225 protein-coding genes, 4 tRNA genes, 4 pseudogenes and 1 riboswitch (2 of these 234 only partly in view) are annotated in these 227821 nt (G+C 62.3%); of the genes and pseudogenes, 105 read left to right on the top strand and 128 right to left on the bottom strand.

Features of this window, described 5'->3' with window-relative positions:
• The 5 genes from EEB12_RS21915 to EEB12_RS21895 all read left to right on the top strand — a co-directional run.
• Nucleotides 1-311 carry the 3' portion of a MarR family winged helix-turn-helix transcriptional regulator gene (locus EEB12_RS21915; protein WP_141488497.1) on the top strand. It extends 241 nt beyond the left edge of the window, so the window shows 311 of its 552 coding nt (coding positions 242-552); the start codon falls outside the window, past its left edge; its stop codon occupies nt 309-311.
• 109 nt (nt 312-420) lie between these two features.
• Nucleotides 421-1620 (top strand): homogentisate 1,2-dioxygenase, encoded by a 1200-nt coding sequence (locus tag EEB12_RS21910; RefSeq protein ID WP_113683317.1) that lies wholly within the window; start codon nt 421-423, stop codon nt 1618-1620.
• On the top strand, nt 1617-2486 hold the full coding sequence (locus EEB12_RS21905; protein WP_070795794.1) for a hypothetical protein: 870 nt from the start codon (nt 1617-1619) through the stop codon (nt 2484-2486). The genes EEB12_RS21910 and EEB12_RS21905 overlap by 4 nt, the downstream gene beginning before the upstream one ends.
• Complete coding sequence (gene fahA, locus EEB12_RS21900; RefSeq protein WP_141488496.1) at nt 2483-3673, top strand: fumarylacetoacetase; 1191 nt, start codon at nt 2483-2485, stop codon at nt 3671-3673. The genes EEB12_RS21905 and fahA overlap by 4 nt, the downstream gene beginning before the upstream one ends.
• Nucleotides 3674-3849: 176 nt before the next feature.
• Nucleotides 3850-5742: an FAD/NAD(P)-binding protein gene (locus EEB12_RS21895; protein WP_258537180.1), complete on the top strand. Its 1893-nt coding sequence runs from the start codon at nt 3850-3852 to the stop codon at nt 5740-5742.
• A 52-nt stretch (nt 5743-5794) separates the two neighbouring features.
• Here EEB12_RS21895 and EEB12_RS21890 read toward each other — a convergent pair whose 3' ends face one another.
• The 4 genes from EEB12_RS21890 to EEB12_RS21875 all read right to left on the bottom strand — a co-directional run bounded on the left by EEB12_RS21890 (nt 5795) and on the right by EEB12_RS21875 (nt 10959).
• Nucleotides 5795-8218: an ATP-dependent Clp protease ATP-binding subunit gene (locus EEB12_RS21890; RefSeq protein WP_141488495.1), complete on the bottom strand. Its 2424-nt coding sequence runs from the start codon at nt 8216-8218 to the stop codon at nt 5795-5797.
• A 114-nt stretch (nt 8219-8332) separates the two neighbouring features.
• On the bottom strand, nt 8333-8848 hold the full coding sequence (locus EEB12_RS21885) for a hypothetical protein (RefSeq protein WP_019745018.1): 516 nt from the start codon (nt 8846-8848) through the stop codon (nt 8333-8335).
• 12 nt (nt 8849-8860) lie between these two features.
• Nucleotides 8861-10060, bottom strand: coding sequence for an MFS transporter (locus EEB12_RS21880; protein ID WP_141488494.1), 1200 nt, complete (start codon nt 10058-10060; stop codon nt 8861-8863).
• On the bottom strand, nt 10057-10959 hold the full coding sequence (locus tag EEB12_RS21875; RefSeq protein WP_141488493.1) for an NAD(P)-dependent oxidoreductase: 903 nt from the start codon (nt 10957-10959) through the stop codon (nt 10057-10059). Before EEB12_RS21875 ends, EEB12_RS21880 begins: the two co-directional genes overlap by 4 nt.
• A gap of 102 nt (nt 10960-11061) precedes the next feature.
• Here EEB12_RS21875 and EEB12_RS21870 point away from each other — a divergent pair, with 102 nt between their 5' ends.
• The gene (locus EEB12_RS21870) at nt 11062-11646 is read left to right on the top strand and encodes a CGNR zinc finger domain-containing protein (protein ID WP_179154665.1); all 585 of its coding nucleotides are present in this window, start codon (nt 11062-11064) and stop codon (nt 11644-11646) included.
• On the opposite strand, the gene EEB12_RS21865 is transcribed toward EEB12_RS21870, so the two are convergent.
• Nucleotides 11643-12272, bottom strand: a complete 630-nt coding sequence (locus EEB12_RS21865) for a TMEM175 family protein (protein ID WP_141488492.1) — start codon at nt 12270-12272, stop codon at nt 11643-11645. The two genes, EEB12_RS21870 and EEB12_RS21865, sit on opposite strands and share 4 nt — an antisense overlap.
• 216 nt (nt 12273-12488) lie before the next feature.
• Here EEB12_RS21865 and EEB12_RS21860 point away from each other — a divergent pair, with 216 nt between their 5' ends.
• The 3 genes from EEB12_RS21860 (at nt 12489) to EEB12_RS21850 (ending at nt 16176) form a co-directional block, all read left to right on the top strand.
• Nucleotides 12489-13739, top strand: a complete 1251-nt coding sequence (locus EEB12_RS21860) for an MFS transporter (protein WP_019745023.1) — start codon at nt 12489-12491, stop codon at nt 13737-13739.
• A 16-nt stretch (nt 13740-13755) separates the two neighbouring features.
• Nucleotides 13756-15423 carry an amidohydrolase gene (locus EEB12_RS21855; RefSeq protein ID WP_141488491.1) on the top strand — a complete coding sequence of 556 codons (1668 nt, stop codon included), beginning with the start codon at nt 13756-13758 and terminating at the stop codon, nt 15421-15423.
• Between the two features lie 93 nt (nt 15424-15516).
• A complete protein-coding gene (locus EEB12_RS21850; protein WP_060938120.1) occupies nt 15517-16176 on the top strand; it encodes an LppP/LprE family lipoprotein in 660 nt (219 codons plus the stop codon).
• 94 nt (nt 16177-16270) lie between these two features.
• Here the strand turns inward: EEB12_RS21850 and EEB12_RS21845 are convergent, their stop codons facing one another.
• Nucleotides 16271-19726 carry an indolepyruvate ferredoxin oxidoreductase family protein gene (locus EEB12_RS21845; protein WP_133726970.1) on the bottom strand — a complete coding sequence of 1152 codons (3456 nt, stop codon included), beginning with the start codon at nt 19724-19726 and terminating at the stop codon, nt 16271-16273.
• A gap of 321 nt (nt 19727-20047) precedes the next feature.
• On the opposite strand from EEB12_RS21845, the gene EEB12_RS21840 reads away from it, so the two are divergent.
• Nucleotides 20048-20803, top strand: coding sequence for a MerR family transcriptional regulator (locus EEB12_RS21840; RefSeq protein ID WP_019745027.1), 756 nt, complete (start codon nt 20048-20050; stop codon nt 20801-20803).
• Nucleotides 20804-20809: 6 nt separating this feature from the next.
• Here EEB12_RS21840 and EEB12_RS21835 read toward each other — a convergent pair whose 3' ends face one another.
• Nucleotides 20810-23329, bottom strand: coding sequence for a helix-turn-helix transcriptional regulator (locus EEB12_RS21835; RefSeq protein WP_141488490.1), 2520 nt, complete (start codon nt 23327-23329; stop codon nt 20810-20812).
• A gap of 364 nt (nt 23330-23693) precedes the next feature.
• Between EEB12_RS21835 and EEB12_RS21830 the strand changes: the two genes are divergently transcribed.
• The gene (locus EEB12_RS21830) at nt 23694-24695 is read left to right on the top strand and encodes a helix-turn-helix domain-containing protein (RefSeq protein WP_258537206.1); all 1002 of its coding nucleotides are present in this window, start codon (nt 23694-23696) and stop codon (nt 24693-24695) included.
• Nucleotides 24696-25442: 747 nt separating this feature from the next.
• Here the strand turns inward: EEB12_RS21830 and EEB12_RS21825 are convergent.
• The 3 genes from EEB12_RS21825 to sthA all read right to left on the bottom strand — a co-directional run bounded on the left by EEB12_RS21825 (nt 25443) and on the right by sthA (nt 28864).
• Entirely contained in the window at nt 25443-26309 is an 867-nt protein-coding gene (locus EEB12_RS21825; protein ID WP_060938116.1) for a class I SAM-dependent methyltransferase, read from the bottom strand.
• 88 nt (nt 26310-26397) lie between these two features.
• The gene (locus EEB12_RS21820; RefSeq protein WP_019745033.1) at nt 26398-27300 is read right to left on the bottom strand and encodes a hypothetical protein; all 903 of its coding nucleotides are present in this window, start codon (nt 27298-27300) and stop codon (nt 26398-26400) included.
• Nucleotides 27301-27451: 151 nt separating this feature from the next.
• Nucleotides 27452-28864 (bottom strand): Si-specific NAD(P)(+) transhydrogenase, encoded by a 1413-nt coding sequence (gene sthA / locus EEB12_RS21815; RefSeq protein ID WP_007733953.1) that lies wholly within the window; start codon nt 28862-28864, stop codon nt 27452-27454.
• A 471-nt stretch (nt 28865-29335) separates the two neighbouring features.
• Between sthA and EEB12_RS21810 the strand changes: the two genes are divergently transcribed.
• The 6 genes from EEB12_RS21810 (at nt 29336) to EEB12_RS21785 (ending at nt 35624) form a co-directional block, all read left to right on the top strand.
• Entirely contained in the window at nt 29336-30868 is a 1533-nt protein-coding gene (locus EEB12_RS21810; RefSeq protein ID WP_141488488.1) for a condensation domain-containing protein, read from the top strand.
• Entirely contained in the window at nt 30801-32273 is a 1473-nt protein-coding gene (locus tag EEB12_RS21805) for a condensation domain-containing protein (RefSeq protein ID WP_141488487.1), read from the top strand. Before EEB12_RS21810 ends, EEB12_RS21805 begins: the two co-directional genes overlap by 68 nt.
• Nucleotides 32273-33655 carry a condensation domain-containing protein gene (locus EEB12_RS21800; RefSeq protein WP_092762990.1) on the top strand — a complete coding sequence of 461 codons (1383 nt, stop codon included), beginning with the start codon at nt 32273-32275 and terminating at the stop codon, nt 33653-33655. Before EEB12_RS21805 ends, EEB12_RS21800 begins: the two co-directional genes overlap by 1 nt.
• Nucleotides 33656-33733: 78 nt before the next feature.
• Nucleotides 33734-34195: a MarR family winged helix-turn-helix transcriptional regulator gene (locus tag EEB12_RS21795; RefSeq protein ID WP_003940568.1), complete on the top strand. Its 462-nt coding sequence runs from the start codon at nt 33734-33736 to the stop codon at nt 34193-34195.
• On the top strand, nt 34192-34620 hold the full coding sequence (locus EEB12_RS21790; RefSeq protein ID WP_003939720.1) for an organic hydroperoxide resistance protein: 429 nt from the start codon (nt 34192-34194) through the stop codon (nt 34618-34620). Before EEB12_RS21795 ends, EEB12_RS21790 begins: the two co-directional genes overlap by 4 nt.
• Nucleotides 34617-35624: an NADP-dependent oxidoreductase gene (locus EEB12_RS21785; protein WP_019745038.1), complete on the top strand. Its 1008-nt coding sequence runs from the start codon at nt 34617-34619 to the stop codon at nt 35622-35624. The genes EEB12_RS21790 and EEB12_RS21785 overlap by 4 nt, the downstream gene beginning before the upstream one ends.
• A 78-nt stretch (nt 35625-35702) precedes the next feature.
• On the opposite strand, the gene EEB12_RS21780 is transcribed toward EEB12_RS21785, so the two are convergent.
• The 4 genes from EEB12_RS21780 to EEB12_RS21765 form a co-directional block, all read right to left on the bottom strand.
• The gene (locus EEB12_RS21780) at nt 35703-36578 is read right to left on the bottom strand and encodes an oxidoreductase (RefSeq protein WP_020970568.1); all 876 of its coding nucleotides are present in this window, start codon (nt 36576-36578) and stop codon (nt 35703-35705) included.
• 51 nt (nt 36579-36629) lie between these two features.
• Nucleotides 36630-37586: a membrane protein insertase YidC gene (yidC, locus tag EEB12_RS21775; RefSeq protein ID WP_019745039.1), complete on the bottom strand. Its 957-nt coding sequence runs from the start codon at nt 37584-37586 to the stop codon at nt 36630-36632.
• 113 nt (nt 37587-37699) lie between these two features.
• Nucleotides 37700-38005: a DUF6412 domain-containing protein gene (locus EEB12_RS21770; protein WP_021345368.1), complete on the bottom strand. Its 306-nt coding sequence runs from the start codon at nt 38003-38005 to the stop codon at nt 37700-37702.
• 34 nt (nt 38006-38039) lie between these two features.
• On the bottom strand, nt 38040-38936 hold the full coding sequence (locus tag EEB12_RS21765) for a LysR family transcriptional regulator (RefSeq protein ID WP_020908881.1): 897 nt from the start codon (nt 38934-38936) through the stop codon (nt 38040-38042).
• A gap of 203 nt (nt 38937-39139) precedes the next feature.
• Between EEB12_RS21765 and EEB12_RS21760 the strand changes: the two genes are divergently transcribed.
• The gene (locus EEB12_RS21760; protein ID WP_258537179.1) at nt 39140-40606 is read left to right on the top strand and encodes an MFS transporter; all 1467 of its coding nucleotides are present in this window, start codon (nt 39140-39142) and stop codon (nt 40604-40606) included.
• Here the strand turns inward: EEB12_RS21760 and EEB12_RS21755 are convergent.
• The 3 genes and pseudogenes from EEB12_RS21755 to EEB12_RS21745 form a co-directional block, all read right to left on the bottom strand.
• A complete protein-coding gene (locus EEB12_RS21755) occupies nt 40545-41024 on the bottom strand; it encodes an alpha/beta fold hydrolase (protein WP_133053467.1) in 480 nt (159 codons plus the stop codon). The two genes, EEB12_RS21760 and EEB12_RS21755, sit on opposite strands and share 62 nt — an antisense overlap.
• Before the next feature lie 113 nt (nt 41025-41137).
• Nucleotides 41138-41431 (bottom strand): annotated as a pseudogene (locus EEB12_RS21750) (LuxR family transcriptional regulator); the annotation flags it as partial.
• Between the two features lie 88 nt (nt 41432-41519).
• Entirely contained in the window at nt 41520-43853 is a 2334-nt protein-coding gene (locus EEB12_RS21745) for an ATP-binding protein (RefSeq protein ID WP_019745042.1), read from the bottom strand.
• Between the two features lie 196 nt (nt 43854-44049).
• Here EEB12_RS21745 and EEB12_RS21740 point away from each other — a divergent pair, with 196 nt between their 5' ends.
• The 3 genes from EEB12_RS21740 (at nt 44050) to EEB12_RS21730 (ending at nt 47191) form a co-directional block, all read left to right on the top strand.
• Nucleotides 44050-44775, top strand: a complete 726-nt coding sequence (locus EEB12_RS21740; protein ID WP_020908886.1) for a GntR family transcriptional regulator — start codon at nt 44050-44052, stop codon at nt 44773-44775.
• A gap of 107 nt (nt 44776-44882) precedes the next feature.
• Nucleotides 44883-46457 (top strand): NCS1 family nucleobase:cation symporter-1, encoded by a 1575-nt coding sequence (locus EEB12_RS21735; RefSeq protein ID WP_070385610.1) that lies wholly within the window; start codon nt 44883-44885, stop codon nt 46455-46457.
• Between the two features lie 5 nt (nt 46458-46462).
• The gene (locus tag EEB12_RS21730) at nt 46463-47191 is read left to right on the top strand and encodes an aspartate/glutamate racemase family protein (protein ID WP_019745045.1); all 729 of its coding nucleotides are present in this window, start codon (nt 46463-46465) and stop codon (nt 47189-47191) included.
• Here EEB12_RS21730 and EEB12_RS21725 read toward each other — a convergent pair.
• A complete protein-coding gene (locus tag EEB12_RS21725; RefSeq protein WP_070385611.1) occupies nt 47158-48333 on the bottom strand; it encodes an MFS transporter in 1176 nt (391 codons plus the stop codon). The two genes, EEB12_RS21730 and EEB12_RS21725, sit on opposite strands and share 34 nt — an antisense overlap.
• A 99-nt stretch (nt 48334-48432) precedes the next feature.
• Nucleotides 48433-48744: an ArsR/SmtB family transcription factor gene (locus EEB12_RS21720; RefSeq protein WP_021345375.1), complete on the bottom strand. Its 312-nt coding sequence runs from the start codon at nt 48742-48744 to the stop codon at nt 48433-48435.
• Between the two features lie 339 nt (nt 48745-49083).
• On the opposite strand from EEB12_RS21720, the gene EEB12_RS21715 reads away from it, so the two are divergent.
• Nucleotides 49084-50334, top strand: coding sequence for an MCE family protein (locus EEB12_RS21715; RefSeq protein ID WP_020908890.1), 1251 nt, complete (start codon nt 49084-49086; stop codon nt 50332-50334).
• A gap of 46 nt (nt 50335-50380) precedes the next feature.
• Entirely contained in the window at nt 50381-51157 is a 777-nt protein-coding gene (locus EEB12_RS21710; RefSeq protein WP_141488486.1) for a class I SAM-dependent methyltransferase, read from the top strand.
• A 7-nt stretch (nt 51158-51164) separates the two neighbouring features.
• Here EEB12_RS21710 and puuE read toward each other — a convergent pair whose 3' ends face one another.
• The 4 genes from puuE to EEB12_RS21690 form a co-directional block, all read right to left on the bottom strand.
• Nucleotides 51165-52094, bottom strand: a complete 930-nt coding sequence (gene puuE, locus EEB12_RS21705; RefSeq protein WP_141488485.1) for an allantoinase PuuE — start codon at nt 52092-52094, stop codon at nt 51165-51167.
• A 16-nt stretch (nt 52095-52110) separates the two neighbouring features.
• Nucleotides 52111-53097, bottom strand: coding sequence for an allantoicase (gene alc, locus EEB12_RS21700; RefSeq protein WP_141488484.1), 987 nt, complete (start codon nt 53095-53097; stop codon nt 52111-52113).
• Between the two features lie 3 nt (nt 53098-53100).
• Complete coding sequence (locus tag EEB12_RS21695; protein ID WP_070385740.1) at nt 53101-54345, bottom strand: DUF6986 family protein; 1245 nt, start codon at nt 54343-54345, stop codon at nt 53101-53103.
• A gap of 62 nt (nt 54346-54407) precedes the next feature.
• Complete coding sequence (locus EEB12_RS21690; protein ID WP_070385741.1) at nt 54408-56435, bottom strand: CocE/NonD family hydrolase; 2028 nt, start codon at nt 56433-56435, stop codon at nt 54408-54410.
• Nucleotides 56436-56575: 140 nt separating this feature from the next.
• Between EEB12_RS21690 and EEB12_RS21685 the strand changes: the two genes are divergently transcribed.
• From EEB12_RS21685 to EEB12_RS21675, 3 genes are all read left to right on the top strand, one after another.
• Nucleotides 56576-57499: a pseudouridine synthase gene (locus tag EEB12_RS21685; protein ID WP_141488483.1), complete on the top strand. Its 924-nt coding sequence runs from the start codon at nt 56576-56578 to the stop codon at nt 57497-57499.
• Between the two features lie 75 nt (nt 57500-57574).
• The gene (locus EEB12_RS21680; protein WP_019745055.1) at nt 57575-59110 is read left to right on the top strand and encodes a CYTH and CHAD domain-containing protein; all 1536 of its coding nucleotides are present in this window, start codon (nt 57575-57577) and stop codon (nt 59108-59110) included.
• Nucleotides 59111-59158: 48 nt separating this feature from the next.
• Entirely contained in the window at nt 59159-60049 is an 891-nt protein-coding gene (locus EEB12_RS21675) for a universal stress protein (protein WP_019745056.1), read from the top strand.
• A gap of 54 nt (nt 60050-60103) precedes the next feature.
• On the opposite strand, the gene EEB12_RS21670 is transcribed toward EEB12_RS21675, so the two are convergent.
• The gene (locus tag EEB12_RS21670; RefSeq protein ID WP_019745057.1) at nt 60104-60844 is read right to left on the bottom strand and encodes a VIT family protein; all 741 of its coding nucleotides are present in this window, start codon (nt 60842-60844) and stop codon (nt 60104-60106) included.
• Between the two features lie 130 nt (nt 60845-60974).
• Between EEB12_RS21670 and EEB12_RS21665 the strand changes: the two genes are divergently transcribed.
• Nucleotides 60975-61733 (top strand): SDR family NAD(P)-dependent oxidoreductase, encoded by a 759-nt coding sequence (locus EEB12_RS21665; RefSeq protein WP_021332128.1) that lies wholly within the window; start codon nt 60975-60977, stop codon nt 61731-61733.
• A 3-nt stretch (nt 61734-61736) separates the two neighbouring features.
• On the opposite strand, the gene EEB12_RS21660 is transcribed toward EEB12_RS21665, so the two are convergent.
• The 12 genes from EEB12_RS21660 to EEB12_RS21610 all read right to left on the bottom strand — a co-directional run bounded on the left by EEB12_RS21660 (nt 61737) and on the right by EEB12_RS21610 (nt 73149).
• Nucleotides 61737-62369 (bottom strand): TetR family transcriptional regulator, encoded by a 633-nt coding sequence (locus EEB12_RS21660; protein WP_019745059.1) that lies wholly within the window; start codon nt 62367-62369, stop codon nt 61737-61739.
• 114 nt (nt 62370-62483) lie between these two features.
• On the bottom strand, nt 62484-63860 hold the full coding sequence (ftsW, locus tag EEB12_RS21655; RefSeq protein WP_141488716.1) for a putative lipid II flippase FtsW: 1377 nt from the start codon (nt 63858-63860) through the stop codon (nt 62484-62486).
• A 224-nt stretch (nt 63861-64084) separates the two neighbouring features.
• Nucleotides 64085-65446, bottom strand: coding sequence for an MFS transporter (locus tag EEB12_RS21650; protein ID WP_164840885.1), 1362 nt, complete (start codon nt 65444-65446; stop codon nt 64085-64087).
• A gap of 69 nt (nt 65447-65515) precedes the next feature.
• Nucleotides 65516-66910, bottom strand: coding sequence for an NtaA/DmoA family FMN-dependent monooxygenase (locus EEB12_RS21645; protein WP_141488482.1), 1395 nt, complete (start codon nt 66908-66910; stop codon nt 65516-65518).
• Nucleotides 66911-66939: 29 nt separating this feature from the next.
• On the bottom strand, nt 66940-68019 hold the full coding sequence (locus EEB12_RS21640) for an LLM class flavin-dependent oxidoreductase (RefSeq protein WP_141488481.1): 1080 nt from the start codon (nt 68017-68019) through the stop codon (nt 66940-66942).
• A 4-nt stretch (nt 68020-68023) separates the two neighbouring features.
• Nucleotides 68024-68119, bottom strand: a riboswitch (SAM riboswitch).
• A gap of 179 nt (nt 68120-68298) precedes the next feature.
• The gene (locus tag EEB12_RS21635; RefSeq protein ID WP_021345389.1) at nt 68299-69927 is read right to left on the bottom strand and encodes an ABC transporter substrate-binding protein; all 1629 of its coding nucleotides are present in this window, start codon (nt 69925-69927) and stop codon (nt 68299-68301) included.
• A 438-nt stretch (nt 69928-70365) separates the two neighbouring features.
• Nucleotides 70366-71109 (bottom strand): AAA family ATPase, encoded by a 744-nt coding sequence (locus tag EEB12_RS30915; protein ID WP_258537178.1) that lies wholly within the window; start codon nt 71107-71109, stop codon nt 70366-70368.
• A 174-nt stretch (nt 71110-71283) separates the two neighbouring features.
• Nucleotides 71284-71643, bottom strand: coding sequence for a hypothetical protein (locus tag EEB12_RS30910; protein WP_258537177.1), 360 nt, complete (start codon nt 71641-71643; stop codon nt 71284-71286).
• Nucleotides 71644-71701: 58 nt separating this feature from the next.
• The gene (locus EEB12_RS31060) at nt 71702-72163 is read right to left on the bottom strand and encodes a hypothetical protein (protein ID WP_306461755.1); all 462 of its coding nucleotides are present in this window, start codon (nt 72161-72163) and stop codon (nt 71702-71704) included.
• A gap of 1 nt (nt 72164) precedes the next feature.
• Nucleotides 72165-72485 (bottom strand): hypothetical protein, encoded by a 321-nt coding sequence (locus EEB12_RS21620; RefSeq protein WP_141488480.1) that lies wholly within the window; start codon nt 72483-72485, stop codon nt 72165-72167.
• Nucleotides 72482-72850, bottom strand: a complete 369-nt coding sequence (locus EEB12_RS21615) for a hypothetical protein (RefSeq protein WP_181447526.1) — start codon at nt 72848-72850, stop codon at nt 72482-72484. Before EEB12_RS21615 ends, EEB12_RS21620 begins: the two co-directional genes overlap by 4 nt.
• Nucleotides 72850-73149 (bottom strand): hypothetical protein, encoded by a 300-nt coding sequence (locus EEB12_RS21610; RefSeq protein ID WP_141488479.1) that lies wholly within the window; start codon nt 73147-73149, stop codon nt 72850-72852. The genes EEB12_RS21615 and EEB12_RS21610 overlap by 1 nt, the downstream gene beginning before the upstream one ends.
• 509 nt (nt 73150-73658) lie before the next feature.
• On the opposite strand from EEB12_RS21610, the gene EEB12_RS21605 reads away from it, so the two are divergent.
• A complete protein-coding gene (locus tag EEB12_RS21605) occupies nt 73659-73838 on the top strand; it encodes a hypothetical protein (protein WP_141488478.1) in 180 nt (59 codons plus the stop codon).
• A 12-nt stretch (nt 73839-73850) separates the two neighbouring features.
• On the opposite strand, the gene EEB12_RS21600 is transcribed toward EEB12_RS21605, so the two are convergent.
• The gene (locus EEB12_RS21600; protein WP_141488477.1) at nt 73851-74984 is read right to left on the bottom strand and encodes a site-specific integrase; all 1134 of its coding nucleotides are present in this window, start codon (nt 74982-74984) and stop codon (nt 73851-73853) included.
• Nucleotides 74985-75463: 479 nt separating this feature from the next.
• Here EEB12_RS21600 and EEB12_RS21595 point away from each other — a divergent pair, with 479 nt between their 5' ends.
• From EEB12_RS21595 to EEB12_RS21580, 4 genes are all read left to right on the top strand, one after another.
• Nucleotides 75464-75817, top strand: coding sequence for a hypothetical protein (locus EEB12_RS21595; RefSeq protein ID WP_141488476.1), 354 nt, complete (start codon nt 75464-75466; stop codon nt 75815-75817).
• A gap of 58 nt (nt 75818-75875) precedes the next feature.
• Nucleotides 75876-76094 carry a hypothetical protein gene (locus EEB12_RS21590; RefSeq protein ID WP_141488475.1) on the top strand — a complete coding sequence of 73 codons (219 nt, stop codon included), beginning with the start codon at nt 75876-75878 and terminating at the stop codon, nt 76092-76094.
• A gap of 160 nt (nt 76095-76254) precedes the next feature.
• On the top strand, nt 76255-77106 hold the full coding sequence (locus EEB12_RS21585) for a hypothetical protein (RefSeq protein WP_141488474.1): 852 nt from the start codon (nt 76255-76257) through the stop codon (nt 77104-77106).
• A gap of 19 nt (nt 77107-77125) precedes the next feature.
• Nucleotides 77126-78565 (top strand): hypothetical protein, encoded by a 1440-nt coding sequence (locus tag EEB12_RS21580; RefSeq protein WP_141488473.1) that lies wholly within the window; start codon nt 77126-77128, stop codon nt 78563-78565.
• 57 nt (nt 78566-78622) lie between these two features.
• On the opposite strand, the gene EEB12_RS21575 is transcribed toward EEB12_RS21580, so the two are convergent.
• Nucleotides 78623-81112, bottom strand: a complete 2490-nt coding sequence (locus EEB12_RS21575; RefSeq protein WP_258537205.1) for a DEAD/DEAH box helicase — start codon at nt 81110-81112, stop codon at nt 78623-78625.
• Between the two features lie 2 nt (nt 81113-81114).
• Nucleotides 81115-83253 (bottom strand): site-specific DNA-methyltransferase, encoded by a 2139-nt coding sequence (locus EEB12_RS21570; RefSeq protein ID WP_141488471.1) that lies wholly within the window; start codon nt 83251-83253, stop codon nt 81115-81117.
• Between the two features lie 156 nt (nt 83254-83409).
• Here EEB12_RS21570 and EEB12_RS21565 point away from each other — a divergent pair, with 156 nt between their 5' ends.
• Nucleotides 83410-83607, top strand: coding sequence for a helix-turn-helix transcriptional regulator (locus EEB12_RS21565; protein WP_141488470.1), 198 nt, complete (start codon nt 83410-83412; stop codon nt 83605-83607).
• Between the two features lie 3 nt (nt 83608-83610).
• Here the strand turns inward: EEB12_RS21565 and EEB12_RS21560 are convergent, their stop codons facing one another.
• Nucleotides 83611-83895: a helix-turn-helix domain-containing protein gene (locus EEB12_RS21560; RefSeq protein WP_141488469.1), complete on the bottom strand. Its 285-nt coding sequence runs from the start codon at nt 83893-83895 to the stop codon at nt 83611-83613.
• 136 nt (nt 83896-84031) lie between these two features.
• Here EEB12_RS21560 and EEB12_RS21555 point away from each other — a divergent pair, with 136 nt between their 5' ends.
• Entirely contained in the window at nt 84032-84751 is a 720-nt protein-coding gene (locus EEB12_RS21555) for a hypothetical protein (RefSeq protein ID WP_258537176.1), read from the top strand.
• Between the two features lie 254 nt (nt 84752-85005).
• Here the strand turns inward: EEB12_RS21555 and EEB12_RS21545 are convergent, their stop codons facing one another.
• The 3 genes from EEB12_RS21545 to EEB12_RS21535 form a co-directional block, all read right to left on the bottom strand.
• Complete coding sequence (locus tag EEB12_RS21545) at nt 85006-86487, bottom strand: HEPN domain-containing protein (protein ID WP_141488468.1); 1482 nt, start codon at nt 86485-86487, stop codon at nt 85006-85008.
• Between the two features lie 6 nt (nt 86488-86493).
• Nucleotides 86494-87054 (bottom strand): hypothetical protein, encoded by a 561-nt coding sequence (locus EEB12_RS21540; protein ID WP_258537175.1) that lies wholly within the window; start codon nt 87052-87054, stop codon nt 86494-86496.
• A 131-nt stretch (nt 87055-87185) separates the two neighbouring features.
• Complete coding sequence (locus tag EEB12_RS21535; protein ID WP_141488467.1) at nt 87186-87671, bottom strand: hypothetical protein; 486 nt, start codon at nt 87669-87671, stop codon at nt 87186-87188.
• 301 nt (nt 87672-87972) lie between these two features.
• Here EEB12_RS21535 and EEB12_RS21530 point away from each other — a divergent pair.
• Nucleotides 87973-88590 (top strand): annotated as a pseudogene (locus EEB12_RS21530) (site-specific integrase); the annotation flags it as partial.
• A 144-nt stretch (nt 88591-88734) separates the two neighbouring features.
• Here the strand turns inward: EEB12_RS21530 and EEB12_RS21525 are convergent.
• The 4 genes from EEB12_RS21525 to EEB12_RS21510 all read right to left on the bottom strand — a co-directional run bounded on the left by EEB12_RS21525 (nt 88735) and on the right by EEB12_RS21510 (nt 89925).
• Nucleotides 88735-88808 (bottom strand) — tRNA-Phe (locus tag EEB12_RS21525).
• 70 nt (nt 88809-88878) lie between these two features.
• Nucleotides 88879-88952 (bottom strand) — tRNA-Asp (locus EEB12_RS21520).
• A 135-nt stretch (nt 88953-89087) separates the two neighbouring features.
• A tRNA-Glu gene (locus EEB12_RS21515) sits at nt 89088-89160 on the bottom strand.
• A 111-nt stretch (nt 89161-89271) separates the two neighbouring features.
• Nucleotides 89272-89925 carry a TetR family transcriptional regulator gene (locus tag EEB12_RS21510; protein ID WP_019745065.1) on the bottom strand — a complete coding sequence of 218 codons (654 nt, stop codon included), beginning with the start codon at nt 89923-89925 and terminating at the stop codon, nt 89272-89274.
• A gap of 405 nt (nt 89926-90330) precedes the next feature.
• Between EEB12_RS21510 and EEB12_RS21505 the strand changes: the two genes are divergently transcribed.
• The 3 genes from EEB12_RS21505 to EEB12_RS21495 all read left to right on the top strand — a co-directional run bounded on the left by EEB12_RS21505 (nt 90331) and on the right by EEB12_RS21495 (nt 92295).
• Nucleotides 90331-90822: a MarR family winged helix-turn-helix transcriptional regulator gene (locus EEB12_RS21505; RefSeq protein ID WP_021345391.1), complete on the top strand. Its 492-nt coding sequence runs from the start codon at nt 90331-90333 to the stop codon at nt 90820-90822.
• Complete coding sequence (locus tag EEB12_RS21500; RefSeq protein WP_141488466.1) at nt 90819-92210, top strand: MFS transporter; 1392 nt, start codon at nt 90819-90821, stop codon at nt 92208-92210. The genes EEB12_RS21505 and EEB12_RS21500 overlap by 4 nt, the downstream gene beginning before the upstream one ends.
• A gap of 12 nt (nt 92211-92222) precedes the next feature.
• Nucleotides 92223-92295, top strand: a tRNA-Lys gene (locus EEB12_RS21495).
• Nucleotides 92296-92383: 88 nt separating this feature from the next.
• On the opposite strand, the gene EEB12_RS21490 is transcribed toward EEB12_RS21495, so the two are convergent.
• Both EEB12_RS21490 and EEB12_RS21485 read right to left on the bottom strand, forming a co-directional pair.
• On the bottom strand, nt 92384-93235 hold the full coding sequence (locus tag EEB12_RS21490) for an alpha/beta fold hydrolase (RefSeq protein ID WP_070795770.1): 852 nt from the start codon (nt 93233-93235) through the stop codon (nt 92384-92386).
• A gap of 62 nt (nt 93236-93297) precedes the next feature.
• On the bottom strand, nt 93298-93564 hold the full coding sequence (locus tag EEB12_RS21485; protein WP_134999848.1) for a hypothetical protein: 267 nt from the start codon (nt 93562-93564) through the stop codon (nt 93298-93300).
• 425 nt (nt 93565-93989) lie between these two features.
• On the opposite strand from EEB12_RS21485, the gene EEB12_RS21480 reads away from it, so the two are divergent.
• Nucleotides 93990-94661: a hypothetical protein gene (locus tag EEB12_RS21480; RefSeq protein WP_046379179.1), complete on the top strand. Its 672-nt coding sequence runs from the start codon at nt 93990-93992 to the stop codon at nt 94659-94661.
• Nucleotides 94661-95854 carry a PrsW family intramembrane metalloprotease gene (locus tag EEB12_RS21475; protein WP_019745070.1) on the top strand — a complete coding sequence of 398 codons (1194 nt, stop codon included), beginning with the start codon at nt 94661-94663 and terminating at the stop codon, nt 95852-95854. The genes EEB12_RS21480 and EEB12_RS21475 overlap by 1 nt, the downstream gene beginning before the upstream one ends.
• 94 nt (nt 95855-95948) lie before the next feature.
• Here the strand turns inward: EEB12_RS21475 and EEB12_RS21470 are convergent, their stop codons facing one another.
• Nucleotides 95949-96491: a TetR/AcrR family transcriptional regulator gene (locus EEB12_RS21470; protein WP_029256113.1), complete on the bottom strand. Its 543-nt coding sequence runs from the start codon at nt 96489-96491 to the stop codon at nt 95949-95951.
• 120 nt (nt 96492-96611) lie between these two features.
• Here EEB12_RS21470 and EEB12_RS21465 point away from each other — a divergent pair, with 120 nt between their 5' ends.
• The 3 genes from EEB12_RS21465 (at nt 96612) to EEB12_RS21455 (ending at nt 99487) form a co-directional block, all read left to right on the top strand.
• The gene (locus tag EEB12_RS21465; protein WP_019745072.1) at nt 96612-97085 is read left to right on the top strand and encodes a DUF4334 domain-containing protein; all 474 of its coding nucleotides are present in this window, start codon (nt 96612-96614) and stop codon (nt 97083-97085) included.
• A 29-nt stretch (nt 97086-97114) separates the two neighbouring features.
• The gene (locus tag EEB12_RS21460) at nt 97115-98203 is read left to right on the top strand and encodes an NAD(P)-dependent alcohol dehydrogenase (RefSeq protein WP_031333781.1); all 1089 of its coding nucleotides are present in this window, start codon (nt 97115-97117) and stop codon (nt 98201-98203) included.
• Nucleotides 98204-98287: 84 nt separating this feature from the next.
• Nucleotides 98288-99487, top strand: a complete 1200-nt coding sequence (locus tag EEB12_RS21455) for a low temperature requirement protein A (RefSeq protein WP_078377362.1) — start codon at nt 98288-98290, stop codon at nt 99485-99487.
• Nucleotide 99488: 1 nt separating this feature from the next.
• On the opposite strand, the gene EEB12_RS21450 is transcribed toward EEB12_RS21455, so the two are convergent.
• Nucleotides 99489-100073: a hypothetical protein gene (locus EEB12_RS21450; protein WP_020908915.1), complete on the bottom strand. Its 585-nt coding sequence runs from the start codon at nt 100071-100073 to the stop codon at nt 99489-99491.
• A gap of 45 nt (nt 100074-100118) precedes the next feature.
• Entirely contained in the window at nt 100119-100496 is a 378-nt protein-coding gene (locus tag EEB12_RS21445) for an MmcQ/YjbR family DNA-binding protein (protein ID WP_007733864.1), read from the bottom strand.
• A gap of 99 nt (nt 100497-100595) precedes the next feature.
• Here EEB12_RS21445 and EEB12_RS21440 point away from each other — a divergent pair, with 99 nt between their 5' ends.
• The gene (locus tag EEB12_RS21440; RefSeq protein ID WP_020970602.1) at nt 100596-101042 is read left to right on the top strand and encodes a hypothetical protein; all 447 of its coding nucleotides are present in this window, start codon (nt 100596-100598) and stop codon (nt 101040-101042) included.
• A gap of 99 nt (nt 101043-101141) precedes the next feature.
• Nucleotides 101142-101732 (top strand): DUF937 domain-containing protein, encoded by a 591-nt coding sequence (locus EEB12_RS21435; RefSeq protein ID WP_003940105.1) that lies wholly within the window; start codon nt 101142-101144, stop codon nt 101730-101732.
• A 55-nt stretch (nt 101733-101787) separates the two neighbouring features.
• Here the strand turns inward: EEB12_RS21435 and EEB12_RS21430 are convergent, their stop codons facing one another.
• Nucleotides 101788-103005: an MFS transporter gene (locus EEB12_RS21430; protein WP_041816176.1), complete on the bottom strand. Its 1218-nt coding sequence runs from the start codon at nt 103003-103005 to the stop codon at nt 101788-101790.
• Nucleotides 103006-103122: 117 nt separating this feature from the next.
• Between EEB12_RS21430 and EEB12_RS21425 the strand changes: the two genes are divergently transcribed.
• The 5 genes from EEB12_RS21425 (at nt 103123) to phoU (ending at nt 109259) form a co-directional block, all read left to right on the top strand.
• On the top strand, nt 103123-103995 hold the full coding sequence (locus tag EEB12_RS21425; protein ID WP_410055715.1) for a LysR family transcriptional regulator: 873 nt from the start codon (nt 103123-103125) through the stop codon (nt 103993-103995).
• 131 nt (nt 103996-104126) lie between these two features.
• Complete coding sequence (locus EEB12_RS21420) at nt 104127-105086, top strand: acyl-ACP desaturase (protein ID WP_080909530.1); 960 nt, start codon at nt 104127-104129, stop codon at nt 105084-105086.
• An 81-nt stretch (nt 105087-105167) separates the two neighbouring features.
• Nucleotides 105168-106310 (top strand): tRNA dihydrouridine synthase DusB, encoded by a 1143-nt coding sequence (gene dusB, locus EEB12_RS21415; protein ID WP_003939756.1) that lies wholly within the window; start codon nt 105168-105170, stop codon nt 106308-106310.
• A 150-nt stretch (nt 106311-106460) separates the two neighbouring features.
• Nucleotides 106461-108491: an LCP family protein gene (locus EEB12_RS21410; RefSeq protein WP_258537174.1), complete on the top strand. Its 2031-nt coding sequence runs from the start codon at nt 106461-106463 to the stop codon at nt 108489-108491.
• 72 nt (nt 108492-108563) lie between these two features.
• Entirely contained in the window at nt 108564-109259 is a 696-nt protein-coding gene (phoU, locus tag EEB12_RS21405; protein ID WP_003940130.1) for a phosphate signaling complex protein PhoU, read from the top strand.
• 58 nt (nt 109260-109317) lie between these two features.
• Here phoU and EEB12_RS21400 read toward each other — a convergent pair whose 3' ends face one another.
• The 13 genes from EEB12_RS21400 to EEB12_RS21340 all read right to left on the bottom strand — a co-directional run bounded on the left by EEB12_RS21400 (nt 109318) and on the right by EEB12_RS21340 (nt 120945).
• Nucleotides 109318-110064, bottom strand: coding sequence for an SDR family oxidoreductase (locus EEB12_RS21400; protein WP_141488464.1), 747 nt, complete (start codon nt 110062-110064; stop codon nt 109318-109320).
• A 90-nt stretch (nt 110065-110154) separates the two neighbouring features.
• On the bottom strand, nt 110155-110892 hold the full coding sequence (locus EEB12_RS21395) for an urease accessory protein UreD (protein WP_258537173.1): 738 nt from the start codon (nt 110890-110892) through the stop codon (nt 110155-110157).
• Nucleotides 110892-111635 carry an urease accessory protein UreG gene (gene ureG / locus EEB12_RS21390; protein WP_020908922.1) on the bottom strand — a complete coding sequence of 248 codons (744 nt, stop codon included), beginning with the start codon at nt 111633-111635 and terminating at the stop codon, nt 110892-110894. The genes EEB12_RS21395 and ureG overlap by 1 nt, the downstream gene beginning before the upstream one ends.
• Nucleotides 111628-112317, bottom strand: coding sequence for an urease accessory protein UreF (locus EEB12_RS21385; RefSeq protein WP_113682471.1), 690 nt, complete (start codon nt 112315-112317; stop codon nt 111628-111630). The genes ureG and EEB12_RS21385 overlap by 8 nt, the downstream gene beginning before the upstream one ends.
• A gap of 4 nt (nt 112318-112321) precedes the next feature.
• Complete coding sequence (locus tag EEB12_RS21380; protein ID WP_019745084.1) at nt 112322-114031, bottom strand: urease subunit alpha; 1710 nt, start codon at nt 114029-114031, stop codon at nt 112322-112324.
• The gene (gene ureB, locus EEB12_RS31055; protein WP_020908924.1) at nt 114028-114498 is read right to left on the bottom strand and encodes an urease subunit beta; all 471 of its coding nucleotides are present in this window, start codon (nt 114496-114498) and stop codon (nt 114028-114030) included. The genes EEB12_RS21380 and ureB overlap by 4 nt, the downstream gene beginning before the upstream one ends.
• Nucleotides 114495-114797 (bottom strand): urease subunit gamma, encoded by a 303-nt coding sequence (gene ureA / locus EEB12_RS21370; RefSeq protein WP_003939800.1) that lies wholly within the window; start codon nt 114795-114797, stop codon nt 114495-114497. The genes ureB and ureA overlap by 4 nt, the downstream gene beginning before the upstream one ends.
• Before the next feature lie 281 nt (nt 114798-115078).
• Nucleotides 115079-115855, bottom strand: a complete 777-nt coding sequence (gene pstB / locus EEB12_RS21365; protein ID WP_019745087.1) for a phosphate ABC transporter ATP-binding protein PstB — start codon at nt 115853-115855, stop codon at nt 115079-115081.
• A 58-nt stretch (nt 115856-115913) separates the two neighbouring features.
• Nucleotides 115914-116822 (bottom strand): phosphate ABC transporter permease PstA, encoded by a 909-nt coding sequence (gene pstA, locus EEB12_RS21360; protein ID WP_003940100.1) that lies wholly within the window; start codon nt 116820-116822, stop codon nt 115914-115916.
• Between the two features lie 3 nt (nt 116823-116825).
• Nucleotides 116826-117917 (bottom strand): phosphate ABC transporter permease subunit PstC, encoded by a 1092-nt coding sequence (gene pstC, locus EEB12_RS21355; protein ID WP_007733846.1) that lies wholly within the window; start codon nt 117915-117917, stop codon nt 116826-116828.
• 62 nt (nt 117918-117979) lie between these two features.
• Nucleotides 117980-119098 carry a phosphate ABC transporter substrate-binding protein PstS gene (gene pstS / locus EEB12_RS21350; RefSeq protein ID WP_019745088.1) on the bottom strand — a complete coding sequence of 373 codons (1119 nt, stop codon included), beginning with the start codon at nt 119096-119098 and terminating at the stop codon, nt 117980-117982.
• A 193-nt stretch (nt 119099-119291) separates the two neighbouring features.
• The gene (mshD, locus tag EEB12_RS21345; protein ID WP_021345410.1) at nt 119292-120191 is read right to left on the bottom strand and encodes a mycothiol synthase; all 900 of its coding nucleotides are present in this window, start codon (nt 120189-120191) and stop codon (nt 119292-119294) included.
• Between the two features lies 1 nt (nt 120192).
• Complete coding sequence (locus EEB12_RS21340) at nt 120193-120945, bottom strand: winged-helix domain-containing protein (RefSeq protein ID WP_003939728.1); 753 nt, start codon at nt 120943-120945, stop codon at nt 120193-120195.
• 141 nt (nt 120946-121086) lie between these two features.
• On the opposite strand from EEB12_RS21340, the gene EEB12_RS21335 reads away from it, so the two are divergent.
• The 8 genes from EEB12_RS21335 (at nt 121087) to EEB12_RS21305 (ending at nt 126335) form a co-directional block, all read left to right on the top strand.
• Nucleotides 121087-121866: an LmeA family phospholipid-binding protein gene (locus EEB12_RS21335; RefSeq protein WP_003939847.1), complete on the top strand. Its 780-nt coding sequence runs from the start codon at nt 121087-121089 to the stop codon at nt 121864-121866.
• Nucleotides 121863-122339 carry a thioredoxin family protein gene (locus tag EEB12_RS21330; RefSeq protein WP_020970612.1) on the top strand — a complete coding sequence of 159 codons (477 nt, stop codon included), beginning with the start codon at nt 121863-121865 and terminating at the stop codon, nt 122337-122339. Before EEB12_RS21335 ends, EEB12_RS21330 begins: the two co-directional genes overlap by 4 nt.
• Before the next feature lie 10 nt (nt 122340-122349).
• On the top strand, nt 122350-122436 hold the full coding sequence (locus EEB12_RS31160) for a putative leader peptide (protein WP_350318872.1): 87 nt from the start codon (nt 122350-122352) through the stop codon (nt 122434-122436).
• Between the two features lie 130 nt (nt 122437-122566).
• Nucleotides 122567-123037, top strand: a complete 471-nt coding sequence (locus EEB12_RS21325) for a DUF4395 domain-containing protein (RefSeq protein ID WP_141488463.1) — start codon at nt 122567-122569, stop codon at nt 123035-123037.
• A gap of 74 nt (nt 123038-123111) precedes the next feature.
• Nucleotides 123112-123945: a sulfurtransferase gene (locus EEB12_RS21320; protein WP_020908929.1), complete on the top strand. Its 834-nt coding sequence runs from the start codon at nt 123112-123114 to the stop codon at nt 123943-123945.
• Between the two features lie 2 nt (nt 123946-123947).
• Nucleotides 123948-124253 (top strand): DUF1416 domain-containing protein, encoded by a 306-nt coding sequence (locus EEB12_RS21315; protein ID WP_003939797.1) that lies wholly within the window; start codon nt 123948-123950, stop codon nt 124251-124253.
• Between the two features lie 291 nt (nt 124254-124544).
• Nucleotides 124545-125150 carry an FABP family protein gene (locus EEB12_RS21310; RefSeq protein ID WP_170320401.1) on the top strand — a complete coding sequence of 202 codons (606 nt, stop codon included), beginning with the start codon at nt 124545-124547 and terminating at the stop codon, nt 125148-125150.
• A gap of 144 nt (nt 125151-125294) precedes the next feature.
• Complete coding sequence (locus tag EEB12_RS21305) at nt 125295-126335, top strand: type IV toxin-antitoxin system AbiEi family antitoxin domain-containing protein (RefSeq protein ID WP_141488462.1); 1041 nt, start codon at nt 125295-125297, stop codon at nt 126333-126335.
• 233 nt (nt 126336-126568) lie between these two features.
• Here EEB12_RS21305 and cydC read toward each other — a convergent pair whose 3' ends face one another.
• The 5 genes from cydC to EEB12_RS21280 all read right to left on the bottom strand — a co-directional run bounded on the left by cydC (nt 126569) and on the right by EEB12_RS21280 (nt 133564).
• Complete coding sequence (gene cydC, locus EEB12_RS21300; RefSeq protein ID WP_141488461.1) at nt 126569-128257, bottom strand: thiol reductant ABC exporter subunit CydC; 1689 nt, start codon at nt 128255-128257, stop codon at nt 126569-126571.
• The gene (gene cydD, locus EEB12_RS21295) at nt 128247-129935 is read right to left on the bottom strand and encodes a thiol reductant ABC exporter subunit CydD (RefSeq protein ID WP_141488460.1); all 1689 of its coding nucleotides are present in this window, start codon (nt 129933-129935) and stop codon (nt 128247-128249) included. Before cydD ends, cydC begins: the two co-directional genes overlap by 11 nt.
• Nucleotides 129936-129993: 58 nt before the next feature.
• Nucleotides 129994-131037 carry a cytochrome d ubiquinol oxidase subunit II gene (gene cydB, locus EEB12_RS21290; RefSeq protein ID WP_021332107.1) on the bottom strand — a complete coding sequence of 348 codons (1044 nt, stop codon included), beginning with the start codon at nt 131035-131037 and terminating at the stop codon, nt 129994-129996.
• Nucleotides 131038-131046: 9 nt separating this feature from the next.
• Nucleotides 131047-132546: a cytochrome ubiquinol oxidase subunit I gene (locus tag EEB12_RS21285; protein WP_020970618.1), complete on the bottom strand. Its 1500-nt coding sequence runs from the start codon at nt 132544-132546 to the stop codon at nt 131047-131049.
• Nucleotides 132547-132700: 154 nt separating this feature from the next.
• Nucleotides 132701-133564, bottom strand: coding sequence for an aminodeoxychorismate lyase (locus EEB12_RS21280; RefSeq protein ID WP_019745097.1), 864 nt, complete (start codon nt 133562-133564; stop codon nt 132701-132703).
• 79 nt (nt 133565-133643) lie between these two features.
• Between EEB12_RS21280 and EEB12_RS21275 the strand changes: the two genes are divergently transcribed.
• The 4 genes from EEB12_RS21275 to EEB12_RS21260 all read left to right on the top strand — a co-directional run bounded on the left by EEB12_RS21275 (nt 133644) and on the right by EEB12_RS21260 (nt 136786).
• Nucleotides 133644-134765, top strand: a complete 1122-nt coding sequence (locus EEB12_RS21275) for a YgfZ/GcvT domain-containing protein (RefSeq protein WP_069145675.1) — start codon at nt 133644-133646, stop codon at nt 134763-134765.
• A complete protein-coding gene (locus EEB12_RS21270) occupies nt 134762-135430 on the top strand; it encodes an MOSC domain-containing protein (protein WP_019745099.1) in 669 nt (222 codons plus the stop codon). Before EEB12_RS21275 ends, EEB12_RS21270 begins: the two co-directional genes overlap by 4 nt.
• The gene (locus EEB12_RS21265; protein ID WP_003940365.1) at nt 135427-136380 is read left to right on the top strand and encodes an asparaginase; all 954 of its coding nucleotides are present in this window, start codon (nt 135427-135429) and stop codon (nt 136378-136380) included. Before EEB12_RS21270 ends, EEB12_RS21265 begins: the two co-directional genes overlap by 4 nt.
• Nucleotides 136381-136582: 202 nt before the next feature.
• Nucleotides 136583-136786, top strand: coding sequence for a DUF3073 domain-containing protein (locus tag EEB12_RS21260; protein ID WP_003940337.1), 204 nt, complete (start codon nt 136583-136585; stop codon nt 136784-136786).
• A gap of 150 nt (nt 136787-136936) precedes the next feature.
• Here EEB12_RS21260 and purM read toward each other — a convergent pair whose 3' ends face one another.
• The 9 genes from purM to purL form a co-directional block, all read right to left on the bottom strand.
• Complete coding sequence (purM, locus tag EEB12_RS21255; protein WP_003940225.1) at nt 136937-138016, bottom strand: phosphoribosylformylglycinamidine cyclo-ligase; 1080 nt, start codon at nt 138014-138016, stop codon at nt 136937-136939.
• Between the two features lie 207 nt (nt 138017-138223).
• A complete protein-coding gene (locus EEB12_RS21250; RefSeq protein ID WP_019745100.1) occupies nt 138224-138970 on the bottom strand; it encodes an AIM24 family protein in 747 nt (248 codons plus the stop codon).
• A gap of 13 nt (nt 138971-138983) precedes the next feature.
• A complete protein-coding gene (locus EEB12_RS21245; RefSeq protein ID WP_003939918.1) occupies nt 138984-139661 on the bottom strand; it encodes an AIM24 family protein in 678 nt (225 codons plus the stop codon).
• Nucleotides 139662-139664: 3 nt separating this feature from the next.
• A complete protein-coding gene (locus EEB12_RS21240; protein WP_042952812.1) occupies nt 139665-140273 on the bottom strand; it encodes an AIM24 family protein in 609 nt (202 codons plus the stop codon).
• A gap of 153 nt (nt 140274-140426) precedes the next feature.
• Nucleotides 140427-142004, bottom strand: a complete 1578-nt coding sequence (purF, locus tag EEB12_RS21235) for an amidophosphoribosyltransferase (RefSeq protein ID WP_003940541.1) — start codon at nt 142002-142004, stop codon at nt 140427-140429.
• A gap of 126 nt (nt 142005-142130) precedes the next feature.
• Entirely contained in the window at nt 142131-142520 is a 390-nt protein-coding gene (locus EEB12_RS21230; protein WP_141488459.1) for a sterol carrier family protein, read from the bottom strand.
• Nucleotides 142520-143176 (bottom strand): CPBP family intramembrane glutamic endopeptidase, encoded by a 657-nt coding sequence (locus tag EEB12_RS21225; RefSeq protein ID WP_019745102.1) that lies wholly within the window; start codon nt 143174-143176, stop codon nt 142520-142522. Before EEB12_RS21225 ends, EEB12_RS21230 begins: the two co-directional genes overlap by 1 nt.
• Complete coding sequence (locus EEB12_RS21220) at nt 143173-144957, bottom strand: alpha/beta hydrolase (protein ID WP_092764268.1); 1785 nt, start codon at nt 144955-144957, stop codon at nt 143173-143175. The genes EEB12_RS21225 and EEB12_RS21220 overlap by 4 nt, the downstream gene beginning before the upstream one ends.
• 3 nt (nt 144958-144960) lie before the next feature.
• Nucleotides 144961-147249, bottom strand: coding sequence for a phosphoribosylformylglycinamidine synthase subunit PurL (gene purL, locus EEB12_RS21215; RefSeq protein ID WP_141488458.1), 2289 nt, complete (start codon nt 147247-147249; stop codon nt 144961-144963).
• A gap of 250 nt (nt 147250-147499) precedes the next feature.
• Between purL and EEB12_RS21210 the strand changes: the two genes are divergently transcribed.
• Complete coding sequence (locus EEB12_RS21210; RefSeq protein WP_021332102.1) at nt 147500-148477, top strand: Dyp-type peroxidase; 978 nt, start codon at nt 147500-147502, stop codon at nt 148475-148477.
• A gap of 11 nt (nt 148478-148488) precedes the next feature.
• Here EEB12_RS21210 and EEB12_RS21205 read toward each other — a convergent pair whose 3' ends face one another.
• Together EEB12_RS21205 and EEB12_RS21200 are read right to left on the bottom strand one after the other, a co-directional pair.
• Nucleotides 148489-149781: a M18 family aminopeptidase gene (locus EEB12_RS21205; RefSeq protein WP_181447525.1), complete on the bottom strand. Its 1293-nt coding sequence runs from the start codon at nt 149779-149781 to the stop codon at nt 148489-148491.
• A gap of 88 nt (nt 149782-149869) precedes the next feature.
• Nucleotides 149870-150223 (bottom strand): VOC family protein, encoded by a 354-nt coding sequence (locus EEB12_RS21200; RefSeq protein ID WP_020970627.1) that lies wholly within the window; start codon nt 150221-150223, stop codon nt 149870-149872.
• A 67-nt stretch (nt 150224-150290) separates the two neighbouring features.
• Between EEB12_RS21200 and EEB12_RS21195 the strand changes: the two genes are divergently transcribed.
• Nucleotides 150291-150896, top strand: coding sequence for a hypothetical protein (locus EEB12_RS21195; protein ID WP_141488457.1), 606 nt, complete (start codon nt 150291-150293; stop codon nt 150894-150896).
• A 12-nt stretch (nt 150897-150908) separates the two neighbouring features.
• On the opposite strand, the gene EEB12_RS21190 is transcribed toward EEB12_RS21195, so the two are convergent.
• The 3 genes from EEB12_RS21190 to EEB12_RS21180 all read right to left on the bottom strand — a co-directional run bounded on the left by EEB12_RS21190 (nt 150909) and on the right by EEB12_RS21180 (nt 154254).
• Entirely contained in the window at nt 150909-151505 is a 597-nt protein-coding gene (locus tag EEB12_RS21190) for a CatB-related O-acetyltransferase (RefSeq protein WP_230544047.1), read from the bottom strand.
• A gap of 126 nt (nt 151506-151631) precedes the next feature.
• A complete protein-coding gene (locus tag EEB12_RS21185) occupies nt 151632-152861 on the bottom strand; it encodes an acyl-CoA dehydrogenase family protein (RefSeq protein ID WP_020908942.1) in 1230 nt (409 codons plus the stop codon).
• A 91-nt stretch (nt 152862-152952) separates the two neighbouring features.
• Complete coding sequence (locus tag EEB12_RS21180; RefSeq protein ID WP_019745110.1) at nt 152953-154254, bottom strand: alpha/beta hydrolase; 1302 nt, start codon at nt 154252-154254, stop codon at nt 152953-152955.
• An 86-nt stretch (nt 154255-154340) separates the two neighbouring features.
• Between EEB12_RS21180 and EEB12_RS21175 the strand changes: the two genes are divergently transcribed.
• Nucleotides 154341-154952 (top strand): phosphoribosylanthranilate isomerase, encoded by a 612-nt coding sequence (locus EEB12_RS21175; protein WP_029536967.1) that lies wholly within the window; start codon nt 154341-154343, stop codon nt 154950-154952.
• Here EEB12_RS21175 and EEB12_RS21170 read toward each other — a convergent pair.
• On the bottom strand, nt 154940-155866 hold the full coding sequence (locus tag EEB12_RS21170; RefSeq protein WP_141488456.1) for a hypothetical protein: 927 nt from the start codon (nt 155864-155866) through the stop codon (nt 154940-154942). The two genes, EEB12_RS21175 and EEB12_RS21170, sit on opposite strands and share 13 nt — an antisense overlap.
• 213 nt (nt 155867-156079) lie before the next feature.
• On the opposite strand from EEB12_RS21170, the gene EEB12_RS21165 reads away from it, so the two are divergent.
• Nucleotides 156080-156853 (top strand): SDR family oxidoreductase, encoded by a 774-nt coding sequence (locus EEB12_RS21165; protein ID WP_069145667.1) that lies wholly within the window; start codon nt 156080-156082, stop codon nt 156851-156853.
• Nucleotides 156854-156885: 32 nt separating this feature from the next.
• Here the strand turns inward: EEB12_RS21165 and EEB12_RS21160 are convergent, their stop codons facing one another.
• A complete protein-coding gene (locus tag EEB12_RS21160; protein WP_046379194.1) occupies nt 156886-157317 on the bottom strand; it encodes a nuclear transport factor 2 family protein in 432 nt (143 codons plus the stop codon).
• Nucleotides 157314-158237 (bottom strand): alpha/beta fold hydrolase, encoded by a 924-nt coding sequence (locus EEB12_RS21155; RefSeq protein ID WP_113682484.1) that lies wholly within the window; start codon nt 158235-158237, stop codon nt 157314-157316. The genes EEB12_RS21160 and EEB12_RS21155 overlap by 4 nt, the downstream gene beginning before the upstream one ends.
• 111 nt (nt 158238-158348) lie before the next feature.
• Between EEB12_RS21155 and EEB12_RS21150 the strand changes: the two genes are divergently transcribed.
• Nucleotides 158349-159350: an NADP-dependent oxidoreductase gene (locus EEB12_RS21150; protein ID WP_003939765.1), complete on the top strand. Its 1002-nt coding sequence runs from the start codon at nt 158349-158351 to the stop codon at nt 159348-159350.
• A gap of 55 nt (nt 159351-159405) precedes the next feature.
• Here the strand turns inward: EEB12_RS21150 and EEB12_RS21145 are convergent, their stop codons facing one another.
• Nucleotides 159406-160554 (bottom strand): CaiB/BaiF CoA transferase family protein, encoded by a 1149-nt coding sequence (locus tag EEB12_RS21145; protein WP_141488455.1) that lies wholly within the window; start codon nt 160552-160554, stop codon nt 159406-159408.
• Nucleotides 160551-161723, bottom strand: coding sequence for an acyl-CoA dehydrogenase family protein (locus EEB12_RS21140; protein ID WP_029256136.1), 1173 nt, complete (start codon nt 161721-161723; stop codon nt 160551-160553). Before EEB12_RS21140 ends, EEB12_RS21145 begins: the two co-directional genes overlap by 4 nt.
• Nucleotides 161724-161882: 159 nt before the next feature.
• On the opposite strand from EEB12_RS21140, the gene EEB12_RS21135 reads away from it, so the two are divergent.
• Complete coding sequence (locus EEB12_RS21135) at nt 161883-162953, top strand: LacI family DNA-binding transcriptional regulator (protein WP_141488454.1); 1071 nt, start codon at nt 161883-161885, stop codon at nt 162951-162953.
• 4 nt (nt 162954-162957) lie between these two features.
• On the opposite strand, the gene EEB12_RS21130 is transcribed toward EEB12_RS21135, so the two are convergent.
• The 3 genes from EEB12_RS21130 to EEB12_RS21120 are packed head-to-tail and all read right to left on the bottom strand — an operon-like array spanning nt 162958 to nt 164968.
• On the bottom strand, nt 162958-163509 hold the full coding sequence (locus tag EEB12_RS21130; RefSeq protein ID WP_020970638.1) for an SRPBCC family protein: 552 nt from the start codon (nt 163507-163509) through the stop codon (nt 162958-162960).
• Nucleotides 163510-163559: 50 nt separating this feature from the next.
• Nucleotides 163560-164207, bottom strand: coding sequence for an alpha/beta fold hydrolase (locus tag EEB12_RS21125; RefSeq protein ID WP_019745121.1), 648 nt, complete (start codon nt 164205-164207; stop codon nt 163560-163562).
• Nucleotides 164204-164968 (bottom strand): MBL fold metallo-hydrolase, encoded by a 765-nt coding sequence (locus tag EEB12_RS21120; protein WP_047889619.1) that lies wholly within the window; start codon nt 164966-164968, stop codon nt 164204-164206. The genes EEB12_RS21125 and EEB12_RS21120 overlap by 4 nt, the downstream gene beginning before the upstream one ends.
• Nucleotides 164969-164987: 19 nt before the next feature.
• Here EEB12_RS21120 and EEB12_RS21115 point away from each other — a divergent pair, with 19 nt between their 5' ends.
• The gene (locus EEB12_RS21115) at nt 164988-166112 is read left to right on the top strand and encodes an alpha/beta hydrolase (RefSeq protein ID WP_258537170.1); all 1125 of its coding nucleotides are present in this window, start codon (nt 164988-164990) and stop codon (nt 166110-166112) included.
• Here the strand turns inward: EEB12_RS21115 and EEB12_RS21110 are convergent.
• Nucleotides 166048-166638, bottom strand: a complete 591-nt coding sequence (locus EEB12_RS21110) for a TetR/AcrR family transcriptional regulator (protein ID WP_019745124.1) — start codon at nt 166636-166638, stop codon at nt 166048-166050. The genes EEB12_RS21115 and EEB12_RS21110 overlap by 65 nt on opposite strands.
• A gap of 130 nt (nt 166639-166768) precedes the next feature.
• Here EEB12_RS21110 and EEB12_RS21105 point away from each other — a divergent pair, with 130 nt between their 5' ends.
• The 6 genes from EEB12_RS21105 to EEB12_RS21080 all read left to right on the top strand — a co-directional run bounded on the left by EEB12_RS21105 (nt 166769) and on the right by EEB12_RS21080 (nt 171436).
• Nucleotides 166769-167764 carry a patatin-like phospholipase family protein gene (locus EEB12_RS21105; RefSeq protein WP_141488452.1) on the top strand — a complete coding sequence of 332 codons (996 nt, stop codon included), beginning with the start codon at nt 166769-166771 and terminating at the stop codon, nt 167762-167764.
• A 13-nt stretch (nt 167765-167777) separates the two neighbouring features.
• On the top strand, nt 167778-169334 hold the full coding sequence (locus EEB12_RS21100) for a flavin-containing monooxygenase (RefSeq protein WP_141488451.1): 1557 nt from the start codon (nt 167778-167780) through the stop codon (nt 169332-169334).
• On the top strand, nt 169331-170209 hold the full coding sequence (locus EEB12_RS21095; protein ID WP_141488450.1) for an SDR family oxidoreductase: 879 nt from the start codon (nt 169331-169333) through the stop codon (nt 170207-170209). Before EEB12_RS21100 ends, EEB12_RS21095 begins: the two co-directional genes overlap by 4 nt.
• Nucleotides 170210-170228: 19 nt before the next feature.
• The gene (locus EEB12_RS21090) at nt 170229-170747 is read left to right on the top strand and encodes a GNAT family N-acetyltransferase (RefSeq protein ID WP_141488449.1); all 519 of its coding nucleotides are present in this window, start codon (nt 170229-170231) and stop codon (nt 170745-170747) included.
• Nucleotides 170748-170837: 90 nt separating this feature from the next.
• Nucleotides 170838-171248, top strand: coding sequence for a hypothetical protein (locus tag EEB12_RS21085; RefSeq protein WP_042952826.1), 411 nt, complete (start codon nt 170838-170840; stop codon nt 171246-171248).
• Nucleotides 171248-171436, top strand: a complete 189-nt coding sequence (locus EEB12_RS21080) for a helix-turn-helix transcriptional regulator (protein WP_003940277.1) — start codon at nt 171248-171250, stop codon at nt 171434-171436. The genes EEB12_RS21085 and EEB12_RS21080 overlap by 1 nt, the downstream gene beginning before the upstream one ends.
• A gap of 23 nt (nt 171437-171459) precedes the next feature.
• Here EEB12_RS21080 and EEB12_RS21075 read toward each other — a convergent pair whose 3' ends face one another.
• The 5 genes from EEB12_RS21075 to EEB12_RS21055 all read right to left on the bottom strand — a co-directional run bounded on the left by EEB12_RS21075 (nt 171460) and on the right by EEB12_RS21055 (nt 175704).
• Nucleotides 171460-171687 (bottom strand): hypothetical protein, encoded by a 228-nt coding sequence (locus EEB12_RS21075; RefSeq protein ID WP_021345436.1) that lies wholly within the window; start codon nt 171685-171687, stop codon nt 171460-171462.
• A gap of 81 nt (nt 171688-171768) precedes the next feature.
• Entirely contained in the window at nt 171769-172596 is an 828-nt protein-coding gene (locus tag EEB12_RS21070) for an ABC transporter ATP-binding protein (RefSeq protein WP_141488448.1), read from the bottom strand.
• Nucleotides 172580-173695: an aliphatic sulfonate ABC transporter substrate-binding protein gene (locus EEB12_RS21065; RefSeq protein WP_069145662.1), complete on the bottom strand. Its 1116-nt coding sequence runs from the start codon at nt 173693-173695 to the stop codon at nt 172580-172582. Before EEB12_RS21065 ends, EEB12_RS21070 begins: the two co-directional genes overlap by 17 nt.
• Nucleotides 173692-174549, bottom strand: a complete 858-nt coding sequence (locus EEB12_RS21060) for an ABC transporter permease (RefSeq protein ID WP_021332086.1) — start codon at nt 174547-174549, stop codon at nt 173692-173694. The genes EEB12_RS21065 and EEB12_RS21060 overlap by 4 nt, the downstream gene beginning before the upstream one ends.
• A gap of 243 nt (nt 174550-174792) precedes the next feature.
• Nucleotides 174793-175704, bottom strand: a complete 912-nt coding sequence (locus EEB12_RS21055) for a class I SAM-dependent methyltransferase (RefSeq protein WP_041815219.1) — start codon at nt 175702-175704, stop codon at nt 174793-174795.
• 88 nt (nt 175705-175792) lie between these two features.
• On the opposite strand from EEB12_RS21055, the gene EEB12_RS21050 reads away from it, so the two are divergent.
• From EEB12_RS21050 to EEB12_RS21035, 4 genes are all read left to right on the top strand, one after another.
• A complete protein-coding gene (locus EEB12_RS21050; RefSeq protein ID WP_020908963.1) occupies nt 175793-176638 on the top strand; it encodes an LLM class F420-dependent oxidoreductase in 846 nt (281 codons plus the stop codon).
• Nucleotides 176639-176743: 105 nt separating this feature from the next.
• The gene (locus EEB12_RS21045; RefSeq protein ID WP_020970650.1) at nt 176744-177316 is read left to right on the top strand and encodes a flavin reductase; all 573 of its coding nucleotides are present in this window, start codon (nt 176744-176746) and stop codon (nt 177314-177316) included.
• Nucleotides 177309-177935 carry a superoxide dismutase gene (locus tag EEB12_RS21040; protein WP_003940303.1) on the top strand — a complete coding sequence of 209 codons (627 nt, stop codon included), beginning with the start codon at nt 177309-177311 and terminating at the stop codon, nt 177933-177935. The genes EEB12_RS21045 and EEB12_RS21040 overlap by 8 nt, the downstream gene beginning before the upstream one ends.
• 170 nt (nt 177936-178105) lie before the next feature.
• Complete coding sequence (locus EEB12_RS21035; RefSeq protein ID WP_141488447.1) at nt 178106-179197, top strand: alpha/beta fold hydrolase; 1092 nt, start codon at nt 178106-178108, stop codon at nt 179195-179197.
• A 1-nt stretch (nt 179198) separates the two neighbouring features.
• Here EEB12_RS21035 and EEB12_RS21030 read toward each other — a convergent pair whose 3' ends face one another.
• A complete protein-coding gene (locus EEB12_RS21030) occupies nt 179199-180464 on the bottom strand; it encodes a vWA domain-containing protein (RefSeq protein WP_060938069.1) in 1266 nt (421 codons plus the stop codon).
• A gap of 175 nt (nt 180465-180639) precedes the next feature.
• Here EEB12_RS21030 and EEB12_RS21025 point away from each other — a divergent pair, with 175 nt between their 5' ends.
• Complete coding sequence (locus EEB12_RS21025; protein ID WP_070385771.1) at nt 180640-181602, top strand: GGDEF domain-containing protein; 963 nt, start codon at nt 180640-180642, stop codon at nt 181600-181602.
• 89 nt (nt 181603-181691) lie between these two features.
• Here the strand turns inward: EEB12_RS21025 and EEB12_RS21020 are convergent.
• Nucleotides 181692-182405 (bottom strand): annotated as a pseudogene (locus EEB12_RS21020) (DUF222 domain-containing protein); the annotation flags it as partial.
• A gap of 37 nt (nt 182406-182442) precedes the next feature.
• On the opposite strand from EEB12_RS21020, the gene EEB12_RS21015 reads away from it, so the two are divergent.
• A complete protein-coding gene (locus tag EEB12_RS21015) occupies nt 182443-183837 on the top strand; it encodes a recombinase family protein (protein ID WP_141488446.1) in 1395 nt (464 codons plus the stop codon).
• Between the two features lie 919 nt (nt 183838-184756).
• On the opposite strand, the gene EEB12_RS31155 is transcribed toward EEB12_RS21015, so the two are convergent.
• The 7 genes from EEB12_RS31155 to EEB12_RS20980 form a co-directional block, all read right to left on the bottom strand.
• The gene (locus EEB12_RS31155) at nt 184757-185167 is read right to left on the bottom strand and encodes an HNH endonuclease (protein ID WP_141488445.1); all 411 of its coding nucleotides are present in this window, start codon (nt 185165-185167) and stop codon (nt 184757-184759) included.
• Nucleotides 185168-185492: 325 nt separating this feature from the next.
• Nucleotides 185493-186905, bottom strand: coding sequence for a phage major capsid protein (locus EEB12_RS21005; protein WP_141488444.1), 1413 nt, complete (start codon nt 186903-186905; stop codon nt 185493-185495).
• A 27-nt stretch (nt 186906-186932) separates the two neighbouring features.
• Nucleotides 186933-187496 (bottom strand): HK97 family phage prohead protease, encoded by a 564-nt coding sequence (locus tag EEB12_RS21000; protein WP_141488443.1) that lies wholly within the window; start codon nt 187494-187496, stop codon nt 186933-186935.
• Nucleotides 187497-188013: 517 nt separating this feature from the next.
• The gene (locus EEB12_RS20995) at nt 188014-188322 is read right to left on the bottom strand and encodes a hypothetical protein (protein WP_141488442.1); all 309 of its coding nucleotides are present in this window, start codon (nt 188320-188322) and stop codon (nt 188014-188016) included.
• Complete coding sequence (locus EEB12_RS20990) at nt 188319-188591, bottom strand: hypothetical protein (protein ID WP_141488441.1); 273 nt, start codon at nt 188589-188591, stop codon at nt 188319-188321. Before EEB12_RS20990 ends, EEB12_RS20995 begins: the two co-directional genes overlap by 4 nt.
• Nucleotides 188588-188812 (bottom strand): hypothetical protein, encoded by a 225-nt coding sequence (locus tag EEB12_RS20985; protein ID WP_141488440.1) that lies wholly within the window; start codon nt 188810-188812, stop codon nt 188588-188590. The genes EEB12_RS20990 and EEB12_RS20985 overlap by 4 nt, the downstream gene beginning before the upstream one ends.
• The gene (locus tag EEB12_RS20980) at nt 188812-188994 is read right to left on the bottom strand and encodes a hypothetical protein (RefSeq protein ID WP_141488439.1); all 183 of its coding nucleotides are present in this window, start codon (nt 188992-188994) and stop codon (nt 188812-188814) included. Before EEB12_RS20980 ends, EEB12_RS20985 begins: the two co-directional genes overlap by 1 nt.
• A 219-nt stretch (nt 188995-189213) precedes the next feature.
• On the opposite strand from EEB12_RS20980, the gene EEB12_RS30530 reads away from it, so the two are divergent.
• Nucleotides 189214-189360, top strand: coding sequence for a hypothetical protein (locus tag EEB12_RS30530; protein ID WP_181447524.1), 147 nt, complete (start codon nt 189214-189216; stop codon nt 189358-189360).
• 71 nt (nt 189361-189431) lie between these two features.
• On the opposite strand, the gene EEB12_RS20975 is transcribed toward EEB12_RS30530, so the two are convergent.
• From EEB12_RS20975 to EEB12_RS20965, 3 genes are all read right to left on the bottom strand, one after another.
• On the bottom strand, nt 189432-189878 hold the full coding sequence (locus tag EEB12_RS20975) for a hypothetical protein (RefSeq protein ID WP_141488438.1): 447 nt from the start codon (nt 189876-189878) through the stop codon (nt 189432-189434).
• Nucleotides 189878-190537, bottom strand: coding sequence for a hypothetical protein (locus tag EEB12_RS20970; protein WP_141488437.1), 660 nt, complete (start codon nt 190535-190537; stop codon nt 189878-189880). The genes EEB12_RS20975 and EEB12_RS20970 overlap by 1 nt, the downstream gene beginning before the upstream one ends.
• A 184-nt stretch (nt 190538-190721) precedes the next feature.
• On the bottom strand, nt 190722-190907 hold the full coding sequence (locus tag EEB12_RS20965) for a hypothetical protein (protein ID WP_141488436.1): 186 nt from the start codon (nt 190905-190907) through the stop codon (nt 190722-190724).
• 501 nt (nt 190908-191408) lie between these two features.
• On the opposite strand from EEB12_RS20965, the gene EEB12_RS20960 reads away from it, so the two are divergent.
• On the top strand, nt 191409-191936 hold the full coding sequence (locus tag EEB12_RS20960) for a hypothetical protein (protein ID WP_141488435.1): 528 nt from the start codon (nt 191409-191411) through the stop codon (nt 191934-191936).
• A gap of 398 nt (nt 191937-192334) precedes the next feature.
• Here EEB12_RS20960 and EEB12_RS20955 read toward each other — a convergent pair.
• Nucleotides 192335-192934: pseudogene (locus EEB12_RS20955) on the bottom strand (DUF222 domain-containing protein); the annotation flags it as partial.
• A 158-nt stretch (nt 192935-193092) separates the two neighbouring features.
• On the opposite strand from EEB12_RS20955, the gene EEB12_RS20950 reads away from it, so the two are divergent.
• From EEB12_RS20950 to EEB12_RS20930, 5 genes are all read left to right on the top strand, one after another.
• A complete protein-coding gene (locus EEB12_RS20950; protein ID WP_020908970.1) occupies nt 193093-193596 on the top strand; it encodes a MarR family winged helix-turn-helix transcriptional regulator in 504 nt (167 codons plus the stop codon).
• A gap of 11 nt (nt 193597-193607) precedes the next feature.
• Nucleotides 193608-194666: an LLM class flavin-dependent oxidoreductase gene (locus tag EEB12_RS20945; RefSeq protein WP_141488434.1), complete on the top strand. Its 1059-nt coding sequence runs from the start codon at nt 193608-193610 to the stop codon at nt 194664-194666.
• 8 nt (nt 194667-194674) lie between these two features.
• Entirely contained in the window at nt 194675-195241 is a 567-nt protein-coding gene (gene msuE, locus EEB12_RS20940; RefSeq protein ID WP_019745144.1) for an FMN reductase, read from the top strand.
• Complete coding sequence (locus EEB12_RS20935) at nt 195238-195765, top strand: hemerythrin domain-containing protein (protein WP_141488433.1); 528 nt, start codon at nt 195238-195240, stop codon at nt 195763-195765. Before msuE ends, EEB12_RS20935 begins: the two co-directional genes overlap by 4 nt.
• A gap of 73 nt (nt 195766-195838) precedes the next feature.
• Complete coding sequence (locus EEB12_RS20930) at nt 195839-196171, top strand: CD225/dispanin family protein (RefSeq protein WP_007731480.1); 333 nt, start codon at nt 195839-195841, stop codon at nt 196169-196171.
• 61 nt (nt 196172-196232) lie between these two features.
• Here EEB12_RS20930 and EEB12_RS20925 read toward each other — a convergent pair whose 3' ends face one another.
• Nucleotides 196233-197387 carry an alpha/beta hydrolase gene (locus tag EEB12_RS20925; protein ID WP_141488432.1) on the bottom strand — a complete coding sequence of 385 codons (1155 nt, stop codon included), beginning with the start codon at nt 197385-197387 and terminating at the stop codon, nt 196233-196235.
• Nucleotides 197388-197425: 38 nt separating this feature from the next.
• Between EEB12_RS20925 and EEB12_RS20920 the strand changes: the two genes are divergently transcribed.
• The 3 genes from EEB12_RS20920 to EEB12_RS20910 all read left to right on the top strand — a co-directional run bounded on the left by EEB12_RS20920 (nt 197426) and on the right by EEB12_RS20910 (nt 200474).
• Nucleotides 197426-197884: a DUF5990 family protein gene (locus tag EEB12_RS20920; protein WP_141488431.1), complete on the top strand. Its 459-nt coding sequence runs from the start codon at nt 197426-197428 to the stop codon at nt 197882-197884.
• A gap of 75 nt (nt 197885-197959) precedes the next feature.
• A complete protein-coding gene (locus tag EEB12_RS20915) occupies nt 197960-199441 on the top strand; it encodes a flavin-containing monooxygenase (RefSeq protein ID WP_020970659.1) in 1482 nt (493 codons plus the stop codon).
• A gap of 319 nt (nt 199442-199760) precedes the next feature.
• Complete coding sequence (locus EEB12_RS20910; RefSeq protein ID WP_258537169.1) at nt 199761-200474, top strand: NAD(P)H-binding protein; 714 nt, start codon at nt 199761-199763, stop codon at nt 200472-200474.
• On the opposite strand, the gene EEB12_RS20905 is transcribed toward EEB12_RS20910, so the two are convergent.
• Complete coding sequence (locus EEB12_RS20905) at nt 200452-201222, bottom strand: ABC transporter permease (protein ID WP_141488430.1); 771 nt, start codon at nt 201220-201222, stop codon at nt 200452-200454. The two genes, EEB12_RS20910 and EEB12_RS20905, sit on opposite strands and share 23 nt — an antisense overlap.
• Nucleotides 201223-201272: 50 nt before the next feature.
• The gene (locus EEB12_RS20900) at nt 201273-201710 is read right to left on the bottom strand and encodes a GtrA family protein (protein ID WP_020908979.1); all 438 of its coding nucleotides are present in this window, start codon (nt 201708-201710) and stop codon (nt 201273-201275) included.
• Nucleotides 201711-201851: 141 nt separating this feature from the next.
• Between EEB12_RS20900 and EEB12_RS20895 the strand changes: the two genes are divergently transcribed.
• Nucleotides 201852-202559, top strand: a complete 708-nt coding sequence (locus EEB12_RS20895; protein WP_020970663.1) for a TetR/AcrR family transcriptional regulator — start codon at nt 201852-201854, stop codon at nt 202557-202559.
• 49 nt (nt 202560-202608) lie between these two features.
• Here the strand turns inward: EEB12_RS20895 and EEB12_RS20890 are convergent, their stop codons facing one another.
• Nucleotides 202609-204105 carry an MFS transporter gene (locus EEB12_RS20890; protein WP_003940566.1) on the bottom strand — a complete coding sequence of 499 codons (1497 nt, stop codon included), beginning with the start codon at nt 204103-204105 and terminating at the stop codon, nt 202609-202611.
• A 99-nt stretch (nt 204106-204204) separates the two neighbouring features.
• Here EEB12_RS20890 and EEB12_RS20885 point away from each other — a divergent pair, with 99 nt between their 5' ends.
• A complete protein-coding gene (locus tag EEB12_RS20885) occupies nt 204205-204864 on the top strand; it encodes a TetR/AcrR family transcriptional regulator (RefSeq protein ID WP_084324871.1) in 660 nt (219 codons plus the stop codon).
• A gap of 9 nt (nt 204865-204873) precedes the next feature.
• Here EEB12_RS20885 and EEB12_RS20880 read toward each other — a convergent pair whose 3' ends face one another.
• Both EEB12_RS20880 and EEB12_RS20875 read right to left on the bottom strand, forming a co-directional pair.
• Nucleotides 204874-205077 (bottom strand): PspC domain-containing protein, encoded by a 204-nt coding sequence (locus EEB12_RS20880; RefSeq protein WP_019745155.1) that lies wholly within the window; start codon nt 205075-205077, stop codon nt 204874-204876.
• A gap of 177 nt (nt 205078-205254) precedes the next feature.
• A complete protein-coding gene (locus EEB12_RS20875) occupies nt 205255-206103 on the bottom strand; it encodes an alpha/beta fold hydrolase (RefSeq protein WP_141488429.1) in 849 nt (282 codons plus the stop codon).
• 239 nt (nt 206104-206342) lie between these two features.
• Between EEB12_RS20875 and EEB12_RS20870 the strand changes: the two genes are divergently transcribed.
• Nucleotides 206343-206759: a PPOX class F420-dependent oxidoreductase gene (locus tag EEB12_RS20870; protein ID WP_141488428.1), complete on the top strand. Its 417-nt coding sequence runs from the start codon at nt 206343-206345 to the stop codon at nt 206757-206759.
• Between the two features lies 1 nt (nt 206760).
• Here EEB12_RS20870 and EEB12_RS20865 read toward each other — a convergent pair whose 3' ends face one another.
• From EEB12_RS20865 to EEB12_RS20830, 8 genes are read right to left on the bottom strand one after another with little or no spacing between them, the layout of a single operon-like run.
• Nucleotides 206761-207114, bottom strand: a complete 354-nt coding sequence (locus tag EEB12_RS20865) for a winged helix-turn-helix transcriptional regulator (RefSeq protein ID WP_019745158.1) — start codon at nt 207112-207114, stop codon at nt 206761-206763.
• A 9-nt stretch (nt 207115-207123) separates the two neighbouring features.
• Nucleotides 207124-208017, bottom strand: a complete 894-nt coding sequence (locus EEB12_RS20860; RefSeq protein ID WP_052741009.1) for an acyl-CoA thioesterase — start codon at nt 208015-208017, stop codon at nt 207124-207126.
• Entirely contained in the window at nt 208014-209108 is a 1095-nt protein-coding gene (locus EEB12_RS20855; RefSeq protein ID WP_141488427.1) for a CaiB/BaiF CoA transferase family protein, read from the bottom strand. The genes EEB12_RS20860 and EEB12_RS20855 overlap by 4 nt, the downstream gene beginning before the upstream one ends.
• A gap of 51 nt (nt 209109-209159) precedes the next feature.
• Complete coding sequence (locus EEB12_RS20850) at nt 209160-210305, bottom strand: acyl-CoA dehydrogenase family protein (RefSeq protein WP_141488426.1); 1146 nt, start codon at nt 210303-210305, stop codon at nt 209160-209162.
• 38 nt (nt 210306-210343) lie between these two features.
• The gene (locus EEB12_RS20845; protein ID WP_141488425.1) at nt 210344-211876 is read right to left on the bottom strand and encodes an acyl-CoA synthetase; all 1533 of its coding nucleotides are present in this window, start codon (nt 211874-211876) and stop codon (nt 210344-210346) included.
• A 46-nt stretch (nt 211877-211922) separates the two neighbouring features.
• On the bottom strand, nt 211923-212714 hold the full coding sequence (locus EEB12_RS20840) for an enoyl-CoA hydratase/isomerase family protein (protein ID WP_029256164.1): 792 nt from the start codon (nt 212712-212714) through the stop codon (nt 211923-211925).
• Between the two features lie 17 nt (nt 212715-212731).
• A complete protein-coding gene (locus EEB12_RS20835) occupies nt 212732-213889 on the bottom strand; it encodes an acyl-CoA dehydrogenase family protein (RefSeq protein ID WP_020970671.1) in 1158 nt (385 codons plus the stop codon).
• A gap of 39 nt (nt 213890-213928) precedes the next feature.
• Complete coding sequence (locus tag EEB12_RS20830; protein WP_092764403.1) at nt 213929-215188, bottom strand: MFS transporter; 1260 nt, start codon at nt 215186-215188, stop codon at nt 213929-213931.
• A 432-nt stretch (nt 215189-215620) separates the two neighbouring features.
• Between EEB12_RS20830 and EEB12_RS20825 the strand changes: the two genes are divergently transcribed.
• The 11 genes from EEB12_RS20825 (at nt 215621) to EEB12_RS20775 (ending at nt 226008) form a co-directional block, all read left to right on the top strand.
• Nucleotides 215621-216805, top strand: coding sequence for a lipid-transfer protein (locus EEB12_RS20825; RefSeq protein WP_029256167.1), 1185 nt, complete (start codon nt 215621-215623; stop codon nt 216803-216805).
• Nucleotide 216806: 1 nt separating this feature from the next.
• Nucleotides 216807-217262 carry a MaoC family dehydratase N-terminal domain-containing protein gene (locus EEB12_RS20820; protein WP_020970674.1) on the top strand — a complete coding sequence of 152 codons (456 nt, stop codon included), beginning with the start codon at nt 216807-216809 and terminating at the stop codon, nt 217260-217262.
• Nucleotides 217259-217639, top strand: coding sequence for a MaoC/PaaZ C-terminal domain-containing protein (locus EEB12_RS20815; RefSeq protein ID WP_029256169.1), 381 nt, complete (start codon nt 217259-217261; stop codon nt 217637-217639). Before EEB12_RS20820 ends, EEB12_RS20815 begins: the two co-directional genes overlap by 4 nt.
• Before the next feature lie 29 nt (nt 217640-217668).
• Nucleotides 217669-218472 carry an SDR family NAD(P)-dependent oxidoreductase gene (locus EEB12_RS20810; protein WP_113682504.1) on the top strand — a complete coding sequence of 268 codons (804 nt, stop codon included), beginning with the start codon at nt 217669-217671 and terminating at the stop codon, nt 218470-218472.
• A gap of 29 nt (nt 218473-218501) precedes the next feature.
• Nucleotides 218502-220049, top strand: a complete 1548-nt coding sequence (locus EEB12_RS20805) for an acyl-CoA synthetase (RefSeq protein ID WP_141488424.1) — start codon at nt 218502-218504, stop codon at nt 220047-220049.
• Nucleotides 220050-220074: 25 nt separating this feature from the next.
• The gene (locus tag EEB12_RS20800) at nt 220075-221280 is read left to right on the top strand and encodes a TetR/AcrR family transcriptional regulator (protein ID WP_141488423.1); all 1206 of its coding nucleotides are present in this window, start codon (nt 220075-220077) and stop codon (nt 221278-221280) included.
• A 122-nt stretch (nt 221281-221402) separates the two neighbouring features.
• A complete protein-coding gene (locus EEB12_RS20795; RefSeq protein ID WP_020908996.1) occupies nt 221403-222023 on the top strand; it encodes a malonic semialdehyde reductase in 621 nt (206 codons plus the stop codon).
• Nucleotides 222024-222339: 316 nt separating this feature from the next.
• Nucleotides 222340-222987, top strand: coding sequence for an ABC transporter permease (locus EEB12_RS20790; protein WP_019745160.1), 648 nt, complete (start codon nt 222340-222342; stop codon nt 222985-222987).
• The gene (locus EEB12_RS20785) at nt 222984-224195 is read left to right on the top strand and encodes an ATP-binding cassette domain-containing protein (RefSeq protein WP_020908997.1); all 1212 of its coding nucleotides are present in this window, start codon (nt 222984-222986) and stop codon (nt 224193-224195) included. The genes EEB12_RS20790 and EEB12_RS20785 overlap by 4 nt, the downstream gene beginning before the upstream one ends.
• A 2-nt stretch (nt 224196-224197) precedes the next feature.
• Nucleotides 224198-225016: an ABC transporter permease gene (locus EEB12_RS20780; protein WP_003939758.1), complete on the top strand. Its 819-nt coding sequence runs from the start codon at nt 224198-224200 to the stop codon at nt 225014-225016.
• Entirely contained in the window at nt 225013-226008 is a 996-nt protein-coding gene (locus EEB12_RS20775; RefSeq protein ID WP_019745161.1) for a glycine betaine ABC transporter substrate-binding protein, read from the top strand. The genes EEB12_RS20780 and EEB12_RS20775 overlap by 4 nt, the downstream gene beginning before the upstream one ends.
• Before the next feature lie 27 nt (nt 226009-226035).
• Here EEB12_RS20775 and EEB12_RS20770 read toward each other — a convergent pair whose 3' ends face one another.
• Together EEB12_RS20770 and EEB12_RS20765 are read right to left on the bottom strand one after the other, a co-directional pair.
• Nucleotides 226036-226812: a trans-aconitate 2-methyltransferase gene (locus tag EEB12_RS20770; RefSeq protein WP_141488422.1), complete on the bottom strand. Its 777-nt coding sequence runs from the start codon at nt 226810-226812 to the stop codon at nt 226036-226038.
• A 44-nt stretch (nt 226813-226856) separates the two neighbouring features.
• Nucleotides 226857-227821, bottom strand: the 3' portion of a protein-coding gene (locus EEB12_RS20765; RefSeq protein ID WP_181447523.1) for a phosphatidylinositol-specific phospholipase C domain-containing protein. The gene runs 82 nt beyond the window's last position; the window shows 965 of its 1047 coding nt (coding positions 83-1047); the start codon falls outside the window, past its right edge; the stop codon is at nt 226857-226859.

Below are 227821 nucleotides of genomic sequence, written 5' to 3'. Positions count from 1 at the left end.
CCGGTCCGATCGAGCCGAAGGCTGCCGCCGAGCTCACCGGGATGAGTAGGGCAGCGGTCTCCAATCTGTCCAAGTCGCTGCTGGCAGACGGATTGATCGATCGCCGGCCCACCGAGAACGACGGCCGTTCGGTCCAGCTGTACCTGACCGACAACGGCCGAGAAGCCATGGTCGAAGCGTTTCGCGAGCAGAACGAACGCGAACACGCCTGGGTCAGCGTCCTGAGCGAGGCCGAACAGCGAATTCTTGTCATGCTCCTGGAAAAACTGATCACCAACCGCAGCCAGTTCGACGTACGCGGACGTAACTGACATAGACCCGAACCCCCTTGGAGGGTTGCGCCCATCACATCATTTTAGTTAATGTATTAACTATCTGGTGGAGGTGAGCCAGGCAGAACAGCACAGAAGGAGCCCCGTCATGGCGTTCTATCGACAACTCGGCAACATCCCACCGAAGCGTCACACCCAACACCGTGACGAGTCCGGCAACCTCTACTACGAAGAACTGATGGGAGAGGAAGGTTTCTCCTCGGATTCTTCGTTGCTCTACCACCGCGAGATCCCGTCGGCCATCGTCGACGCAACAGTCTGGGAACTGCGCGATCAGAGCACAACCCCCAACCATCCCCTCAAACCGCGCCATCTGAAACTCCACACACTGTTTCCCGAAAGCACCTGGAACGAGACCGACGTGGTAACCGGCCGTCGTCTCATCCTCGGAAATGCCGACGTGCGACTGTCCTACGTCGTTGCGGCGGCGCCATCTCCCCTGTACCGCAATGCAATCGGCGACGAGATGGTCTACATCGAATCTGGCGAGGCGACCGTCGAGACTGTCTTCGGCACACTCGAGGCCTGTGAAGGTGACTACGTCCTGATCCCGATGTCCACAACGCATCGATGGATCCCCAAGGGTGACAAACCACTTCGTGCCTACGCCATCGAAGCGAACAGTCACATCGTCCCGCCCAAGCGCTATCTTTCCCGCTTCGGCCAGCTACTCGAGAACGCACCGTTCTGTGAACGAGACCTGCACGGACCGACCGCGCCCATGATCGCCGAAGGCGCCGACATCGAGGTACTGGTCAAGCACCGCACGTCGGCGGGCATCGTCGGCACCCGAATGGTTTATCCCACGCACCCTTTCGATGTCGTCGGTTGGGACGGATGCTTGTACCCGTACACCTTCAACATCTCCGACTACGAGCCGATCACGGGCCGTGTTCACCAGCCGCCGCCCGCGCACCAGGCATTCGAGGGGAACAACTTCGTGATCTGCAACTTCGTGCCCCGCAAGGTCGACTACCACCCCCTGTCGATCCCCGTGCCGTACTACCACTCGAACGTCGACTCGGACGAGATCATGTTCTACTGCGGCGGAGACTACGAGGCACGCAAGGGTTCCGGCATCGGGCAGGGTTCGATTTCGATTCATCCCGGTGGCCACGCCCACGGCCCACAACCCGGCGCGTACGAGCGAAGCATCGGCGCCGAGTTCTTCGACGAGTTGGCCGTGATGGTCGATACGTTCCGGCCGCTCGAATTGGGTGAGGGAGCGTTGGCCTGTGAAGACGAAGCGTACGCCTGGAGTTGGGCAGGGCGGGGGCCTCAGCAATGACGATCATCTCCCCACTCCTGCGCGGCCTGTGCGACGACGCAGCACTCTTCCCACCCGGCAATGCCCCTCTGGCCGAAGCAGTTCCGGCCCACGCCGCCTACCTGAAGGCAGATTACGACGCACTGGTGGGGCCCTTCGTCTTCCCCGCGCCTCGACTGAGCGAACTGGCTGAGTACGTCTCAGCGGACAGCCCAGTGACGCTGAGCCTGACCGTGCCGGCCGGTCCAGCCGATACGGCGGCGGCACTGTCGAACGCGCTCGCTATCCCCGGCGTCAGCGTCGCCGCCGTCGAAGTGGGAATTCCTGACGGGTTGGACGCCGAAGCCGCCTTCGAGGAACTCGCTCCCGTCCATGCCGCTCATCCCGACCTGGACATTTTTGTCGAGGTACCCCGCGGTGATCGACGCGTGGACTTTCTGACGGCGCTCGAAACCGCCGGGTATTCCGCGAAGTTTCGCACCGGAGGAATTGTCGCCGAAGCGTACCCGGACGAGGACGAGCTCGCCGATGCCGTGATATCCGTTGTCCGAGCGGGTATCCCGTTCAAGGCGACCGCGGGACTGCATCACGGCGTGCGCAATACCGATCCGGAGACAGGTTTCGAGCAGCACGGCTTCCTCAACATCATGGTGGCCGTCAACGCTGTGAGGCGGGGCGCCGACCGCTCGGAAGTTGTTGCTGCTCTTGCGCAACGCGATGGCGAATCGATCGCGCAAGCCCTGGCCGAACTGACCGCGGACGAGGCCGGCGAGGTGCGTCGCCGCTTCCTCTCGTTCGGGACCTGTAGCATTTCGGACCCTCTCACCGAGCTCGAAGGTCTCGGATTGATCGTCCGCTCCGACAAAACCGAAGGAACACTCGTATGACCGTCACGACCATCGACATTCCCGCCGACTCGTTGTTCGGGATCGACAATCTGCCATACGGCATCTTCTCCCCCGCCGGAGGATCACCGCGTGTTGGTGTTCGGGTCGCCGACTCGGTGGTCGATCTCGCAGCGACACTGGGAGATTCCGTCTTCGCCGAACCGACTCTGAATGCGTTCATGGCGCTGGGCCGAGATCAGTGGGTATCGGTGCGTAATCGGATCACGGATCTAGTGACCGGCGAAATAGACTCGGAAGCAGTGTTTCCCGTCGACTCAGTCACAATGCACTTGCCGATCGCGGTGGCCGACTACGTGGATTTCTACGCGTCGGAAAATCATGCGACCAACCTCGGACGCCTGTTCCGACCCGACGCTGCTCCCTTGATGCCGAACTGGAAGCACCTTCCGGTCGGATACCACGGGCGCTCGAGCACCATCGTCGTCTCCGGCACCGATATCGTTCGCCCCTGCGGACAGCGCAAGTCACCCGATCAGGAGAACCCGGATTTCGGACCGTCCCGCCGCCTCGACATCGAGGCCGAAATGGGCTTCATCGTCGGAACTCCCTCGAAGATGGGCGATTCCATCACCCCGGACGACTTTGCCGAGCACGTCTTCGGCGCCGTCGTCGTGAACGACTGGTCCGCCCGGGACATCCAGGCGTGGGAATACGTCCCTCTCGGCCCGAATCTCGGGAAGAGCTTCGCGACGTCCATCTCTGCGTGGGTTGTCCCGTTACTCGCGCTCGAAGCTGCCCGAATCGATACGCCGGTGCAGGACCCCGAACCTCTCTCTTACCTGCGCGGCGAGGAGAAGTGGGGGTTGGACATCGACCTGGCCGTCGAATGGAACGGTCACGTCGTCTCCCGGCCGCCCTACGCCCAGATGTACTGGTCGCCGGCGCAGATGCTCGCGCACACCACTATCAACGGCGCAGCAGCGAGCACCGGCGATCTCTTTGCATCCGGAACCATTTCCGGACCGGACAAGGATCAGCGCGGCGCCTTCATCGAACTGACCTGGGGTGGCAAGGAACCCGTGACCGTGGGCTCCGAGACTCGAACCTTTCTCGAAGACGGCGACACCATCGCCATCTCGGCCACCGCTCCCGGCGTCGGGGGATCACGAATCGGCTTCGGGGATGTTCACGCTCGGATCCTGCCGGCAACGCAAACCGAAAGATAACGATTGACAACTGTTTGATTCACGCTGATCTGATGTCCGGAATTCCTTGCCTCACGATTCTCCGAAGATAAGCTGGACTAACCATCCAGAGCGATCGAGAGTCCTGGCTCCGTGACGTCGCAGCAACCCCCTCTGCTGAGGTGCGGGTGCTTTCTGCCAGGTCCGATGGAGGACTCGTGCCAGGCGATCGACCCCGTACCTCAGTGGGGACAGCAGCTGTCGTCGTGATCGTGGGCGGTGGCCCCCGCGGGACCGGCGTACTCGAGCGAATCCTCGCTCACGAATCGGTGAACGCCGATCCCGTACCGATCGAGATTCACGTCGTCGACCCGTATCCGGCAGGCGCCGGCCGCATTTGGCGAGGCAGCCAGGCGCCGCTTCTGTGGATGAATTCGACAACCGCGGACGTCACGATGTTCACCGACGAGACCACCGCCGTGACCGGCCCGGTGCTGCCGGGTCCGACCCTCGCGGAATGGGTCGCCGAGCACTCGACTGAACTTGCCGAGTTCCCTGAAATCGCGGCAGAAGTTCCGATGATCACCCCGTCGTCGTTTGCATCGAGGTCACTACAGAGCCGATACCTGAACTGGGTGTTCCAGACCGCGGTCGACTCTGCACCAGCGCACGTCGACGTTCGGGTTCATCGACGATCCGTGGTCGACATCGTGAACGTCGGCGAGATACAGACGGTTCATCTAGACGACGGAGTTGTCATCGACGCGACGGCCGTCCTTCTCGCGCAAGGGCACCCCGATGCGTTGGCTACCCCGCGTGAAACCGCGCTGACCAGCTTCGCGTCCGAGCACGGGTTGACCTACGTAGGTCCGGGATACACCGCCGACCTCGACGCCGATGTCATTCCCGAACGCGAACCGGTTCTGATCGCCGGACTCGGGCTGGCTTTCATCGACTGGATGGTTCTCCTCGCCGAGAGCCGCGGCGGCGTCTTCGAACGCGGTGAGGACGGCACCCTCACTTACACTCCCTCGGGTCGGGAACCTCTGTTGTACGCCGGATCTCGTCGAGGCGTGCCGTACCACTCCAAGATTTCGTACTCGATCGCCGACGCGCGGCCACCGCTACCCCGGTTCTTCACCGCTGATCTTGTGCCCGGCGACGGGCCGTTGGATTTCCGAAACGACATCTGGCCGCTGGCGTCGAAAGAATTGGCAGGCGCCCACTATCACGAACTGTTCGCGTCGCACCCGGATCGGACAGTGGGCACCTGGGAGGAGTTCGACACCGAATTCGCCTCGCTGGCTTGGGGATCGTCTCGATTGCAGGAACTGGTCGAGAACGCAGTTCCGAAGCCGGAAGACCGTATCGATCTCGAGCGGCTGAACCGCCCACTCGGCGGTGAGCGCTACGACGGACTTGCCGAGGTCCAATCCCGGATCAACGAATACATCTCGGCAGACGTCGCGCGGAGGTCGGACCCGTATTTCAGCGCCGACGCCGCTGTCTTCTCAGCGCTGCTGTCGACGTACATGACTGTCGGAGAATTGCTGCGGCGCGGCAGAATCCCGGCCGAATCCGTCGCCAAGGACGTCGAGGGTTGGCTTCATTCGTTCTTCAGCTTCATCGCCAGTGGTCCGCCACCCGAGCGACTGGAACAGTTGATCGCGCTCAACGAGGCCGGCATCGTCCAGTTCCTCGGGCCGGATTCAGCGTTCTCCACCGAGATCGACCCGGCAACGGGGGCTGGGATCTTTGTCGCTCGCAGTGCGTCGCACACCGACATCGTGGCCGCGAACACCCTCGTCGAAGCACGCTTGCCGGTTGCTTCCATCAGCGCGAGCGGTGACTCGCTCCTGCGGACGCTTCACGGTCGGGGGGAGGCAGTCGAACTTCGTGCGACCGTCGACAGTTCGGCGAAGCTCGCCGTCGACGGTACTTCACGAATTCTCGACCAGGACAACACAGCTCATCCTCGCCGCTTCGCGGCCGGGCCGTGGGTTGCAGGCCACAACTGGTCGGCGGCTTTCCCTCGTCCCCGTACCAATGCGGGGTTTTTCCGGCACAACGACGCCCTGGCGGCGGAGATTTTGGGCGCTGCGCGCCTGTGAGCGGTTAGGGAGTCCAGAGACTCCCTAACCGCTCACAGGGGCTGTGCCCCTCCTAGCTGAACACCAACTCACCCTCGTCAACCGCGACGGTGATGCTGCCGCCCTCTTCGAGGAGATCATCGAGCAGCATGTCGGCGATCTTGTCGTCGACCACACGCTGAATCGAACGTCGTAACGGGCGAGCCCCGAACTCGGGTTGATGCCCGTGCTCGGCAATCCAGTCCACTGCGTCGGCGGTGAACTCGATGTCGATGCCCTTGGACTGCAACCGCTTCCGGCTGTCGTCGAGCAACAGATCAGTGATCCGGTGCAGTTGCTCGGTGTCGAGCTTGCGGAAGATCACGATCTCGTCGATGCGGTTGAGGAACTCCGGCCGCATCGATTCGCGCAACCTGGCCATCACGCGGTCGCGCAGTGGCTTCTCCGCCGACTCTGCATCACCTGTGGTGAAGCCCAGTCCACCGGACTTGCTCGAGATGATGTCCGAGCCGAGGTTGCTGGTCATGATCACGACAGTGTTCTTGAAGTCCACCGTTCGACCCTGGCCGTCGGTCAGACGCCCATCGTCGAGCACCTGGAGCAAGGTGTTGAACACGTCCGGGTGTGCCTTTTCGATCTCGTCGAGCAGGATCACCGAGTACGGGTTACGACGCACCTGTTCCGTGAGCTGTCCGGCCTCGCCGTAGCCGACATATCCGGGAGGAGCACCGACCAATCGGCTTACCGTGTGCCTCTCACCGAACTCACTCATGTCGAAGCGCAGCATCTTGTTCTCGTCACCGAAGAGTGTGGCAGCCAGAGCTTTTGCGAGCTCCGTCTTGCCGACACCGGTAGGTCCGAGGAACAGGAAGCTGCCGACGGGACGATCCGGATCGCTCATACCGGTCCGGCTACGACGCACCGCACGCGCGATTGCGCGAACGGCGTCATCTTGCCCGATGACACGACCGTGCAGTTCCTCTTCCAGACGGCGCAGGCGATCTTTCTCTGCTTGAGTCATCTGACTGGCCGGAATACCCGTGGCACGGGCGACAACCTGGGCGATCTGTTCAGCAGTCACATCCGGAGTTTCCTCGGAAGGAACCGAGGATCCTGCCTTCTCGAGACGCTTTGCGACGCCGTTGATCTCGTCACGCAGGGTCGACGCCTTCTCGTACAATTCATCGGCGACGGCTTTCTCCTTGTCGCTCTCGAGCTGCTCGAGACGTTGGTGCAGAGCAGCGGTGTCTACCGTGGCAGTCTTCAAACGAAGCCTGGCGCCGGCCTGGTCGATCAAGTCGATTGCCTTGTCCGGCAAGAACCTGTCGCCGATGTAACGTGCCGACAGCTCCACCGCAGCGGTGATCGCCTCGTCGGTGTAGTGGACCTTGTGGTGATCCTCGTACCGACTGCGCAGTCCGCTCAAGATGGCGATCGCGTCCTCGATCGACGGCTCTCCGACCTGTACGGGCTGGAAGCGCCGCTCGAGCGCGGGATCCTTCTCGATGTTCTTGCGGTATTCGTCGAGCGTGGTGGCGCCGACGATGTGCAGTTCACCGCGAGCGAGCTTGGGCTTGAGGATGTTTCCGGCATCCATCGCACCTTCGGCGCCGCCTCCGGCACCGGCGATGGTGTGCATCTCGTCGATGAAGACGATCAGCTCGTCCTTGTGTGCGGTGATCTCGTCGATCACCTTGGTCAGCCGTTCCTCGAAGTCTCCGCGGTAGCGAGTACCCGAGACCATGCTCGAGAGTTCGAGCTGGACTATCCTCTTGCCCACCAACGATTCCGGGACATCCCCGTCGACGATGCGCTGGGCGAGACCTTCGACGATGGCAGTCTTGCCGACGCCTGCTTCACCCACCAGGACGGGGTTGTTCTTGGTGCGGCGGGAGAGGATCTCGATGGTCTGCTCGATCTCGTCGGCGCGGCCGATCACCGGATCGACGCCGCCGTTGCGTGCGCGATCGGTGAGATCGACGCCGTACTTGTCGAGCGTCGGTGTGGTGGACTCGTCTTCGACTGGACCGGCTGCAGGATTCTGAACCGCTGCCTGCAGCTTCTCCGGCGTGATGCCGGCCGAAGCGAGCAGACGACCCGGAACATGATCGGGGTCACCAGCCAATGCGATGAAGAGGTGTTCGGGATCGATGTACGTCGATCCCAGGGCTCGGGCCAGTTGATGAGCCTCGAGTAGAGCGGTTTTCACGGCGCTGCTGAGCGCAGGAGGAGAGTAGGCCCCCTGCTCACGGCCTTGTGGCAGCCGCAGGTCGACGGCGTCGACCACGGATTTCGGGTCGGCTCCGGCGCGCTGCATGAGCGTGCGGACCGGATCCTGCTCCGCCATGACGCGGAGAACGTGCAGTGCATCGAGATCCGAATCACCGCGAGCAGCCGCTACACGTGCAGCGTCAGCCATGAGTTGCTGGGTGGCCCTGCTCATGAGCCGGGAAATATCGATGCGACCGGGACCCTCGGGCCCGAAGAATGCTGGCATTCCGAAGCCTCCTTGCAGAAAGTTGAGCGTTACTGACTCAATTAACGTGCATGGGGCTCGATCAATTCCCGCGGGCTCAGATTTGTTTCAACACCTTCGGGCCACAGATCGTTCTCAACTACCGAAGGATCCGGTAGATCGACCGACCGGGTACGCCTCGACGTGCATGATCACCGATCCCTCGCAGGGACCACTCGCGATGTCGGTACGCCACGAACCTTTCAGACTGCCATCGGGCTGAGGTGTGTAATACGCCTCGGAGTGCGCCGGTGCCCACACCTTGGGCACGCCTTCCCCCTGGTAGCAATCCCACTCCCAGTCATAGGGGTGCACCCAACTGGTTCCGTCCCAGGTGTATCGCGCAGGCTGCGGCAACGTCGGATTGGCGGGAGCCGGACCGCCGACCACTGTGGCGATACAGACTCCGCTCGAGCAATCCGTCTCGAACGTGTATGTATCGGAGAAATCCGGCTCCCACTGGCTGGCGGCCAGACTTGTGCCCGTCTTGGTCGCGGCGAAACGCTTGAGCGAGTAATCACCGGACCAGTTCGCATCCGCAGCCCCCGCGGGCATCGCTCCGGCGACAAACCACGTAGCAACGAGAGCAACCACCAGCAATGACTTTCGCATGCGTGAAGTGAATCACAAGCTATGTCCGAATTGTCGGATACTGACCAGAAGAACACCGACGACGATCAGCACCAGCGAAACCAACGGCAACGCTCCCGCACCCTTGTCCGCCAAGATCAGCCCGCCCACGACGCCGCCCGCTGCGATCGCCGCATTGAAGATCGTCACGAAAACCGATTGCGCAGTGTCCACAGCGTCGCCCGTCGTGTCGGCGAGCGCAGTCTGAAGGAGAGTGGGAGCGCCTCCGAATGCCACGCCCCATACCGCAACGCTGAGTGCGATCACTGCGAAGCTGTCACCGCCGACGCCCAACGCCGTCAAAGCTGCGGCAAAGACCACCAAGCTCAGCACGGTGAGACTTCGAAGGGCCCGGTCGACAAACACCCCGACCACACCGATGCCCACGAAGGCGAAAAGTCCGAACACGAACAAAACGATTCCCAACCGATCGCCGAAACCGATGCGATCCAGAAACGCCGCCAGATACGTGTACACGATGTTGTGCGCGAAGATCCACAAGAACGCGACAAACAGAATCGGTCGTACGCCCGGCAGGACCAGGACTTTCCGCACCGACAGCTGCCGATCCGCTTGTTGCCCGGGAAAGTCCGGCATCACCGTGAGTATCCACACGACCAGAAGTAGCGCAGCAACCGACATCACGGCGAAGACTACGCGCCAATCGGCCAGGGTCCCGAGCCACGCACCCATCGGAACGCCGATTGCCAGCGCGATCGGCTGTCCGACGGAGGCAACCGCAACGGCCCGCCCCTGCAGACGAGGGGGCGCCATCCTGCGTGCGTACCCCGCAAGCAACCCCCACACCACACCTGCTGCCATGCCCGCCAGAAACCGAACACCCAAGGTGAGAACAAGATTCGACGACAGCGCTGTCACCAGATTGAAGACACCGAATCCAACAGTCGCCGACACCAGGACAGCACGCCGTCGCAGTCCTCGGGTCCATGCGATCAGTGGTACCGCCCCGACGACCGAGCCCAACGCGTATGCAGTGACCAATTGCCCGGCGCCGGAGACAGATACGGACAGCCCTGACCCGATCTGCACCAGTAGTCCGGCCGGCATGGTTTCGGTTGTGATTGCTATGAAACCTGCCATTGCGAGTGCCGACAACCCGGCCAGCGGTAGCGTCCGGACGGAATCGGTCTCCGCCAGTGCCGAAGTCGCAGTCCCGTCCGAGTTCGCGCTCACCTCGTCGGTGTTTCGGGACTGCCTTCACCCGACTGGCCGGAACGGACCAGTTCTGCAATCGACGCCCAGTCCATCTCGCCCTGACCGTTCGCCAGAGCCTGAGCGAGCACGCCTCGAAGTACGCCGCCGAACGGCAAATCCAGATCGACGCTGTCGGCGGCGTCGAGCGCAAGCCTCAAATCCTTGAGGCCCAGAGTGGTGGTGAATCCTGCAGGCTCGTACTGACGCGTCGCGACGAGGTTTCCGTAGCTGGAGTAGACCGGCCCCGGGAAGATCGTCGAGGTCAGCAGTTCTACGAGTTGGCTTCCGTCCACACCTGACCTCTCCCCCAATGTGATTGCCTCACCCAAGGATTGAATCGCGGCAAGGATGAGGTAGTTGCCGATGATCTTGACGATGTTGGCCTGCTCCGGACGCTCACCTTGTGGCCACGTGCGAGCCCCGATGACGTCGAGGAAGGGTTGCACTCGCTCGAGGAGGGAACTGTCGCCGCCGGCGATGATGTTCAACTGGCCGGCCTGAGCAACAGAAACGCGTCCGAATACCGGCGCCGCGATGTACCCGATGCCGTAGTCGGCGTGCAGTGCGGCGGCGCGCTTGGCAAGGCCGACGCTGACGGTGGCCATGTTGACGTGCACGGTTCCAGTCGGAACGGATGCGAGTACGGCGGGATCCAGAATGGCCGCAGACACGGCCGAATCATCCGCCAACATCGACAGCACAACACCGGACTGGAATGCCTCGGCAACGGTTTTCGCGCCGGTCGCCCCTTCCGCGACCAATTCGGCCACCGCTTCAGGGCTGCGATTCCACACCGTCACGTCGAAGCCTGCACCCATCAGATTTCGAGCGATGGGACGACCCATCGCACCCAAACCGACCACGGAAACAGAAGTCATGGATTTCCCTCTCGAAAATGCTGAACCATCTAAGACGGTTCAACACTCTCACACAGGTACAGTTGCTGTCGAACCGGTTGAGATGGTTCGCTACAAAGGAGGATGAAAGTGAACGAAGCAGGAGCTGATCAATCCACTCGGGACGTGTTTCGACTCGACAACGACACGCTCGCCTTCCGCTTCACCGCCACCCTCACCAATCGGAACGGCTCGAGGTTCGAACGACTCACGAGCCCGCAGCGACTCGAATTATGGTTACGCGCCAACGATCTGATGGACACCCCAGCAACCGCGACAGAAGACGACCTCCGCGGCGCGCAGGATTTACGTGAGGCCATTCATCGCATCGGAACCGCCGTATGCGAGGACCGCCGCGCCTCACGCGCCGATGTCGGGATCGTCAACACCGCATCCGAACTCGGTGATGCCCACCTCGTCCTCGAGAGTGGCCGGGCCCTCTGGAAATCAGCCGGAGACAATCCGATCCGCGACGCTTTGTCGATAGTGGCTGCCGACGCGATCGCGGTGCTCGGTGGACCCGACCACGACCGCGTCAAAGCCTGCCAGGGCGACGGGTGCACCGGCCTCTACGTCGACACCAGCCGCGGCAACAACCGACGCTGGTGCTCGATGAACATCTGCGGAAACAAAGCCAAGAAATCCGCGATGACCGCTCGCGCCGACTAGCTCATCTCACCTTCACCGCGACTCCATTTCGCCGCCACTCGGTTCCACAGCTTCTCGATCGGCGTCGACAGCAGGAGAAGAAACAGCGGGAAGTACGACGTCACCGGAACGAGCACACTGACGAGCAGCGCCACCACCATGATCAGGAAAGTGACGATTTCAGCGGTGAAATGCGGCTTCGCATTCTCTTCGCTCAACGAAGGGTTGCGAACCAGACCCCACGCGACCACCGCCAGGCACGCAGCACTGGCTGCCATTGTCCCGATGTAGAGAGCCCTGGTTCCGAGATCCTGCGACGGCGCTGCAACGAGCGCAGTCGGGAACGGCAAGAACACGATGGTCATCACCCACAACCCCAGCCCGCGCACAACCACCTTGTCTCCGTCGACCACGAAACGAAGCAGCCGATGCTGCGACCACCAGAGACGGAAGATCACCAGAAAGCTCAGGGCGAACGAATAGAACTGCGCAGCGTGATCGCGCAGGAGTTCCGACGTGGTGCCGTGGTGGTCACTGGTGAGTTCGACCAGCGGCAGGACGAGCAGCGTGATCGCAATGGCGACAATCGCGTCGACGAAAGTGACGTAGCGCTCGAGGTAGCGGGTGCGTTCCGCAATCTCAGCCATTGCGGAAGCATAAGCCTCACAACAAGAAACAGACCGGCGACGCCACTTTGCGGGAGGCGGTATCCCGAAACATACAATTAACGAATCGAATTCGTTATACCTCTTGACCGACGCAGGGCCCATCCCCATACTTAACGAATCACATTCATTAAGTGACTCGCATCACGCCATCAGGGGTCGGTTCCGCCACCCCCTTCAGGACATGGGGTTGCCCTAGTGCCAATCAACGCTTCTGCGATTACGCAGTCCGACCGGGTTCCACTCACCGCCAACCGCGGTATTGCCGTCTTCAGCATCGGTGTCATGGGATTCATCACCGCGAACCTCATACCCCTGATGATCGTGGCAATGGTCGAGGACCTCGGTGTCACCGAATCCGCCGCCGGTGCCGTCCTGACCGCATCGCTGCTGGTCTGCGCGTTCACCTGCCTCGCCACCACTCGTATCGCATCGGGTCGGCATCGTCATCTCCTCGGCCGCGTCAGCCTGATGGCAATGGCAGCCGCATTCGGCGTTGCGGCCATCGCACCGTCCACGATGATCGCGTGTACCGCGATCATCGTCGGCGGCATCGGCGCTGGTGGATCTGCATCCGTTGGTGGAGCGGCACTGGCCGCGCTCACGAACCCGGACCGGGCGTCAAGCATCAGCGGCCTCGTGAACCGTGTCGTCGTCACAGCCGTCCTCGCTCTCATACCCATCCTCGGCACACACATGACCAACGCATTCGGCATCGTCGCAGTCCTGGCACTGGCTACCGCAGCAACGGTCACCTGGTTGCCGTCATCCCCGGTGAAAGAGTCGCCGGAGACGGCGAAGTCCGCCAAGACGACCACCACTCTCCCCGCCGGGGTAAGCGCGAAACGACTCACTTTTGCCGGAACCGCATTTCTCGCGATGCTTGCAGTCTGGGCGATCAGCGAAGACTCACTGTGGGCAGTACTCGGCATCATGGGTTCCGAGCACGCCGGACTCTCGGATCAACAAATGAGTCTCGCGCTGAGCGCATCAACGGCGGGTGGCGTGCTCGCGGCTGTTACTTTGACCGCGTTGGGTTCTCGGGTCAGTCGGACAGTATCGATCTCCGTGCTACTGATACTCGGGGCAATCCTGAAGCTGTCTGCCAGCCTCACCACCGATCCCACGATCTACCTGGTACTGGTCATCGCCTGGAACACTGTCTACGCGGCCACGTTCATCGTCTTGGTTGCCATCTCGGCCGCGCTCGACGCCGCCGGCCGATGGTCGGCCCCACTACTGGGCACCTACCTCATAGGCTCCGCGTTCGCGCCACTGTTCGGCACTTCGGTGACGGCCAGCCTCGGGTATCCGACCTTCGGAGTCATCATCTCCGGGATCAGCTTCGTTCTATTAGTCCCGTTCGCCTTGGTTTCCCGACTCTCCGCACGTACCGAGGGTGCGTATCGTCACCACAGCGCCGCCATCACTACTACCGTCATCGCGTAAGGATCACGTAGAAGTCATGAATGACAGCATCACTCACTACCGCAACGGAAAGATCTTCACGGCTGCCGACGACGGATGGGCCGAATCGATAGTCGTCGAGGACCACAAGCTCAGATTCGTGGGCGAAACCGTCTATGCCGATATCCTGGCTCCCGACGCCGAGGTGATCGATCTCCAAGGCGCCGTCGTGCTACCCGGTTTCGTCGACGCACATACACATTTGGTCATGATGGGATTCGCGCTGCAGAAGTTGGATCTGCGTGATGCCACCGATCTCGCCGACATTCAGTCCAGCATCAAGCAATTCGCGGAATCGAACCCGGATGCACCACGTCTGCTGGGTCGCAGTTGGTTGTTCTCCGCCCTGGATGGAGGGCACCCGACCCGAGAGATGATCGACGCCGTCGTACCCGATCGCCCGGTGTACCTCGACGCCAACGACGTACATTCGGTCTGGGTGAACACAGCAGCACTGCGAGAACTCGGCATCGACGCGGACACTCCCGATCCGATCGGCGGTCGTATCGGCCGGGATCCGGACACCGGAGAAGCCACCGGAATGCTGTACGAGACGGCCATAATGCTCTACGTCTGGCCGAAACTGGCGGAGCTCGCATCCGACGAGGACCGGGACGCCGCCCTCGCGCTCGCGTTCCGCCACTATCTCGAGGACGGCGTGACCGGCGCGGTCGACATGGCTCTCGGCGCGGACGAATTAGCTTCGCTGGAAAGAGCATTGGATGCAGGAGACGGCACATTGCCGCTGCGCGTCGCGGCTCACTGGCTGATGACCCGCGAGGACAACGAGGCTGACAACGTCCGACAAGTTCACGACGTGATCGAACTCCACGAGCGCGTCCAAGGTCCGTGGCTCCGTATCGCCGGAATCAAGATCATCATCGACGGTGTGATCGACAGCTGCACTGCCGCAATGAAAGAGCCGTACTCTGACGGCACCAACGCCGAGCCCATCTGGGATCTCGAGTCCTTGATCCCCGTCGTGACAGCCGCTGACGCCGCAGGCCTGCAGATCGCGATGCACGCGATCGGCGACGAGGCGTCGGAGATCGGATTGACGGCACTCGAGTACGCGATCGCCGCCAACGGAGACATTCCCCGCAGGCACCGAATGGAACACTTGGAGTCCATCACCCGGGATAACGTCGAAAGGCTTGCCCGCCTGGGAATCATCGCCTCGATGCAACCGGTTCACGCTGACCCTGCTATCCAAGAGAACTGGCAGGCGATGCTCGGCGACTACCGGGTGAATCGCGCGTACCCCTGGCCCGAATTCACCGAGGCCGGAGCGGTTCTGGCGTTGGGTTCGGACGCTCCGACGGCGCCCCACCCGCCGCTGCCGAACATGTTCATCGCCACCACCCGTCGATCCGCAATCGATCCGTCACGGGCACCCAACCTGCCGGGGTACGCACTCCCCCTCGCGGACGCGCTGGCTCACGCAACCCGCGACGCTGCCTACTCGTGCCGGTGGGAAGATGTGACCGGCCAACTGGTTCGGGGAAAAGCAGCCGATTTTGTCGTACTGAAACAAGATCCGTTCACCGAAGGGGTCGATTCTCTCCTGACCACGGAAATCGCGATGACCGTGGTGGCCGGATCCGTGCGATACGACTCCGCTCGAGCCACAAACACCGAAGCCGTCAACACGAAGCCCGATAGCTGATCGTTATCAGTTGTTCGATAACGCACGCATGCGGCCCGGCGACAGAACGAGGGAGGGACTTGAACACGTGAACCCACACTCTCTGGAGGACGCATGCGCAGGAAAGCTCCGATTTCGGCCGCCGTCGCTGTCTCGGCACTGGTGACGGCCACTGCCCTGATGGTCGCCGGTTGCGGGTCGACCGAAGGAACACCCGAGGCGGCGGCGAGTTCAACAGCGTCAAGCTCAACGGCGTCGGCGACCTCGACGGCAAACGAATCCGGGACGACGGTAACGAGTTCTCCCCCGCCGCAATCGGGCACCCCAGCAAGCGAATCCGTGCCGGCGACGACGCCTGCAGTCCCGGCTTCAGGTCCCTGTGTCGACGTCGACTCCCCGGTCGTCACGGACGCAATCGGCACCTTGGGAACCGACGTCAACGGCGGCAGCTGGATACCGAGATCCGCGAGCGAGGAGCAGATCGGTAATTGTCCTGACCTGCTCTGGGTTTCGGTCGATGGTGACGGCGTGGGCGATGCGACGTATCAGTCACACGTCCTGTTCTTCCACGACGGGACTTACCTGGGCACGGCTACCAGCAAGCCGTACTCGTACACACACGTCATCGACAGCAACAGGAATTCGGTGTCCGTCCAATACCGATGGTTGCTCGACGACGACGCATTCTGCTGCCCTCAAGGCGGACCGAATATCGTGAATTTCACGTGGAACGGCAGCGCTGTGGTCGCCGACGGCCAGTTCCCGCCCTCCTGAACCCGTTTCCGTACGATACAGCTCTGAATACAACTGTGCCCCAGCGACAACGGTCGCTGGGGCACAGTCTTCTTCGATCTACTCGCCGGCGCTCCTACTCACCGACACCGAGTTCGCGCAGGCGAGTCTTGTACAGCTCGATGTTGCCGAGCTTGATGTCCTCGTAGCCGCGAACCACGTCCGGCAGCGCCGCGATCTCGACGGCGCGATCGTATCCGTCGGTTGCGAGCGTACGAGAGAGATCAGCGATCATGGCCTCGTACTCGGCGAGCAGTTCACGCTCGACCTTGCGGACGTGCATGTAGCCGAAGGGATCGAGCTTGGTACCGCGCAGCTTCTTGCCCTTGGCCAGAACCTTCAGTGCAACATGCGACTTGGGCCCGAGGCCGATCTTCTTCTTGCGGCCCATCACTCGGAGGATCGGGGGGTGGAGCTTGTAGGTCAGGTTCTCCCCGGCCGGCACCTGCGACTTGACGTCTTCGATGAAGGCAGGATCGACCAGCATGCGAGCAACTTCGTACTCGTCCTTGTACGCGGTGAACTTGAACAGGCCGCGGGCGACCGCTTCACTGAAATCGGTCCGCTCGGTTGCGGCACGTTCAGCAGTCCAGACTGCCTGAACCTGATCGATGTAGCGCTGGGCGATCTTGACGGACTGGAACTCGATGAGCTGTGCCGCACGCAGTTCGACCAGTCGCAGGGTTTCACCGGTGAAGGTGGTTCCGGCGAACATGTGAGCCGGTGCGACAACGGGTTCGCGGACGGACTTGGCCGGCGTGGTGACGGCCGAGAACGCTGCAGTGTCGGCAATTGCTGCACGGCCCCAACGGAATGCCGCGATGTTCGCGTCCACGGCAACGCCGTTGATGCCGATCGCTTCTTCGATGGCCTCGGCCGGCAGACGAAGTCCACCGCTCTGGTAGGCAGCACCGATCAGCAGGAAGTTGGCGGCTGCGGTGTTACCGAACAACTCCTGTGCCGCGGCGAGTGCGTCGAACGAGCGCAGGGTGCGCGACACCTTGTCGAGACGGGCGAGGAGTGACGTCTCCTCGGGGTAGCGAACAGCCTTGTCGTAGACCATGTCTCCGGTCGGCGTCTGCGACGTCGATGCGATGGAGACCGTCTTCTCGGGGTTGCCGTAGTCGAGGTTCTTGTTGTCCGTCGCGGTCAGCAGGTCGAAGGCGACGATGCAATCCGCGCTGCCCGGGGTGAGGCGGTTGGACGGCTCGAGCGCGCTGGAGCTGAAACGCAGGTGCGAGACAACCGGTCCGGCCTTCTGGCTCAGGCCGATCTGGTCAAGGCTCTCCACCTCGAGGCCGGCGCGCAGTGCCGCCGTTGCGAGCACCTGGTTGACGGTCACGATACCGGTGCCGCCGATGCCCGCGAGGAACACGTTCTGCGTGCTGGTGAGCGGTCCGAAATCGGGATCTGCGACGACGGGCGGGACGGGACGTGCGGCCTTGGGAGCCTTCTTGCCCGGCACCAGTTCGACGGTCACGAATGAGGGGCAATCGCCGTCCATGCAGGTGTAGTCCGTGTTGCAGGACGTCTGGTCGATCTTCGTCTTGCGACCGTACTCGGTGTCCACAGGCTGGACCGAGAGGCAGTTCGACTTCACACCGCAGTCACCGCAGCCCTCGCACACTGCCTCGTTGATGACGACGCGAGTGTTGCGAGTGGGCAGCGTGCCACGCTTGCGCTGGCGACGAGCGTCGGCCGCACAGTGCTGGTCGTAGATCAGTACGGTGACGCCCTTGATCTCGCGAAGCTCCTTCTGAGCCTCGTCGAGGCGATCGCGGTGCCAGAGCTTGGTGCCCTTGGCCAGGGCGCGCTTGTTGTGGCGCGAAGGCTCGTCGGCGCAGATGATGATCTGCTTGACGCCCTCGGTGGTCAGCTTGTGGCTGAGTTGAGCAACGGAGAGGGCACCTTCTGCGTCCTGTGCACCGGTCATCGCCACTACTTCGTTGTAGAGCAACTTGTAGGTGATGTTCACGCCTGCGGCGATGCATGCCTGGACAGCCAACTGACCGGAGTGGAAGAAGGTGCCGTCGCCGATGTTCTGGAACAGGTGAGGCACGTCGGTGAACGGTGCCTGCCCGATCCACTGGCTGCCCTCGCCGCCCATCTGCGTCAGGCCGGTGACAGCGCTGTCCTCACGGCCGGACATGGTGACGAGTGTGTGGCAACCGATTCCGCCGCCGCCGATTGAACCCTCGGGGATAGCGGTGGAACGGTTGTGGGGGCACCCACTGCAGAAGTACGCGGTTCGCTTGGCGGAGAGCACGTTCAGTGACAGTGGTGCCGGGAGGGTGCGCTTGAGCTCGACGTGCGGCTTCAGTACGCGCCGCAACGGGGCGAGCAGCCGGCCTGCGGTCAGTTCACCACTGGCAGGCATGAGCAGACGGCCCTGGCCGTCACGCTTGCCGATGATGCGAGGAGCATCGTCGGTGCCGTACAGGACTTCCCGGATCTGAGCTTCGATGAACGCGGTCTTGTCCTCGACCACGACGATCTGCTCGAGACCTTCGGCGAACTCCCTGATCTTCTCGCCCACGACGGGGTAGCACATTCCGATGCGAAGGAGACGGATCCCGGCGCGGTGCAGCGCCGCATCATCGACGCCGAGGTCTGCCAGAGCTTGGCGGACGGAGTCGAAAGTTGTACCGGTGGCGGCGATACCGATCTTCGCACCGGAGGGGTTGACCTCGATCACATCGAGGTTGTTGGCAGTTCCGTACGCGTGAACAAGATCCCATCGCGGGCCGTACAGATCGGCCTCGGCGATGACACTGTCCGGCGGCGCAGCCATCTGACGCTGCTTGTAGACGAAGGGCTTGCCCTCGAACTGCACTTCCGGAACCACGATGTCGAAGTCCGCGATGCTGCCGTCGATCGTCCAGGCACCGTCGGCGACGTCGGCGACGATCTTCAGCGCTACGACGCAACCGGACACCCGCGAGAGTGCAACGGCGTGCATACCCATCGTGATGATCTCTTCGGCATTGCGCGGAAAGAGAACCGGCACACCCATCGCGGCAAGCGAGCGCTCGCTGACGGCCGGAACCGTGGAGGACTTCGACGCCGGGTCGTCGCCCACCAGCAGGACGACGCCGCCCTTGGGGTTCACGCCGTACATGTTGGCGTGGCGAATGGTGTCGGTAGCGCGGTCGACGCCGGGGCCCTTGCCGTACCAGACGCCGGTCACGCCGTCGTGGGTCGCGGTTCCGGCCGGGAGATCCGTCTGGCTTCCCCATACCGCGGTGGCAGCGAGCTCCTCGTTGAAGCCGGGGATGAAGGTGATGTCGTGTTCCGCGAGAACCTTGGGCATGCCGTGGAGCATCTTGTCGACGCCGCCGAGGGGGCTGCCCTGGTAACCGGAGACAAAAGTGGCAATACGCTTACCCGCCCGGATGTCGCGAACGTGCTGCTCGACGAAACCGCGTGCGATTGCCTGAACACCGGTCAGCAACACCGGTCCCGATCCCGACCGGTACCGATCATCGAGGTCATAGGGCTTGGCCTGGGCTACGCCCGACACCAGTTCAGTCATCGTGGACCACCGTTCCGTCTGCAGTGCATTTCAACTACCGTGCATTTTCAACAACCGCGTAACTCGATCTGTTCAGATGATCGTGGTCGAGGTATGTGAAAGCGTCAACAGAGGCTTGTTCAACTATTCAAATTGGCAATTTGTGAGCCAAATCACGTGACCTAGGTCATCGAATCAATCAGTTGGAGACCCGTTCGTGGCGATACGGCGAAACGGACATAAAACGTTCCCGACAATGCACACCGAGAACTTTCTTGACATTGACGCAACGTCAACTTGCATGCTGAATGAGCACAACCGATCCGAGAGTAGGAACTCCACGTGAGCGAATGGTCCATCCAAGAACTCGCCAAATCCGCCGGTACCACCAGCAGAACGCTGCGCCATTACGGCGATCTCGGACTCCTGGAACCAAGCCGCATCGGCGCCAACGGCTACCGCTTCTACGACGAAGACGCCCTGGTGCGACTGCAACGCATCCTGCTGCTTCGGGAACTCGGACTCGGATTGCCGGCCATCGCCGAAGTCCTCACCGGTGAACGCGACACGGCCGCCGCGCTGCGTACGCACCTCGAACTCCTCGAGCAAGAGCGCACGCGGATCTCGAGACAGATCGAATCGGTCAACAGGACGTTGAACAAGACGAAGAAAGGTGAATCACTCATGCCGGAAGATGTTTTCGACGGGTTCGACCACACCCGATACAAGGACGAGGTCATCGAGCGTTGGGGCAAGGACGCCTATACCAGCGGCGACAACTGGTGGCGGTCGATGTCCGAGCAGGACCGGAAAGCACATCTGCAAGCTCAAGCCGACATCGCAGCGGCATTCGGAAAAGCACTGACAGCGGGCCTACCCGCGGAAAGCGACGACGTCCAGACGATTACCCAGAGACAGTTCGAGTGGATAAAAATCGGTTGGCAGGGAAGGACTCCCAGCGCCGACGCCTTCACCGGACTCGGCCAGATGTACGTCGACGATCCCCGCTTCACTGCAAACTACGACAAGTACGGAGAAGGCACCGCTTCGCTGGTCCGTGACGCGATGAAGATCTACTCCGAGCGCAATTTGCACTGACGTCGATCAGTCCTGCCCACTGCCGAGGAGGTTGTGTCGGTGCGCTGCCGCGACGGCCTCTTCGCGGGAATGCGCACCGAGTTTGCGATACAGGGCTCGCAGGTGACTCTTCAATGTGTTGTTGGATACGAACAACTTTCGCGCTATCTCGCCGATCGGAATGCCGAGACCCAGTTCCACGAGAACGTCCATCTCCCGCTTCGTCAATTGGACTCGAACGATAGCTGCCGGATACATCTGCGGCACTTCGGATTCGAGAAAGGTTGCGACGGCACTGCTCGGGCCCTCGGCCCGCTCTTCCAGTTGCCTGATCAGATCACGCGATATGGTCGCCAGCGCCGACAGGACACCTGAGGTTTCGAGTAGTCCGCGAGCCTCCTCCCACGGACTGGCGGCAGCGGGGATTCTGCCCAGTTCGCACAGCGCAGCGCATTCGATCAGCAGGGACTCGAGCCGAAACCTCGTGAGATACTGCTCGCTCCAGTCGATTTCGCGACACAATTCCAATGCCTGTGACGGAGCCCCCGTCAGGAGATGCGCACGAGCGACAGAAACCGTGACAACAGCAAACGTATGCGGCGCAGCGACTGATTCCTCCAGCGCCTTGGTACCCTCCCCGGACGCCAACAGGAGATCGATACGCGCCGCGGTGAGAAGTGCGTCACCAAGTGATCGTTCACACGGATTCACGTGCCCGTGCGTTGCCACTGCGCGCTGGAGCGAAATCAGCCCTGAGAACGGATCCGATTGCAGCAGTGCGAATCTGGAGTAAGTGTAGGCCGCGAACGCCCACAGGTCGCCCGGCGGTGTGATCTCGGCGAGCGCGTCCATCGCGGCAGCGCCGGCATTCAGGTCCACGCGATCGCACGCCACCAGTGCCCGCGCGATCGCTCCCCCCATGTGCGAGGGCGGTCCCAACCATCCCGAAACGTCCGGGTGTGTGCTTTCGAGGTGAAGCCAGTCTGTCGCGTGCGCGACGTCCCCGATCAGCGCGGAGTTGAGCGCGGCATTGCCAGCGGCGTGCCGCAGGACGAACTCCGGACCGTGTTCCATCGCACCCTGATAGGCGAGTCGCAATTCCACCGCGGCATCACCGAGGTCACCGGTCAGTTGATGCGAAACACCCCAGATCAGGCGCAGGGCGGGCAGTTGAGACCCCAACGCGCCCAACGACTCGTCGCCGAGTCCGTACACGACGTGAGCCAACTTGCGCGTGATCTCGGTAGAGCGTTGGTACTTACCGGATGTTCTCAGCACAACCGATTGGACCGTCCCGACGTTCAACAAGCTGTGCGCATGCGAACTACCACCTATCGCACGCAATTCCGCCGGTTCCGTCGGCAACGAATCGCCGTTGACCAACTGCGGCCGCAGGCGTGATTCGAGCAGGTCACGGCCCACCAGAATCGAAGAGTTCGAACTGAGCACCTCGCCGGGTATGGATTGCAACGCAGTCCGGACCAATCCGGTGTGATCGACCAGAAGATCGGCCCAGTGACGCTCGAGTATGTCGAGCACCCTGGTCCAATGGCGTCCGTCCAAGGCGTAGTGAACGGCACCGGCTATATCCGAAGTCCCGAGAGCGTGATCGACGAGAACCTGGAAGGGATCGTCGAATCCATCCCCTTGTTCGGTCCGTATCTGCATGAATGCCAGTCGAACTGACGGCGCAAAGTACCAGGATGCTTCTCCCTCGAGACCGTCCCGAAAGGTCAGACCGAAAGACTCGAGCAAGTCCAGTTTGCCCTCCACGTCAAGATCGTCGGACAAGACACGAGCGATCTCTGGTGTGACGGTGCGGGCGGCGGCGATCGTAGTCGCGAAGTCGAACAACTCGAGCGACTTGCCCGATCGAGGAGCGGTCCGACTGACGTACGCGTGGATCGCCTGGTCCACTCGCTGCTGAACGCGTTCGCGCCCACGACTCGGTTCACTCAGCCCCGCAACCGCACTCAGAGCAACCTTCATCAGCACAGGAACGCCGGCAACACGCTCGCAGATCGAATGGACGATGCCCGAGGGAAGGTGGATCCCTGCCTCCGCGAACAGAACTGTGGACTCGTCGAGCGTGTACCTGAGGTCGTTCGCGCACAGGTACTCGTCCACGCGGACGTCCTCGAGTAAGTCCGTCGCAGACCGATCCTGCAGCGTGACGATTACTTTCAATCCGGGAAGCCGCACGATCAGATCCACGATTCGGCGTCCCACCTCGTCACCCTCAACCAGGTCGATGCGGTTGAACACCAACACGAATGGAGTGGGCGACGAGTCGAGAAGTGATTCGATTGCCCCCACCGGATCCTCGCGCATTCGTGGCGGGGCCTCGAGTGATTCCAGAGAATCTTGAATCACTGCGAGCGCAGTGTTCCAGTACTCGAGGGGGGTCATCCGATTCGATGGCGCCGGCACCCAGACAACTGGTCTGATGGGCATGTGCCCGAGAGTCGTGAGCCACAACGCGGCGAGGTCCGTCTTCCCGAACCCACGCGGCGAATCGATGACCGTCAAGCCCGCTGAGCGTTCCATCAACCCGAGCAGACGAGGACGAATCGCCGTGGCTCCACGCCCGGCGAGCCGTCTTTGCAGCGTGCCCCGTCCTCGAGGATTTCGCTTTGCTCGAGATAGCTGCGACCGATTCGAAGTGGATGTCATGATGGCCGACAAACGAGCAGTCGATCCCCGCCGAACTCGAGATTTCGTTCGAGCATCGAACTCCCAACCTGTCCACCCATAACGAACAACATAGACAGAATCACCGCGACACGCGAGCACTGGCCGTCTCACAAATACGCCCGATTTGTCTCATTATGTGGGCTCGGTCACTATTGGCATTTATTTGCGGGAGAGTGACTGCGACCTGCGGGATCTGACATATCATGCCCGCGTGCCGATGAATTCCGCCCGCATTCGCGTGTCGACTCGATCGGTGGACCCTGCGGACGCCAACGACTTCTGGCGTGTCGTCACGCGTCCGTTCTTCGTCACCGAGCCGATAGGCGCCGACGCGCCCCTCCAAGGCTCGATCTCCGCCCTGCCTATCGGGACCTCGCTGATCGGTGAAACGACCTTCAACGCGCAGAAGTACAACCGCAGCAAAGTTGTGATCGCCGAGAGCGGACTCGACGATCAGTACATGATCCAGGTCGTTCTCGGCGGACAGGTCAGTGGTGACGCCGACGGAGTGGATTTTGTCGCCCGCCCTGGGGACATCGCGTTCTTCGACCTCGGGCGAACCTGGACTGCTGACGTCGAAACCGAGGCGACCGGACGCACCATCACACTCCTGGCGCCGCGCTCCCTCGTCGAAGCGGAGTCGAAGGGTCGTTCTCTACACGGGACGGTACTGCGCGGAGCTCCTGCCGTCGTGCTCGCTCAGTGCATGCAATCGGTCGTACTCGCGCTACCGCATCTCGATCCCGATGCTGCGGCCGGCTACGAGGACGTCGTCGCTTCCCTCCTGCGTGTCAGTTTGGGTATCGCCGAACCTGATCTGTCGCCGCGGCCCGATCACTCTCTCCGCGATCGTGCGTACGCCTACATCGCCGAGCATCTCTCGGAGACCTGGCTCGGACCGACGAGCATGTGCGCAGCATTGTCGGTCTCCCGAGCACAGCTCTACCGCGCATTCGCATCCGACGGCGGAATCGCTCTTGTCATACGGCGCAAGCGTCTCGAACTCGTCTACCGCGAGTTGACCAGAGCCGAGATGCCGAACGAAACGATCGACGCGTTGGCCCTGCGATGTGGCTTCACCTCGAAATCCCAATTGGCGCGCGCGTTCAAAAACTTCTACGGGATGACACCGAGCCAAGCCCGTACCGACGGCAGGCGCACGATCGGGGACCCGTCGATCGCACGGCTGCACCGTCGACTCGAGTTCTTCAGCCCCTGAATCCGAAATACTCCACAGCCTCGGGAACGCGCCTGTGTTCTAGTTGTTCCATGAGCTGGGTCGACAAGGATTTCCGACGTCCTTGATCGTACTGGCGGTCATCGCCGCAGTTACGTACGTGTTCTCCTACCTGCTCGCCCCCGCCCAGGCCTCCCAGACCCCGTAAGAACCTCTGCTTCATCACGATTCGGCCTCCGAACCGCGGTGGAGATCAATAACTCCTTGCCAGGCAGCGAGCTCAGATCACTTCAGCTGGAAATGAACCGGAGAACAAACTGCTCGATGCCTTCCGAAATGACTTTGGTCAGCGCCGTGAAGTCGTTCGACCAACGTTGAATATCCAAGCTGCTCATTACTTTCCTCCGGTCTACGACCCGGTGCCTGTGACCGCACAACGTATGCGAGGCATCGGTCGTGCATTAGAACTATCTGCGAAAATGCGGTTTCCGTTACCGCTGGACCGACCGAACAGCGACGCAGGTTCACTCGAACCTGATATTGCAAATTCGTCGAACGGTTGCAACAACGCCGAGCAGAGTTCGAGCGAAAAGCACTATCCACGAAAAGTATTAGCTTGAAAGAACTACGATTCACTCGATCCCTGGACACACGACACTCGACGCGCCGACTTGCGATAGGGGCGAGTTGGCAGGCAACAACCGGGACAAAGCCATCCGACGATCATGCACGAAATACGGCCACGCCACTCCAGGAATTATTCGAAGTCTCCCAAGGGATCGGATCTGCTCACTCACTTCGCTGATTTCGCCTGGCGACGATGGCGAAGTTCAAAGGGATCCGCGGAGAGTGGCTCGGCAGAGTCCATCCGTTGGCGCATGGAACGAGTTCGGGGAAGGCCGGCCAGTCCATGTAGGGAAGTTCCGAAACTGATTCGATATGAAGACCCACATCCAGCAAGGAACCAATGACCTCGCCTAGGTCGTGGCGCCATTCGTGGTTGGCGGTGTGCGCTATCTGTCCGTCGGAGTTCCCGGTATAGGTCGCCGAGTCTTCGTACGATCGCATGCCGCCTCCGGAGAGGTAGTCGTCGGTGATCATCCACGGCTCGAATGCCATTGCGCCGAGGATCGGATGATCGTCCCGGATCTGAAACACCCCACCCGGCTCGAGGAGGTCGTGGATCGACTGGGCCCAGGTGGCGAGTTCCGGCAACCAGACGATTGTCCCGGCGCTGGTGACGATCGTGTCGAAACGTCGGTCGATCAGCGTCGAGGCGAATCGCGCATCACCTTCCACCCACGTGATCTCGCGGTCGTCGGCCTTCGCGATACGCGCTGCGTGGCGCAGAGAGTTGGGCGAAAGATCGAGCCCGTGCACCTCCACCGCACCAAGGCGCGCCCAGGAAATGGTGTCGATACCAATGTGACACTGCAAGTGCAGGAGCGAGCGATCCCGCACTCCCGACGCCGGCAGATGCGTAGACAGACTCGACAGATCGTTCTGCACGACTCTGGAAATGGCCGCTCTGTCGGCGAGAAACCCTCCGACGTCATACATTTCGGAGCGCACATGCACCTCGGCGCGATCGTCCCAATTCGACCGGTTGCCGGCGATGGCTTCTGCCTCGTGCTTCGCTTGGCCCTCGTGCACCATTGACCCTCCGCCATCGACTTGAAGTGTCTTTTTAACACGTCTGTGTTCGTGTTCGCGTTCCAGTTTTCGAAGGGCTGTGGTTTTCGAATCAGACGGTCACTTCTTCGGCAGGTTTCCCCTCGTGGCTCGCCGCGCCGAAGACGGCTACGGCGACGGCGCCCGCGATCGCTCCGACGAATCCGACGATGGCAAGCCATTCCAGGCCCGGTCGCGACGCATCGCCGAGCACCACGACGCCGACGATTCCCGGAACGACCGTCTCGCCTACAACCAGTGCCGCTGTCGCTCCGTTGACGGATCCCAGTTGCAACGCCACCGTGTGCAGATAGAAACCGCCCAGGCCCGAGACGAGGATTGCCCAGCCGGCCGGATCGCGGAGCATCGTGCCGATTTCGAACGGATCGATTCCGTAGACCACGCGTACGGCAATGGCCAGACAGCCGAACAGCACACCCGAGATCAACCCGGCGACAACTGCTGCGCGTGAGCCCAACCATCGGATCAAACCGATACCGATCGACAAGATCAACGCCGAGCCCACCAGGACACCCCAGTGGACGACGTCGTTGGAACTCCCGCCGCCCGCGTGACCCGAAGACAAACCGAGCAGCAGGAGCGATCCGATCACCGCGGCGATCGCGAACCAGTCGCGACGATGCAACTGGATGCCCAGGACCACGGTCCCCAGCACTGCCGTGATGACGAGATTGGCACTGACCACTGTCTGCGACAAGAACAGTGGAATGAGCCGCGCGGAGATGGCACTACCGGCGAATCCGACCGCATCGAGCACGGTGCCCAGGATGAACGACGCCGTCAGCGCGGCGGCGAACGTCGAACGCAAGGTCGGGCCACCCGTCGCCGTCACGTGTCCGGCCTCGCCTCGCTGCTCGGCGGCCGCTGCCGACTTGCGCGCGCCGTACGCCTGCAACACCGACGCCACGCCGTATCCGACGCACGCCACGATCGCGGCAATCAGTCCGATCAGCATCGAAATTCCACACGAAGTTCATGGGCAATGGTCATAGAGATAGACCCTGCCCTATTTTCCCAGGCCTGACATCACCCTCAGGTATTCGAACAAGTGCTACCCGAGAAGTACACCGACCGACCCTGACCGGTACCTGGGGACACCCCGACCCCTAGTGGAATTGCTTGAGAGCCCTGATCTTGTTCATGACGTCGAGCGCCGCCACCTTGTACGCCTCGGACAGTGTCGGATAGTTGAAGACGGCGTCGACAAGGTATTCGACGGTCCCGCCGCACCCCATCACCGCTTGGCCGATATGCACGAGATCCGTTGCACCCGAGCCGAAGATATGAACGCCGAGTAGTTTCAGGTCATCCGTCGACACCAGGATCTTGAGCATCCCGTAGGTGTCGCCTGCGATCTGCCCGCGCGCGAGTTCACGGTAGCGGGAAACCCCGACCTCGTACGGCACCGATTCCTTGGTCAGATCGACCTCGGTGGCGCCTACGTACGACACCTCGGGAATCGAGTAGATGCCGATCGGCTGCAGATCCATCAGCTTCGCGCCTGGTTCGTCGAAGGCGTGGTAGGCCGCGAGTCGACCTTGATCCATCGACGTCGCCGCCAACGCCGGGAAGCCGATGACGTCACCGACGGCGTAGATGTGTTCGACCTTGGTGCGGAAATTGTCGTCGACGTAGATGCGGCCACGTTCGTCGGCTTCGAGCCCGGCGTTCTCCAGCGCGAGTGGCGCTGTGAGGCCTTGCCGTCCAGCCGAGTACATCACGGTCTCGGCGGGAATCTGCTTGCCGCTGCGCAGCGTCGTAAGTGTTCCGTTCGCTCCGACGTCGACGGCCGTCACTTCTTCACCGAATCGGAAAGTGACCGCCAGATCGCGTAAATGGAACCGAAGCGATTCGATGACCTCGGGGTCACAGAAGTCCAGCATCGACGTTCTCTTCTCTACGACGGTGACCTTGGTGCCGAGTGCCGCGAACATCGACGCGTACTCGATGCCGATCACTCCCGCGCCCACCACGACCATGGTGGTCGGGATGGAGGTCAGATCGAGGATTCCGTCGGAGTCGAGCACCCGGTGACTGTCGAAGGACACCCCCGCCGGGCGGGCAGGCAACGTTCCGGTCGCGATCACAACGAATTTTGCCGTGATCGTCATCTTGTCTCCGCGCGAGGCGTCCTCGACGAGGATGGTGTGCTCGTCGACGAACGAGCCGACCCCTACCAGCAATTCGACGCGGTTGCGCAGGAGCTGAGATCGCACGACTTCGATTTCTTTGGTGATGACATGCTGGGTTCGCGCCAGCAGGTCGGCCGGAGTGATGTTCTCCTTGACGCGGTAACTCGCGCCGTACAGTTCGCGTTGGTTCATCCCGGTGAGGTAGAGAACCGCCTCGCGCAACGTCTTCGACGGAATGGTGCCGGTGTTGACGCACACTCCCCCGAGCATGTTGCCCTTCTCGACCATCGCTACCCGTTTACCCAGCTTGGCCGCCGCGATGGCGGCCTTCTGCCCACCCGGGCCGGAGCCGATCACAACCAGGTCGTATTCCATCGGATCAGTCATCGCTTACAAATACCGTCTGCATACGACCGGCAGATGCCGAGCATGTCAATACTCGGTGAACAATCCGCGCGCCGAACGGGCACGACGGCTGTACACGAACCCTGTTGCAATTAAAAGAGATACAGTCAAACCCTTACGAAAATTGCTACACACAAACATATTCCGACATTCGCATGCGCACATTCTTCGCCGTCCGACGGAATTCACAACGGTCTGTTGAAATTTGTTTCACCCCAGAGTGATTGATCGATCAACTGACAGGTGACCAGGGCAGTAAACCGGATGTCCAGTATTCGAATTGTCCGAAATAACGAGCAGAATGTTCCTCGTCACATCCCGCACCGAAGCAGTTGCGCGGAGCCTCGGGTCGCGTTCTACTTGCCTTGACTAATCATCTGTCACTCTCGGTTACAAACATCCGCCCCGTTCACGATCCCCACCTTTCGCCATCTCGAGAGATCAGGTTTCCCAATGGAATTCACGGAACTTGCCGACTATCCCCTACCTCCTGGGACCGTCACCGAGTGGACTCCTGCCGCAGTGAATCCGCCCGAGCTGTGGCCTGTCGACCAGCGTCCCGCCAGCTACATACACGAAGCACACTTGAAACATGCCGAGCAGGCGAAACGGCAGGCGCACCATCACAACGACGGATGCACTCCGTCGTGGCTGGGTACCTCGTTTCGTATCCACGACCGACTCGACCGAAGGATCTGGGCGGCCACTCTCGATCATTGGATCGATCGCCACGAAGTGCTCCGGACACGAGTCGCCATGGAGGGCGAAGCGATAGTCCGACGCACCGCGGGTCCTGGAGACGTCCGAATTCTGGGTAACGAAGTCGGACATCTTGCGTCCTCGATGTCCGTCTTCACGCATCTGCAGCAACTGCTCGACCGGTCGACCGATCCACTTGTCTGGCCTGCGTACCAGTTCGCGACAATTGAAGGTCCCAACCATTTCACCGTGGTCTTTGCCGCTGATCATGCTCTGCTGGACGGATATTCGGTGGCGTTGACCGCGCACGAACTGCAGACGATCTACCGTTCGTCGAGCGAGGGAAGCCCTCCCTCGCCGCCGGAGACCGGAAGCTACATCGACTTCGGCACCAGGGAACGAGATCTCGTGGGACACGCGGACTGCTCTCACCCGGCGGTGCAGACGTGGCGCGAGTTCTACGCGCAGGGCGAGGCTCCGCTCTTTCCAGCGCTGCCCGAACCGGTCGCCGGACGCCGAGGCCCTCAGCAGAGCCTGTCCGCCTGGCTTCTGAGCGCCCGAGGAGCCGAACGCCTGGCAGAAGCGAGCAAGCGCAGCAACCAAGGATTCCTGGCCGCGATACTCGCGTGCGCGGCCAAGGTGACCGGCGATCTCACCGGTGCAGACGAATTCCGCGTCGTCGTGCCGCAACACACCCGTTCGGAGCTTCGATGGGCCGCGTCGCTGGGATGGTTCATCGGTGTTGTGCCGGTGAGGATTCCGATTACCCCCGCAGCAACCGTGAGCGATCTGGCCAAGGTTGCCGGCACGGAGATGCGACGCGTCCGTCCCGCAGCGGCCCTGCCGTATTCGAAAGTGTGCGAGCTGATCGACTCCCCGCAGCACCTGCCGTTCGTGCTCTCGTACATGGACGTTCGTCACGTTCCTGGTGCCGAGCAATGGACGAGCTGGCAGACCAGAGGCCTTCGTAGTCGCGATCATTCGGGAACCGACGTCTACATCTGGCTCACACGGACTCCCGAAGGGCTCAATCTGGCCATACGCCACCCAGGCAACGCGCGCACAAGCCGCCACATCCATCAGTTCGCGGGACTCCTACGCCGCGAAATGGAGGACTTTGCCTTCTCGACCGACACATGCTCACCTCCGACCAACACCGCTGTACCGATCAACACCGCTGTACCGATCAATACCGCTGCACCGATCGAGGAGAACTCTCATGGAAATGACACCCATCGATCTCTGGGCACCGAAAGCCGGGACGCTCACCGAGTTCAGGCCTACTGAGCAGTCCCTGACGGCAGCATCTCGAGCACCACTGAGCGACCAACCTCTCTCGTTCCTCCAAGAGGGACACATTCGTACCGCCGATCACAAGCGCGCACAAGGCGTCGACTGGTCACCGTGGATCGGATTCACGTTCACTCTGCCCGGTGATCTCGATCGGGAGGCACTGCGTCGGGCTGTCCAGGCGTTTGTCTTGCGGCACAACACACTTCACAGTTGGTTCGAGGTGAGACCATCCGAAGATCCTGGCGGCAGCGGGGTCATCGACCGTCATGTGGTGGATGAATCGACGATCGAACTCGCGCCGCACAGCGTCGGTTCCCTGAACACGACCGATGCGGTTCGCGAGCATGTCAGCCGAAGTTTCGCAGGCGATACCAGCCCACTGCAATGGCCTTCGTTCACCAGTGGCGCCGTCGAGCACGGCACCGGCGCCGGTTTCACCATCTACTACGGCGTCGATCACTCGCACACCGACGGCCTGTCGCTGATGCTGGGCGTCGAAGAACTTCGTGCGCTGTACATCGCCGAAAGCGCCGGCATCGACGCTCAACTTCCCTCTCCCGGCAGCTACGTCGAGTACAGCGGCGAAGAACGGGCAGCGGCGAAGAACCTCGACCTAGCCGCAGAACCTGTGCAGCAATGGATTTCGATTCTCGCCGCCAACGCCGGACAACTCCCGACGTTCCCCCTCGACCTCGGCGTCGCGCAGGGCGAACAGACCGTGTCGACCCGCACACATATCGACGTTCTCGACAGCGACGAGTCAGCCGCGTTCGCAGCGCTGTGCAAGTCCAATGGCGTCGGATTCTCCACGGGGATCTTCGCAGCCCTCGCCCTCACCGAGATCGAAGTTGCTGACAGAGCGAACTACTTCGCGCTCAACGCAGTCGGTACTCGTTCCGATCCGAGATACCTGTTTTCTCAAGGCTGGTTCATCAATCTCGTCCCGGTCTCGTTCACGCTGAGTGGTGTCACCACCTTCACCGATGCACTCCCCCTTGCTCACGCTGCTCGCGCAGCCGTGAAGGGACTCGCGGACGTGTCCATTCACTCGGTGATCGCCCAGGTGTCGAAGTTGACCGGATCCGACATCGGCGGAACCTCGGTCCCGCCGATGGTGTCGTACATCGACATGCGCCTGATTCCAGGTGCCGAGCACCACGACGAACTCGAAGCGCGCGCACTCGGTGGGCCAGGAACGACGGGTGATCTGTCGATGTGGATCAACCGGAAGGAAGACCGTACGTACGTGATGGTCAGTTTTCCCGATACCGAGCAAGCGCACACATCGGTGGATCGGTACCTTCGACACCTCCGCAACGTCCTGAGAACGGTCGCCGATACCGGCGACTACCGTGTCGTTCGTCAGGCGGATGCACGTCAGGAAGTGGAGACCGCCTGATGCATATCACCTTTCTCGACAGGTTCGAGGCACGGCCGGGCCGCATCCTGCAGTGGACGCCGAGCGAAATCTCCACCGGATCGACGTATCCGGTTCCTCCGACCTCGAATCAGCAGCTGCATCTTGCCGGGAGCCGCGGCGATACGACTTGGCTCGCTGCCACTTTCGACGTTCCCGGCCCGATCGACACGGACGCACTCCGGGCCAGCTTCGAGGAATGGACGTCCCGTCACGACGCCCTGTCGTGCTCGTTCTCCCAGGCCGAAGAAGCGGATGAATCCTCGGCACTGTTCGTCGACGTCGCCGATGTCGTCGATCTGCGCCTCCGTGAGGAAACAGTGGCGGACGCGCGAACGCCGGAACAGGTGCGAGAACTCTTGGGCGAGCGCTTGGATCGATGGTGCAATCCTTTTGCGTTTCCCGCCTACTTTCTCGGGGCCATCACCCGCGAGGATCAGTCGACAGTGATCTGCGGATTCGACCATGCCATCTGCGACGGCTGGTCCATGAGCATCGCAATTACCGAGATCAGCACCCTGTATCGTGAATACACGCGGGCGGACCGTAATCCGATCGCGTCGGATCTCTTGCCCGAGCCCGGGAGTTTCCTCAACTACTGCTTCCGTGAATCGGCAACCGCGGATCCAGAGCCCGGCGACCACCGCATTGCGGGGTGGCGGTCTTTCCTTCGAGCTTGCGGGGGTGACACTCCCCATTTTCCCGTAGATCTGGGACTGCCCGCCGGGACCATGTCGCCCCAGGGCACAGACACCCGAATGCTCCTCGACGCCGACGAAGCAGAGCTGTTCGACCAGAACTGCGCCGATCATCGACACTCGTCGTTCGGTGCGATTCTTGCGTCGATCGGTTTGGCCACAACACAATTGACCGAAAAGCGAGACACACGCCTTCTGTTCCCTGTTCACACGCGTCGGGAACCGCGGCACAACCACACCTTCGGCTGGCTGGTGGCCAATGCACCCATCACCGTGACGAGCATGGATGATCTTCACAGCACTGCTCGGGCAGTCAATCTCGCTTTCCACGAGGCACTTTCACTGTCGTCCGTGTCGTCGAGACAAGTGTTGAGGAGCTTGGGGCCCGAGGTTTCGCCCACTCGCCGAGACATCTTCTCGGTGTCCTACGCCGACTACCGGACCATGCCCGGTGGATCTCGCCCCCGCGAATCACGGCCCGGCGACTCACAACCTGCGCCGATCAATCCGCAGCAACTCAGTCGCGTGTCGAGCGCCGACGACGTTCAGTTCTGGTTTTCGCGCACCAACGACGGGCTGGCAGTGCGCACCCGATTTCCGGCACCCGCGGCCCAGGCAGTGTTCACCTTCCTCGGGTGCGTATCCGAGATTCTGTCGACGCCGTAGCCAGACGGCTGTGCATCCGCGGATCTATTTGACACTTCTTTGTTGTGCACAACTTAACTGTGCGCTACAGTTGTTCTCGTGACCAACCCACTCGCTCTCGAACGCCAGGTCTGCTTCGCCCTCTATTCGGCGTCGCGGGCCACTACGGCCGCGTACCGGGCAATGCTCGACGACCTGGGAATCACGTATCCCCAGTACCTCGTCCTGTTGACACTCTGGGAACGAGACGGCCGGGGCGTGCGTGAGATCTGTGAGGCACTCGATCTCGATACCGGAACCCTGTCGCCGCTGCTCAAGAGGCTGGAGGGTCTGGGATTCATCGAACGCCGACGCCTCACCACGGACGAGCGTCGCGTCGAGATTCACCTGACCGAGGCGGGTTCCACCTTGCGCAGCAAGGCCGAGGACATCCCGGCCAAGCTCGCAGGCGCCACTGGTCTGAGTAACGACGAACTCACAGAACTTCGAGACGTTCTCACTCGTCTCGGTGAGTCACTTCAAGCATCCAATGCCCACTCCGACGGAAAGAAGAAGTCATGAACATCGTCTACACCGCAGAAGCACTTGCCACCGGCGAAGGCCGCAACGGTCACGCTCGCACTTCGGACGGACGCCTCGATCTCGGCCTCGCCATTCCCAAGGAAATGGGTGGCAGTGGCGAAGGCACCAACCCCGAGCAGCTCTTTGCCGCCGGATACGCAGCATGCTTCCACTCCGCTCTGCAGATGGTCGCCCGCGCCGAGAAGGCCAACGTGGCTGATTCCGCAGTCGGCGCGCGGGTCGGCATCGGCCCCAACGGTGCAGGAGGCTTCGGACTCGCTGTGACGCTGGAGGTTTCACTCCCCCATCTGCCCCATGATCAGGCCGTCGAGTTGACGGAGAAGGCGCACCAGGTGTGCCCGTACTCCAATGCAACTCGCGGCAACATCGAGGTCACCCTCGAAGTAAGTAAGGACGACGAATGAGCACCACCACTGTCAGCCGGGAAATCCGTCTCGCTTCACGCCCGAACGGTTGGCCCACCTCGGAGAACTTCGCCACCGCCGAAGTAGAACTCCCCGAACTCGAAGACGGCCAGATCCTGGTCCGCAACATCGCCATCTCCGTCGACCCGTACATGCGCGGCCGAATGAACGACGTGAAGTCCTACCTTCCGCCGTTCCAGGTCGGTGCGCCGCTCGACGGTGGTGCTGTCGGCGAGGTCGTCGAATCCAAGTCGGCTGATCGCGCTGTGGGCGACGTTGTCGTCCACGGCCTCGGATGGCGTGAATACGCCATCCTCGACGGATCCGCAGTGACTCCGGCCGACACGTCCATCGCGCCGGCGACGGCCTACCTGGGTGCCCTCGGCATGACTGGCCTCACCGCGTATGCCGGCCTCACCGCGGTTGCGGAGTTCAAGGAAGGCGATACCGTATTCGTCTCCGGCGCAGCCGGTGCCGTCGGATCGCTCGTCGGTCAGATCGCCAAGTTGCTCGGAGCGAAGCGAGTAATCGGTAGCGCCGGTTCACCGGCGAAGGTTGCCCGACTTCTCGAACTCGGATTCGATGCGGCATTCGACTACCACGACGGCCCGATCACCGAACTGCTCGCCGCTGCCGCCCCTGACGGCATCGACGTGTACTTCGACAACGTCGGTGGCGAGCATCTCGAAGCCGCCATCGATGCCATGAACCAGGGTGGCCGGATTGCCCTGTGCGGAGCCATCGCTCAGTACAACACCACCGAGAAGCCCACCGCTCCCCACAACCTGGCACTGGTGATCGGCAAGCAGCTCACACTGCGCGGATTCCTCGTGGGCGGCTACCGTCACCTCGGTGGCGAATTCCGCACCCACATGGCAGGGTGGCTCGCCGACAACAAGATTCAGTGGGACGAGACCATCGTCGAAGGCCTGGAGAATGCACCGCAAGCGTTCATCGACCTGATGCGCGGCGCAAACACCGGCAAGATGGTTGTCACGCTGTAACCCGAACAACATCTGGCTCGAACGAATATGAAGGTGGCCGCGAACTTCTCGAAGTTCGCGGCCACCTTCATATCTGAATCAGATCCCGAACGAGACTCCGGTCAACTTCTCCGACAGTGTCCATAAACCCGAGGCTGTCTTCGAATCGTGTGACTTCTTGTTCGACCCCACGACCTTCGGATAACCTCGCTGCTCGAACGGACCGTCCGGTCCGATGTAACTGCCGCCGAAGGCATCCGGCGCGGTTGCCGCCCACAGTTCGGGAAGGGCACCCATCTCCGCGGACTGCGCGAAGATCGAATTGCCGATTCCCATCAGCTTGTCCTGGATCGACTCGGTGTGACCCTGCAGGTTCGTCGACGCGTATCCCGGATGCGAAGCAAGCGCTTTGAGCGAAGAACCCGAGGCCGCAAGCCTGCGTTGAAGTTCGTACGTGAACAACAAATTGGCAAGCTTGGACTGCCCGTAGGCCAACCAGCGGTTGTACTTCCGACGCTCGAAATTGAGATCGTCCAGATCGACAGTTCCGAGCTGATGCAGGGCACTGGACATCGTCACGACACGGTCGGTGAGCTTGTCCTTCAGCAATCCGGTCAACGCGAAGTGCCCGAGATGGTTTGTGCCGATCTGCATTTCGAATCCATCGACAGTCCGGCGAAACGGAACCGCCATCACGCCGGCGTTGTTCACCAGGACGTCGACCTTCTCCGTTGCGTCGGCAAAGGCTCGTACCGACGACAGATCCGAGAGGTCCAATTTGCGGACAACCGCGTTGGGTCCGATCTCGGCGGCCACGGCATCGGCCTTCGTGGTGTCACGACAGGCGAGGACGACGTCGGCCCCGGCTTTGCCAAGCGCCCGTGCGACTACCTCACCCAGTCCGCTGTTCGCCCCCGTGACGACAAATGTGCGGCCGGTCTGATCGACTACGTCTTCTGCGGTCCATTTGGTCATGCATTCCAGCGTACGTGCCTTACCCGCCGGTAGGGAGGGGTCGCTTTTCTGTCATCGCTTGCGTTTGGCGCGGATCGGCTTTGCACCCGGCAGCGGCGGTGCTGCAGCCACCCTGGGCGACGGGGGCGCAGTCACTCCGGGTGTCGGCGACGATTCAGCTTCCTTCTGCTCCGCCGCGATCCGGCCGTAGACCAAATGCTGTTGTCCCAGCGTCCAGCAGTTGTTACTCACGAAATACAGCAGGATCGCCACGGGCGCGAAAGCACCGAAAGCGATCACACCCACCGGAAACACCCACAATGCGAGCTTGTTCATGATCGCTGTTTGAGGGTTGACGGTTCCGGTGACCACTTGGCGCGCGATGGACGCCCGCGACGTGAAATGTGTAGCGACGGCGGCGAAGATCATCAGCGGTACGGCAACCAGAATGATGGAGATACGGCTGACGTCGCCGAACGCTTCCAGTTGCGCTGCCGGACTCGAAATCATGGCGGACAACGGCGCGCCGAACAGTTTGGCGTCGAGAAACGACTGCACGTCGGAGGCACTGAAGAAGTAGTTGGCCGTATTCGCGTTGTCCGCCACCGACATCGGTTCGGTCGGGCTCAGAAACGGGACGTGCGATGCCGCTCCAGTCCGATTGAACGATCGCAGGACGTGATAAAGGCCGATGAACACCGGTGCCTGAACGAGCATCGGCAGACAGCCGAGCAACGGACTGTAGTTGTGTTCCTTCTGCAGCTTGGCCATCTCGACAGTGAGTTTCTGCCGGTCACCCGAATACTTCTTCTGCAACGCCTTGATCTGAGGTTGCAGCTTCTGCATCACCAGTTGGGTGCGGACCTGCTTGACGAAGGGTTTGAACAGCAAAGCCTTGAGCGTGAAGACCAGAAATACGACCGACAACGCCCATACGACGCCGTTGTCGGGTGATCCGGAGATCAGTGAAAAGACCTTGTGCCAGAACCAGAGGATTCCGGACACAGGGTAGTAGACAAAATCGAGCATGACGAATGAACCTCACCGAGAGGCACGCTCACAGGAGATGAGAGCGCGGGAATGGTCGTGGACGCAAGACGTCTGACCGACCTACGACGAGTTCACTCCCGCCGACGGCCGATCTACAGACCGATTCCCGGAGCTCGAGGCTGTGGACGGCCGGGCGCGTCCGGGCTGCTCTGCCTGCGGAAAGCGCCACGCAGGCAGCGTTCGTCATCAGAGGGGCCAGTGGCCGAAACCGTGCACAGCTGCAGAAGTTCGTACTTCGACGACGTTGCGAGGGCTGCGACCACGAAGACGGCAATCGCAGTTCCCAGCACCGCGGCGCTACCCGACGATCCAAGCGGAGGCACGGCGAGAAGAGCGATGAACGGCAGCAGAAGCAGCAACAGTGACCGTGTCACCGTTCCCGTGCTCCGCTGTTGCATGACTGCGAGAGTACAGAACATCTGCCGAATCCAGCTAGACGCTTGCCTCACGTACTTGTTCGCGCAGCCATTTGTGTGCTGGATCGTGGTCCAGCCGACCGTGCCACTGTTGGTGGATGGTGACGGCCGGTAGTTCGGTCGGCACCGCAAACCAGGCGACATCGAGGCGAGCGGCAAAGTATCGGGCAAGCCTTTCCGGCACCAGTGCAACGAGATCGCTGTCGGCCGCCATGAGCGCCGCCGCAACGGGCGAGGCAACCACCGCGATCACCCGCCGGCGCATTCCGACTGCGGACAACGCGTCGTCGATCGGTCCGTGTGTCCGGCCACGTCTGGATGTCGAGACATGTGGATGCTCACACAACTGCGCGAGTGTCGGCTGAGCCGTGCGGGCCAACGGCGACGACTTCGATACCAAGCCCACATGACCCTCTCGGTAGAGAATCTCACTGCACACATCAGAGGACGGCAACGGATCAGCGCCGATATCGAGATCGATCGAACCGTTCCGCAGCGAGTCGACGTCCTCGTTTCCCTCTCCGACACAACGGATTACAGCGTTCGGCGCTTCCGCCGCGAAACGCCTGACCAGAGCCGGGGTGAGGCTGGCCGCCGTGCCCTCGTTGATTCGGATCACGAAAGTCCGCTCGAGCTCTGCTGGTTCGAAGTTCTTGCGGTCGATCAACAGGCCTTGCGCCCCTTCCAGGAGCGATCGGACCTGAGGTGCTGCACGCAACGCAAAGGGCGTCGGTACCAACCCACGCCCGGCACGAACAAAGATCGGGTCATCCATCGCACGCCGGAGACGCCCCAAAGCCCTACTGGTTGCCGGTATCGACAAGTTCAATCGCTCGGCCGCGCCGGTGACACTGCCCTCCGCCACCAGAGCGTCGAACACTCTCAAAAGATTGAGGTCCATATCCATCGCCATAGTTGCACCATACGCAACTATCTACTGCAATCTTTGCAGTAGACGCACGTTACCGAGATCCCTACTGTCGTTTCAGTAGCCGAATTGGCTGTCGATCAACAACTCCCGCAATAGAACAAATTTCCGCAAAGAGGTGCGTCTTGTCCACATATACTTCGATACCGACGGAGAGTCGGGCGAACTCGGACGCGCGACAAGGATTGGTGCTCGCAACGTTGTGCGCGGTCACCGTCCTCGTTATTGCGTTCGTCGCTGCCATCAACCTGACAGTTCCGCTCCTGACGTCCGGGTCTCTGCATCCTTCCTCGACGCAGCTTCTATGGATCGTCGATTCCTACGTCACGGTCTTCGCCTGTCTGGTGATCCCCTGCGGGGCACTCGGTGATCGCTTCGGACGCAAAGGGGTGCTGACCATCGGGTTGATCCTCTTCGCAGCAGGCGCCGCCGTGTCCGCGAGTTCCCCCACAGTGGCGGTGATGCTGATCGGCCGCTGCGTCACCGGAGTCGGAGCCGCCTGTGTTCTGTCGAACAGCCTCGCAATCCTCATGCACGCGACTCCCCCACAGAAGCGTCCTCGCGCAATTGCCATTTGGGCATCGTCGACCGGATTCGGCGGCGTGGCAGGGAATGTCGGTGGTGGCGCGCTTCTGCAGACCGGGTCCTGGCGCTGGTTGTTCGTCGCCGTCGTACCCATCGCGTTGGCAGGTGCTGCCGCAGTCGCCTATCTCGCTCCTCGCACCCCTCGAAATCACCGCGGTCTCGACCCTGTCGGAACCGTCTTGCTGACGGCGGCGACATTCGGGTTGCTGGTCGGTGTCATCGAAGGACCCGAAAGTGGTTGGGGCAGCATCACGGTGATCTCAGCATTCGTCGCGTCGGCGGCGCTTTATGCGGCATGGATCATCGTCGAGCTCCGCGTCGAGCAACCCTTGCTGGATCCGCGGTTGTTCCGCCTTCCTCTGCTGCGCGCGGGATGCCTGGGAATGACCGTCGCGTTCTTCGGTCTGTTCGCACTGTTCTACGTCAACGCATCATTTCTGCAGTACGCCAAGGGATTCAGCGTTCTCACCACCGGCCTGGCGGTGATACCGCTGACCATTCCACTGCTGTTCGGTGCTCGCTTCGTGCCGCTGATCTCGGCTCGTCTGGGTTCCACCATCACCGTGGCGGCAGCGTTCGCGTTCATCGGGGTCGGCATGTTCGGGCTGTCGACCAGCACAGCCCACACTCCCTATTTCGCCTACGCGTTGTGGCTCGTCGTCATCGGCATCGGCGCGGCAGCCGCGCTCCCCGTATTGACTCACGACATCGCGGACTCGCTGCCCCTCGAACAGGCAGGCGTCGGTTCAGGACTGCAGGCGACGGCACGAGAATTCGGCAGCGCCTTGGGCGTCGCCGTCATCGGCACCATCTTGACCAGCCGTTTCATCAGCGCATTGCCCGACGCGATGCGCGACGGAGACGGCGCCGCGCCACGCACGGTCGCAGACGGACTCGAGATGGCCGACACTCCCCTCGCTCACGACGCCGTCCTGAGTGCCTTCACCACCGGCGCGGACAGCGCCGTGCGCGTCATCGCGGTCATCACCCTGATCGCCGGCTGCCTGGTCACTGCGCAATCCGCGTGGTCGAACAGAACGCGAACGAAGGAGACAGAACAGGCGCACTGACAGCGCGTCCGGCCAGTGATTCCGTCAGCACCTGGCCGAACAATTCCGCATCGTCGATAAGCCAATTGTGATTGCCAGGAACCTCGCGAACCTCGGGATCACCCAAGGCGGCGCAGACAGCATGAAAACTCGTTCGCGGAATCACATGATCATCAGCTCCCCACAACACGACAACAGGCATCGCGCGGACTGCGATCTCTTCGAGTGCATCGATGAGATCCGCAGTCCGCGCGAGGTTGCCCGTTTGCCACACTCCACGGGCGTTGCGAAGCGCGTTGAACGCGAACTCGTCGAGTCGAAACTGCGGGATTCTGCGAGCGTGTACCGACTCGGCAGCCTCGACCATCGCCGACCCACACCAGTTCCACCACGGACGTTCACGAATCGGGCGCTCCTGACCACCAGCACTCGACCACACGCCACCACCAACCGAGTTCACCAGAACCAAGCGCGAGACTCGCGTGGGGAAGTCCCGCGCCACTGCAGTTCAGGTGAGGTTTTTCTCCGGGTGAAGTATCGAACTCGATATTGCCGCGCACGCACCGGCGCGGCGACATAATCCGCGAGCAGATCCGGATCCGATAACTCCCCCAACTCCACCAACCAGGTACCGTCGCTGAACACCCGCTGCAGCGCACCCGCAAGCCGGATCGCCAGACGCGTCTTGCCCACGCCCCCAACGCCGGTCAGCGTCAACAAACGGGACGACTCGAACAATCTTCTGGCATCGGCCAACTCACGCCGCCGACCGAAAAAACTCGTCAACTCCAACGGCAAGTTACCGACAACCCGATGATCGGCTTCTGCACGCACAGCGGATGCCATCGACCGACTCGCTTTCTGCGATTCCACTCCAAAACCAACGCTACCCCCGCGAACTGCACCCGAGAAGCGCTCACCACTGCCCGCGATCTCAGCCTCGGGAGTCGGTCTCCTGCTCGGTCGACACGAACCACGCCGCGATCTGCGCTCTGGAGGTGAAACCCAATTTGGTCAGCACATGCTCCACATGCCCCTGAGCCGTGCGAAGCGAGATCACGAGATGTTCCGCGATAGCGCGATTGGTCAGGCCCCGCGCAACCAGTTCCGCAACTTGCTGCTCACGACGAGTGAGGTGAGGTGCCTCAGTTGACGATGAACCCGGAACACTGCGACGCTCGTCGAGCGCATACGCGACAGCTTCACCCTCGGACATCACAAATCCGTTGCGAAACGACTTGTCGAAAGCGCTCTTACCCATAGCCCTACGAGCAGTCTCTGCCGCAGTGTCGTGATGAGGCGACAAACCCGGCAGGCCCGCCAGCCGACCCCCGACCTTCTGCCAATACATGGCTGCCGCGCCGAGCAGAACCGCGGAATTCTTCCAATCACGTTGCGCTGCAGCAATCCACGCCAGTGGTTCGATACACCACGCCGAGTTCATCGGGGCATCGAGAATTCTCAGACTTCGCGTCAAATAATCACGTGCGTCATCTAATTCACCTCGGAGCCAGCCCACGAGCCCGAGGGTTCCCAACGCAAAAGCCTGGAACATGACTTCGTTGGCGGGCACGGTGATCGCGAGAGTCTCTTCGTTGCACTCCACCGAGCGATCGAGGGCCCCGGAAAGAAAGTACGCGATCCCCAGGGTGTCCAGGCCGATCACCACATGCAGCAGATTTTCGTCCAATCGAAACAGCGTCAACGCGGATTCCAACTTGGCTGTAGCGGTATCGAAGTTGCCTCTGAACGTATCGACGTATCCGTCACCCCATGCCGCGAGACCGCGTGAGCGTACGTCCGCCAAGGCATTCGCCAGGTGCCAACTCTCGTCGACCAGCGCTTGTGCCCGTTCGAGTTCCCCCTGCATCGCGTGATTCACAGCGTCGATGGCCAAGACATCAACGCGGAACGGGTCGAGCTCCCGATCCTCTGTATTCAGAGCTCGATCCGTCCAATACCGTGCCTGCACAAGCAATCCACCAGAAAGCCAGAATCTGTACAACGCAGCGACCATTCGCGTCGCAGATCGCGCCTCTCCGGTAGTGGAAATCGAAAACTCCAGCGCGTCGTAGACGTTGTGCTGTTCACGACCCAGCCGTGCGATCCACGCCGCTTGCCGGTCACTGATCCACTCGGCTTCCGCACGAACAACCAGCGCTTCGAACCAATCACGGTGGCGCCGTTGAAGTTCCACGTAGTCGTTCGAGATCTCGGCCTTCTCTCGTCCGTACTCCCGCAGGAGGTCGAGCAGGTGATAGCGAACGGTGCCGTCGATCTCCTCACGAATGAGGATGGACTTCTCGACCAACGCAGTGACGAGATCGAGCACTTCCGTCGAACTCGAATCCTGCCCGCACACTCCCTCGGCAGCGTCCAGCTCGAACCCGCCGGAAAATACTGTCAGCCGACCCCACAGCTGCTGCTCCGGAGGCGAGCACAAGTCGTAACTCCAATCGATCGACAAGCGGAGAGTCTGCTGACGACTCGGTACGTCGCGTCCACCAGAAGTCAAAAGGCGGTAACGATCCGAGAGCCGATCCATGATCTGCTCCGCCGACATACCGCGCAGGCGAGCGGCCGCCAACTCGATCGGAAGCGGGAGTCCATCCAGGTCGTGACAGATATGAGCAACGGCGCGCTTGTTCTCCTCAGTGAGGGTGAAACCGGGGACGACTGAAGCCGCACGCTCGGTGAACAACGACACGGATTCGTACTGGGCAAGTCCCTCGAATTCGCGCGGCTGTTGCTGCGGTGTGGTGAGCGAGGGAACGCGCATCGTCACCTCACCGCCCATTCCCAACGATTCTCTGCTCGTCGCCAAGATCTTGACACCGGCACACCGCCGTAGGATCGCACCGGCAAACAGAGCGACGGCATCGACCAGATGTTCGCAGTTGTCGAGTACCAACAGCAGACTGCGATCGGAGCAGTAGTCGATCACAGTGTGCAGCGGGTCCGACGAGGACACCGGCCGCACCCCCAAAATCACGGCGACATAATCCTCGAGGAGTTCTGGATCCGTCTGCTCGCCCAACTCCACCAACCACGCGCCGTCTCGGAACACCCGCTGGAGCGCACTCGCAAGCCGGATCGCGAGCCGCGTCTTGCCGACACCTCCGATACCGGTGAGCGTCAATAAACGGGACGACTCGAACAATCTTCTGGCATCGGCCAACTCACGCCGCCGACCGACAAAACTCGTCAACTCCAACGGCAAGTTGCCGACAACTCGCTGGTCGGCTTCTGATCGCACAACGGATGCCATCGACCGACTCGCTTTCTGCCAACCACTACAAATCAACGCTACCCCCGCGTTCGTCGCCCTGAGCAGCGCTCACTTGTGCTTCGTCATCGCAGTCGAAATGTCGGCCCTCACGCATGCGATTCACGACGGCCATGCCGGTGTCACGCGCCCGAAACAACGGATTTCTACCCTGGCAGCGACGAGAAGGGAGACCGACATGCCACCGCGCCGTAGATCGGTACTACTGACGCAACTGGTAATCGATGCTCCCGGCAGTCCACAACAAACGATCCTCGACGAACTGCGCCGAGTGATTCTGTCGGGTTCGGCGCCTCCGGGTACCCCGATCCCCCTCGGCGACGTGGCTGATGTGTTCGGGGTCAGCCGAATACCAGTGCGGGAATCGCTGAAGACCCTGGTCGGAGAGTCGTTGGTCGACCACCGCCACCAATTCGGCTACACCGTTGCTCAGTTGACGCCGGCAGAACTGCGCGAGATGTACATCGTCCGCGAAACTCTCGAATCAGCTGCATTGGCCGTCGCCGTCGAGCAGGCCACCGAAGAGGATCACGAACACGCCGTCGAGGTGAATTCCCGTCTGGAGATCGCGTTGCGCTACGACGACTCTCAGTCCTATCACTGTGAGAGCCGAAACTTTCACCTCGCACTGACCCGACCGTCGCAAATGCTTCGACTTCTGCACATGTTCGAAGCTGCCTGGAACATCACCGAACCGGTACAGCCGATGGTCCATGTTGCCGGCGTCGATCGCCAGGTTCTGCACTCCGATCACACCGCGATGCTGGACGCATTCCTGCGTCGGGACGCAGCCGCTCTTCTGAGTGCTTCCGAAATCCATCATCGCCGACTCAACACCGTGATCGCGACTCTGCCGACAGACACCGGCCTACTGGCCGAGAAAGATATACCGATTGCGCAATAGCTGTGCAACACAGCGTCGATACCTTTCTCTCAACACAGTTTTCATCACTGACGCTGAGAGCTCGTGCACTGTCCGCTGATTTCCTGCACTGATGCACAGGAGCTGTCATGACCGACATTCTTCCGTCCCGAACGACCACTACCCCAACTCCCCCAAAGGAAACCGGCTCGGCCGACCTCATCGAAGCCGCGGGCCACCCGGTCGGCGGCGGACTGATCAAACCGGGCTACGACCCTCGCTTGACCAACGAGGATCTGGCGCCGCTTCGCAAGCAGACCTGGTCGTCGTACAACATCTTCGCCTTCTGGATGTCCGACGTACACAGCGTCGGCGGATATGTCACTGCCGGTAGTCTTTTCGCACTGGGATTGGCCAGCTGGCAAGTACTCGTCGCCCTGCTGGTCGGTATCACGATCGTTTACTTCTTCTGCAATCTCGTCGCCAAGCCCAGCCAAGTTACCGGCGTACCGTATCCGGTGATCTGCCGCAGCGTGTTCGGCGTCCTCGGCGCGAACATCCCGGCAATCATTCGTGGCCTGATTGCCGTGGCCTGGTACGGGATTCAAACCTTCCTCGCTTCGGCAGCCCTCGATGTCGTACTGATCAAACTCTTTCCGTCACTCGCACCGTATGCCGTCGTCGAAGATTACGGATTCGCCGGACTCTCCGCACTGGGCTGGGGAAGTTTCATGCTCCTGTGGGTACTTCAGGCCTGTGTCTTCTGGCGAGGCATGGAATCGATCCGCCGCTTCATCGACTTCTGCGGGCCGGCTGTATATGTCGTGATGTTCATGCTGTGCGGGTACCTCATCTACCAGGCAGGCTGGAGCGCTGTCGATCTCACACTCGGCGACGTCAAGTACTCCGGTTTCGACGCCGTGCCGGTCATGCTCGGTGCGATCGCTCTGGTTGTCTCGTACTTCTCCGGACCGATGCTCAACTTCGGTGACTTCTCCCGCTACGGGAAGTCGTTCACTGCAGTCAAGAAGGGCAACTTCCTCGGTTTGCCGTTGAACTTCCTCGTATTCTCGGTGTTGGTCGTCGTCACGGCGTCGTTGACACTGCCGGTGTACGGCGAACTGATCACCGATCCCGTCGCAACAGTGGCACGAATCGACAGCACCTTCGCCATCGTCCTCGGCGCACTCACCTTCATTATTGCCACGATCGGCATCAACATCGTGGCCAACTTCATTTCCCCGGCCTTCGACTTCTCCAACGTGAGCCCGCAGAAGATCAGCTGGCGCGCCGGCGGGATGATCGCGGCGATCGGCTCGATCCTCATCACCCCGTGGAACCTCTACAACAATCCCGACGTCATCCACTACACGCTCGAAACCCTCGGAGCCTTCATCGGTCCGCTGTTCGGAATCCTGATTGCCGACTACTACCTCGTGCGCAAGCAGAAGGTGATCGTCGACGAACTGTTCAGCATGTCGCCGACCGGAACCTACTGGTACAGCAAGGGATACAATCCTGCTGCAGTGATCGCCACCGTGGTGGGAGCCGTCGTCGCAATGGTCCCGGTCCTGGGCAAGGACCTCACCGGGATGTACACCGCAGCGCAGTACAGCTGGTTCATCGGTTGCGGGCTCGGATTTGCCGTCTACTACCTACTCGCCACGCGCACTTCCCTGGCTGTCCGGAATGCTTCTTCTCCCGACACTGTGACGGTCGACTGATCGTCATGAGAATCAAGGTGATCAACCCCAACACCACGTGGGCGATGACCGCCAAGATCGAGGAATGTGCCCGGGCCGTCGCGGGCTCGGGCACATTCGTCGAGGCCGTCAGCCCTGCGATGGGTCCCGCGTCGATCGAAAGCCACTACGACGAAGCTCTCAGCATCCCCGGAATCCTGGCCGAGATCGCCGCCGGAGAAAAGAACGAAGTCGACGGCTACGTCATTGCTTGCTTCGGTGACCCAGGCCTAGATGCAGCCAGAGAGCTGGCCAAGGGCCCCGTCGTAGCTGTCGCCGAAGCGGCAATGAATTACGCAAGTTTCCTGGGACGCGGATTCAGCATCGTGACCACCCTCGGTCGAACCCGCGGCCGCGCAGCCGATCTGGTGGACCGGTACGGCATGCAGGCTCGGTGCCGGGGTATCCACTCCTGCGAGATTCCGGTTCTGGAACTCGATCGTGATCCCGACGCGCGAAAGGTGATCTTGGAAGCCTGTTTCGACGCATTGGAGCAAGACGACTCGGACGTCCTCGTGCTGGGTTGCGCCGGCATGGCGGACCTGTGCCAGGACTTGTCCGACGAACTCGGTGTCCCGGTAGTCGACGGCGTTGCCGCTGGGGTCACGATGGTTCAATCGTTGGTCACCCTCGGACTGTCGACCAGTGCGCGCGGCGAGTTCACACGGCCACTGCCCAAAATCTACACCGGCACACTGACACCGTTCTCGCTGTGAACGTGCCCGAGCGAGAGTCGAGCACCGATCGTCACCAGTGCCAGGACCGAGAACAATACTCCGGCCCAGACTAATTGGCGGGTTTCGAAATGCGCGAGAAACAGTCCACCGACCGCAGTTCCGAGCGTGATCCCCAAGTTGGAGAACGAGATGAAAAGGCTGTTGCCGAATTCAGGCGCGTCGACTGCGTCTCGCCCCATCCAACTCTGCGAAACCACCAGACCACCGGAATGCACTACACCCCAAACCAACACGGCTACAACCATCGCACCGAAGTACGGGCCTGCCAGATAGAGCATCACGTAGACGACGATGTACATCAAGGGAAAAGCCACAACCGTGCGCACCACACTCTTGGCGAGCACCGCCCCGAAGACGAAGTTGCCGAAGATCATCACGACACCGAAAGCCAAGAGCATCGCGCTGATCCACGATCCGCTCATGCCCGTCACTCCGCCGAGGTATTCGGCGAAGTATCCGTACACCGAGAACATGGCTGCGAAGACGAAGGTGACGGAAAGGATGGTCAACCACACGCGCGGCCGGCGAAGGATCCCGACCTGTGCGCCGTACGACAGGCGTTGTGTCACCGGAGCCGAGGGCAGAAGTACGACAATCCCGAGAAACGCGAGAACATTGACCACGGCACCGAAAACGAAAGCCGTGGACACCGAGAAGTTCTCGGCCAGATACGACGTCAGCGGTACACCGAATGCGAATCCTACTGTGACACCCGCAAATACTTTCGTCACAGCTGCAGTTGCTTCCTCCGGTGGCACCAGTCGAACTGCACTCGCGAGTGCGAGCGCGAAGAAGACCGGGTGAACCACGGCGGGAATGATCCGAAATACAAACATCACCTCGAAACTCGACGTGCTCGCGTACACCATGTTGGAGACCGCAAAGACTGCAATCGCCACCAACAGAACGGTTTTCCTGTTGATTCCCGAGGTGATCAGCGTCGTGAACGGACCGGTCACCGCCACGACGAGCGCAAACACACCGACCAACCATCCGGCAGTGGACGCGGTGATACCGAACTTTTCGCTGACCTGAGGCAGAACCCCGATAATGCCCATCTCCGTAGTGATGATTCCGAATACACCCAACGCCAGAACCGGTATCAACAATTTCGACTTCACGACACACTCCTTACTACTACGCCACACAAGACAGATAGATATCTAGATATATAGATATGTTTGATTGAGCAAAACCGGCCGACGAGGGCAATCCGACCGCTACAGCTTTTCGCGAACGAATTCCCTGAACTCGCCGATCACGGTTTCGTTTCGTCGGTAGTACGTCCACTTCCCGATGCGCTCGGACTCGAGCAGACCCACATCTTTCATGCCCTGCAGGTACCCCGAGATCACCGACTGGGCAAGTCCCGATCGCCCCTGAATGTCACCGACACAGACTCCGATGTGAAACCCGAGATCCTGTTGCGTGTACGAGTCCTCGTCGAAATACTTCGCCGGATGCGCGAGCCACTCCAAGATCTGCAGACGAGTCGGGTTGGACAGCGCCTTGAAGATCGCCAAAGCATCCATGGACCGCACCCCTTCTCCTCGCCAACCGGAACGCATCTACTTTTATGGATATGTTTGGCGAAGTCAAGCCCGATTCGGACGCAAAGCTACGTACGTCACATCGACGCATTTGAAGTGAGCTGTGCCACTTACGTTTCGACGACCTGCGGAAATCTCAGCGCCGACTTTCTATCTGTGACGACTTGTTTATAGTTATCGCCAACAACGAATTGCCGGAAGTTTCCGGTTCGCCCGAGAATGCTCGCGGGTGAACACAATTCGCTCAACACCAGCCGTACCCGGCTAGTCATTCGGGAGTCGAACCATGAACACACCGCATCAGTTCAGGGCCGTCCCCACATGGTGATGTCGAAGCTCGCCAAGTGGCAGCTGGTCGCACTCGTCGTGGTTGCGCTCCTGGGTTTGATCTATGTCGGAGCGAAATACGTACGGCTGGACAATCTTCTGGGATTCGGCCAATACACGGTCAAAACCGAACTGGCGACGTCCGGTGGCATCTTCACCAACGCCGAAGTGACCTATCGGGGTGTACCCGTCGGACGCGTCGGCGACATGTCGCTCACGTCCGACGGAATCGAAGTCGACCTGTTGATCGACAGCAGTGCTCCACAGATTCCCGCATCCGCGCGAGCCGTGGTGGCCAATCGCTCAGCCATCGGTGAGCAGTACGTCGACCTTCAGCCCGATACCGACCAGGGCCCGTTCCTCGAAGACGGCTCGGTGATCGCCGTGGGCGACACCACCACGCCGATCCCCATCGAGAACGTCTTGACCAGCGCCAACGGTCTGGTGCACTCCGTTCCGGTCGACGCACTCCACACCGTCGCGAAGGAACTCGGCGCGGCATTCAACGGCAAGGGCGAAGATCTGCAAGTCCTTGCCGACTCGCTGTCGGGGATTTCCCAGTCGGGCCTCGACACCCTTCCCCAGACCCTCGGACTGATCCGCGACAGCCAGACGGTACTCACGACCCAGTCCGATCAATCGTCGGCGATCAAGCAGTTCAGCACCGACCTCGACGCACTGACTGCGCAATTGCGCACCAGCGACCCCGACATCCGACGCGTGATCGACAACGGCATACCGGCCAGCGAACAAGTCGGCTCTCTCGTCACCGAAGCCGGCCCCGCGCTCACGACCAACCTCTCCAACCTCTCCGCCGTTGCAGCGGCAGCCGCCCCGACACTGCCCTCGCTGCAGCCCTTCCTGCTCTTCCTGCCTGCCCTCGCCGGGGCGGCGCCCACCGTTGCACCGGGAGACGGCACGGTACATCTGGGCTTGGTACTCGAGACCAACAACCCGCTCTCGTGCACCGTCGGTTACGAAGGGACCATGGCGATCCTCGACGAGATGAAGCGCAAGGACCCGAACTTCGACGACACGACGCAGAACTTCCCGTTGAACACTGCCGCCAACTGCCAGGCACCCCAGGGCAGCGAAACGGGAGTTCGGAGCGCCAACCGCATCGCGTTCGCCGACCCGAACACCTCGCAACCGTGGGACAGCAAGCCCAAGGTGGACCCGGACAAGCTCAACCTGAACCCGATTGCCACACAACTCGCACCGATGCTCGGTGCGACCCCGAAGTAGCCGTAAACAACTGGCACCGTCGACGCTCCGCGACGATGATGATGTGATGTCGCAAGGAACGCCTGAGAGGACGTCACGAAGTTTCGAGGAACTTGTCGCCGAAGCCGAATCCGCCTCCGTCGACGGGTGGGACTTCGCGTGGCTCGACGGGCGCGCCACGGAGCAGCGTCCGTCGTGGGGGTATCAGAGGTTGATGGGTGAACGTCTCGGTGGCGCCGGCGCTGCGCTGGACATCCAGACCGGCGGCGGCGAAGTCCTCGCCGCTGCACCGGCACTCCCGCCGGTGATGGCGGCAACCAAATCCTGGCCACCGAACGTAACCAAGGCCACCGCCCTTCTGCGTCCCCGAGGTGTGGTGGTGGTCGCGGATCCGGACGAGCCACCGCTACCGTTTGCCGATTCGGCTTTCGATCTGGTGACCAGTCGACACCCTGCGACGGTGTGGTGGGCCGAGATCGCTCGGGTACTCGAACCGGGAGGAACGTACTTCGCTCAACATGTGGGTCACGCCAGCGTGTTCGAACTCGTCGAGTTCTTCCTCGGTCCTCAGCCGCAGGCTCGTCGCGGACGGCACTACGAGGACGAAAGCGCCGACGCGATTGCGGCCGGGCTCACCGTCGTCGACCTTCGTTTCGAGCGACTGCGCATGGAATTCTTCGATATCGGCGCCGTTGTCTACTTCTTACGCAAGGTGATCTGGATGGTTCCGGGATTCACCGTCGCGCAGTATCTGGACCGGCTCCGGGAACTCGATCAGCAGATCCGTCGCGACGGATCTTTTGTCGCGTACTCGAGTCGATTTCTGATCGAGGCGCGCAAATAGCCCCGCATTACGCGGGGTGAATGGTCTTCCAGTGCTCGGCGATGTCGATTCGCCGAGAGATCCAGACCTTTTCGTGTGACTGCACATGGTCCAGGAAACGCTCGAGGGCGGCAGCTCGGGCAGGGCGGCCGACTATGCGGCAGTGCAACCCGACGGAGAGCATCTTCGGTGATCCGGCCGTTCCCTCCGCATACAGCACGTCGAAGGCGTCACGTAGGTGCGCAAAGAACTGATCGCCGCTGGGAAATCCTGCTGGAGAGGCGAAACGCATGTCGTTGGTATCGAGCGTGTACGGAACGACGAGATGGTTCACCGACTCTGTGCCACGCGGAACGTCTACCCAGTACGGCAGATCGTCGGCGTACGAATCGGAGTCGTAGACGAAGCCGCCGTGCTCGACCACCAATTCGCGAGTGTTCGGTGAATCGCGTCCGGTATACCAACCGAGAGGCGCCGAACCCGTCAGATCTTGCAGAATCTGGACTGCCTCGGCCATGTCGGCGCGTTCACGCTCGATGTCCACGGATTGGTAAGACTTCCAACGTAATCCGTGACACGCGATCTCGTGACCCAACTCCTGAAAAGCACTGACTGCTTCCGGGTTACGCTGCATTGCCCGCGCCACCGCAAAGACCGTGAGAGGCAGGTTTCGCCGCTCGAAGGTCCGCAGGACACGCCACAACCCGGCCCGGGAGCCGTACTCGTACAGCGATTCCATGCTCATGTGTCGATTCGGAAATGCCTCCGCCGGAGTCATTTCCGACAGAAAAGTCTCCGAAGCCGCGTCCCCGTCGAGGACGTTGTTCTCGGCTCCCTCTTCGTAGTTGAGTACGAACTGAACCGCTATCCGCGCGTCGCCGGGCCAGTGCGGATGCGGCGGATGAGGGCCGTACCCCACCATGTCCCGGGGATAGTCGTCGCGCGGATAGTCGCTCATGGCAACAACTTTACCGTCAGCGCCCGGAGCTCACAGCGCGAGCAGCGTCGGTGAGTACGCCGAACACTCTCAGCCGCGCCAGGCCACCGTCCGGGAAGATGTCCAGACGAACATCGGTGACCGGAACTTCGGAATCGATCGGAAAGCGATGGCGCGTGTCCGGACGCAGCGTCGTACGCGGCAACAGTTCGAACCACTCCCCTTCCGGAGTTCGGCCGGTCAGAGCGCCCTCACCTGGACTGTTTCCGAGGAAGTACGAGGTGTCGATCTCGACGAAACTCAACACGCCTTCACCCGCGAGTTGTACTTGCACCCAGTCGTTTCCGTCGTCGCGGCGCCTGGCGGTCTCCCACCCGTCCCCCATCGAAGCAGCGCGTCCGGGGAACAGAATGTTCTGCGGTGAGCTGTAGAACATGTTGGAGCAATCGGTCACGCGGCCACCGTTTTCGAGTGCTGCGAGGTCCAACGGCCCGGCATCGAGGAAACGCGGGTCTGGCCGTGCTTCACCGTGAACACGGAATCTCGCAACGCCGCCGTCCGGATAAATGGTCAGCTTGACGTGCGTCCATCGATCCTCCGAAACCACCGAGAACGGATTCTCCGAGTCACCGTGCACGGTCGAGCGTTCGACGATGGTTGTCCACTCGCCGGATCCGGCCAGGTCGACGGGATCCGGATACCCGTCGACGGAGATTGCTTCCACCGAGATCTCGGGCGGGTAATTGCCCTTGAACCACGCGGTGTCGACCACGACGCCTCGCACCACTCCAGGAACACCGAGGCGCACGATCGCCTCGTCATGACCTGCCACACGGCGACGACGCGTCTCCCAACCGTCGTACACCTGCCCCTTGTGTCCGAACGTCGCCGGCTGGTATCCGGCTTTACCTGGTCGGATCAGGGCCTCGCGCTCGGCGAATGCCTCGTCGTTCGCCCAGATGACGGCTCCGCCGAGGGTGCGCAGTGCCAGGTCGGGCAGCAAGGTGAATTCGGTGGTGCTCATCGGTCAGTGTTCTCCTGTGATCGGTGTGGTGCGTCCTACGAGGTGGTGGAGTGCGTTGGTGTCCGCGCTCGGGGCGAGCCGGAGAACTTCGGATTCTGGATAAGCCCCCGCGTCGAGCCCACGCAGTACCACCGCTGCCAGCGCCTGGGCAGTTGCAGGTTCGTCCATCACGTCGCCACCTTGGCGCCCCAGGTACGACTGGATGCGCGGGGCAGCGGCGCCGAGCGCATTGCGGTAGAAGCCGAACGTGGCGAGCCAGCGGGTGACCAGATGCCCGGGGTGCATGTCCCACCCCTGGTAGTAACCGCGTTCCAGGGACCGCGTGACGAGGCGGTGGTGCCGAGTGATCGCGTCGCGGATCGCCGTGGCGCTCCCGACGGGCGCGACCTGAGTTGACCCGTCGCACACCCAGACGCCGGTCTGCGCGGCAGCAACCAACATGAGAGCCTTTGCGTGGTCTGCCACCGGATGTTCGAGCGACTGATGACGCGATGCAATTCCGCAAGCCGCACTGTAATCGTAAGTGCCGTAATGCAAACCGGTCAGACGGCCGGCACCGCGATGGATGGCCTGAGCAACTGCCACAGTTCCGTCGGCAGCGATGACCGCCTGCGGGCTCTCGATCTGCAGCTCGAACCGAAGCGACCCGGTCTCGAGTCCGTGCGCCTTCTCCAGTTCTTCGCAGAGCACCACCGTCGCCGTGACCTGCTCCACCGCGCGCAGTTTGGGAACGGTGAAGACAAATCCGTCCGGCACTCCGCCGGCCGCGTCGAGCACAAGCTCGAGCGTCCTGATCGAGCGTCGACGCTCACCGGCCGGCAGCCCTTTGAACCTGATGCCGCCCCAGTTCGGCCCGGCAGGATCAGCGCTCAACGCTGCAAGTGTCCGCCCGGCCGACGTCGCTGCTGCGTCTTCTTCTTCGTCGCTGCGGCGTCCGTACCCGTCCTCGAAATCGATCCGAAAGTCTTGGACCGGCTTGCGGCCGAGTTGAACTCGCACAGCTGCGAGCGCATTCTCCGTGTCGAGATCGGCGAACACATGCGCATGGGAATCGAGCAGCGCGATCGCCTGCTCACCCCAGAGACGAGGGGTGTCGACGGTTGCATCCGCGGCACTGACGTAAATCGTGTGCACGGGCTGGATCTCGTCACGGTTTCCCGGGTACTGGGCCGCGAGCCGCTCGTCCACCGGATCCAGAAGTCCGTCCAGACGATCGTGGACGGCGGCGGAGAGTCGGGATTCTGTCATCGGACGATCTTCGCAGAACGTCCGCGAGCCCGCAGGTTCTCACGCCGCCGATCCAGTCCGGGTCAGCGACCCCCGACGAACGGAACGTTGACGAAGCTCGGCCTATCCGCAGCCAATTCGATGTGCTGCGGCTTCAGTTGGCTGTCGGCAAGCATCGGCCCGAGCGCCAGGTATCGCGGCACGCTGGCAGCGTAGACGTCGACGCGGAGCCGGTGACCGGGTTGTAGCACTGCGTCCGTCGGGAGCATGTTGATGTCGACGGCGGTGACCTCACCGGGAACCACCGGCTGACGCGTGTCGATCGTCAGATAGTGGTGCGGTTCACTGTAGTCACCGTTGGCCGAGCGAGTGCTCTTGGAATCGTCGACCGCCCGGAGCGACGCAGTCAGAGCGCCGTTCGTGATCGGTGTCGATGTTCCGTCCGGCGCTACGTCGTTGACCGTCGCTGCCCAGAATCCGTCCGTCGCGTCCAGGACTGTCTCGAGGTGGACGTTGATCGGGCCCGAGAGTGAGGTCGGCTCCGTGACTGCCTCACCGGTGAACGTCAGACCCTCCGCTTCCTGGAATCGGGAATCCTTGGAACACGACGCACCGAGCACCACGGAGATCCCGGCAGTGCCCTGAGTTCCGTCACCGGAGCAGAAGCCTCGCAGTCCGGGTGCGACTGTCAATCGCGCTGCGGCACTGGGCTGGTCACTGGTCAGTGAACCGTCGTAGGCCGCGTGTGCGGCAGTTCCGCTGGGCGCGGAGTTCAGATACATACGTTCGTACGTCGCGCCCGCTCGCGGGAACTGATCATCCGTGATCCATCCGCCACCTTGCTGGAACATCGTCACCGGACCGTATCGCTCGATTCCGTTGTCGATGCCCTTGAGCCACTTGTCGAACCACGCGCGTTCGAGTGCGTCGAGGCGAGGCGGCGCACCGTCCTTGCCGAATCCTCCACCGGGAGTGACGTGATAGCCGTTGCCCATGATCAACTGCTTCTGCCCGGCCGGCAGATCGATTCCGTTGTAGATCCGCGGCTCGCTGTTGGCGAAGATGTCGTGCCAACCGCCGTAGACCATCGTCGGAACAGTGATGTTGCCGACGTCAGCGGATCGGTCCTGATAGAACTGACCGTCCTGTGCGACTTGCAGAGTCGACGGTGACACGTCCTCGATTCTCTGGGCCGTCATCGCTTGTACCAGTTCAGGAATCAGGGTACCGGGATCCTCGAGGCGGCTCGCTAACCACAGTGGATCGAAGTTGCCTTGCAGGATGTCCTGAACGTTCGGAATGAGTTTGAGCCCGTTGACCGCGGTCAGCCACAACGGCATGAACCCGACTCCGAGTCCGCCACCGGTTCCGACGATGTCGCGTAGCAGATCGTTGCCTGGTTCGACCGGGAAGATTGCCTTCAACGCAGGCGGATTGTTACTCGCGGCCTGTACGGAGTTGATCGCGGAGTACGAGATTCCGGCCATCCCCACCTTGCCGTCGGACCACCCCTGCTTGCTCATCCAATCGATGACTTCGACCGAATCCTGTTGCTCGCGCTTGCCGAGCACGTCCCAATTACCTTGGGAGAAGCCGGTTCCACGAGCGTCGACCACTACCTGCGTGTATCCGTTCTGGACCAGATCACGGTTGACGCCGAGAACCCTGGCGCCTCCGCCGGCAATGACGCCCGTCAACTCCGAGACTCCGTCGAACGGCGCCGCGAGGTCGAGCGAGTTCGCCACGTCCATCAACGTCTCACCCACCTGCGGGATCGACAGAGCTGAATCCACCAACGTGTCCAGCAGTTTCGTGTACGGAGTTATGTTGAGAACCGAAGGCGCCTTCGATTCCACAGCGCGCCCGGACGCATCCGCCGGTCGGTACACATTTGCCTGCAGAACCGTGCCGTCACTCATCGTGATGGGTACGTCCCACTCGACGGAGACGCCCGGATACTGCGGCGCAGCCTCCGTGGCCGCGAGCCAGGCCTGTCCGTCCGACCCTCCCGTCGGATCCGCGGAAGCGACGGCGCTCGGCACCGTCAATCCCACGACGCACAGCCCCACCGCAATCGTTGTCGACCTTCGACGTAGAAGTCGTGTCCTCACGAAAACCCCAATTTTCTGTTGTGATGACCCAGCCCTGCCCCCACGACAGTGACCGGCGTCACGAACTTACCGGATAGTAACTTCCGTCCCATATGTCGTCAATAGGTCTCGATGCCGCCCGGACGGCTAGCTTTGAAGATGTGTCACGATCTCCCCTTCCCGTCCGCGACGGCCTGAACCCGAGTCGCATCCGTCAGCCAGACGACGGCATGTGGGCGACGACGCTCGACTATCTGCTCGAACGGTTTCCCCAGGACGCCGTCCGCCTACGGGAGAAAGTCGCAGCCGGGGAGGTCGTCGACGAGAAGGGCGTCGCGATCACCGAGGCGAGCGCTTTCGCTCCCCGGCGTTTCGTCTACCTGTACCGCGACGCTCCGGTCGAAGCGCGGGTGCCGTTCGAGATCGACATCCTCTACCGGGACGAAAACATCCTGGTCGTGGACAAGCCGCACTTTCTCGCGAGCACGCCCCGCGGGCGGTACATCGCCGAATCGGCCTTGGTGCGGTTGCGTCGGGATCTCGATCTGCCGGAGTTGAGTCCAGCGCATCGCCTCGACCGCGTCACGGCAGGACTGCTGCTGTTCACCGTGCATCAGGCGGCCCGGCGCGGCTATCAGACCATGTTCGCCGAGCGCCGCGTCACCAAGGAATACGAGGCCATCGCGCGTTACGACGCGCAGGTGAGCACTCCCGTGGTCGTGCGCAGTCGCATCGTGAAAGAACGCGGCGTGCTCAAGGCCGCGGAGATCGAGGGCGAACCCAACAGCGAGTCGCGGATCGAACTGATCGAGACGCGAGACGGCTTCGCGCGGTACCGGTTGATTCCCCATACCGGCAAGACCCATCAACTTCGCCTGCACATGACCTCGCTCGGGCTACCGATCCACGGCGACAACTTCTATCCCGACTTCTACGACGTTGCCGCAGAGGATTATTCGAACCCGCTGCGCCTGCTGTCGAAGGTTCTCGAGTTCGAGGATCCCACGACCGGCCGGCTGCAACGGTTCGAAAGTCGGCGGACACTGTCCTGGCCGGACGAATCAGGCCGTGGCGACTCGCCGTAGGGACCCCGGACCCTTCCACTGCGCCTCCGATACCGGGAGGATGGAAGCGCAGACCGCACCGCAAGAGGAGACCAGATGAGCAAGACCGCCGTCGTACCCGAAGCCGTACGGGAGATCGAGCGCAAGTACGAGGCGCCGGCCGAGCAGGAAGTTCCCGCGCTGGGTGGACTTCCCGGTGTCGTCGGCGAACCGGTCCACGACTCGATACAGCTCTCTGCCACCTACTTCGACACCGCCGACTACCGGTTACTCGCCGAGAAGATCACGCTGCGCAAGCGTGAGGGCGGCGACGACGCGGGGTGGCACATGAAACTTCCCGCAGGCGAGGACACTAGAACCGAAATCCAGCTTCCCCCGGACGAGAGCACCGATGTGCCCTCGCCGCTGGCGAGTCTGATCCGGGCGGTCATCCGCGGTCACGATCTGGTGCCGGTCGCCCTGATCATCACCGATCGGGAGCGCACCAGACTCAACGGCGAAAACGGTGTTCTGCTTGCCGAAGTGGTCTCCGACACCGTCATCGCCTGCAAGGCAGACGGTTCCGGTGAGTCGACGTGGCAGGAAGTCGAGGTCGAACAAGGCGCAGGCGGGCAGGCCCTGGCCGATGCAATCGAGTCGGTTCTACTGGACGCGGGGCTCGAGCGTTCTGCGAGTCCGTCCAAACTCAAACGAGCACTGGGCACTTCGGTCACTCCATACGTCGGCCACGAGGTAACCACTGGCAAAGCGTCGAATCCGCGAATTCTGTTGCGTAATTACCTCATCGAACAACTGCGCGCACTGGTCGCCGCGGATCTCGGCACGCGCCGCGCCGACGACGAAGCCGTTCACGACTTCCGGGTCGCAGCACGTCGTATCCGCAGCGCTCTACAGTCGTACGCCGGTCACTCCCCCAAGACCGACGATCTCATCACGGATCTTCGGTGGATCGGTGGAAAGTTCGGTGACGCCCGCGACGTCGAGGTCCAGTGGGAGCGTCTCGTGGAACGACTCGGTGAAATCGACGAGATGCCCGAGCGAGAAGCAGTGCGCGCTCGAATCGACGAGTACTTCTCGGCCCGCGGTGAAACCGCGCAGGAAACCGCCCTCGAAGCGCTCGATTCCGAGCGCTACACCACACTGCTCGATCGACTCGACGAGTACGTCGGCGACCTCGAATTCGACACTGCCGCCCACCGTGTAGGAAAAAAGGCGTCGGCACGAGAGCTGGCGCATACCCTGCGCCATCTAGCTCACAAGGTCGGTAAGCGAGTCGATCACGTCTTCGATGCCGATACCCGCACCGAGCGTGACGAGCGAATGCACCGCGCACGCAAGGGCGCCAAGCGGATGAAGTACGCGATCGAGGTCATGGAACCGGTGTCGAAGAGCCGGGCCAAGCGCGCCTTGAAGCATTTCAGCCACTTCCAGGATGTTCTCGGCGAGCATCAGGATTCCGTTGTAGCCCAACATCACCTGCTCGAAATTGCTGCGGAGCAGGAGCACACCTCGCTCACCAGTTTCGGATTGGGCATGGCCTACCGACGAGAACTGGAAATCGCCGACGGGCAATCAACACTGCTCCGCAAGACGTGGAAGGAAGCCGTCAAATCAGCGTCGTCACTCTGGTGACCAGGCTGCAACCAGTCGACCGATCTCGATCATTTCAGAGGAGTAGACATGAACACACTTGCAGGACACCAGGACGTCGTCGCCGGTATCGACGGATCCGAGGCCTCGACGGCGGCGGCCCGGTGGGCAGCCTCGGTCGCGAACGCGGTGAACTCACGACTGATTCTGGCGCATGCCCTGCCGCAGGAGGGCCCGATCTACAGTCCCGCTGCAGTGATGTTGCAGTCGCAGTTCCTCAGCCAGATCCGCGAAGACGGCGAAGCGATCATCGATGCCGCCGCCGCGGTGATTTCAGCTGAATTCCCGGAACTGACCATCGAATCCGAGATCGCACCGGGCCCGGCGTCGACGCACATCCTCGAATCCTCGGGTACCGCACGCCTGATCGTGATGGGGTCGACCGGATCCGGTGCACTGCGCTCGCGGCTGCTCGGATCGACCGCACTGAAGGTGGCAAATCACGCAACCTGTCCGGTCACCGTCTGGCGTGGTTCGGCGGAGAATCCCGGTCCGGATCAACGTCCCGTCATCGTCGGAGTCGACGGAAGTGCGTTGAGCAAGAAGGCCGTCGAGTACGCGTTTCGTTATGCCGATCAGTTCGACGCGCCGCTTATCGCGGTCCACACCTGGCAGGGCTCGTCCACCTTCCGCGAAGGCGGAGCGGGAATCCTCATCGACTGGGAGGCCGTCGAGCAGGAGGAATCAGCACTGCTGGCAGAGAACCTGGCCGGCATGGCCGATCAGTACCCGGACGTGCCGGTCACCCGCATCAGTGAACCCGGCGCCGCCGCCCCCGTCATGCTCAAGTACGCCGACGATGCGCAGTTGATAGTTGTCGGAAGCCACGGCCGCAGTGCGATGGCCGCCGCCGTGATGGGCTCGACCAGCCAGAATCTGCTGCACCATGCGCCAGGGCCGGTCATGATCTGTCGCGCCTGAATTGCTGTGCGCCTTTATTAACCCCCCGCGGTTAATAAAGGCGCACAGCAGGGGTCAGGCGAGGCCCGTCCCCACCAGCTGACCTACTCCGTACGTCACAGCCATCGCGAGCGCGCCGCCGATCACCACTCTCAGCACCGCTCTGGTCTTGCGGGCTCCGCCGAGCGTCGCGCTGATCGTCCCCGTCAGTGCAAGTGCGATCAGCACTGCAAAGAAGGCGATGGGGACGCGGATACCCGTCGGCGGCAACAGAATTGCGACCAACGGGATCGCCGCACCGATCGTGAACGAGATTGCCGACGAAATCGCCGCATGCCATGGATTGGTGAGATCGTCCGGGTCGATACCCAATTCGACTTCGACGTGTGCCGCAAAAGCATCGTGCTCGGTCAATTCTTCGGCGACGCGGCGGGCCGTCTCCGGACTCAATCCCTTGTTCTCGTAGATCTCGGTCAGTTCCTGGAGTTCCGCCTCCGGTGTCTCGAGGAGTTCCTTCTTCTCCTTCTGCAGGAGTGCGCGTTCGGTGTCTCGCTGAGCGCTGACCGAGACGTACTCACCCAACGCCATGGACACAGCGCCGGCAACCAGGCCAGCGAAACCGGCCGTGAAGATCGCGGAGCGCTCGGTTGTGGCTGCCGCAACACCGACCACGAGGCCTGCGGTCGAGACGATTCCGTCGTTTGCCCCCAGAACACCTGCACGCAGCCAATTCAGGCGATTGTTCAAACTCGGTGCGTGAGGTTCCGATTCCCCACCGGGCGCCCCGTCGGTCAACTGCACACTGTCTCCGGACATGGCAACAGATTAGGACGATCAGTCCGGTTGCGATAGCAATCTGAGCCTGTCCTTCGCGTACTGATATATTCCCAGACAGAACCCAACCAAGCATTTGCTAGGTTATGAACGGCACACCTCTGGAGGCATTGTGAGCGCAGCACGCACCGCTTTTGTCAGCGGCGGAACCGGTGGAATCGGGTCGGCGATCGCCCTTACTCTCGCCGAACGCGGGCACGACGTCGCCTTCACCTACCGAAACAACAAGGACGCTGCCGAGCAACTGAGCGAGCAGATTCGAGCGCATGGCGTGCTCGTCCACTCGTATTCTCTCGACTTGACCGACGAGCTGTCGATCAGCGCCGCCGTCCGCGATGCGGTCAGTGATCTGGGCGCATTGACGACCCTCGTCCACGCTGCGGGACCGCACGTCCCGATGACGCACCTCTCACGCGTGACGCCGGCGTTCTTCACCGAACAACTGAACCAGGAAGCCGCGGCATTCTTCACACTCGTCCACACCGCCCTGCCTGCGCTGCGTGCATCTTCGGGTTCGGTGGTAGCGGTGACAACCGCGGCAACGGATCGTTTTCCCGTGCGCGACGGACTCTCCGCAGGCACCAAAGGGGCTGTCGAACAACTTGTTCGCGGATTCGCCGCAGAGGAAGGACGCTACGGCGTTCGGTTCAACGCGGTAGGACCAGGCATGTTGACGGACGGAATGGCGGAGCGACTGATCAACTCCGCCGAACTCGACCAGAGCGCACTCGACGTGACGATGAGCCGAATTCCGTTGAAGCGCTTCGGATCAGCTGCCGACATCGCCGAAGCAGTATGTTTCCTCGCAAGCGACGCGGCCGGATTCATCAGCGGTCAAAAGCTCAACGTCGACGGCGGCTACACCGTCTGAGCGCTATCCACCCAACTTGCGAAAGACCAGTCGCACGGCAAGTTCGAGGTGCGCCATCACCTCGTCCGTCGTCATCCGGCCGGCAACCCACGAGACCAGACTCGACATCCAGACGTCGTCGATGACCTTCACCGCATCCATCTGCTGTTGCGAGACTTCCTCGACGCCGATCGCCTTCGCGAACATCTCGGTCACGACCCCACCGAGCGCGTTGAGTTCCGGAGTCGCCGACGCGTCCGCGAACATGTACGCCCGAACCAACGCTTCGTAACGGAGGTGATCGGTCTCGAGGACCTCCGTATTCTTGCGCAGCACAAACAGAATCCGGTCCGACGGAGTCTCGCCCGGGATTACAAAGTCCTGGAATCTGTCACGCAAACCCTCGAACATCCACAACAATGCGACGACGAGCATGTGGTTCTTGGACGGGAAATACCGGTAAACAGTGCCGATCGCGACGCCGGCGCGATCGGCGACCGATCGCATCTGCACCGCGTCGTAGCCGCCTTCGGAGGCGGATTCCATTGCGGCGTCGACAATCCGGCGAAAACGCGCTCGTTGCGACGGCGTCGTACGACGTCCGGTCACCGAGCTACGTTCGACCACCGACTGGTCTGCCTTGTCGCCACCTGCCATGTCCACAACCCTAATTAGACGTCGTTTTGCCGACTCCCAATGTAGCCGCCCAACGCAATCGTCGGGTGCATGACTGCCCGCTTCCGAGCTGGCCGCCAGTAGGGCTGGCCGAGATCAGGAAGCGCGCCGCGGCCGATCGGATCGGCCGCGTCTACGCGGATCTTCCGACCAGTCGCGCGACGGTGCGCGTCGGCCCGGCGCTTGAGTCCGGCGCCTGTCGGGTTGCGGCGCCCGTCGCTCCAGTCGGCGTTGACCAGTAGGGGCCGGCTGGGCGCGGCGAGCAGGCGGCCGACGTCGGTCAGTCTGTGGCTTCTTGGCAATGCCGAACCGAGGCTTGCCGAAGACCAGCGGAATCCAACCGCGACCGCTGCTCTCGGCCGAGGCGACAGCCTCGGGCTCACGGAAGGCTGCGTGCGCGATGAGCCCGAACATCAGCAAGGTGGTGATCATCGACGTTCCGCCCGCCGAGATGAGCGGTAGTTGCAGACCTGTCACCGGAATCAGGCCAACGACGTAGGCGATGTTGATGAACGCCTGCACGACGATCAACGTCGTTGCTGTCGCCGTCATGACCTTGAGGAACGGATCGGTCGACCGCTTCGCGATTCGCAGTCCGACGATCAGAACCGCGGCGAAGAGAGCAACGACGATCAGCGCACCGACCAGACCCAACTCTTCACCGATCACGGCAAAAATGAAGTCGTTGTGCGCCTGCGGGAGGTAACTCCATTTGGCGTCGGACTGCCCCAGACCGCGACCGAAGATGCCACCGTTCGCCAATGCGTACTTGGCCTGAGTGCTCTGGAAGTTCAAGCCTTGCGGGTCGAGATCAGGATTGAGGAAAGCCTTGATGCGATCCGAGCGGTAACCAGCAGTAAGCCCGAGCACGAGAAATGCGACTGCGGAACCGAGCGTGAGGCTGATGAACGTCTTCATCCGGAACAGCCCGAACCACAGCACCGACATGAAGATGATGCCGATGGTGATCGTGGTTCCGAGGTCCTTCTCCAACACCACCAGAACCAGAACCAGCAGCGTCGTACCGCCGATCACCGGCAGCGCACGGTTGACATCCATCCGCGCGTTCATGAACGACGCAACCGTCGCCGCGGACCAGATCGCCAGAGCAAGTTTGGCCAGCTCCGACGGCTGGAAGGAAATACCCGCGATCACAAACCAGCTGCGAGCACCCATCTGTTCCGAGCCGATACCTGGAATCAGCACCAGGACAAGCAGAACAAGACACAGGATCAGTAGCCATGGTGAGGCTCTACGCATCGTTTCGGTCGGCAACCGCACGACCGCCACGAACATCACCAAACCGATCGCTGCGAACATGCACTGCGGCCAGAAGCGGGCGTAGGACGTCCCGGACAGAACATAGGATTCGACGCCCGAAGACGACAGCACCATCAGCAGTCCGAACGCCACGATCAGCACGACCAGACCGACGATCATATGGAAATCGAACAGTGGCCGATTCGTCCACATCGCCGTTCGAGCGCGGAAGGGTGTCGATGTGCGGTCACGTTTGTCCGACGATCCACGGGGTGAGTTAACTGGCTCTCCACTCCCGCGACCGTTGGGCTTGTCTTCACTGCGACCGGTCACCACACAAGTATCGTCCCACGACTCCTAACCCATGGGTAACACAAGTCCCATGAGTCACACGGGCTCGGCCTCCCGAGGTCCATGGAGACCCACGAAATACCAGGTCACGTCCTTCGCCGGCGTCGGTCTGCCACCGCCCCCGCCAACGAGAGCGTCAACATGACCACGCAGACGGCAAGCGCGATCCCGAACGCACGTCCGTATCCGTCGGGCGACGATCCGAGTACACCGAGATACAACCCCGATACCGCGGCCAGCGAGATGGTCGCTGACAGGCGCTGAGACAGTTGAAGGAAACCCGCCGCAACACCGTTCGCGCCCGGCGGTGCATATTCGAGAGTCAGCACCCGATTGGGCGCGTCGACCAAACCGCTGGCAACTCCCGACAACACCGCCAGGACCACCAGCACCGGGATCAGATGTTCCCGCGGAATCAGATTGACCGCTGCGATGTACCCGAGGATGACAAGGATCTCGCCGACTATGGCAAAAACCACTGCACTTCGGCCGAACCTGGCAACCAGCCGCCATCCGAAAGCCGACGTCAATGCCATCGCGAGTGAGCTACCGGTCATGATCAACGCCGCACTCAGCGGGGCGAAGCCCAAACCTTCGATCAGGTAGAGGCTGAGCACCGCGTTGACGGCGAGGATTGATCCGAACCAGAAGAGTGCAACCGTCGTACCCAACCGGAAGCCCCGTGAGGCGATCAACGACGGAAGCAGTACCGGCGTCCCGCCGCGCTCGGCGTACCGACGTTCCCAGAACCAGAAGGCAACGGCAGCGCCGAACGCACCGATCAGGAAAGCCGCAGCCACAGTGACACTGGTTCGGGTCACGATGGGCCACAACAGGAGCCCGGTCGTAGTCGCCAGCAGACACAGCCCAACCGGATCGATCGATGCGCCTGATCGGGTAGTTCGATCACGGCGCAGAAAGCGAAACGCCAAGATCAGAGTGATCACGGCAAACGGCACGTTGAGAACGAGAAGCAACCGCCATCCGAAGTCGGCGTCGGAATACTTCAGCAGAACGCCACCGAGGATCGGTCCGGAAACGCCGGCCAGACCGCCCGCGGTGCTGTAAGCGCCTAACGCCTTCGCCCGAGCCTTTCCGGACACCCGGTCGGTGATGATGCCGAGCACCTGCGAACTGATGGTGCCTGCGCCGATCCCCTGCCCCAGACGAGCCAACACGATCATCGACGGATCCGACGCACATGCTCCGAGGATTCCCATCACAGCGAAAATGCTCAGCCCCGCCAAGAACAAGCGTCGACGCCCGACGACGTCACCGAGTCGGCCCGCCGGCACAAGGGCCAAGCCGAAAGTCAGCGAATAGCTCGCAAGGATCCACTGCACCTCGGAGGTCGACGCGCCCAGCGACGCCCGGATCGACGGAACCCCGATTCCGAGCACCGCCGAATCGAGAAGGGTGGTGAAGCCCGCGGCTACGCAGACGATGATCTCCCAGCGGACGGCCGAATCGAGCTTGGTGGATTCGGCCGCCGCTGTGACCGTGTGGGACAGGACCCGTTACCCCGCAGCTTCAGACGCGGCCCGACGCGTGAGCGGCGGTCGCAACCCCAAGTGCTCTCGCAGCGTCGACGTGGAGTACTCGGTGCGGTACGCCCCACGCTCCTGCAGTTCCGGGATCAACCAGTCCACGATCTCGTCGAGGCCGGTCGGCACCAGGTACGGCGAGATGTTGAAGCCGTCCGAAGCTCCGTTGCGCACCCAATGGACCAACTGATCTGCCACCTGCCCCGGAGTGCCCGCAAAACCCGAACGCTGCGAGGTCTCGATGGCGACCTGACGTAGGGAAAGATTCTTTGCCTCGGCGAGAGCCCGCCATTCACGTGCAATCGCAATGGGGTCGTTGCCGTCTCGTGCGGAACCGCGCGTCTCGGACACCGGTCGGGCAACCGGATCTTCCTCCGGTAGTGGACCGTCCGGGTCTCGGTCGGAAAGGTCCTTCCCCCACACCAATCCGACGAGGGACAGTGCGGTTTGGCCGGTGAACTGACCTTCGAGGACCCACCGCGCCTTCTCCTCGACCTCGGACTCGTTCTCCGCCAACACGATCTGCGTGCTGGGCAGGATCTTGACGTCGTCCTCCGGTCGCCCGACGCTACGCAACCGAGCCCGAATGTCGTCGGCGAAGTCGAGCGCGCCGTCGAAATGCGTCCCGTGTCGCGAGAAGATGACGTCGGCGTGCGTCGCCGCGAAATCGCGTCCAGTCGGCGAATCGCCCGCTTGAAAGATGACCGGATGTCCCTGTCTGCTGCGCGGAAGCGTCGGCGTCACGGTGATGTCGAACTGCGAAGTCTGGCGGCGTACGTCGCTCACGGCTCCCGGAGTCGACCAGTTCTCGGACGTGCGAGAGTCCGAGATCGCGTCGTCGGCCCACGAATCCCACAGTGCCCGCGCGGTTTCGATGAACTGCCCGGCACGCTCGTAACGCAGGGCGTGGTCGAGGAAACCACCGCGACGGAAATTCTCTCCCGTCCAAGCGTTGTCAGTGGTGACCGCGTTCCAGCCGGCCCGTCCGTCGGAAAGTAGATCGAGGCTGGAGAGTCGACGGGCGAGGTCGGCCGGTTCGTTGTACGTGGTGTTCTGTGTCGCGACCAACCCGATCTTGTCGGTGATACCGGCGAGGGCGGCCAACTGTGCAATAGCGTCGGGGCGGCCGGCGATATCCAGATCGAGAATCTTGCCGTTCTGCTCGCGAAGGCGAAGGCCCTCACCGAGGAAGAAGGCGTCGAACAGACCTCGCTCGGCGGTGAGTACCAAGCGCCGAAACGTCTCGAAGTCGATCTGGGATCCGCTCGAGGAATCGGACCAGATGGTGGTGTGGTTAACCCCTTGGAAGAAGACGCCGAAGTGAACGTGAGCGTCGGGTCGAGGTACGGCGGAGCGTGATGCAGTCATAGCCGAAATGTCCTTAGCGCGAAGTCAAGTCAGGAGGAGTGGACGAATCGATTTGCGGGCCGCTGCAGGCCGAGGTTGCCCCTCAGAGTCGATCCCGGAACCGGGCGTCGCGTCAACCCGGACTTCGACAGCGCCGGAAGCACGAATTTGGCCAGCACCGGAAGGTCCTCGTCGATCACGAGAGGGTGGAAATGAACACCGTCGAGGTGTCCGGCCAATTCCTTCAGAACCACGGCCGCTTCCCCCGGATCTGCAGCCAGGAGCAGTCGGCCAGTGACGACGGCATTCCCGTACGAGTTCAGCTCGATCAACCGCTGCGCCGCAGACAGATTCGGCGTATCGAATGCCACATCGACCTCGGCGACCACCAATGACGCGCCCTCATCGCGCGCCTTGGCAGCCGACTGTGCAATGGCCTCCACCGAATCACCGGAAACGAGAACAACATCGGCCTGGTGTGGTTCGATGGCGCCGTAGCGGCCGAACACCACCAACTGGCCTTGCGGCGGCCGCGGAACGATTGACGGCCCCTTCACCGAGAAGGTGTCGCCCTCGAAATTGACGTAATGCAGACGATCACGCTCGAGGAAACGGCCACTGAGATAGTCACGGACGACGGCGTCGTCCTCCCACGAATCCCAGAGATCTGTCACGACGGTAACCGAATCCCGCTGCTCCTGCTGACGCGCCGACTCCGTCGTTACCGGAGCCCTCCCCCACGCCCTCGCCGCGGCATCGTCTTCGACCGGAACAGCAAGCCAGCCGCCACGCCCACGCGAGGAGTAGTCCAATGTCGCCAATTGCGAAGAGGTGTGGAACGGTTCGGCGTACGTGGTCCCGACGACGGGGACCAGTCCGATCGTGCTGGTCGTCGCCGCCACGTATGACGCCCTGGAGACGGCATCGATGCGGCCGACAATGTCACCACTCGGAGGGAGGATGGAATCGTCGAACGTCGCGAAGGTGAAGCCCGCATTCTCGGCAGCCGCGACGCGATCGCGCACAGCCTTACCCGTGAGCAACTGATCCGGGCGATGTGAGCTTCGGCGCCAGGCAGCGGGGTGAGTGCCCTCGCCGTCCAGTTCGATACCCACGGCAAATACAGTCATGTGTCCTCCATCGGTCCTGGCGGTAGCACCCACACTGCGGTTAGGTAGCGGGTTGCTGCGGCATCATCGAGCCAGGTCTCTCAGCCACTCTGGATGGTGGATGCAATCTATGCGGGCGACGCTGAACAAGTCAAATCGCGCTTGACGAATCATATTGACCTACAACATATTTCAATACAATCATCCTGATCGAAAGGGTTGCGCAACGCTAGCCGACGTAGACACGAAAGAGCCCCGCCCGACTCGCGTCGGACGGGGCTCTCGGTGTGCGCTGGAACGCTACTTCGCGCCCATCCATGCCTGATCGAACAGCATGATGCCGGTTGCAGTCGGAACCACACCGTGCACGTTCTTCTGCCAAGCCCAGAACGACGTGAGCCCGCCGATCGGCGCCGACGGAACCGTCTCGTTCCACAGCGTCTGAATCTTGCCGATGATCGCCAGGGTCGACGAATTATCCTTGGCTTGTTGTAGATCTGCGATCAGCTGATCCATCGCCGGGTTCGCATATCCAGCAGTATTCGCCATCGAGGTGCTGTTGGTCGTGGAGAACAATCCGAGATCGAGAATCGACTCGTACATTCCGATGCCCGCGTGCGCCAGGTCGAAATCGTGCTTGACGTAGACGTTCTGCACGATGTCGCCGGCGTTGTTGGCCAAGATCAAGTTCACCTCGAACCCGACGGCCTGCAACAGTGACTGCACGGCGAGGCCGATCGCGTGGTCCTTGGGCTCACTGAGCACGACGTAGTCGAGAGTGCCGTCGTATCCGTCTGCCTTCGCCTGATTCAGAAGTTCCTTGGCCTTTTCGGGGTCGTAGGCAATACCCGGTGTGTCCACGTGCCATTGCGACGTCGGACCGAACAACTCCGAGCCAGGCAGTCCCTCACCGTTTTCCACGCGCTGATCGATCAATGTCGTGTCCAGCGCGTAGCCGATAGCCTGGCGAACGCGAACATCCGAGCCCGGTCGGCCTTCACGATTGTTGACAATCTCGGCACTACCGGCGTTGAGCACGTCGATGTAACCGGGGTAACCAGCGGACTTGGCGGAATTGATCGCCGAAGTAAGGCCGCGAATGTAGGCAACATCGAGCTGACCACTGTTCAATGATTCGAGATTGGCCTGCGGACCGTTAAGTGCAACCATCCGCAGTTTGTCCAGCTTGGGAGCGCCGCCGTAGTAGGACGGGTTGGCCTTGAAGATTCGCTCGACGCTCGGCGTGAAGAGATCTTCCGTGAAGGGTCCGGCACCCACCGCGGTGAACTTGTCGCCTTGCTGCGAACTCGGGGCGACGATCATCCCGTGCCCGAGAGCGAGCATCGACGGAAAGCGCATCCACGGCGTCTTCAGCTTGAAGTCGACCGTCGTGGGGCCGCTTGCCTGCGCCGATTCCACCGAAGCCAGCCACAACTCGGCGCCATTGCCCTTGCCCGCGTTGTACCGATCGATGCTTGCAATCACGGCGTTGGCGTCGAGCGCGGAACCGTCGCTGAACTTCACACCGTCGCGAAGTTTCAACGTCCACGTGCTTCCGTCGTCGCTGGTATCGAGCGATTGAGCCAACTTGGGCTCGAACTCGCCGCTCGCAGTGTCGTAACTCATCAGGACGTCGTACACCGCAGCGAAGGCCTCACCGCCGGAACCGCCGCGCGCTGCCGTCTTGGTCGGGTCGAGTGAGGGAACGAGCACCTGCACGCCGTACGTCATGGTTCCGCCGGCGACCGCGTCGCCTGGGTCCGGTTGCTCGTTGACCATGCCGGTCACGACGTCCCCCGACGTGTTCGTCGTATCGGTTCCGCTGTCGTCACCGTTGCTCGCGCAGCCCACCAACAGAACCCCGGTACCGAGCAATGCGACGGCGACCCGGCTGACTTTCCCGATGCGCCAAGATCTCGAGTGCGACACGGAGATTCCACCTCACTTCCAGTAGACGCAGCCACGGATCGGCCGCAATCGGCTAATAGTGATGTCCTCTGTGGAGTGACGCCCAGCACGTTCCCGGTGACCGGAAACATTCACGGAGTCAAAGGATGCGCACAACTGAGATGATCGGGCCGAGTGGTTGACGGCGACTGATATCCGAACACGAAAAAGCTCCAACCTTATGTTCGAAGAACATGAGATTGGAGCTTGTCGATAAGAATTATGGTGGCCAGGGCCGGGATCGAACCGGCGACCTTCCGCTTTTCAGTAGTGCGCTTGAGCATCGTCCCAGGTCGCGGGTTCGTACCCCGGACCGGTGACCTGGTCTTTCACTGTTTCGGTCGCGGCCGGCGCGGCGGCTTGCGTGTCACTTCTGTGTCATGTCGTGTCACATCGAGTGCTGGGCTCGCTCCAGCTCGATCACAGGTACTGCCCGGGTCCCGGCACCTGCGCCCGGTACCTCCCGCTGCCGACCTCGGCGAGCAGCCCGGTGGTGGACACCGCGCCGTCTCCGGAGAGCACGGCGCGCCGCACGATCTCGCGGAGATCGCTGCCGCTGGTCTGCTCCGGCAGCCGAGCCGCGACTGCCGCTGCGTCAACCTCGCTAGGGATGCCGTCGACTAGCGCGGCGAGGATGCGAGCCGCTGCGGGTCGGTCCGGGAAAGGCACCGTGACGATGCTGTCGAACCTCCCGGTGCGGATCGCAGCGGCGTCCAACGTCGCGGCGTCGTTCGTGCTCGCGAGCGTGAGGATGCGGGCATCGGGGTCAATGTCCTTGGCCTGCAGGAGTTCCGAGAGGCCAGCTCCTCCCGCCTCGCCGCGGTTCCGCACGTACAGGTCCACGTCCTCCAGCACCAGCAGGATCGCCCCGCCGAGTCGCCGCGCTTCCTCGACCACTGCGGTGAGCAAGTGTTGGCCGGCCTTCGCCTCCACGTAAATCACGGTGAAGCCAGAGCCGAGCAACTCCCGCGCCACCACCGCGCTGACAGCTGACTTGCCGGTGCCGGGCGGACCCACCAGTAGGACCCCGCGGCGGCAACCGAGACCGTGGCGGTTGAGCAACTCGTGCTGGTCCCCCACCGCGGTGGCACCCAGATCCACCTCTGCCCAAACTTCGGGCGGCACGACGATGTTGGTGCGGCTCAGCGGAGGTAGATCGATCACGGTGAACATGACGCCCCGGCAGAACGTTGCCCGAACGGCCCTGCCGCGGAATGGGTTCAACTCATCGGCGCGGGCCATCAGTCGGTCCAGTACCGCCTGCGCCGCGAGCTGGTACTGCCGCGTCGTGTGCACGGTGACGGCCGGGTCGTGGATGCTGCTGGCGCGAGTCTCCATCTAGATCACCACCGGCGCCTCCGGGGACGCAGTGCCGATTGGAAAGGCCGCCCGCAGAGTCTGCGGATGCCGGAGGTGTTCGCCGGGCGCGATCTCGGCCTGCGTGTAACTCGACGGGGTGCTGTGCTCGCCGGGACCCACCTCGGCGATGTGCGCGGCGATCAGTTCCGCGAGGGCGAGGGCGGCGGTCACGGCGTTGAGCGCGAGTTCCTCGTCGATCAGCTCCGTCGAACTGGTGGCGTCGAGGTGGCGCAGGTGAACCGCTCGGCTGTCTCGGCGCGCGGCTCCGCGGAGGTCACACCCACCAGCAGCTCGCCGAGTGCGCGGAGCGACGTGTGCTCGCCGTGTTCCGCCAGCCACGCCGCGACGTCGGTAATCGGTACGTAGCCGTAGCCGTAGCCGTTGCAGGGCGGGGTGCTCATCGGGCCTCCCGCTCGAACCAGACGACGACGTCGATGCCGTTGCCCTCCATGACCGGCTTGTCCATCCGCGTCATGCGCCAGCCGTCAAACAGCAACTCGACCATCCGCGGCTTCAGCTCATGCATGGTGGGCGCGCTGATCCGGACGCGTTCCGGTTCGGATGCGTCCTGCCCATCCACCATGATCGACATCGGTTCCGCGAGGATGCGGGCGACGACATCGAGCTGCGCCTCACTGAGGTCCGCGCGGCTGCGCTGCTCCAGCGTGAGCGCCGCCCAGACCGTGTTCGCCATTGGGCAGTCAGGGCACGTGCGAGGGCTGATCACGCCAAACTGCCCCGTCCGTGGCGGGTAGTCCCACCCGGCGGCGTAGGCCTCGGTGGGGGTGAGGATCTCATCGCGGCCGCACACCTCGCAGATGTGCTGCAGCCGCCAGTGCGCCATCTCTGGTTCGGTCACCTCACCGCTGCTCGGCATGACGACGATCCCAGAGGAGCGGTTGGAGTAGTGCGCGGCGTCGGGAAACCGGAACCACGGCGGTGTCGCCCACCGTGACCGTCTCACCGTCGAGGAGACGGGCGAGCTCGCTGCGGGTGACGACAATTATGCCCTCGCGGGTGTTCTGGGAGTTGCGCTCGCCGTCCTCGGTGGCGCGCACCATGACACCTTCACACGGAGAGATCAGAGTGCGCGCGGACAGCGGGTCGTCGAGTTTGTCCATGAGCGCGTTGATGTTCCGATCGGTCAGCTCGACGGTCTCGGTGTCCGGGTCGTACTTCATCGGCCTCCCTCAATCCGTGCTCGCACCTCGTCCAGACTGCGGAACTTGCTGCGGGAGGCCACCTTCTCCGCGGCGTTGTGGAGCACGTCGAGCGCGGAGTGCCCCTGCAACGCCGCGAACCAGCGGCGAGTGGACATGTAGCCGGTGCGAGCGTCAGCCTCGGCTGCACCGATTCCCCATAGCGTGGGGGCCCAGACCTCGACTGCTTCGGTGAGTGCTCCGGGTACACCGAGCACGGCACGGACTCCTGCGACTTCGCCTGCGCTCCAGGTTGACATGTACGGAGCCCAACCGTCACGGCGCACGAGGGCTGCGCGCTCGCGAAGATCAGCAGCACGCCGGTCACGATCCTTCGAAGTCGGCATCAGAGGTGCTCCTCGCACAGCGCGGGGATTGGTCCGTCGGGGATTTCGGCATCGGCGCCACAGACGACGCAGGTGCACAGACTCGCGTCCTCGGCGTCGGCTACCAACGCCATCGCCGCGTTGTGCCGATCGGTACCTGAGCCGCGGACCTCCACGTGCAGCTCCCCGTCGCGGACGTCGACGCACTCGACGACCAGATCCTCGTCGATGTTCACCAAGTTGCGGATCAGCCGCGCGTACAGCGCCGCCCATCCCGGCCAGGGGCACGCCGGCCAGCGGTGCGCGGGCTGGGAATGCACGTCGCACTCGACCCGCACGCAGCCGTTGCGCGCTGGTGCAGCTGACCTGGCGCCCCGCAGCGTTCGCAGGTCCGGGCAGACTCGGCCTCGGGGCGGCGATCCGCTCCCGTACCGCGTCGGCCAGCTCCGGGGCACTCGCCTCAGCCCTCACGTCGAGTACGCCGAACTTCTGCTTCACCTGCCGCACGACGAGGTACGGATCGATTCGCTCCAGGTCGGCGCGGAGTTCGGTGAGAATGTCCGCCCACCCATCGCTGGGATCGATCGGAGGCCAGCCGTGGCCGTTGTCGTTCTCCGTCATGGCCGTCAGTGTGGACGCCTCCGCTGACACCGTGCGAGCCGGTTTCCCGTTGCTGGGTCCGGTTCATTTGCATCGAAGCCGGCAACAGCGCAGGGACCTGCGGCCTCGTCGCGGGCTGATGCATGAGCATGGAGAAGCGATGCAGGATCGTGTCGAATGGGCTTCAGCAGCTCCAGTTTCCGTCGCTTCGAGGTGGCACCATGCGGACATGAGCAACACTGTCGCAACCAGTCCCGTCATCCGCGCCAGCGTCACCGACATTGCCGCGCTGGCCGAATTCATGAGTTTGCTCTTCGACGCGCCGGTGGTGATTGCCTCCGCAGGCGACGCCGTGCCGACACCAGCGGAACGGCACCTGGTCTTGATCGTTGCGGAGACGGCGACATGACGACGCAGGGCCTCACAGCCCCAACGTGGTCACCGCGTTCCCGATGAGCGGTGCGGACTCGCGGACGTAGCGGGTGACCATCGCCGGCGTGCGGTGACCGGTCTGCCGCATGATCGAGTGATGATCCGCACCGGCCCGCGCGGCCTGCGTCACGAACCCCGCCCGCAACGAATGCCCGCCGAGACGCTCGACCGCTTCCGGTTCGAATCCGGCCCTCGACGCACGCCGCCGGATGACCGCATGAATACCCGCGCCTGACAGAGGAGTGGCGGACAGCATCCCGTTGCGGCAGGACCGGAACAGCGGCGCTCGGGGGTCGAGCTTCGGTGCGCGCGAACGGCACGTGTGCCGACTGCCGAACGGAGCGGCATCGGCGATCAGTCGGATCACCGCGTCTCTGCCTCCGCTGTCGAACGCGGAAACCGTTGCAGCCCAGCGCACAAAGGCACATCCGGGGCAGCGCAATGCGTCTTTCGTTCGTGGCAGGGGGTCCACCCCGCCCTCACCGAGCTGGTCCGTCTTGCTCTTCCGCAGATGTACGTGCACCCCATCCGCCGCGTGCAGTTCCACATCGGCGCCGGTGAGCCCGCTGAGCTCGCTGCGACGGAACGCGCCGGCGAAACCCATCAGGAGCAGCGCACTGTCACGTCGCTCGTAAACCTCGCTGACCCAGTCGGTGGCTTGCTCCCTCGCCGTGGAGACCAGCAGCAGCACGTCGTCGGTGAGCAGAGGGGTGCGGGGCATTCGTGGTCTGTCACCGCGGGAGGCGTACTGCCGCCTGATCCCAGATGCGTTCTGGCGCACCAGTTCATGTACCGCCGGGTTGGGCGTGACCCCCGCGCGGCGGTGCCGGTCGTAGACCGCAGCGGTCCACTTGCTGAGCGTCACGGTGGCGTACGCCCTCTCCCCGTTCTCGGCGACTGTCTCGGCGGCGTCGACAAGGTAGGCGGCGATCACAGTAGGGTGGGAGGGAAGGGCCGAGTACTCGTTGCGCCGGCACCAATCCTCGAACCGTCGCCAGGCCGAGCTGTACGCGCGGCGGGTCCCCTCCGACTGGCTATCGATGGTGGCCACTCGGATCCGTTCCACCACGTCGACGGGGAGGTCCGGCACTTCGGCGCCGGGTGTGACTGCGGGAAGCACCATGGGCGGCAACGTAGGTCCGACACCCCCGCAGAGGCGGTGCGCGGCGCGGGTACCGGCCCCTGGACAACCACCCGCGACCAACGAGAATCCCTAGCCTTCCCACATCGTTTCCCCAGGTCACCACGCAGCCATGTGCGGGAATCTAAATTCTCGTAGCCTCGCGCGCATCCATCGCGAGTGACTGTGCAGAGGTGGGCGGAGAGGGGGATTCGGGCTGGGGAAACGGCGGCGATGGCTGGGGAAACGCGGGTCGGGGCGCAATTCTCGTCGGTTGCTCGGCGACGGGTTGAGCTGGGAGTTCGAGGCCGGCTGCAGCTCGGTGAAGGGGCTGGTTCCTTGCCGGAAAACCGCTCGATCGATGTCGTAGCCCGGGCCTACCCTGCTGGCATGACCGAGACTCCGCCCACCGAACTGTGTGACTGCGACCGTCGCGACCACGTCGATTCCGCCGATGGCTCCTGCCTCAACCCGAGCGACTGTTGAAGCTGAGCCTGATCGTCCTGTACGTTCCGGAACCGGCCCTCGACCGCGCCGCGGAGTTCTGCGGCGCGATCCTCGCCGCCGAACCCGTGGCCGAGAAGCACGGCGACGGTCCCGGGCATTCGTCCATCACCTCGGCCGATGAACTGGTGATGGAGCTGTACCCGATGGGATCACGGCCGCACACCACGACCAGGTTGGAGTTCCGTGGCCCGGACATGGACGCGGCGGTGCATCGACTGATGGACAAGGCCTATGCGTTACCTGAGCGGACGCGCGACGGCGCCGGTTGGTGGTGCCACGACGCGATCGGCAACACGGTGGTGCTGTTGCCGGAGCCGACCCCGAGCTGAGAGCAGCTACCCGCGCCGCGCACCTCCCTGATGCACTCGGCGGGTACACGATCGCGCCATGAACCAGGTGATCGAACCCGCCCCCGAGGACACGCCGCCCGAACTGCTGCATGAGGTGCGCACACTACTCGCCGAGTTGCAGGAGCTCGACCCGTCCGCCGACGAGTACCGCAAGGCCGTGACGGCGCTGCGGATGGCTCGGGACGTCATGGCAGCCGCGGTGGCCGCATCCGATCCCGCCTACATCGCCGCGCACCGCGATGGAGTGGGAGCATGACCGGCCCCGTGTACGACGACGAGAACCACGATGACGGCGAGCAGTGGGACGACGAGGAGCAAGACCGTTGATGAATCCGACTCCCGCTCAAGTCATCCGGACAGGGGACGTGACACCGCGATGGGCAGTTCGTTCGGCACCTTCTGGGATGATCGAACGCATGAGCAGGAAGACGCGACTCGGAGCAGCCGCCGCCGGCATCGCCGCCGCGGTGGCCCTCTCGGCGTGCTCGACGGCGACGGGAGGCGCTCCGGTCGCTGTTCAGTCCAGCGCGGTGGCCATCTCATCCAGCCCGGCGACGGAGCCCATCCGGTGGGTGAACGTGCAGGATCAAGCGCCGGTTCTGCCACGGGATACACAAGGCATGCAGTACGGCACGGACGCCAAGCCCGGCATCGGGTTCGGCTACCGCAACATCGGCAAGCAGTCACGAGTCTGCACCCTCGGACCCGCTGTACGCAGCAGCGACGGCCGCAGTGGCTTCATCACAGCTGGGCACTGCACATCAGGGAAGGCCTCCACCCCGGCGTACCTCTCGCAGACCAGCGACGCTCTCGGCCCGCAGGCACTGATGGGCAACGTGGAGTCCGCCGTTGACGACGACGCGGCCAACGACTCCGCGATCACCTGGGCCCCCGCCGCTGCCGACGCCAGCCGCATCGCCGGTCGATGGCCCGTCGCCGGGATCATGGCCAAGGCGGACGTGCCGAACCTCGTCCAGCCGGGAGACCCCGTCTGCATCAACGGCGCCCGCTCGGGTGTCGTATGCAGCCGCTTAATCAGCGCCGACGGCTACAACATCCGTACTGAGGCCGTCACGCAGGGCAACGACTCCGGCGCGCCGGTCTTCGTGGTCGCCCCTCCGGGTCGGCGATCCTCATCGGTATCCACCGCGGCGTTGACGGCAACGCCGGCATGGCGACCTTCATCAGCACCGTACTCGACCGGCTGCACGCCACCGTCGCTCTCGGCACCGGCCAGTAAGGCGTCTCGGGCCCGTTTTCGCTGGTAGAGCTGGCATCCTGGAGCGCATGGCACCCTCAGGAGAGCATCGCCCGGAGAATCTCGGACAGGCGGCGGTTCATGCAGCCGCCGTTGCGACGAGCAACTCGGCCATCGCACTACGCAAGCAGGTAACCGACCTCAATAGGCATGCGTCCGGCAAGACCATCACCGAGCAGCTCGAGATCCTCACGAAGCAGGCGGGCATCGCGGAGAAGGCCGCGGCGAACTTGGCGATCGTCGCAGCAGCTCTGAAGATCCGCGAGGACGCGGCCAAGACGTGGAACAACAACGCGCCCAAGGACTCCGAACTCGACGCCGCACGCAAGGCCGTCCAAGATGCGCGACAAAAACTCAAGGACGCTGCCACAGCGAGTGGCGATACCAGCGCAGCCAAGACTGAGCTCGAGAACGCGTCGAAGAAGCTCAAGGAGCTCAACGACAAGCGGAAGGCCGCCGACGCCGCGTACGACAAGGCCGAGGAGAAGGCCGAGGAGAAGCTCAAGGAGATAACCACGGGTAGCGGTACCGAGCAGGACTCTTCCGGGCGCGATGTACCCGGCGGCACCGACTCTGGCACGCCCGCTCCCGGCACCGGCTCCCCTCGACCGAGCGGCGAGAACGGCAAGCGCAGCGACCCGAGCAAGACCAGCACCGGTACCGGCACACCGAAGCCCAGCAACACCCCCGCCGCCACTCCCGCGGCGGCGAAGCCCGCCGAGACCAAGACCAGCGGCGGCGATGACCTCTCGTCGCTGCTCACCCAGCTCGCCTCTAAGCAGCAGCCCCAGTCGCAGCAGGGGCAGCAGCAGGCGCAGCCCGCCGCGTCCACTCCCGCGACCACCCCGCAGCAGACCCAGCAGCCGGAGAAGGACAAGACGAACCCGCTCGACAAGCTGTTGGGCGAGGACGGCGTGCTCGATACCGCCGACCTCACCGGTCTCATCGGCACGCCGCTCACGCTCGGCGGAGGCTCGGCGCCGACTACCAGCGCTCCCGCCGCAGTGACGCCGTCCTCCCCCGCGGCGCCGTCGACTCCGTCGGCCACGGGTCTCAGTGCCAGTGCCACGGCGAATGCACAGCCTGTGACCTCCGGTACCTCCTCGACCGGCCTGAACACGGGCAGCGACGTGTCGGGTCGCTCGGGTGAGCCTCGGTCGGCGTTCTCGGTCGGCCCGGAGACCAAGACGTCAGGCGCCACGGGCACCAGCGCAGGCGGTGCGGCTCCGGCCAGCGCGACGGGTACGCGACCGATGGGCGCTGGCGGCATGCCGATGATGCCGATGGGCGGCATGGGCGGGCCGGGTGGCGCGGGCAAAGACCGCGAGCAGGCGCAGACGGTCAGCGCTGCTGGCAACCCCGAGTCCGATGCGCTGCACGGCCGGCACACGGCGTCCGAGGCGGTGCCCGGCGGCACGATCGCACGCGGAGACGGAAGACGGAGCGGTCCGCCGGCTGACGCCGCGTAGTCCGCCACCGGCGATCGGTTCGGCTCCGGGGTTCAAGCCAAGCTGCAGCGCGTTTCTCTACTCAGGTTCAGTCGCTACCTTCAGCGCTGTCCACGAACCCGCGTGCTTGATGTGCGACTCGGTGGCGAACACGTAGTGCCAGTCTCCGAACTCGCCCTTATCCCGGACGAAGCGCGCCCAGTTCTCGGCGGCTTCCCGTTTCCGGAGAACGTCGGCGTCGAGAGCATTCTTGTCGGATTTGCCTTCGATCAACCAGTAGACCCCCGCAGTGTCGAGCGCGATGAAGTCCGGGAAATAGCTGCCATCTCGACTCGTCGGAATGAAGGCAGGGCCGTTCGTGTATAACCGCAGCCACCATGCGATGTCGTCGTCGCGGTCGAGCAAATGGGCGATCTTCCACTCAGTCGACCCGGCGTCGAAGGTTGCTACGGGCATGATGTTGCGCTGCCAGCCAATGAATTGGACGTGCTTGACGAACTTGTCGCTGTAGGCATCGCGCGCCGCGTCGATGATCACCGGCTCGATCGGCAGTGTGACGGGTTCAAGGTCGTAGACCATCTGACGAAGGCGCTTACTGTAGGCATCTTTGATGAGGCGGGTCATGCCTCCGATCGCCTGCTGACGACGGTTCTCACCCCATTCGGCGGTCTCGTTCCCCGTAACGACACCAGCGCCCTTCAGGAAGGCATTGGTGATCCGCCGCGCCGCGCGCTTCTCCGAAGCCGATTCCTCAACCTGACGGAAGATCGCTGCGGTCAGGTCCTCGCGGATCGTGTCGATCCCGAGGTACATCTGCTGGGCCTCGACGTTCTTCTGCGGCGCGACCTTGATGGTGATGTCGTCGTGGTCGTCGCGGGTTGCGATCAATGCGTCTTTGGCAAGGAAGGTCGGGATCTCAGTGATGAACCGAGCACCAGCAGCCTGCGCATCCCCATCCGGAATGTCTGAGAGGCTGAACGACGCCACCGTCATTCGGGCGACGCGTCTCGGGAACAGAATCTGTGGCGCGTTCCCGACTCGTCCCATCGGCTGGGGTGCGGGCTCGGCGATCCTGTCATCGGTCTCTTGGGTGAAGAGAGTCGGCTCAGAATCTTCGCCGCCGTCCGTATCGATGAACGTGAGTGGCTGAACGCCGGTGCCCGGCTCTAGGACGTCCTCATCGGGATCTGCTTGGCCTTCGAGCCCCGTCCCGCCCAGGTTCGTCGGGCTGGTTGGTAGCTCTGGGTCGGGCACTGCAAGGTCGCCAGCAGTCATCGCCGCGCCTTGCTCATCGACGTCGACCTGTGAGGGGGCGATCTCGATGCGCTCACGAAGCGCATCTTTCTGCGCCAACAGCTGCTGGTACGAGTCGTGCGCTACCAGGTCAACCTGATCGACCATGGCCACCTGCGTGAGAACTCCGAACGGCAACCGGAGACCTCGGCCTAGAATCTGCTCGGTCAGTCCTTGCGACGCCAACCGCCGCAGCGCGACGATCACTGCGATATTGCGGACGTCCCACCCTTCGCGGAGCATGTTGACACTGACGATCGCCCGGATGGGTGACTCCGGCGCTTCACAAGCAGCGAGGGCGGCAAGAGCCTCGTCGGAGGACTGGGACGTGATCTCCAAGACCGCAGCGGGATCCCCGATGAATCCGTCCTGGGCGAGTGTCTGTCCGACCTCCGTCGCGTGGTCAATCGAGGAGCATACGACGAAGAGCACTGGCTTGATCTGGGGTAGATCTGGCCGGGTAAGGAGAAACTGCCGGTACGCGGTCTCCTTCTTCCGGAGCAGGTGGCATGCATCAGCCAGCTGAGTGCGCTCGTCCTTAGTCCCATCTTTTCGGTACACGATCACGGGGGTCTTCACGTGACCGTCCGCGATCGCCTCCCCGAGCGTGTACTGAAAAATCACCTTGCCCAGATCCGACTTGGAAGGTGTCGCGGTCAGACCGATCAGCGCCAGCGGGTTCAACTCTCGAATCGCCGCCGAGAACGCCGTGGCCTTCTCGTGGTAGATGTGGTGCTCATCAGCGATCACTAGCAGGTCGTCGGCTTGCTCCAGATAGGAGTACAGGTCATCGCCGAGGTTCTCGTCGGTGTCGCGGACCTTGCGGGAGACCTTGTCCGAGGGCCGAATCAACTGCTGGACGTTGAACACGAACACCTTCAAGGCGTCCGGGTCGCGTAACGCCGCGCCAACAGCGCCCGCTCTGAAATTGTCGGGAGTGATAACGATGGGCTCGTGGTCGGCACCGGCCACGTACTTCGCCGACGCCGCGTCAAAATTGTCCAGGGTCTTGTTCTGGATGACGCTCCCCGGCGTCACCACCAGCACGTGCCGAACTCCCTGCGCGGCGGCGTAGTCGACCAGCGAAGACATCAGGTAGGTCTTGCCAACACCGGTGGCGAGGTCGGTTACCAGCTCCGGGAAGCCCTCCGCGGGGGTGGCAATACCGACAGCCTTAATGACTGCCTCCAGCGCGCGTCTGTTGGGATCTCGCAGATCAAACCGAGCGGCGATCTCGTTGATCAGGAGTTCATCGAAGACGATGTCGACGGACATAGTCACTTCACCGTCCTCTTCGGGAACAGGTCCCGCGGCGCCTTCCTCAGGCGTGACCCGGGGGACAGCTCCGTCAGCAGCGTCTGCGCTTCTGGGAGCACAACCTTCGCTACCACCACAGCTTTTTCCTTGACGCCGAGCTGCTCGACCACCGTGTGTACTACGATCTCGTCTGCGACACCGTCCACTACCGCAAGCCTCTGACGACCTCGGACGCCGCAGAACACCGGGTGGTCGGGCGTGAACGTGAACTTCAACTGTGCCGCTACCGACCGCGACCACATTCCGTTGATTGCTTCCGGGGACAGGTAGACATCACCGTCTTCGTCGTCCACCTCATACATCGACGGAGCTACCTCGAGGTGGGTGAACCCGCCACCGCCGTGCCACTTAACTGTGACCGCGTCTCGCGTGCGAGTCCTCCTGTTCAGCTCGGTCTTGACCGATTTGGTGACGTCGACCTCCGACAACGCCCCGTTTTTGCCAACCTGCCCCAGAAGAGCAAGCAAGGTCGCGGTGTCGTCAGCGCCGAGACTGAGTTCGCCTCGCTTCTGAGCATCCCGAACAGCACCGGCCAACACCTTCGCGGCGTTAAGCGTCAGCGGCGGCGCTTCAAGATCATCGCCTTCTGCGGGAGGGTTGCCGAGTACGCGCCCGAGGGTTGTCTGGAATTGCTGTGCAGCTTTGGGGTCTACATCCAGCGGGAGTGAGACCCCGTTCGCTGCTACGCGCACGGATGAGGTCGTCACGCCTCCAGGGTCGTCTCCCTTGAGCATCCGAATCAGCCGGGGCTTGGTGAACGCCTCGACGGTGTCGGCGATCAACTCACTAGTGACCCAGCGGCGCCCCATCTTGTGGGCTACCGCGGCTGTAGTCCCGGAGCCGGCGAAGCAATCCAACACGATGTCGCCCGGATCGCTCCCGATCTGAATGACGCGTTCCAAGAGTCGTTCAGGCTTCGGGGTGGCGAAGGCGTTCAGGTTCGGGAAGATCGCCTTGACTTCGGCCTTGGCCTCGCGGTTGTGGCCGACTAGGTCGTTGGTCCACCAGGTGGAGGCGACAAGGCCCTTGTTCGGCACGTAGGCCTTACGGCCCAATCCGCCTTCACCGCCTGAGCGGAGCAGGATCTGCGGCCACTCCCCCTGGTCGTACCGTTCGCGCGCGCGGACGCGAGCTTCTGCGAGTGGGACGGTCAGCGCTACCGCCATTACGTTCTGCCGAACGTCGTCGGGCTTGACGCCACACAGTTCAGCGCGCTTGTGAACGTCGCCCAAGTCGCGAAGTTCATACGGCGCGTACTCGTTCATGATCTCGAGGATCTGAGACTGTTGAGTCCACCAACAACGACCACGAGCGGGGTAGACACGCTCGCCCGTCATCGGGTGCTCGATGGCGTAGACCATGCCTTGGTGGGTCTTGGCCCCTGGGGCGGTGGGGTTGTCGTCGAACCACGGCTGCGGGTCTCGGTCTGGCGAGGAGAATCGCGCGTCGGACTCAGCGGTTCTCGGAAGGCGGTTGGGGCTCCACTCGGGAGACGCCCGATAGACGAGCAGCGTGTCGTGGTCCACCGACAGCGTCTTTGCATCGTTCCGAGTCGAGTCAGCCTTCTGCCACGCCACTTCTGCAGCAAAGTTATCCGAACCGAGAATCTCGTCCATCACGGACCGGCAGCGGTGCACCTCAACGTGGTCGAGATGCACCCACACCGACCCGTCCTTCGAGAGCAGAGGCTTGATCTGCCGCAGCCGGTCTCGGAGCATGGTGAGCCAGATCGAATGCTCGATGTTGTCCTCGTACTGAGTAAACGCCTGGCCGGTGTTGAAGGGCGGGTCGATGTAGACGAGCTTGACCTTGCCCCGATACTTCGCCGCCCACTCAGGTGTCTTCGCTAGCGCATCGAGAGCATGCATGGCATCGCCCGTGATCAAGAGGTTGTCCACGGTTGGCTCGGGAAGGTCATTGGGTCGATCCGCCGGCGTGGGGGCTTCGATCCGGTCGACCTCGCGTAGGAGTCGCACTTCGCGGACGCGGGGGTCGTCATGGTCAGTGAAGGTGTAGTCGTACTTCCCATCACCGGTCGAAAGGAGCGCCCGGTCCTTGTCCGTCCACGTAAGTTCGAGCCGACCTGTGTGCCTCGCCATGCCCTCGCCCTCAATGACCTTCTGTGACTACTACGGGAACTACCTTACGGCGGGGACGAGGAGGGCCCCAGCAATGCATCTCCCGGTGGCGCGGCGGATGCAGTGGCACCGGAGGAGACCTCGCAATGCATCCCGGTTTCGGCCTACGGTCGAACCATGGAACCGGACCAGTTGCTCACCATCCCCGAAGCGATCGAGAAGCTGCGCATATCGAGAACCCATTTCTTCCGGCTGAAGCGCGAGGGCATCATCACCGACATCCGCCTCGGGCACCGCACCCTGATCCCAAGCCGCGAGATCACCAGACTGATCGACGAGAGGTACCGTCCGCCGACACCGGGGAACGCCGGGTAGCTGCTACTCCATCGCCGCGGCCTGCACCGCAGGGTCCGCCGCGACCGCGGCGGCGAGCTCGGCGGCGGTCATCTGGTACGCCGCGGCGAGGGGTAAGAGCTCGGTCACCCGCGCCGGACGCTCTTCCCGCTCCGTTATACTCAAGACCGCCTTGCTGATCCGACTCGCCTCGGCGGCATGGTCGAGCGTCAGTCCGGCACGTTCGCGTACCCGTCGTAGCACTGCGCCGGCGTCGGCGTCGGCTCCTGTGACTCGTTTCGGTGTCCATTGCGGCTCCTCGTCACCCATGTGGCCATGCTCCAGGGATTTACTGAGGCATGGGTGGCGGCGCGCCGGGACGATGGCGAACTCATAGCCCGGTGAACGATCGACCCGCGAGCAAACCTCCCCCCAACCTGCTACGTCGCCTGGATACGCTTTGGAGATGGGAGACGATGACGCGGCCGAGGACCGCATTGCGGACCTGAAAGCTCCGCGTCTTGGTGAGGAGACCGCCGATGTCATGATCACAGTCAAGACCTACCCCAACCCCAGCGAGACCTACGGCGAGACCGTGTGCGTGGCCGGTGTACGCCTCGACCGCGGCCAGCCCGATTGGATCCGGCTGTACCCGGTGAAGTTCCGCAACGCCGACTTCGATAGCCAGTTCAAGAAGTACGAGGTCATCCGGATCAACGGCACCTACCACCAGGCCAACGACAACCGTCCCGAGTCTTTCCGGCCGCGCCAGGACGAGATGGTGCACGTTGAGCGGCTCGACACCAAGAAAAACTGGCTGCTGCGGCGCACCAAGCTCGGCTCCCTCATAGGGGAGACGACGATGTGCGACCTGCTCGCACAGAATCCGAAAGGTGGCATGGCGACGCCGTCGCCGTCACTCGGGCTGATCAAGCCCACCGACATCGAAACGTCCGTGGTGAATGGTGACCCGTGGACCACCGCCGAACAGACGAAGATGAATCTCGACCAGGCGGATCTCACGGATTTTCGAGTCGGGGAAGTTCTCCGACCACTCGAAAGACAGGTCACGGTCGTCTCGGTTCTCGGCCATCCCGTAGGCGATCGTGAGGTCGATGTCGGGCCGGTACACCGCTATCTCGGCGTGGCTGTCGTGGTCGAGACCGGAGGTATCACCCGGACCTGACCATGCGCCGAAGCGGTCGCGGTAGGTGGGGCCGATCTTCAGGATGCGGTGCCAGTCGCTCGCGGTGGAGTCGGCTACTAGGGTGCGCAGCTCGTCGAGTGTCATGGGGCCTCCGTATAGGGATGGTCGCGAGCGGAGCGCTCGCGCGGTGGCGTCAGGGTAGGCGGCGGGTACCGACAGTCGACGTGGCGTTCGGTGCCCGCGACAAGGCGAGGCGCGGCTCTGGTGCCCACCGAACGGTCGGCGCGACTGGCCTACTCCCGCGCGAACACCTTCGGCCATATGCTCCGCCAGTTCCGTGCATCGCGCTCGAAACGGCTGTTTGCGCGAACCGCGCCTGCCAAACGCTCCGGTGGAACTCCCGCCTCCAGCAACAGGCACACGGTCAGGACCCATCGCAGGGACCGGGTAATGTAGTGCATCTCGGTGAGGTCTGGATTCTCCCCCTCCTGGCGCAGCCCATGCGCAAGCGTGTTCCGCTGATCCGTCACCGCGCGCTTCCAACGGTTGATCCGACCGACACACTCCGGAACAGCCTCGGCCGCCCGGCCCGCCAATGCCTCGATGCGGCTGGGGAACGACGGCTCGTAGAGGTATTGCCCGACTGCCTGCTGAAGCGCCTGTCGCACCTCGTCGGGAATGTCGGCGTCCTCCAGTCCCGCTGCGGCCGCGTCAACAGTCTCCCCCGTCCACCGACGTTCGCCCGGATACAGCCGCCGGTGGAGATTCTCGGCTGCGGTGCACAGGCTTAACGCTTCGGTCTCCACCGTCTGGAACTCGCCGGCGTAGGACGCCGCGAGAATCTGTGGCACCGGCGATACCCGCTGCGAGAGTTCAAGCCACCGGCCGATGAAGTCGGCGCCACCGGCACCTTCGAGCGTGAGGAGAGTTTCCTCGGCGCAGTCGCGGGGCGCGGACGCGTCGACCACGTGGCCGTACACGTCTGCGGAGTCCCCACTCGGGACCGACAGGTTCAGCTGGCGGACGCGGCACTCGGCCCCGTTGAGAATCGTGAGCGCGGTTGCGATTGGTGTCGCGACGGTGGACACAATCGTGGACAACGGAAGCGCGTGGTCGAATGCCAACTTCAGGCGTGTGCCCGTCGTGAGAACGATGTCCGGACCACCGAGCGTCGGGATTGATGCCAGCGGCTCGAACCGCACCTTCCCGGTTGCGGGAGTCGACACAACCCCCTCGGCGGCGTCCGGCGGGTCGTAGACCCACTTCATCGGTGTCATACCGGTGTCGGGCAACTCGGTGTGGACCGAAGGCAGGTTGGCGAACGCGTGGAGTCCGGTGACATCCAAGGTCACCGTGTCGAACTCGGTCTCGTCGTCGGGGAGCAGCGCGCCGACGAAGCACCAGTCCGCGCGCAGCACCTCGCGGCTGCGTGGTTCGTCTTCCCCGGGGCTCGGGAACCCGAGCAGGTGGCGACGCATGGAACGCAGACCCCATAGCGACACTTCGCCGGGGTTGATCGCGGTCGCGCCCAGCACGACGGCGTCGTCGGTGACGCGTTGCTGCGGAGGGCCGCCGGCGAAGGATCCGGGTCCGCGCTGGGTCCACTCGACGATCGGGTTGAAGCTGGGACTGACCTCAAGCTCAACGCGGTTGTCCCGGAACCTCAGCACGCCGGTTCGGGGTGGCGTTGCCGTCGTCTCGGCTGCCATTGCCTTGGACACCACCTGGAACTGTCCGATGGTCTCAGGGGTCTGCTCCGGGAACCGATCCACCATATGCAGCTACTCCTCTTCCAGTACAGGTGTCGGCGACTCGCCGAACGGGCGGCGCCAGAGCGCTCCCACTTCGTCGGCAAACTGGATGTCGGCGCGAACCTCGGCGTCACCGTCGACGACGTACAGCACACCGGCAGACTGGCCCGCCGGAATGACCCGGGGAAACCTGTCGACCATCTGCTGCTGCATGTGTTGGAGCACCTGGGCCCCCTGCGGCGAGTTCATGAACTGGCCGGACAACATGGGACCGAAGCTACCCAGTTGACCCAGCTGTGACATCTGCGAACCGAATCCGGACCCCGGCGGCAATCCCGAGTACATCGACTGAGCCCGCTGCCCGATGGCGTCGAGACCTCCGCTCAAGCCCTCTGACAGCACATCGTGCACAAGCTGCCGCATGGAGATGTTCCCCTTCGCCGGTCGGCACCGGTCCGACGAACGGTCGCCGTCGTCCTCCACCGTGTACACGTCGACATCGAGATCGGTGATGGGTCCAGAGGTGCCGTTGTTCACCTTCACGGCCCAGAGGTTGGTTCCGATCGACAGCGCTTCGATCGAGACGGTCACTGCACGGATGCGCCCACCGCTGTTGCCAGCCTCCGTGGGCGCCCCGTAGTTGACGTTGGTGATGATGTCGCGGCCGGCGTTGACGTTGCGCTGCGACGAGGTGAAGGCCTGCGCGGGAGCAGACGAACCGTCTACTGCTCCCGCGCCCGTGGAGGGTGGGGCGGCTCCTGAGGGGCGCGAGCCGACACTCCACCGATCCGCACCGAACCGCCCGCGGCGATGTCCTCGGCGATGACGCCGCTTCCACCGTCGACCGAGACATTCACGACTTCGATGTCACCACCCACCGACGCACGGCGGATGGCGACGCCGACCGTTGCCGGGAGCTCGGGAGCCTCATCCTCGACCGCGGCAATCAGGACCTGCGCGAGGTTGAGCAGTTCTACGTCGCTGCCCGCACCGGCCTGATCTAGCTTCTTCGCGAGAAGCGCGCGACGGAGCTCTTCCTCAGGGTCTTGCTCCAGGCCCACGACCTCGCCGCTGACCGATCCGTACTTGCTCGTGATCCAGCCCTTCACCGCAGCGTAGGCATCGCCGATCGCCTTCTTCGTGGTCTCCCGCGCACCGTCCGATGCGCCGAGTGCGATCGCAGTTGCGATCACTGTGACGGGTTCCATGTACCACCTCCAGCCGTGGGCGCTGCGTCGCGGCGCCCTGCATTGAAGGTAGCCACCGGTACCGACAGTCATCGGATGGAGGAGGGTCCAGCTACATCCTCGCTTGGGAGACACGCACAGACTCAGGGTCACGCGGAGGGTCACGCAGGGTCACGTTTTCTAGGAATGTGCAGGTCACAGGGTCATGCGGAGGATGCACCCGGCGGTTCCACCACCGTGAGGCCCGTCGACGCGGTGTAGACGGTCGCGCCACCCACGTTCCCCGCGGTGATCTTGCCGCCGCCGTGGAGCTTGTTGAGCTTCCGCCGAGCAGGTCTCCGCGCTGCTCGCCGCGACCGACTCGCATCACTTCGGGATCGCGTGGCGGCTGGCGGTTCTCGGCCTGCGGCGCGGAGAGATCCTCGCGTTGAAGTGGGACGCGATCGACTTCGATGCCGGCGCCCTCTCCATCGCCGCTGCCCGTCTCGCCACGGCGGGCGGCGCGACGACCGGTGCACCGAAGACAAAGTCGAGTGTCCGCACATTGCCGATGCCTGACGATCTGACGGCTGCGCTGCGTCGTGTTCGGAAGCGGCAGAAGGAATCCGAGTTGAAGCTCGGATCGAAGTGGAAGGACTCCGGGTACGTGGTCGTGGACGAGTACGGCGTCGCCCCGTACCCCGACACCTTGACCGCTGCGTGGCGCAAGGCGCTGAGCAACGCGGGCCTGCCCCACGTTCGGCTACACGACGCACGCCACAGCTGCGCAACCTTGATGCACTTGAACGGTGTCCCTACCGTCGTGATCGCAGCATGGCTCGGACACGCGGATCCAGGCTTCACATTGAGGACGTACGCGCACAGTACGAACGCGGCACTCGCTGACGCCGCGGCGATGCTCGGGTCGATCACGACGGGCAAGAAGAAGGAGGCGAAGTAGCTCGGCGACGTGACACATCGCGTGTCACTTCCGAGGGCGGCGGAAAGAATAAGGAAGCCGATGTGTCACATGTGTCAGATCCGGGTCCCCGTGCAAGCGCCCTAGATACGAGAAAAACCACCCGTCACCAGGTGGTTCTTGAAGTGGCCAGGGCCGGGATCGAACCGGCGACCTTCCGCTTTTCAGGCGGACGCTCGTACCAACTGAGCTACCTGGCCGGACGGCACCCGAACCGAATGCCTATCGCATTGCTTTGTTCTCAACCAATTGATTGAGAACAAAGCTTTGCGACCCTGACGGGACTCGAACCCGCGACCTCCGCCGTGACAGGGCGGCGCGCTAACCAACTGCGCCACAGGGCCTTGCTTTTTCCTTGCTGTGAAACCGTACTACATCTTCGAGCCGCTCCCAAACCACTGTCCTGGCCAGGCATTTGTGCATCTCAAAGCGTGTCGTGCGGGTCAAACCATACTGCATCGTTTCGCTTTCGCAAAACGTACCCCCTACGGGATTCGAACCCGCGCTACCGCCTTGAAAGGGCGGCGTCCTAGGCCGCTAGACGAAGGGGGCCCGCCGGATCTCTCCGAACTAGTACCCCAACGGCGTTCCGTTGGGAGCTTGGATAGCTTATGGCACAGCGTTCGGAAATCACAAATCGCCTGGTCATGGGCGAAAAATGGACTATTCCGCGTCGGGGAACTCCACTTGTGGCCAGCCGTCGCGATGAAACTTCTCCAACCACTCCGGTGTGGCCATGGCTTCGAGCACCACTTCGAGGGACTCCTCGAACCACACACCCAGATCACCACTCGAGGCAATCAGGTCCGCCATGTACCGCTGGCCGGCAAGGCTCGCTGCCAGTACGCGCGTGAATTTCTCCGGGTCCACGTCTTCGCGGAGCAAACCGTCGTCCTTGGCGCGCAATGCCAACTCGTAGGCGGTCTTTCCCCAGACCTGCCCGCCACCCGATTGCACATCCTTGTAGAACTCCGGCTCGATGATCAGCCGGAATTCCGCCTGCACGATTACCTCGGTACGGAAGACCTCGGCAATGTCGAGCACAAGCCCGTGCAAAGCGACGAATGGATCGAGGTCTGTTCTCTTGGCCCAACGATCAGTGATTCCAGTGAAGGTTTCGATAGCCGAGGTCAGAACCGCTCGCGCCAACTCTTCCTTGGACTGGAAATGGAAATACATGGCGCCTTTGGTGGCGCGGGAGCCCTCGAGGATCGTGTTCACCGACGCAGCTGCATAGCCGCGCTTGGCGAATTCGACTGCAGCCGCTTCGACCAGGGCGGCGCGGGTACGCCGCGCACGCTCTTGTTGACGTGCCATTTACGGTGTTGTGCCTCTCGCAGAGTTGGTACGCAGAATCGCCGTGATCGGCGCCTGTCATCCCCCGAAACCTCACAATATCCCCTCCAACACACCCTACGTAAGGACTAGAGCGATACCCGCCAAAAGTACTAGAGGCAATCGGCTGTTCGGGGGACAACAACCGACTTTATGCCCAAAAGACACCAAGTGGTATGGTTTTGGCCGCTCGGGTGCGCTGCAGGGGGTGCGCATCCGAGCTTTTTCGTGTCCGAGATTCCGATAATCCGACCTCGCAGACGGAACTGCTTCGCCGACGGATGAACGGCAATCCCAAGGTTTTAAACAACTAATGCGATCGTTTATTCCCCAGTTTTCGTCGAAACCGTGCTGGCAGCATCGAAATAACACAGTTAGACTGTCTAAATGAACGATGGCGAGGGTCGCAGCAAGACTCGGGACGAGATCGACGTACTTTGGGACGATCTGGGTGCCTTCGTCCGGCGTCTCCGCACCAAACGCCACGACCACAAACTCACGCCGAGCCAGATCCAAGCTCTCGGCCACCTCGACCGACAAGGTCCGTTGACCGCAAAAGAGTTGGCGAAATTCGAGCGCGTCACACCGCAATCCATCGCAAAGACCGTGGCCGCGCTCGAGGAACAGGGCATGGTGACGCGAAGGGCGGATCCATCGGACGGCCGCGCGGCCCTGGTCACGATGACCGAACTAGGCACGTCGACCCTTCACGAAGACCGAACGAAACGCACGCAGTGGCTGGCCGAGGTCATCGACGCCGAGTGCACCGAAGCCGAGCGTGACTTGCTTCTGATCGCCGGCCGAATCCTGCGCAGACTAGGCCAGGGCGCGTCCCCAGCATCGACATCGATATCAGAGGAGTCACTGATGAACCCGTGACCGCCGTCGTCGAAACGTCGACACCCCAAGCCTCCGTTCCCCTGAAACTGAGTCTTGCTCTCGGTTCGGGAACCGTGCTTCAGGCACTGAACTCGTCGATGATTGCGGTGGCAATCGTCCCGATCGCCACATACTTCGGTTCCAGTTCGGGCACAGCGTGGGTCATCTCGGCTCTCTACATCGCGACTGCAGTCACGGCACCGGCGGCGGGGCGACTCGGATCGATCCTCGGCGCCAAACGCGTCTATCTGGCGGGATTGGGTCTGATCGCTGCCGGATCGATCCTCGGCTCGCTCGCCCCGTCGCTGGGTTGGCTTATCGCGGCGCGAATTCTGCTCGGAATCGGCACGGCGACACAGTATCCGAATGCGATGACCGTCATCCGCGAATACGCTGACCGTCACCGGGCTCAAACCCGTTCAGCTATAGCAACACTCACCATTTGCGCTCAATCGGTCGTCGCGCTGGGGCCTACTCTCGGCGGGTTGCTGGTCGGCACACTCGGTTGGCAGTCGATCATGTGGGTGAACCTCCCGCTTGTCGTCGTCACTGCCACATGGGTCTTCTTCGCCGCTCCGAGCGACTCCGCCCTGCCCGACCGGGCCGGCGCCACTGCGTTGTTCAAGTCACTCGACCCACTCGGTATCACGCTGTTTCTGGCCCTGACGACGTCGACGATGCTTTTTCTCCTGTCTCTCGCCGAGCACGCGAAGTGGTATCTCGTCCCGTCGACGGCCCTCTTCGCGTTCCTGTTCGTCTGGTGGGAACGTCGAACCGCCTCGGCGTTCATCGACGTCCGTGCCGTCGCCCGAAACCGCGCACTGAGCATGACTCTCGGCCGGACCCTGCTGACTTACACAGCGTTCTACTGCATCTTCTTCGGACTCCCCCAGTGGCTACAGGTAGCCCGCGGAATGTCACCGATCAGCGCCGGGCTCTTCATGCTGCCCGTCGCTGCGGTCGGGATCTTCGCGACCATGTCCGCGTCCACGGTGTACGGGAAATTCGGCGCACGGATCACCCTCCTGATCGGCACCGCCGCGTTGGCTGTCGGCGGGATTCTGATCGCCTTTGTCGAATCTAGTTCGACTCCCCTTGTGGCACTCCTGCTGATAGCGGCGATCCTGGGCATCCCCAACGGCTTCAACAACATGGGAAACCAGAACCTGATCAACTCGGTGACCACCTCCGCCGACGTCGGGACCGCGATCGGCCTGTACCGAACAATCCAGTACATCGGCGCCAACCTTGCGGCCGTCGTCATCGAGCTGACCATGCGCGGAACCATCGACGACGCGGGTCTGCATCGCACGGGCGGGACCATCGCCGTCATCGGAATCGCCCTTCTGGTGGGGGTGGTGTTTTCACGGACTCTGCGGTCCCGTTAGACTCTGCGCCGCGCCCCTATAGCTCAGTTGGTAGAGCTACGGACTTTTAATCCGCAGGTCGTAGGTTCGAGTCCTACTGGGGGCACAAACACAGACCCGGCGCCTCATTCGGAGGCGCCGGGTCTTGTGCGTTCGTGCCACATCAATTCGTGCCACGTGAATGCATCAGCAGGTCATCGAAGCAGGAACTCGACGCTCACGCGCTCGAATGCCTCCTTGGCTTCGATCATCACCCAGTGCCCGCAGTTCGGGAATACATGCAGTTCGGCGTTCGGAATCAGTCGCATCGGAATCATCGGCATGTCCGGTGGACACTGCCTGTCGTCGAGCCCCCATGTCAGCAAGGTCGGGCATTGCACCTTGTGCATCATCGACCAGTACGGCGGCGCATCCGAGTTGGACATCATCTGCTGCTGAGCGGCAAAGGCTTTGGATCCGTACATCGCGGTCAATGCCTGGTGCGAGGCCGGATCGTTGGCCGTTTCCCATCGTTCCTCGATCCGCGCCTCGGTGACGACGGTCTTGTCGTACACCATGCATTCGAGCCATCGAACCAACTTCTCACGGCTGGGAGCGTCGGCGAAGTCCTGCAGGAGACGGGTACCTTCACTTGGATTCTGACTGAAGATGTTCGGGCCGACGCCACCGATGGTGACCAGCCTGCAGACACGCTCCGGGAACCTCATCGCGACGTTGACGCCGACTACCCCACCCATCGAATTGCCGATCATCGCAGCCGATTCGATTCCCAGCGCGTCCATGAATCGGATCACCGACGACGCTGCCGTGATCACCGGATGGCCGTCGACGGGATCGCTCACGCCGAAACCCGGGAACTCGAGGATGTAGCAGTGGAAATGCTTCGCGAATACCTCGAGGTTCCCCCGATAGTTCCGCCAACCACTCACACCGATCCCTGAGCCGTGCAACAGGATCAACGGCGGACCATCGCCCGCCTCGTGAAAGCGCAAAGTCCCCTTGTCGGTAGCGACTTCGCGTTTGGTCCCCTCATAGGTCACGTCCATCACGCAAGATTAGAACGTGTTACAGATTCAGGACGGCTGATTGCGGAACTTCGCAACCACCGTCAGAAGCATCCCCCGCTACCTCGACGCCCACTGCGATTCGTGGACTTCTGCTCGCTCGGTTTCGACTTCCCCGGCCCAGCCTTCACACACCGGTTGGGGCGCCGCACTTGCTCGAAGTGTCCGGCGCTCACAACATGACCGGCCACACTCACCCGGACAGACGTGTCTGCGCGGGCGGTTCCGACTTCCGCCGAACCCAACGCCAACGCGAATGCAGCCACCAGCACCAGGGCTACCTTCTTCGAGATCTTCATTGGCACGGCCACTGAGACACGGTTCCACTCCAGATACTGAACAGGTGCGCGCGTCTAAGGAACACGCTGAGTGTCGACGATATTCAGTACGGGTGGCCGGCCGCGATCCTTTAGCTCACCAGTATCTGAACAGTCGACAACAAAAGTTTGGGCGGCACGTCAACATCCCGAGGGCGTCAACGAGCCAACGACCAAGCTACGCACCAATACTGAGAATCACGTAAACATCGTGCAGACGCCGGGGCCGGCGCCTTTCGAAACTCCCCCAAAGCGATGTCCAGGTTCACGTCCTGCCTGAATCGTTCTGTTTGGTACTTTTACCCCCTGAGGCGCACTCCTCAGATTCGCTGTCGACCCAGCACAAACGGCGTGCAGTACAAATCGGATACTGCGGCCCGCGAACGCCTTACCAAGCACTCACGAAAGCCCGGGCAAACATGACCGAAACGGAAACCACAGTGCGGGACGACCCGCCGCGGACGCCATTCGAACCCGAGGATCGCTGGGTTCCCGTCGACCGTAGATGGTTCGGCCTGGACCGAGCGACCATCATCCCGGCAGCGATAGTGCTGGCCGTTGCGATAGTCATGAGCATCCTCATCCCGGCCGTCAACAACTCTGTCGCCTACGACGACGAAGTCGTGGCCGGGGATGTCATGGAACTCAAAGACGGCATCACCTTCGTTCCCGCCGTCGGCTGGGGAATCACAGACGGGGTCCGCGAAACTGATGCTCCCGTCTCCGGTTCGTTCCCGCAGCGCGCAACTCTGGTGAACAGCGGTGCACTGTTCACCGTCTACACGGCACCCTTCGCCGGTGACGCGAACGCTCTACTCGAACAGATCAAGAAGACCTCGGACGCCCTGGCAACAGCAGAGTCTTTGCGAGTCAGCGGCGACTCTTCCTCGATCACCACGGCGAGCGGCATTCGTGGTGTCATCACCAGCTACTCGAACTCGACTGCCGACGGCGTGATCGCAGCATTTGTCGTCGACGGAAAAGGCATCGAAGTTGTCTCCACCGGGCCGAGCGATGTGGCTCCGACCATCACGGACGACATTGCTCACATGATCGTGAGCATCAGCCACCGAGCCGGAGAGGGTTCCTGATGAGCACTCCCACAACACAACCCGCAAACGATCTCCTCACCCGCGCCGGTGCGATCGAGAACTCCGGTTGGGGTAGGTCGTTCACGTTCTACCAGCCGCGCAACGCCGCTTTCTGGGTTTACCTCGCTTTGGTGGTGAGCGGCGCCTTCAAATTCTTCTCGCTGCTGTCGTCGTCCGCCGGCGCTTACGGAGAAGCCATCGCGCTTTCGCTGGTGCTGTTCGGTGTGTACGGCGCCATCTTCTGGTGGTTCACGCAGCACATCGACAGGTACGCGCGCCAACCGGTCAAACTGATCGTCGTTGCGTTCCTGTGGGGCAGCTTCGCCGCTACATGGGTGATGGCCGCAAACGCCAACGACGCCATCTTGTCCTTGTACGCCAAGACATTCGGACAGGCGTGGGCATCGGACTGGGGCCCCGGCCTGACAGCTCCGTTCACCGAAGAAATCGCCAAGGGCATCGGGTTGCTCCTGCTCATCGCACTGGCATCTCGATTGGTGCGCACCGCATTCGACGGATTCATCCTCGGCGCCTTCATCGGACTCGGCTTCCAGATCTTCGAAGACGTTCTGTACGCCTTGAACTCGGCCGCGTCGCAGTTCGGAGCCGATCCGGTCGGCGCTGCGATGCCGACGATCATCCTCCGCATGGTATTCGGAGTGGCCGCACACACTCTGTACAGTGCGATCTTCGGTGCCGGACTCGTCTATCTACTGGGACGGCCGGCGGAACCGCGTCGTGTGGGGCGCGGACTCGCGCTGATGGCGACCGCGATGCTGCTCCACGGCCTGTGGGATTCCGCCGGTGCCTTGACACAAGGCAAGAATGCACTCCTCTTTCCGCTCTTCTTTGTCATGGTCGCCGCTGCATTGACCCTCGTGGTCCGCGTGTTTCGAATGACGGTTCCACGTGAACGCCAGTTCCTGAGCGACATCCTGGCACCGGAAGTCGACCGTGGTGTCATCACGGACGAAGAATTCGTCGCTCTGTGCGGCGACCACAAGGCACGCAGGGCTTTCCGCAAATCTGCAGGCGGACACGCGGCCCGTAAACGCGCCGAATACGTCCTCGAAGCCGCGGCAGACCTCGCCGACGCTCTGGCAGACTCCCACGGAACCAACACCGGCCGAGTCGAATTCGCTCGATCCGAGGTAAGTCGTATCAGGAGTGGTCAGCCGTCGGTCAAGCTCTGACCCGCTCCGAACTGGAATTCAACGCCGCGTCCCCTCGTGCGAGAGCACAAGGGAACGCGGCGTTGGCCATTGATCACGTTGCACATCCGGTTCGTCACGTCGCGATCAACCGCTGAACCGCCCCGACCGCAGCCTCGCGACGCTGAGCGACGGGACGGGACGACTTGAGCGCGAACATCCGGGCGATGTCGGTGATCAACAGAATCAACTCCGCGGGATTCCACTCGGGGTCGATGTGTCCCTCGAGTTGACCTTTGCGAATCTCGGCTACCTTCGGCCGGAACGTCTTGCTTCGTATGTCGTCCTCGCTCATGACGTCCGGTGCTTCGAGATCCGCCCATTGCTGCAATCGAGCGTTCTCGGGATGCGCGACGTAGTTGTCGAAGAGTCGACCTGCATACCCCGGCAGATCATCACCTCGTAGCGCTGTCTCCGCTGTGGTTTCGGACGTCCATTGCTCAGTGACGGCAGAAAACAACTCTTCCTTGCTCGCGAAGTACGCGTAGAGACGGTCCTTGCTGGCACGCGCTTGCGCGGCGATCCGATTGATCCGCGCGCCGGCCAGGCCGTACGTCGCAAATTCGTCCTTTGCGGCCGCCAGAATGCGGTCTCTCGTGGCTTCCCCTGCTGAGCGCATGTTCACAGCCTAGAACGAATCGACCGTTGCCGAACCATCCGGTTCGGCGTAGCGTGCAGAGTTGACGAACAATTTGGTTCGCGAACTTCGGCCAACTCACCCGCCGACGCAAGGAGAGACATGAATCTCGATGACGCTCGAACCGCATTCACCCGGCTCCGTGGATCGGAAAGTGGTGTTTCACCAGCAGAACTCGACGAAGTGTGGGCCGCGCTGGAAACCGTTGCCGCCGAAGAAATCCTCGGCGAATGGAAGGGCGACGACTTCGCCACCGGTCATCGTCTGCACGAAAAACTGTTCGCGAGCCGCTGGTACGGCAAGACTTTCAATTCCGTCGAGGATGCCAAGCCGTTGATCTGCCGAGACGAAGACGGCAACCTCTACTCCGACGTCAAGAGCGGCAATGGCGAGGCAAGTCTGTGGAACATCGAGTTTCGTGGCGAAGTCACGGCGACGATGGTCTACGACGGCGCGCCGATCTTCGACCACTTCAAGAAAGTCGACGATTCGACGCTCATGGGCATCATGAACGGCAAATCGGCGTTGGTTCTCGACGGCGGACAGCACTACTACTTCCTGCTCGAGCGAGCGTGATTCGCGCCGAACAGAATTCGACGTCCGCCATGCAGATGACAGCGGCGCTCTCACACGGCCCGCACTCCCCCTTCACACTCGACACCGTCGAGATCGACGAACCCCGCGCAGACGAGATCCTGGTTCGCATCGTCGCGACAGGCCTGTGCCACACGGATCTGTTCACGAAGACGGTGCTACCGGAAAAGCTCGGGCCCTGCGTGTTCGGACACGAAGGCGCCGGCGTCGTGCAAGCCGTTGGCTCGTCGATCGACAACATCGCGGCTGGTGATCACGTATTGCTGAGCTACCGCAGTTGCGGTGTATGCAGGCAATGTCTCAGCGGCCATCGGGCGTACTGCGAAAGCTCACACGGGCTCAACAGCTCTGGCGCACGCACCGACGGCTCGACGCCGGTCCGGCGAAACGGAACTCCGATACGGTCCGCATTCTTCGGCCAGTCCAGCTTCGCGGAATACGTCATCGCCTCTGCCGACAACACCGTCGTCGTCGATCCTGCGGTGGACCTGACCGTCGCGGCTCCGCTCGGCTGCGGGTTTCAAACCGGCGCGGGTGCCGTGCTGAATCTACTTCGCCCCGAGCCCGACTCGACGTTTGTCGTTTTCGGGGCAGGCAGCGTCGGACTCGCAGCGCTGCTGGCGGCGAGGGCTGCCGGCGTTTCCACCCTGGTCGCCGTGGACCCCGTTGCGCAGCGGCGCGAACTCGCCGAGGAATTCGGCGCCGTCACTGTCGATCCCTCGAATGAAGATGCGCTCGACGCGGTCCGCGCCGCCACCGACGGAGGTTCGACGCATTCCCTCGACACCACCGGAATCGGCTCCGTGATCAATCAAGCCGTCACATCACTTCGAGCACGGGGAACACTGGCGGTAGTCGGACTCGGAGCATCCACGGTCGAGGTGAACATGGCCGACATCATGCTGAGCGGAAAGACAATTCGAGGATGCATCGAAGGAGAGTCGGAAGTCTCGACGTTCATCCCCGAACTCGTCGAACTCTTCACTGGTGGCCGGTTTCCGATCGACCGCTTGGTGACGCGCTACGCATTCGCCGACATCAACAAAGCCGTCGAAGATCAAGCGTCGGGGCGCGTCATCAAACCCGTTCTCGTGTGGTGAGGGGCGAAATGTCTCATTCGTCGACCCGACGGAATTCGCCCTAGACTGCGCTCCTGCACTAGACGTCGGAGCAAGGTGGGGACGATGACAGAACACACCAGTACAGGCGCGGGCCACGGCCGGGCCGTTATGCCGATCATCCGGATGCGCGCACGCAGCCGCGACGAGAACCATCGCGCATCGACGCCACTCGAACTGTTCTTCGACCTGTGTTTCGTGGTTGCGGCCGCACAGGCCGGAGTTCAACTGGTGCATGCTGTTGCCGAGGGCCACTACGTCGACGGCATCGCCGGTTATATGTTCGTCTTCTTCGCGCTGTGGTGGGCGTGGGTGAACTTCACCTGGTTCGCGTCTGCCTACGACACGGACGACGTCCCCTACCGGGTCGCGACCTTCGTACAGATTTGTGGCGTGCTCGTCTTCGCCGCCGGAATCCCCGACGCATTCGACGGAACCGACCGTACGACGGCCATCGTCGGCTACCTCATCATGCGAATTGCGCTCACCTGCCAATGGCTTCGAGCCGCCAGCGGTGAATCCGGTGCAGCGCGAACCACTGCTCTGCAATACGCCGCCGGGCTCGTGATCGTCCAGGCCGGCTGGATCGTGCTGCTCCTGATGCCGGCGTCGGCGTGGATACCCGGCTTCTTCGTTCTCATGATCGCCGAACTCGCGGTGCCGGCAATCGCCGAGCGCAACCATCAGACTCCGTGGCACCCGCAACACATCGCCGAACGCTACGGCCTCTTCACCATCATCATGCTCGGCGAAACCATTGCTGCCGCCACCATCGCGGTCCAATCCGGCATTCGTGATTTCGACGCCGCCGACCTACTGATTCCGATTGCTGTCGGCGGAGTTCTGATCGTGTTCTCCGCGTTGTGGATCTACTTCGCCGTCCCGATCCACGAGTACCTCGCAGACCAGGGCAATCGCGCCGTCCTGTTGTGGGGATACGGGCACTACTTCGTATTCGGATCCGCTGCGGCCATCGGCGCCGGCATCGAAGTAGCCGTCGAGGAAGCAGTTGGCGAGGCGCACATTTCGACGTTCGCAGCATCTGCCGCGGTCACGATCCCCGCCGCGATGTTCCTGATCTTCGTGTGGCTCATGCACTCACGACACTTCAAGCGCGACAGGATCGAGCAGGCTGTTCTACCGGTGAGCGCAATCCTGGTTCTCGCCTGCACATTTGCCGGACACTGGGCGGTCCCGCTCGCCGGACTGGTGGCGGCGGGAACCGTCGGAGTCGGTGTCGGCCTGAGCACTCGGTCGAAGAGCTGACTCAGATTTCCGGGGCCGGAGCCTCGCCCTTACTCTGCGGCTCGTGTTGCTTGAGCTCACCGCGCATCTTGTCGAGATCCTTGCCACGCTTTTTGTACATGTAGCCGAGCGCGACAAGACCCAGGAACAACGCAACGCCCAGGACTGCACCGACAACGGAGGCTCCGCGGAAACCGGGGCCGTCGACGTCGAGGATCCGCTCGCCCGCATGCGCTGCATTGTTGTTGCCGAGAACAACTGTCAGAGAGAGAAGATTCGGCAGCGCGAAGATCACACCCAACGCGAGAGCCGTGATCTGGATGATTCGAGCATGCTTGCGCTTGCGCACCTGCCAGACCGCTCGGAAGAAGATGAGCGGGACCAGGGTGCAGACGAGACCGAACAGCAGTCCCCACGCGATTCCGGCGCTGAAGCTGCCGTTCGCCAACGACGCAATTCGCTGCGCCCACCAACGCGGAAGGAAGGCGGCAAGGATGAAGTAAGCGATGACCAGGACCACCGCCATCACTGCGATCCCGATGGCCTTCTTCGCCCACGGCGGCATGCCCGGTTTTGCGGTGGCCGGTGAAGTTTCCGGTGTCGTCATGACAAATCCTCGTCTAGTCGGCGTCTGTACTGACGAATCTATCCGTTACGGGCGTTCCTCATCCGCATCGAGAACGATCCGGGCAAGCCGCTTCGGAGCAACGAGGGTGAACGAGGTGTAGATCCACTCCTCCAGTTGCGACCATTTCTCCTCGGAAACGTCGGTGCCGATGTCGAGCGCAACCCACCCGTGTCGACCGAGACCGTAGCCGGCAGCGCTTGCACCTGGTTCGGTGGCCACCACCGCTTCGGCTTCCTCCTTGCTCAACTTGACGGTCAAGGAGGTGGCTTCGACGTTGCAGAACACGAAGTTCTTACCGCGGACCCGGAAGGTCGGGTGACCGTCCCACGCTTCGATGTCGACGCGCTCCGCCTCCGGCAGGGACAACGAGATCTCTTCGAGTCGACGCATGTTGTCGGGCATGGAGACGATTCTGCACGCTCGATACCGAGCTTGACACCCGCGACACAGCTAGGCTCGGCGACGACCGCGTTACCGAACTCCGAACACAGGGAGAGTGGCATGCGCACGTTAGTTCATCTGGTTCTGCTCATTTGTGGAATCGCCGTTGCCGTCGGCTCGTTCATGTACGTACTGGCCGGGGTCAAACCCAACAACGTTCGCCTCGAGGACCTGCGGGACGGTTTTCCGGCCGGGTGGGCAATCGAGCAACTCGGCGATCAGTCCGTGACCTTCTACCGTTCGATGGCGATACTTCTGCTCGCTGCAGCCGTATTGATTCTGATCGCCGCTTTGTTCGGTTCTCGTATTTCAGCGTGGATCGGAATCATCGTGGGATTGGGAACTCTGGGCACGTTCTACTACCGAGTGAACGATCAATTCGACAATGTCATCAGGGAAAACTACTCCACGATCCTGACAAATCAGACAGGATTCATATTGACGGCCGGCGGACTGATTCTCGCTCTCCTAGCGTGTCTGGTCCCCCGCGAGAAGACCCGAGCCTGACCGCTCGGCAACCGGAGGGTTACCGTCGACGCCGACATTCACTAGTGTCTGCAACAGCCGGGTACTGACGAGTAGTACCCCAGAAAAGGTAGGGCATCAATGGCATCGCTTGACGACCTTCTATCCCAGATCCCCATCGACCAGATCGCGCAGCAACTCGGCGTGGACCAGGCAACTGCCGAATCGGCGGTCAAGACTGCACTTCCGACCCTCGTCGGTGGCCTCGGCGCCAACGCTCAGGATCCCGCAGGCGCAGCCTCACTCGAAAGTGCGCTGCAGTCGCACGCCGACACCAGCCTTCTCGACGACGGCGTCGACATCAGCAAAGTCGACACCGCTGACGGTCAGAAGATCGTCTCGAACATCTTCGGCGGCAACACCGATCAGGTCGCCAGCGCACTGGGCGGTGTCGGTGGCGGCGGTGGAAACGATCTGGTGAAGCAGTTGCTGCCGATCCTCGCTCCCATCGTCCTGGCCTACCTCGCCAAGCAGTTCACCGGTGGCGGCGCCGGCGCGCAGACCCAGGCCTCCGGTGGCGGCGGGCTCGGGGATCTCCTCGGCGGAATTCTCGGCGGTGGCGGCAATTCCGGCGGCGGCATCGGCGGCGCACTCGGCGGCATCCTGGGTGGATCCGGTGGCGGCGGCCTCGGAGACCTGCTCGGCGGCCTCCTCGGCGGCGGCAAGAAGTAAGACGCTAGACAGAACGCACTGCGGCGATCCCGTTCGGGGTCGCCGCAGTGCTCTGTCATTCGACCGTCGAAGATCGAAACATCCTCAGCGACAATGCAAACGCAACCAACAGCAGCGCGCCCACAAAGGCACTGACCCCACCCCAACCGCCGCCCGCGTATGCGAGACCAGCGAGGGCGCCCGCCACGGACGAACCCGCATAGTAGGCAAACAGATACAACGCCGACGCCTCGGCCCGGTGATCGGTCGCGATCAGGCCTACCCAACCGCTGGCCACCGAATGTGCCGCGAAGAATCCTCCGGTGAAGAGCAGCATCCCCACGAGAGTCAACGCCAGATTGTCCGGAACGGTCAGTGCCAGACCGATACCGATGACAACAACCGAGCCGAGCAGAACACTGCGCCTACCCAGCCGGTCCGAGGCCCCGCCGGCTACCGCTGAGGTGAAAGTTCCGGCGAGGTAGAAGAGAAAGACCAGGCCGACAAGTGCTTCAGGAAGTCCGAAAGGAGCTGCCGTGAGCCGAAACCCGAGGAAGTTGTAGATCGAGACGAATCCGCCCATGAGGATGAACCCCAAGGCGAAAAGCGTGCGCAGCGACGGGTTCGCAAGGTGGCGTCGTAGATTCGACGCGATCGCACGCACCGAGACCGGTTGCGGGCGAAAGAACTTCGACGCGGGTAGCTTCCGGATCATGTTGAGCGCGAACAACGCTGACAGCAAGGCCGCAGTCACCAATGCCCAGCGCCACGTACTGAAGTCGACGACGGCCGACGGAACCAGCCGTCCGATCAGCCCACCGATCGTCGTGCCGGCTACGTACCTTCCCATCGCTGCACCGAGGTCCTTGCGATCGACCTCCTCGGCCAGATAGGCCATCGCTACCGCCGGGACCCCCGCCAGAGCCAAGCCTTGTGCCGCGCGTCCGATCAGCAGAACCTCGATCGTCGGACTGAGTGGCAGAAGCAAACCGATCACACAGGATGCCGACGCCGACGCGATCATCACCCGTGTGCGACCGAACCGCTCGGAGAGCGCACTGGCCGGAATGATCGCCAACGCCAACATGCCCGTCGTCGCCGAGACCGAAAGTGCAGACACCGCGGGCGAGACGTCGAAGCCTTCGGCGAACGCAGGCAGCAATGCCTGTGCCGCGTACATCGAGATGAATGTCGACAGCCCGGCCGCGAACAGCGCAACGGTCACCGTGCGATACCCCGATGTTCCGCGGCGAAGCGGCACCACTTCGGATTCGATCACATTCTCGACAGTCACCACATACCTCCAGGCATCACTTACCTCCGGTAAGAATCCTCCCGCCGCGCTTCGACAAAAGAAAATGCATAAACTTGGAGTTCTATATGCGTCATAGGTATATAGATTGGGTTCGTGATGCTGACCGAAGACCTCGAATGGTTTGTCGTTCTCGCCGAAACCCAACAGGTGACTGCTACCGCGGATCTGACTCACCTGTCGCAGCCGACACTCTCGCGTAAACTCGCACGCCTCGAACGACAGATCGGTGTGACGCTCTTCGACCGTCAGGGACGCCGGCTCGAACTGAACCGGTACGGCGAGATCCTCTACCGACACGCTCGCACCGCTCTTCACTCACTCGACGCGGCGCAGAGCGAAATCCAGTCGCTGGCGAGCCCCGAAAGCGGCACGGTCCGGCTCGACTTCCTCCACTCGTTCGGCACCTGGTTGGTGCCGCACATGCTGCGCGGATACCGCGTCGAGCATCCCGGAGTGCGATTCGAACTGCATCAGGACAGTGCGCAGTTCCTGGTCGACAGAATTGCCGCCGGCACGTCCGACCTGGCCGTCGTCTCGCCGCGGCCGCGTGATCCGCAGGTGGCATGGATGCAGATCGCCCAGCAGTCACTGGCATTGGCTGTTCCGGCTGATCATCGCTTTGCGAAGTTGCATTCGGTCGAGCTTGCGGACGCGGCCGACGAACCGTTCATCGGTATGCATCCGAACTTCGGGATGCGAAGAATTCTCGATGAACTGTGCGCGGCCGCAGGATTCACGCCGAATTTCGTCTTCGAGAGCAGCGAGCTGGCAACGGTCGGCGGACTGGTCTCCGCGTCCTTCGGTGTCTCGGTCATGCCGGTGCAGGATCCACCGATCTGGGCCGAAGGAGTCGTCTACGTACCGATCGAAGGAGCACAGCGAAAAATAGGGCTGATCTGGTCGAAGAGCCGCGAGCTGTCCGATCCCGCCCGGACGTTCCGCGACTACGTCGAAAGAACGACTTGGTAGTGAAAGTGCCCCCGGATAACTACGGATCGGTAACATCCCTCGAGGGGAGCAATTTTCATGCCATTCTTTTCAAACCTACGGTGCCGTAGGCTGGGGCGAAGTCGCGCATTCACTCAACATGGAGGCAAGAAATGACGAGGATTCTGACGCAGCTGGAGCTGCTACAAGAGCTGCAGCCGGTTGCCGAGGAGAACGTCAACCGCCACATCTCCATGGCCAAGGAATGGCATCCACACGACTACGTTCCGTGGGACGAGGGCCGTAACTTCGCAGCCATGGGCGGCGAAGACTGGAGCCTCGAGCAGTCACAGCTCGGCGAGGTAGCTCGCGCCGCGATGATCACCAACCTGCTCACCGAGGACAACCTGCCCTCGTACCACCGCGAGATCGCCGAGAACTTTTCGCAGGACGGCGCCTGGGGAACGTGGGTCGGCCGGTGGACCGCCGAGGAGAACCGTCACGGCATCGTGATGCGTGACTACCTCGTCGTCACGCGCGCAGTCGACCCCGTCGAGCTCGAGCGCTTCCGCATGGAACACATGACAAACGGTTACAGCGCACCCATCGACGAGGGCGACGCCGGCCTGCTGCACTCGGTCGCCTACGTGACCTTCCAGGAACTCGCGACGCGCGTCAGCCACCGCAACACCGGCAAGGCTTGCGACGAGCCGATTGCCGACAAGATGCTTCAGCGCATCGCCGCTGATGAGAACCTGCACATGATCTTCTACCGCAACATTTGCGCCGCCGCGCTCGATCTTGCTCCCGATCAGGCGCTCAAGGCTGTGGCGAACATCGTCCAGAACTTCCAGATGCCGGGCGCCGGCATGCCGAACTTCCGTCGTAACGGCGCTCTCATGGCCAAGCACGGCATCTACGACCTTCGCCAGCACCTCGACGAGGTCGTCTGGCCCGTCTTGCGCAAGTGGAACATCTTCGAGCGCAACGATTTCAGCGCCGAAGGCGAGAACACGCGCGAAGAATTGGCGACCTTCCTCGAGACCCTTGCCGCCAACGCGACGAAGTTCGAGGAACAGCGCGATCGCATGCTCGCACGCGAAGCCGCCAAGCGCGAACAGCAGGCTTCTTAGTTTCACCAGCTATTCTGTGCCCGGTACCGGATTCGGTACCGGGCACTTCCAATTGTCACAAGTATTTGTTCAGAGGTAGACATGTCATCCCTACGTATCGGTTCACTCGAGCTGCACAGCCCCGTGGTCCTCGCCCCTATGGCGGGTGTCACCAACGTCGCCTTCCGCACGCTGTGCCGTGAACTCGAACTCGAACGTGCAGGCAGCACGTCCGGCCTCTACGTCTGCGAGATGGTCACGGCACGTGCGCTCGTCGAGCGCCAGCCGGCCACGATGCACATGACCACGTTCGGCCCGACCGAAACGCCCCGGTCGCTGCAGCTGTACACAGTCGACCCGGATACGACCTACGCCGCGGCGAAGATGATCGTCGACGAGAACATGGCCGATCACATCGACATGAACTTCGGCTGCCCCGTCCCGAAGGTGACCCGCAAGGGCGGTGGCTCCGCGCTGCCGTACAAGCGTCGGCTGTTCGGACAGATCGTCGCGGCCGCTGTGCGCGCGACCGAGGGCACCGATATTCCGGTCACCGTGAAGATGCGCGTCGGCATCGACCCCGAACATCACACGCACCTCGACGCCGGCCGGATCGCCGCAGCTGAAGGCGCTGCTGCCGTCGCACTTCACGCACGTACCGCGTCGCAGCGCTACTCCGGCACTGCTGACTGGAACGAGATCACGCGTCTCAAGGAACACGTCACCGACGTTCCGATCCTCGGCAACGGTGACATCTTCGATGCTTCGGATGCTGCCCGGATGATGAACGAGACCGGCTGCGACGGCGTCGTCGTCGGACGTGGCTGCCTCGGACGGCCATGGCTGTTCGCGGAACTCAGCGCAGCTCTCAACGGACAACAGATCGCCACGCCGCCGACGCTCGGCGAAGTCACCAAGATCATCGCCCGTCACGCCCAGCTGCTCGCCGCACACCACGGTGAGATGAAGGGCTTGCGCGAACTTCGCAAGCACGTCTCCTGGTACATGCGTGGGTTCCCGGTCGGATCGGATCTGCGGGTCTCGATGGCGTTGGTCAGCACGTTGTCCGAACTGGACGACCTGCTCGGACAGCTCGATCACGACGTCCCGTTCCCCAAGGACGCCGAAGGCCCGCGGGGTCGCCAAGGCTCGCCCGGTCAGGTAGCACTTCCGGAAGGTTGGCTCGACGATCCCGAGGACGATCTTGTGCCGGTGGGGGCTGACATGATGCACTCCGGTGGCTAGCGAGAACACGCCGTCGGATTACTCTCATCACTTTCTGAGTGAAGCACTCAGGATTCACCAGTAATATGGCTCCAGCTTCGTCGACAACCGGTTGACGCCGGCATCTGAATGACGAGTTACTGACAGTCGACGACGGGACAGGTTGCATCGGTGGGTGATGATCACGATTCGGGCCCACCTCCGCCCGAGAGCCGCGCCCCCTGGGAACGTCCGCTCGCAGACAAGCGGTTCCGCAACGCTCGCCCGGACCAACCGGCAGCTCCCCAGCGTCCTGCCACACCCCAGCGACCAGCACCGCAACCACCTAGTCCCCCGGAGCGTCGCAGCAGTGGACGGACCGGCCGCCGGGATTCGCCTCCGACCGACGACTCTGTTTCGGTCGCCGAGTTGGTCCGTCGGGTAGGCGACAAGAAGCCGCCACCTGCCCCGGCTGCGCCGCCCAAGGCAGCGCCGACCAAATCCGCGCCACCCAGGACTCCACCTCCATCAGCGTCCGCGCCGCCCCCTGCCCGGCCGATTCCCGCGCGCCCGACCGTCCCGCCTGCCGCTGCGGACTGGATCACCGAAGAACATCCCGTCACCTCCGCAGTGCCGCGGGTAGTCGGTGACACCGGCGCTACCCGTCTGGCGCAAAGCAAGATTCGCCGCCGCCATCGCGCAAAAGTGATCGGCCGATCGGCAGTAGCGTTCCTGGCCGTCATGTCTCTCGCGTTGACCGGCGTCGTCTGGGGTTATCTGCGGTCGGTCGAAGGCGGTTTCGATCAGATTGCGGCACTCGACACCGAGTCCGACGACATCATCGACGCCGGGGGCCAGCTCGGCGACGAGACGTACTTGATCATCGGCACCGATACCCGCGCCGGCGCGAGCGGTGAGATCGGCGCCGGAACCGTCGAAGACGCCGAAGGCGCCCGAGCCGACACGGTCATGCTGGTGAACATTCCCGCCGACCGAAGCCGCGTCGTCGCCGTCTCCTTCCCGCGTGACCTCGACGTCGAACGTCCGATCTGCCAGGGTTGGGACAACGACGCCGGCAAGTACACCAGCGAAACCTTCCCGGCTGCCAGTGGCGACAAGCTCAATGCGACGTACGCACTCGGTGGTCCCAAGTGCCTGGTCAAGGTCATCCAGAAGATGTCCGGCCTGAAAATCGGGCACTTCGTCGGAATGGACTTCGCCGGTTTCGAGCGCATGGTCGACACCGTCGGCGGCGTGAACGTCTGCTCCCCCGGACCGATCGAGGACGGCATCCTCGGAACCGTCCTCGCATCCGGCGGAACACAGATGCTCGACGGCCGTACCGCCCTCAACTATGTGCGTGCGCGCCACGTCGAAGCCGAGGGTAACGGCGACTACGGACGCATCACCCGTCAGCAGAAGTTCCTGTCGGCGCTGCTCCGCTCGGCCCTGTCCAACCAGGTCCTCCTGAATCCGAGCAAGCTCAACGGATTCATCAACGCCTTCACCAGCGACACGTTCGTCGAGAACATCGACACGAAGTCGCTGGTCACCCTCGGCCGTTCGCTGCAGAACGTCGACGCGGGCGCGGTGACGTTCTTGACGGTCCCCACGGACGGCACCAACGACTGGGGCAACGAGATTCCTCGCACCGACGAGATCAAGTCCCTCTTCCAGGCGATCATCGACGACGAACCGCTTCCGGGTGAAGAGCGCGAGGACACCACACCGTCGTCGACCAGTTCCACGACAACCCCTCCTACGTCCAGCACGCCGCCCGCCGCCACTTCCGTCGAAGCGATGAGTGCCTACAACATCTCGGTCGACGTCTCCAACGCGTCGGGAATCGCCGGGCAGGCCGCGACGATCGCCGACAGCCTCGCTGCCTACGGTTTCCAGATCTCCACGGTCGGCAACTTCAGCGCAGCCACCGGCCTGGCGAATGCTCAAGCCTCGACCACCGTCGTGCGTTACGCAGCAGGTTACGAGGCTGAAGCGGTCACTGTCGCGTCGTCGATTCCCGGTGCGGTTCTCGTTCTCGCTCCGAGCATGGGAGACATGATCGAGGTCGTCGTCGGAAGCAATTTCGCCGGCACCGTCGTCGCCCCCGCGGACCCGGGGACCATCCTGGCGGCAAATCCGACATCGGTCGACACCAGCACCTCGACGGCTCTGCCCGCCGACATCGCCAGCGTCAACGCCGGCGACACCACCTGCGACTGACACGCGTTCATTCACCTTGCGTTCACCTGGTGCTTGTGACTTGGTCTTTCACGGCACGTAGGCTCTGACCTCATGCGCGTGGCTTACAACGAACAGATGACCGAGCTTGCAGACACGCTCGGCGAGATGGCAGGACTGGCAGGTGCCGCTATGGAGCGCGCCACCCAGTCCCTGCTCCAGGCAGACCTGTCCCTGGCAGAACAAGTAATCGGCGAACACGACAAGATCACCGAACTCAGCACCATTTGCGAGGAGCGCGCGTTTGCGCTGCTCGCCCTGCAGGCTCCCGTTGCCGGAGATCTGCGCTCGGTGGTCAGCGGAATCCAGATCGTCGCCGACATCGACCGCATGGGTGCACTCGCCCTGCACGTCGCGAAGATCGCGCGCCGCCGACATCCCAACCACGTACTTCCCGAAGAGGTCAACGGCTACTTCGCCGAGATGGGACGCATCGCTGTCTCCATCGGTGCGGCCGCCAAGGTCGTCCTCGAGACCCGCGACCCCGAGCGCGCTGCCCGCCTGCGCGAAGAAGACGAAGCGATGGACGACCTCCACCGCCACCTCTTCACCGTCCTCATGGACCGCGAGTGGAAGCACGGCGTTGCCGCCGCAGTCGACGTCACGCTGCTCGGCCGCTTCTACGAGCGGTTCGCCGACCACGCCGTCGAGGTCGGCCGACGCGTCATCTTCCTGGTGACCGGCAAGCTGCCCGAAGAGCCGGAAACCACCGAGAAGGTCGACAACCTCACCTCGTACCCGGATCTCTGAACCCAACCGTCCACGTGAGTAAAAGGCGGCCGCGCACTTGCGCGGCCGCCTTTCCTATTCAGTTCTCGTGTAACCAGGTCTTCAACGTGGGTCCTGCAGTTGTGGATCCCGGCCCGGGCAGCAGCGCCCCACCCTTCATCGCCTTACCCGCTCCCGGCATCGAGATCGGGATCAGCCACTTGCGTCGGCCACGGTATTTCAAAATCTCACGCGTCATGGCCGGGATCTCGAGGACCTCAGGCCCGGCGAGATCTGGAGCCCTCCCGGTCGGACCGTTCTGAGCGCACGTCACCAGAGCCTCGGCGACGATCTTCGCCGCTATCGGTTGGGAGCGCATCCGGGGAACCATCGCGACCGGCCCCAGTCCGAAGAGCGCGATGGTCTTCTCGCCGAACTCGAACCACTGAGTGGATCGCAGAATCGTGAAGGGAATGCCCGACGCTTCCACCGCGCGTTCCTGCGCGGCCTTTCCCTGGTAGTACCCGAAGGACTCCAACTGCGGATCGTCGCAGTTCACGATCGAGAGCAGCACGTGATGCTTAACGCCTGCTCTGGCTTCGGCCGCGGCGATGTTCTTCGCTGCCGTCTCGAAGAACTCGATCGCCTTCTTGGCACTGTTGGTGACGTGATCACTCACGTCGATGACAACGTCGGCACCGACAAATGCTTCGTCCAACCCCGCACCCGTGGAGATGTCGACTCCCGTCGATCGAGCGGCGGCGACGACGTCATGGCCCCCGATTTTCGCCTGCTCGACGACCAGCTTTCCCATCTGGCCGGTTCCGCCCAGAACAACAATCTGCATGATGCCTCCGTCAAACCCGTGCGCCCGGCTCTCTTCGGCCTGGTCACATACTGGACGACGCAGCCTCCCGAAGTGTGACGGTCGGGCGAATCAGTCGCTGTACTGCTGCGAAACCCGCCCACGCCACTGCGACCAGATCGGATCCAACGCTGCGCTCGCCTCGTGTGCGTGATCGGCCACGGCCCGTGCCAGCATCCCTGCTCCCGCCAGCGGCGTCACGTGCCCTTCGACGTCGTCGGAAGTCTTGATCCCCAACAGCATGGTCGTACCGAGCACGCGATGGCCACCGAGAATTCCCGGCAGCGAACGGCCCGGCACGCTACGCAGGTCGAGTGTTTCCACGAGCAGCGCGTCACCGTCGACGGTAATGCGCTGATCCGAGCGAAGGGCACCGCCGGTTTCGCCGGTCCGGCCGAACACGATCATCTCGTCGAGCAGCGCAACCGCATCGGATTCCAGTGAAATATCCAAGCGCCTGGTCACATCCGCGCCGCCCGCGACGACAAACGGTGCCGCGCGCCAGATCAGCGCCGCACCGGCGCCGACGCTCGCCGAAGCCGACCACGACGCCCGGCCGCCACGCGCGTTGTACGCGACGGTCCCCGACGGCTCGATCACCTCGAGGCACGTACCCGGAGCGACTACGAATTCGATACACAGGTCGTCGCCGGCCAGCAGCGTTGCACTGTGCCCTACCAAGGCAATTCGCACGGTGAGCCCGCGAGCGTCGACGAACCGCGGGGCCAGGAAGTCGCCCGAGATCAGCTCTCGCGCAACAGCGGTGTCACCCACTCTCTCGACGACGACCCGCGTAGCTCCGGTGCGCATCAGTGAGCGTGAGAGTGGCTGTGCCCGTGACCGTGTCCGTGGTCTTCTTCATCGGCATGGAAGTGCGGCGCCATCGGCCCCGGATCCTGCGGGGTGTGACTACCCGCGCGGTGAGCTGCGATGACCTGGCGAAGCCACGCACTGAGCTGGTCGATCGTCGCGTGATCCTTCTGGCTGAGCGCGAGAACAGGAAGTCCGTCTCGCGCGGCCGTGGCATCGGCCACCATCTGGACCGCGTCGACGTCGACGTACGGGGCCAGGTCGATCTTGTTGACCACCAACAGATCTGCCCGCTCGATTCCGGGACCACCCTTACGTGCGACGTCTCCGCCGCCCGCGACGTCGATGCAGAAGATCTGGGCGTCGACCAGTGCCGGGCTGAACGTGGCGGTCAGGTTGTCACCGCCGCTTTCCACGATCACCATGTCGAGGGGATGGAACTGACGCTCGAGGTCTTCGACCGCAATGAGGTTCGGCGTCACGTCGTCACGGATGGCCGTGTGCGGGCACGCTCCGGTCTCGACTGCGACGATGCGCTCGATCGGAAGTACGTTGGCCGCGCGCAACAGTCGCGCGTCCTCGTCGGTGTAGATGTCGTTGGTGACCACCGCGATCTCGTACTCCGACGCGAGCTCGCGGCAGATGGTGGCGATGAGGGTACTTTTGCCGGTGCCGACGGGGCCGGCAACGCCGAGCCTCAAACCTCTTGCAGCAGTGGTGGTGTTGTTCAGGTTGTCAAGCACGGAAAATCCTCCTGGATCGAGCGTGGTGTTCGAGTGACCATTGTTCGACCAACGGTCCTGTTGTTGCGGGTATATCTGTGACGCCCTCGACTGCTACGGCAGCCGCGGCGACGGTTTCGATGGTCGGGGTTGCTCGGAGCAACCATTCGACCGGTTCTGCCGGATCCACCGGCAGTAGCTTCAGTGCCGCCGACGCCACCGTTTGAGCGTCGTCGTACAAACAAGATCTAGCTGCCTGTAGGTCGTCCATCCCGGAGATCGCCGTGAAGACTCCCAACGCGAGCGGACGCATCGGATGCCCAGGCAGCGCCATGAGCATCTGCACCGCGGGGTGCTGCGGCCACAATCGCGACGCCAGCCTGGCCAGCCCACGTCCGAGCTGAATCGACGCCTCACGCAGCGGCGCGCTGGGCGTCCGAGCGAGCAGTTCCCTCGAGATGTCCTCGAGTTCGCCTGCACCACCGGCACTTACGGCCCAGCGGCGCGTGACCACCGTTGCAGCGGCCTCGACAAGTCCCACTGTTTCGAGTCGACCGCGAATGAAGTCGGGGACCTGACTCTGTAGGAGTCCGCCCGCCAGTGCCGGTTCCAACCCCGACGAGTGAGCGTGACCGCCGGTAGGCAGACGCCCGTCTGCCAAGAGCATCGATGCTATCTCGGCAGACGCCATCTCGATTGACATGGTTTCAGAACAGCATGTAGCGCTGAGCCATCGGCACTACGTCAACGGGGTTGGGAGCAATCAGGTCGCCGTTGACCTTGATGGCAAACGTCTCCGGATCGACGTCGATGGACGGCAGTGCCGTGTTGTTCGGCATATCCGCCTTGGTGAGGTGCCGCGTCGGACGAACACCGGTAAGGGTGCGCGTGAGACCGAGACGACCGGCCAGACCGTCCTCGATCGCCATCGGCGAGACGAACGTCGTGGACAGGTGCGGGGCTGATCCCGGAGTTGCCGCGATGGCCGGCCGAACGAACACCGGCTGCGGGGTCGGGATAGCAGCGTTCGGATCACCCAGCGGCGCAGCAACTATCGCCCCACCCTTGATCACGGCAGAAGGACGGACACCGAAGAACGCGGGATCCCACAGCACCAGGTCCGCCATCTTCCCGGCCTCGACCGATCCGATCTCGTGATCGATACCGTGAGCCACCGCGGGGCAGATCGTGTACTTGGCGACGTAACGCCGCGCACGCTCGTTGTCGGCCGGCATGCTGGTACCCAGCTTGCCGTACTGAGCCTTCATGACGTGGGCGACCTGCCACGTCCGCAGGGTCACCTCTCCGATACGGCCCATCGCCTGGGCGTCGGACGAGGTGATGGAGATGGCACCGATGTCGTGCAGAAAGTCTTCCGCTGCAATAGTTGTCGGCCGGATCCGGGACTCGGCAAAGGCAAGATCCTCCGGAACCCGGGGATTGAGCGCATGACACACGATGAGCATGTCGAGGTGCTCGGCAACCGTGTTGACGGTGTGCGGCAACGTCGGATTGGTCGATGCCGGAAGAACGTTCGGTTCACCTGCCGTCACGATGATGTCCGGAGCGTGCCCGCCGCCGGCGCCTTCCGCATGGAACACGTGGATCCCGCGTCCGGCGATCGCGTCCAAAGTGTGCTGTACGTAGCCGGTTTCGTTGAGGCTGTCGGCGTGCAGCGCCACCTGGAGCCCGAACTCGTCGGCTGCTCGCAGAGCTGCGTCGATTGCGGCCGGAGTGGAACCCCAGTCCTCGTGGACCTTGAATCCACCTGCGCCGGCGAGAGCTTCCTGACGCATGGCCTCATGGCTGACGGTGCTGCCCTTGCCGAGGAGAAGAACGTTGAGCGGGATGTGGTCGAGGGCCCGGTGCATCATCGTCAGCGACCAGGCGCCGGGCGTGACGGTGGTTGCCTTGCTTCCCTCGGTTGGGCCCGTTCCGCCGCCCGCCACCGTCGTCGTACCGGTCGCGAGCGCTTCCATCATCTCGATTTCACTGAGGAAGTGCACGTGAGTGTCGATCGCACCCGCGGTGAGGATCTTTCCCTCGCCGGCGATCACGTCGGTGCTCGGCCCGATGAGCAACTTGGGGTGCACGCCATCCATGATGTCGGGGTTACCGGACTTGCCGATCGCAACGATGCGTCCGTCGCGAATTCCGACGTCTGCCCGGACGATTCCCCAGTGATCGAGGATCACCGTGTTGGTGATGACGACGTCGAGAGCGCCCTGGTCGCGAGTGGTCAGGCCCTGGCCCATCGACTCGCGGATGCTCTTGCCGCCGCCGAAGACCATCTCGTCGCCGGTCGCGGTGTAGTCGTGCTCGATCTCGATCCACAGATCTGTGTCGGCCAAACGGATCTGGTCGCCAGCGGTCGGGCCGTACAAGGAGGCGTAACCGCGTCGATCGATCCTGCTCATTCGGCTGTCCTCTCAACTGGCGTCGCGGCATCGTCCGGTGAATCCGCCTCGACTGGAACATCACTCACACGAACGTTCACCGAGGACGCTCGCAAAGGTTCTTCGACCTCGACACCGGGCGTGCCGAACGGCATCACGGTCTTGGGCTCACGCGCATGCGTCGGTAGGTCTTCGTCCGGCACGATCTGCAGGCCCGGAACCCTTTTGAGTCCGCCGAGCGCGATCAGTGTCACCGTCCTGCTTACCCCGGGTTCGAACCGAACCGACGTTCCCGAGGGGATGTCGAGCCGGAAGCCGTCTGCCGCTTCGCGATCGAAGGTCAACGCCGGGTTGGCCGCTGGAAGGTGGAGATGTGAACCGATCTGAATGGGGCGATCGCCGTCGTTGACGACGACCATCGTGATCTTTTCCGCGTCAGTGCCGAACTCGAGCGGTTCGGTGGACACACGTACCTCACCGGGAATCATCGAATGGGCTCCGTCACGGTGACAAGCTTGCGACCGTCCGGGAAAGTGGCCTCCACCTGGACGTTTGCAATCATCTCGGGTACCCCTTCCATCACGTCGTCGCGGGTGAGCACTTGCCGACCGGCGTTCATCAGTTCCGCAACCGTCATTCCGTCACGCGCACGCTCGAGAATCCAACACGAGATCAGGGCCATCGCTTCGGGGTAGTTCAGCAGTACCCCGCGCTCGCGGCGGTCGCGGGCGACCATGCCCGCAACGCTCAGGAGGAGCTTTTCGGTATCTGAAGGGGTGAGGTGCACTGACAAGCCCTTCCGGTTGTGAAACGACATCGATCGACAGCGTGCTGTCGGGCCGAGATTAGCATTGCCCGAAGCGTCGTCAGTATCCACGAGATTCACATCGGCGGCTACTTCAGCGCCCACTCGGCGCACTTACGCTGCTCATCGAATTATTCGGGCGCCCAACGACGCTCAGCTCTGCGCCCCGGAGTGGGAACTATCACCACAACCAAAAAGTTTCACCCCCGTCTCCTGTTGGAAACGGGGGTGAAACATGATCGTGCAGTGTGCAATCCCAGGGGCTATCCGAAGCGGCCGGAGATGTAGTCCTCGGTGGCCTTCTGCGTCGGGTTCGAGAAGATCTTCTCGGTGTCGTCGATCTCGACGAGCTGACCGGGCTTACCGGTTGCCTCGAGGTTGAAGAATGCCGTCTGGTCACTCACACGCGCAGCCTGCTGCATGTTGTGCGTGACGATGACGATCGTGAAGTCCTTCTTCAGCTCGGTGATCAGGTCCTCGATCGCGAGAGTCGAGATCGGGTCGAGCGCGGAGCACGGCTCGTCCATGAGCAGAACGTCGGGCGAGACCGCGATGGCACGCGCGATGCACAGACGCTGCTGCTGACCGCCTGAGAGGCCGCCACCGGGCTTGTCGAGGCGATCCTTGACCTCGGTCCACAGGTTGGCACCGCGCAGCGAACGCTCGGCCACCTCGTCGAGCTTCTTCTTGCTGCGCTCGCCCTGCAACTTCAAGCCCGCGACGACGTTGTCCTTGATGGACATGGTCGGGAAGGGGTTGGGTCGCTGGAACACCATGCCGATGGTCTTGCGGACGCCGACAGGATCGACGTTCGAGCCGTAGATGTCCTCGCCGTCGAGCAGGACCGAACCCTCGACGCGCGCACCGGGAATCACTTCGTGCATGCGGTTGAGTGAACGGAGAACGGTGGACTTGCCGCAACCGGACGGGCCGATGAAGGCGGTGACGCTCCGGGGCGGGACGGACAGGCCCACATCGGCGACGGCGTGGAACTTGCCGTAGTAGATGTTGACGTCCTTGAGATCCAGACGCTTGGCCATTACCGGCTCCCTACTGAGTTGTTGACGCTGTTGAGTACGAACATGTTCCGAGGCCGCATCACTTGCTTCTGACCTGTGAGAAGTGACCGATCAGCTTCGCGACGATGTTGAGGATCGCGATCAGCAGGATCAGGGTCAGTGCTGCGCCCCAGATGCGGTTGGTGCCGGCGTCGGTGGGGTTGTTCATCTCGGCGACCATGACGGAAGGCAGAGTGCCCATTTCGCCGTTGAACAGGTCGAAGTTGATGAACGGCGCGTAGCCGACGAGGATCAGCAGCGGCGCGGTCTCACCGAGCACGCGGGCCAGGGCCAGCATGACGCCGGTGATGATGCCGGGAAGCGCCGTCGGCAGAACGATTTTCGAGATGGTCTTCCACTTCGGCACACCGAGCGCGTACGACGCCTCTCGCAGATCCATCGGGACGATGCGCAGCATTTCCTCGGTGGAGCGAATGACGACCGGGACCATCAGGAGGACCAGAGCCAGAGATACAGCGAACGCGGACTTGGGGAAGCCGAAGGTCGCGATCCACAGTGCGTAGATGAACAGCGCGGCCACGATCGACGGAACACCGCTGAGGATGTCCACCATGAACGTGGTGAGCTTGCCCAGCTTCGACTTCCGGTCGGCGTACTCCACCAGGTAGATCGCGACGAAGATGCCGAGCGGGATGGAGAAGACCGCACACACGATGCCTTGCAGCAAGGTGCCGATCAATGCGTGATAGATACCGCCGCCGTCGGCCGACGCCGTCAATCCGCTCAGTGAGTTGGTGAACCACGTGGGCGACGTCAGAGCGGGCAGGCCCTTTGCGATGACCGTGAAGAGCACCCAGACCAACGGGATGAGCGCGATGACGACTGCCAGGCTCACCAGGATGGTCGCGATGACGTCCTTGGCACGACGACGGGCGCCGACGCCTTGGAAAGTGGGGGCCTTGACCGGCCGGTCCAGAGTGGAGGTCATGGGTCAGTCCTTCTTTCCGGCGATCACTGCGCGGGCAGCCGCGTTGACGACGAAGGTCAGTACGAACAGCACCAGTCCGGCCGCGATGTACGCGCCTGCCTGGATGTCGTTGTTGAACTCCGCGTAGCCGAGGGCGATCTTGGAGGCGATGGTCGAGCCGCCGTCGAACAGCGACCAGCCGAAGGCCTGAGAGGTGGTGCGCAGGATCAGGTACAGCGCCATCGTCTCGCCGAGTGCGCGTCCGAGACCGAGCATCGAGCCGCTGATGTAGCCGGACTTACCGAACGGGATGACCGTGGTGCGCACAACTTCCCAGCGCGTGGCGCCGAGAGCGAGTGCAGCTTCGATCTGTGAGCGCGGGGTCTGGATGAACACCTCGCGGGTCACTGCGGTGATGACCGGAAGGATCATCACGGCGAGGACGATGCCTGCGGTGAAGATGGTGCCGCCGCCGGTGATCGATCCGCTGCCGTCGGCGAAGAGCGGGAACCAGCCGAGAGTGTCGTTGAGCCACACCGCGACCGGGGTGATCGCCGGAGCGAACACGAGAAGTCCCCACAGGCCGTAGACGATGGACGGCACGGCTGCGAGAAGGTCGATCGTGTACGACAGTGGCCGCGTGAGCCACTTGGGTGAGTACGAAGTCAGGAAGATCGCGATACCCAGTGCGATCGGCATCGCGAGCACCAGTGCGAACAACGAGACCAACACTGTGACCTGGAAAAGATCGAGGACACCGAACGCCATCGCGTTGATGTTCTGCGTCACCCATTCACGGCTGGTCAGGAAGTTGACCTGGTTCCGGCTCAAAGCAGGAACAGCACGCCAGATCAGGAACGCGCCGATCGCCGCGATGACAACCGTGATGAAGATTGCCGAACCGGATGCGAGCGAGCTGAAGATGCGGTCACCCGGACGGGTCACCGTCTTGCTGTTGCCGCTTCCCGGACCGTCACCCTTCGGAGGATGCTCGGTTTCTGGAGCCTTGGTGGAAGTAATCGTGTCCTCCGTGGTGCCGTTCGGACCGCCCACCCCGGCCCCGCTGGTTGCGGGGCCGGGAGAACGAGATGTCGAGGTGATGGGCGCGTCACTCATGTGCGCTCACTTCCTTCACGTCTGAATGTAGATCCATGAGCTTGTCCGCACGAGTCTCTAGGTCAGCTGATTGCCGTGATGGACGCGTTGAGGCGATCCTGGACGTTGGCCGGCAGCGGGACGTAACCCTGCTCGGCCAGGTTGGCCTGACCCTCGTTGGCCGCGCTCGTCAGGAACGACTTCACTGCTGCGGTGGTGTCCGCGTCGTAGCCCTTGGAGCAGACGATCGAGTACGTGGCGAGAACCAGCGGGTATGCGCCGGCTTCGTTGGTCTTGAAGATCGACGCGAGGTCGAGCGTCAGGTCGCCGGTTGCGTCGGACTTGAACTTCGCGCCTGCGATCGACTTTGCGGCCGAGTCGTTGGTCAGTGCGACTGCCTCGGAGCCGGTGTTGATTTCTGCAACCGAGAGCTTGTTCTGATCGGCGAACGACTTCTCGACGTAGGTGATCGAACCCGGTGCCGTGGCAACTGCCTGTGCAACGCCCGCCGAACCCTTGGCGCCCTCACCGACGCCACCGGTGAAGTCGGACCCTGCGCCCGACGTCCAAGCACCGTTCGATGCCGCGTCGAGGTACTTCTGGAAGTTGTCGGTGGTGCCTGAGGAATCGGAGCGGATCACGGTGGTGATCTTCTCGTCGGGAAGCGAAGCACCGGAGTTGAGCGCGGCGATTGCCGGATCGTTCCACTTGGTGATGCCACCGTTGAAGATCTTTGCGAGAACCTCTGCGTTGAGAACGAGCTTGTCGACGCCGTCGAGGTTGTATGCAACTGCGATCGGGCCGAAGACGAGGGGAAGGTTCCAGGCTTCGCCGCCGACGCAACGCTCCTTGGCCTTGTCGGCCTGCTCGTCCTTGATGGCCGAGTCGGAGCCGGCGAAGTCGATCTGGCCGGCGATGAACTGCGTGCGACCGTCGCCCGAACCGCTGGGGTTGTAGGCGACGTTGACGGTCTTGCCCTTTTCCTGGCACACGGAGATGTAGGTGGCGACGAACTGGTCCATGGCATTCTTCTGTGCCGAGGAACCAGCGGCAGAGAGGTTGCTCTTGCCTTCGCACGTTGCGTTCGATGCGGACGCGTCCACACCCGTCGACGACGAGTTGTTGTCGCTGCCACATGCGGCCAAGGTCATGGCGCCCACGGCCACTACACCGAGCAGGGCACCACTGCGCTTGAGATTCACCAAGATCCTCCGGAAATCGCTACCGCCACGCCCACGATCGGGCGGCGACATGAGATGCAAAATGATTGAAATCTGCATCAGGCAACACGGCGCTGCCCACAGAGAAAAGTAGGCGGGCGCGGTGTCCGGTTGGACCACACATGGTTAACAGAGAATGAACAGACTGGACATTTCTGCGTGTTCGACTGTGACGTCAGAGCGCGCGAGCGTAAGCCATGTCCACGTGGAACCGATCGAAGCCGAGTCGCTCGTACGTGTGGAGGGCGGCAGTGTTGTCACCTTCGACGTACAGAAGGACCGTTCCGAGGCCGCGATCTCGCAGGTAATGCATGCCTGCGAGCGTCAGCACTCGGCCGAGACCACGTCCCTGCGCCGCGGGATCGATACCCACGACGTACACCTCCCCCAACTCCGGATCGTCACCTTCGGGTGCATGCACCTTGGTCCAGTGAAAGCCGAGAAGAGTATCGGGATCGGTGTCCGCGAACGCCATGAACAGACCGGCCGGGTCGAACCAGCCTTCGGCCGTTCTCTCGTCGATCTCCGCCTGGGTCCAGCCACCCTGCTCGGGATGCCAGGAGAAGGCCGCGTTGTTGACGCGAAGGATCTCGGAATCGTCTTCGGGCCCACGGTACGTCCGCATCGTTATACCTTCGGGCACAACGATTTCCGGAAGCTGCGGAGCATCGAGCGGTCGACGCAGCTGGAGGAGTTCACGAACGCTGACCAGATCGAGGCTCTTGGCGAATTCCACTGCAGCGTCGACGTTTCCGTGCGCCCAGACTCGCGTCCCCGGCCGACCTTCGTCGAATACCGCTGCGGCAAGCCTGGTTCCGATACCGCGGCGCCGCGCCTGCGGGTCGACCACCAACTCGGCCATGTCGGGATGCTCGTCCGAACCGGCTTGCAGCTGTGCATAACCGACGACCGTATCGCCGTCGAGTTCGACAAAGTGTCGTGCTGCGCCGCGCCCGGCAACGGCATGGCGCCCCTGTTCCGACACGGGCGCCTTGCCGTCGAACTCGGTCGCGCGATCGAGAAGCGCGGAAACCTGCTCGGCGGATCCGGCCGGCAGTGAATCTGTCCAACCCACGTCAGACCACCGATCCGTCGGCCGCGTCGTAGTCGACGTCTTCGTCGTCCTCGAACTGAACGGGAGCAGCTGCGCCGCCCTTGGCCCTGGTCGGACGCACTGCCTTGTATCCGACATTTCGGACTGTACCGATCAAGGACTCGTATTCGGTGCCGAGTTTCGCCCGCAGACGACGCACGTGGACGTCGACCGTCCTGGTGCCGCCGAAGAAGTCGTAGCCCCACACTTCCTGCAACAGCTGTGCCCGGGTGAATACCCGACCGGCATGCTGCGCGAGGTACTTGAGCAGCTCGAATTCCTTGTAAGTCAAATCAAGGGGCCGTCCACGCAGTCGTGCCGTGTACGTCCCCTCGTCGATAACCAGTTCGCCCAGCGTGATCTTTCCCGACGCTTCCGGACTGGCAACACCGCCGCTGCGGGCGACCAACAACCGCAATCGGGCGTCCACCTCAGCCGGACCGGTACCGGGAAGCAGGATGTCGTCCAACCCCCAGTCGGCGTTGACGGCAACGAGTCCGCCTTCGGTGAGGACGGCGACCACAGGTACTGCGGATCCTGTGCTTCCGAGCAATCGACACAACCCGCGTGCGGCAGCTAGATCAGTGCGCGCATCCACCAATGCCACGTCCGCGGAACTTGCCTCGAGTAGCGAGGAAACCTCTGTGGGGGCAGGCCGAACCGAGTGCGCCAGCAACGCCAACGCCGGTAGTACAGCTTCCGGGTTGGGGTCGGAGGTGAGGAGGAGCAGTTCCACACGGCCTCCTATCTAGTAGCCCGCGCAACCCGTGAGGGCAACGCTCGAGTAGTTCGACGCTTTTGGTCGGTCCCTACATTAGCGTGCCTGGTACCGGGGCCGTCGCATCGAACCCCGACCGGAGTCCGTCACAATGGTGCGGTGCGCAAACTGATCATCGGCATCGTCTTTCTCCTCGGCCTCGGACTGGTGGCCGATTTCGGCGCTGCCGCGTACGCCGAGTACCGGGTTTCCCGCGAGCTCCGAACCGGCGCATCACTCGAGTCGGATCCGGAGGTCACCTTCAACGGGTTCCCCTTCCTCACCCAAGCACTCGGCGGGAAATACAAGGACGTCTACGTCAGAGCTACCGGCGTCCAGAGCGACGTGGTCGGCGAAGTGACCGTCGAAGCCGACCTGCGCGGGGTCACCGTTCCCTTCTCCGACATCGTGAACGGCAATGTCACCCAGCTCCCCGTCGACAAACTCGACGGCCGGATGGGAATCAACGCCACCGACCTCGGAAAGCTGCTCAACATCCCTGACCTGCAGGTATCTTCGCCGCCGGCCAACAAGTCGGATGGCACCGGGGGCAGCGGTGGAACGGGCGCGAGCACCGCGGGGGCCGTCGTGCTGACCGGAACGGTTGCCGTCGGTCCGGTCGAGACTGCAGTGAGCGTCCAGGCCAACCTGGTTCTGGAAGGTGGGCAGGTCAAGATCGTCGCAAGCAACCTGTACTTCGGTCCGGAGGGCAAAGCCGATTTCTCGATCCCCGCAGCACTCGAACCCGTGGTCCTCGGATTGTTCAGCTACACGATCGATCCGCAGGCACTCCCCTACGGAATTCAGCCGAGCCTGGTCTACGCGGAAGGCGGAAGAATCGTGATCGAAGGCAGCGCCGAAAACACGACGATCGATCTCGCAGAGCTGCAGAACCGATGACCGGGATCACAATTCTGCTGGTCGCGCTTGTCGCCGTCGTCGCGGTCGGGCTCTTTCTCAAGTCACGCAACGGGAAGGTCCGAGTCACCACGCCTGCCGCAGCCGGCGCCGCTGACAGTCGCCTCGAACTGCTGAGTTCTGCCGGAGTCTCTTCGCCGAACGGCGGACCCGTCGTACTGCATTTCTCCGCCGACTGGTGCGGACCGTGCGCGGCAGTACGCCGCGTCGTCGGCCAGGTTGTGGTTTCGATGGCGGACGCTCCCCGTCCGCCGGTGGAGATCGAGCTCGACATCGACAAAGAACCGGCTCTGGCACGCGAAATGAGCGTCCTGTCGCTGCCCACCACGTTCATCCTCGACGGTGGCCTGGAGGAACAGTTCCGAGTGTCCGGTGTGCCGTCCGCAGCCGATCTGAAAGCTGCGCTCGTACCACTATCCGGACCCCACGAGCCAAAATCCGAGAATTCGGGGTAAACTCGCCGACGTGCAAACCCGCCACGAGCTGATGCTCACCCGACGCCGCGCAGTAGACCTGTGCCGCCTCGGGGGCTGTTGCTGTACCTGTTGCTGATCACCACATCCGTCAGATCTCTCTGACCTTCGAGCTTTCGCTCACGTGATCAATCCACCGAGTGGGACTTTTGCGTCCCCTTTTCTCGGTCCAGGCAAGCACCATGCAATCCAGCGCAGGAGCACTCCCGATGTCCACAACCACAGCCCAGCTCGAGCAAGTCGACGTCCGCGGACCTCGGTTCACCGCGTGGGTCACCACCGGCGTTCTCGTTCTCACGCTCATCCTCTCGACCTTCTCTCTGCCCGCCGCCACCGTCGTTCTCGCATTGCAGGCGATCGTCTTCGCAGTCGGAGCGGTACTCGGCCCCAAGCGCAGCCCGTACGGCCAGATCTTCGGCAAGCTCGTCGCCCCGCGACTCTCGCCGGTCAGCGAACGCGAACCCGTGGCGCCGTTGCGCTTCGCTCAGTTCGTCGGCTTCGTCTTCGCGTTGGCAGGCACGGTCGGTTTCCTGGCCGGGTCGACGATCGTCGGCACCGTTGCCACCGGCTTCGCCCTGTTCGCGGCCCTGCTCAACGCCGCGTTCGGCATCTGCCTCGGCTGCCAGATCTACCCACTCGTCGCCAGGCTGCGAAATACCGGCCGCGCGACCACCGCGTGAAAACGCTTGCCACACAACCCCGCTGAACCCCTGCTAGATATCGACCGATGCAAGACCACATCGAAAGGAACACCATGGCTCGCTCCGACGTCCTAGTCTCCGCTGACTGGGCTGAGCAGAACCTCAACACCCCCAAGACCGTTTTTGTCGAGGTGGACGAGGACACCAGCGCATACGACGGCGGCCACATCGAGGGTGCAGTCAAGCTCGACTGGCGCAAGGACCTCCAGGACGGCGTCCGACGCGACTTCCTGAACCAGGAGCAGTTCTCGGACCTGCTCTCCGCCAAGGGTATTGCGAACGACGACACCGTCGTTCTCTACGGTGGCAACAACAACTGGTTCGCCGCTTACGCGTACTGGTACTTCAAGCTGTACGGCCACCAGGACATCAAGCTGATCGACGGCGGCCGCAAGAAGTGGGAACTCGACGGACGCCCGCTCTCCAAGGACGCAGTCAACCGCGAAGCCACGCAGTACAAGGCCGAGACCCCCGACTTCTCGATCCGCGCATTCCGCGACGAGGTCATCGACGCCATCGGCAGCAAGAACCTCGTCGACGTTCGCAGCCCTGACGAGTTCTCCGGCAAGATCCTCGCTCCCGCCCACCTTCCGCAGGAGCAGGCGCAGCAGCGTGGCCACGTCCCCGGAGCCATCAACATTCCGTGGAGCACCACCGCCAACGAGGACGGCACCTTCAAGTCGGACGACGACCTCACCAAGCTGTACGCGGAGAAGGGCTTCGACGACACCAAGGAAACGATCGCCTACTGCCGCATCGGCGAGCGCTCGAGCCACACCTGGTTCGTACTGCAGGAGATCCTCGGCAAGAACAACGTCAAGAACTACGACGGCAGCTGGGTCGAATACGGCTCACTCGTCGGCGCACCGATCGAATTGGGAGCCTGATCATGTGTGGAGCACCTACCCAGGGGCAGACCCTGCCTGCCGGCGTCGACGTCGAGAAGGAAACGGTCATCACCGGCCGCGTTCTCGCCGCTGACGGCCAGCCCATCGGCGGCGCATTCGTGCGCCTGCTCGACGGCTCCGGAGAGTTCACGGCCGAGGTCGTGGCATCGGGAACCGGCGATTTCCGCTTCTTCGCCGCTCCGGGCGAGTGGACCGTGCGTGCACTGTCCAGCTCGGGCAACGGCACATCCACTGTCGCTCCCGAGGGCTCGGGCGTGCACAACGTGGACGTGACCGTCAGCAAGTAATTCCTGCTTTTCCAGGCGGCCCCGCACCCCTTCGGTGCGGGGCCTTCTGCATTCCGGCTCCCGATTTTTCCGGTCGGTCGCCGCGGTCTAAGATGTACCCGTGGTCATTTTCTTCGAGGTACTCCTCGCACTCGCATCCGTCATGATCGCTTGGTTCTCCGTGTACGTCGTGTACCGCTTGGTCACCGACGAGTCGTGAGTCAGGCTCCGGATTCAGGGTCCGACGCGACCGCTGACGATTCCGCCGCTGCAGGTGCCGTAAGGCGCGGCAGCGGGGACGAAGCTGTCGCCATCGCCGTCGAGCGCTCCAAGTCGACGGCGTCGCTCAACATTCCGACCCTGCCGGACCTTCCGTTGCCCGAGGACACCGCAAACCTGCGCCTCGGCCCGGACATCAATCCCGAACTCCTCGCACTGCTCCCCCTCGTCGGTGTCTGGCGCGGCGAAGGTGAAGGGCACGACGAGACCGGTGACTACGCCTTCGGTCAGCAGATCGTCATCTCTCACGACGGCGGCCCCTACCTCAATTGGGAGTCCAGATCTTGGCGTCTCGACGCCGAGGGCAAGTACGTGAGCCCTGATCTGCGCGAGAGCGGGTACTGGCGCATGGGCGGCGACGGCATCCCGGGCAGCGTCAACCAGGAAGTCGTCGAACTCCTGCTCAGCCACAGCTCCGGCGTCGTCGAAATGTACTACGGCCGTGCGCTTACCCAGGCGTCGTGGGAACTTGCCACCGACGTGGTGATCCGCAGCCAGTCCGGTGCACTGTACGGCGGCGCGAAGCGCCTCTACGGCATCGTCGAAGGCGGCGACCTCGCGTACGTCGAAGAGCGGATCATGTCTGACGGTGGCCTGGAACCGCGCCTCTCGGCGCGGCTGACCCGCTACATCGGCTAGTTCTGCTGTGCGCCTTTATTAACCCCCGGCGGTTAATAAAGGCGCACAGCAGATCCATCCACAGGCACCGACAAATTCCACAGGCGGGCTCTGGAGCGGCAGTTTCGACCGATTCCTGTCGGACCGCGATCTCACGGTATTCGCATGAACTGCGACTACATCGATCCTGATCTCCGAAGACTCTTCGACTTCCAGCACGGGCTCGCGACCAATAAACAGCTGCGCCCTTTCGGCTATTCACCGCGGCGCATCCAACATCTGGTCGAATCGGGTCAATGGACTTCCGTCCTCCACGGCGTTCAATCCAGCACCAACGGCCCACTCAACCGAGCAATGATTCTCGAGGCCGCCCTTCTGTTCGGCGGTGGAGAGACCTACCTGAGTCACCGGACTGCTGCTGAAGAGTGGGGGCTCACGCACATCGAGTCCGAACTGCCGGTCCACATCACGGTCCGATACGGCAGATCCTCACGCTGTCAGAGTCCGACGGTCAGACCCGAACGCTCCCCGGCGCGCCCCGTTCCGTTGGGGTGGTCCACTGCCCATCCCGGAGTGATCGTTCATCGTTCACGCGCTCAAGCCCACATCGGCGTTGCCACTCAGCCTGCTCGTACTTCGCTGGCCGACACCGCAATTGACCTGGCGGTTGCAGAGCCCTCGGCTCGCGACGCCGCTCGTTCTCTGGTCCGATCGGCCACGGCGTGCAAGGTGTCCCGGATGGAACTACGCACCCGAATGGAATGCCGCCGGCCGAGGCGATATGTCAAAGCGCTGTCCTCGACGTTGGACCTCTTGGATCGCGGCGTCCAGTCGGTACTCGAACATCGCTACGCAATCGAAGTCGAGCGCGCACACGGTTTGCCGGAAGCACGACGGCAATCGCCGGTCATCGTCGACGGGAGAACTCTCTACGAGGACGTCGACTACCGCAATTGCGGAGTCGCACTGATCGTTCGACTCGACGGATTCGCCTTCCACTCTTCTCGGGCGACTGCACTGCGGGATCGGCGGCGAGGTAACGCATCCGAACTGTCAGGCAACGCCACACTGGTCTTCGGTTGGGAGGAGGTGGAGGGGGCCTCGTGCCGAACTGCAGCCGAGGTCAGAGCGATCCTCGAGCGCGGTGGATGGTGGGGGCCTAATCCTTGTCCACGCTGTGCGCCTTTATTAACCGCCGGGGGTTAATAAAGGCGCACAGCACGAAGCGACCCCCGAGCCACACCCACGCTTTCGCGCGGATCCCGGTCGGACTGATCGGGGGCTCGGGGGTCGGGTGGCTGCCTGGGATTCGCCGGCCGCTCACGCGGTAAGTGAATTCCATCAGCGATTGCGGCTAGCTGGCAGCCACCTCACGCGTCCGTCTGTACTTCAATTTCAGACCACCTCCTTCCTTGTGTAAAGGAGAAAGTACGCCCACTTCACGACGACGGCAACGTATTTTCCACAGAAACTTTTCCGACGCATATCACCTGGTCAGCTGCTGCGCCGTCCGGAAGTTGGTGGGTGACGACAACAACGGTTCGCGAAGAATCGACCAGCGTTGCGTCGCGACTGAGCAACTCGCGAAGCAACTGAGCACCGGCCTCCGCGTCCATGTGCTCGGTCGGCTCGTCGAGCAGCAGCACCTCCGCAGGCGAGACGATCGCGCGTGCCAACAGCAACCGACGACGCTCACCGCCCGAAACCGCTCGCATACCGCCGACCAGGTAGGTGTCGAGCCCTTCCGGCAGTTCCGACAACCAGTCGCCGAGACCAACTGCGGCAAGTGCCTTCTCCGCGTCCTCGGCTGTGAGGTCACCCCGCGCAACGCGCAGGTTCTCGAGTACCGACGTCTCGAAGAGGTGTGCGTCTTCGGCGAAGTACCCGACGTGCCTGCGCAGTTCGGCCGGATCGATATCCGAAATATCCACTGCGCCAACGCGAACTGTTCCCGCGACGGGCGGCAGCAACCCCGCCGTCGTCATCAGCGCGGTGGTCTTTCCGGATCCACTCTCCCCGACGACGGCAACGCGGGCACCGCGAGGAAGATCCACGGAGAGCGGTTCGGTCACTTTTCCCCCGGGCCAACCCGCCTGCAATGCATGCACGCTGAGAATCCCGTTCTCCGGCCACGCACGATTTCCTTCGACGTGTTCCGCGTCGGCTCGATCGAGTACCGCCATGATGCGAGCCGACGCCAGCCGCGCCTTGGTCAATGCAACTGCCGCGCTGGGCAGTATCGCGGTTCCCTCGAAAGCCGACAGCGGAAGCAGTACAAGGATTCCCATGGACATCGGTGACATGTCGGTGGTTCCGTACAGCGCAATTCCGATCAGCAGGGCACCGAGGACGCTCACGCCGATTGCCAGGGGCGTCGCAGCGGCGGCAAAGGCACTCGGTACCGCCGCGCGATCGGTCGCGTCGACCACCTCGTTCTCGGCGGACACAGCCTCGCTCACCGCCTGATCCAAGCGACCTGATACTCGAAGCTCAGCGGAATGGTCGAGCGCGGTAACCGCCGACTCACTGAATCGCGCTGCGGCAGCTGAACTGTCGGCCTCCGCAAGTCGAGCAGCTCGCGCCGACAGCCAGGGCGCCGCAATCCCGGACACCGCTAGCGCAACAGCCAGAATGAGTGCGGCCGGAACCGAGATGAACAACAGGATTCCCACCGCGGCGAAGGCGAGGACAACCGAAACAGCAATCGGGATCAGCGCTTTGACGACGACGTCGCCCAGCGCGTCCACGTCGGAGCCCGTACGGGAGAGCAGGTCACCGCGTCGTAGTCCGGCGGCGGCCGCGGGATCTCCCGCTGCCAACTGCTGGTAGATCCTCGACCGCGCTGCGGTGGTGCCGCGCAATGCGACGTCGTGCGTCGTCAATCGCTCGAGATAGCGGAAGACGCCACGCGAGATTCCCAGTGCACGCACGGCAACCACAGCGACGCTGAGATCGAGAACGGGAGGCATCTCCCATGCGCGCGTGATCAACCATGCGGACAGCGCGGCCAAGGCGAGTGCGCTACCGAGTGTTGCCACACCGGCGGCCACCGCAGTCAGTACGCGTCGTGGTCGAAGTTCCAGTAGCCGAAGAGCACGCAGAAGCGGATCGTGAGCGTCACTTCTCATGAGCGCGCACCTCGACGATCCGGTCAGCTGCGGCGAGCACACTCGGACGGTGGCCGATCACGACAACAGTGTCGCCGCGCTCCGCCCGTGCTCTCAGAGAAGCCAACACTGTCCCTTCCGAATCGGAATCGAGGTGAGCGGTGGGTTCGTCCAGGACAAGAACTGCGCGGTCGGAGGCGAGCACGCGTGTCAGCGCCAGTCGTTGTCGCTGCCCCAGCGACAAACCTGTGCCGCCGACGCCGATAACGGTCTCGACACCCGCAGGCAGCTCGGCCAATACCGCGTCGAATCCCGTCGCAGCAGCGGCGCGAGCCAATGCTTGCGCATCGACGACCCCGGTGAGATCGAGATTTTCACGAACGGTGCCGGGTAGGAGGACCGGATGTTGGGGAAGCCATGCCAACTGACTCCACCACGCGTGCTCGTCCAGGTCTCGGACATCGACGCCGGCGACCGTCACGCGGCCACTGCTCGGTTCGATCAGTCCGAGCAGCGCGTGCACTGCCGTCGACTTGCCGCAGCCGTTGGGACCGGTGAGCACGGTGATCGCCCCTGGTGACGCCACGGCGGAAAGTTGAGACGGTGCGACTCCCCCACGAGAGGTCACGCCGAGTCCGTCGAAGACGATGTCGGCGCCGCAAGCGACCACCGTCGTGCTACCACCCTCCGGTGCCGCAGAATCCGCCTCGCTCACCTCGAATGCCTTGTCGGCTGCTGCCATTCCGTCCTCGGCGGCGTGGAACTGGGTTCCCACCATCCGAAGTGGCAGATACACCTCGGGTGCGAGGATCAACGCGACTATCCCCGGCTCGAGTGACATGTCCCCGTACACGAGTCGCAAGCCGATGCTCACGGCCACCAATGCGACGCAGAGTGTTGCGAGCAGTTCAAGCACCATCGAGGACAGGAACGCTACGCGCAGAGCAGACATGGTCGTCCGTCGATGGGCGTCACCGAGTTCACGGACACGCTCGGCAGGGCCTTGCTGACGACCGAGCGCTCGCAGCGTCGGCAGTCCGGCAAGTAGATCGAGCAGTTGCGAAGACAGCGTGGTCATCGCTGCCAACGTCTTCTCCGACTTACCCTTCGTCAGCAAGCCGATCAGAATCATGAAGATCGGGATCAGCGGCAGCGTCACGAAAATGATGACCGCAGACGTCATGTCCTGCACCGCAATGACTATCAGGGTGATAGGCGTCAGTGTCACCGACAGGACCAGAGCCGGAAGGTATCCCGTCAGGTACGGACCGAGGCCATCGACACCGCGGGTGACCACGGTCGCGATCTCGTCACGCCGAGGATCCAGATCGCGCGGACTCATCGCCGTCGCCGACGTCAGCACGCCGTTCTTGATCTCGGCAACGACGCGAGTCGACGCCCGGTGCGCATACCTGGTCTGCAACCAGGTCCCCAGAACCCTGACCGTCACAGCTGCGGCCAGAACAACCAATTCGGTTGTCCACGAAGAAACATCCACAGTTCGAGTGGTGATCACTCCGGCCAGGACTCGGCCGATCATGAGCGCCGCGACGATGACCATCACGACGTTCACCATCGACAGAGCGACCGTCAGGATCAGATAGCCGCGCGCAGAAGCGGAATGTCGCCACAGCCGCGGGTCGATCGGCCCCCGGCGACGCTCCCGAGTGGTGGGAGCGTCGCCTACTTCGATAGTCACGTGAATTCGACCGTCAGTTCTTTCGTGTTTCGAATCTTTTGTGATTGCGGGTTTGCCATTACCACGTCTTCTCCTTGAATCGCAGACCGATCGACGCCGGAATCTGCTTGGAGGAGATGCGCTGTCGGAACACCCAGTACGTCCAACCCTGGTAGATGATCACCACCGGCGTCATGAATGCCGCGGCCCACGTCATCACCTTGAGCGTGTACGGACTCGACGACGCGTTCTCGATGGTCAGGCTGTACGCCGGATCGAGCGTCGACGGCATGACGTTCGGGAACAGCGAGGCGAACAGCAGCACGACGGTGGCGATGACGGCCACACAGGTGAGAACGAAGGCCCAGCCTTCGCGCTCGGCCCGCGTCAGGAAGACGACGCCGATCAGTGCAGCAGCAGCGACGGCTACCAGAATCCACGTCCATCCCTTGCCGTAGGCGAGCTGCGTCCACAGGACGAATCCGCCGGCGACAGGAATAGCCGGAATTGCGAGTCGTGCAGCAATTTTCACTGCGTCTTCACGAACCTCGTCTGCACTCTTGAGCGCCAGGAACACAGCGCCGTGGAGAGCGAACACCAGTGCGGTGGTCAGACCGCCGAGCAGTGCGTACGGATTGAGCAGATCGAAGAATCCCGACTCGACCTGCTTGTCCGCGTTGATCGCCACGCCCCGAACGATGTTCGCGAAAGCCACGCCCCAGAGAACTGCCGGGACCCAGGAGCCGAAGATGATGCCCCAGTCGCAGCGCTGACGCCATTTGTCGTCGTCGATCTTGCTTCGCCATTCGATGGCACAGATTCGAACGATCAAGGCCACCAGGATGATCAGCAGCGGCAGATAGAACCCGGAGAACAAGGTCGCGTACCACTCCGGGAATGCCGCGAACATCGCGCCACCGGCGGTGATCAGCCACACCTCGTTGCCGTCCCACACCGGGCCGATCGTGTTGAGCGCCACCCGTCGACGCGTATCGGCCGGGAGGTCACTGCCTCTGCCGACGATCGGCATGAGCATTCCGACACCGAAGTCGAATCCTTCGAGGACGAAGTAACCGATGAACAGTACTGCGACGAGCACGAACCATACTTCTTGAAGTCCCATGATCGCCTCCTAGTACGCGAACGACAGTTGTTTGGGCTTGTCCGGATCTTCCGGCTCGTCATGATCCGTATCGCCCGGCGGATGCATGTCGTGCTCCAACGGACCTTCCTTCGCGTACCGCACGATCAGCTTGAACCAGACAACACCCAGCGCTCCGTAAAGGAGGGTGAAGGTGATCAGCGAAGCCCAGACGGTAGCCGACGCATGGTCCGAAACACCTTGGTCGACAGTCAGTCTGATCATGTCGACGCCGGTCGGATTGGGATGCACCACCCACGGCTGACGGCCCATCTCAGTGAAGATCCAGCCCGCGCTGTTCGCCATGAACGGAGTGGGAATCGCGACGAGACTGAGGATTCCGAACCACTTCTGGTCCGGGACCCGCCCCTTACGTGTGACCCACAGTCCCGCGAGAGCCAGTGCTGCCGAACCGGCGGCGAGACCGATCATGGCGCGGAAAGACCAGTACGTGACAAAGAGATTCGGTCGGTAGTTGCCCGGTCCGAAGTCCTGCTCCGCCTGCTCCTGCAGTTGGTTCACGCCTTGCAGTTCGACGCCGGTGAACTTGCCCTCGGCCAACCACGGTAGAACGAACGGCACCTTCAGAACGTGCGTCACGCTGTCACAGTTGTTGTGTGTACCGATGGTGAGAATCGAGAAATCCGGATCCATCTCGGTGTCGCACAGCGACTCTGCCGACGCCATCTTCATGGGTTGCTGCTGGAACATGAGCTTGCCTTGAACGTCACCGGTGTAGATGATGCCGATTCCGGCCACGATCATGACGAGCAAGGCGAATCGTGTTGCCGGGCGGTACATCGTTCGTGCGTCGGTTTCGAGACGCTCGGCTTCGGCGGCCTCAGCCTGCTTGGCGCGGCGCATGTTCCGCACCATCCACCAACCACTGATGCCGGCAACAAACGTCGCCGCCGTCAGGAAGGCGCCGGCAACCGCGTGCGGGAAGGCAGCAAGAGCGGTGTTGTTGGTCAACAACTCCCAGATGCTGGTGAGTTCGGCACGACCCGTTTCAGGGTTGTACGTCGCGCCGACCGGATGCTGCATGAACGAGTTGGCCGCGATGATGAAGAACGCCGACGCGTTGACGCCGATCGCCACGAGCCAAATGCACGCCAGGTGTACAAGTTTGGGCAGCCTGCCCCAACCGAAGATCCAGAGTCCGATGAAGACGGACTCCATGAAGAAGGCGACAAGGCCTTCCAACGCGAGTGGAGCTCCGAAGACGTCGCCGACGAATCGCGAGTACTCGCTCCAGTTCATTCCGAACTGGAACTCCTGCACGATGCCGGTGGCTACACCGAGTGCGAAGTTGATGAGAAAGAGCTTGCCGAAAAACTTGGTGAGCCGATACCAGTGGTCCTTTTTGGTGACCACCCACATCGTCTGCATGATCGCGATCATCGGTGCAAGTCCGATGGTCAGCGGAACAAGGATGAAGTGGTAGACGGTAGTGATACCGAACTGCCACCTGGAGACGTCCAAAGTATCCATTGGCTACTCCGAGAGTAGGGCCCTGGGACAGGCTTCGGGGTTCGAGACGCGGGCAGTCGCTCGGCCCCTGCGGACACGGTACTGCTGTCCGGTTTGGACCGCAGGACTTTGCTACTACCAAATGTAGTAGAGACCTGTCGCGATTCCTATTCGCCTATCGCCCTGCTGAATCCGAATCAATTGCACGTTCAACCAATTCCGCGAATTCCTCGGAGACCTTCGGCTCTGGCAATGCGAGCCCGTCGAGTGTATGGACGCGTGCGGCCAGCGTGACGCTCGAAACCATCCACACTCCGTCGGCCGCAATCAAATCCGCAGGTCGGAGGGTTTCATATCGGCAATCGAAGCGAGCACTGCCGGCAACGTCGAACAGAGCACGCTGCGTCGTACCCATCAAAATGCCCTGTGCGGGAGGCGGTGTGATCAAAGTCCTGTCCCGAACGATCACCACCGTCGAGCGTGGCCCCTCCAACACATTGCCCTCGGAACTGACGAAGATCACATCGTCGGCACCCAAATTCGCCGCATATCGGAGCGCTGCCATGTTGGTTGCGTAGGACAACGTCTTCGCGCCCAGTAGCTGCCAGGGTGCCCGGGCAGAGAGATCGACCGAGAAACCTCGCTCGAGAGTCATCACCGACAGCCCCGATTCGCGGACCTGTCTGACCCGATCGGCCACCGGACCGACCATCACGAAGGCTGTCGGCTTGTCGCCGCTCTCACGGCCGCGGGTCAGAACAAGACGAAGAGCGCCTTCCTTCTCTGTCCCCCACTCCTCGGCTGCCATCTCGATCGCCAGACGCCAGTCATCGAGAACGGGGGCGGGCAGACCCAGTGCCCGCGCGCTCAGAACCAGTCGACTCAGATGTCCCTCGACCACCCGCGCCCTACCGTCGCGTACCAACAGCGTCTCGAAGACTCCGTCGCCGCGCACCACCGCCAGGTCGTCGGCGTGCAGAAACGGTGCGTCAGCATCGAGCACCTCATGGTCGAGAGTCACCAATACGCGATCAGGCATGCCATCAACCCTAACGATCCGCCAAGCCGCCGGGGCCGCCCTGTAACCGCGATCCCGCCCACACTCCTAGACTGGTCTTGTGGTCGACAACGCTCTTGTGCCCAACAGCCCACTTCTGACTTCCCCCGGCGCGGTCACCGCACCGGACGGTTCGGCCGACATCGGTGTCGCATGGCACTACGGCGATCCCCTCGGTGAACAGCGAACCGCGCAGCGCGCAGCAGTGGTGGTCGACCGCAGTCACAGATTCGTGATCGCCATTCCCGGCGACGAACGCCTCACGTGGCTGCACACGATTTCGAGCCAGCACATCGCCGCGCTCCCCGACGGCAAGAGTGCCGAGAACCTGAGCCTGGATGTCAACGGACGCGTCGAGCACCACTTCGTGCAGACGGACCTGGCCGGTGTCACCTGGATCGACACCGAAGCCGACCGCGGACCCGACCTCCTCTCCTTCTTGAAGAAGATGGTGTTCTGGTCCAAGGCCGAACCTCGAGACGGCAACGAACTCGCGGTCCTGAGCCTGGTCGGTCCCGAATCCCCGGCTGTCCTCTCCGCGATCGGCGTGCAGACACCAACCGATGCCTACGACGCTCTCGCGCTGGCCGACGGCGGGTTCGTCCGCCGCATGCCGTGGCCCACCGAGGACTCTTTCGATCTGCTCGTCCCACGGGAGCAACTGGCGGTGTTGTGGACCAAGCTGACCGATGCCGGTGCCAAGCCCGCCGGAAGTTGGGCCTTCGAGGCGCTCCGCGTCGAAGCGAGGAGGCCCCGCCTCGGACTGGACACCGACGAGCGGACGATCCCGCACGAGGTCCACTGGATCGGCGGGCCGGCCGAACACGGCGCCGTCCACCTCGACAAGGGCTGCTACCGCGGTCAGGAAACCGTCGCCCGGGTTCACAATCTCGGCAAGCCCCCGCGCCATCTCGTCATGTTGCACCTCGACGGCAGCGCCGAAGCGGTCCCGGAACCGGGTGATCCGATCACGGCGGGCGGACGAGCAGTCGGACGTGTCGGGACCGTCGTCAATCATCACGAACTCGGCCCCATCGCGCTCGCTCTGATCAAGCGCAACATTCCGGTCGACACCGAACTGATGGCCGGCCCCAGCGCTGCGTCCATCGATCCGGATTCGATCGTCGCGGACGACGCACCCCAGGCCGGACGTGAGGCTGTCAACCGATTGCGCGGAAAGTGACGGGCATGGTCGACGCGGTCTGCGTCGTCCACACCGAACGTGACAGTGGCGTCAGGCGAGTCCCCCGGACCGCGATCGACAAGCGTCCCGTCGACGGCCGCGTCGCGGTGGGACGACTCGGTCTGGGTGGCGACTACGTCTGCGACACCGAATTCCACGGCGGCGCCTTCCAAGCTGTCTACGCGTATCAGCGCGACGAAGCGCAGCGATGGTCGGACGAGTTGGGCCGACCGCTCGCCCCGGGGTGGTTCGGCGAGAACCTCCACATCAGCGGAATGCTCGTCACGGACGCCGTGATCGGCGAGCGTTGGCACATCACCGGAGCCGAGGCGTCGGACGTTCTCGAACTCGAGGTAACCGCTCCCCGCGTCCCGTGCGGCACCTTCGGCATCTGGGCCGCGGAAAAGGGCTGGGTCAAAAGATTCACCGAGCGGACCGACGTCGGCGCCTACCTTCGCGTCAACCGGACCGGCACGATCGCCGCGGGCGACTCGGTCACCCGAGTCCACGTACCGGATCACGGAGTGACTGTTCGAGAAGTCTTTGCCGGAACCGACCCCGAGAGACTCCGACGGCTCCTCGCAGAACACACCGATCTTGCACCGAACGTCGCCGCGCGCGTCCAGAGGTTCATCGAACAAGCAGAAGCGCAGGTGCACTCGTGAGTATCGAATTGGTGGAAGTGGTCCGCTCCGGATTCCGCGAATGCGTGCATCGCGGATCGGCCGTCATTCTCGGCGCCGACGGCGAGGTCGTTGTCGGACTCGGGGAAATTCACACACCCATCTACCCGCGCTCGGCGAACAAGCCGCTGCAAGCCGTCGCTGCGCTTCGTAACGGCTTTGCACCCACCAGTCCGGAAGAGTTGGCCGTCGCGTCGTCCTCACATGCGGGCGAGGCCGATCACATCGAATTGGTCGCCGCGCTTCTCGCTCGCTACCAACTCGGTGTCGACCAGTTGCAGTGCCCCTCCGATCTGCCGGGCAACGAACTGGCCCGAGCCGAACTGATCGCAGCGGGCGAACTTCCCAGTCCGATCTACATGACCTGCTCGGGCAAGCACTCCGCGATGCTCGCGACGTGCGTCGTGAACGACTGGCCGCTCGAGACGTACATGGAGCCGACCCATCCCCTCCAACTCGCGATCCAGGAGACGATCTTCGATCTCAGCGGCGAGGAAGAGCAGGAACTCGGCATCGACGGTTGTGGTCTCCCGATCGTCCCGCTTTCGCTCACGAACCTGGCTCGGGCATTCGGACGTCTGCCCTCGGCTGAGCCGGACTCCCCTGAACGGGCTGTGGCCGACGCGGTCCGCGAAAACCCCTTCCTCGTCTCGGGCACGGGCCGCAACGATCAGCGCCTGATGTCCGCCGTGCCGGGTCTGTTCTCCAAGACCGGATACGACGGCATCTACGCCGGAGCGCTTCCCGACGGTTCCGCTTTCGCCCTCAAGATCGACGACGGCCACGAGCGGGCGCTCCTGCCATTGGCGGCAGCTCTGCTCAAGCGAATGAACACCGAGTGGACCGAGGAATTGGCGGCTCTCGCATCCGCTCCGGTCTTCGGCGGGGACGCCCGAGTGGGGACGATTCGCGCAATTCCCGGAAACTTCTGAGCAGTTCTCACAAAGTTCTGACGAGTTCTTTCAGCATCCTGGCAGCTCGCGGCCATAGTGAGAGCAATCAGACACGGCGGTGAGGCGTTCGTGGAAGCGGAAGCGACTTTTCCACGCTAGAGTGTGTGTCAGGAAACTTACACACTCAAACGGGGCCGCCAAATTCCCCAGGCCGCCCCGCGAAAGCGCGAGGGGGTCAGCCATGGGCCGCGGCCGGGCTAAGGCAAAGCAGACCAAGGTTGCACGCGAATTGAAGTACAGCGTACCGACCACGGATTTCGACAGCCTGCAAAGAGAGCTCGCAGGTGGATCGACCAACTCGCATCGGAGCAGTGTCCGATCGGACCAGACTTCCGATAGGGAAGGGCATGCGCGAGAGGACGACTACGACGACTGGCGGCGTTGACCGCGCACTGCCACCGCGCAGACTGTGAAATGAGGAAGAGCTGATCGCTCTTCCTCATTTTTGCGTTCCATTTTCTGCCCCGCGCCTGCTTGTACGGACACACAAAACTGCCCCACCGGATCTCTCCGATGGGGCAGCTGACGTTGCGGCCTAGAAGCGCGGGTGGTCTCCGGCCAGGAACGCACGCTCTGCAGCGGCGTCCGACGCCTTCTTGACGCTACCGAGCGTCCAGCAGTCGATGTGGCGTGCAGTCAGGACGGCAAGTGCGCGGTCGACGTCCTCGGGCGCCACGACGGCAACCATGCCGACGCCCATGTTGAAGGTCTGCTCCATCTCGGCGCGCTCGACGCGTCCGCGCTGCGCGATCATCGCGAACACCGGAGCGGGGCTCCAGGTTCCGCGATCGAGTTCGGCGACCAAGCCCTTGGGCATGACGCGTGCAAGGTTGTTGGCGAGGCCGCCACCGGTGACGTGGCAGAAGGTGCGCACGTCGGTCTCGGCAGCGAGTGCCAGGCAGTCCTTGGCGTAGATCTTCGTGGGCTCGAGCAGTTCCTCACCGAGCGTGCGGCCGAACTCGTCGACGTGTGCGCTCAGGTTCATGCGGTCGATCTCGAGCAGGACCTTGCGGGCCAGCGAGTAACCGTTGGAGTGCAGTCCCGACGAGCCCATGGCGATGACGACGTCGCCGGGGCGAACGCGGTCCGGTCCGAGCAGCTTCTCGGCCTCCACGACACCGACGCCGGTGGCGGAGAGGTCGTAGTCACCGTCAGCCATGATGCCGGGGTGCTCGGCGGTCTCGCCACCGAGGAGAGCGCAACCGGCCTGGATGCAGCCCTCGGCGATGCCGCTGACCAATTCCGCGACGCGCTCGGGGATGACCCGGCCGACAGCGATGTAGTCCTGAAGGAACAGCGGCTCGGCGCCACAGACGACGAGGTCGTCGACAACCATGGCGACGAGGTCGAGTCCGACCGTGTCGTGCTTGTCCATCGCCTGCGCGACAGCGAGCTTGGTTCCGACGCCGTCGGTCGATGCGGCGAGCAGCGGCTCCTTGTAGTCACCCTTGAGGGAGAACAAGCCGGCGAAACCACCGAGGCCACCCATGACCTCGGGGCGGCTGGCCTTCTTGGCCAGAGGGGCGAAGAGTTCCACCGCCCGGTCGCCTGCGGCGATATCGACTCCTGCTGCCGCGTAGGAGGCGCCTGCGGTGCGGTGACTGTCCTCGGTCATCGGGTTACTACTCCAGCCTTGTATTTCTCGCGAGCACGTATTGCTCGTGCACAGGTAAGTGGTCTTGCAATGTGAAGTGTTTGCAATCCTCGTGACGCGAGATGGATCGTTCGACTCGAGACCCAGAGCGCGCACACAAATACCGACGATTACGCCCATACGCTACCGGACCGGCCCCCTCGGTGAGACCTCGCGTACCCCGAGACGTCAGTTCTGCAGCCGCGCACCGATCGAGGAGTGCAGCGCTCGCAGACTGTTCTGCCCGAGTGCAACGGTCTCGGATTCGATATGTTTGAGGAGGTGCCCGTCGTGGACGACCTTCTCGCTCGACTGGATCAGCACCGTGCCGGCTCCGGTGAAATCGAACTGGCGTTCTTCACCGGTATTCGCGCCGAACATGCTTCCGCGAACCGCGCCCAGGAAGCTCTGCATCCAGTCCGCATCGAAGTGATGGGACGGCGACGGGCAGTCGGCCCAACCCACCAACGCCTGCGGGTCGATGCGCAGCGGCGGCTCCGCGAACATGACCGGGCCGTTGGACGACGCCAGGAACTTGCCTGTTCCCAGCAGCGTCAAAAAGCCTGGGACGATGGACTGTTTGAGGTCCAGGCTCGTCTCGAAGGCGAGGAGATTGGCCGCGCGAATCGTGAGGTTGCCGTCGTCGAGGTCGTAGGAATTGATATTGAATCCGCGGTCGCCGAGGATCAACTTGCCCTGCCCCTGGGCGAGCACCCAGTCGTCCGCGTAGAGCGGCGAAGAGAACCTGGCCGCGACGATCGCCGTCATACTCGTGCGCCCGAGCGGCTCGAAGTTGATGTTTCCGTAGTACGCGATCATCGCGCCCTTGGACGTGAACCACGGTTGTCCGGCCATCTCGACGCAGAAGGCGTAGTCGTTGCCCGGGACGTTGTCGTTGGCGGGCAGAGTTGCCGGATTGTGAATTTCGATACCCATGCTCGTTGCCCTCTCAGAACTTCTGCTCGGACGCCTGGACCCAGACGGTGCCGGCGCCGGTCATCTTCAGCTGGATGGACTCCCCCGAGCCCTTGCCGACGGCCTCGCGCCAGCCGACGTTCGCGGAGATGTCGACGTTGATCTGACCGATGTGGCACACGTATGCCTGCGGGTCGACGACGACCTGAGGATTGTTCGGACCGACCTGCAACGGAATCGCGCCCCCGTGCGAGAGAACCGCGACGCTTCCCTGTCCGTGCAACTGCGTCGTGAACAGCCCTTGACCGGTCATGGCTCCACGTACCGCTCCGCGCACACCACCCTGCGACGTGAGAGCGACTATCGAACTCTGGAGGTAACCGTCGTGTGCGAGGAGTCGGTCGGCTTCGACCGTGAGCATCGACGAACCGTCGAGGTGGATGACCTCGACGTACAAGCCGGCGTGCCCGTAGAAGACCTCACCGTTTCCCTCGGCCGCCATCATGCGTGCATGCTCGCCGGACATCATGCGGCCGGCCATCCCGGCGATACCGCCCATGTTCGGCATGGCGCCTGGCCCACCGCCCATGCTGTGCGGGATGAAGCGGACGTCACCGGTGTAGTAGAGCATCGACCCGGTGCGGGCGAGCACGTTCTGGCCAGGCGCGAGGGTCGACTTGACGACCTTGCTGTTCACCAATTCCAACGGCATGGTTCAGCGCTCCTCGGGCTGGATGTAGACGACTCCGGATCCGTCGAATCGCAGCGAGAACGCTTCACCGCTGCCACCGCCGATCGCGGAGCGCCAGGTGACGTCGGTGACGAAGCTCTGGTTGAGCTGGCCGCGGTGAGCGACGAATGCGTCGGGATCGGCAACCAGCGGATACTGCGGGCTGACTTCGAGCGCGATGATCGGTCCGCCCTTCGACAGCACGGCCACCAGACCGGTGCCGCTGACGACCGTCGTGAACAAGCCCTGTCCGGAACCTGCGCCGCGGAGGCCGGCAAATTTCACATCGGTTCGCAGCTGTCCGACCAGTGCGAGCAACTGTGACGCTTCCACGTGCAGAGCGTCGTTGTCGAGTTCGATGATCGTGATGTCCTGGGCGTCGATCGCGAAGTAGACGGTGCCTTGTCCGCTGACTTCCATCAGGGACAGTGATTCACCTGCCGCCTTCTGTTTCAGCGCGGCACGTAACCCTCCGCCACCGCCCATACCGGCGTTCTTGAAGGTGATCGCACCCTCGTACGCCACCATCGAACCGTTGATCGCTTTGATGGTGTCCCCCACCAGGTCTGCGACCAGTACCCGGTGCCCGTCCATTCTCAGTTGCGCCACGGAGGGCACTATGCCAGATGCTCACGACGTATGCCGTGTCGTCGAACGGAAAGTCGTGGAACAGAAAATCTGCCGCCCACATGTTGTGGACGGCAGATTCTCGGCTATCGATTTTCGGCGCTTTGCAGCTTTCGGTGTTCAGGGGCGGCTGAGCGCGCTCGCGTTGTCGTTGTCGCGAGTGGCCGTCGAACCTGCGGTGCTCTCGAGCATCCCCTCGAGGACGTTCTTGCCGATCGACGTTTCCTTGGGAAGCGCGATCGGGTAGGTCCCGTCGAAGCATGCGGCGCACAGACGGCTGGCCGGCTGCTCGGTCGCGGCGATCATGCCTTCGGTGGAGATGTATCCGAGCGTGTCCGCTCCGATGGAACGACGCACACCGTCGAGCATTTCCTCGAACGTCGCATCCTGTCCGCCTGCTCCGTTGGCAATCAATTCGGCCGGTGAGGCGAAGTCGATGCCGTAGAAGCAGGGCCACTTGACCGGCGGCGAGGCGATACGGACGTGAATTTCGAGGGCTCCGGCTTCGCGGAGCATCCGGATGAGCGCACGCTGAGTGTTACCGCGGACGATCGAATCGTCCACCACCACAAGCCGCTTGCCGCGGATGACTTCCTTGAGCGGGTTGAGCTTGAGCCTGATACCGAGCTGACGGATCGTCTGCGACGGCTGGATGAAGGTACGGCCGACGTAGGCGTTCTTCATCAAACCCTGGCCGTAAGGAATGCCCGAACCCTGGGCGTACCCGACGGCGGCGGGGGTGCCGGACTCGGGAACGGGGATGACCAGATCGCCTTCGGCGGGGTGCTCGCTGGCGAGCAGACGGCCGATCTCGACGCGGGTCGAGTGGACCGAACGGCCACCGATGACGCTGTCGGGACGCGCGAGGTAGACGTACTCGAAGACACAACCCTTGGGAGTCGGGTTCGCGAAACGCGAGGAGCGGACGCCGTCTGCGTCGATCGCGAGTAGCTCACCGGGCTCGATGTCGCGAACGAACGACGCGCCGACGATGTCGAGGGCTGCGGTCTCGCTGGCGACTACCCAACCGCGGTCGAGTCGACCGAGGCAGAGCGGGCGGATGCCGTGCGGATCGCGCGCTGCGTACAGCGTGTGCTCGTCCATGAAGGTGAGGCAGAACGCGCCCTCCAACGTGGGAAGCAATTCCATCGCGGCCTGTTCGATGGTGCTGTCGCCGGCAGCGTGTGCCAGGAGACCACCGATGAGGTCGGAGTCGGAAGTCGCGGCATTGGGGCGCTTGTCGTTGACCAGGCCGGCTGCACGGGTGCGGCTCGCGAGTTCAGCGGTGTTGACCAGGTTGCCGTTGTGGCCGAGCGCGATGCCGGTACCGGCAGTGGTCGTACGGAAGATGGGCTGCGCGTTCTCCCACGTCGTGGAACCGGTGGTGGAGTAACGGCAATGTCCGACGGCGACATGTCCTGGCATCGCTGCGAGAGTCTGCTCGTCGAATACCTGGCTGACCAGGCCGAGATCCTTGAACACCAACACCTGGGAGCCGTCGGCTACCGCAATGCCGGCAGCTTCTTGACCACGGTGCTGAAGTGCGTACAGGCCGTAATAAGTGAGCTTCGCCACATCCTCTCCCGGCGCCCAGACGCCGAATACACCGCATTCTTCGCGGGGCTCGTTCTCGTCCTCGTCGGACGGGTTCGAAGCGAGGAGATTTGGACTGTTGACCGACAGATCGGCACGAGTCACCGGGCGCTCCCTTTGTGGGCAGGGGTTGGGGGGCATCCACAGTCTACGGCCATTTTGGGACACACTTCCCCTGAGGGCAGCCTTGGGCCTCAGATCACGCCGAAGCGAACCGGATGGTCTCTGTCACTACGCCAACCGGAGCAGTGGGAGCCAGTGCGCAACTTCGGGGGCGCGGCTACCTGAGGCGTCGACTCGCCCGTCACCTGCGGCCTCGGAAAACTCGAGCAGTCCGGTGACCATCTGCAACCACGTGCGAGCGTCCGTCTCGACGACGTTTGGCGGGGTTCCGCGCGTATGACGTGGACCTTCGATGCATTGCACGGCGACAAACGGCGGCACCCGCACCTCGACGCTCGATCCGGGGGCGATCTGTTCGAGAGTGCGCGCACTCATCTTCACTGCGGCGCCGAGTTCAGCGCGAGAAGGCTTCGGAAGTTCCGGATCGCGAAGCCACGGGCCGACAGCCAGGACTGCGGCACGGAATTCGGCGGGGTCGACGGCGCGGCGGGGCGGCATCAGTTCACTCCTTGTCTTCGAGTAGCGATACGAACGGCAAGTGCGCCACCGGCATTGGTCGCGAGGTGCAGCAATGCCGGTGCGAGGACGCTGCCACCCCTGCGATGCAGCCACTCGAACAGCAGTGCCGACGCGCCGGTGAATGCCACTGCAGCGGGAACGTTGTCGCCGGCACCGCGGGCGGGGGCGACGTGCCACAACCCGAAAGTCAGTGCATGAACAGCCTGCGCGGTGGGACGGTTCAGCTCACGATTCCAGACTGCGGACATCGCGCTACGGAACAACAGTTCCTCGGAAAGCACCGTGCCGAAGGGGATGTGCAAGATGATCCATTCGAGGAAGTCCTCACGGCCGTCTGCTCGCTCGTCGGCAGCGAGTGTCGCACGCAAGGACGGGACAACCAGAGCGGCGCTGTAGCCGGTGAGGACCGCCCCGGCCGCGGCTCCGCCGAACTGAGCACCACCACGAATTCCGGTGTGTGCCAATCCGAGTTCCTCGCGGGTGTAACCACGTGCGAGTAAGACTCCGATGGCCGACAGACCGGCCGCGGTGTTGACCACGGCGCGAGCGCGAGGCGAAAGACCGAATGCCGGAAGCACGACGTTGCTCCAGGTGATCGCGGCGGCGGAGAGCGCGATCGAGGCGACTCCCCTCACTTCTCGGGGCCCTCGGATTTCACGGCGACAACCAACGCCGACCGCACCCGCTCGGTTTCTGCGGCCGTCCATCCCTCGGGCTGGGCGACGCTGATCCAGGCGTCCAGAACGGAGGTTCCGTAATTGTGACCGTGACCGTCCGGAACTCCCGCGGCGTTACCGAGGTCTGCGGACACCTGCCAGAACGTCACGACCGGGAACCATTTCATCGACGGTGAGCGGTCGAATCCCGGTACTTCCTTGAGCCACTCGGGCCGGTTGAACATGAGGTCGGGTGACCACCACACCACCGGATCGGAAGGATGCTGGACAAACAGAACTCGCGGCTGCGGCCACGTCATACCGTCGGTCGGAATGTCTGCGGAGCGATCCGCGAACCGGACTCCGGCCAGACCGTCCGCGTACACGGGCGCCACTTCGGGAGTGCCGGGATCGCGCCTCTTCTCGATCGAACGCCACAACTGCGTCGCGTTCGGTGGACCTACCCACAGAATTCCGTCGGCGGTATCGCGCGCCGCTTGCAGTGTGTCGAATGCCCCCGCGCCGGCCATGACGCCGAGGCTCTCGCCGTAGACCATGAACTTCGGTCTGGTGGCTTCCGGTTCCTGAAGCCATCTTTCGTGTACCCGCTCGATCAACAGGCGACCGGCAGCTTGCGCCTTCTCCTGGTCTGCGAGGAACGAGATCCAACTCGGCAGGTACGAGTACTGGCTGGCGACAAGAGCAGTGTCGCCGCCGTGTACAAGCTCGATTGCCTGTGCCGCAGTGGGATTGACCCACCCCGTACCTGTCGTCGGAATGACCACAAGGACCTTGCGTTGGAAGGCGCCGGTTCGCTCCAGTTCCTTGATGACCAGATCCATGCGCTCTTCGGGATCTTCGGCGCTTTCGAGTCCGGCATACACGCGAATCGGATCCATCGCAGGGTTACCGGTTGCCGCTTCGAGTTCCTGGGCGTCCAGTCCACGCGAGACGAAGTTGCGCCCCTCGAACCCCAATGTGTCCCAGGGAGCAGCAGATTCGGGGCTACCCGATTTCATCGGATCCTGCGGTTCGACGACGCCGTCGCGAGTGGTCGAGTTCTGCAGACTGAAGATCGAGTTGGTCGCGGCATAGATTCCGCGGACGAGGACGCCGTCGACCAACATGAAGAACAGGACGGTGACAACCAGGACGCCGACACCATTGGCCACAGACCGCGACCAGTGGAACCGCCGCATCAGCTGTCGGGCAATCAGTTTCACCAGATCGTGGAGGACCCGCCAGATCGAGATGAGCAGGCCGCCGATGAAGAGGCTCAATCCGAGGGTTCGGATGTAGCCGGAGGTGGTCGTGCCTTCGGCGTCGGTCAGCGCCGCAATTTCGCGTTGCCATCCGGCGGCGTAGACCAACATGATGATCGCCGCGACGATGGATGCGACCGGTACGAAGACCTTGATCGCGGAAGGCACCGGCTCGGGCAGGGGCCACCACCGTCGACCGCTGAGGAGGTATCGCTCCACAGCCCAACCGATCGCGGTGCCGACGCCGTAGCCGATGGCCGAGTTGATGCCGCCGATCAGACCTTGGAAGAGCCAATCGCGCGGCAGCAACGACGGCGTCAGAGACCAGCAGAAGAAGAACGCGGCAAACGCAATGCCGGTGAAGTCGAGTTTGAGGAGCCCCCACGCCCACTCGGTGAAGCGGTTGTCGAACTTCTCGAGAGATGCGGGAACAGCCAGCCGCAGGTGGTGTTCCTGCGGCTGGCTGTCAGAAGAAGTCAGTTCTCCGGAATCGACCATCTATCACCCGAACAGTGCGGGCAGCGTTCCCTCGAAGGCCTCACGGAGCTTGGCCATCGTGACGGAGAAGTGTCCCTGGACCTCGACGGAGTCGCTGCCCTCGTCGACGACCCCGATACGCGTCCACGGCAAGCCGCGAGCGGTGCACATACCGGTGAAGCGGGTCTCCTCGGTGCGAGGAACCGCAACCAGGACGCGTCCGGACGATTCCGAGAACAGGGTCACGAACGGATCTGCGCCCTCGGGAATCAGGATGCGGCAACCGGTTTCGCCGGCCAGCGCGGCTTCGACGACAGCCTGGGCCAGTCCACCCTCGGAGAGGTCGTGAGCTGCGGTGACCAGTCCGTCACGCGAGGAGGCGAGCAGGATGTCCGCAAGCAGCTGCTCACGGGCGAGGTCGACCTGCGGCGGCACGCCACCGAGGTGACCGTGCTCGACCTGCGACCAGATGGAGCCGTCGAACTCGTCGTGGGTGTCGCCGAGCAGGATCAGCGTCTCGCCAGGCTCGAGTCCGAGGCCCGTCGGGATACGGCGGTGAACGTCGTCGATCACACCGAGGACGGCAACCACCGGCGTCGGCAGGATGGCCGTGGATCCGGTCTGGTTGTAGAAGCTGACGTTGCCGCCGGTGACGGGGATGCCGAGGGTGGCGCAGCCGTCGGCGAGGCCGCGAACAGCCTGCTGGAACTGCCACATGACCCCCGGGTCCTCGGGAGAACCGAAGTTCAGGCAGTTGGAGACGGCCTTGGGCGTTGCGCCCGTGACTGCCACGTTGCGGAAAGCCTCGGCCAATGCGAGCTGCGCGCCGGTGTACGGATCGAGCGCGGTGTAGCGGCCCGAAGCGTCGGTGGACAGAGCGATTCCGCGTCCGGTCTTCTCGTCGATGCGGATGACACCGCCGTCGGCGTTCTCGGCCAGGACGGTGTTACCGCGGACGTAGCGGTCGTACTGCTCGGTGATCCACTTGCGGCTGCACAGGGCAGGCGAGGCGATCATCTTCAGCAGGGTCGCTTCGAGCTCGGCGTCGGTTTCGGGACGCTTCAGTCCGGCGGTCGTGTTCGCGATCAACGCGTCCTGGCTTGCCGGGCGCTCGACGGGACGGTTGTAGACCGGGCCTTCGTGAGCGACGGTGCGCGGGGGAACATCGACGACGGTCTCGCCGTGCCAGGAGATGGTGAGGTGCTCACCGTCGGTGACCTCGCCGATGTCGGTGGCCAGGACGTCCCACTTCTTGCAGACCTCCATGAACGCATCGACGTTCTCGGGCGTGACCACGGCGCACATGCGCTCCTGCGATTCGCTGGAGAGCACCTCGGCGGGGGTCATGCCGGTGGCGCGCATCGGAACCTTCTCGAGGTTGATGTGCATGCCGCCGTCACCGGCTGCAGCCAGCTCGGAGGTGGCGCAGGACAGCCCGGCGCCGCCGAGGTCCTGGATGCCGACAACGAGGCCGGCCTTGTAGAGGTCGAGACAGCACTCGATGAGCACCTTCTCGGTGAAGGGGTCGCCAACCTGAACCGCAGGGAGCTTCTTACGTCCGCCGGTGTCTCCACCCTCGTCGTCGAACGTCGCCGACGCGAGAACCGAGACGCCGCCGATGCCGTCGAGACCGGTGCGTGCGCCGAACAGGATGATCTTGTTGCCTGCACCCGAAGCGAAGGCCAGATGCAGATCCTCGACGCGCATGACGCCGGCTGCCAGTGCGTTGACCAGCGGGTTGCCTGCGTAGGACTCGTCGAAGACCGTCTCGCCGCCGATGTTGGGGAGGCCGAGGGAGTTTCCGTATCCACCGACACCACGCACGACACCGTCGACGACGCGACGGGTATCGGGGGCGTCAGCAGCACCGAACCGAAGCTGATCCATGACGGCGATCGGACGAGCACCCATGGCCATGATGTCGCGGACGATGCCGCCGACACCGGTTGCCGCACCCTGGTAGGGCTCGACGTACGACGGGTGGTTGTGGCTCTCGACCTTGAACGTGACTGCCCAGCCGTCACCGATGTCGACGACGCCGGCGTTCTCGCCGATACCGGCCAGCATGTTGGCGCGCATCTCGTCGGTGGTGGTCTTGCCGAAGTATCCGAGGTGGACCTTCGAGGACTTGTACGAGCAGTGCTCGCTCCACATCACCGAGTACATCGCCAGTTCGGCGTCCGTGGGACGGCGGCCCAGGATCTCCTTGATGCGTGCGTATTCGTCGTCCTTGAGACCGAGCTCCTTGAACGGCTGAGCGGCATCGGGATCAGCCGATGCGTGCGTGACGGTATCGACCTGGTGAGCAGACACTGGAGAGTGGTCCCTTCCCTACGGGAGTCAAGAGGCAAGCCGGCGCGGAGCGGGACACCACGAATGTGCCCAACGAAAGAACGTGCCGGGGGACAGTCTATCGGTGTGGGCCGACGACTTCCGCAGACGGCAGCACCCGCAACACCTCCGGGCCTGCGAAGTATCGCCCGTCACACCCGCCCCGGTTTGGGTAATCCGGTCGGTTTTCTTAAGGTCAGGCCGGTTCATTCTTTCCCTCGAAAGGTCTCGCATGCCCCAGGATGTTCGTCAAGCCGACCTCACGGCACAGTCCCAGTCGGTGACCACTCCCCTCACTCCGGCTGCAATTTTCCTGGTCGCGACCGTGAATCCGGGTGGCGAGAACACCACACGAGAACTGCTCGCCGATGTCGCCGGTCTGCAGCGGGCTGTGGGGCTGCGTGTCCCTGGATCGGGTTTGGACGTCGTGACGAGCATCGGTTCGCTGGCCTGGGATCGACTGTTCGCCGGTCAGCGCCCTGCGCTGCTGCACCCGTTCACCGCTTTGCAGGGTGACGTTCACTCGGCGCCGTCGACTCCCGGTGATCTGCTCTTCCACATCCGCGCGATGAGCATGGACGCGTGTTTCGAGGTGGCTCGGCAGATCACGAAGCGACTGCACGGCGCGGCCACGGTGGTCGACGAGGTTCACGGCTTCCAGTACTTCGAGAACCGCGACCTCATCGGCTTCGTCGACGGCACCGAGAATCCGGTCGGCCGCGACGCCGTCGCCGCAGTGACGGTCGGCGACGAGGATCCTGCGTTCACCGGCGGCAGCTACGTCCATATCCAGCGCTACATCCACAAGATGCGCGATTGGGAAGCAATCACCGTCGACGAGCAGGAGCGTGTGATCGGGCGCAGCAAGCTCGAGGACATCGAGATGACGTCCGACGTGAAGCCGGCCAACTCGCACGTCGCGCTCAACGCGATCAAGGACGAGAACGGCAAGGCTCTCGAGATCCTGCGTGCCAACATGCCGTACGGGCGCCTCGGTGACGACGAGATCGGCACCTTTTTCATCGGCTACTGCCGCACGCCTGCGATCACCGAACGGATGCTGGAGAACATGTTTCTCGGCGACCCCCGCGGCAACTACGACCGACTACTCGACTTCTCGACGGCTGTGACGGGCTCGATGTTCTTCACACCGAGCGCCGACTTCTTCGAGGGTCTCCCGGCCGCACCCGCCGGGCTCTCAGCACTTTGACTACGCGACCTCTAACTTCGAGGCGTGAGGAAGGCACCGAGCGCGTCGGCATACATGCGGACGTCTGACGCGCCCATCAACTCGCGGGCAGAGTGCATCGCGAGCTGGGGTGCGCCGACGTCGACGGTGGACAGTCCGGTCCGTGATGCCGTGATGGGTCCGATGGTGGAGCCGCACGGCAGATCGGCGCGGTGGACGTAGCGCTGCATCGGCACTCCCGCCTGATCACACGCGAGCGCGAATTCGCCTGCACCGGCCGCATCGGTGGCGTATCGCAGGTTCTGGTTCACCTTGAGTACAGGCCCACCGTTGATCTCGATCCGATGAGCGGGCTCATGGCGGTCCGGGTAGTTGGGGTGCGTCGCGTGAGCCATGTCGCCCGACGCGCACACCGAGCCCGCCATCGCCTGCAGGAATTCTTCGCGGCCACCACCGCGCCCCAACACGATCCGTTCGAGCACGGTGTTCAGCAGATCTGAGAAAGCTCCACGGTCGGACATGCTGCCGACCTCTTCATGATCGAAGAGTGCGAGCACCGGGACCTGCTGACCGGGTGACTCGACTGCGGCCAGAAGTGCTTGTGTCCCTGCATAACACGTGCCCTGATTGTCCAGCCGAGGGGCGCTGACCAATTCCTTGTCCACCCCCACGACTGCGCTGGGCGCAAGGTCGTGTGTCATCAATTCCCAGCCGAGAACCGACGACGCGGCTACACCCGCACGCTCGGCGACAAATCCGATGAACGACTTGGGTTTCGAACCCACGCCCCAGATTCCGTTGACGTGCCGCTGCGGATCCAGCGTCACGCCCTTGCGATCTTCGGACAGGTGGATAGCCAGCTGCGGAACACGCAGAATCGGGTCGTCGATGCGAACCAGCTTCTGCTCCACCGTGTTTCCCACCCGGACACTCAATCGTCCGGAGATACCGAGATCGCGGTCGAGCCAGGAGTTCAGCCACGCACCGCCATACGGTTCGAGGCCCACCATCTGCCACCCGGCCGAAGTGAGGTCGGGATGCTGTTTGACCCGCAGATTCGGGCTGTCGGTGTGACCTCCGACGATCCGGAACGGAGCGGCGTTTTCCACGCCCTCGGTGCTCCAGGCAATCAGCGAACCACCGCGCACGAGGAAGTACCGTCCGGGCTCGGCTGGCCACGACTGCGTTTCGTGGACTTCGACGAACCCACCGGCCGTCAGCTCGGTCGCCACCGTCGCGCACACATGGAACGGCGACGGTGACGAATCGACGAAGCTGCACAGGCCGACTGCGTCGGCCCCGGTCCGAGAAGTCTGAGAAGTCATGCCCCTCATCATGCCCGAATCGGTGCCCGCGAAATCAGTGGGCACGAAATCAGTGGGTGAGAATCGGGCGAGCTCAGGACCTGTCAGCTCAGGCGTGAGGACCCGACACGCAGAACTGGTTCCCATCAGGATCGAGGAGCGTCACCCAACGGAAACCGTCCATGTTCTCGCGGTGGTGCTCGGTTGCTCCGGCCTCGACGAGCCGCGCCACCTCGGCGTCGAGATCCGGACTCCCCAAATCGAGATGGATGCGATTCTTGCCGGCGGTGGGGTCCGGGACCTTCTGGAATGCGAAGTTGGTGGCGCTGTCAGGGACCGCGACGATGTAGAACCAACCGTCGTTCTCCTCGACGATGTTTCCGCCCAACTGCGCCGCCCACCACGTTGCGAGCGGACCGGGATCGAGACTGTCGAAAGTGATCATGCCGAGTGTGAGAGTCATGCGCACAAGCTAATGCAAGCCACCGACAAAAAGTCTCGATCTCGGGCTGAGATGAGACGATCCTCGAATGCGATTCACAACGCTGCGCGACCGTGTTGCAGAACCACTCTTCGCAGTTTTCATCGCGACCGGATTACTCCTGAGCGTCCTCGGAGTGCTCGCCTGGCGATTTGCCACGCCATCCACGCGGACAGAACATATCGGCATCCAACCTCCACCACCGCCGCCGATGGAGGACGGCAAGACGGGGTACATGTGGGTGATCGACGGCTACAGCTACTCCGACGCACCACATTGGTTCCCCGCGGCCGCTTGGTTCCTGATGGTCGGAACGGCTGTCGCCGTTGTCGTCTCGGCGATCCTGAACGCGACGGGATGGCGACTGGCCCGCGACGCGCACGGTAGAAAATTTGCTCTTCCGCTTGCACTTTCAGCTTTCGGCGCAGCCTACGGACTCGCGGTTGCCGTTGTCGGACGAATCTGGCCGCCCACCTTCTATTCGGTGGTCCTCCCCGAACCGCGCGACCAGCAGAACCCCTACCCGCCATCGGCCGTTATCCACTTCGACCTCGAGCCGAACCTGATCACGTTCACCGCAACAGGTCTTGCCGTCGGCCTTCTCGCGGCCGCCCTGCTTTATGTCCGGAACTACTCGCTCACTCGATCGAACTAGCAGATCGGTAGATCACTCAACCGCTTCGAGTTCCGAGACACTTCCGTCCGAGATCACTCGGACGTGGCGGGTGATCTTCTCGATCGGCCAGTCCCACCACGCAATTCGCACCAACTTCTCGATGTCTTCAGCGCTGAAGCGGCGCTTGATCTCCATTGCCGGGTTGCCACCGACAATTGCGTAGTCCGGGACGTCGCGCGTTACGACGGCGCCGGTGGACACGATCGACCCGTGGCCGATCCGGACACCGGGCATGACTGTCACGTTCCCGCCGAACCACACGTCGTTCCCCACGACGGTGTCACCGCGCGACGGCAAATCCTGCACCAAATCCATGTGCCTGGCCCAATCGCCGCCCATGATCGGGAACGGGTAGGTGGAGACACCGTTCATACGATGGTTCGCGCCGTTCATGATGAAGGTGACACCGGTGGCCAGGGCGCAGAACTTTCCGATCACCAGTTTGTCGGGACCGTAGTGATGCAACACGTTTCGAGTCTCGAACTCTTCGGCGAACTCCGGATCGTCGTAGTAGGTGTACTCCCCTACCTCGATCAACGGGTTGTCGATCAACGGCTTCAGCAACACCACTCGTGGTTGCCCGGCCATCGGATGAACATTTGTGGGATCTGGCGCGTTCACTGCTTACTCCGATCCGTCGGCGCGGTGTCGCCGACCGCAGCAAGACTATCCGGTTCCTGCTGCGGTCGACCGACCAGCGAAAACGTTCCGGTGTCAGCCCAGGAGGCCCTTGGCGATATGGGTGACCTGAATTTCGTTGCTGCCCGCATAGATCATGAGCGACTTGGCATCACGCGCCAACTGCTCGACTCGGTACTCGGCCATGTAGCCGTTTCCACCGAACAGCTGCACGGCTTCCATCGCGACCTCGGTCGCTGCGCGCGACGAGTACAGCTTCATCGCCGACGCCTCCGCCAGGCTCACTTTGTCTCCGGCCGCGGTGCGTTCGATCGCGTTGAAGACCATGTTCTGCACGTTGATTCGAGCGACCTCCATCTCGGCGAGCTTGAGCTGGATGAGCTGGAACTGCCCGATCTCACGTCCCCACAGTTTGCGGGACTTCGCGTATTCGATGCTCAGACGGTGGCATTCGTTGATGATGCCGAGCGAGAGCGATGCGATGCCGATGCGTTCGGCGGCAAAGCTCTCCTTGGCGCTGGACTTTCCGTCGGACTTTCCGCTGTCCTCGGTTTCGCCGAGCAGACGATCCTTGGTGATGCGGACGTTGTCGAAGAACAGCTCACCGGTGGGCGAGGAGTTCATTCCCATCTTCTTGAACGGCGGGCTCTGCGTGAGCCCCTCCATGCCCTTGTCGAGGATGAAGGCGAGCACCTTGCGGTCACGACGATCAACCGACGCGTCCCCCTCGTCGAGCTTTGCGTAGACGATCATCACGTCGGCGTACGGACCGTTGGTGATGAAGGTCTTGTTGCCGTTGAGGATGTAGTCGTCACCGTCGCGGCGTACGTAGGACTTCATACCGCCGAAAGCATCCGAGCCGGAGTCCGGTTCGGTGATCGCCCATGCACCGACGGTTTCGAAAGTCACCAAGCCGGGGAGCCAGCGTTCCTTCTGCGCGAGTGTGCCGCGGCTGCGGATAGTTCCGGCGGCCAATCCGAGGCTGACGCCCAACGACGCGACAAGGCCGAGGCTGACGCCGGCCAATTCGCTGTTGAGCACAACGCCCATGCTGCCGGCGCCGCTGAAGGCGCTCGACTTCTCACCGTCACCGGACGGAGTATCGCCGCGCTCGCGTGCGAGCGACTTCTCGAGGCCCTCGCGTGCCATGTCGGCCAGACCGAAGGTCGAGTACAGCTTGCGAATGATGTCGAACGGCGGCAGCGCACCACTTTCGAGCTCGTCGACATGAGGCCGCACCTCTTTGTCGATAAAGCCCCGCAAGGCGTCGCGGAACATCAGGTCGGTGTCGGACCACTCGTACATGTGCCTGAACTCCAGTCGGTGAACGATCGAGAGACTGCCGAACGGCAGCCACACACCGAATATAGAACACGTTCCAAAACCGGAACAGGATTCAGCTGATCAGTCCCATTCGCTGCGAGATCCACGTCAGCTCCTGCTCGACGCCGGCCGACCACACCGAAAAGCTGTGACCACCGGGAAGCTCGAGATACCTGGCGTCCATTCCGGCCGCTTTGGCCGCTTCGTACACCTTTTGCTGGCCGGGCTTGAACTCGTTGTCATCTGTTCCGACCACAAACACTCCGCCCGAGTTCGGGAACTTCCGGGTCGCCAGCAGGTCCATCGGATTCACCTTCACGAATGCCGCCTCGTCGCCGCCGAATATCTCGTCGACGGTTCGCTGTCGGTCACCGAGCGAGGGCTCCAACTGACCGGAGAGATCGAGGAACGTCGGATACACGTCGGGGTAGTTGGTAGCCATCTGCAGTGAGCAAGTACCACCGTAAGAGAGGCCACCGATGGCCCACGCCCTCGGGTTCGTGTCGATCTGGAACGCATTCGCCACCGCAGCGGGCAAGTCCTTTGCCAGATACGTGCCGACCTTGCCCTGCGACGAGTCGGTGCACAGCGGATTGGCCATCTGCGAACCTGTTCCATCGGCTATCACTACGACCGGAGCCAACCCCTCGTGATCCCGGGCAAAAGCATCCATTGTCGCGGTCAGCTTTCCGCCCTGAAGCCAGTCCTCCGGCTTGCCAGGCTGACCGGCCATGAGCACGAGCACGGGAAGAAGCGGACGCGGATTGGTGAAGTACGACGGCGGCAGATACACCTGGGCATCGCGCGCGGAGAATCCCGAAATCGTTCCGGGAACAGGCAAAGTCGTGACTCGTCCGCGAATCGGCATGCCTTCCGGCGCTTTCCACACCGTGTCGGTGGGATCGCCGGTGACAACAGGATCCGTCGGACCGGGAACTTCGCTGAGTGATATGCGGTCGAAATCGTCGTGTCCGAAGGCAATTCCCACTGTCGGGTAGGCAGCAAAGACCAGATTGATCTGCGTCGCGGCGGTGACGATGACCAGCAAAGTCGCAACCACAGACAGCGCCGCCTTGGCTACGGTTCCGCCCGCTTTGATTCGCGGCCCGAGAAGTAGCAGCGCGTAGATACCGATTCCGATCCACACGTAGATCGACATCTCGATGGGATCCGGGAACGGCACGATCACCTTTTCGACGGTGATCCAGACGGCGATCATGATCACCAGCGCGATCAGCCCCGCGATCGGTACCGCTCTGCGGTAGTACCAGCGGACGTTCGAACCGAGCAGCCACACACCACCCAGGACCCCGAGCACAGTCAGGATCACCGGCAGTGGTCCCGAGATCAAACTGATTCGGTAGAGCCAGTCCACGTCAAGCCTCTCGCACGTAGAAATGTCGCACGCACGAGGCTAGACGACGACGCTGGTACGGCGACGGCGCTAGTACTGTGTATCAGGTGACATTCATCAAGGTCTGTGGGCTGCGGGACGCTGACACGGTCGACCTCGCGGTGGGCCTGGGCGTCGACGCCATCGGTTTCGTCTTCGCCGAGAGCGTCCGCAAAGTCGACCCCGCACTCGCAGTCGATCTTCTTGCACGAATCCCCGAACACATCCGGGCAATCGGAGTTTTTCTCGGCAACCCGATCGATCAGGTCCTCGAGATCGCCGCGATCACCGGTCTTCGTACCGTGCAGATTCACGATCTGGTCGACGCCGAGCAAGTGCAGCGCTTGCACGACGCCGGCCTCACTGTCATCCGCGCTGTTGTCTCCAGCAACGTCCGCGACGGTTACAACCTCGACCTCGGTGAGGACGAGCTCCTGATCGACGGCGCCGACGCCGGATCCGGGGTGCCGTGGAACTGGGCACAACAGCAATCACGCCCGCACGGCCAGTGGATCCTGGCGGGCGGACTGTCCCCGGAGAACGTGCGCGACGCGCTGGATGCCACCGGTGCCTGGGGCGTCGATGTCTCCAGCGGCGTCGAATCGTCGAGGGGCGTCAAGGACCACGCTTTGATCGAGAAGTTCGTCAGCGCTGTCCGGCAGACCGATCACTCGAAATAGGACGCGTAGTCACTGAAGGCGACTTGACCGGTGGGACTCGCCTTCACGGCGTCGGCAACGGCAGGCGGAATGGGAGCCCAGTGCGCAGGCATGGCCGCCGCCAGTGACGGCTTCAAGATGTAGAGCAGTGCGAAGTTCACTATCCAGAGCGGCGGCGCCATCGACATGCCGACTTCCGAACTCACATCGCCTTTGGTGTTGGTCACCAGCTGCGCTGCTCCCGAAATCTGTTGCGCTGCAAATCCGTAGACTGCCTGCACCGTGTATGCCGACTGATAGAGAGCAATCAGAGTGTGCGTCGCACCGTTGTTGCGCAACCAGGTGCCCACGAAACCGCCAGGGGCGATCAGCGTATTCACCTGTCGCGTCGGCGCATCCGCGTTGGCCGGACTCTCCAGCAATCCGTCGGGATTCACGTACAACCCGTAACTGGCCAGAACCGACGGCGTAGTGCCGGAATAGAGGGGCCGCCCGTTCGTATTGGTGAGAATCCGGGCGCATTCGTCGATCACCTCGGCATCCTCGAGATTGCCACCGACCCCACCGCCGGCCATGAGGTCGCGATACTGCTCCTCGGTCAAAGCGTCAGCGGGCTCGAGTCCGATCTGCGCGGCAATCTCTTCCGCAGTCTGCTGACCGAGCGACTGGTTGAGTTGATCCGGAGTAGTCATCTGCGCGGGCGCGACGCTCTCGTAGACCGGTGCCCCGGCAAAAGGGATCACGAACCCGGTATCGACATTCTCTGCAACCGGTTGCGCGCCGGCCATCTGAGTGGTGACAAACGAAAGTACGCACACCCCAACCAAAGCCAGAACCGAGACGGTCCCGCGATGAGACCTTGCTCGGTGAGATTCTTGTCCACGCCTACAGCCCTCGCCTGAGAAAGCCTTGCCTGCAATTCCATTGCCGCGCATAGGTCAACCTCCCGGGACACAGTCCGGCGAATCAACTCGAGCTTGCATCTCAGTCAAACGCTGTGACCAGCGCCGTGTCAAGACACTGGTCAGGTCGAGGCACCTACGGCGACAGCTCGCTCGATACAGTCGACAGCTCGCCCGCTACAGTGATGCTTCCAACTGAAGTGACCTCACCCCATTTGAATTGCAGGACATCTCTGGAGGCGAGCAGTGTCTGACAGGCGCGGGACCGTGTTGATCACCGGCGTCGGCCGGAGCAAGTCGATCGGAGCAAGCCTCGCATTGGGTCTCGCCGAGGATGGTTGGGATCTGACGATCGGCTACTGGGCGCCTTATGACGAACGCGTCGGGTTCGTCCGCGGAGCGCACGATCCGCAGGACGTTGCCGAGAAGTGTCGCGCACTCGGGAGCCGTGTCGACCTGGTTCCCGGAGATCTGGCCTCGCCGGATGCGGCCGCACAGCTCGTTGACGCTGCCGCATCGCGGAATGACCTTCGTGGGCTGGTTCTCTCGCATTGCGAAAGCGTCGACAGCTCGATCCTCGATACCACCGTCGAGAGCTGGGAACGACATTTCGCCGTCAACGCCCGCGCCTCTTGGCTGCTGATCAAAGCGTTCGCTGAACGCCTTCCGGAGCAACGCGAAATCAGTCAGGTGACCGGGCGGATCATCGCACTCACCAGCGACCATGCGGCCCATAATCTTCCGTACGGGGCCAGCAAGGGCGCTCTCGACCGCATCGTCATCGCCGCCGCAGTCGAACTGGGATCACGCGGCGTAAGGGCAAACGTCATCAACCCAGGACCGATCGACACAGGATGGATGACACCGGAGATCAGACAGGCCGCAACCCTCCAGACCCCTGCCGGCCGGCTGGGTACTCCCGGCGACACTGCAGACCTCGTTCGATTTCTGATGTCCGACGCCGGAGGCTGGATAACAGGGCAACTCCTTCACTCCAACGGTGGATTCCGCACCAGCTGAGCAGGCAGACTGGGCCCGCGCCCGGACTCAGGTCAGGCCTTGTAGGTCGGTAGCGTCTGCCCGAGCCTGCGGCCCATCTCGGCAGCCAATGCGGCGAGCCCGCTGGCCGGACGCACCATGACCTCGAAATCGACGATCTTGCCGTCCTCGTCGAATTCGACCATGTCGATTCCCTTGAGGCTCTTGTCTCCGATGTTCGCACTGAATTCGAGAACGACCTGCCGACCGTTGGCTCCGGCGAACTGACGGTGGTACTCGAAATTCTCGAACACCTGGATCACCGTATTGAGAATGAGCACAACGGCATCCGCGGACTGGTACGGCTTGAATCCGGTGGGCGATCGGAACTGCGCGTCGGGCGCGACAATGGTCGGTAGTGCCGACAGGTCACCGGTTTCGATCATGGTGTGCCACAACTGCAGTGCAGCTTCAACTTTCGGTTCGAGCGTCAATTCCGTGCTCATGCTTCTACCCTTTCCTCGATGTTACCTGCCGCTTGATTTACCGGCACTTGACTTGCGACGGCCCACGCACTCAACACAGTTCGCACCCCGGTCACGAGTTGCAACGGCTGATCGATCATGACGTGATGGCCGGCTTCGGGAATCTCCGCCACGATGGCCTCCGGTCCGAACAGTCCGCGCATGTGCTCCATGAGTCGATCGGACACGATACCGTTCTCAGATCGGAAATAGGCTACGCGGCAACGCGGTTCACTGTCGAGAACATCTTCGGCGCCAACTCGGAGAAAGAAGTTCGGATCGAATTTCCATGACCAACCGCCATCGACTTCCTCCATGGACGTGGCTGCCACATGGTCACGCACCGCAGGCAGTCCCGAATCCTGGGGCGGAACGAAGCGGAATCGACCCATCGCGTCTTCCCTGGTGGGATAAACTTTCTTGGGGCCGAACGCATTCTGGCGTCGAGCTGCCTCCTCTTCGGGCGTCCGCGCCTTGAGTGGCGAATCGATGATGACAACGCCGTCCAACAGTTCGCCGTGCAGATGCGAGGCCACGAAGGAAACAATCCCACCCATACTGTGCCCCACCAGAATCGGCTTGCCGTCGATTCCCCCGGCCTCGGCCGCCGCCAGCACCTCGCGAGCCCACTGGGATATCGCGTAGGCATCGCGAGTGTCACTGTCTCCGTGGCCCGTCAAGTCGAGAGCGACGACGCGCCGCCCCTCGGCGAACTGCGGCGCGATGTGATCCCACCAGCGACTGTGGGCTGCGCCGCCGTGGATCAGCACAATTCCCGGCCCTGCCGACCCCCAAGCCCGAAAATGCACCGAAGCGCCCTCGACCTCCACCGACCCCGTCTCGACCGGCGCTTCCAGCGCCCGAGTGAACCAACCAGGCGCGTCTTCGACGACATTGCTCATCGATCGAACATACATAGTCGTCAATCGGTTCATCCAACTCTTCCCAGTTCGTGATCCATCACCTATATTGAATCCGGCCTCAAGTTCAATTCGTTTCGCCGAAGGGGAGAGATGACCAACCGCCAAGTACGCCTCGCCGCCCGCCCGACAGGACTTCCCGACGCTTCCACCTGGGAATATGTCGACGCCGAGATCCCGTCCGCCGGGCCGGGTGAGTTTGTCGTCAAGGTCGAATACCTCTCCCTCGACCCCGCGATGCGCGGTTGGCTCAACGACGTCAAGTCGTACGTTCCGCCGGTCAAGCTCGGTTCCGTCATGCGCGCCCACGGCGTCGGACGCATCACCGAATCCCAACACCCCGATTACCAGGTCGGGGACATCGTGGCGGGATCGTTCGGCGCTTCCGAGTACGGAGTGTCCGACGGAACAGACGTGACCCGGGTCGACGAATCGATCGCTCCCCTACCGACCTGGCTCGGAGCTCTCGGATTCCCCGGCGTCACCGCATATTTCGGACTGCTCGACGTCGGAAAGCTGAAAGACGGTGACACCGTCGTCGTATCCGGTGCTGCGGGCGCGGTCGGCAGCCTGGTCGGTCAGATCGCAAAGCTCCACGGATGCAAGGTCATCGGCATCGCCGGCGGTCCGGAGAAGTGCGCGTGGCTCACCGAGGACCTCGGCTTCGATGTCGCCATCGACTACAAGAACGAATCCGTCTACAAGGCGCTCAAGTCCAACGCTCCCGACGGTATCGACGTGTACTTCGACAACGTCGGCGGAGAAATTCTCGACGCTGCTCTCTCCCGTTTGCGCCTGGGCGCTCGGGTGGTCATCTGCGGCGCCATCGCGGGTTACAACGCCACCGAGCCTCAGCCAGGCCCCGCGCACTACCTGTCACTTCTCGTCAATCGGGCCACGATGGCCGGCTTCGTGGTCTTCGACTACCTCGATCGCTACGCAGAAGCGCAGGAGCAGATCGGAAAGTGGATCAAGAGTGGCGAATTGACTGCCCGCGAGCACGTCGTCGACGGGGGTATCGACGCGTTCGGCGACAGCCTCAACCTTCTCTTCGCCGGTGCGAACACCGGAAAGCTGGTCCTGAAGGTCAGCTGAGTCACCCACACACGCAGATCGGCCACCGGGTATTCCGGTGGCCGATTCGCTTGGGTCAACTGATTCCCGACGGAGTGGGAACGCTGTCCTCCCCCAACCGCGGCGGGGCCGACCGATAGGTTGCCGGTGTGCCGCTCATCCGAATCGGATTGGCTACCTGCCGGGTCGGTGCATCGCGACGCGGGTCGTCGATGGACACCACCGGATCGAGATTCAGTCGCTCCGCCAGCGCTATCGCGTCGGCGATGTCGTTGAGAGGTCCACACGGGACACCTCGCTCGGTCAGCGCCTCGAACCACGAGTCTGCAGTGCCCTTGGCCAATGCAGCAGTGACGGCATCGAACAACTCTTCTCGATGCGCGACCCGATCCCGGTTCGAGATGAACCGCACATCCGCGGCAAGTTCGGGAACTCCGAGAACCTCTGTCAACGAACCGAATTGCCGGTCATTGCCGACAGCGAGGACCAGCGGACGGTCCGCGGTGTCGAATACCTCATATGGTGCGATGCTCGGATGTCGATTGCCCATTGCCTGAGGCACCACGCCCGCGGCAACGTAGCCGGACGACTGGTTGGCGAGCGCGGAGAGCAACGAGGACAACAGATTGACCTCGACGTGCTGTCCTTCGCCCGTTCGATCGCGATGGCGCAGCGCTGCAAGGATTCCCACGCTGGCGTGTAGGCCCGTGATGACGTCGACCACCGCGACGCCGACCTTGGTGGGAGTCTTGGAATCGGGGCCGGTGATACTCATCAATCCGCCCACCGCCTGGATCAACAGGTCGTATCCCGGCAGAGAGTTGTTGCTACCGAAGCCACTGATCGAGCAGTAGACCGCACGCGGATTCATTTCTCGCACAGAGTCGTAGCCCAATCCGAGCCGGTCCATCGTTCCCGGCAGGAAGTTCTGAACCACTACATCCGCGCCGCGAACCAACTCACGCGCACTCTCCAGATCCTCCTGCTCGCGCAGATCCAGAGTGACCGACTTCTTGTTGCGGTTCACCGACAGGAAGTAACTCGACTCGTCCCCGACCCATGGCGGACCCCAACTACGAGTGTCGTCGCCGACACCCGGACGTTCGATCTTGACTACCTCCGCGCCGAGGTCGGCGAGAATCATCGTGGCGTACGGGCCGGCGAGGACGCGACCGAAATCAGCGATCACCAGCCCGTCGAGTGCTCCGACAGCGTCGACCGTCACCGGAACGCTTCTTCACCGGTGAGAGCGCGACCGATCACGAGCTGGTGAACCTCGGAGGTGCCCTCGTAGGTGAGAACGGATTCGAGGTTGTTGGCGTGCCGAATCACGGGGTACTCGAGCGTGATGCCGTTGGCGCCCAAAATGGTGCGGCATTCACGGGCGATCTTGATGGCCTCGCGGACATTGTTGAGCTTGCCGGTGCTGACCTGCTCGGGGCGAACCGTCCCGGCGTCCTTGAGGCGTCCGAGGTGGATGGCAAGCAACTGCCCCTTGCCCAATTCGACTGCCATGTCGGCGATCTTGGCCTGGGTGATCTGGTACGCAGCGAGCGACTTGTCGAAGACCTTGCGATCACGCGCGTAGGAAATCGCGGTCTCGAGGCAGTCACGTGCGGCGCCCATCGCGCCGAAGATGATGCCGAAGCGTGCCTCGTTGAGGCAGCCGAGGGGCCCGGAAAGTCCGCGTGCCTTGGGCAGCATCGCCGAGGCAGGAAGACGCACGTCCTCGAGCACCAGTTCCGAGGTGACCGACGCGCGCAGCGACATCTTGTTCTTGATCTCGGGGGCGGAGAATCCCGGAGTGTCGGTGGGAACGACAAATCCGCGCACGCCGTCTTCGGTTCGCGCCCAGACCACGGCGACGTCCGCGATGGAGCCGTTGGTGATCCACATCTTGGTGCCGTTGAGGATCCAGTCGTCGCCGTCGCGCTTGGCGTTGGTTCGCATACCGCCGGGGTTGGATCCGAAATCGGGTTCCGTGAGGCCGAAACAACCGATGGCTTCACCCGCCGCCATCCGCGGGAGCCATTCTTCCTTCTGCTCTTCACTTCCGTTGTGGTGGATCGCGAACATGGCGAGCGAGCCCTGGACCGAGACGAGGCTGCGAATGCCCGAATCGACAGCTTCGAGTTCCTGGCAGGCCAACCCGTACGCCGTGGCGCTCATTCCGGCACAGCCGTAGCCCTCGAGGTGCATGCCCAGAACGCCGAGCGCGCCCAGTTCCTTGGCCAGCTCACGCGCCGGCAGTGCTGCCGCTTCGAACCATTCACCTATGTGCGGGCGGATGCGATCGTCGACCATCTTGCGGACCGTGTCGCGGATCGCGATCTCCTCGGCGTCCAGCAGGGTGTCGATGGCAAAAAGCTCGGACAGGGACTGCGGCGTGGTCACGGGGCCTCCAGTGTTCTCGGGCGCAATCCTTTGCGAGAACGATTGCGCAATCGTTTGCATCGCTTAGAGTAGAGCCCGGTTGCACACCCGTCAATCCCCGGACAGCCAACCGACTCAGAACCAACTCAGAACCGACGCACACCAGGAGCCTCGACGCAGATGACGCCCGATCCGTCGAACCGCAGCAACGGCCGTCCGCCAACGCTGCGCGAAATCGCCGACCAGGCCGGGGTCCACATCTCGACGGCGTCGCGGGTCCTCCGTCAGCCCGAGCCCGCCGACGGTTGGTCCGACTCCGCACTCCGAGTTCGTCAGGTTGCCGAGGAACTCGGCTACCAACCGAACCTGTGGGCGGCCAGCCTGCGTACCCGCAAGACCACCACCATCGGCGTCGTGATGCCGAGGCTGACGGACGTCGTGGTGGCCACGATGTTCCAAGGCATCGAGGAAGCCGCCACCGCAGCCGGGTACTCCGTCCTGCTCTCCAGCCCACCCGACGATCTGGACGCGCAGCGCAAAGCGGTCGAGTTCCTGGTCAGCCGACAGGTCGACGGTCTCATGCTGAGCAGCATCCACCTGCCGGGTACCGATTTCGTCGACTTGCTCCCCCTGCGCTCACTCCCGATCCTGCTGCTGAACCGGCACATCGACTCGGCGACGTCGTCTCCGACCCGAGGTCTTCCCTTTGTCAGCGGCGACGACCGACTCGGCGGCTACCTCGCGGGGAAGCATCTACTGGACTGCGGCTATCGCGATCTCGGAGTGATCGCGGGGCCGGATCACGCCAGCACGTCGCGGGAACGCGTCGCGGGTTTCCGCGATGCCCTGACCGAAGCCGGTCTGGAACTGCCGCCGAACCGAATAGTGGCGTCCGAGTTCGAAGTTCAAGGGGGTGTCGATGCGGCGGCGACATTGCTCGGTGGAGATTCACGCCCCGACGCCGTCTTCACGGTGAGCGACACCATCGCGATCGGAGTACTCGGTGTGGCCCGTGATCTCGGGTTGAGCATTCCCGACGATCTTGCGCTGGTCGGCTACAACGACATCCCGGTTGTCTCGCAACTGCCGGTGCCCCTGACAACGGTGAGGTCTCCCGCCCGAAAGATCGGCGCGACCGGGCTCGAGCACCTACTCGCACTGATCTCCGGCAAGAACGTCGAATCCGTGAAACTTCCCGTCGAACTGATCGTGCGAGCCTCCACCAGAAAGCCTGCCAGTCGCAAACTCTGAGCGGCTACCAAACCTGAGATTCGTCGATGCCCAACTGTCGCGCGTAACCGGAGTTGAGTGCGTCCCAACCGTACTCGCGCGCCCGTTCGCCCACGATCGGTCCGAAGGGCTCGCCTGCCAGAAGGGCATCGAGTACGTCGAAGCACAAATGCCACCCGGCAGCGAGTGCCGACGCCATCCCCTCGGCGCGCGACCTCTGCGTCAGTACGACGCGGGTGCCGCCCTCGACCGAGGTCAGGTCCCACACCAATTCGTCCGGGCCCCACTCGTGTTCGAGCCGCCGAGTGGTCTCCACAACGTGAACGGTGACCGGCAGCGACATTTCGGGGGCTCCGTCCTCGGTGAGCATGGTGATCACGGCGTCACCGGTACGGCTCAGATTCCGATCGGCGGTGTACGGCGTCCATTGCGCCAACATCTCCGGGTCGGTGATCGCCTCCCACACCTTCTCGACGGGATACGGCAGCACCCGAGGGAAGCTGACGACTGTGTCGTCCCCGTCGACGCTCACCGTGACGTCGGACAGGGCACTGGGCTGATACGGCTGGGCACTCATGATTCGATCTCACCAGGAACCACCGACACGGGCAACTGCCCGCTCGGCGTTCAGAACACGAACAAAGCCGATGCGGCCGCGACTGTCGCCTCCACCACCGGAAATTTCACCACGGACAAGTCGTGTCGCGCTCCTTCGAACTCCACCAGACGTGTCGCGGCGGGAACCAGGTCGAGTGCTGCCTGTATCTCCTCCGTTGTCGCGAACTCGTCCTTCGATCCGTGGACGACAACGGCGGGTGAGTTCAGGTCGGGCAGGTGTTCGGTTCTGAGCTTCTCGGGCTTCTTCGGTGGATGCAGTGGATAGGACAGCAGGACCAGGCCGTCGACAAGTCCCGGGTTCTCCGCTGCCAGCATCGACGCCTGCCGACCGCCGTACGAATGTCCGCCGAGCAGAACGGGTCCGGGCACCGAGTAGTCCGAGCGAACAGCGGTAATCACCTCGGCAATGCCCGCGCGATCCTCCGCAGCACGCGACGGATGCGGCGGCCCCGAAGCTCGACGCACCCGAAACGCGAGATCGAAGCGCAGAACTTGCACTCCTGCTGCAGCAAAGCCGTCGGCGACAGCACGCAACAGCACAGTGTCGCAATTACTTCCGGCGCCGTGGGTCAATGCCAGGGTTGCGACGGGCACTGACTCGGGGCGGTGCAGGAAACCGTGCACCGCGCCTTCGTCGACCGTTTCGACAGTACTCATGGACGCATCCTTGTCCGGCCCGCTCGGGCCTGTTCGACTGCGGCAGCCAAGCTGCCTTCGTAGACCGGCCCGTGTCCGGGAAACAGCGCGCCGGCGGGCGCAGCGGCAATATTGTCCAACGCCTGGTCCGTCGCTCCACGGTCATGGTTGAAGGGGCACACCAGAAATTGTGGTCCGGCGACGCTCGACGTCGCATGTCCGGTCACCAGAGCGTCACCCGACGCGATGACTCCTGCCTCGGGGACAAGGTAAGCGCTGTGGCCGTCGGTATGCCCGTGGGTAGGAATCGGTACGATCCGACCGGGAACGTCCAGCGCACCACCTGACGCAAAGGCCTGTGCTCGAGGCAGTTCCGCGCCTTTCAACGCGCCTGCTCCGATCACGTCGCGTAGCCATTTCGGAGCGCCTCGCCGCCACAACAGCAACGGAACTTTGGCCGGCGACAACTGCTGCAGGTACTCCCGCTTCGCGTGGGGCACTTCCAACGGATCCATCAGGACCGGAACCTGGAGCCGAGTCACGATGTCCGCGATTCCACCGATGTGATCGACATGCGCGTGAGTGACGAGGATTGCCCGAACATCCCCGAGCTGGTGACCGATCTGCTCGATCGAGCGTTCGACGTCGGCGCCGTTGGCCGGGTATCCGCCGTCGATCAACGTCAGATCGGCCCCCTCTTCGACCAGGACCCAATTGGCGTGACCGCACCGAACCAGATGTGTGTTCTCGATCTGCGTGATCGACAGTGCCGCAGTAGTCATGCTTGGTAGTGTGCGCCACGTGTCGGAATCCGTGAAGCAGGCCAGCAGCCGCAGCATTCGAGATCGCGCCGAAGCATCCTTGGTGGCAGCCGCATTCGCACTGCCCAGCGCGGTGAAACGTCGAATCACCGGGCCACCCGTCGTCATCGAGGGCAACACGCTCGACGCCGACGCTCACCTGCTGCTCACGCTCGCGAAGACGCGGCCACTCCCCTCACATTCCACCGATCCCCAGTCACTCGCCGCTGCTCGCGCCAATCTCACCCGAACCGCGATCATGATGGGCGGCAGACCCGCGCAGGTCCGCACCGAAGAGATCTCCGTTTCGGGTGCCGACGGCCCGCTCCGCGCCCGGCTCTACGTTCCGACTGCCGACACCGGCGCTCTGCTCGTCTACTTCCACGGCGGCGGCTGGGTACAGGGCGGCATCGAATCCCACGACGCTCCGTGTCGCCTGTTGGCCGAGACCTCCGGCGCACGGGTCATCTCGGTCGACTACCGGCTTTCACCCGAATTCGCTTTCCCCACACCGGTAGACGACGCCTATGCCGCGTACCAGGATATTGTCGACCACGCCGAAGAGTTCGGGGCAGACCCGACACGCATCGCTGTCGGTGGAGACAGTGCGGGCGGGCACCTGTCCGCGACGGTGGCGTTGCGTGCCCGCGACGACGGCAAGACCCCACCGGCAGCACAGCTGTTGATCTACCCCGCTACCGACTTTCACGAGAAGGCTCCCTCGAGAACGACGTTCGGTGAAGGCTTCTTCCTGACCGAGGCCAATATGAACTTCTACGAGTCCAGCTTCCTCGGCAAGGATGCCGATCGACTCGACCCGTTGGTATCGCCGCTACGCGCCCCCGACGTGGCCGGACTGCCACCAGCCATCGTGATCACGGCGGGATTCGATCCACTCCGAGACGAAGGCGAAGCGTACGCAGCACGATTGCGAGACAACGGTGTTCACGTCACGGATCGACGCTATCCCGGCTTCATCCACGGCTTCGTCAACATTCTGGGGCCCAGTGCCGGATCCCGTGCAGCGGTCGCCGAGATCGGCGGCATGCTCCGCGCACTCCTCAGCCGCCCGACAGAATCTCCCGCACCGTATCCACCAGCGGATCGACGGGAAGCTCTGGGCTGATTGCGCGCTGTAGCCCCAAACCGATTCCGACGCTGAGCATTCGCAGCGCGGCTGCGTCCGGATCCAGCGTCGGCGTCACCCCGTTGGATTCCGTGAGGTGTTGGACCAATCCGGCGATCAGTCCGCGCACCTGGTCTGCACCCGCCGCGATCTTCTCCCGAATGTCCTCGCTGTGCCGCGATCTCACCGAGAACTCGACCTCGAGCAGCGTCCACCTCTGGTCCCCGATTGTTCGCTCGGCCCACCGCGCGAATTCAGCCACCGCATCGTCGAGGGTCGATTTCGCCCCGAGTTGCGCAGTGATCTCACCGACCTTGGTCAGCCTGATCCGGCCGAGAACTTCGGCACACAATTCATCCTTGTTCTTGAAATTCGAGTACACCGCCCCCTTGGAGTACCCGGCGTCCTCGGCGATCTGATCGAGAGAGGCCGCGGCGTATCCGCGATCGAGAAAGTGCTCGACGGCCGTCGCCAACAGGGTCTCGCGGGTCAACGCCTGCGCTTCCTGCCTGGTCAATCGCGCCATCGGAACCTCCCAGTGGTCCTCGGTATCGAGATTCCCACGGTAGCCGAATACCGCGAACGGTCGTCGAGTGGAGTACTGAAACTAATTTTTGGGGTACCAACGTTATTCGGATACTGATAGTCTCCGAAACATGACTTCAGATGTGACCGGTACCACCGTGCGCCAAAACAGCGCACCGAGACGCGGCTTGGCCATCGGCTGCGGCGGCACTCTCGGTTTTGCCTGGACTGTTGCCGCGCTCGCCTCGGTCCGGGATGCACTCGACTGGGACCCACGGGAAGCCACAGCCATCATCGGGACGTCCGCCGGCGCCGAGTTCGTGACGATGCTCGGCAGCGGAGTCGGTGTCGACGAGTTGGTTGCCATGCAACTCGGCAACGCCGCCGCACGCCCCGAGCTCCTCACCCACATCGCGTCGGCGCCCGGAAAGCTCCCACCACTTCCGAGACTGGGCGTCGGCAATCCACGACTCCTCACGCGTCGAGACCTTCCGGTTCTGAGCCGGATGAGCGGCATTGCACCGGTTGGTGGCGGCGACCCGTCCTGGCTCACTACGCTCGCCGAATCACTTGCTCCGGGCGACTCGTGGCTCCCACATCCGAACGCGTACATGGTATCCATGGACTACAGAACGGGGCGACGGGTCGCATTCGGGGCACAGGGGGCTCCGAAAGTGACCGTCGGTGAAGCACTCCGAGCGTCATGGGCGATTCCCGGCTGGTTTCCACCCGTGACGATCGACGGCGTCAGGTACATCGACGGCGGCGCCGCATCCACGGCTTCGGTAGATCTTCTGCTCCCCCTCCAACTGGACGAGCTGGTTGTACTGGCGCCCATGGCTTCTCGAACCCTGAGGCCGGCGCGCGGAGCCGCCCGTATCGAACGCGGTGCCCTGCGCAATGCCATGTCCAATGGGCTCGATCAGGAGATCGAACTGGTCCGCTCCGCGGGTACCAGAGTCATACGAATCGATGCCACCGACGACGACCTTGCCGTGATGGGCGCCAACTTCATGGACGGCCGCCGACGGCTCGCCACCTTCGAATCATCGCTGCGTACAACACGTGCGAGCGTCAAGCGCGAACTCGATGTGCACCCGTTCCAGCCCACTCGTTCCCACCAGTGAAAGCGCAGACTCAGTGAACAACGAATCTGACCACTTCGAGGTCGTGATCATCGGCGGTGGAATTTCCGGAATCGGCGCGGCTATCCACCTGCAGCGTCTCGGAATCGACAACTTCGCACTCCTCGAGAAGGCCGACTCCCTCGGTGGAACCTGGCGCGCCAACACCTATCCCGGGTGCGCCTGTGATGTTCCATCCGGTCTGTACTCGTACTCCTTTGCCGCCAATCCGGATTGGACGCGCTTGTTCGCGGAGCAACCGGAGATCCGCGAATACATCGAGAACACGGCGGGCACGCACGGAGTCGACAAACACGTTCGCTTCGGGGTCGAAATGCTCTCCGCGCGATGGGATGCGTCGCAATCACTGTGGAAGATAACAACTTCCAGCGGCGAACTGACTGCTCGCTTCGTGATAGCCGCTGCCGGCCCATGGAACGAACCCCTGACACCGGCGATCCCCGGACTGGAAGCGTTCGAGGGAGAGGTGTTTCATTCCTCGCAGTGGAATCACGACTACGACCTGACCGGAAAACGCGTCGCCGTCGTAGGAACCGGAGCGTCGGCAGTCCAGTTCGTTCCGCGCATCGTCTCCCAGGTCTCCGCCCTTCACCTCTACCAGCGAACCGCTCAATGGGTTCTTCCCAAACCCGATCACTACGTACCGCGGATCGAAAGGTCCGTCATGCGATTCGTGCCGGGAGCACAGAAAGCCTTGCGCAGCATCGAATACGGAATCATGGAAGCGCTCGGATTGGGATTCCGTAATCCGTGGATTCTGCGAATCGTGCAGAAACTCGGGTCAGCCCAATTGCGCCTGCAGGTACGCGATCCGAAGCTGCGCAAGGCATTGACTCCCGATTACACCCTCGGTTGCAAGCGACTGCTCATGTCGAACTCGTACTATCCGGCCCTCGGCAAACCCAACGTCAGCGTCCATGCCAACGCCGTCGAGCAGATCCGCGGTAACACCGTGATCGGCGCCGACGGAGTGGAGGCGGAGGTGGACGCCATCATCTTCGGAACCGGCTTCCACATCCTCGACATGCCAATCGCATCCAAGGTATTCGACGGAGAAGGTCGATCACTCGACGATCATTGGCAGGGAAGCCCGCAGGCGTACTTCGGTTCCGCCGTCAGTGGATTCCCCAACGCGTTCATCCTGCTGGGCCCGAGCCTCGGCACCGGGCACACGTCGGCATTCATGATCTTGGAAGCCCAACTGAACTATGTGGCGCAGGCAATCGGCCACGCCCGTCGTCACGGCTGGCAGACCATCGACGTGCGAGAGGAAGTTCAGGCAGCCTTCAACTCTCAGGTTCAGGAGGCATTGGGGACCACGGTCTACAACGCCGGTGGTTGCGAAAGCTATTTCTTCGACGTCAACGGCCGCAACAGTTTCAACTGGCCGTGGTCGTCCGGTGCCATGCGTCGACGGCTACGGGACTTCGATCCGTATGCCTACAACCACACGTCGAACCCTGAGTCAGACAACACGCCCCCTGAACCCACGCCATCTGAACCTACGCCATCCGAGCCCACCACCATTCCGGAACCGGAGTACACCGCATGAGCCTCTTCGGCACCACCTACCCCCCGATCGATCTCGACGGAGCGGTCGTCGTCATCTCGGGCGGTGGCCGCGGAATCGGCCGGGCGACAGCCAAGTTGTTCGCTACTCGCGGTGCACTCATATGCGTCGGCGATCTCGACGAGGAGACGGCCGTCGACACAGCGGAGTCCATCGGCCCACGTGCCCGCGGTTACCTGCTGGACGTCACCTCACGCGATTCCTGGGATGTGTTCGTCTCCAAGGTGATCGGCGAATTCGGCCACATCGACATTCTCGTCAACAACGCGGGAGTGATGCCGCTCGGCAGCTTCCTCGACGAGTCCGACGCCACCAGTCGAGTCACCCTCGACGTCAACGTCTGGGGGCCTATTCACGGGATGCGCGCCGTGTTGCCCGGCATGGTGGATCGACGACGCGGGCACGTCGTCAACATCGCATCGATGGCAGGCAAACTTCCGGTACCCGGGATGGCCGTGTACAACGCCAGCAAGTTCGGCGCAGTGGGTCTTTCGGCTTCTGCCCGTGTCGAATTCGCAGATTCCGGGGTCAGCGTCAGCGCGATCCTGCCCAGCGCGGTGCGAACCGGCCTCTCGTCAGGCGTGCCACTCGGAAAGGGAATGCCGACGGTTGAGCCCGAGGTAGTGGCCAAGGCCGTCGTCGACACGGTCGCGCATCGGCGAGCCGAAACTGCAGTTCCCCGTTACCTTGCGGGCTGGGATCTCGTCGACGCACTGGTCCCCGAATGGATCATCAACATCGGCCGCCGGGTGATCGACGATCGCCGCGCACTGACATCGGTAGATCCGAACGGGCGTGCGGACTACGAAAAGCGAGTGGCACGTCAGGCCGAAAACGGGGAGCACAATCCGAAGTGAACCGGGTAGTTTCGTGGCCATGTACATCCGCCGCGAAACTTCTTCCGACCGTGACGCCATCTATTCACTGCTCGGGGCGGCGTTTGCCGACCAGGCACCGCCCGGCGAGACTCCCTACGAGATCGAACTGACACGCCAACTCTTCGCCTCGGACGACTACTTACCGAAGTTGTCGCTGGTCGCCGTAGCCGGCGGTGAGATCGCCGGCTTCGTGATCGGGACACGCGGATGGGTAGGTCCCGTGGAGGCTGTTGGCCTCGGCCCGCTGGCTGTCACCCCGGGTAACCAGCGCAGCGGGGTTGGTTCGGCACTGATGCACGCGGTGGTCGGCGCGTGCGACGCCCTGGACGTGCCGCTGATCGCACTCTTGGGCAGCACCGAGTACTACCCGCGGTTCGGATTCGTCACCAGCACGGACGTCGGAGTGGAGTCTCCGGAAGCTGAGTGGGGCGCTCACTTTCAGATCAGAACGCTCACCACACATCGCGCTGATCAGACGGGGAAGTTTTCATACGCAGCGCCTTTCGGAATCGCGTGACCCGAAGCGCGATGTAAGAGTTCTTTGACATACGGCGTGCGTGAATCTACGCTCAACCCTGTCAAAGAACTCTTACATCCGGGAGGCTTCATGAGCACCACGGCACGGTGGAGCCTGGTTATCGGCATCGGCGTCGCAGTAACGCTGACCCTCGGCTTTTTCGCAGCACTGACCGCCGGCGACCAGAAGACGTTGACGTTCATCGTCTTCGCAATCGTCATGGCGCCGGCTTGCATCGGATCCGTATGGGCCCTTTTCCCATCGGAAAAGAACAAGGCTCCCGCCTATCCCGAGGACACCGTCGAAACAGAATGGAGTCGCAAGGCCGGATTCGGCGCGTTCACAGACTTGATCACTGCCATGGGAATCGCGCTGATCGCGCACAATGTCTTCGGCGCTCCCGAACTGCCGCTCCTGATCTTCACTGCCCTCGGCCTGGTCGACTTCGGAATTCGGTACTGGGCGGTGTCGAGGGACCGCGCCCCCACGATCGAGATCTGATGCGCAACAATCTTCAAGAACTCAGGACGGCGGCGGGATTGTCACAACAAGCCTGCGCCGACGCACTCGGAATCACGCGCCAAACCGTCATCTCGATCGAGAAGGGACACTTCGACCCGCGTCTGTCGCTGGCGTTCCGAATCGCCGAGTACTTCGACAAACGCGTCGACGACATTTTCTCCAGCTGACGCCGTCTCGGGCTGACAGAAGATCAGTCGAACAGGGTAGGCGACCCGTTTTCGTCTTTCCCGTCGTCGACCGCCGTCGTCTTCTTGCCCGAGCCCTTGCGGACGACGGTCAACGTCGTCGTTCGACGCGACAACCTGTGCCCGTCACTGTGTTCGAGCAACGCCATGCCCTGGCGAACTTCGACTACCGTCCACGGACCCGCATGGCCGGCTGCCTGCACGAGGTCACCGGACTCCACCTCAGTTGCCATGACCACTCCTTGTTCGTCGTGTCCTGCACGTTCTCCTTCCTATTATCGACGCGGCCACCTGGTAGTCGACGCGCAGGGTACCTACGCTGCAGCAGCAACCTTGACCGCATGGCCGACTTCGGCTCGGAATGCCGCGTATTCGGGTGAGCCTCGGAGATCGTCGGGATCGACGCCGGTTCGTGGCAGATCGATTTTCAGGTCCAGCGCGACCTTGCCGGGCCGGCTTGTCAGAACTACGACGCGGGAGCCGAGAAAGGCCGCCTCGTCGGCACTGTGAGTGACGAAGACACTTGTTCGCCCCGATTCGGCACTGACACTGCGGAGGTCCTCCTGCAGACGCTCGCGAGTGAGGGCGTCCAATGCGGCAAAGGGCTCGTCCAGCAACAGCAACGACGTTTCGGCCGCCAAGGCCCGGGCAATTGCCACCCGCTGCTGCTGCCCGCCGGATATTTCCCAGATACGCCGGTCCGCTGTGCCGCCCAGACCGACGCGGTCGAGAAGCTCGTCGCGCCTTCGCCCGCGATCGCTCTTCGTCACCCCGGCATATTTGAGTGCCAGATCGATGTTGCCGCCCACCGATTTCCACGGAAACAGTCGTGGTTGCTGAAACACCACGCCGGCACTCGACCCGGGAATCGGGTCGGATCCTGATACCTGAACTGTTCCACTGGAAGGATTTTCGAAACCCGCAATCAGCCGCAGCAACGTGCTCTTGCCGCAACCCGACGCTCCGACGAGGACCAGAAACTCACCAGGGGCGACGTCGATCGATACCGGCCCGAGTGCCGTGACGGACGCTCGACCGTGGCCGTACTTGTGCGAGACGGTGTCGATTCGGATCGCGCCCGGGCGGTCGGCAGCGAATCCTCCCGCGGCCTGCTGTGCGGTCTCGCTACTGGTCAAGGACATCGGGAAGCCCCTTCACATAGAGAGCATTCTGAAAGACCGCCAGATCAGGCACACTGTCGATCTGCTTCTGCTCGGCCAGAAATTGCGCTGCACTCTGCAGGTTCACTGCAAGATTCCCGGGAGCGCCTTCGGTGCCCAGCCATTCCGGCGAGGAGATCTGCTCGGGAGTGAGGAACACTCCCTGCTTCAGCTGCGCTGCCGCGTCTTCCTTCGAGGCGCCCAATTGCGCGGCAACAGCTTCCGCTGCCGCGTCCGGGTCTGTGGCGATTGTCGTGAGCGCGCGGGCCTGAACCTTTCGCCAGGTGTCGACGATCTCGGGGTGGTCCTTGGCAAACGCGGTCGACACCACACCAAGATCGAGTGTCGGCTTTCCAGCCGTCGCGAGCTCGCGGCTGGCGATCAACTGTGTTCCGTCCTTACGGAGCTCGTCGAGCGTGGGCAACCAGGTGTAGACGGCATCGATGTCACCTCGCTGCCAGGCAGCGAGGGATGCTTGCGGCTGGAGATCCACCAACTGGACGTCGTCGGCACTGAGTCCGGCCTGGTTCAGTGCTGCCAGCAGACTGTAGTGCGCGGTCGAGGCGAATGCCGTGGCCACTTTCTTGCCACGCAGATCTGCGACGGTCTTGATTCCGGTTGCGTTGCGCGCCACCAGGGCTTCGTTGTCGCCGGCCACGTCGAGAACAAACGCGACCTGGTACGGAATGTTCAGCGGTGCCGAGAGGCCACGAGCAACCGGACTCGAACCGATTGCGCCGAAATCGATTTCACCGGCGATGAAGGCGGTGTTGATGTCGGCTCCCGAATCGAACTTCGTCCACTTCACGTTGTACTCGGGCAGTGCGTCTTCGAGCCAGCGATTGTTCTTGACTATCAAGTCGCCGCTCGGGAACGACTGGTAAGCGATACGGATCGTTTCCTTGGACGAATCCTGGCCCGAATGATCCACCGAGCACGCACCGAGAACAAGGGCAAGAACGCCGATCAGCACCGTGAACGCCGTCCGGGAAGCCCTTCCCTCGTTGCGGTTCGGATTGCTGTTGCGCTTCAGATTGCCGCTGGGCTCGGAAATGCTGCCATATATCTCATTGTCGGTCATACTTTTCCCCTCCAGGGAACGGCGCGGCGCTCAGCAGCCCGCAACAGTCCGTCGATGATCAAACCGGAGAATCCGATGGCGAAGATCCCCACCAGCACTACCGGAGTGTTGTTGTAATTGCTTGCATCCTTGACCATTCCGCCGATTCCGGGGATGCCGTTGAACAATTCGGCCGCGACAACTGACGAGTACGCCATACCCACCGACAAGCGAATGCCCGTGAAAGTTTCAGGCAGCGCCGACGGGACAACCACGTCTCGGATCACTTGTGCCCGTGAGGCTCCCAGCGCCCTGGCAGCTTCGACCAGCCCGACGGGTGCCGCGACAACAGCAGCTGTGGTGGCCACTGCTGCCGGCGGTAGCGCAGCCAACGCCAGAAGCGTGATCTTCGGCGCCTCGTCGATTCCCAGCCAGATCACCAGCAGGAAGAAGTACGCCAAGGGCGGCAGTGCCCGCAGGAAGGTCAACCACGGTTCGAGCAGGCTCCGCAGCCATGTCACCGATCCCATTGCCAAACCTAGGATCACGCCCAATCCGACGCCGATGATCACACCGACCAGCACCCGTCGCAGCGTCATGTAGAGGTGCTCCCAGAGCAAATACCCCTGGTAGCCACGCACTCCGTCGTGTGTGGTCATCGTGTTGACGAAGGCATGCCAGACCGTGCTCGGAAAGGGCACGAAGGTCTCACTCCAGGTGCCGCTCGCCGCGGCGACCTGCCACAAGGCCAAGAATGCGATCACTGAGAGCACCGGCAGTCCGACAGTGGTCACACTCGAAGTCCACGGCCGACGCGGTTCACGGTTCGGTTCCGCGACTGGTGTTGGTTCTATTGCTTCGACAGGAGTCGACATCGCTGTTCTTCCTCGACGTACGGAAATTCCGGCACACATGCAGCAACGAGCGCACATGCAGGGGCGAAGGCGCACAGAGCGGCGCCGTTCTCACTCAGGAGAGTCGGAAGGAATCAACAGCAACAGCAGTTGGCACCAAGACGGCACAGGTCGACGGCGATGCGTCGTGTCAGTGGCGTCGTGGGCATGGGGGTAATTACTACCTGTGTCTGCAATTACCCGCAAATGCGGGGGAAATAGGCGTCAGTCGGCCAAGCGAACAGACAGCGAATACATCAGCGGTATCTCTGGTCGTCCGGCCGGGACTCCCCAACGCTTGCCACCGAGTTCTGCCATCTCCTCGAATCCTTGCCAACCGTTGGCGTACGGGTACTCGTCGAAGGACTCGAGCGTCAATCCGGCACGCCGCAGGGCGCCGAGCACCTCGGCGATGGACCAGTTGAATTCACATGAAGGGAAGGGATTTTCGAAGTTCTCGACTCCGTCTCCCTGAGCGCCCGGCAAGACGAGATCGGCTGAATCTGCCACGTAGTCGCCGACGCCACCGGGTTCGGTCACGGGAGTCCCGCCTCCGTACGGGTATGTCAGCGACCACTTCTCGTCGAAACACATGGCAAACGGATGAAACTCCACCAGAACGAATCGACCGTTCGGCGCCAGAACACCGGCAATCCCCTCGGCCCACTCGTCGAGATCGGGTAACCAGATCACCGTTCCGTACGAAGAGAAGACTCGATCGAACTTCCTCCCGGTAGCGCCGGCATCTCGGAGCCACGCAGATACATCCGCTCGCTCGAAATCGGCGGCAATGCCGGATTCCGCAGACAATGTTCGGGCGAAGTCGATCGCAGAATCCGAGATGTCGACGCCGGTCACCGCGGCACCGAGAGCAGCCAAACTCAACGAATCCTGACCGGAATTGCACTGCAGATGAAGAATCGAGGAACCGTCGATCTCGCCGAGCAGCGCCACTTCTTCCGGAAACAAGGTCGACCCGCCGTTGCGAAAGAACTGTGCTTGGTCACCTTTGTGACTGTTGTGAGCGACGGTCGCCGCATTCCACGACAACCGATTCATCTCCGCTACATCCATCTCTACTGCATCCACCTCTCGGCCCACAACAACTCCGCCCGAGTTCACCACGCCCCCGGTCACGTCGGCAATCGATTTACTGGGCTGGAAACCTATCCGAACGAAGATGCAACAGGTTACAGTTTTTCGACGGACCATCGAAGGAGAACCAGTGCGCTACGGACTCAGCCTGTTCACCAGTGATCGCGGCATCCGCCCTGCCGATGCAGCAAAGGCTGCGGAGGCGAATGGATTCGACGCCTTCTACGTTCCGGAGCACACTCACATCCCCGTATCGAGGGATTCCGATCACCCCGGAACCCAGTCGGCAGAATTGCCCGACGACCGTTACATGCGCACACTGGACCCCTGGGTTGCCCTCGGCACCGCCGCGTCGGTCACGAGCACCATCCGATTGGGCACCTCGGTGGCCCTCCCCCTCGAACACGATCCGATCACTCTCGCGAAAACCATCGCATCGCTGGACCATCTTTCCGACGGACGCGTGGTTTTCGGAGTCGGATTCGGCTGGAATGCAGAGGAACTCGCCGACCACGGCGTACCGCCCAACAAACGCCGGACCGCACTCCGCGAGTATCTCGAAGCCATGGGTGAACTGTGGTCGAAGGAAGAAGCTTCGTACGACGGCCAATTCGTGAAGTACGGGCCAAGTTGGGCCTGGCCCAAGCCAGTTCAGAAGCCCCGTCCGCCCATCCTCTTGGGCGGTGGCGGTAACGAGAAGACTTTCAAGTGGATCGCAAAGTCTGCCGACGGGTGGATCACCACACCCATCGAGCAGGAGATCGACGGAAACGTGGAACTGCTCCGAAAGATCTGGGCCGAAGCAGGTAGAGTCGGCGAGCCTGAAATAACCGTCCTGGCAGGCAAACCCGATCCGGAGAAGCTCGCCCACTGGGCAGATATCGGCGTCACGGAGGCGATGTTCGGCACTCCGGACAAGAGCCCCGAAGAGGTGGTCGGATACATGGAACGTCTGGCAGCCAAGCTCGGACGGTGAGGTCCGCCACAGCACCTTGACCTCAACTGCACTTGAGGTTTTAACGTCGGTATTGCACAAGACAGTGCAACGACAGCAAAACTCGAGTCAGAAGAGGTGCTAAGTGTGACGACAAAACTGGTTGGCACCCAACCTGTTTCGGACGTCGCTGTTGATTCGGCGCCGTCCATCCGAAGCGCATTCGTCGAGGCATTCCGAAATCATCCCGCCGGCGTCTCGATCATCACCGCGACGGGCAATGACGGCCCAGCCGGCATCACGTCGTCTTCGGTGATCTCGATCAGCGCCGATCCGGCAGTTCTGGCGTTCTCACTGCAGTCGTTGCGTGGTTCTGCGAGCGTCATTGCTTCCGCAAGCAGTTTTGTTGTTCACCTGGCAAATTCGGCGAACGCGCGACTGGCGGCCACGTTCGCGACCCGCGGCGCTGTCCGCTTCGGAGACGACATGCGCTGGTCGTTTCTGTCGACGGGTGAACCATTCCTGCACGGCACGGGCCACGCCTTGCGGGCGGTTCCCTTGAATGCCACGACGTGTGGCTCCGCAGTGATTGTCACCGCGCGCGTCGTCGACGTCATCGATCCGCAGCACGTGTCAGCGCCGCTCGTCTATCACGATCGAACCTATCGAAATCTCTCGTCTCACAACATTTCCTCAAAGGAAGGCATGTCACATGACTGAATACGTTCTCCCCGAGCTGGACTACGACTACGCCGCGCTCGAACCGCACATCTCCGGCGAGATCATGGAACTGCACCACAGCAAGCACCACGCCACGTACGTGGCGGGCGCCAACAGCGCAATCGAGCAGTTGGCTGCTGCACGCGAAGACGGCACGATCACTGCGAAGGCGCCGCTGCTCAGCAAGAACCTCGCCTTCCACCTCGGCGGCCACACCAATCACTCGATCTTCTGGAAGAACCTCTCCCCCAACGGCGGTGAGCGACCAGAAGGCGAGTTGGCAGCCGCGATCGACGAGCACTTCGGTACCTTCGACGCATTCGTCAACCACTTCTCCGCTGTAGCAACGACTTTGCAGGGGTCCGGCTGGGCGGTACTGGCCTACGACACGGTCGGGCAGCGCCTGGTCATCGAGCAACTCACCGACCAGCAGGGCAACATCAGCATCGGTATCGTTCCGTTGCTCATGCTCGACATGTGGGAGCACGCCTTCTACCTGCAGTACAAGAACGTCAAGGCCGACTACGTAAAGGCCTACTGGAACGTCATCAACTGGGAAGACGTTGCACAGCGATACGCGACGGCCACAGCCTCGACCGGCTTGATCGTCCCCGCCTGATCGTCCCCACCCGATCACTGCCATATCACCCCGATCAGCCCAGCTCGGCACGGTGGCTCCGTTGCCGAGCTGGGTTTTTGCACCCCCGAGATCGATGTATGTGAAGGCAGGTAACATACACCGAGCGCGGCTGACTCGGCCGTCCGCCGATTCGACTCCGAGGGGAACCAGTGCTCGATATCAGTGGTTTGATCGCGACGTGGCGTCCGACGCTGGACACCGCAGCGCGCAATGCATGGGGACTCTCGTTCGGCGACGGTGTCGAGAAGGCCGAACGCACGCCGTCGGTGCTGATCAGCGAAGGTCCACACCGCGATCTGTATCGCTTCGGCGCATTGTGGACGCCCAGAGGCAATCCGGTCCTCCTCGTACCTCCCCTCGCGGTTTCAGCCGACTGCTACGACCTTCGTGCAGGCCAGAGCCTCGCCGCACACCTACTGGATGGCGCAAACACGCCCTACCTCCTCGACTACGGGACCATGCGGTACTCCGACCGCGGAATGGGTTTCGAGGCCTGGGTCGACGACATCATCCCGGAAGCGATCCGTACGATCTCGGACTTACATGACGGCGCACCTGTTTCGCTGATCGGGTGGAGCCTCGGCGGGACCATGTCTCTGCTCACGGGCTCCGCTCACTCCGACCTTCCGATCGCATCGATCACGGCAATCGGCACGCCCATCGATTACACGAAGATTCCCGCTATCAGCCCGTTGAGGCTGATCGGCAAATACACGGGCGATACCCCGCTCACCTCCGCGACCAATCTGGTCGGCGGACTGCCTGCTCCACTCGTTCAGGCGAGTTACAAGGTGACGGCGTTGCAGCGCGAAGTCCTCAAGCCATGGTTCATCGTCCGCAATCTTCACAACACCGAGACCCTGGCTCGCATGGAATCGATAGACAAGTTCATGGCAGCCATGCCTGGATACCCGGGCAAGGCATTTCAGCAGATCTGCGAACAACTCATGCTCGGCAACAATCTCTACAACGACGCCGTCACGCTTGCCGGACGCGAGATCAAACTGTCAGCTCTGAGCGTTCCCGTTCTCGCAATCGGCGGCACCACTGACGTGATTGCACCCATCGCTTCGGTGGAAGCGATCACGTCGGTCCTCACCGGCGCGCCGTCGGTCCGGTTCGAGAAGGCGCCGGGAAGTCACCTCGGGCTCGTTGCCGGCCCCACCGCGAGAGACTCCACCTGGGCGCACATCGACCAATTCTTGAAAGAGAATGCACCGCAGTTGGTTTCGACCAGCTAAATCACGGCGTCGTGATGCCCGCGGCTACAGCTGCCTTGTGCCAATCCGGGAATTCACTCAGCAAACGGGTGTACAACTGGGCGTCGTCGACGGTGTCGATGTCGTCCAGCGCGAAGAATCCGGCATTGTCGACCACCCTACCGTCGAGGTCGTCGAGCTTCTCCAGCACTCCGTAGTTGGCCTTGCCGATTCCGACGAACTGCCAAAAGGCCGGGAGCCCAGACGCTTCACGCATCAATTTCGTGATTTCCTTGCGCTCGCTGAAGCCTCCGTCGGTGAAGAACAGGACGAGCGTCGGCGCCGAACCACGTGTCAGGCCGGAGAGAATCTCAGTCATGATCGGCACTTCACGATTTGCGGCGCCGATCTTGTCATAGTTGAATCCGCCGTGCGAGCCGCGCAAGTGCAGGTAGGTATCCGACCACTCTTCCGCGTCATGAACAGAGATCTCGGGAAGCTTGACGAAGCTGACTGCATACAAGTACGGCTCCAGCTTGCCGTCGTCATCGAGCTGGATCGCAACGGGAACCATGCGTTCGACAACACGATGCACCACTCTGGTGCGGTACTGCTTGGCCATACTTCCGGTTTTGTCGATCACCAGGACCACTCGCGCCCGAATTCCGTTGCCACCCTTGGTCAGCAGGACCTTGGCCACTTCGCGCTTTCGGAGGTCCAGCTTTTCCCGCTTCACCATCGAGAGTTTGGCTTCGTCGGGCACGGTCCGAATGCCATCTGCCGATTCAGCCGAGTCGGGTCGGCTCTGCGGTTCCTCGTCGACCGAGACTCCGAATGCAGTGACCAGATCTGCCAATCCGCTGTCCCAACCCGCCGAAACGTTCCGAACCTTCCAGTCCGTGCCGCGGCGATAGATCTCGACGAGGACCGCTGCCCTCTCACTCGTCAAACCCAAAGCCTGAGCCACGATAGCGGTGGAACCAGCCTGCTCCACCACGACACCAAGGCCCCCGACAGCAGAAAGGGTTCCGTTTGCCGCCGCATCAAGCGCCACGGCAACACTCAGCTGGTGGATGTCGGCGGGCAACCTCGCAATGTCGATTTCGATGACGCCGCCGGACTCCAAGCGCACCGCACCTTCGGGCGACACAGGCTGATTGAAGAAGACAAAATCTGCGTCGTTCCGCACCTGGTTCCGTTCGTCGAGCTGGAACACCATCAGGTCCACCGTGCCCGGGGCGCTACCGTTCACCGCCACCTTCAGCGAAGTTCCGTCAACGACTGTGTTCGCTCCACGCGCCAGCTCCATGCCTGAAGATTAGCGGGCCACCAAAGAATCAACGGCCCCGCGGTCGGAAGAATCACAGCACACTTTCAGCAATCGCCAGGATTCTCGAGGCAGACTGTTCGTGGAAGATTTGTCGCACGCGGGACCAAGAGCCTGAACATCGACAGAATCTTAGGGTCGATCAGGAGGTCACCAAATGCCGCACGGCCAGGCGCGCACCATCCCGATGTTGCCACTCCTGCCACCACTGACGAATTTCGACGACGCCAGTCGCTCGATCGTGTCCTACCTCGACGAATATCTTCCGCTGGCACTGTGGTCGATCACGCGGTTCGACGGGTCGAATCAAATCTTTCTCACCGTCTCACCCAACCCACTTCACATCGAAGTCGGCGAGACCCGGACTTGGCAAAACACCATGTGCAGCGAGGTAGTCCTCGGAAATGCGCCGCCAGCCTCATCGAATCGCGCACTCGTACCTGCACTTTCCCGAGATGACAGGTGGGAAGGCATAGGCGCATACGTCAGCATCCCAATCCTTCACAACGACGGCAGTCTCTTCGGCACTCTGTGTGGCGCCGACCCGATTACGGGCGACTCCGTACTCGAGGACAACCTGGCCCTCCTCACTCTCCTGTGCCGACTCCTCGGAACGATTCTCGATGTCGACTATCAGCGCGCGCAGTCAGTGCGACTGGCCGAAACTGCGCAACTCGATGCCGAGACCGACCCGTTGACAGGTCTTCTCAATCGGCGCGGGTGGAACCGCATCCTCGAGGCCGAGCAAACTCGGTACCGCCAATTCGCCGATCCGGGATCTATCATCATCGTCGATCTGGACGGCATGAAGACCATCAACGACGAACTCGGTCACGCCGCGGGTGACGAATATGTTCAACGGGCCGGCAAGATCTTGGCAGCATGCGCGCACCCTGGTGCGGTGGTTTCACGGTTGGGCGGAGACGAGTTCGGAATCGCTCTGCCCGATACACAGCCGCGCGCCGTCGACTACCTGGTCGAGTGTTTGGAGAAGGCGTTCCGGAATGCCGACGTCTGTTGTTCGATCGGTCGAGCCGACTTTTCCATGTTCCAAAGCCTTTCCGAGACTTGGGATACGGCCGATGCCGAGATGTACCGCCACAAGCGCTCGAAGCACTGATTCGACTCCCCCACGGCCTGTTGGCACCGCATCGGAGGATCCCTTCGATGCGGTGCTGGCCCGTGTTCTGTTGTGCCCGAGGTTCGTCCTCAGGTTTTGAAGGTGGTGTTCGCGGGCCGCGGGTGCTGTTGCGGGTCGATCGAGGGTGGTGGGATGAACCACGGTTTGTTGTCGGTGCCTATTCGGATTTCCCATTTCCCGACGAATCCGGTTTTTCGGTGCATCAATCGGTGATGTGAACGGCACAGCAGGACAAGGTTGTTCATCACGGTCGGCCCGCCGTTGGCCCAGTGCCGGATGTGGTGTGCATCCGTCCAGGCGGGCACGCATGTGCAGCCGGGGAATGCGCAGCCTTTGTCTCGGGCGATCAACGCCACTCGCTGCTCCGCGGACACTAATCGCTTTCCGGGTTTCGCATCGAGCGGCGCCCCGTGGTCGTCGAGCAGCACGGTGGAGAGGAAACAATCGCAGCCGAGGAGTCTGGTCTGCGAGACGGACAGTGGTCCGAGCCACGGCATGTGCCCGACATCGAGATCCGACACAGCCACTCCACCACCATCGGGCGAGGGTGCGGCGGCGCAGTCCCGATGCTCGGCGAGATCACGGGCGTTGATGTGCACGTTCACGTGCGGGCGTTGGCCGCCGTCGGTGCCGGTCTTGGCGCAGTCCAAGTACCGGCGGATCAGTTCGGTGAACCCATCCGCCGTCCGCTTCGCCGCCGACCGAGAATCCGGAGTTCCATCCGGTGCCGGGGTCGGCATCGTCAGATTCGACAACGCCGACAACAACATTTCCCCGGTTATAGTGCGTTTAGGGGCATCCCTGTATCGTCCACAGGTTATGGCGAAGAAACCGGCACCTACCAGGGCAATCATCTACACGCGGGTCTCGAAGGATACTGCCGGTACCGGGCGTTCCGTGGCCGAACAAGAGAACGAATGCCGTGCCGTCTGCGGTCGTGAGGGCTGGCCGGTCGGTGAGGTTCTCCAGGACAACGACATAGGCGCGTCTCGCTGGTCTGGCAAGGATCGGCCCGCGTACCGTCGACTAGCCGAAGTGCTGCGCCCTGGCGACGTGCTGGTCACCTGGGAGGCATCACGAGCACAGCGCGACCTCACGGCCTATGCGGAGCTGCGCGACCTGTGTGCGGCGTTGGGTGTCCTGTGGAACTACAAAGGTCGCACCCATGACCTGAACCTCGGTGCCGACCGATTCACCACAGGGCTTGATGCGTTGCTGGCCGAACGGGAGGCCGATGAGATCCGGGACCGCGTGCTGCGAGCGCTCGAAGCCAACGCCGCCGAAGGCAAACCGCATGGAAAGATCGCCTACGGCTACCGCGCTGTCCGTGATCCACAGACCGGCCTCATTACCTCACGCGAGATTGACCCCGAAGCGGCTGGGTGGATACGTGAAATGGCTGAGCGCGTTCTACAAGGTGAGTCGCTGCGTTCGATCCTGCGGGACGTGAACCCTCGTGCCGGTCGGAAGTGGTACAGCGCGACGATATCGAAGATGCTGCGGTCACCGACGCTGGCGGGTCTGCGCACCTACAAGGGCGAGACGCTGCAAGGGAACTGGGAACCGATTCTGACACTGGACGAGCACGAGCGATTGAAAACTGTTCTCGGTGATCCGTCGCGGCGTTCGTCCTACCGGGGTACCGAACCGCGCTATCTGGTGTCCGGGATCGCGGAGTGCGGGGTCTGCGGAGGGCCGTGCTACGTCGGCAGGAATCACGGAAAGCCTTCGTACGTATGCAGAAACGGGGGCCACGTCTCCCGGCTGGTGTCCGACGTAGACCCTGTGGTGATCGACAAGATGATCTCAATCATTAACGCGCAGAGGGTAAATGTGTTCTTGTTCCGGGACGACGATGCCACAGGGAATGAGTCTGCGGAGTGGATCGCGAAAGCTCAGCTGCTGCAGGGCCGCTTGGACGAGTATTCCGAATCAGCGGCTAATGGTGAGATATCCAAGACCGAATATCTGAAGATATCGAATAGTCTCAATAAGCAAATAGCAGAGGCGAATAGCAAAGCTGCCGAATTAGCGGTTAATAGTGACCCTATGTTGGAGCTATTACGCCACGAGCCTGAGGAAGTCTGGGAATCAGCGAACATGGATCAGCGTCGGCGCTTTATCCGGGCCACAGTAAGGGTCACGATATTGAAGGCTGGAATAGGTAAGAGGTTCCATTCCGGGCTGGTGGGAGTAATAGGAAAGAATCAATAGTCGGCCATTGTTCGAACCATTCTTTTGCCATCCCTGAGGGCCGGATCTGGAATCCTGGTGGCAGATTCACGAAAAGACGCTGTTTCGGGCCACGTGCACGCCACCAATAGCGCTTTGACCTGCGGTTATGTAAAGTGGTTGAAGAAAAAACCATAGAGAGAGAAGCGATCGGAGGCAGGGTCTCGCTAGGCATGTGGGAATCACGGCAAACGATTGCCCCCCTACCCTCTGCCCACTGCGGCCTACCTACACCATTCTTTTTGTGCCGCTCGCGCTATTCTTGAATAGGTATTAGTGTCGAGTTATCGGTAAGGAATAACCTCATTCATTGCAGTGTTATTCATTTGGATATCACCAACTGGAAGAGGTGAGCGACCAATGACTACTACATCAGCGGTAGGCGATTGGACTGCATTAGTACGGCAGGAGCTACCGAGCGCAGCTGCGGCACAGCGGTTCGCATGGATGGCACTTCGAGCGTGCGTTGGTCTCACAGTCGTATCGTTCGCGGTCGCTGCTGCACTGCTGCTGGCTGTGCTGGTCGTCGTCGGCAACGTCGTGCGCAATGGTCCAGCGATCGTGGGCAATGGAGTCGAGGCAGACTGTCGCAAGCTGAGGTACAGAAGAGGCATTGGTCATGCAGGGTTCAGCACACTAGGCAAGGCACTGAGTTGGGCATACAGGTTCGTCGTAGGTGGCAAGGCATAGCATGCAGGGTGGTCATGCATCAGTGCAGTGACAGAAGGTGCAAGACATCTTGAGGTGCAAGGGATCTGAGGCAGGCAAGGCATGCATGGTGTGCAGTAGGCAAGGCATGCAGTTGGTGTCAGTCAGTAGTGAAGCAATGTGTGTGATGTGAGATGCAGTGTGAATGGTTGTGCAGTGTGTTGGTGTGCAATGCAGTGAGATGCACTGTGGGCTACCAGATCTGGCTACCAGTCACGTCGTCGGGTCCAACAGGTTCCACAGGGATCGGCTGCGCTGCTACGGCCTTGCGCTTCGGTGTTGTACCTGGTGCACGGCGAGACCTACGTCTGAAGGGAGCACGGTACGGATCGGTTGTCTTGCCTCCCAGCGTTCTACCTTCCCTCTTCCCTGAGTTACAGCCCATGTGGGCAGCGGCAAGGTTGTTCAGATCGTAGAGTGATCCACCTCGGCTGGTAGGTACGATGTGATCCACCGACAGTCCAAACTTGGTGCGACCTGAGGCATATGGATCAATTCGTTCGTTGCACAAGTGGCAGATGTATCCACCCTCCGGGGTGTTGTCAACGAAATACTTACGCACAGCGCGCCACTCGGGCGTTTTCAACCACCAGCTGTCGGACATTGCTCAGTCTCCAAGCGTTTCAATTTGTGTACTAGGTTTTGTAGTAGGACGGTTGCATTTGTAAGATGCACCAAAGGCTCTGTCTCCCATTGTGAAAGAGACAGAGCCTTTGGTGGGTAGATGATGCCGCGCCCCTCGGCTGATTACGGAGACGATGGGCCGCCACTACCTATCCGGCGTTCTGCACCGGAACCCTATGGGGGTCACAGGGAAACGACAACGGCCGAAACGCTTCCCTGTGACCCTGGTGACCGGCTAAGGCTCGCACGCGCTCTGCCGGTCGAACCCTCCCCCTCGGCTATGACAACGGGAGGGAGGGAGTTCGTCAGGCCGTGGTTGCGACGTTCAGCAAGCGGAATGCGTTGGCGTTCACCACATCAGATCCGACACGGCGATGCATCCAAAGTCCGCGTTCACCGGTCGGGCGACGATTGGCCCCGAAGAGGTGCGGTACCAGTTCGACTGTCGTCCCGATGCGATCCACGATCACAAAGTTCTGGAAGTCGCCGTAGACGAGTGCGTAGTTCGCTGCCGTCACTGCTGCGTCGATGGTGCCGTCCATACCCGAAATTTCGTGCAGTGGGCGACTCAACAGGTTTGCCGGTACTGCCTGCGCCCCTGGGAACTTCAGTGCGCCGTTGGTGGTCTCGAACTGCCGGATGGTGTTCAAGATCGCCAGGTTGCCCGCGAACGATGCATTGGACTGCCAGCGCGAACCGAGAGCGCCCTGCAGCTTGTAGATGTCTGCGGAGGAGAGTGCTTCACCGGCTGCAGGCACGATGACAGATCCACCTGCCGCCACAAGGGCGGTGATGAGACCTGTGGGCTGCCCGGTACCCGATCCCGTTGCAAAGGCAGCGTTTTCGAGCTGCAGCGCCGAATCAGCGAGCAATGCCTGCAACTGACTGAGCAACTGCAAACCATCCTCTTCCAGTTCGATAGAGAAGGGAACCCAACTGGCTGCCTTGTGAACAGGGATCGGCTCGGGTGCCAGCGTCGGTGTGGCGTCTGCGGCCTCGGTAGCTTCGGCCAACCACTCGGATGTGACACCAGCGGAGCTGACACCATTCCACGCGTTGGAAGTGGTCTGCACGACCCGCGAGATTTCGCGAAGCGGAGAGACGCTACCGGCGTTGGTCAGGATGATGCTGGGGTCCAGATCGAAGGGCACCAAGTGCTTTCCGGTACCGCCTGCACCCTCGATGAGTCCGCGAACCTGGTCGGCGTCTCGGTAGGACTGAGACTCTTCCGGCGTCCAGAGCAAGTGACCCCTCTCAGAGTCCCTGAGCAACTTGGAGAAGGCACTGCGGTATGCCTCGCTGCCGGTCACAGCTGCCAATCGGGCCACAGTGGAATCGGTGCCCACCAGTGCCTCGGAAAGCGTTGCAGCGGCGTCGGTAAGCCTGCCTGCCTTGTGCGAGCGCTCCACGTTTCGGAGTGCGGCGTCACGAGTCGGGTCGGTGTCCTTGCGTACCTTCGTCTCGAATGTGGTGCCGTTCTCGCGGCTACCCGCGTCATGCAGAGACATCAGACGCTGATCCTGTTCGCGTACGTGGCAGAGGAATTCGACCTCGTCCAGTGCGGTGGCGAGTCGTTCGGATTCCTCGGCATTGATGCCCTCGCTGCGTGTGGTGAACGGTTCGATGTATGCCTTCAGCTCGGTGAGCTTGGCTGCCCGCTCTTCACGCTTGAGCGCTCGGAGTGCGTCGAACCGGGAATCTTTCGGATTGATGTTCATTGTCTTGATCCTTTGAGAGTGAGGGCTTTACAGCCCGTAAGTTGCTTTGAGTAGCCCTAGGCGGGCCGCTAGTTGTGCTGAGTCGAGCTGTGGGAGCTGAGCTGCCCGTACGCCTGCGATGTGCGCCTGCTCGTATGCGGGGAACGACACCACCGATACCTCGGTCAGCTTGGACTCGTAGTGGACGCGCTCGGTCTTGTTGCGGTTCCACGTTTCTCGGATCGCTTGGAATCCGATGCTGAACGAATCCAGCGCGCCGTCCCGGATGAGTTCTAGCGCTTCATCTCCAGCCTGAGTGGCGCTGACTCGGAATTCTCCGTAGAGACCGGCTGCGTCCTCCCTGAGCAACACCGCGCGGCCAAGAGGGTTCGTGGTGCGCTGATGCTGGGAAAGGAATTTGATCCGGTCGCCGCGCTCGGCAATCGATCTGGCGAAGGCCCCGCGTTTGAACGTCTCGGTGTAATCGCCGTCGTAGTCGCGGATATCGGTGGGGGAATCGAACGGGACCACGATGCCGTGAACTGTTCGACCGTCACCGCTGGAGCGGATTTCGAGGTCATTCGAGAGTGCTCGGGTGTATGTATTTCTCATGATGGCGGTGTCTTTTCGTCTCGCTGAATAGAGGGAGCGCTAGGTTGCTCCAGAACCTCTACAGGGACGTGACGTGGTGATCCGCAATGGATTCCGGCGTTCGATCTGCTTCGTGCTGGCGGTTTCGGCGCAATGCCGCTCGACCTAGCTTCATTAGCATAGCTAAGGATCTGCGATTGCGCGAGAGTGGGAAACCTCGAATGTGCGGGCATCCAAGGTTTCCCACAGGTAGCGGTCAGTCGGTGGGGATGGTGGCTTCGATTACGGTGGCCCAGCCATTACGCTCAATCCTCGGCTTCACGATCTGCTGCCAGGCGTAAGTGTCCATCTCCCAAGTCCGATCCCTCGCGGAGTAGTACCGATCGCGCTTTGGCAAGCTTCGCAAAAAGTCGGTGAGTCGTCGGTCGAAGCCTTGGACGAATTGTATGACGGTCAGGTCGGTGTGCGGTCCTGAGTGTTTGAAAACCTGACGGTCGGCCCTGAGGATAGGTTTCATCTTTTAGCCCTCTCGCTCGCCCTAGTCGGTCAGTTCGGCGATGGTATCCGGAATCTCGTCGGCACTCGGTACATACTCCAGTTCTGGGCCGCTCGGGTCGCAGTCATCGGTCAACCATTCTGCATCGGCCAGAACCAACACTCGATCCGGGAACGCTGCCGCTCGGAACTCCACGACGTGGCCCAGGCTCTTCCAGGTCACTCCCGGATTGTTCTCGATGGTGATCTGCTCGTCGGGCGGTAGTAGTTTGGTTGCCTCTTCCACTAGTCGCGAGACCTTCCACTTGAACAGTTCGATCCCGCGTAGTGGTGAGTAGTTGTCGGTAGTCATTGTCTTGCCTTCCCTTTGGTGTGTGCATTGCTTGTCGCTACGGCTCTGCGGCGCTCTGCCTGTTCCCGTTTCACCTTGTCGCTAGCGGCCTGCCACTGGTCCCAGGTGGGTGAATAGGTTCCGTTACTTGCCAACTCGTGCATCTCTTTGAACTCCCGGTAGATGCGCCGCTTGTATTCCCGTTGTCGCGCCCACGTTTTGGCGGATTTGAATGCTCTTTCCTCGGGCATGTAGTCGTCGGCGTCGAAGTCCTCCAGTAGTGGTCTCATAGCCAGACCGATTCTGTAGTGCGCCAACGACTCGCGAACCCTCGGCGGCTGTCCGGCACTCGGGCAACCAGTTCTGCTGCCTCACTTGCCGCCAGAGCGTCGAGAACGACCGGCAGGGGTAGTTTGGTCCGGGATGCCAGTTCGGACGCTGTGAGGGCTCCAGGCGCGGCTTTGAGTGCAACGATCACGCGGAGCGCCTCGGCCACAGGGGATCTGGTCATCAGAACGTGCACATAACTTGATTGCCGGTCCTGGGATTGACCTTCTCTCCAGGCTCGTACCAGGTGAATCCCGGCAGGGGGTGCTTCGGAACCGTCCAGGCGACGGACGGTCGCGGAATTCCATTGTTGCTCTGCGGCTCCGGTTTGCAGTTGTCGGCGCTGTTGGTGTTGTTCTCGGCCATTGCCTTCTCCTTCGTTCGTTGACCTGCAACCGATTTCGGCCACAGGGAGGGGAAGCGCTGTTCAGTTGTCGGTGGAATCGTCTGGGGCGCAACCGTTTGGCTTTGTCGAGCGAAGCGAGATGCCCTGTGGATTGCACTTGGTCGATCGTTCGTTAGGTAGTAGAATGGTGGACGTTGCCGGGAGACCCGCCCTGGCAGAAATTCAGTGAGGAATCAGCCATGACTGCTGCACTCGAAACACGTTCCGAAACCACTACCTGGTTCGTCCCCGACTACAAGATCGACGGGGTTACTTGGTACGAACCGGGCGAGTACGTGAACCCTGAGACCGGGGAAGTCGAGGGCGACGTGATGTGCACTCTCTAACGGCAGTTCGGCAGGAAACGGCTCTCAGATCAATTCTGGGGGCTTTTTTCTTGCCTGCCCTTACGGGTGACCTAGTACGCATTCTCGGCCCCCTCGCGATAAACCAGCCACTCCCGAATCGCGTTCCGCTGCTCGTCCACAGCTCGGGTCTTGGCTTCGGCTACCTTCCGCATGGCTTCCTCGGTCGGTACGTGGTGCCAACCAGCCAGGTGGACAGCTAGCCAGATCTGGAGTCCCACAGTGAGCGGGTTGCCGCCAAAGCCTGGCACCGAACGGACGTTGTACCCGCCGACGCTGCTCGGCATTCTCGTGCGGAGCAACTCGGCCATCCTCGCGAAGATCCGGGCTTCGATCTGGTCGGGGTGCAACCAGTCGCGGGCGTCGAAGTCACCGGGCGGCAATGCGGTCCACTCGGTGCGGGTGATCGTGAACAACTTCAGCGGAGGTTCGAGTCCGTAGAGGAACACCACGTCGGTTTCGGATTTCTGCCGGGTGTCCCGAACTTTGAGGTTCAACATCAGATGATCAACCCCTCCCACGGCTCGGGTGGCTCGTCGTCCGCCACAGGGATGCCTTGGTTCGTCGGTTCGCTTTTCGGAGGCGTAGCGCCCGGAGCCCCAGCGGAGGGCGGCGAAGCCGACTCACCTCCCCTCACCCTCTCACTACGTTGGGTTGAGTTGAGTTGAGTTGAGTTACTGCGCGGATTCCGTGCGCCCTCTTGCCGTGAGGATTCCGTACGGATTCCGTGCGGAGGGTGCTCGTCCTTCCATGTTTGCAGGTCACCGTTCTTGTGGCAGTTGTAGTTTGGATGGTCGTCACAGTTGGCGTGGTCACCGACCTTGTGGGCATCCCAGTCGTTCAGTCGCTTGGTCGTCGCTGCGATCTTCTCGGCGCTGAGTTGGCTCGACCAGTCAATTTGCCACCCTCCCTCGACCTCCCAGACGAGGCCCTTGGCGAGCAGTTCGACCATTGCCGACTCGGGATCGGGGTGTCGTGTCGCCGCCCTGAGAACATCGGAGGGGATGAATCCGTCCGTGAGTGCTCCCATGCTGAACGCTCGTAGTTCGATCAACACCAGCAGCACCGAACGGGATCCGTCGTCGCCGGTGAGTAGTCGCACCACGTCGAGGTTGCCGAAGAAACCGGGCTCGATCACCGGACCGTATTTCGTACTCATGATTCCTCTTCCTCCTTTCGTGCTTTCCTGTGGGCGAGCCAGTGTTTCCGGCAGAGTCCGCGTGCGTGAATCTTGTAGTGGCATCCCCTTGCGTCGGCACAGTGCGGGCTGTCCTTCGCTGGCTCGTCGGTCGGGTACTCGAATCCGTTGGGGTAGTGAGTCCCTCCGTACTGGCCGATGCTTCTCACGATTCGATTCCGTGCTCTGCCTTGTACGTGGCAACCTTGCGCTGTATGGATCGCTCGTTGGCCGCGTACTGACATACCTTGCAGCGCTTGTAAAGTGGGATGCCGCCCCGTCGTCGCCACAGGACGTTGTCGTCAGTGAGTTCGTGTCCGTTGACGCAATGCGTCTTGGTCTGTTTTGGCATTGGTGCCTCCCTGTGGATCGCCGCCCTTCGTGGGCTATGAACACAGTTCTACACCCCAAGACCGTCACGGTGCGTTTTTCGCGGAGACGTGAATACCTTGTAGGGCAACGGATTAGGGCATCTGAAATTGACGGCGCGGTAGTAGGCCACAGGTGAGCCGGGAATGCAACGGGCCGTATTCCTGCACGCTGTGCCATAAGTGCGCCAACAGGTTTCACGGTAGAATCGGAAACGTGTCGGGCAGAGACAACTACGGCCAATGCGGGCCGTGCCAGACAAAGCCCTCGGTGCCTTCCAAGCATCGGGGGCTTTGTCGTGTCCGGGTGCTATCTCAGTCATTAGCGTGGCTAATTATCTGCAGGTAGACTCGGAGATGCGTCCGTAGAGCGAGCGGGTGCAAACGGTGGATTGATCTTCACCTCTTCCGAAATCGCCGTCCGTTGTCTGTAGCGGGCGGCTTTTTCGTGTCCTGGGCACAACCGGCTCGCTAGAGTCGGCGGCATGCTGAATGAAACCTGGTCGGACCAGTACCGACGCATGCAACGCTCGCGCGAGCGCCTTCTCTCAGATCTGAATGGTTCGGACAGCGCAGTGGCGAGGGATTCGCTCTATCGCTTCTATCAGGATGTGTTTCACCTTCTGGACTGGATATGTGCCGACCCAAGTACGGCACACTTGAAGTCGGAAGTGAGGCAAATGTCCGACGACTCACCGGCATTGCGAGTGTGTGCGGATGTTGCGAACGGCACGAAACACTTGCATCTGGACCGCACGAGTCGCGTGACCGGCAAGCGTCAGGGCCATGCTGAAGTGGTCAGCCAGAATGCAACCGCCCATGTACCGAGAATCAATGCCGTAGGCAGCGCATTTCCGGGTTCAGTCGTGCCGAACGCAAAGGCCGAAGTGGGATCGGTTCACCATTCCTGGTTTGTGCGGGTGAACGGCACGGATCGCGACGCGGTAGAACTTGCAGAGCAGGCCGTAGCCGACTGGGATACCTGGCTCGACTCAAAGGGGCTGGCCCTCTAGGATGTGCACGAAAATGCGCCCTCGCCAGTCGAATTAGGCAAGGGTGCAGCATGTTTGAGCCTTCAGGAGCCGCGCGGTATAGGGGTGCCTCGCTCATGTCCACGGTAAACCAGCTCGTCAAGTATCAGCACATGTCTGACGCTTTCCTCGTCGAAGGACCCAGGTATCCGATCCTCTGGTCCAGCCGTCTGCAGATATTTGTCGAGTATCGAGCGCATGGATTCCTCCGATTCCTTCAATGCGCTGCGTAGCTCGTCCTCTTTCAAGGTCAGGAGATGCGGGTCAGGAAATATGACACCCATTGGGATCGTGTCCTCTCGTCGGAAACCTCAGAAGGACCTATCGAATACCCCACCGTGAAGGCGACGAATCCAAGGACTGGCACAACGCGAAATGACCCCGGTGAGAGCATCGAAATCACCGCGCACCACCACCCGACCATTCAACGTCGACGCGATCCGCAACTCATTCCGATCCACATCCTCGGCGGGCGGAATCTCATCCGATTCGAACACTCGCTCCAAGGTCGCGATAACACTCCGCACCTTCGTCGTCGTCGCCTCCACGCCCGAAGCAGCAGCCAACAACAAATCGACACAGCGAGGCAACGCCTCCTCCGGCATCCCCTTCGGAGGTGACTCGCAGAACGCCACGATCAACACGGCATGATCGAAGGAGCAGTCCCCGACATTGAACCGGGCAGCCACCGCCGGAAACGGCCGCAGCGCCGCACCCAGGGCGGCGATCTTCTTCCCGTCCCGGATTTGCAGCATCGTGTTCGCCGCCAACCAGCAACCCACCCCGCGGCTGGCAATCACCTGATCATCCGGCCGCATCGACAACTCGTCCACCACCGCCACCCGAACAGCCTCGAGACGAAGAATCTCCGCACTCGCCTCGATAGCAGCAGCCCGTAACTCCGCAGCAGACAACCGCCACATGCGTCCGCGCAACCCCACCGCAGAACCCGAGACCACATCCGACAACAGAACACTCATTGAATCCCCCGATCCCCACCCCCAACAATACTCGAACACGTGTTCGAGTCAATACCTTGCTACCAGCACAAATGAGAGCGGGGAATAGTTCGATCGATCCAGGCGTATTATTTGAGTAAGCAATACTTGCGAGCGCAAATAAATGGAGGCTGTCACCGATGACTACCGACGAACGTCGACGCGGTTCCGTCTGGCGTGACCTAGTGGTCAGCCACAGCGTCATCCTCGGCAAGATGGAGGCGGACCTTCGAACCACCACCGGGCTCACCCTTGGCCAGTACGACGTTCTGCTCCGACTGCACGAAGCGCCGGGAAACACGATCCGAATGGGCGATCTGGCCGAACTGGTCCTGGTCACCACCAGTGGCGTGACGCGCGTCGTCGATCGATTGGTCGAGGCAGGACTGGCAGAGCGCGTTCGACCGGAAAACGATCGACGCGTCGTGACGGTATCGATGACGCCTGCGGGCAAGAAGACGCTTCGAAAAGCGTCCGCCATACACACGCGAGGGATCGCCGAATACTTCTCCGATCTCATTGAAACCGAGGAGCTTCCGGTACTCGAACGCTTCTTCTCCCGACTTGCCGCACATCACACGAATCAAGGCGGCGCATGCGATGCGCACGTAGAACAACTTTCCATCACCCCCACGAACAGATAGCGAGAAACAACATGGCTTTCGAATTGGGCGTCTACCATTTCGGTGAACTCACCCCAGATCCCACCACCGGCGCGATGATGAATCCCGGTGTCCACCTTCGCCATTTGGTGGAGCAGGCAACCGTTGCCGATCAGGTTGGACTCGATGTCTTCGGCGTCGGCGAGCACCATCGCACCGACTTCGCAGTCTCAGCCCCTGCAGTTGTGCTCGCGGCAATGGCTCAGGCTACCGACAACATCAAGCTGTCCAGCGCCGTAACCGTACTCAGTTCCGACGATCCCGTCCGTGTGTTCCAACAGTTCGCGACAGTCGACCTGCTTTCCGAAGGCCGTGCCGAGATCATTGCCGGCCGAGGTTCGTACACGGAGTCATTTCCGCTTTTCGGGTACGACCTGTCCCAGTACAACGAACTCTTCGCCGAAAAGCTCGATCTACTACTGAAACTGCGCGACGAGAACCCGATCAACTGGGAAGGACAACTTCGCGCACCACTGACCGACGGTGACGTGACGCCCCGCCCGGACCGTCAGATTCCGGTGTGGATCGCAGTCGGAGGTACTCCGGCCTCTGTCGTCCGTGCCGCGAAACTGGGCCTGCCCCTCTCACTGGCCATCATCGGTGGAAGTTACCAACAGTTCGAACCGTTCGTCGATCTATACCGCAGGGCTGCAGCGGAGTTCGGACACGATCCGAAGAAGCTCGCTGTCTCGATTGCTTCGCCAGGATTTGTCGATACCTCGAAGCAAACAGCACTCGACACGTCGTACCCGTACTTCCAGGCCGGGTGGATGCAGAATCATCATCAGCGGGGAAACGGAGTTCCCATGCCGCGCAGGGCATACGAGGCGCAGGCAACCACCGCGGGTGCGTTCTTCCTCGGCGGCCCGCAGGAAATCATCGACAAGACGATGGCGCAGTACGAACTGTTCCATCATGACCGCATCATGATCCAGATGGGGTTCGGCAACGTGCCACAGAAGGACATGCTGCGTGCGATCGAGATCCTCGGCACCGAAGTAGCCCCCGTTGTGCGTAAGGAAATCGAATCACTGAAGTCGTCCCAAGAATAGGAGTTTCGATGAGCACACCGCTCAAAATTGTTGCCGTTGTCGGCAACCTTCAAAAACCCTCCAAGACTCGTGCCCTCGTCGACCTGATCGTCGAAACCTTGGGAGACTTCGAGCAGATCGACACACGAGTTTTCGAGATCGTGGATCTGATTCCAGGTCTTGCATCTGCTCTGGATCGCGATCACGTCGACTCAGTGACCGCCGAAGCGCTGGCAGCAGTCGAGTCCGCCGATATCGTCATCGCGGCGTCACCGGTGTTCCGCGGCTCGTACACGGGAATGTTCAAGCATTTCTTCGATCTCGTGGACCAGTACGCGCTTGCCAACACTCCGGTGATTCTTGCTGCGACAGGTGGCAGCGACCGCCACGCTCTCGTGTTGGACCATGCCCTGCGTCCACTGTTCGCTTTCTTCCAAGCGCTGACCGCTCCGGTCGGGATCTATCTCAGCTCCGGTGATTTCGACGGAACGACTATCCTCAACCCCGAGGTATTCGAGCGTATCGAGATGGCAGCAAAGGACGTCCTGCCGGTAGCGAGGATGCTCGCGGAGCGGGATCGAGTTGCGCTGACGTGAACGCCCCTCATTCGCACAACACGGCAACAGTTGCCGGTCTGAGGATGATCGAACAGCTACGTCAGGTTCACGAACCTCTACGAGCCGATATCGAGGTACTCGAGAATGCCCTGCAACTGTTGTCGGACGAAACCGTCGATCTGACTCGGATACCCGAGATGATCGACAATCTGACGATCGCGGATTTCGTCTGGCAACTACGGGTCAACTGCGACTTCTACTGCAACACGCTGACTCTGCACCACACCATCGAAGATCAACGTATGTTCCCCGTAATGACCAGGAACTTTCCCGAGTTGGCCCCTGCGGTCGAACGACTGCAGGCAGAACACAAGCTTGTCGGGGAGATCGTGTCGGAAGCCAAGCGTGCGTCACTCGCACTGAGCACCGAATCCTCCACGGTCAATCGGGCATACGCCGCAATCTCCGAATTGGCGGATCATATGCAGTCGCACCTCGATTTCGAGGAGGCCACACTCTTTCCGTACTTCCGACGGATGGATCGCGACTGGCATTACGGCTGATCGTGCACACTCAGTGATTCTTCAGCGCCATCGCAGTAGCGTCGAAAGGGCCACCTCATGTCAGGAGCCCCCAATGACCACCCCGGATCAACCCACCGTCCAGCAATCCGTTCCTCAGCACCCGATTCGACCGCCCGTCAATGCGGGTTGGGCGGTGGTCTCGCTGCTGTTCTTCTGGCCGCTCTCCTTCTCCGCTTTCACGCACGCCTTCAACGTGTATCCGCTGTGGGCCGACGGCGATGTGGCCGGGTCGCGGTACGCGTCCGATCGAGTGAAACGACTCGGTCAGATCTCGCTGTGGATCGCAGGCGGGCTACTACTCCTGGTCTGCATCCTGTACGCGATTGCGGCAATCGTGTGGTTCGCCAACGGCGGCCACGACTACGGGCCGCGGCGTATGCGCTGAACAACCACCCTGAAACAACAACACCGCAACAACAACACCGCAACAACAACACCGCCGAACATCACCTCATCAATCGATCGATGAATTCCATGGTCTGGTCCATCGAAGCGACCGTCGTTTGGCCGTGGCTGATTCCGCTGAGTTCTTGATACTCGAACTGCGTTCCTCGCGAACGCATGTCGACCAGTTGCGCCCAGGTAAGGGCGACAGGAACCGTTGTGTCCGACACGCTCTGCACCACACGCAGTGACCGGTCGTAGCCGTCGACCGGCACCTGCATCATCTCGCGAAACAGATCGTGGAAGCGTGGCGTCCACACCGACCGAGAAAACAACGAGCTCAACTGGATTCGTTCGGCGCGAATGTGGCGGCCGAGATCTCCGGCGCACAATGTCCGAGCCTTTTCCATCCACTCGATCCCCTGCGGCGAGAGAACCTCCCGAATGTTCTCTTCGGATCGTTGATCGTCGATCCCGGCCAGAACGTACAGCGCGTATCCCACCAACCCGGTGATGCCGATGTCGGGAAACAGCGGTCCGCCCAACGGAAACAAACCTTCCATATGGGTGGGGCCGGCAACAACGACCGAGCCGCGGAAATCCAATTCCGGTGCACGAGTGGTGGCCTCGTGTCCCGCGAAGTACGCCGCATGACCGCCTTCGGACAAACCCGCAACCATCCACCGCGGACTCAGCACACTGCCGTACAACTCGTGCGCAGCCCGCACGATGTCGACCGCATTCGCGCCGGCGGCATGTCCGTCGAGATAGGCCAGCACCCCGTCGGTACCAAGTCCCGAGTAGTCGGTAGCGACTACCGCGTATCCCTGCTCCAACCAGCGTTCGATCGGTTCGATCTCGCCCGGACCGAATCCGGTCGACGAGGGTGCACACTGATCCGCACTGCCCAAAGTTCCGTGGGCATAGGAGATGACGGGCCAACCGCCCGCCGGTGGGGCACCTTCCGGCAGAAACACGGACCCTGACGACTCCCCCCATCTGTCAGCGGTACGCAGAGTTCGATACACGACCCGCTGCGTCTCACCGGCGCCGACCGGAAACACTGCGGCCGAGAGTTCGCCATAGGACTCCAGCGCGCCCGCGACTTCCGGTTCGTCCGTCGTCGCCGCGGCAGCACCTGGCCCCCAGCCGAGACTCGACAACAGAATGCTCGCCACCACGGCCGCAACAAAGGTTCTACCCGAACGACTCACCACGCCAACCCCTCCCGACCTGTGCAGAGCATGATGTCGATATGCAGATCATCATCACCGGTCACAGCCTGCCCGGACGTGAGTGTTCCGAAACCGCAACCTTCGAAGGGCGCAGCAACATCCACGTCGGCGTTCAGCGCCGAGGCAAGCCACACGAAATCCTCGACCTCGTACCAGGAGATACCGAGACAGTGCGATGGGAACTGACAGCGAGTCTGGAGCGAAAGTCCGGTGCCTGGGACATTCTCGGTTCACACATCCAGGGTCCACCTCGCGGACGCTTCATCTACCTGTCCTGGGTGACGGTATCCGATGACCAGACGTTCGAGATGTTTCGGCGCGCAAAGCTGATGCTCGACGCGATCCCCGAGCACATCGTCGAGCAGGCCGACGCTTCCGGCGTGCTCCACGGAGACCTCGGGCTCACCGACACCGCAGGTAAACCACTGTGCGCGGCAATCCGACCACCAACGATCACCTGGTCCTCCTCGCCTTACTGAGCATCGTTCAGTAGTGTGGTGATCGAGCACTAACTCTGCCGGTGGCCCCACATAGTCGATACGGAGTCCGAACTGATGAGCACCGAACACCTCGATGTCCTGATCGTCGGCGCCGGCTTGTCCGGCATCGGTGCTGCTTATCGACTCCAGACCGAGCTCCCAGGAAAGTCGTACGCAATCCTCGAGGCCCGAGCGAACAGCGGCGGAACCTGGGACCTCTTCAAGTATCCCGGCATCCGATCGGATTCCGACATGTTCACGCTCGGCTACCCGTTTCGCCCGTGGACGGATGCCAAAGCAATCGCCGACGGTGATTCGATCCTGCGGTACGTGCGCGACACCGCCCGAGAGAACGGGATCGACAAGAAGATTCGGTACAACCGGAAGGTGACGGCCGCATCATGGTCGTCAGCGACCTCGACCTGGACAGTCACGGTCACGACCGGCGACGAAGACGAAACATTGACCTGTAACTTCCTCTATCTCTGCAGCGGGTACTACAGCTACGACGGCGGATACACCCCCGACTTCCCCGGACGTGAATCGTTTGCCGGTGAGGTAGTCCACCCCCAGTTCTGGCCCGAAGAACTCGATTACTCCGACAAGAAGGTCGTTGTGATCGGAAGCGGCGCCACCGCAGTCACTTTGGTCCCCACGATGTCACGGGACGCAAGCCACGTCACGATGCTCCAGCGATCACCGACGTACATTCTGGCGCTGCCGTCCAGCGACAAATTATCGGACACCATTCGCGCGGTACTGCCGAATCAACTCGCGCACAGCATCGCTCGATGGAAGAGCGTCGTAGTGAACCTGAGTTTCTACCAACTGTGCCGACGCAGTCCGGCGCGTGCAAAGAGGATGCTGAACCTCGCGATCAGTCGTCAACTCCCGAAAGACATCCCCCTCGATCCTCACTTCACACCCTCCTACGATCCCTGGGACCAGCGCTTGTGCGTCGTACCCGACGGCGATTTGTTCAAAGCCCTCCGATCCGGCAAGGCCTCGATCGAGACCGATCACATCGACACCTTCACCGAGACCGGGATCCTTCTCGCGTCAGGTCGCGAACTTGAAGCTGACATCATCGTCACTGCAACAGGATTGAAGATGGAGGCGTGCGGCGGGATGTCCATCGAAGTGGACGGCGAACCCGTCACCCTCGGTGATCGTTACGTCTACAAGGGCATGATGATCAGCGACGTACCGAACTTCGCGATGTGCGTCGGCTACACCAACGCCTCGTGGACTCTGCGAGCAGATCTCACGTCGATGTACGTGTGCCGACTGCTGACGGAGATGGACAAGCGCGACTATTCGAAGTGCGTGCCGCACGCGACCGAAGAAATGGACCAGCGGCCGATCCTGGATCTGGCGTCGGGGTACGTCATGCGTGCCGTGGAACAGTTCCCGAAGCAGGGATCGAAGTCACCGTGGAACATGCGTCAGAACTACATCCTTGACCGTCTTCACTCCACGTTCGGGAGCATCAACGACCACATGACGTTCTCGAAGGCACCAGCTCGACATTCGACGCCGGTACCGAGCAAGAGTTGAGCGGACCACGAACAACCAGGTAGAGCAGTCTGGCGAAGCCACCAATCGATCCGACGACAAAGAACACGCCAGAACCTGCGACCACGGCACAGAGCGCACCGAGAACGATGATCGTCGACGCCTCTACCATTCGACCGGCTGACTCCGATCCCAGAACGTGTATTTCATCAACTCCTTCGTTCATAAAACTATTTTCAGCCAACCGTCCAGCCGGTTTGTAGGGACTTTAGTCACGAGTCGGGTCAAAATGGACTCATAATTGCAGGTCAAGCGTTCAGTTGGCCACTCCGGTCGGATGAACTGCAGACCGTTCCGTAGTGTGCGCATCACAGAAAGTGGAACCAACGCCGGGGGGAACATCATGAAGGTCGTCGTTTTCGGGGCAACAGGAATGGTCGGCAGCAGCGTCCTGAGGGAATGCCTCGACGATCCGCGAATCGACGAAGTCGTGACCGTCGGCCGCAATCCGTCCGGTACAACCGCCCCGAAGATCGTCGACATCGTTCACCGCGACATGCTCGACTTCTCGGCGATCGAAGCCGATCTGACCGGCGCGGATGCCTGCTTCTTCTGCCTCGGTGTCTCCTCTGCCGGCATGAACGAAGCCGACTACACCCGCATCACGCATGACATCACGCTTGCCGTCGCCACGACACTGTCGGGTGTGAACCCTCAGATGGTGTTCGTCTACGTGTCCGGCGAAAGCGCCGACTCCACCGAAACCAGCAAGACCATGTGGAAGCGAGTACGTGGCGCGACCGAAAATGCGCTACTCGCCCTCCCTCTCACGACCTACATCCTCCGGCCGGGATTCATCCGTCCGCGCCCGGGATCGCCGTCGAAGACGTGGTGGTACAAGGCCTTCTATCAAATCTCCGTGCCTCTCTACCCACTCTTGCGCAAGGTCTGGCCCAGCAGCGTGACCACCAGCGAAAACATCGGCAGGGCAATGATCACCCTCGCGGCAAACACGCCAGATCTTCCCGACCGCGTCCTTCGCAGCGACAAGATCAACGAACTCGCGCAGGCCTGACAGTCTTACCTCGAAAGACGAAGCCGCGGGCGACGAATTCCAACGCCACGGCGACCGAGCAGGTTTGCGCCAACAGCAGCCCTGCCAGCACAAGAATTTGCACGGCACCGGCTTGAACGGCCGAACCCGTCGCGAGCAAAACGCCGACAAAAGCGCCGGGCAATGTCACGAGGCCGACGGTGCGCGTCTGGTCGACTCCCGGTAGCAGGGCGTCGGAGGCTGCGGTGCGGGCTACTTCCCACCGTGCATCGCGCTGGGAAAATCCAAGGCTCAGTGCGGCTTCGACTTCCCCGTATCGATCATCGACGGCGTCGAGTCCGCGTTTGGCTGCCATCGATGTTGCAGTCATCGCGCCGCCCAGAACAATTCCGCCGATCGGCACCAGAGCGATGCCTTCCAGCGGAACCACTCCGGACAGCAGCATCAGTGGCAGAACCACACCGATTCCCGACGCCAAGGCGATGGTCAGCCATGCTCCGGACGTTCCTGCGCCGCAGCGTCGTGCCGCGGTGAACGACGCCGCAGCGAACATGCCGACGAGCACGAGGAGCGCTGACCAGATGTGAGCCAAGGCTGCGGCGAGGATCAACGAAATCGCAGCCAACTGAAGAGCGCCACGAGCGAGTGCGCCTGGGACTACCCGAACGCTACCGAGAGAGGTGAATCGGTAGACGAGCGTGGCGACAAGAGCCATGACGATGCAGAGGACAGCCAGACGGATGCCGGAGTCGGCTATCGAAAGGCTCATAGGTCACAGTGTTCCCTACGAGCCGAGTCCGACTCGAATTCGAGAACCGCTCAGAAAACCCAACCGCGAAGGGCGACAAATCGCAGGCCACCGACAATTCCGCTCACTGCGATCACAAGCCCGGCTTGAAGAAGTCCGTCGGCGCCGGGGAGAAGGAAGCCGAGCGCACTGATGGCGGCCGAACTGGCGATCAACCCGACCAGAGCGAGTCCACCGCCTTCCCACTGCGCGGTAAACCAGTTGACGCGATCCGCGGCATGGAAGGTGAGCCGGCGATGCAGCTCGTTGGCCAGAATGGTGCTCAAGACTGCACCAACGGCGTTGGCGACCAGCGCTCCGTCACCGCGCAGCGCCAGAAAAGCGGCAAAGTACAAGATATTGCTGGCTCCGCCGACGAGGGCAAAACGAACGAGCTGAGCAAAGGCGCCGTCGCCGGCAAGAGCGCGAAGCCTCGTTGCCGCGAAACCTGCACTCCGCGTACCCACCATCGAGATCGGATTGCTCCCGACCCAGATGTCAGACGTGCTCATATCGGCTTCTCTCATACGGACAATCGGAACCACACGTTCCGCTTAGTAATATAGCACTAACGGAATCGATCATTCCGCTTAGTGCCGTAGACTGTGAGGATGCCGACAACACACCCCGACGCTTCTCATGCGGGGACCTCGGCCGACTGCTCACAGCCGCGCCTTCGGTCCGACGCCAAGGCCAACCTCGAGCGCATCCTCAACTCCGCTCGCGAGGTGTTCGCTGCCCAAGGACTCGACGCCACGCTGGCGGACGTCGCCAAGCACGCCGGCGTCGGCGTCGGCACCGTCTATCGCCGGTTCGCCAGCAAGGACGAGCTGATCCAGGCCCTGTTCGACACACGGTGCTCCGAGATCGAAACGATTGCCGCCACCGCCCGGGAGATGCCAGACGCCTGGGAAGGTCTTGTCTACTTTCTCGACGTGATCTCCCTGCGCATGGCAGACAACCGCGGATTCGGCGATCTCCTGATGGACGGGCGCTTCGCGTCCGACACTTTCGCTCGCGCGCGCGCCGGGATCGCTCAGCACACCGCGGCACTTGTCAATCGCGCCAAGGAACAGGGCACCCTGCGGAGCGACTTCGAAGTCAACGACATTCCGCTTCTCATGCAGGTCGTCAAGATGGCCCAGAAGTTCGGCGGCGACGAGGCCCCTCAGGCTTACCGCCGCGCACTCGGGTTCATGATCGACGGACTCTGCGCGTCCCGCACCGGCCATCGCGAGTTGCCCGTCCCGGCGCTTTCCTCCGAACAACTCGATCACGTCCTTCATCGGTTTCAGGCATCGCCCGATAAGAACTGCTGACTCGATTTCGGGGTCGACGCCGCAATGGCGTCGACCCCGAAATTTGCTGTCAGTGAGCGATTACCGGTTCACCTTCCGGCGAATCCGGAAGCAGTCCACTCCGAAGAACCAGTCCGGTCAAGACCGCACCGACCGCGAATATGCCTGCGGCCCAATAGAACGTGGTGGTGTAACTCTCGACGGCAGCCTGTGCCTGGGTCAGCGGATTCATCTCGCGGCCCACCAGGTAGTTGGTGGAAGCCGAGGCTGCAATCGTGCTGAGCAGTGCAGTTCCGATCGAGCCGCCCACCTGCTGCATCGTGTTGACCGTGGCAGATGCGACGCCGGCATCTTCGTGGTGCACGCCTGAAGTTGCTCCCTGCATCGACGGGGCGAAAATGCTGCCCATGCCGAGTCCGGTGACAACGAGCCCCGGCAGAATGTGGACTGCATAGGTGCTGTCCACGGAAATCTGGGCCAGCAGCGTCATTCCGATCGCCGCGATGACCATTCCGCTCACGATCAGCACTCGCGGACCGACGCGCGGTAGCAAAACCGCTGTCGAAAGCGTTGCCGCTGTCACGATTCCGAACACCATCGGCATGAATGCGAGGCCGGTCATGATCGGGCTGTACCCGAGGATCAGCTGCATGTAGTACGTCAGGAACAGGAAGACTGCGAACATGCCTGCGCCGGAAAGGAAGATCGCCAGGTACGAGCCAGCCCGGATTCGGTCGAGGACCACCCGCAGCGGAAGGAGCGGGTGCTCGGACTTGGTCTGCCAGTAGATGAACGCCGCCATGAACACGACGCCGGCAACGAGCCACGAGATGGTGGGAGTTGCACTCCACCCGTCCGATTCGGCCTTCGAGAATCCGAAGACGATGCTGAACAAGCTGATCGACACCAGGATCGTTCCCGGGATGTCGAGCTTGGGTCGCGAGTCACTGGTGTGCGGCGCGAGCAACAGGACTGCTCCGACCAGGGCGATCGCCGCGAAGAAGAGATTCACGAAGAGGCACCAGCGCCAGTCGACCCACTCGGTGAGTGCGCCGCCGAGCAGCAGTCCGATGGCGCCACCACCGCCGGCAACGGCACCGAAGATACCGAAAGCCTTGGCACGCTCACCCGGATCCGTGAATGTCACGGACAGCAGCGACAGGGCTGCCGGGGCAAGGAGCGCACCGAATACGCCCTGGCCGGCACGAGCGGCAACAAGCATTTCGAAGTTGACGGCTGCGCCACCGATGGCGGAAGCCACTGCGAAGCCGATAAGACCGACGATGAAAGTTCGCCTGCGCCCGAACAAGTCGCTCAATCGACCGCCGAGTAGCAGCAAGCTGCCGAACGCCAATGCGTATGCCGTGATGATCCACTGGCGGTCCGAATCACCGAACTCCAGTGAGCGCTGCGCAGCAGGCAGCGCGATGTTGACGATGGTGGCATCCAAGACCACCATCAGCTGCGCAATTCCCAGAACCGCGAGAACCAGCCACCGCTTTGCGTGGTTGTCCCCTGAAGGCGCTGAGGACTGCTCGAATTCAGTCCGTTCAGCAATGTCTGACATAGTCCCTCGCCCAACCTATGCGGAGATGGCTTCTCCGGTTAGCAAAAACGCTACACGAAAACGGAGAGGCTGTCTCCACTTGGCGGGTAGAGTGGGGACATGAGTACCGCAATGGAGCGCCCCCTTCGCGCCGATGCTGCACGTAATCGGCAGTTGATCATCGACGCCGCACGTGAATTGTTCGCCGAAGAAGGGATCGACGTCACACTCGACGACGTCGCCCGGCGCGCGGGTGTCGGCGTCGGAACGGTCTATCGGCGGTTCGCCAGCAAAGAAGAATTGATCGACGGAGTCTTCCAACAGAACTTCGCCGACATGGCGGCGGCCGCGGACGCGTCACTCGCCAATCCGGATCCGTGGGACGGACTTGTCACCTTTGCCGAATTCGCCTGCAGCCGTATGTCGGTCAACCGCGGGCTCAAAGACGTCCTGAACGGAACCGACGAGGGATGCGAGCAAGTCGCATGCCAACGATCCATCATCGAACCGTCGGTCGAGAGGATCTTCTACCGGGCCCAGGAGGCCGGGATGCTGCGCCCCGACGCCGTACCGACGGACCTGTTCGGCCTCATCTTCATGGTGGGCGCAGTCACCGAATTTGCTCAGCCCGTCAACCCGACCGTGTGGCGTCGATACCTCTCGGTGATGCTCGACGGTCTACGCACGGCGGGGTTGCACCGTGACGCACTCCCCCTTCCTCCACTGAGTTCGGAGGAATTGCACGAGGCCAAGCAATGCCTGAAAGACCGCCGCCGTTGAGCGGTTCGGTCAGATCTGCTCACGAGGAATGAAAATCCACATCACGATGTAGATCAGAAACTGCGGGCCGGGCAGCAGGCACGAGAGCACGAACAGCAAGCGGACAGTCGACGACTTCCAACCGAAGTATCGAGCGATTCCGGCGCACACCCCACCGAACATTGCTCCCGAGCGGGCGCGGGTGAGCTTGCGGGTCTTCATCGGGGAGGTCATGTGCTGTTTCCTTTCAACGGAACTCGCGGTTCATCCGCGTCGACCTCCACTATCCGCCGCCGATCCACCTGTGCGCATCAGGCCATGGACCCATCTTTTCCGACACGGTGTGTCCTCAGGTACGAGTCCGTCCCCACGTCTGACTCAGGGTTCTCCCCCACACCCCAGCCTCGTACCTCAGCAGGGAAACATACGTCGAAGCCGTTTCGGAGCCGCAAAAGGTTGCCAGTTGTCCACGTCCTGCGCCAGACGATCGGCAACCGTCCACAACGCCGACGGGTTGTGGGTCAACCCCATGTGACTGCCTTGCACCGCAATGCTTTCCGACAGGCCTGCCGAGGTTTCACAGCACGCTTGCCATGGAACGATACCGTCGTGCCTGGAGTAGACCGACGTGGCAGGAACGGAAATAGGCGATCCCTGTTCGGATTCGATGCCGTCGACCGGAGGCAGTATCGCGTGATTACCGGACAAACGAGCGTAGAGAGATCCGACTCTCGTCTGCTCCAGACTGGTGAGACCGAAAGGACTTCCGAGTGTCACTACCTGACGTACCGAATCCGGCAGATCCCTCGCCAGCTTTCGAGCGTAGATACCGCCCAAACTCCAGCCGATCACCGACACCTTCTGCTCGTATCGATCAGCTACCTCGGCCAATGCGGCAGGCAATCCGTCGACCACCGTCGCCGTCGGACCGGTGTTCAGACCCAGATTCCAACCGTGAACCCGGTATCCGAGAAAGCTCAGGTACATCCTCAAGGCGAGAGTCGACACGTCCGAAGTCAGCAATCCGGGGAGAACGAGGACCGGATGCCCGTCCCCACGCGGCGATCGAAGCAACCAAGGAGCCGCGAGAAGCAGTGAAGCGATGTCGACCAGTCCGCGCGTCGGCTCGCTCAGACACATCGCCAAGGATGGTGGCCCCGGAACGAGTGGGTCGACTTCACGAATCAGCGTCGATCGCTGCGCCCAATCGAATTCGGCCTCCGCGAAATCGATCGCCGAGACTTCCGCAACTACGGACACCTGAACTCCTGTCGGCCGGTGCCCTCGTCGGGGCGTGTGGTGGGGTGGTTCCGCGAGCTGTGTGCTCAACCCGCGGAACCTTGTCCTCATCCACCACCGGTAGCGAACCAGGACCCGTTCTGCCCACAGATTCGTGACCAAAGGCCTCTCGACCACACGAACACTGTGTGATCCAGAACACTAGTTTTGATTACGTTGCATCTACGTTGCGTACGTGTTTCGTCCCCGAAGGAGAACAGATGGCATTCACGGAAGAAGAAATCGCATACATGCAGTCGCAGCCACTGGCGCGCGTAGCGACGCTCTCACCGCACGGGCAGCCAGACGTCGTTCCGTTGGCGTTCGAATACGACGGGGCCCACTTCTGGATCGGCGGGGGTGGCCAGAGTGTCCTGAAAACCAAGAAGTTCCGCAATATCGGGTCAGGACAACTCGAAGTCGCCCTCGTCATCGACGACATGCCGTCATTCGAGCCGTTTGTCGCGCGCGGGATCAGGATCTACGGAATCGCTGAACAGCCGATCGAAAGGGTAGGAATGGTCGGTCCCGGAATCTATTCACGCATCACGCCGACAGTCTCGTGGAGTTGGAACTTGGCGGGAGAACCGGCGGGTGAGACCTGGTACGAATCTCACAAGACTGTTCACACGCAATAGGTCAGTTCGGGCAACTCTCGGGTGGCAGGTTTTCGGCGGCCCACGTTGTCAGTTCACTGAGAGCGGGGAGCAGCGCCTGCCCCGACGCCGTGAGTTCGTACTCCACAGCGATGGGCGGGCCGGCGTCGACGGTCCGCGTGACCAGGCCCGCACCAGCCAGTTCGGTCAATCGGTCCGAGAGCACGGAGTCGCTGATCTTGCCGACTGCACGCTTGAGTTCCGCAAATCCCGCCGGACCACCGAGGAGCGTCGCCAGGATCACACCGTTCCAGCGTTTGCCGAGAAAGCTGAAAGCGCGAGCCAACGCCGCGTCACAGACGCGTGGTTGGTGCTCGGCTTCACTCTTCCCAGGCATTGCTTCATCCTAGGCCCGAGGCCACGGTGGCCCGTCAACTCGCCGCAAGAGGGACTCCTGGGCGACGGTTGCAGCCAAGACGCCGTCGCGTGTCCAGAAGTGGCCGGTCGAGAATCCCCGGCCGTCAGTGGCGGAGTTGCTTTCCTGAGCGAAGAGCATCCACTCGTCGGCCCGGAAGGGTCGGTGAAACCAGATCGCGTGATCGAGTGACGCCATCAGCACTCGCGAAGGTCCGACCATCAACGACCGGTGGGGCTGGATGTCGAGTGAGGCCGTCGATGCCAAAGACAAGTCCGAAGCGTAGGTGAGGACCCCGGCATGGAACAACGGTTCGTCGGGAAAGGCGTGATTCGGTTTGAACCACACCGACTGTGCGACCGACCCCCGCTCGCGCTCACCCTCGTCGGCAACGAATCTCATGTCCATCGCACGATGTGTCTTGTTGTCGCGGAACTCGTCGGCGCGCGCACTCGCCCAGCGCTCGTATGGATCGGGAAGGTCCTCCGGAGCAGGTACGACGGGCATCTCCCCCTGTCGATCGGTGCTGTCCTCCGGAAGTTTGAAGGACACGGACAGTGTGAAGATCGGCGTGCCCAGTTGCAGGGCAGTGACCTGACGGGACCAGTACGTACGTCCGTCACGAAGACGACCGACTTCGTAGGTGATGGGCTGCCGCGGATCGCCTGAGCTGAGGAAGTATCCGTGAAGGGAATGCACCACCGCAGTCGCAGGCACTGTCCGACCAGCGGCGGTCAAGCCCTGTGCCGCGAGATGCCCACCGAAGATACGCCCGGGAGAGCCAGCGTGACAGTAACCCTGAAATCTGTCGGGTCCGACGTCGTCCAGGCTCAGCAACGTGTGTAGGTCGAAGGACTCGAGTTCTCGCGATTCGGTGAGCGTCACGTCCACAACGTCCCTGCATCGACGGCTTCAGCGGCGGGGGCCGACGGCAGACCCGGATCGGAGCGGGAAAATCGCGGCGCCGGACGATGCTGAGTGACCCCGTCCAGTTCCACGAGCGAACCACGCTGGGCAACATGGGGATTGGATGAGGCTTCCGCAAACGTCAGAACCGGTGTCGTACACGCGTCGGTGCCGTCGAAGATCGCCGCCCACTCGTCGCGTGTCTTGGACGCGAACACATCGGCAAACACTTTCTTCGTGTGCGGCCATGCACTCTTGTCGTTCTGACTCGGCAACGTCGCGGAATCAAGTCCCAAACCCGCCAGAAGTAGTGCGTAGAACTGTGGTTCGACGGCACCGACTGCCATGTATCTGCCGTCGGATGTCTCGTAAGTGTCGTAGTACGGGGCGCCGGTGTCGAGCATGTTCACACCGCGTTCGTCAGACCAGCGTCCGAGACCGCGGAAACTCCACATCATGTGTGACAGCGCCAGCGTCCCGTCGACCATGGCGGCATCGACAACCTGACCCCGCCCGGACTTCTGTCGCTCGAAGAGCGCGGCAAGTATTCCGAACAACAGAAACATCGAGCCACCACCGAAGTCTCCCACCATGTTGAGCGGCGGAACCGGACGCTCACCGGCACGACCTATCGCGTGCAGGACGCCGGTCAGCGAGATGTAGTTGATGTCGTGTCCGGCAGCCTGCGAAAGCGGCCCCTCCTGACCCCATCCTGTCATCCGGCCGTACACCAGGGCCGGATTCCGTTCCAGCGCAACATCCGGGCCGAGACCGAGCCGCTCGATGACCCCGGGACGGAAACCCTCGATGAGCACGTCCGCACGCTCGATCAATCCCAGAACGATGTCGACGCCGGCAGGGTCCTTGAGGTCCACCTCGCAGATACGACGCCCACGCTGGGTCTGATCCCGTGGCTGACCGGGACCGGGGATCCGACCGGCGCGCTGAACACGGACGACGTCAGCGCCGAGATCAGCGAGCAACGTCGCTGCGTGGGGACCTGGACCGATTCCGGCAAGCTCTACGACGCGAAGTCCGGCGAGCGGTCCGCGGCCTGTGGTGGTACCCATGATTGTCCCTCGGTTTTCTCTCGTCTCGAAATATTTGTGTAAGTACGGGTTTCAGCCGAGCAATGACGGCAGCGCCCGGGCGAGGTTGCGTTCGTGAATCTGGGAGGCGCCCTCGTAGATTCGCAAGGCACGCACATCCCGCCACATACGCGGTACCGGGTGATTGCCGACGATGCCGACCCCGCCGAGCACCTGCACCGCCCGGTCCCCGACCACCGACGCCATCTCGGTGCAGTACAGCTTTGCCGCGGCAATCCGATGACGCGGCGGCGTTCCGCGGTCGAACTCACGGGCGCAGTCGAGGATCATCGCTCGTCCTGCCTCGAGTTCCGCATAGCTGCGTCCGAGCATCGCCTGCACGGCACCGAACTCGGCCAACGGTTGGTCAAACTGCTCACGAGAACCCGCGTATTTCATTGCCTCCGTGAGCATCCGAGTCGCCTGACCGACTGCGGTCGCGGCAACGTGCGTGCGAGCCTGGTTGATTCCGCGCATCGCGTGAACCATCCCCAAACCTGTTGCACCGCCGATCAACCGGTCGGCGCTGACCACAACGTCACGCAGGCTGATCTCGGCGACTGGGCCTTCGGCATGACCGTTCATCAATTCAGGCAACCGGGTCTCTACCCCCGGCGATTCCCGATCTACGAGGAAGGATGAAATCTCGCCGTCCGCGGTGCGGGCGAACACCACCAGAACATCAGCCCACGCTCCGTTGGTGATGAAGCGCTTCTCACCGTTGATGACGTAGCCGTCCGGGGTGTTGGTAGCGGTGGCGCGCACGGCGGAGGCGTCACTACCCGCCTGCTCCTCGGTGAGAGCAAACGCCATGACGCACTCCCCCGCCGCCATCGCCGGTAGATACTGTTCACGCTGAGCGTCGGTGCCGTATTCGAGGAGGATCTGCGAAGCCAGTCCGATACTGGTCGAGAATCGGGAACGGTACACCGCCGATGACCGGGTGAACTCGAAAGTCAGCAGCACCTGCTGTTCGACGGTCCACCCCAATCCGCCGACGCTCCTCGGAAGCGTGATGCCGAATAGTCCGACCTCGGCCATCCTTGTCACGAGGTCAGCGGGAACCTCACCAGCAGAGACCATTTCGTTCTCACGAGGAATGAGCTCATTGTCGGTGAAGTCGCGGATCACCTGCCGGTAGGCGTCGAAATCGAGGTCGCGAATCTGTGGGTCGATCACGGTTCTACTCCTGGAAGCATGTTGGGAAGATGGCTGTGTCACCGGTAGGTCTCACGCAGAGTGCGCTTGAGGATCTTCCCTACCGGCGACAGCGGGAGTGCGTCGACAAAATCGACCGACCGCGGCGCCTTGTACCGAGCTATACGCTCACCGACAAAATCTCGGAGTTCATCACCGCTCGAATTGTTTTCAGGTGTGCGCACCACCACTGCATGGACGCGTTCTCCCCATTTGTCGTCGGGTACTCCGATGACCGCGCAACTGCTCACACCGGGATGCTGGGACAGGGCGGCTTCGACTTCGGCACTGTAGACGTTCTCGCCGCCCGAGATGATCATGTCCTTGAGTCGGTCTACGAGAAACACGTAGCCATGCTCGTCCATGAAGCCGAGGTCACCGGTATGCATCCATCCACTGCGCACCGCGTGCGCCGTCTCCGCCTCGTTGTTCCAGTAACCCATCATGACGTTCGAGCCCCGCACGACGACCTCACCGATATCGCCGCGCGGAAGCTCTGTGCCGGTTGCGTCGACAATCCGCACCTCGGTGTGTGGCGCAGCACGTCCCACTGATCGAAGTCGTTCCGGGTGATCAGGATTGCGGTGGTCGTCGTCGCGGAGAAGTGTTGCTGCCGGGGCCAACTCGGTCATTCCGTAGCCCTGGCGCAGTCGAAGATCAGGTGATCGTTCGATCAAGCGCCGAACCAGTGGTTCGGGCATCGGCGATGCGCCGTAGGTGATCGAGGTGAGACTGTCGATCGGCAGACCTGTCCGATCAGCGTATTCGAGCATCGCTTGCACCATTGTAGGCACGAGCAGAGATTGTGTAACTTTCTTCTCTGCAATGGTTTCGACGAGTTTCTCGACGGTGAAGTCCCCCATCAAAACATGCACGGATCCGGTAACCGAGGCCTGGACCAAACCGGCGAAGGCTGCGAGGTGGAACAGGGGCGCCACGTGCAGGGAGCGGCCTGGCAGATTCGGCTCACCACTACCGGCAAGGACTCCGAGCACCGATGTCAGGATCTGGCCTGCGCTCAGCATGACACCTTTGGGGCGGCCTGTAGTTCCGCCGGTGTACATGAGCAACGCCAAGGCATCGGGATCTGCGTGAGTATCGGGAATCGGACCGTGCAGCGCCAAAGCAGAGTCGTAGTCGACCGTATCGCCGGGCAGATCCGCCGCACCGAATACGATCACGGTCTCCAGTACAGCGCACCGATCACGCAGTTCCAGCGCAGCGGGCAGACGCGGTCCGTCCACGAGAAGCACTGTGATTCCGGCATCTTCGATGTGAAATGCCATCTCGTCGGGACTCCAGCGGTTGTTCACCGGGGACGCGACCATCGACGCCCAGGCACAGGCGAAGGAGTATTCGATATACTCGAGACAGTTCGTGGCCAGTATTCCTACCCGGTCACCTCGGTCGAGCCCGTACGACGTGAACATACCGGCCAATCGCGCAACGCGACTCTCCAGTTGAGCGAACGTCAACTGGCGCTGCCCGTCAACGACGGCGATCGCGTCGGGTTCGCGCTGGACCGACCGATGTAAACCCTGAGTCAAGTACATTCTCGTTCACTCTCCTGATCCCGATAACAATGTGTTCCAGTTCTTTTCAGCGGCCCGTGAAGTGCGGTACTCGTTTCTCGAGGAATGCCGAGCGCGCTTCCTCCACGTCTTCGGAATACGCGCACGTGATCAGCCGGTCGGCTTCGTCCATCAAGAATTCGGACAGCGGCCGCGACATCGCCGAATCGAGGTTCAGCTTTGCACCACGCACTGCCAACGGTGCCGAAACAGAGAGCCGCTGAACAATTTCCGTAGTCCTCGCTTCCAGCGATTCTTCGGCGAAAGCCTCGTGAATCATTCCGAACGAGGCAGCGCGATCAGCTTTGATTCGTTCGGACAGCAGCATCAATTCCCGCGCCTTCGATGTGCCCGCTGCGCGGGTCAGCAACCACGCCATTCCCATGTCACCGGACATTCCAGCCCCCAGGAAGGCCGTGTTGAACATCGCATCGGCTCCGGCATAGCGAAGATCGCACGCCAGAGCGAGACTCAAGCCGGCGCCCGCACAGCCACCGCGAATCACCGCCACCGTAGGCTTGGGATGCTGCACCAAAGTTGGTATCACCCGTGAAACATCAAGCAAGCGAGTGCGATCCTCTTGCTGTGAATCACCCCGCACTACACGGCTCGACCGATCACCGGACTGATCGCGACCGACCGAAAAGTTCCCTCCAGCGCCCGTGAGCACGACGACTCTCACGGCCTCGTCACCGGCCGCCGACGTAAGCGCGTTCTGCAGCTCGGTGAGCAGCGTGTACGTAATCGCGTTGCGTCGATCCGGTCGGTTCAGAGTCATCGTGGCGACACCGTCATCGACGTCGTAGAGAAGCTCTGCCATGGTTTCCCTCGATTCGTTCAGAACCCGGCCGCTTTGGCGATGATCGTCTTCATCACTTCGTTGGTTCCGCCGTAGATGCGCGACACACGGGTGTCCGCGTACAGACGCGCGATGGGGTATTCCAGCATGTAGCCGTAGCCCCCGTGAAGCTGCAAGCACTTGTCGATGACCTCGGCTGCCGTCTCGGTGCAGAACAGCTTTGCCTTGGCGGCGTCGGCAACACTGAGGTCGCCGGTCTCGTGTAATTCCAGAGCCCGGTCGACCATGCACTGAGCAGCCTCCACCTTGGCGATGCACTCGGCGATGACGAACTTGGTGTTCTGGAACTCCGCCACCGCCTGGCCGAACACCTTGCGGTCACGCACGTAGGCAGAGGCGAAGTCGATGGCTCCGACGGCCGCCGCAGTCTGGGTGACTGCGATCATCAGTCGCTCTTGCGGAAGGTTGTTGGCCAGGTAGCCGAAGGCAGCCCCCTCCTCACCGAGTAGATCCTCGGCCGGCACCCGTACGTCGGTGAAGGAAAGCTCTGCCGTGTCCGAAGTGCGCATGCCGATCTTCTCGAGCTTGCGACCGACCTCGTAGCCTTCGCTCGACGTGTCCACTGCGAGGATGCTCAACCCGGCGCGACGATTCTCTACCGTCGGCGGTGACGTACGGCAGATCACGAGAACCCGATCGGCCTGAACGCCGCCGGTGATGAATGTCTTTGCGCCGTTGAGAACATAGTGAGTGCCGTCCTCGGACCGTTTGGCCGTGGTCTTGATGCCCGCCAGGTCCGAGCCGGTGCCCGGTTCGGTCATCGCGATGGCAGTCATCATGTCGCCACTGATGAAATCGGGCAGCCAACGCTGCTTCTGCTCTTCGGTTCCGTAGGTCAGGATGTATGGCAGGACCAGGCCGGTGTGTACACCGAATGCGCCAAAGCTGACTGCCGCACGAGCCGTCTCTTCGGTCAGGGCAGCCTGGAACTTGAAGCTTGTTTCACCCGCTCCGCCGTACTGCACGGGAACCGTCATTCCGAGAACGCCGAGCTTGCCGAGCTGGCGATAGAAGTCGCGGGGCACCATGCCCTCGCGCTCCCAATCGGAGAAGTTGGGCACTACCTCGGCTTCGATGAAGCTACGGATGACCTTGCGGAAATCCTCGTGCTCTTCGTTGAATACTGTGCGCTGCATTGTTTCTCCTGGATATTGTGAAATGAAAGTGAGTAGTGCTCAGCCGAGGATTCGCACCCGATCGCGGGTGGCGTTGACGGCGCAGAGCGCGATGACGGCACCGATGACAGTCGCGATTCCGAAGATCTGGAATGCGGTGGCGTATCCCTCGGCCGGGGTTGCGGCGCTGTCGACGATGACGCCGGTGAGGTAGGGAGCGATCAGACCGCCGGTGGCCATCAGAGCCATGAAAACACCCAGTACCGAGGCCATTTGCTGCGGCGGGCAGATTTCGGAGATCGCTGCGTTGAACTGCGGAATGATGACCGTCCCGATGCCGTAACCCACTGATACCACGAGCACCGCAACGATCGGAGTCTTGATGAACGGCATGCTGACGAGGGCAAGCCCACAGATCAGCAGAGCAATTCCGGGAACGATGCCGCGCAGGATCCGAGAGCTGGCACCCCGCGCCATCAGCCTGTCACTGATCGACGTGCACAGGAACATGAAGAACAGTCCCGCGATGCTGGGAATGCCGAACATGGTTCCCGCCTGAACCCGCGAGTATCCAAGTCCCACTTCGAAGTACGACGGCAGCCACGTGAGCACCACCGTGATGAGAGCGTACATGGTGAACACCGCGGCAAGCGCACCGAGGAATGTCGGCGTGAAGAAGATCTTCGTCAGCGGCACCTTGGCGACAACCGTCCCGTCTGCCACTGTCGACGCAACCGTGTCGGACTTCCGAACCGGCCGCTGCATGTACGGCCCCTCTTTCCAGGTGAACAACCACAGAACACACCAGACCACGCCGACCCCGGCGAGGATGATGAACGTTGCTCGCCACCCCCAACTGGCTACAGCCAAGGCCATCAGCGGCGCGATCGCAATCTTGGCAATCGAAGCACCGGAAGCCAGAAAAGCTCCTGGAAGGCCACGCTTTTCCGCAGGATGCCACGAGTAGACACCGGTGTGAACGAGCGCGCCTGCTGGCCCCTCGAAGAATCCGAGCATCATGCGCGTGAACAGGAGCATCCCGAAACCGGCAACCACCACGAGCGGGATCATCGACGCTGCCCACCCCAGTGAGAGCAGAACCAGCAACCACCGCAGCGACATCCACTTGTGCAGTACCCCGGCAAAGAAGCCACCGACGGTGAAGGCCAGGAAGAATGCACTGCCGACCAGTCCGATCTGTGCAGAGGTCAGCCCGAATTCCTTGGCCAGCGGCTGTGCAACCAGGCCGAAGACTGCCTTGTCAGCCCAGTTGACGACGACAAGGAGAACGAGAACTCCGGTGAGCCCCCATGCCCGCACTCGGGATTCCCCTACTTCTCGCGGTGGTGCGGCGGTGGGAAGAGCCGGCTTGCTCAACGTCATTCTCATCGATCCTCTCAGGCAAGTGCGACAACTGCGCCACGGAGTGAGCGCAATGCGAAACAGAAGCTGGGTGAACTGATCTCAGCACCGAAGTACTGGATGCGGGACTCGGAGACCGGTCCGGTGCGAACCTGACGTGGCCGCTTCGACCGTCAGGCACCTACTCTGTGACACACGCCACCTTGCCGCCCAGAAAGTAAATCATCAATCGGCATGCTGACGCAATAGTCTCGCAAAATCATCCACATACCTCGGCAAACCATCGGAAATTGCAACGAAAGTCCCACGTAAAGACGCACTGTGATCCAGTAGACAAAACTCGAATCGTGGTGTTAAGTAAATTTCCATCCGATCAATTAGGAGACAATCGTGACCAGAAAAGTCCATGTTGCCGGAGTGGGAATGATCCCGTTCACCAAGCCGGGCAAAAGCGAGAACTACAACGTCATGGGAGAGACCGCCGCCCGTGCCGCCCTCGACGACGCCGGTATCGACTACTCGCTGGTCCAGCAGGCCTATGCCGGCTATGTGTACGGTGATTCCACTGCCGGACAGGCCGCCATCTACGGTCTCGGGCTCACCGGAATCCCGGTCATCAACGTCAACAACAACTGCGCCACAGGCTCGTCGGCCCTTTTCCTCGCACGCCAAGCCGTCGCAAGTGGCGCCGTCGAATGCGCATTGGCTGTCGGCTTCGAGCAGATGAAACCCGGTGCACTCAAGCGAGTTTGGGACGACCGCCCTGCCCCGATGTACCGTTTCGACGATCTGATGACCGAGATCCAAGGCGTCCACGACGCACCGCGCGCAGCCCAGATGTTCGGTGGCGCAGGACTTTCCCACATGGAGAAGTACGGCACCAAGCCCGAGACCTTCGCAAAGATCTCGGTCAAGGCACGTAAGCACGCGGCCAACAATCCCAACGCGGTCTTCCGTGATCTTCTCACCGAAGAGCAGGTGCTGGAGTCACCGCACATCTTCGGCCCGCTCACTCGTTACCAATGCTGCCCACCCACCTGTGGTGCCGCTGCCGCTGTCGTCTGCAGCGAAGAGTTCGCCCGCAAGCACGGGCTGGCGGCTGACGTAGTGATCGAGGCACAGGCCCTGACCACCGATACACCAAGCACTTTCGAGGACCGCGACATGATGAAGGTCGTCGGCTACGACATGACGGCTGCCGCAGCTGCGCAGGTTTACGAAGCCGCAGGCATCGGACCTGAGGACGTTCAGGTCGTCGAACTGCACGACTGCTTCTCCGCCAACGAACTCATCACGTACGAAGGTCTTGGCCTCACGCCCGAAGGTACTGCCGAGAAGTTCATCCTGGACGGCGACAACACCTACGGCGGACGAGTAGTCACCAACCCGTCGGGAGGCCTGCTGTCAAAGGGCCACCCCCTCGGCGCCACCGGTCTTGCCCAGTGCGCCGAACTGGTCTGGCAACTGCGCGGTCAGGCCGGCAAGCGGCAGGTCGAAGGAGCACGAATCGGACTGCAGCACAACCTCGGACTCGGCGGTGCGTGTGTGGTCAGCATCTTCAAGAAGGTGGGCTGACATGGCGCTCGATCCGTCCGTCGTCGGAACGATCATCCCGGGCCACGAGGCACTGGTCGAGCGCGGACGCCTGCGCTTCTTCGCCCAGGCCATCGGTGAGACCAACCCGATCTACGGAGACGTCGAGGCCGCCAAGGCTGCGGGGCATCGTGACCTGGTGGTACCGCCGACATTCCTGTTTTGCCTCGACATGGAAAAACCGGACCCGTTTGCCCTGGTCCGATCGCTGAAAATCGACATGAGGTACGTCCTGCACGGCGAGCAGTCCTTCGAATATCACGCACTCGCCTATGCCGGCGACACACTTGCCTACAACGGCAAGGTCACGGACGTGTACTCGAAGAAGAACGGCGCCTTGGACTTCCTTGTCCGGACCGCCGAGGTCACCCGCGACGGCGAGTTGATCGCCCGCCTCACCAACACCCTGGTCGTTCGAAACCCTAAGGCGCAGAAATGAAAACAGGAGACGTTCTTCCCTCCCTGGAATTGCCCGAGATCAGTCGCACCACTCTCGCGCTCTACGCCGGCGCTTCGGGTGACCACAACCCGATGCACATCGATCTCGACGTCGCTCGCTCCGGCGGAATGGACGACGTGTTCGCACACGGCATGCTCTCGATGGCCTACCTCGGTCGATTGCTGACCAATTACGTTCCGCAGGAACGCATCCGCACCTACAGCGTTCGCTTTGCCTCCATCACGCCGCTACACGCGACGCCGACGTGCACCGGGACCGTCACCAAGATCGAGGACGGTCTGGCCCACCTCGATATCGCCGTCACTCTCTCCGACGGCACCGTCACCCTGCGCGGCGACGCCGTCGTAGCCGCTTGAAAACTCTCTCTACCGAAAGGACCCCCGACATGGGCAAGCTCGACAACAGGACAGCACTCGTCACCGGATCCGGCCGCGGTATCGGCCGCGCCATCGCCATGAAGTTCGCCGCGGAAGGCGCGAGCGTCGTAGTCAACGATCTTGATCCGGGCCCGGCCAAGGAGACGGTCGAGGAGATCATCGCGGCCGGTGGCAAGGCAGTGGCGTGCGTCGGTTCGGTCACCGAAGAAGGTTTTGCGGATCGATTCGTCAACACCGCAATCGATACCTTCGGCGGCCTCGACATCATCGTCAACAATGCCGGGTTCACCTGGGACAACGTCATCCAGAAGATGACCGACGAGCAGTGGGACACGATTCTCGATCTGCATCTGAAGGCACCGTTCCAGATCCTGCGCGCCGCTCAGCCCTACATCAAGGCCAATCCCACCGACTACCACCGCAAGGTCGTCAACATCTCGTCCAACGCCGGAGTGGTCGGCAATGCCGGTCAGTCCAACTACGCAGCCGCCAAGGCCGGCATCATCGGCTTGAGCAAAACCCTCGCGCGTGAGTGGGGTCGTTACAAGGTCAACGTGAACGCCGTTGCGTACGGTCTGATCAACACCCGCCTGACAGAGGCGTCGGCCGACGGCAACTCCACCATCGACGTCGAGGGTCGCGAGATCAAGGTCGGAGTGAACCCGCAACTCCTGGCGGCAGCCGAGCGGACCATCCCATTTGGCCGCGCCGGACGTCCGGACGAAGCGGCCGGCGCGGTGTTCGCACTGTGCCTGCCCGAAACCGACTACGTCAGCGGCCAGTGCCTGGTGTGCGACGGCGGCAGTCGCTGACCTCACGTTTCCAGAAAGGAGCGGTCCCCATGTACTTGACTCAGTCTCTGCAACGATCAATGCAGCAACGCCCTGACCAGCCCATGACCGTGTGTGGGGACCGTATCCGCACCTGCGCCGAGGTCGGCGGGAGAGTAACCCGTCTTGCGGGCGCTTTCCGTGACCTCGGTGTGCAGGTAGGCGATCGCGTCGCGATACTGTCGCTCAACTCCGATCGCTATCACGAGTACTTTTTTGCCACCTGGTGGATGGGAGGCGCTGTCAATCCGCTCAACACCAGATGGAGCGCTGCCGAGATCGCTTTTGCGCTGGACGATTCCGATACACGAGTGCTGGTCGTCGACGACACCTTTCTGCCGCTACTCGACGAGGTACGGGTGTTGTTCCCACAGCTCGCCGTAGTGATACATGCCGGCGAACTGCCGACGCCGGCCGGCGCTCTCGACTACGAGAATCTGATCGCCTCGAGCGAACCCAAACCGGACCTGCGACTCGGCGGCGACCACTTGGCCGGAATCTTCTATACCGGCGGAACCAGCGGTCACCCCAAGGGGGTCATGCTCACCCACGCCAACCTCGTGACGTCGAGCCTCGGCGCAGTGGCCAGTAATCGAACGCCTGGTACCGACGGCCTGGCTCTGATCACCGCCCCGATGTTTCATCTTGCGTCGCTGGCAAATTGGATCGGCCGTAACACTGTCGGGGCGACGTTGGTGATTCAGCCAAGTTTCGAACCGGCCACCGCACTGCGCTTGATCGAGCAGCACAAAGTTACGTCGATGCTGTTGGTACCCACGATGATTCAAATGCTGATTCGTCATCCGGACCGGACGAACCGGGACCTGTCCAGCATCCTGGCCGTGCAGTACGGTGCTTCCCCGATCTCCGAAACCTTGCTTCGCCAAGCGCAACAGGCTTTTCCGCAGGCAGCCTTCATGCAGGGGTACGGCATGACCGAGGCCGGACCCGGACTCACCAGCCTGAGCGCAGAAGATCACGTCGACGCGACCCGCCTGAAATCTGCCGGTCGGCCGATGGGACACGTCGAGATTCAGGTGGTCGACGAGAACGGAAACGAGCTTCCTCGCGGTGAGGTCGGCGAAATCATCGCCCGCGGCGGCAACATCATGTGCGGCTACTGGAATCGGCCGGAAGAAACACGATCGGCATTGCGCGACGGTTGGCTGTACACCGGCGACGGAGGCTACATGGACGAAGCCGGGTATCTCTTCGTCGTGGATCGGCTCAAGGACATGATCATCTCGGGTGGTGAGAACGTCTATTCGACGGAGGTCGAAAACGCTCTGGCCACACATCCGGACGTGATCAGCTGTGCTGTGATCGGCGTACCCGACGATCAGTACGGCGAACGAGTCCACGCGGTCCTGGTCGTGCGTCCCGGGGTGTCTCTGACGTGCGAAGAAGTCCGCGCACACTCGAAGACGCTGATTGCCGGCTACAAGTCTCCGCGAAGTATCACCATCGTCGAGCAAATGCCCGTGTCCCCGGCTGGCAAGATACTCAAGAGAGAACTCCGCAGGCAGTTCTCCGACTTGGCAACCAGCACCATCACCTGACCACGCCACCGACCTCGAGGGCCCCATGACGATCGATACATCGGACGGCACACCTGCGGCCTCGCCGGACCGGCCGGCCGCGCCGAAAACGACCCCGAAGAAGACGCTGCGCCCACGCAACCGCAAGGCGCAGATCATCACCGTGGCTCGTGAACAGTTCGGCCGCTCGGGGTACCACAACGTCAGCATGGAAGGCATCGCGTCTGCGGTGGGGATTACCGCAGGCGCGCTGTACCGCCACTTCCCGAACAAGCAGGAACTCCTCGCGCAGGCAATGCTCGACGGCTCGTCTTCGATCCTCGCGATCCTCGACGAGGTCGATCGAACCGATTCCAAGGTGGTCTTCACGGCACTGGTTCGTTACGGACTCGACAACAACTTCCGTAGTCTTCTCTTCGATCAGGAGGCCCGTAACCTGACCCCTGAGCGCAGAACGGAGGCGCGTGCCGGAGTTCGGGAAGTCACGAGCCGGGTCGCAGCCGCCCTTCGACACGAGCGTCCCGACCTGTCGGTTCCCGATTCCGTCGTTCTGGGGTGGGCACTCACCAGTATCGCGTTCAGCCCCGCTCGACACCGCACGACGCTTCCTCGAAAGCGCTTCGAGGCTTTGTTGGCCAGGTTGTTCGATGTCGTTCGTACCGCTCCGGCCCTTCCCGAGGAGCCGGCGGCACAGCCGCAGCCGACTTCGAACTTCAGCCACACTTCGCGTCGCGAAAGTTTGATGGGCGCCGCAATCACGCTGTTCGATCAACGCGGCTACCGATCCGTGACAATGGACGACATCGGCAGCGCCGCCGGTGTTCCGAGTTCGAGCATCTACACCCATTTCGGAAGTAAAGCCGAAGTGCTGCAAGCAATTCTGGCCCGCGGGAACGAAACACTCCGGCTCGGCCTGGTCCAGGCTTTGAGGAACGCAGACTCACGGGAAGACGCGATTGCCCGCGTCGTACATTCGTACACCAATTCGGTGATCTCACCTGACAGCGCGATTGCCATTCTCATCGAAGAAACAGCGAACTTGCCCGAAGAAGCGCAGGCCTCGACGCAGATTGCACAACGCGAGTACATCGACGAGTGGGTACACCTGCTCGGTAACGAAACCGCGGATGCACGGGCGACGGTGTTGGCAACCATCAGCATGATCAACGACCTCACGCGCGTCCGACTCGAATCACGACAGTGCGCGATCGAGGATCTGGCGGTGAGGATTCTCGCCACCCAGACGGTCTGACTCGTCACTCCCCCGCGCTGAACCCTACGACTGGTGCTACCGTATCCAAGTACTTTCTTTTTACTAGCAACTAGCTTTACCGGGTAACGCTCGGATGAGCTACAACGGAAACGGAACCACCGATGTCACTCGACGCAGCCACCCCATTTACCGCACAGCAGCTCGACGCAGCCGGCCGTGAACTGCTCTTCACAGCAGCCCGCACGGCAAACTCCTTCTCCAACGAACCGGTCACCGACGACGAACTGACTGCGATCTGGGAGCTCGCGAAGTGGGCACCGACCGCGGCCAACACCAATCCACTGCGCGTGCTGTTCGTGCGTACGGAGGAGGGCAAAGCGCGCCTCGTCGAGCACATGTCCGACGGCAACAAGGCCAAGACCGCATCGGCGCCTGCTGTCGCGGTTCTTGCCGTCGACACCAAGTTCTACGAGCACATTCCGGCACTGTTCCCCATCCGTCCGGAGATGAAGGACTACTTCGAGTCCGACGACGCTGCCGCCACATCGAGCAGCAAGTTCAACGCCGCACTGCAGGCTGGTTACGTGATCCTCGCGATTCGGGCGCAGGGCCTGGTCGCCGGCCCGATGGCCGGCTTCGACGCCGACGGCATCGACGGCGAGTTCTTCGCGGACGGACGCTTCAAGACCACCCTGGTGGTCAACATCGGCCATCCCGGCGAGAACCCGTGGTTCGACCGTCTGCCGCGGCTGTCCAATGAGGATGCGCTCAGCTGGGCCTGAGGCCGACTCGTACGGTTCCCACAATGCGGGAGGGTTCTCCGGAGCCCTCCCGCATTGCTGTCTCGAGCGTTTGCTGTCTCCAGCACGTTTCAACTCCGCACGCAGTGGGTACATACCCGCGTCCCGCAAAATCTCACGTCCAGAACAACATCCGACACGCTGCAATCGGAATTAGTTGCAGTATCTCAGTTTTTGGACGACAGTCGAGGGAAACCCCTCGGCCTACGGAGGCTGCGGGGAAAGCCCTTGTGCGCCGGTCGGTGTCGAGGGAAGACGTTCGAGCGAGCAGAAGTCCGAAGAAAGTGGGTTCGGAAATATGGGCGCGCTATGGGATTTTGTCGTTGCACGACGACAGCAATTGATGACCGACTCGTACCTACATGTTTCAGCAGTTATCCAGTCCGTGATCATCGCGACGATTGCCGCCGTGATCATCGGCATTCTCGTCTACCGGAGCCCGGCGGGATCCTCCATCGCTACGGCGTTGGCCAGCACGATCCTGACGGTTCCTTCATTCGCCCTCCTCGGACTGCTCATTCCGATTCTCGGTCTCGGCGTCGCTCCTACGATCACCGCGTTGATCTTGTATGCCCTGCTCCCGATCATTCGGAACACGATCATCGGTCTGGATGCGGTCAACCCGGCGATCACGGACGCAGCCCGCGGTGTCGGAATGAATCGCATGCACGTTCTGAGTCGAATCGAGCTGCCGATTGCGTGGCCGTCGATCCTCACCGGCATGCGGGTCAGCACACAGATGCTCATGGGCATCCTCGCCATCGCGGCGTACGCCAAGGGTCCTGGTCTGGGAAACCTGATCTTCTCCGGACTCTCGCGTGTCGGTAGCCCGAACGCTGTTCCTCAAGCGCTGGTCGGCACCGTACTGATCGTCATTCTCGCTCTGATTCTCGACGGAATCTACGTCGTCATCGGTCGTCTCACTACTTCGAAGGGGCTGCAATGACTGAAACCATTCCGTCTGACGTATCTGCAGATCAGAAGGTATCCGGGGTCGAGATCGTTCTCGAATCCGTGACCAAGCGTTACCCGGGCCAGAAAGCTGCAGCGGTGGACAATGTTTCACTGACTGTTCCGGCCGGTGAGATCGTGGTCTTCGTCGGACCTTCGGGTTGCGGCAAGACGACGACGATGCGCATGATCAACCGTCTGATCGAACCCACCTCGGGCAAGATCACCATCGACGGCAAGGACGCGCTGTCCATCGACCCGGACAAGCTTCGCCGCGGCATCGGCTACTCGATCCAGCAGGCAGGATTGTTCCCGCACTTCACCATTGCGAAGAACGTCGCGACGGTGCCCGGCCTCATCGGTTGGGACAAGAAACGTATCGCAGCTCGCACCGACGAGATGCTCGACCTCGTCGGCCTCGATCCCGATACTTATCGCGACCGCTACCCTCGCCAGTTGTCCGGTGGCCAGCAACAGCGTGTGGGCGTGGCGCGGGCTCTGGCTGCAGATCCCCCTGTCTTGTTGATGGACGAGCCTTTCGGTGCCGTCGACCCGATCACCCGCGGCCTGCTGCAGGACGAACTGATGCGTCTGCAGTCGGAGTTGGGTAAGACCATCGTCTTCGTCACCCACGATTTCAACGAGGCAGTCAAACTCGGTGACCGTATTGCCGTGCTGGGCAATCAGTCCAGCATCATGCAGTACGACACTCCGGAAGCGATTCTCGCCAATCCCGCAAACGACATGGTCGCAGGATTTGTCGGGGCGGACGCCTCGCTCAAGCAGCTGACCCTGACACGCGTGCGCCAGATCAAACTCAAGCAGTGCCTCACCGCCCGCGAAACCGATTCGGTCGATGATTTGAGAACCGCACTCGCAGCGCGTAAGTGGAAGTGGGCCTTGATTCTCGATCAGCGTGGACGGCCGCTTCGCTGGGTCTCGCCCGGCCACCTCGCCCATGCGTCGACGCTTCGAGGTGTCGGTAACGAGATCGGCGAAGCCGTGTCCATCCAGTCCACCCTGCAGGATGCCTTGGAGGCTCTTCTCGCTGAAAGCAATGCGTCCACTGTGGTCACCGGACGGCGTGGCGAATATGTCGGTCTCATCACCATCGACACACTGGTCAGCCATCTCTCCGAGATGCGCGAGGAGCATGCGCACGACCACGACGAAGAGCCAGACACCGAGAACGTCGAGGGTTGAACATGACTGCCACGACAGAGGAGCGCGTCTCCGCGCCTGAGATGGAACCGGACGCCCCCGATCTGGGTGCGGCCGAGAACGCCGCCACGCGCCGTGCGGAACGGATGCGACTGTATGTGCAACCGGTCATCGTCCTGATCCTGGTTGCGGGCGTGTTGATCTGGGCATTCAGCCGAGATCTCAACGCGACGCAGAAGGCGAGCATCAATCTCGACAACATCGTCACACTGACCTGGCAGCACGTACTGATCACGGCCGCCGTGGTCATCATCGTCGTCGCCATCGCGGTTCCACTCGGAACCCTGCTGACCAGGCCGAAATTCACCCGATTGGCACCGTTCTTCGTGGGAATAGCCAACATCGGAGCCGCAGCGCCGGCCATCGGCCTGCTCGTGCTGTTCTATCTCGCAACAAGAACGACGGGCTTCTGGATCGGCGTGTTTCCCATCGCGTTCTATTCGCTGCTCCCGGTGCTGCGCAACACCATCCTCGGCTACCAGCAAGTGGACAAGACCTTGATCGATGCCGGGCGCGGGCAGGGAATGTCTTCGCTCACGGTCCTGCGTCAACTCGAATTCCCGATGGCCGTCCCGTACATCCTTGCAGGACTGCGCACTTCGCTCGTTCTGGCAGTCGGCACCGCGACGCTGTGCTTCCTGGTCAGTGCCGGCGGACTCGGCATTCTGATCGACACCGGATACAAGCTCCGCGACAACGTCACCCTCGTGGTCGGTGCCGTACTGGCGGTGTCGTTGGCCTTGCTGATCGACTGGCTCGGCGCGCTCGCCGAAACTTATCTCGGGCCCAAGGGATTACGATGACCAAGACTTCGATCACCAGAACGTGGGGCTGGAAAGTCGCGGTTGCCACGATCGGCCTCACACTTGTCGCTTCGTGTGGCCTCGAGTCCGGTGGCGCACTGCCCCTGGCTGTCGGCCCCGGCAGCATCGAGCCGGTTCCTGAGCTCGAGGGTGTGAAGATGACCGTCGGCTCCAAGGACTTCACCGAGCAGATCGTGCTCGGATACGTCATCGAATTCGCGATGGCCGCTGCGGGCGCAGATGTTCGAGATCTCACGAACATCCAGGGCTCGAACAGCACCCGTGACGCACAGTTGAACGGGCAGATCGACCTTGCGTACGAGTACACCGGGACCGGCTGGATCAACTACCTCGGCAACGAGACTCCGCTTCCCGATTCGCAGGCGCAGTTCGAGGCCGTCCGTGATGCGGACCTTGCTGCGAACGACATGGTGTGGACCGATCCGGCGCCGATGAACAATACGTATGCATTGGCGATGAGCAAGGAGACCGCTGAGAAGACCGGCGTCAAGACGGTTTCCGACTACGCGAAGTTGGTCGAATCCGATCCCGGCGCCGCGGTGACGTGCGTCGAGACCGAGTTCAACGTCCGCCAGGACGGATACCCCGGCCTGGCAGCGAAATACGGTTTCGACGCCTCGCGTGCCCAGCGCCAGATCCTGCAGACCGGCATCATCTACCAGGCGACAGCCGACAGCGATCAGTGCAAGTTCGGCGAGGTGTTCACCACCGACGGTCGCATCATCGCACTCGATCTCGTTCTGCTCGAAGACGATCTGCAGTTCTTCCCGAAATACAATCCGGCATTGGTCATGAAAAAGGACTTCGCGGAAGCGCATCCGGAGGTTGCCGAAGTCATGGCGCCGATCTCGGAGAAACTGACCAACGAGGTGATGACCGAGCTCAACCGGCAGGTCGACGTCGACGGCAAGGAGCCGGCGGACGTGGCTCGCGACTGGCTGGTCTCGGAAGGCTTTGTCACCGCTGAGTGATCGGCGGACCGCAGCACAGCCGAGTAGTTACCGCTTGCGTCCCACGCAGAACACCCGCCGGAACGGAAACAGCGTTCCGGCGGCTGTTGCGGGATACGCCTCCCGCAGCAGATCCGAATACTGGCGCTCGAACTCCGGAGCGTCGGCATCGCCGAGAACGTCCAGCACCGGCCGAAGTCCAGTCCCCCGAACCCATCCGAGCACCGGATCAGCACCGGCCAGCACGTGTACGTACGTCGTCTCCCAGGCGTCGACGTCGAATCCGTGCTCCTGCAGACGCTGCGCGTACGCAACCGGACTGTCGACGCCTTCCGGGCCGCGTAGGACGCCGCCCAGTCGCTCGCCCCATTCCGCGGACTCCGCGAGGCTTCGCATGAGCGCATGTGACGGTGCATCGAAGTTTCCCGGAACCTGCCACGCCAGCCACGACCCAGATACCAGGGTGTCCGCCCACTGGTCGATCAGCTCGCGGTGGCTCGGAACCCACTGCAATGCAGCGTTACTGACGACCACGTCGTAACCCGTGGCATCGAAGGACATGATGTCCCCCAACTCGACGGTGACGTTTCCCGGTAGGCCTGTCGGGGCCTGCGCCACCATTTCGGGAGACGAATCGAAACCGGATACCGAGGCGTCCGGCCATCGTTCCCCCAGCATCGCGGTCAAGCTACCTGATCCGCAGCCGAGGTCGGCTACCCGCGTCGGGTCTTCGGTCGCCACCCGTGACACCAGGTCCACGAACGGGCGTGACCGCTCACCCGAATAGCGGCCGTAGACTTCGGGATTCCACGTGACAGTGCGCATGAACCCATCCTGCACCCTGTTCCTGAAAATTGCCGCCCTCTAGATCACCGACGCGGCACCACGGTGGACAGTACGTTCGGCAACCTCGACCAGTCCGCGGTGATGTAACTTGCGTGATCACCCGCCAACCGGTCGAGACGCTCGCTCGCCTCGGCTTCGGTGGCATGCGCACCGTCGATCTGTGGAGCGACCTTGTGCGCGTCGGTCATGACGAGCAGGTAGCCACGATCGTGGTACCACTGCGGATCCACAACGCCCGAGGTGTAATCGAGGGCGTCGCCGTCGAAGATCACGAACCACGCGCGGATGCCCGGGTCGGCGTAACGGTCGATTCGTGGGTCTCCCGGTGACGCCCGGTGAACAGCGGGAAAGGCGGCGCCGAGTTGGACGAGTCCGGCAGCGGACAGATCTCGCAAGTGCGTCGCGTACTGCCGGTCGGTCCACTCCGTGTCGAGCGGGTTTCCCTCCTCGATCGTTCCCGGAATCAGCTCGAACAGAAATTTGCCGCTCATCTCGGACATGGTCGGCCATCCACGGTCGGTGACGGCGGCATCCGGGGTCGAGTAGGACTCACCCATCAGATCGGATGGAGTGAAGACCGCGTCGCCGAGAGTCCCGAGGATCAAGGCGTCGAGATCGGCAGGTCCGCGTCCGTAGCCGGTGGTGAAACCGTCCTTGAGTTCCAACTTGATCATCACCGGAGGATGCTCGGGGTCGGCTTCGTGCCACGCCCGCATATCTGCCAGGCATCCGCGCAGTCCCTGATCTCGCTGACCACTTCGCAACCCGGATGCGTCCCGCGCGCCGACGCAGTTGCTGTCGCTCGCCACCGGATTCATGTGCGAGACACGCCAGTCCGGACCACCGCCGTTGGTCCACAGATCCAATTCGAGCAGCGAGGCCCCGGAGTCCAAAGCGTCGGCGAAATACGGAAATGTCGCCTTCTCGTAGGAGTTGTGGACGCCGACGGACGTGGTCTCGGAGAACGAGCGAGCTCGGTCCGCAGTCG

Origin of the sequence: Rhodococcus sp. WS1, assembly GCF_003797745.1 — a bacterium.
Classification (GTDB): domain Bacteria; phylum Actinomycetota; class Actinomycetes; order Mycobacteriales; family Mycobacteriaceae; genus Rhodococcus_F; species Rhodococcus_F erythropolis.
This window is presented reverse-complemented; position numbering and strand designations above follow the sequence as displayed.

Excerpts from the sequence above, each read along its gene's own strand:
- EEB12_RS21910 (WP_113683317.1), top strand. The coding sequence starts at position 421 with ATGGCGTTCTATCGACAACTCGGCAACATCCCACCGAAGCGTCACACC.
- EEB12_RS21905 (WP_070795794.1), top strand. The coding sequence starts at position 1,617 with ATGACGATCATCTCCCCACTCCTGCGCGGCCTGTGCGACGACGCAGCA.
- fahA (WP_141488496.1), top strand. The coding sequence starts at position 2,483 with ATGACCGTCACGACCATCGACATTCCCGCCGACTCGTTGTTCGGGATC.
- EEB12_RS21890 (WP_141488495.1), bottom strand. The coding sequence starts at position 8,218 with ATGCCAGCATTCTTCGGGCCCGAGGGTCCCGGTCGCATCGATATTTCC.
- EEB12_RS21885 (WP_019745018.1), bottom strand. The coding sequence starts at position 8,848 with ATGCGAAAGTCATTGCTGGTGGTTGCTCTCGTTGCTACGTGGTTTGTC.
- EEB12_RS21875 (WP_141488493.1), bottom strand. The coding sequence starts at position 10,959 with ATGACTTCTGTTTCCGTGGTCGGTTTGGGTGCGATGGGTCGTCCCATC.
- EEB12_RS21870 (WP_179154665.1), top strand. The coding sequence starts at position 11,062 with ATGAAAGTGAACGAAGCAGGAGCTGATCAATCCACTCGGGACGTGTTT.
- EEB12_RS21865 (WP_141488492.1), bottom strand. The coding sequence starts at position 12,272 with ATGGCTGAGATTGCGGAACGCACCCGCTACCTCGAGCGCTACGTCACT.
- EEB12_RS21855 (WP_141488491.1), top strand. The coding sequence starts at position 13,756 with ATGAATGACAGCATCACTCACTACCGCAACGGAAAGATCTTCACGGCT.
- EEB12_RS21850 (WP_060938120.1), top strand. The coding sequence starts at position 15,517 with ATGCGCAGGAAAGCTCCGATTTCGGCCGCCGTCGCTGTCTCGGCACTG.
- EEB12_RS21845 (WP_133726970.1), bottom strand. The coding sequence starts at position 19,726 with ATGACTGAACTGGTGTCGGGCGTAGCCCAGGCCAAGCCCTATGACCTC.
- EEB12_RS21835 (WP_141488490.1), bottom strand. The coding sequence starts at position 23,329 with ATGGAACGCTCAGCGGGCTTGACGGTCATCGATTCGCCGCGTGGGTTC.
- EEB12_RS21830 (WP_258537206.1), top strand. The coding sequence starts at position 23,694 with ATGAATTCCGCCCGCATTCGCGTGTCGACTCGATCGGTGGACCCTGCG.
- EEB12_RS21825 (WP_060938116.1), bottom strand. The coding sequence starts at position 26,309 with ATGGTGCACGAGGGCCAAGCGAAGCACGAGGCAGAAGCCATCGCCGGC.
- EEB12_RS21820 (WP_019745033.1), bottom strand. The coding sequence starts at position 27,300 with ATGCTGATCGGACTGATTGCCGCGATCGTGGCGTGCGTCGGATACGGC.
- sthA (WP_007733953.1), bottom strand. The coding sequence starts at position 28,864 with ATGACTGATCCGATGGAATACGACCTGGTTGTGATCGGCTCCGGCCCG.
- EEB12_RS21810 (WP_141488488.1), top strand. The coding sequence starts at position 29,336 with ATGGAATTCACGGAACTTGCCGACTATCCCCTACCTCCTGGGACCGTC.
- EEB12_RS21805 (WP_141488487.1), top strand. The coding sequence starts at position 30,801 with ATGGAAATGACACCCATCGATCTCTGGGCACCGAAAGCCGGGACGCTC.
- EEB12_RS21800 (WP_092762990.1), top strand. The coding sequence starts at position 32,273 with ATGCATATCACCTTTCTCGACAGGTTCGAGGCACGGCCGGGCCGCATC.
- EEB12_RS21790 (WP_003939720.1), top strand. The coding sequence starts at position 34,192 with ATGAACATCGTCTACACCGCAGAAGCACTTGCCACCGGCGAAGGCCGC.
- EEB12_RS21785 (WP_019745038.1), top strand. The coding sequence starts at position 34,617 with ATGAGCACCACCACTGTCAGCCGGGAAATCCGTCTCGCTTCACGCCCG.
- EEB12_RS21780 (WP_020970568.1), bottom strand. The coding sequence starts at position 36,578 with ATGACCAAATGGACCGCAGAAGACGTAGTCGATCAGACCGGCCGCACA.
- yidC (WP_019745039.1), bottom strand. The coding sequence starts at position 37,586 with ATGCTCGATTTTGTCTACTACCCTGTGTCCGGAATCCTCTGGTTCTGG.
- EEB12_RS21770 (WP_021345368.1), bottom strand. The coding sequence starts at position 38,005 with ATGCAACAGCGGAGCACGGGAACGGTGACACGGTCACTGTTGCTGCTT.
- EEB12_RS21765 (WP_020908881.1), bottom strand. The coding sequence starts at position 38,936 with ATGGCGATGGATATGGACCTCAATCTTTTGAGAGTGTTCGACGCTCTG.
- EEB12_RS21745 (WP_019745042.1), bottom strand. The coding sequence starts at position 43,853 with ATGGCATCCGTTGTGCGATCAGAAGCCGACCAGCGAGTTGTCGGCAAC.
- EEB12_RS21740 (WP_020908886.1), top strand. The coding sequence starts at position 44,050 with ATGCCACCGCGCCGTAGATCGGTACTACTGACGCAACTGGTAATCGAT.
- EEB12_RS21735 (WP_070385610.1), top strand. The coding sequence starts at position 44,883 with ATGACCGACATTCTTCCGTCCCGAACGACCACTACCCCAACTCCCCCA.
- EEB12_RS21730 (WP_019745045.1), top strand. The coding sequence starts at position 46,463 with ATGAGAATCAAGGTGATCAACCCCAACACCACGTGGGCGATGACCGCC.
- EEB12_RS21720 (WP_021345375.1), bottom strand. The coding sequence starts at position 48,744 with ATGGATGCTTTGGCGATCTTCAAGGCGCTGTCCAACCCGACTCGTCTG.
- EEB12_RS21715 (WP_020908890.1), top strand. The coding sequence starts at position 49,084 with ATGGTGATGTCGAAGCTCGCCAAGTGGCAGCTGGTCGCACTCGTCGTG.
- EEB12_RS21710 (WP_141488486.1), top strand. The coding sequence starts at position 50,381 with ATGTCGCAAGGAACGCCTGAGAGGACGTCACGAAGTTTCGAGGAACTT.
- puuE (WP_141488485.1), bottom strand. The coding sequence starts at position 52,094 with ATGAGCGACTATCCGCGCGACGACTATCCCCGGGACATGGTGGGGTAC.
- alc (WP_141488484.1), bottom strand. The coding sequence starts at position 53,097 with ATGAGCACCACCGAATTCACCTTGCTGCCCGACCTGGCACTGCGCACC.
- EEB12_RS21695 (WP_070385740.1), bottom strand. The coding sequence starts at position 54,345 with ATGACAGAATCCCGACTCTCCGCCGCCGTCCACGATCGTCTGGACGGA.
- EEB12_RS21680 (WP_019745055.1), top strand. The coding sequence starts at position 57,575 with ATGAGCAAGACCGCCGTCGTACCCGAAGCCGTACGGGAGATCGAGCGC.
- EEB12_RS21675 (WP_019745056.1), top strand. The coding sequence starts at position 59,159 with ATGAACACACTTGCAGGACACCAGGACGTCGTCGCCGGTATCGACGGA.
- EEB12_RS21670 (WP_019745057.1), bottom strand. The coding sequence starts at position 60,844 with ATGTCCGGAGACAGTGTGCAGTTGACCGACGGGGCGCCCGGTGGGGAA.
- EEB12_RS21660 (WP_019745059.1), bottom strand. The coding sequence starts at position 62,369 with ATGGCAGGTGGCGACAAGGCAGACCAGTCGGTGGTCGAACGTAGCTCG.
- ftsW (WP_141488716.1), bottom strand. The coding sequence starts at position 63,860 with ATGTGGACGAATCGGCCACTGTTCGATTTCCATATGATCGTCGGTCTG.
- EEB12_RS21645 (WP_141488482.1), bottom strand. The coding sequence starts at position 66,910 with ATGACTGCATCACGCTCCGCCGTACCTCGACCCGACGCTCACGTTCAC.
- EEB12_RS21640 (WP_141488481.1), bottom strand. The coding sequence starts at position 68,019 with ATGACTGTATTTGCCGTGGGTATCGAACTGGACGGCGAGGGCACTCAC.
- EEB12_RS21620 (WP_141488480.1), bottom strand. The coding sequence starts at position 72,485 with ATGAAGTACGACCCGGACACCGAGACCGTCGAGCTGACCGATCGGAAC.
- EEB12_RS21615 (WP_181447526.1), bottom strand. The coding sequence starts at position 72,850 with ATGCCGACTTCGAAGGATCGTGACCGGCGTGCTGCTGATCTTCGCGAG.
- EEB12_RS21605 (WP_141488478.1), top strand. The coding sequence starts at position 73,659 with ATGAGCAACACTGTCGCAACCAGTCCCGTCATCCGCGCCAGCGTCACC.
- EEB12_RS21600 (WP_141488477.1), bottom strand. The coding sequence starts at position 74,984 with ATGGTGCTTCCCGCAGTCACACCCGGCGCCGAAGTGCCGGACCTCCCC.
- EEB12_RS21590 (WP_141488475.1), top strand. The coding sequence starts at position 75,876 with ATGAACCAGGTGATCGAACCCGCCCCCGAGGACACGCCGCCCGAACTG.
- EEB12_RS21585 (WP_141488474.1), top strand. The coding sequence starts at position 76,255 with ATGAGCAGGAAGACGCGACTCGGAGCAGCCGCCGCCGGCATCGCCGCC.
- EEB12_RS21580 (WP_141488473.1), top strand. The coding sequence starts at position 77,126 with ATGGCACCCTCAGGAGAGCATCGCCCGGAGAATCTCGGACAGGCGGCG.
- EEB12_RS21575 (WP_258537205.1), bottom strand. The coding sequence starts at position 81,112 with ATGTCCGTCGACATCGTCTTCGATGAACTCCTGATCAACGAGATCGCC.
- EEB12_RS21570 (WP_141488471.1), bottom strand. The coding sequence starts at position 83,253 with ATGGCGAGGCACACAGGTCGGCTCGAACTTACGTGGACGGACAAGGAC.
- EEB12_RS21565 (WP_141488470.1), top strand. The coding sequence starts at position 83,410 with ATGGAACCGGACCAGTTGCTCACCATCCCCGAAGCGATCGAGAAGCTG.
- EEB12_RS21560 (WP_141488469.1), bottom strand. The coding sequence starts at position 83,895 with ATGGGTGACGAGGAGCCGCAATGGACACCGAAACGAGTCACAGGAGCC.
- EEB12_RS21555 (WP_258537176.1), top strand. The coding sequence starts at position 84,032 with ATGGGAGACGATGACGCGGCCGAGGACCGCATTGCGGACCTGAAAGCT.
- EEB12_RS21545 (WP_141488468.1), bottom strand. The coding sequence starts at position 86,487 with ATGGTGGATCGGTTCCCGGAGCAGACCCCTGAGACCATCGGACAGTTC.
- EEB12_RS21535 (WP_141488467.1), bottom strand. The coding sequence starts at position 87,671 with ATGGAACCCGTCACAGTGATCGCAACTGCGATCGCACTCGGCGCATCG.
- EEB12_RS21510 (WP_019745065.1), bottom strand. The coding sequence starts at position 89,925 with ATGGCACGTCAACAAGAGCGTGCGCGGCGTACCCGCGCCGCCCTGGTC.
- EEB12_RS21505 (WP_021345391.1), top strand. The coding sequence starts at position 90,331 with ATGAACGATGGCGAGGGTCGCAGCAAGACTCGGGACGAGATCGACGTA.
- EEB12_RS21490 (WP_070795770.1), bottom strand. The coding sequence starts at position 93,235 with ATGGACGTGACCTATGAGGGGACCAAACGCGAAGTCGCTACCGACAAG.
- EEB12_RS21480 (WP_046379179.1), top strand. The coding sequence starts at position 93,990 with ATGACCGAAACGGAAACCACAGTGCGGGACGACCCGCCGCGGACGCCA.
- EEB12_RS21475 (WP_019745070.1), top strand. The coding sequence starts at position 94,661 with ATGAGCACTCCCACAACACAACCCGCAAACGATCTCCTCACCCGCGCC.
- EEB12_RS21470 (WP_029256113.1), bottom strand. The coding sequence starts at position 96,491 with ATGCGCTCAGCAGGGGAAGCCACGAGAGACCGCATTCTGGCGGCCGCA.
- EEB12_RS21465 (WP_019745072.1), top strand. The coding sequence starts at position 96,612 with ATGAATCTCGATGACGCTCGAACCGCATTCACCCGGCTCCGTGGATCG.
- EEB12_RS21460 (WP_031333781.1), top strand. The coding sequence starts at position 97,115 with ATGCAGATGACAGCGGCGCTCTCACACGGCCCGCACTCCCCCTTCACA.
- EEB12_RS21455 (WP_078377362.1), top strand. The coding sequence starts at position 98,288 with ATGACAGAACACACCAGTACAGGCGCGGGCCACGGCCGGGCCGTTATG.
- EEB12_RS21450 (WP_020908915.1), bottom strand. The coding sequence starts at position 100,073 with ATGACGACACCGGAAACTTCACCGGCCACCGCAAAACCGGGCATGCCG.
- EEB12_RS21445 (WP_007733864.1), bottom strand. The coding sequence starts at position 100,496 with ATGCCCGACAACATGCGTCGACTCGAAGAGATCTCGTTGTCCCTGCCG.
- EEB12_RS21440 (WP_020970602.1), top strand. The coding sequence starts at position 100,596 with ATGCGCACGTTAGTTCATCTGGTTCTGCTCATTTGTGGAATCGCCGTT.
- EEB12_RS21435 (WP_003940105.1), top strand. The coding sequence starts at position 101,142 with ATGGCATCGCTTGACGACCTTCTATCCCAGATCCCCATCGACCAGATC.
- EEB12_RS21425 (WP_410055715.1), top strand. The coding sequence starts at position 103,123 with ATGCTGACCGAAGACCTCGAATGGTTTGTCGTTCTCGCCGAAACCCAA.
- EEB12_RS21420 (WP_080909530.1), top strand. The coding sequence starts at position 104,127 with ATGACGAGGATTCTGACGCAGCTGGAGCTGCTACAAGAGCTGCAGCCG.
- dusB (WP_003939756.1), top strand. The coding sequence starts at position 105,168 with ATGTCATCCCTACGTATCGGTTCACTCGAGCTGCACAGCCCCGTGGTC.
- phoU (WP_003940130.1), top strand. The coding sequence starts at position 108,564 with ATGCGCGTGGCTTACAACGAACAGATGACCGAGCTTGCAGACACGCTC.
- EEB12_RS21400 (WP_141488464.1), bottom strand. The coding sequence starts at position 110,064 with ATGCAGATTGTTGTTCTGGGCGGAACCGGCCAGATGGGAAAGCTGGTC.
- EEB12_RS21395 (WP_258537173.1), bottom strand. The coding sequence starts at position 110,892 with ATGCGCACCGGAGCTACGCGGGTCGTCGTCGAGAGAGTGGGTGACACC.
- EEB12_RS21385 (WP_113682471.1), bottom strand. The coding sequence starts at position 112,317 with ATGTCAATCGAGATGGCGTCTGCCGAGATAGCATCGATGCTCTTGGCA.
- EEB12_RS21380 (WP_019745084.1), bottom strand. The coding sequence starts at position 114,031 with ATGAGCAGGATCGATCGACGCGGTTACGCCTCCTTGTACGGCCCGACC.
- ureB (WP_020908924.1), bottom strand. The coding sequence starts at position 114,498 with ATGATTCCCGGTGAGGTACGTGTGTCCACCGAACCGCTCGAGTTCGGC.
- pstB (WP_019745087.1), bottom strand. The coding sequence starts at position 115,855 with ATGGCCAAGCGTCTGGATCTCAAGGACGTCAACATCTACTACGGCAAG.
- pstA (WP_003940100.1), bottom strand. The coding sequence starts at position 116,822 with ATGACCTCCACTCTGGACCGGCCGGTCAAGGCCCCCACTTTCCAAGGC.
- pstC (WP_007733846.1), bottom strand. The coding sequence starts at position 117,917 with ATGAGTGACGCGCCCATCACCTCGACATCTCGTTCTCCCGGCCCCGCA.
- EEB12_RS21330 (WP_020970612.1), top strand. The coding sequence starts at position 121,863 with ATGACCGGGATCACAATTCTGCTGGTCGCGCTTGTCGCCGTCGTCGCG.
- EEB12_RS21325 (WP_141488463.1), top strand. The coding sequence starts at position 122,567 with ATGTCCACAACCACAGCCCAGCTCGAGCAAGTCGACGTCCGCGGACCT.
- EEB12_RS21320 (WP_020908929.1), top strand. The coding sequence starts at position 123,112 with ATGGCTCGCTCCGACGTCCTAGTCTCCGCTGACTGGGCTGAGCAGAAC.
- EEB12_RS21315 (WP_003939797.1), top strand. The coding sequence starts at position 123,948 with ATGTGTGGAGCACCTACCCAGGGGCAGACCCTGCCTGCCGGCGTCGAC.
- EEB12_RS21305 (WP_141488462.1), top strand. The coding sequence starts at position 125,295 with ATGAACTGCGACTACATCGATCCTGATCTCCGAAGACTCTTCGACTTC.
- cydC (WP_141488461.1), bottom strand. The coding sequence starts at position 128,257 with ATGAGAAGTGACGCTCACGATCCGCTTCTGCGTGCTCTTCGGCTACTG.
- cydB (WP_021332107.1), bottom strand. The coding sequence starts at position 131,037 with ATGGGACTTCAAGAAGTATGGTTCGTGCTCGTCGCAGTACTGTTCATC.
- EEB12_RS21285 (WP_020970618.1), bottom strand. The coding sequence starts at position 132,546 with ATGGATACTTTGGACGTCTCCAGGTGGCAGTTCGGTATCACTACCGTC.
- EEB12_RS21280 (WP_019745097.1), bottom strand. The coding sequence starts at position 133,564 with ATGCCTGATCGCGTATTGGTGACTCTCGACCATGAGGTGCTCGATGCT.
- EEB12_RS21260 (WP_003940337.1), top strand. The coding sequence starts at position 136,583 with ATGGGCCGCGGCCGGGCTAAGGCAAAGCAGACCAAGGTTGCACGCGAA.
- purM (WP_003940225.1), bottom strand. The coding sequence starts at position 138,016 with ATGACCGAGGACAGTCACCGCACCGCAGGCGCCTCCTACGCGGCAGCA.
- EEB12_RS21250 (WP_019745100.1), bottom strand. The coding sequence starts at position 138,970 with ATGGGTATCGAAATTCACAATCCGGCAACTCTGCCCGCCAACGACAAC.
- EEB12_RS21245 (WP_003939918.1), bottom strand. The coding sequence starts at position 139,661 with ATGCCGTTGGAATTGGTGAACAGCAAGGTCGTCAAGTCGACCCTCGCG.
- EEB12_RS21240 (WP_042952812.1), bottom strand. The coding sequence starts at position 140,273 with ATGGACGGGCACCGGGTACTGGTCGCAGACCTGGTGGGGGACACCATC.
- EEB12_RS21230 (WP_141488459.1), bottom strand. The coding sequence starts at position 142,520 with ATGCCGCCCCGCCGCGCCGTCGACCCCGCCGAATTCCGTGCCGCAGTC.
- EEB12_RS21220 (WP_092764268.1), bottom strand. The coding sequence starts at position 144,957 with ATGGTCGATTCCGGAGAACTGACTTCTTCTGACAGCCAGCCGCAGGAA.
- EEB12_RS21210 (WP_021332102.1), top strand. The coding sequence starts at position 147,500 with ATGCCCCAGGATGTTCGTCAAGCCGACCTCACGGCACAGTCCCAGTCG.
- EEB12_RS21205 (WP_181447525.1), bottom strand. The coding sequence starts at position 149,781 with ATGACTTCTCAGACTTCTCGGACCGGGGCCGACGCAGTCGGCCTGTGC.
- EEB12_RS21200 (WP_020970627.1), bottom strand. The coding sequence starts at position 150,223 with ATGACTCTCACACTCGGCATGATCACTTTCGACAGTCTCGATCCCGGT.
- EEB12_RS21195 (WP_141488457.1), top strand. The coding sequence starts at position 150,291 with ATGCGATTCACAACGCTGCGCGACCGTGTTGCAGAACCACTCTTCGCA.
- EEB12_RS21190 (WP_230544047.1), bottom strand. The coding sequence starts at position 151,505 with ATGGCCGGGCAACCACGAGTGGTGTTGCTGAAGCCGTTGATCGACAAC.
- EEB12_RS21185 (WP_020908942.1), bottom strand. The coding sequence starts at position 152,861 with ATGTACGAGTGGTCCGACACCGACCTGATGTTCCGCGACGCCTTGCGG.
- EEB12_RS21170 (WP_141488456.1), bottom strand. The coding sequence starts at position 155,866 with ATGCGCGGCAATGGAATTGCAGGCAAGGCTTTCTCAGGCGAGGGCTGT.
- EEB12_RS21160 (WP_046379194.1), bottom strand. The coding sequence starts at position 157,317 with ATGAGCACGGAATTGACGCTCGAACCGAAAGTTGAAGCTGCACTGCAG.
- EEB12_RS21155 (WP_113682484.1), bottom strand. The coding sequence starts at position 158,237 with ATGAGCAATGTCGTCGAAGACGCGCCTGGTTGGTTCACTCGGGCGCTG.
- EEB12_RS21150 (WP_003939765.1), top strand. The coding sequence starts at position 158,349 with ATGACCAACCGCCAAGTACGCCTCGCCGCCCGCCCGACAGGACTTCCC.
- EEB12_RS21135 (WP_141488454.1), top strand. The coding sequence starts at position 161,883 with ATGACGCCCGATCCGTCGAACCGCAGCAACGGCCGTCCGCCAACGCTG.
- EEB12_RS21130 (WP_020970638.1), bottom strand. The coding sequence starts at position 163,509 with ATGAGTGCCCAGCCGTATCAGCCCAGTGCCCTGTCCGACGTCACGGTG.
- EEB12_RS21125 (WP_019745121.1), bottom strand. The coding sequence starts at position 164,207 with ATGAGTACTGTCGAAACGGTCGACGAAGGCGCGGTGCACGGTTTCCTG.
- EEB12_RS21120 (WP_047889619.1), bottom strand. The coding sequence starts at position 164,968 with ATGACTACTGCGGCACTGTCGATCACGCAGATCGAGAACACACATCTG.
- EEB12_RS21110 (WP_019745124.1), bottom strand. The coding sequence starts at position 166,638 with ATGGCGCGATTGACCAGGCAGGAAGCGCAGGCGTTGACCCGCGAGACC.
- EEB12_RS21105 (WP_141488452.1), top strand. The coding sequence starts at position 166,769 with ATGACTTCAGATGTGACCGGTACCACCGTGCGCCAAAACAGCGCACCG.
- EEB12_RS21095 (WP_141488450.1), top strand. The coding sequence starts at position 169,331 with ATGAGCCTCTTCGGCACCACCTACCCCCCGATCGATCTCGACGGAGCG.
- EEB12_RS21090 (WP_141488449.1), top strand. The coding sequence starts at position 170,229 with ATGTACATCCGCCGCGAAACTTCTTCCGACCGTGACGCCATCTATTCA.
- EEB12_RS21085 (WP_042952826.1), top strand. The coding sequence starts at position 170,838 with ATGAGCACCACGGCACGGTGGAGCCTGGTTATCGGCATCGGCGTCGCA.
- EEB12_RS21080 (WP_003940277.1), top strand. The coding sequence starts at position 171,248 with ATGCGCAACAATCTTCAAGAACTCAGGACGGCGGCGGGATTGTCACAA.
- EEB12_RS21075 (WP_021345436.1), bottom strand. The coding sequence starts at position 171,687 with ATGGCAACTGAGGTGGAGTCCGGTGACCTCGTGCAGGCAGCCGGCCAT.
- EEB12_RS21070 (WP_141488448.1), bottom strand. The coding sequence starts at position 172,596 with ATGTCCTTGACCAGTAGCGAGACCGCACAGCAGGCCGCGGGAGGATTC.
- EEB12_RS21065 (WP_069145662.1), bottom strand. The coding sequence starts at position 173,695 with ATGACCGACAATGAGATATATGGCAGCATTTCCGAGCCCAGCGGCAAT.
- EEB12_RS21060 (WP_021332086.1), bottom strand. The coding sequence starts at position 174,549 with ATGTCGACTCCTGTCGAAGCAATAGAACCAACACCAGTCGCGGAACCG.
- EEB12_RS21040 (WP_003940303.1), top strand. The coding sequence starts at position 177,309 with ATGACTGAATACGTTCTCCCCGAGCTGGACTACGACTACGCCGCGCTC.
- EEB12_RS21030 (WP_060938069.1), bottom strand. The coding sequence starts at position 180,464 with ATGGAGCTGGCGCGTGGAGCGAACACAGTCGTTGACGGAACTTCGCTG.
- EEB12_RS21025 (WP_070385771.1), top strand. The coding sequence starts at position 180,640 with ATGCCGCACGGCCAGGCGCGCACCATCCCGATGTTGCCACTCCTGCCA.
- EEB12_RS21015 (WP_141488446.1), top strand. The coding sequence starts at position 182,443 with ATGGCGAAGAAACCGGCACCTACCAGGGCAATCATCTACACGCGGGTC.
- EEB12_RS31155 (WP_141488445.1), bottom strand. The coding sequence starts at position 185,167 with ATGTCCGACAGCTGGTGGTTGAAAACGCCCGAGTGGCGCGCTGTGCGT.
- EEB12_RS21005 (WP_141488444.1), bottom strand. The coding sequence starts at position 186,905 with ATGAACATCAATCCGAAAGATTCCCGGTTCGACGCACTCCGAGCGCTC.
- EEB12_RS21000 (WP_141488443.1), bottom strand. The coding sequence starts at position 187,496 with ATGAGAAATACATACACCCGAGCACTCTCGAATGACCTCGAAATCCGC.
- EEB12_RS20995 (WP_141488442.1), bottom strand. The coding sequence starts at position 188,322 with ATGACTACCGACAACTACTCACCACTACGCGGGATCGAACTGTTCAAG.
- EEB12_RS20990 (WP_141488441.1), bottom strand. The coding sequence starts at position 188,591 with ATGAGACCACTACTGGAGGACTTCGACGCCGACGACTACATGCCCGAG.
- EEB12_RS20985 (WP_141488440.1), bottom strand. The coding sequence starts at position 188,812 with ATGACCAGATCCCCTGTGGCCGAGGCGCTCCGCGTGATCGTTGCACTC.
- EEB12_RS20980 (WP_141488439.1), bottom strand. The coding sequence starts at position 188,994 with ATGGCCGAGAACAACACCAACAGCGCCGACAACTGCAAACCGGAGCCG.
- EEB12_RS30530 (WP_181447524.1), top strand. The coding sequence starts at position 189,214 with ATGACTGCTGCACTCGAAACACGTTCCGAAACCACTACCTGGTTCGTC.
- EEB12_RS20975 (WP_141488438.1), bottom strand. The coding sequence starts at position 189,878 with ATGTTGAACCTCAAAGTTCGGGACACCCGGCAGAAATCCGAAACCGAC.
- EEB12_RS20970 (WP_141488437.1), bottom strand. The coding sequence starts at position 190,537 with ATGAGTACGAAATACGGTCCGGTGATCGAGCCCGGTTTCTTCGGCAAC.
- EEB12_RS20965 (WP_141488436.1), bottom strand. The coding sequence starts at position 190,907 with ATGCCAAAACAGACCAAGACGCATTGCGTCAACGGACACGAACTCACT.
- EEB12_RS20960 (WP_141488435.1), top strand. The coding sequence starts at position 191,409 with ATGCTGAATGAAACCTGGTCGGACCAGTACCGACGCATGCAACGCTCG.
- EEB12_RS20950 (WP_020908970.1), top strand. The coding sequence starts at position 193,093 with ATGACTACCGACGAACGTCGACGCGGTTCCGTCTGGCGTGACCTAGTG.
- EEB12_RS20945 (WP_141488434.1), top strand. The coding sequence starts at position 193,608 with ATGGCTTTCGAATTGGGCGTCTACCATTTCGGTGAACTCACCCCAGAT.
- msuE (WP_019745144.1), top strand. The coding sequence starts at position 194,675 with ATGAGCACACCGCTCAAAATTGTTGCCGTTGTCGGCAACCTTCAAAAA.
- EEB12_RS20930 (WP_007731480.1), top strand. The coding sequence starts at position 195,839 with ATGACCACCCCGGATCAACCCACCGTCCAGCAATCCGTTCCTCAGCAC.
- EEB12_RS20920 (WP_141488431.1), top strand. The coding sequence starts at position 197,426 with ATGCAGATCATCATCACCGGTCACAGCCTGCCCGGACGTGAGTGTTCC.
- EEB12_RS20915 (WP_020970659.1), top strand. The coding sequence starts at position 197,960 with ATGAGCACCGAACACCTCGATGTCCTGATCGTCGGCGCCGGCTTGTCC.
- EEB12_RS20905 (WP_141488430.1), bottom strand. The coding sequence starts at position 201,222 with ATGAGCCTTTCGATAGCCGACTCCGGCATCCGTCTGGCTGTCCTCTGC.
- EEB12_RS20900 (WP_020908979.1), bottom strand. The coding sequence starts at position 201,710 with ATGGTGGGTACGCGGAGTGCAGGTTTCGCGGCAACGAGGCTTCGCGCT.
- EEB12_RS20895 (WP_020970663.1), top strand. The coding sequence starts at position 201,852 with ATGCCGACAACACACCCCGACGCTTCTCATGCGGGGACCTCGGCCGAC.
- EEB12_RS20890 (WP_003940566.1), bottom strand. The coding sequence starts at position 204,105 with ATGTCAGACATTGCTGAACGGACTGAATTCGAGCAGTCCTCAGCGCCT.
- EEB12_RS20885 (WP_084324871.1), top strand. The coding sequence starts at position 204,205 with ATGAGTACCGCAATGGAGCGCCCCCTTCGCGCCGATGCTGCACGTAAT.
- EEB12_RS20880 (WP_019745155.1), bottom strand. The coding sequence starts at position 205,077 with ATGACCTCCCCGATGAAGACCCGCAAGCTCACCCGCGCCCGCTCGGGA.
- EEB12_RS20870 (WP_141488428.1), top strand. The coding sequence starts at position 206,343 with ATGGCATTCACGGAAGAAGAAATCGCATACATGCAGTCGCAGCCACTG.
- EEB12_RS20865 (WP_019745158.1), bottom strand. The coding sequence starts at position 207,114 with ATGCCTGGGAAGAGTGAAGCCGAGCACCAACCACGCGTCTGTGACGCG.
- EEB12_RS20855 (WP_141488427.1), bottom strand. The coding sequence starts at position 209,108 with ATGGGTACCACCACAGGCCGCGGACCGCTCGCCGGACTTCGCGTCGTA.
- EEB12_RS20845 (WP_141488425.1), bottom strand. The coding sequence starts at position 211,876 with ATGTACTTGACTCAGGGTTTACATCGGTCGGTCCAGCGCGAACCCGAC.
- EEB12_RS20840 (WP_029256164.1), bottom strand. The coding sequence starts at position 212,714 with ATGGCAGAGCTTCTCTACGACGTCGATGACGGTGTCGCCACGATGACT.
- EEB12_RS20835 (WP_020970671.1), bottom strand. The coding sequence starts at position 213,889 with ATGCAGCGCACAGTATTCAACGAAGAGCACGAGGATTTCCGCAAGGTC.
- EEB12_RS20820 (WP_020970674.1), top strand. The coding sequence starts at position 216,807 with ATGGCGCTCGATCCGTCCGTCGTCGGAACGATCATCCCGGGCCACGAG.
- EEB12_RS20815 (WP_029256169.1), top strand. The coding sequence starts at position 217,259 with ATGAAAACAGGAGACGTTCTTCCCTCCCTGGAATTGCCCGAGATCAGT.
- EEB12_RS20810 (WP_113682504.1), top strand. The coding sequence starts at position 217,669 with ATGGGCAAGCTCGACAACAGGACAGCACTCGTCACCGGATCCGGCCGC.
- EEB12_RS20805 (WP_141488424.1), top strand. The coding sequence starts at position 218,502 with ATGTACTTGACTCAGTCTCTGCAACGATCAATGCAGCAACGCCCTGAC.
- EEB12_RS20800 (WP_141488423.1), top strand. The coding sequence starts at position 220,075 with ATGACGATCGATACATCGGACGGCACACCTGCGGCCTCGCCGGACCGG.
- EEB12_RS20795 (WP_020908996.1), top strand. The coding sequence starts at position 221,403 with ATGTCACTCGACGCAGCCACCCCATTTACCGCACAGCAGCTCGACGCA.
- EEB12_RS20790 (WP_019745160.1), top strand. The coding sequence starts at position 222,340 with ATGGGCGCGCTATGGGATTTTGTCGTTGCACGACGACAGCAATTGATG.
- EEB12_RS20785 (WP_020908997.1), top strand. The coding sequence starts at position 222,984 with ATGACTGAAACCATTCCGTCTGACGTATCTGCAGATCAGAAGGTATCC.
- EEB12_RS20780 (WP_003939758.1), top strand. The coding sequence starts at position 224,198 with ATGACTGCCACGACAGAGGAGCGCGTCTCCGCGCCTGAGATGGAACCG.
- EEB12_RS20775 (WP_019745161.1), top strand. The coding sequence starts at position 225,013 with ATGACCAAGACTTCGATCACCAGAACGTGGGGCTGGAAAGTCGCGGTT.
- EEB12_RS20770 (WP_141488422.1), bottom strand. The coding sequence starts at position 226,812 with ATGCGCACTGTCACGTGGAATCCCGAAGTCTACGGCCGCTATTCGGGT.